The following is a 230,686-nucleotide window of genomic DNA, read 5'->3' on the forward strand; positions in this document are numbered from 1 at the left end:
CCGCACCATCGATAACCTGGTTATCGTTAATACGGAAAGAGAGCAGAACCGCTTTCTTCAGCCACTGGTGAGTGACCCACTGGCCGTCAATTTTTTCAGCGACACGCAGCGCGCCGGAATCCAGTAAGGCGATAACCTGGTTTACCGCTTCGCGGGTTACGGTGTCGACATTGTTTGGGGTAATGTCGGCGCGACGCTCGAAAGCGGACTCAATAACGTTCTGTAATTGCTGCATTGTTACTCTTTCCATCTGTGTAAAAAAAATGATTACCCTTTATCGTTTGGATTGAGGGCTGCTGTCAACCGTTGTTGTACCTCTAATTGCAGCGCATTATTAAGCGCACGCCGGTCGGCGGTGGCGATTATAAATAAATCTTCTACTCGTTCACCAATTGTCGTAATTCTGGCCCCGTGAAGGGAAATTCCGAGGTCGGCAAAGACTTTCCCGACGCGCGCTAATAGACCTGGCTGATCGAGCGCAATCAGTTCGAGGAATGATTTTCGGTCCGTATGGGTCGGCAGGAAATTCACCTCGGTATCGACGGAGAAGTGACGCAATTTTGCCGGTTGACGACGCGGTTGCGGCACCTGCCAGCTGCGTTGGCTAATCGCCTGTTCCAGCCCAAGGCGGATAGCCTCATGGCGATCGGATGAGAGCGGGCTACCGTCGGGTTCCAGCACGATAAAGGTATCCATCGCCATGCCATCGCGGGTGGTGAATATCTGCGCGTCGTGCACGCTGAGGTTACGCCTATCCAGCTCTGCACACACCGCTGCGAAGAGATAAGGGCGATCCGGGCTCCAGATGAAAATCTCGGTGCCGCCACGGGTGGCCTGCGGGCTTAACAGGATCATCGGTTCCGCGAGATCGTGCTGCAACAGATGTCGGGCATGCCAGGCGAGCTGATTTGGCGTGTGGCGTACAAAGTAGTTGGCGCGGCAGCGGTTCCAGATTTGATGCAGCTTCTCTTCGTCGATGTTATCCATGCGCAGCAGCGCCAGCGCCTGCATCTGGTGATGACGCACGCGTTCGCGCATGTCCGGCGTATTATCCATTCCCCGGCGCAGCTGTTTTTCGGTGGCGAAATAGAGTTCGCGCAACAGGCTCTGCTTCCAGCTGTTCCACAGGGTTTCATTGGTGGCGCAAATATCGGCAACCGTCAGACACACCAGATAACGCAGACGGTTTTCCGTTTGCACAATTTCAGCGAACTGTTTAATCACTTCCGGGTCCTGAATATCACGCCGCTGGGCGGTGACGGACATTAACAGGTGATGACGTACCAGCCAGGCAACCAGCTGCGTTTCGCGGGAGTTGAGACCGTGCAGTTCAGCGAACTTCAGCACGTCTTCCGCGCCAAGAATCGAGTGATCGCCCCCGCGTCCTTTGGCGATATCGTGGAACAGCGCGGCCATCAGAATCAGTTCGGGATGGGTAAGGCGCGGCCAGAGATCGACGCACAAAGGGTGGCGCGGGCGCGTCTCTTCTTCGGCAAAGCTTTCCAGTTTGAGCAACACGCGGATGGTGTGTTCATCCACCGTGTAGGCGTGGAACAGGTCAAACTGCATCTGACCGACGATGTGCGACCACTGCGGCATATAAGCCCACAGCACGCTGTGGCGATGCATTGGCAGCAGGCCGCGTTTCACCGCGCCGGGGTGGCGCAGCATACTGAGGAAAATCGAGCGAGCTTCCGGGATATAGCACAACGGCTGCGCCAGATGACGACGCGCATGGCGCAGGTGGCGCAGGGTCGTGGAGTAAATTCCGGTAATGCTGCTGTTGCGCACCATAATAGAGAACATGCGCAGAATCGCCTGCGGCTCGCGCATAAACAGCGTGTCGTCGCGCAGGTCGATAAGCGTGCCACGTAGCTGGAAATCATCGTCAATCGGACGCGGTTTTTCATCTTCCGTCAGGGCAAGAATCGCTTCATCAAACAGCTGCAGCAGCATGTGATTAAGCTCGCCGACGCGGCGCGTCACGCGGTAGAAATCTTTCATCATGTGCTCGACCGGCTGATTGCCTTCACCGCCGTAGTTCAGGCGCTGGGCGACGCTAAGCTGACGGTCGAACAGCAGGCGATTGTCGTAGCGGTTGATTTCCAGATGCAGGGCAAAGCGGATGCGCCACAGCAGATGCAGACACTCATTGAGCTCGTTGCGCTCGGCTTCAGTCAAAAAGCCGAAACCGACCATTTCATCCAGCGACGTGGCACCAAAGTGGCGGCGGGCGACCCACTGTAGGGTGTGGATATCGCGCAGGCCGCCGGGGCTGCTTTTAATATCCGGCTCAAGATTATAGCTGGTGCCGTGATAGCGCTGGTGGCGTGCGTTTTGTTCTTCCACTTTCGCCGGGAAGAATTTTTCTGAGGGCCAGAAACCTTCGCTGAAAATGTGTTTTTGCAGTTCCAGGAACAGGGCGACATCGCCAATCAGCAGGCGGGATTCAATCAGGTTGGTGGCGACAGTCAGGTCTGAAAGACCTTCCAGCAGGCACTCTTCCAGCGTTCGCACGCTATGGCCTACTTCCAGCTTGAGATCCCAGAGAAGCGTTAACAGTTCGCCGATTTTCTGCGCCTGCTCGTCGGGCAGTTTCTTACGGCTTAAAATCAGCAGGTCGATGTCCGAGAGCGGGTGCAGCTCACCACGTCCGTAGCCGCCAACGGCAACCAGTGCCGCGTCTTCTACTTCGCCAAAACCGTACTGAATCCACAGGCGTTGCAGGAGCTGGTCGATGAATTCGGTGCGCGCTTCGATGAGCTGTTCGGCGGAAATCCCGCTATCAAAGGCTTCGCCCAGCCAGCGCTGGAAATCATCAAGATGGGATTTGATTGTGGCAATGTTCAGCGCATCCGCAGGCCAGGCACCGGGATTTTGCGGCTGATTGGGAAGGGTGGGGAGTGCGGTATTCGCGAGCTGTTCAGGAAGAGTTTTCATTTATGTTTGCGCCACCCATGTAAAAAGCCGGATGACGGCGCAAGCGCCTTATCCGGCCTACTGGATAGTGCAATTTGTAGGCCTGATAAGATGCGTGAGCATCGCCATCAGGCAAATCAATTATTCGTCGTGCGAGATGACAGCCGGGATGGTGTCATCCTTACGCAGCGTCAGAATTTCGCAGCCGTTTGCCGTTACCACAATAGTATGCTCGTACTGAGCAGACAAGCTGCGGTCTTTGGTTTTTACCGTCCAGCCATCTTTCATCGTGCGGATGCGGTAATCACCGGCGTTCAGCATCGGTTCGATGGTGAAGGTCATGCCTTCTTTAAGCACCACGCCGCCGTCATCTGCATCATAGTGCAGCACCTGCGGTTCTTCGTGGAAGCCGCGACCGATACCGTGACCGCAGTATTCGCGTACCACAGAGAAACCTTCCGCTTCCGCGTATTTCTGGATTGCCGCGCCGATGGTGCGCAGGCGAATACCCGGTTTTACCATTTTGATGCCGAGATAGAGGCTTTCCTGGGTGACGCGGCACAGGCGCTCGCCCAGAATGGTCGGTTTGCCGACGATGAACATTTTTGAGGTGTCACCGTGGAACTCGTCTTTAATCACGGTCACATCGATGTTGACGATATCGCCATCTTTCAAATGTTTAGCATCGTCCGGGATCCCGTGGCAGACCACTTCGTTAATGGAGATGCAGACCGATTTCGGGTAACCGTGGTAGCCAAGGCAGGCGGAGATCGCGTGCTGCTGGTTGACGATCCAGTCGTCACAGATGCGATCCAGCTCGCCGGTGCTCACGCCCGGTTTGATGTGCTGCTCGATCATCTCCAGCACTTCGGCTGCCAGACGACCCGCGACGCGCATCTTTTCGATTTCTTCAGGTGTTTTAATAGAAATAGCCATGGAGTTTGTCCATCAGGGTCGAATTTATCGACAATAATTGTGTAAGTGCTATCAATGTTAACAGTCTGAAGCATCCACTACCAGATTGAGAATCAGTTACAGCATAGAGTGCCAACAATTATTGGTGTCGGTGGCGTATTTGTGGTATAAAGCGCGCCGGACTTCCGTTCCATTTGATATACACAGAATGGACTGAAGCGACAATCTCACTTTGTGTAACAACACACACGTATCGACACATATTCCGGGGTGCCCTTTGGGGTCGGTAATATGGGATACGTGGAGGCATAACCCCAACTTAATCTATAGAGGTTTTAAATCATGGCAACTGTTTCCATGCGCGACATGCTCAAGGCTGGTGTTCACTTTGGTCACCAGACCCGTTACTGGAACCCGAAAATGAAGCCTTTCATCTTCGGCGCGCGTAACAAAGTTCACATCATCAACCTTGAGAAAACTGTACCGATGTTCAACGAAGCTCTGGCTGAACTGAACAAGATCTCTGCTCGTAAAGGTAAAATCCTTTTCGTTGGTACTAAACGCGCTGCAAGCGAAGCGGTGAAAGAAGCTGCTAACAGCTGCGACCAGTTCTTCGTGAACCATCGCTGGTTGGGCGGCATGCTGACTAACTGGAAAACCGTTCGTCAGTCCATCAAACGTCTGAAAGACCTGGAAACTCAGTCTCAGGACGGTACTTTCGACAAGCTGACCAAGAAAGAAGCGCTGATGCGTACTCGTGAGCTTGAGAAACTGGAAAACAGCCTGGGCGGTATCAAAGACATGGGCGGCCTGCCGGACGCACTGTTCGTAATCGATGCTGACCACGAGCACATCGCTATCAAAGAAGCGAACAACCTGGGTATCCCAGTGTTCTCTATCGTTGATACCAACTCCGATCCAGACGGCGTTGATTTCGTTATCCCGGGTAACGACGATGCAATCCGTGCTGTAACCCTGTACCTGAGCGCTGTAGCGGCTACCGTTCGTGAAGGCCGTTCTTCTGACCTGGCTTCCCAGGCTGAAGAAAGCTTCGTAGAAGCTGAATAATAAGGAACGCTCGTTAGAGCCCCCTTATAGACCAGGTAGTATCAAGTTTGGTTAAGGGGCCCTTTATGGCCCCTTTTTCACTTTTTTAAATCCGTTCGGTTATCAGGCCGGGCGGATCACTCTTCCGAGGATTTTAGAATGGCTGAAATTACCGCATCCCTGGTAAAAGAGCTGCGTGAACGTACCGGCGCAGGCATGATGGATTGCAAAAAAGCACTGACTGAAGCTAATGGCGACATCGAGCTGGCAATCGAAAACATGCGTAAATCTGGCGCGATCAAAGCGGCTAAAAAAGCAGGCAACGTTGCTGCTGACGGCGTGATCAAAACCAAAATCGAAGGCAACTTCGGCGTGATTCTGGAAGTTAACTGCCAGACTGACTTCGTTGCTAAAGACGGTGGTTTCCAGGCGTTCGCAGACAAAGTTCTGGACGCAGCTGTTGCTGGCAAAGTGACTGACGTTGAAGTCCTGAAAGCACAGTTCGAAGAAGAGCGTGTTGCACTGGTTGCTAAAATCGGTGAAAACATCAACATCCGTCGCGTTGCAATCCTGGAAGGCGACGTTCTGGGTAGCTACCAGCACGGTGCGCGCATCGGTGTTCTGGTTGCGGCTAAAGGCGCTGATGAAGAGCTGGTTAAACACCTGGCAATGCACGTTGCTGCAAGCAAACCAGAATTCGTTAAACCAGAAGACGTGTCCGCTGAAGTGGTAGAGAAAGAATACCAGGTACAGCTGGATATCGCGATGCAGTCTGGTAAGCCGAAAGAAATCGCAGAGAAAATGGTTGAAGGCCGCATGAAGAAATTCACCGGCGAAGTTTCTCTGACTGGTCAGCCTTTCGTTATGGACCCGAGCAAAAACGTTGGCCAGCTGCTGAAAGAGCACAACGCTGACGTGACTGGCTTCATCCGCTTTGAAGTGGGCGAAGGCATCGAGAAAGTTGAAGCTGACTTCGCAGCAGAAGTTGCTGCAATGTCTAAACAGTCTTAATTGTACTGTTCGGAGCCGCCTCAGGGCGGCTCCTTTTTGTACCCGTCATGTGAAAATCAGCCAGCTCTTATAGGGGCAAATCGGCAGAAAGCGCATGATGTCACCTGATTTAAATCATCCCATTCGTGACACTCGCAGGAAAGAAAATGGCTACCAACGCAAAACCCGTCTACAAACGCATTCTGCTTAAACTGAGCGGCGAAGCATTGCAGGGGACTGAAGGTTTCGGTATTGACGCAAGCATCCTTGACCGTATGGCGCAAGAGATTAAAGAACTTGTTGAACTGGGCATTCAGGTTGGCGTAGTGATTGGCGGCGGTAACCTGTTCCGCGGTGCAGGTCTGGCGAAAGCGGGTATGAACCGCGTTGTGGGCGACCACATGGGCATGCTGGCCACGGTAATGAACGGCCTGGCAATGCGTGACGCACTGCATCGCGCCTATGTGAACGCTCGCCTGATGTCTGCTATTCCGCTGAACGGCGTGTGCGACAACTACAGCTGGGCAGAGGCGATTAGCCTGCTGCGCAACAATCGCGTGGTGATCCTCTCCGCAGGTACCGGTAACCCGTTCTTCACAACCGACTCCGCAGCCTGCCTGCGCGGTATTGAAATCGAAGCCGACGTGGTGCTGAAAGCGACCAAAGTTGACGGCGTATTTACCGCTGACCCGGCGAAAGATCCTGCGGCGACCATGTACGAACAGCTGACCTACAGCGACGTGCTGGAACAAGAACTGAAAGTCATGGATCTGGCGGCGTTTACGCTGGCTCGTGACCATAAATTGCCGATTCGCGTCTTCAACATGAACAAACCTGGCGCACTGCGTCGCGTGGTCATGGGCGAAAAAGAAGGCACTTTAATCACGGAATAATTTCCGTCGAGGCCAAATACGGGTAAGATTCCGCTTTAATCATGCGGGTCACTTACCCGGTGGCATATTTTAAACAGGACTATACTTAGCGCATCTGTGCTACCGTCTGGTCTGACTGAGACAAGTTTTCAAGGATTCGTAACGTGATTAGCGATATCAGAAAAGATGCTGAAGTGCGCATGGAAAAATGCGTAGAAGCGTTCAAAACCCAAATCAGCAAAATACGCACGGGTCGTGCTTCTCCCAGCCTGCTGGACGGCATCGTCGTTGAGTATTACGGCACCCCAACTCCGCTGCGTCAGCTGGCAAGTGTAACGGTAGAAGATACCCGCACGCTGAAAATCAACGTGTTCGACCGTTCTATGGGCCCGGCTGTCGAAAAAGCGATTATGGCGTCTGACCTTGGTCTGAACCCAAGTTCTGCGGGTACCGATATCCGCGTTCCGCTGCCGGCTCTGACGGAAGAACGTCGTAAAGACCTGATCAAAGTGGTACGCGGTGAAGCTGAGCAGGGGCGTGTCTCTGTGCGTAACGTCCGTCGCGACGCGAACGACAAAGTGAAAGCGCTGCTGAAAGAAAAAGAGATCAGCGAAGATGACGATCGCCGTTCTCAGGACGACGTGCAGAAACTGACCGACGCAGCTATCAAGAAAATTGATGCGGCGCTGGCAGATAAAGAAGCGGAACTGATGCAGTTCTAATCTGCATTCGTTTGCAGGAAAAACGCCGTACAGGAAGCGTATCGCTTTGCTGGCGGCGTTTTGCATTTATACTCTTCACCCTTCAAGTCGCTAAGCTGGACCTTTCATGAAGCAAATAACCGTTCTTGGCTCAACGGGCTCAATTGGCTGTAGCACGCTGGACGTTGTGCGCCATAACGCTGACCATTTCTCCGTTGCCGCGCTGGTAGCCGGTAAAAACGTCGATCGCATGGTCGAGCAGTGTCTGGAGTTCTCCCCGCGTTTCGCGGTGATGGATGACGCCCATAGCGCCGAAGGCGTGAAAATCGCTCTGCGTGAACACGGTAGCCGCACCGAAGTGATGTGCGGGCAACAGGCGGCGTGTGAAGTGGCCGCGTTGGACGACGTTGATCAGGTGATGGCCGCCATCGTGGGCGCGGCGGGCCTGGTACCGACGCTTGCCGCTATTCATGCCGGCAAAACGGTTTTACTGGCGAACAAAGAGTCATTGGTGACCTGCGGACGCTTGTTCCTTGAAGCGGTGAAAGCCAGCGGCGCGCAACTTTTACCGGTCGATAGCGAACATAACGCCATCTTTCAGAGTTTGCCGCAAACTTTTCAGCAAGACCTGGGGTACGCTGATCTCGGGCAGCATGGCGTTACGTCCATTCTGCTTACTGGGTCTGGTGGCCCGTTCCGTGAGACGCCAATCAGTGAACTGCGCGCAATGACGCCGGATCAGGCTTGTCGTCATCCGAACTGGTCGATGGGACGTAAAATCTCCGTCGATTCGGCCACCATGATGAACAAAGGTCTCGAATACATTGAAGCCCGCTGGCTGTTTAACGCCTCTGCCGCGCAAATGGAAGTGGTGATTCATCCGCAATCGGTGATCCACTCGATGGTTCGCTATAAAGATGGCAGCGTCATTGCGCAACTCGGCGAGCCGGATATGCGTACGCCTATCGCCAATGCGATGGCCTGGCCTGGACGTGCGGAATCAGGCGTTAAACCGCTCGATTTCTGCAAACTGGGCGCACTGACGTTTAGCGAACCGGATTACGATCGTTACCCTTGCCTTAAGCTGGCGATGGACGCGTTCGAGCAGGGGCAGGCGGCGACAACCGCACTGAATGCGGCGAACGAAATTACCGTTGCCGCATTCCTGGATTCGCAGATTCGCTTTACCGATATCGCGGCGGCGAACCTGGCCGTGCTTGACGCGATGTCGCTTGCGGAGCCGCAGTCCGTCGATGAGGTGCTGGTGATTGACGCGCATGCGCGTGATGTGGCGCGAAAACAAGTGACGCGTTTCGCAAGCTGAGGATTATCAGCCTGGGAACTGTCATGGTATTTGTTAGCGTCTGGCTTCAGTGATATAGTCTGCGCCACCGATTGCGCCTCTATTTTCAGGGGCAATCGTGAAAGCCGTGCTTCAACACGGCTTTTTTGCGACAGAAATATCAGTATTCCGGGGTACCGCTCATTCCTTTTCATGGACTAAAAACGCGTTATGTTGTCTGCTAATCAACCAATCAGCGAAAATGTGCCTGCCCACGGGTGTCGCCATGTGGCTATCATCATGGACGGCAATGGTCGCTGGGCGAAGAGACAAGGGAAGATTCGCGCCTTTGGACATAAAGCCGGGGCGAAGTCTGTTCGCCGCGCCGTGTCGTATGCGGCGAATAATGGCATTGAAGCATTAACCCTTTATGCGTTCAGCAGTGAAAACTGGAACCGCCCCGAGCAAGAAGTTAGCGCATTGATGGAGCTTTTCGTGTGGGCGCTTGATAGCGAAGTAAAAAGCCTGCATCGCCACAATGTACGGTTGCGTATCATCGGTGATACCAGCCGGTTCAACGCCCGCCTACAGGAGCGCATCCGTAAAGCGGAAGCGTTAACCGAAAATAATACCGGGCTGACGTTAAATATCGCCGCTAATTATGGTGGGCGTTGGGATATTATTCAGGGAGTTCAGCGACTGGCTGAACAGGTTCAGGAAGGGTTACTCCGTCCCGACAACATCAGTGAAGATCTGCTGAGTCAGCAAATCTGCATGCATGAACTGGCTCCCGTGGATTTAGTAATTAGGACAGGGGGAGAACATCGCATCAGTAATTTTCTTATCTGGCAAATCGCCTATGCTGAACTTTACTTTACCGATGTTCTTTGGCCCGATTTCGATGAACAAGACTTTGAGGGTGCGCTGCATGCTTTTGCAAATCGCGAGCGTCGTTTCGGCGGCACCGAGCCTGGTGGCGAATAGGTCTGATGGGGGTAGCTTTTGCTGAAGTATCGCCTGATTTCTGCATTAATTTTAATACCCGTTGTTATTGCGGCGCTGTTTTTGCTGCCGCCAGTCGGGTTCGCCATTGTTACGCTGGTCGTCTGTATGCTGGCCGCGTGGGAATGGGGACAACTGAGCGGATTTAGCTCGCGTACGCAGCGGGTGTGGCTGGCGGTACTTTGCGGCCTGTTGTTGGCGGTGATGCTCTTCTTGCTTCCTGAGTATCACCATAACCTCCATCAACCGGTTGTTGAGATTTCGCTCTGGGCCTCACTGGCCTGGTGGGTCGTGGCGCTGTTACTGGTGCTGACCTATCCGGGTTCAGCGTCGTCATGGCGTCATTCAAAAACGCTGCGTCTGCTGTTTGGCCTGCTGACTATCGTGCCGTTCTTCTGGGGCATGGTGGCGTTGCGCGCATGGCACTACGACGATAACCACTACAGCGGTGCGCTGTGGCTGCTGTATGTCATGATCCTCGTGTGGGGTGCGGATTCCGGCGCGTATATGTTTGGCAAACTGTTTGGCAAACATAAGCTGGCGCCTAAAGTTTCACCGGGGAAAACCTGGCAAGGATTCATCGGCGGCCTGTTAACGGCTGCGGTTATTTCCTGGGCCTATGGGTTGTGGGCAAATCTGGACGTAGCCCCCTCAACCCTATTAATATGCTCCATTGTCGCTGCGCTGGCTTCTGTGCTCGGCGATCTGACCGAGAGCATGTTTAAACGTGAAGCCGGCATCAAGGACAGTGGACATTTGATTCCCGGTCACGGCGGAATTCTGGACCGTATTGACAGCCTGACGGCGGCGGTTCCTGTATTCGCGTGCTTGCTGTTGTTAGTTTTCAGGACGATTTAACGGATGGGTCTATGCTGAGCATACTCTGGAATCTGGCGGCATTTATTGTTGCCCTGGGTGTATTGATCACCGTCCATGAATTTGGTCACTTCTGGGTTGCTCGCCGCTGTGGCGTTCGCGTAGAGCGTTTTTCAATTGGTTTTGGGAAATCGCTCTGGCGTCGCGTTGATAAACACGGCACCGAATTTGTTATCGCCCTTATCCCCCTGGGCGGCTACGTCAAAATGCTGGATGAGCGCGTCGAGCCGGTTGCACCGGAGATGCGCCACTTCGCATTCAACAACAAAACGGTCGGCCAGCGCGCCGCCGTTATTGCTGCCGGCCCTGTCGCCAACTTCCTTTTTGCCATCTTCGCTTACTGGCTGGTGTTTATCATCGGCGTCCCTGGCGTTCGTCCGGTTGTCGGTGAAATAACCCCCAATTCGATTGCGGCAGAAGCACAAATTGCACCAGGTACGGAACTAAAAGCCGTAGATGGTATCGAAACGCCTGATTGGGATGCAGTGCGTTTGGCGATGGTCGCTAAAATTGGCGACGAGCGCGCCACCCTCACTGTTGCCCCTTTCGGGAGTGAACAGCGTCAGGATAAAATCCTGAATTTGCAGCACTGGGCGTTCGAACCGGATAAAGAAGATCCTATCGCTTCACTCGGTATTCGCCCGCGCGGTGCGCAGATTGAACCTGTCCTCGCCGAGATTCAGGCCGACTCTGCTGCCAGCAAAGCCGGTTTGCAAGCTGGCGACAGGATCGTTAAAGTCGATGGTCAGCCGCTGGAAAACTGGATGATGTTTGTCACGCTGGTGCGTGATAACCCCGGTAAAGGACTGCGGTTAGATATCGAAAGGCAGGGGAGTCCCTTGTCTTTGACGCTGATACCGGATACAAAACACGGTAACGGAAAGGCGGAAGGGTTTGCGGGTGTGGTACCAAAAGTTATCCCGCTGCCTGACGAATACAAAACAGTGCGCCAGTATGGGCCGTTCAGCGCCATCGCCCAGGCCACGGATAAAACGTGGCAGTTGATGAAGCTGACGGTTAGCATGCTGGGAAAATTGATCACCGGTGACGTCAAACTGAACAACCTCAGTGGGCCGATTTCGATCGCTCAGGGGGCTGGGATGTCAGCGGAGTACGGGTTGATTTACTATCTGATGTTTCTTGCGCTCATCAGTGTAAATCTGGGCATCATCAACCTGTTCCCGCTCCCCGTGTTAGATGGGGGCCATCTGCTGTTTTTGGCGATTGAAAAGCTGAAGGGCGGTCCGGTATCCGAGCGAGTTCAAGACTTTAGTTATCGCATTGGCTCAATACTGCTGGTGTTGTTAATGGGGCTTGCACTTTTCAATGATTTCTCTCGGTTATGAGAGTTAGTTAGGAAGAACGCATAATAACGATGGCGATGAAAAAGTTGCTTATAGCGTCGCTGCTGTTTAGCAGCGCGACCGTATACGGTGCTGACGGGTTCGTAGTGAAGGACATTCATTTCGAAGGCTTGCAGCGAGTCGCTGTTGGTGCGGCCCTCCTCAGTATGCCAGTACGTCCTGGTGATACCATAACTGATGACGATATCAGTAATACCATTCGCGCACTGTTTGCCACTGGCAACTTTGAGGACGTTCGCGTCCTGAGAGACGGCGATACGTTACTGGTACAGGTCAAAGAGCGTCCAACGATTGCCAGCATCACCTTCTCCGGCAACAAGTCGGTGAAAGATGACATGCTCAAGCAGAACCTTGAAGCATCTGGCGTTCGCGTGGGTGAATCTCTTGACCGCACCACGCTTTCGGATATCGAAAAAGGGCTCGAAGACTTCTACTACAGCGTGGGTAAATACAGCGCGAGCGTAAAAGCCGTTGTCACCCCGCTGCCGCGTAACCGTGTCGACCTGAAACTGGTCTTCCAGGAAGGCGTCTCCGCGCAAATCCAGCAGATCAACATCGTGGGTAACCACGCGTTCAGCACGGAAGATCTCATCTCGAATTTCCAGCTGCGTGATGAAGTGCCGTGGTGGAACGTGGTGGGCGATCGCAAATACCAGAAACAGAAACTGGCGGGCGACCTTGAAACCCTCCGCAGCTACTATCTGGATCGCGGTTACGCACGTTTCAACATCGACTCCACGCAGGTGAGCCTGACGCCTGATAAAAAAGGCATCTACATCACCGTTAACGTGACGGAAGGCGATCAGTACAAACTCGATAGCGTACAGGTGAGCGGCAATCTGGCCGGGCACTCCGCTGAAATCGAAGCGCTGACCAAAATCGAGCCGGGCGAGCTGTATAACGGCACCAAAGTGACCAAAATGGAAGATGACATTAAAAAGCTTCTGGGTCGCTATGGTTACGCCTATCCGCGCGTTCAGTCTCAGCCTGAAATCAACGATGCGGATAAAACCGTTAAGCTGCATGTGAACGTTGATGCGGGTAACCGTTTCTACGTGCGCAAAATCCGCTTTGAAGGTAACGACACTTCCAAAGATGCCGTCCTGCGTCGCGAAATGCGCCAGATGGAAGGGGCATGGCTGGGCAGCGATTTAGTTGACCAGGGTAAAGAGCGTCTGAACCGTCTGGGTTACTTCGAAACCGTCGATACCGACACCCAACGCGTATCGGGCAGCCCGGACCAGGTGGATGTGGTTTACAAGGTGAAAGAGCGTAACACCGGTAGCTTCAACTTCGGTATCGGTTACGGTACGGAAAGCGGCGTCAGCTTCCAGGTTGGCGTACAGCAGGATAACTGGTTAGGTACGGGCTACTCCGTTGGTATCAACGGCACCAAGAACGACTACCAGACCTATTCTGAGTTTTCTGTGACCAACCCGTACTTTACGGTCGATGGCGTGAGCCTCGGCGGTCGTATCTTCTACAATGACTTTAAAGCGGATGATGCGGACCTCTCCTCCTATACCAACAAAAGTTATGGTTTAGATGGAACGCTGGGCTTCCCGATCAACGAATACAACACGCTGCGTGCGGGTCTGGGCTATGTCCATAACGACCTGTCTAACATGCAGCCGCAGGTAGCGATGAACCGTTATCTGGATTCAATTGGTCAGAATGCCAGCACGACGTCTGATGATAATAACTTCTCGGCGGATGACTTCACCTTCAACTATGGTTGGACGTATAACAAACTGGACCGCGGCTACTTCCCGACGGACGGTTCGCGCGTTAACCTGAACGGTAAGGTCACAATTCCGGGCTCTGATAACGAGTTCTATAAAGTCACGCTGGATACCGCGTCCTACTTCCCGATTGATGACGACCACAAGTGGGTTGTTCTGGGTCGTACACGTTGGGGTTACGGTGATGGCCTGGGCGGCAAAGAACTGCCGTTCTATGAAAACTTCTATGCCGGTGGTTCCAGCACCGTGCGTGGCTTCCAGTCGAACAACATCGGTCCTAAAGCGGCTTACTATGGCCCGGGTACCGATAACTGTGAAACCACCAAAGACGGCAAACCTGGCATCTGTGATTCAGATGATGCAGTCGGCGGTAACGCCATGGCTGTTGCCAGCATGGAACTGATTGTACCTACGCCGTTCGTGAGTGATAAATACGCGAACTCTATTCGTACTTCTGTCTTCTGGGATGCGGGTACCGTGTGGGATACTAACTGGAAAGACACTGCAGAGACACGTGCTGCGGGGATCCCTGACTACAGCGATCCAAGCAACATCCGTATGTCTGCGGGTATCGCATTACAATGGATGTCCCCATTGGGGCCGTTGGTCTTCTCCTACGCCCAGCCGTTCAAGAAATACGATGGAGACAAAGCCGAGCAATTCCAGTTTAACATTGGTAAAACCTGGTAATTGCTGACTTGCAAAGGAAATGCAGTGCAGTGTAGTGACGCTGTATAGGCATAGCGTTAAGTGGCCTTCGGGCCACACAAAAAACGGTACCTTCGGGTACGCATGGGATGGTAAGGAGTTTTATTGTGAAAAAGTGGTTAGTAGCTGCAGGTTTAGGTTTAGCAATGGCTGCGTCTGCTCAGGCAGCAGATAAAATCGCAATTGTTAACATGGGCAACCTGTTCCAACAAGTTGCACAGAAAACCGGTGTTTCCAGCACGCTGGAAAATGAGTTCAAAGGCCGTGCCGGCGAACTTCAGCGTATGGAAGGCGACCTGCAGTCTAAAATGCAGCGTCTGCAATCCATGAAAGCAGGTGCAGACCGCACCAAGCTGGAAAAAGACATCACTTCTCAGCGCCAGACTTTCGCACAGAAAGCTCAGGCATTTGAGCAGGATCGCCAGCGTCGTACCAACGAAGAGCGCGGCAAACTGGTTACTCGTATCCAGACTGCTGTGAAATCTGTTGCAAGCAGCCAGAGCATCGACCTGGTTGTTGACGCTAACGCCGTTGCATTCAACAGCAGCGATGTTAAAGACATCACCGCTGATGTACTGAAACAGGTTAAATAAGTAATGCCTTCAATTCGACTGGCTGATCTCGCGCAGCAGTTGGATGCGGAATTACACGGTGATGGCGATATCGTCATCACCGCTGTCGCGTCCATGCAATCCGCGACCACAGGCCATATTACGTTCATGGTGAATCCTAAATACCGTGAGCACCTGGCCGCTTGCCAGGCTTCTGCAGTCGTCATGACCGCAGACGATCTTCCTTTTGCCAAAAGCACGGCGCTGGTAGTGAAGAATCCTTACCTGACTTACGCCCGTATGGCCCAAATTTTAGATACCACGCCGCAACCGGCGCAGGATATCGCCCCCAGCGCAGTCATCGACCCTACGGCGACGCTCGGCAAAAACGTCTCTATCGGCGCGAATGCGGTGATTGAATCTGACGTTGTGCTTGGCGATAACGTGGTAATTGGCGCAGGCTCTTTCGTCGGTAAAAAGACGAAAATCGGTGCCGGCTCGCGTCTGTGGGCAAACGTCAGTATTTACCACGACATCGAGATCGGTGAGAATTGCCTGATCCAGTCCAACACCGTGATCGGCGCGGATGGTTTTGGTTATGCCAACGATCGCGGTAACTGGGTGAAGATCCCACAATTAGGTCGCGTGATTATTGGCGATCGCGTGGAGATCGGCGCCTGTACCACCATTGACCGTGGCGCACTTGACGATACGGTGATCGGCAACGGTGTTATCATTGATAACCAGTGCCAGATTGCGCACAACGTGGTGATTGGCGACAATACCGCCGTCGCCGGCGGCGTCATTATGGCCGGTAGCCTGAAAATTGGCCGTTACTGCATGATTGGCGGCGCCAGCGTCATTAACGGACACATGGAAATTTGCGACAAAGTGACAGTAACCGGCATGGGCATGGTGATGCGCCCGATTACTGAGCCTGGCGTCTATTCTTCTGGTATTCCGCTTCAGCCGAATAAGGCGTGGCGTAAGACAGCAGCACTGGTGATGAATATTGATGATATGAGCAAGCGCCTGAAAGCTGTAGAGCGCAAGATCAATCAACAAGACTAAACAGTCACCCACATTGGATTGTCGCCGAATTTATTGGGCTAAGCCCTGTGATGACGGAGCGACATTTATCGGCCTGTCGGCTTTCTGAAAATCCGGCAGGCCGTGTTATTATTGCCATTCAGTATATTTTGACAGGAAGAGTATTTTGACTACCGACACTCATACTCTGCACATTGAAGAGATTTTAGAACTTCTGCCGCACCGTTACCCGTTCTTACTGGTTGATCGCGTGCTGGATTTTGAAGAAGGTCGTTTTCTGCGCGCAGTGAAAAACATTTCCGTAAATGAGCCGTTTTTCCAGGGGCACTTCCCTGGTAAGCCGATTTTACCTGGCGTGCTGATTCTGGAAGCGATGGCGCAGGCGACCGGTATTCTGGCGTTCAAAAGCGTGGGTAAACTGGAACCAGGCGAACTTTACTATTTCGCAGGTATCGACGAAGCGCGCTTCAAGCGCCCGGTTGTGCCTGGCGATCAGATGATTATGGAAGTCACCTTCGAGAAAACCCGTCGCGGCCTGACTCGCTTTAAAGGCGTTGCGCTGGTTGACGGCAAGGTTGTTTGCGAAGCGACTATGATGTGTGCGCGTAGCCGGGAGGCCTGATCCGTGATTGATAAAACCGCCTTTATCCATCCTACCGCCATTGTTGAAGACGGTGCCGTTATCGGTGCTAACGTTCACATTGGCCCGTTTTGTATTGTGGGGTCCAACGTCGAAATCGGCGAAGGTACCGTACTGAAGTCTCACGTTGTAGTTAACGGCATCACCAAAATTGGCCGTGATAACGAGATTTATCAGTTCGCCTCCATCGGTGAAGTGAACCAGGATCTGAAATATGCTGGCGAACCAACCCGTGTGGAGATTGGCGATCGCAACCGCATTCGCGAAAGCGTCACCATTCATCGTGGCACAGTACAGGGCGGTGGATTGACGAAGGTGGGTAGCGATAACCTGCTGATGATCAACGCGCACGTCGCGCATGATTGCCAGCTCGGCGATCGCTGTATCCTTGCCAACAACGCCACGTTGGCAGGACACGTTACGCTCGACGACTACGTAATTATCGGCGGTATGACTGCGGTCCATCAGTTCTGCATCATTGGTGCACACGTGATGGTTGGCGGTTGTTCCGGCGTTGCGCAGGACGTTCCACCGTTCGTGATCGCGCAGGGCAACCATGCCACGCCGTTTGGGGTGAACATCGAAGGTCTGAAACGTCGCGGCTTTAGCCGTGAGGCGATTACTGCTATCCGTAATGCGTATAAGGCGTTGTACCGTAACGGTAAAACGCTGGATGAAGCGAAAGCTGAAATCGCTGAACTGGCTGAGCAGTACCCGGAAGTTAAAGCGTTTACGGAATTCTTCGCGCGTTCAACTCGCGGTCTGATTCGTTAATGACTGAGCAGCGTCCATTAACGATTGCCCTGGTCGCCGGAGAAACTTCCGGCGATATTCTTGGCGCTGGCCTGATCCGTGCTCTTAAAGCGCGGATTCCCAATGCGCGGTTTGTCGGCGTTGCCGGCCCGCGTATGCAGGCTGAAGGCTGTGAAGCCTGGTATGAAATGGAAGAGCTGGCGGTGATGGGGATTGTCGAAGTCCTCGGGCGCCTGCGTCGTCTGTTACACATTCGTGCCGATCTCACAAAGCGTTTTACTGAGCTGCAACCCGATGTTTTCGTCGGCATTGATGCCCCGGATTTCAACATCACGCTTGAGGGCAACCTGAAGAAGCAGGGCATTAAAACCATTCACTATGTCAGCCCGTCCGTCTGGGCCTGGCGACAGAAACGCGTTTTCAAAATAGGCAGAGCCACCGATCTGGTGCTCGCATTTCTGCCTTTCGAAAAAGCGTTTTACGACAAATTTAACGTTCCCTGCCGCTTTATCGGACACACCATGGCCGACGCCATGCCGCTGGACCCCGATAAAAATGCGGCGCGGGATGTGCTGGGTATTCCGCACGATGCGCACTGTCTGGCTTTGCTGCCGGGAAGCCGTGGCGCGGAAGTGGAAATGCTCAGCGCTGATTTTCTGAAAACGGCGCAAATCCTGCGTCATCACTATCCGGATCTGGAAGTGGTGGTCCCGCTGGTAAATGCCAAACGCCGTGAACAGTTCGAACGCATTAAGGCCGAGGTTGCGCCGGATCTCCACGTTCACCTGCTGGATGGCATGGGACGTGAAGCGATGGTTGCCAGCGATGCGGCACTGCTGGCCTCTGGCACAGCGGCGCTGGAATGCATGCTGGCAAAATGCCCGATGGTGGTGGGCTATCGCATGAAACCGTTCACCTTCTGGCTGGCGGAACGACTGGTTAAAACTGATTATGTGTCGCTGCCTAACCTGCTCGCCGGGCGCGAGCTGGTGAAAGAGCTGTTGCAGGATGAATGCCAGCCGCAGGCGCTGGCTGATGCGTTACTGCCGCTGCTGGCGAATGGCAAAACCAGCCACGCTATGCACGACACTTTCCGCGAACTGCATTTGCAAATCCGCTGTAATGCCGATGAGCAGGCAGCTGACGCGGTTCTGGAGTTAGCACGATGATTGAATTTGTGTATCCGCACACCCATTTAGTGGCCGGTGTGGATGAAGTTGGCCGTGGCCCGCTGGTCGGCGCCGTGGTGACTGCGGCGGTGATCCTCGATCCCGCCCGCCCGATTATTGGGTTGAATGATTCTAAAAAGCTGAGCGAAAAACGCCGTCTGGCGCTGTTTGATGAAATCAAAGAGAAAGCGCTCTGCTGGAGCCTGGGCCGCGCAGAACCCCATGAAATCGATGAACTGAACATTTTGCATGCCACGATGCTGGCGATGCAGCGTGCTGTTGCTGGGTTAAGCATCGCACCGGAATACGTGCTGATCGATGGCAACCGTTGCCCTGCGTTGCCGGTGCCTTCAATGGCGGTGGTGAAGGGCGACAGCCGGGTGGCGGAAATCAGCGCCGCATCTATCATTGCGAAAGTGACGCGCGACGCCGAAATGGCTGCCCTTGATGGTATATTTCCGCAGTACGGCTTTGCCCAGCACAAAGGTTACCCAACCGCTTTTCATCTGGAAAAGCTGGCAGAATACGGTGCCACCGAGCACCACCGACGCAGTTTTGGCCCGGTTAAACGGGCACTGGGTCTGGTATCCTGACTCTATCTACGCCCTCAGTAAGCAACGCGGGATCTAACAATGGCTGAACCACGTTTCGTACACCTTCGGGTGCACAGTGACTACTCCATGATCGATGGCCTGGCGAAAACGGCACCGCTGGTGAAAAAGGCGGCGGCGTTAGGCCAGCCTGCACTGGCGATCACCGATTTCACCAACCTGTGTGGTCTGGTGAAGTTCTATGGTGCGGGCCATGGCGCGGGGATCAAACCGATCGTCGGGGCAGATTTCCACGTGCAGTGCGATCTGCTTGGCGATGAAATGACGCAGCTCACCGTGCTGGCGGCCAATAATACGGGCTACCAGAATCTGACGCTGCTGATTTCGCGCGCCTATCAGCGTGGCTACGGCGCCGCTGGCCCGTGGATCGATCGCGACTGGCTGGTCGAACTGAAAGAGGGATTGATACTGCTCTCCGGTGGTCGCATGGGCGATGTCGGGCGCTGTCTGCTGCGTGGCAATATGCCGCTGGTTGAGGAGTGCGTCTCGTTCTATGAAGAACATTTCCCGGATTGCTATTTTCTCGAACTGATTCGTACCGGTCGCCCGGACGAAGAGCCTTATCTGCATGCCGCCGTTGAGCTGGCGGAAGCGCGTGGTCTGCCGGTCGTGGCAACCAATGACGTCCGTTTCCTCGAAACCGGTGACTTTGACGCGCACGAAATTCGCGTCGCCATCCACGATGGCTTTACGCTTGATGACCCGAAACGCCCGCGTAACTATTCACCGCAGCAGTATATGCGCAGCGAAGAGGAGATGTGCGAGCTGTTTGCCGACATTCCGGAAGCGCTGGAAAATACCGTAGAGATCGCCAAGCGCTGTAACGTCACGGTGCGTCTGGGTGAATACTTCCTGCCGCAATTCCCGACCGGGGATATGAGCACCGAAGACTTCCTGGTTGCCAAATCCCATGAAGGCCTGGAAGAGCGTCTGGCGTTTCTGTTCCCGGACGAGGAAGAGCGTAAAAAACGCCGTCCGCCGTATGATGAACGTCTGGAAACAGAACTTAAAGTTATCAACCAGATGGGCTTCCCTGGTTACTTCTTGATCGTCATGGAGTTTATCCAGTGGTCAAAAGATAACGGCGTACCGGTCGGCCCGGGGCGTGGCTCCGGTGCGGGTTCTCTGGTGGCGTATGCGCTGAAAATTACCGACCTCGATCCGCTGGAATTTGACCTGCTGTTCGAACGTTTCCTTAACCCGGAACGTGTCTCAATGCCTGACTTCGACGTTGACTTCTGTATGGAGAAACGCGACCGGGTTATCGATCACGTGGCGGAAATGTACGGTCGCGATGCGGTATCGCAGATCATCACCTTCGGTACGATGGCGGCAAAAGCGGTTATCCGCGACGTAGGGCGCGTGCTCGGTCATCCGTACGGCTTCGTCGATCGCATCTCTAAACTGGTGCCGCCCGATCCGGGTATGACGCTGGCGAAAGCGTTTGAAGCGGAACCGCAGCTGCCAGAAATCTACGAAGCGGACGAAGAAGTTAAAGCGCTGATCGACATGGCGCGTAAGCTGGAAGGGGTCACCCGTAACGCCGGTAAGCACGCCGGTGGTGTGGTGATCTCGCCGACTAAAATCACCGATTTTGCGCCACTTTACTGTGATGAAGCGGGTCAGCACCCGGTTACCCAGTTCGATAAAAGCGACGTTGAATACGCCGGGCTGGTGAAGTTCGACTTCCTTGGCCTGCGTACGCTGACTATCATCAACTGGGCGCTGGAGATGATCAACGCCCGCCGCGAGAAGCACGGCGAACCGCCGCTGGATATCGCCGCCATTCCGCTGGATGACAAGAAAAGCTTCGACATGCTGCAACGCTCGGAAACCACGGCGGTATTCCAGCTTGAATCGCGCGGCATGAAAGACCTGATTAAACGTCTGCAACCTGACTGCTTCGAAGATATGATTGCCCTGGTGGCCCTGTTCCGTCCGGGCCCGTTGCAATCAGGGATGGTAGATAACTTTATCGACCGTAAGCATGGTCGCGAAGAAATTTCCTATCCGGACGTTCAGTGGCAGCACGAATGCCTGAAACCGGTACTGGAGCCGACCTACGGCATTATCCTGTACCAGGAACAGGTGATGCAGATTGCCCAGGAACTCTCTGGCTATACCCTTGGCGGCGCGGATATGCTGCGTCGTGCAATGGGTAAGAAGAAGCCCGAAGAGATGGCCAAGCAGCGCGGCGCGTTTGAAGAAGGCGCGAAAAAACGCGGTGTTGACGGCGAACTGGCGATGAAAATCTTTGACCTGGTGGAGAAATTCGCCGGTTACGGGTTTAACAAATCTCACTCCGCCGCTTATGCGTTGGTCTCCTACCAGACGCTGTGGCTGAAAGCGCACTACCCGGCAGAGTTTATGGCGGCGGTAATGACCGCGGATATGGACAACACCGAGAAGGTGGTCGGTCTGGTGGATGAGTGTTGGCGCATGGGGCTGAAAATCCTGCCGCCTGACATTAACTCCGGTTTATATCATTTCCACGTTAATGATGACGGGGAAATCGTGTATGGTATCGGCGCGATTAAGGGCGTCGGTGAGGGGCCGATTGAGGCTATCATCGAAGCGCGTAACAATGGCGGCTATTTCCGCGAACTGTTCGACCTGTGCGCGCGCACTGATACCAAAAAACTGAACCGTCGCGTGCTGGAAAAACTGATCATGTCCGGGGCGTTCGACCGGCTTGGCCCGCACCGCGCGGCGTTGATGAACTCGCTTGGCGATGCGCTGAAAGCGGCGGATCAACACGCGAAGGCAGAAGCCATCGGGCAGGCCGATATGTTTGGCGTGCTGGCGGAAGAGCCGGAGCAAATTGAACAATCCTACGCCAACTGCCAGCCGTGGCCGGAACAGGTGGTGCTGGATGGTGAACGGGAAACGTTGGGTCTGTACCTGACGGGCCACCCGATTAACCAGTATTTAAAAGAAATTGAGCGCTATGTCGGAGGCTACAGGCTAAAAGACATGCATCCGACAGAACGTGGTAAAGTGACCACGGCTGCGGGGCTCGTCATTGCGGCGCGGGTAATGGTCACCAAGCGCGGCAATCGTATCGGCATCTGCACGCTGGATGACCGTTCCGGGCGTCTCGAAGTCATGTTGTTTACCGAGGCACTGGATAAATACCAGCATTTGCTGGAAAAAGACCGCATACTTATCGTCAGCGGACAGGTCAGCTTTGATGACTTCAGCGGCGGGCTTAAAATGATGGCCCGCGAAGTTATGGATATTGACGAAGCCCGGGAAAAATACGCTCGCGGGCTTGCTATCTCGCTGACGGACAGGCAAATTGATGACCAGCTTTTAAACCGACTCCGTCAGTCTCTGGAACCCCACCGCTCTGGGACAATTCCAGTACATCTCTACTATCAGAGGGCGGATGCACGTGCGCGGTTGCGTTTCGGTGCAACGTGGCGTGTCTCTCCGAGCGATCGTTTACTTAACGATCTGCGTGGCCTTATTGGTTCGGAGCAGGTGGAACTGGAGTTTGACTAATACAGGAATACTATGAGTCTGAATTTCCTTGATTTTGAACAGCCGATCGCAGAGCTGGAAGCGAAAATCGATTCTCTGACTGCGGTTAGCCGTCAGGATGAGAAACTGGATATTAACATCGACGAAGAAGTGCATCGTCTGCGCGAAAAAAGCGTAGAGCTGACGCGCAAAATCTTTGCCGATCTCGGCGCATGGCAGGTAGCCCAACTGGCGCGCCATCCGCAGCGCCCGTACACCCTGGATTATGTCCGCCTGGCGTTTGATGAATTTGACGAACTGGCCGGCGACCGCGCTTATGCTGACGATAAAGCTATCGTGGGCGGGATCGCGCGTCTGGATGGACGTCCGGTGATGATCATTGGTCATCAGAAAGGCCGTGAAACCAAAGAAAAAATCCGTCGCAACTTCGGTATGCCAGCACCAGAAGGCTACCGTAAAGCCCTGCGTCTGATGGAGATGGCCGAGCGCTTCAACATGCCGATCATCACCTTCATCGACACCCCGGGTGCATACCCTGGCGTGGGCGCGGAAGAACGCGGTCAGTCTGAAGCGATTGCGCGTAACCTGCGTGAAATGTCACGTCTGAGCGTGCCGGTTATCTGTACCGTTATCGGTGAAGGTGGCTCCGGCGGCGCGCTGGCGATCGGCGTGGGTGATAAAGTGAATATGCTGCAGTACAGCACCTATTCGGTGATTTCACCGGAAGGCTGTGCGTCTATTCTGTGGAAAAGCGCGGATAAAGCCCCGCTGGCCGCAGAAGCGATGGGCATCATTGCCCCGCGTCTGAAAGAGCTGAAGCTGATTGACTCTATCATTCCAGAACCGCTGGGCGGCGCGCACCGCAACCCGGAAGTGATGGCGGCATCGCTGAAAGCGCAACTGCTGGAAGATCTGGCCGATCTCGACGTGCTGAGCAAAGACGACCTTAAAAATCGTCGTTATCAGCGCCTGATGAGCTACGGCTACGCGTAAGCGGTTAATCAGATATTTGCTAAAAAAGGGTCACATTGCGTGACCCTTTTTTTTATCTGTGATTTAGCTGGGCTATGATTAGCTAACATTTCCAGGAGGAGCGCATGAATATAATCGCCATTATGGGGCCGCACGGCGTCTACTACAAAGACGAGCCTATCAAGGAGCTGGAAAGCGCGTTACTCGCGCAGGGCTTCAAAATTATCTGGCCGCAAAACAGCGCTGACCTGCTGAAATTCATCGAACATAACCCGCGTATCTGCGGCGTTATCTTCGACTGGGACGAATACAACGTTGACCTGTGTAGCGAGATCAATCAACTAAACGAATATCTTCCGCTTTACGCCTTCATTAACACCCATTCGACGATGGACGTCAGCGTCCACGATCTGCGGATGGCGCTGTGGTTCTTTGAATATGCGCTGGGGCAGTCTGGCGATATCGCCACCCGCATCCGCCAGTACACCGATGAGTACCTGGATAACATTACGCCGCCGTTCACCAAAGCGCTGTTTACCTATGTGAATGAGGGTAAATACACCTTCTGTACGCCCGGTCATATGGCGGGAACGGCGTATCAAAAAAGCCCGATTGGTTGCCTGTTCTATGATTTCTTTGGCGCCAATACGCTGAAGGCGGATGTCTCGATTTCCGTAACCGAGCTGGGTTCGCTGCTCGATCACACCGGCCCGCATCTGGAAGCGGAAGAGTATATTGCCCGCACCTTTGGCGCTGAACAAAGTTATATGGTGACCAACGGGACCTCGACGTCGAACAAAATTGTCGGCATGTACGCCGCACCGGCCGGCAGCACGTTGTTGATTGACCGTAACTGCCATAAATCGCTCGCCCATTTGCTGATGATGAGCGATGTGGTGCCATTGTGGCTGAAGCCAACCCGGAACGCGCTCGGTATTCTCGGGGGCATCCCGCGTCATGAATTTACCCGCGACAGCCTGCAACAGAAAGTTGATGCGACTAAAAATGCACAGTGGCCGGTGCATGCGGTGATCACGAATTCCACCTACGATGGCCTGCTGTATAACACCAACTGGATCAAGCAAACGCTGGATGTGCCGTCGATTCACTTCGACTCGGCGTGGGTGCCGTATACCCACTTCCACCCAATTTATCAGGGCAAAAGCGGCATGAGCGGCGAGCGCGTGCCGGGGAAAGTGTTCTTCGAAACGCAATCGACGCATAAAATGCTGGCCGCGCTGTCGCAGGCTTCGCTTATTCACATCAAAGGCGACTACGATGAAGATACCTTCAACGAAGCCTTTATGATGCACACCTCGACATCGCCGAGTTACCCGATTGTCGCCTCAATCGAAACGGCAGCGGCGATGCTGCGCGGCAATCCTGGGAAGCGTCTGATTACCCGTTCGGTGGAGCGTGCGTTGCATTTCCGCAAAGAGGTTCAGCGACTGCGTGAAGAGTCGGATAGCTGGTTCTTTGACATCTGGCAGCCGGAAGAGATCGACGAAGCAGAATGCTGGCCGGTCTCGCCGGGGGAAGACTGGCATGGATTTGCCGATGCCGACAGCGATCATATGTTCCTCGATCCGGTCAAAGTGACCATCCTGACGCCAGGTATGGACGAGCAGGGCAACATGAGCGACGAGGGTATTCCTGCGGCGCTGGTGGCGAAATACCTCGATGAGCACGGCGTGGTGGTGGAGAAAACCGGGCCGTATAATCTACTGTTCCTGTTTAGCATCGGTATCGATAAAACCCGGGCAATGGGCCTGTTGCGCGGGTTAACGGAGTTCAAGCGTGCCTATGATCTTAATCTGCGGGTGAAAAACATGCTGCCGGATCTCTACGCGGAAGATCCGGATTTCTACCGCAATATGCGTATTCAGGATCTGGCGCAGGGGATCCACAAACTGATCCGCCAGCACGATCTGCCGCGTTTAATGCTGCGTGCGTTTGACGTGCTGCCGGAAATGAAGATGACGCCGCATCAGGCATGGCAGCGTCAGATTAAAGGCGACGTTGAAACGGTGGCGCTGGAAGAGGTGGTGGGTCGCGTTTCCGCTAATATGATCCTGCCGTATCCGCCGGGCGTGCCGCTGTTGATGCCGGGCGAGATGATCACCGAAGAGAGCCGCTCGGTGCTCGATTTTCTGCTGATGCTGTGCTCGGTCGGGCGTCACTATCCGGGCTTCGAGACGGATATTCACGGTGCGAAGCGTGATGAGAACGGCGTTTACCGGGTTCGAGTCTTAAAAAGCGGCGAAGGGGTTGCGCGTTAAGCCCCGGCACAGGTAACGTGCTGAAAACGATAAAGGAGAATAAGAATGCTGGGTTTAAAACAGGTTCACCATATTGCCATTATTGCGACCGACTACGCGAAGAGTAAGGCGTTCTACTGTGACATTCTGGGGTTTACCCTGCAGAGCGAGTTTTATCGCGAAGAGCGCGATTCCTGGAAGGGCGATCTGGCGCTGAACGGGCAGTATGTGATTGAGCTGTTTTCGTTCCCGTTTCCGCCCGCGCGTCCAAGCCGCCCGGAAGCCTGCGGCCTGCGTCATCTGGCCTTTAGCGTTGACGATCTCGATGCGGCGGTCGCGCATTTGCAGGCGCATGGCGTAACCTGTGAAGCGATTCGCGTTGATCCGTTTACGGACAAACGCTTTACCTTTTTTAATGACCCTGACGGCCTGCCGCTGGAACTGTACCAACAGTAGGGCTTGCAACCCTGAGTCCGGCCCGGTAACGTGCCGGGCTTAGCCTTCTAATGACAACATCATGACGACGCCTGCTTTCACTTCATCCCTTGAGCCTCACCGCCAGTTTCTGGTGGCCTTCAGCGGTGGCCTGGACTCCACGGTATTGCTGCATCAGCTGCTCTGCTGGCGGCGGGAAAATCCATCCGTTACGCTGCGGGCAATACATATTCACCACGGCTTGAGTCAGCACGCGGATGCCTGGGTTGCGCATTGCCAGCAGCAATGCTTAGCGTGGAATGTCCCGTTACAGGTTGTGCGCGTGACGCTGGCGCAGGATGGTCTGGGAATTGAAGCGCAGGCCCGGCAGGCGCGTTATCAGGCATTCAGTGAAGCGTTACAGGATGGCGAGGCGCTGGTTACGGCGCAGCATCTGGACGATCAGTGTGAAACCTTCCTGCTGGCGCTCAAACGCGGAAGCGGCCCGGCGGGGCTTTCCGCCATGCCCGCCTGCATGCCGTTTGCGAGAGGGTATCTGCTTCGCCCCTTACTGAATGCATCGCGTGCTTCACTGCTGGCGTGGGCGCAAGCGCACCAGCTCTCATGGATTGAAGATGAGAGCAATCAGGATGATGCCTACGATCGAAACTTCCTCCGTTTACGTGTCGTACCGCTGCTCAGCGAGCGCTGGCCCCATTTTGCACAAGCCACGGCCCGTAGCGCGGCGCTCTGTGCTGAACAGGAGCAACTGCTGGATGAACTGCTGGCCGGGGAACTGATCCGCCTGGTGACGCCGGAAGGCGCGCTGAATCTGTCGCCGATGCTAACTATGAGCGCCCCGCGCCGCGCCGCGCTGTTACGCCGTTGGCTGGCATTACATCATGCGGCTATGCCGTCGCGCGATATGCTGACGCGCATCTGGCAGGAAGTTGTCGAGGCACGCGAGGATGCGGCCCCATGCCTGCGCCATGGCGATCACGAGATTCGTCGCTATCAGCAACAACTTTGGTGGGTGAAAACGCGCGTATCGCCGGGGGATAAAACGTTTCTCTGGCCTGATATTGCGCAGTGCCTGAGTTTACCCGTTGGAGACGTGCGTTTGGTTTCGGGGGGCGATATCCGTCCACCGCACGAAAATGAAATCGTCACCATTCGTTTTAAAGCCCCAGGCACGCTTCACATCGTGGGGCGCAACGGTGGTCGTAAGCTGAAAAAAATCTGGCAGGAACTGGGTGTCCCACCGTGGCTGCGCGACACCACGCCGCTGCTGTTTTATAACGATGTGTTGGTGGCAGCGGCGGGGCGGTTTGTGACGCAGGAAGGGGCGATAACGCCAGGAACCGGTTTACAGCTGGAATGGAAAAAAACGGGCAGCTAAGCTGCCCGTTGTTCACTCAGGATTCGCTCACCACGACGGTGCCGATTTGCGGATGGCTGAAGCTGGTAATGCGGTCGAGGCGCACTTCGCGGCTCTCTCCGCCGGCTTCAAGGACCAGATACTCTACGTTTTTGCGTGAGAGCAGGTCGCTGGCTTTCGCTTGCAGCACTTCGCCGTCTTTAAGTTCCAGCGTCAGCACGAGGTGATGCTGGCAGGCGAGCTCGAGATTGTCATAGTCATCACAATTGATAGGTTGATAGGTCTCATTCATTGACATAATCGCTCACCAGTAAGTTTGCCGCCGCATAGGCCGCTTTTTCCCTGATCGACTCTGAAAGGGCGCTATCCGCCGCAACTTCGTTCAATACTTTCAGTACACAACCCAGCGCATCCGGGATGTACCCTAAATCTCCGCTGGCAATTTCCGCATAGCGTTGACGAATCAACTCACAATAATTGTCCACATGCCCTCCTGTCAGCGTTCTGACTCAACCGTGGATGCAAGTTAAGCCTACGAAGATAAACTCTGTTTAGCAAGGTGACTATATCATACTCATTTAAGCATTATCAGCAGGATGAATGTCGGCTCCTGTAAATCCCGACAGCCTTTTACCGTTGATTTCGTTACAATGAGCGCCATTTTTACAGGAGCTAATGTATGGCACTGAAAGCGACAATTTACAAGGCGGTGGTCAATGTGGCTGACATCGACCGCAACCAGTTTCTCGATGCGTCCCTGACGCTGGCGCAGCATCCGTCCGAAACGCAGGAACGCATGATGCTACGCCTGCTGGCGTGGATTAAATATGCCGATGAGCGTCTCCAGTTCACCCGTGGCCTGAGCGCCGATGATGAGCCGGAAATCTGGCTGCGTAACGACCATCTGGGCATCGATCTGTGGATTGAACTCGGCCTGCCGGACGAGCGCCGCATCAAGAAAGCGTGCAGCCTGGCGAAGGAGGTAGCGCTGTTCACCTATAACAGCCGCGCGGCTGAAATCTGGTGGCAACAAAACCAGAGCAAACTGGCGTCATTCGATAAACTGAGCGTCTGGTATCTGGATGACGAGCAGCTGGCGAAGCTCAGCGCCTTTGCTTCTCGCACCATGACGCTTCAGGCGACGCTGCAGGAAGGCGCGATTTGGTTATCGGATGCTCAGAATAATCTGGAAATTCATTTTACGACGTGGCAGCAACCGGCATGATTGTTCTCTCACGGGCGGTCAGTATCCCGGATGAAGAGATAACCATTACCGCCATCCGGGCGCAGGGGGCGGGGGGCCAGCACGTCAATAAGGCCTCGACGGCTATCCATTTGCGTTTCGATATCCGCGCTTCCAGCCTGCCGGACTATTATAAAGAGAAGCTGCTGGCAGCCAGTCACCACTTAATTTCTGCCGACGGTGTGTTTATCATTAAAGCGCAGGAGTATCGCAGTCAGGAGATGAACCGCGAAGCGGCGATTGCGCGGCTGGTGGCTGTCATTAAGGAATTAACGACAGAACAGAAAAGTCGTCGTGCAACCCGGCCAACGCGCGCGTCCAAAGAACGCAGGCTGAATGCCAAAGCGCAAAAATCGAATGTAAAAACATTGCGTGGCAAGGTGAACTACTAACGACTGCGGACGTAATAAGAAATCAAAGAGGGAATTGATGGTGAAAAAAGCAATATTGACGATAGCTGCCGCCGGTATGCTGTTTGCACTGTTTGGGTGTAACAATCGTGCGGAAGTGGAAACGCTGGCCCCGGCCCAAATGGCTGAGTTGAAACCGATGCAGCAAAGCTGGCGCGGTATTTTACCTTGCGCCGATTGCGAAGGGATTGAAACCTCGCTGTTCCTCGCCAAAGATGGCACCTGGGTAATGAATGAACGCTATCAGGGCGTGGCAAAAGAGCCGTCATCGTTCGCCAGCTATGGCACCTGGGCGCGTACCGCCGGGAAGCTGGTGTTAACCGACAGTAAAGGCGAGAAGTCCTGGTATCGGGTGAAAGGTGATAACCTGGAGATGCTCGACCAGGAAGGAAACCCGATTGAGTCCACGCTTAACTACACGCTGGCGCCGGTGAAGGCGAGCCTGCCGACAACGCCAATGGCGATGCGCGGGATGTATTTCTACATGGCGGATGCGGCAATCTTTACCGATTGCGCCACGGGCAAGAAGATGGCGGTGGCCAGCAATGCGCAGTTAGAACGTGATTATGCGGTGGCGCGTGGCACGGAAACTAAGCCTGTACTGCTGGTGGTGGAAGGGCATTTCACCCTGGAAGCTAACCCGGATACGGGCGAGATGGTGAAAACGTTACAACCGGACAGCAACACGAAGTTTATTCCGGGGAAAGGTTGTAACTGATCCGGCCTGTAGGTCGGGTAAGCGCAGCGCCACCCGACAAAAAAGCCTCGCAATCGCGAGGCTTTTTCATAACTTAACCCGAATTAGCCTTTGATGGCTTTCACCAGGTAATCGACGATATCGCCGGTTTTAATCAGCTGTTTCTCGCCGTTGCGACGGTATTTGTATTCGATATCGTCGTTGTCGAGGTTACGGTCGCCCAGCACGATGGTGTGCGGAATACCAATCAGCTCCATATCCGCGAACATTACGCCCGGACGCTCTTTACGGTCGTCCATCAGCACTTCGATACCCTGCGCACGCAGCTCAGCGTACAGCTTCTCAGCCAGCTCCTGCACGCGGTAGGATTTGTGCATATTCATCGGCAGAATCGCTACCTGGAACGGTGCGATAGCTTCTGGCCACAGGATCCCACGGTCATCAAAGTTCTGCTCGATCGCCGCCGCCACCACGCGAGTTACCCCGATACCGTAGCAGCCCATGGTCAGGATCTGGTTACGGCCATCTTCGCCCTGTACGGAGGCTTTCATCGCTTCGGAGTACTTGGTACCCAACTGGAAGATGTGACCGACTTCGATACCACGTTTAATCAGCAGCGTACCTTTACCATCCGGGCTCGGGTCGCCGGCAACCACGTTACGGATGTCCGCAACTTCAGGCGTCGCGACATCACGATCCCAGTTGATACCGAAGTAGTGTTTACCGTCGATATTCGCGCCAGCACCGAAGTCGCTCATTACCGCAACGGTACGGTCGATAACCATCGGAATCGGCATGTTTACCGGGCCGAGAGAGCCTGGGCCTGCGTTAACGACAGCACGGATTTCTTCTTCGGTCGCGAAGGTCAGCGGGCTGGCAACCTGCGCCAGTTTCTCTGCTTTGACTTCGTTCAGTTCGTGGTCACCGCGTACCAGCAGAGCAACCAGTGGAGATTTGCTGCCTTCCGCCGCTTTTACCAGCAGCGTTTTGACGGTTTTTTCGATCGGCAGATTAAACTGCTCAACCAGCTCGGCGATAGTTTTTGCGTTCGGCGTATCAACCAGCGTCATTTCCTGAGTGGCGGCAGCGCGCGGTTCTTTCGGCGCAACGGCTTCAGCAAATTCGATGTTAGCGGCGTAATCGGATGAGTCAGAGAAGATCACGTCATCTTCGCCACTCTGCGCCAGCACCTGGAATTCGTGGGATGCGCTACCGCCGATAGAACCGGTATCAGCCTGCACAGCACGGAAATCCAGACCCATACGGCTGAAGATTTTGCTGTAAGCGGCGTACATGGCGTCGTAGGTTTCCTGCAGGGATTCCTGAGAAGTGTGGAAAGAGTAGGCATCTTTCATCAGGAATTCACGGGAACGCATCACACCGAAACGCGGGCGAACTTCATCACGGAATTTCGTCTGGATCTGATAGAAGTTCAGCGGCAGTTGTTTGTAAGAGCTGAGCTCATTACGAATCAGGTCGGTGATCACTTCTTCGTGAGTTGGGCCGAGTACGAACGGACGATCGCCACGGTCTGCAATACGCAGCAGTTCCGGGCCATATTGTTCCCAGCGACCACTCTCTTGCCACAGTTCAGATGGCTGAACCACCGGCATTAACACCTCGATAGCACCGGCGTTGTTCATCTCTTCACGCACGATGTTTTCGACTTTTTTCAGGACGCGCACGCCGGTCGGCAGCCAGGTGTATAACCCGGAGGCCAGCTTGCGGATCATCCCGGCGCGCAGCATCAGCTGGTGGCTGATAACCTCGGCGTCGGCAGGTGTCTCCTTCAGAGTGGAGAGCAGGTATTGGCTAGTACGCATGTTGTTACGGTTCCAGTTGGACGATCGAACAGGCTCAAATCAAGCCTGATGCAAAAAAAAGTGATTTAGTTTACCAGCGAGAAGGGGATGTCAAAAGAGAGTGTAGCGAATTTACCTGGCTTCCAGCGCAAAGACTTCAAAGCCTGCGGGCGTTACGCGCCAGCGCACGTTGAAATCAAGGAGCCACACGGCGTAGGTTTTCCCTTCTTCTTCATTCTTACGGTAGGCCGGACGCGGGTCCTGCGCCAGTACTTCATGGATAAACTGCTGTAGTCGCGGGTAGCGTTTTTCCAGGGATAAAATTTGTTGCTGCACTTCACGGGTAAACGCGATATCGACAGCGGCCTGCGGCGCGTCCTGCGCATAGCTGGCGTTGGCGTGCGGCAGGGCTTCGGCAAACGGCAGATAGGGTTTGATATCCACCACCGGCGTGCCGTCCACTAAATCCAGGCTACCCAGTTCGAGGATCACCTGGTCTTTGTGGGTGCGGATCCCCCGCAGCTCAACCAGCGACATGCCGATGGGATTCGGGCGAAAGGTCGAACGCGTAGCGAAGACGCCCATGCGGGCATTGCCGCCCAGACGAGGGGGGCGAACCGTGGGGCGCCAGCCGCCTTCCATCGTCTGATGGAAAACAAACAGCACCCATAAATGGCTGAACCCTTCCAGGCCACGAACGGCGTCGGCCTGGTTATAAGGCGCAATCAAGTGAAGTTCGCCGCCGCCGCTTTTCACCAGACCTGGCTGGCGCGGTACAGCGAACTTCTCTCTATACGGCGAGCGGATAATGCCTATCTGCTCGAACTGGAAGGTGCTCATTTCGCCGAAACGTTAAGCGCCGAACCGATACATACGGCCTGACGATAGCAGCCTGGCGTACCGCTGGTGACTTCGCAGCTGTGCAGCAGAACCGCATTCGCTTTCATTTTAGAGGCGTTGATCTGCATACGCTTGCGGGCGGTCGGGATGTTTGGCGGAGAGTCCTGATTGGTTGCCTGGCAGGAATCGCCGGAGACTTCACCTAAATCGCGGAAAGGTTTGCCGACCAAATCTTCCGCCTTGGTGTAGATTCTCACCGGGGTGGCGCGGACAGGTTTTGGTTTTACGGTTTCCGTTTTAGGCGTAGACGCGGTGCTTTGAACAGGTTCAACGGGAGATCTGTTTAGCATCGAACAGCCGCCTAACATCAGTGCTATTAAACAGATCGGTAAAGCACGCATAGTATTTCCTCGAATTATGATAGACCAGCGCTTATTGAATCAGGTGCTTGCAGAAATGACAAGACGGGCATGCGCCCGTCCTGAAAGATAGTGCTTAGCGGGGGTAACTTACCAGCCTTTTACCGCGCCACCGTTGAAGACTTTGTTTGCGGCTTCGTACACTTCGTCAGACTGGTAAGCCTCAACGAATTTCTTCACGTTTTCCGCGTCTTTGTTATCTTCGCGAGTCACGATCAGGTTAACGTACGGGGAGTCTTTGTCTTCAACAAAGATGCCGTCTTTTGCCGGGGTCAGGCCAATCTGGCTGGCGTAAGTGGTGTTGATTACCGCCAGCGCGATTTGCGCGTCATCCAGAGAACGTGGCAGCTGCGGCGCTTCCAGTTCAACAATCTTCAGGTTTTTCGGGTTCTCGGTGATATCCAGAACGGTTGGCAGCAGGCCAATACCGTCTTTCAGTTTAATCAGACCCACTTTCTGCAGCAGCAGCAGGGAACGGCCAAGGTTGGTCGGATCGTTAGGTACGGCAACCTGAGAACCTGGCTGCAGTTCGTCCAGCGATTTAACTTTTTTCGAGTAGCCCGCGATAGGGTAAACGAAGGTCGCGCCAACGGAGACCAGTTTATAGCCGCGGTCTTTGATCTGCTGATCGAGATACGGTTTGTGCTGGAAGGCGTTTGCATCGATGTCGCCTTTGCTCAGCGCTTCGTTAGGCAGCACGTAGTCATTGAAGGTCACCAGTTCTACGTCCAGGCCGTATTTTTCTTTCGCCACTTTCTGGGCAACTTCAGCAACCTGCTGTTCTGCGCCGACAATCACGCCGACTTTGATGTGGTTGGGATCTTTCTCGTCCTGACCGCAACCCGCCAGTGCCAGAGTACCGATCAGAGCGCCGACCGCCGCAAAAGTTTTAAACTTAAACGCCATGTTATTTCCTTAATTCTTCGAGTTGTGTTGTCTATACTCTTCATCCTTCAAGTTGCTTCTGTGTTGGCTGCGGATTACTCGGCTCATCCATGAGCCTCGCCCTTACGGGCCACCGCTTTGCGGTGTTCAAATCTGTTCCTGACAGATTTGTCGCTCACCCCAGTCACGTACTTATGTACGCTCCTGGGGATTCACTCTCTTGCCGCCTTGAAGCAACTCGAATGATTTTGAGTATATTACGTTATTTATGAGTCACAGTCCGAACGATGCGATCGCCAGATAGCTGAATTAAATAAACCAGAACGACCAGTAATACCAGTACTGTATTCATTACCGTCGCGTTATAGCCGATATAACCGTACTGGTAGCCAATCTGACCCAGACCACCTGCGCCGACGGCACCGCCCATCGCGGAATAACCAACCAGCGTAATCAGCGTGATGGTTGCGGCATTCACCAGGCCAGGCAGCGCTTCCGGCAGCAGAACCTTACGGACGATCTGCATCGGCGTGGCGCCCATTGCGCGGGAGGCTTCAATCAACCCGGTCGGGATTTCCAGCAGGGCGTTTTCAACCATACGGGCGATAAACGGCGCAGCGCCAACGGTCAGCGGAACGATAGCCGCCTGCAAACCGATTGACGTGCCGACGATCACGCGGGTAAACGGAATCATCCACACCAGCAAGATAATAAAAGGAATAGAACGGAAGATGTTTACCAGCGCCGACAAAATGCGGTAGAGCTTTGCGTTCTCAATAATTTGCCCCGGACGCGTGACATACAGCAGCACGCCCGCCGGTAAGCCGATTACAAAACCGAAAAAGCCGGACACAAAGGTCATCGCCAGCGTTTCCCAGACGCCGCGCGCCAGTAACCACATCATTGGCTCAGACATAACCCAGTACCTCTACTTTTACATGGTGTTGTTGCAGCCAGGCAATGGCGGCTTGTGTATCGTTTTGTTCGCCGTGCATTTCAGTCAGCATAATGCCGAACTTCACGCCGCCGGCGTAATCCATCTGCGCGCTAATAATGTTGTTGTTGACGTTGAAGCGACGGGCGGTCTCTGAGAGCAGCGGCGCATCAACGGATTGGCCGGTGAACTCCAGGCGCAGCATCGGCACGCTGTCGGCGAACGGTTCGGCTTTCAGGCGCGCCTGATAGTCGTCCGGAATGTCCAGATGCAGCGTGGACTGAATAAACTGTTGCGCCAACGGGGTTTTCGGATGGGAGAAGACTTCGCTCACCGTATCCTGTTCAATCAGCTCACCGTTACTGATGACGGCCACGCAATCGCAGATGCGCTTCACCACGTCCATTTCATGGGTGATGAGCAGGATAGTCAGCCCCAGACGGCGGTTAATGTCTTTCAGCAGTTCGAGAATCGAGCGGGTGGTCGCCGGGTCCAGCGCGCTGGTGGCTTCATCGCACAGCAGCACTTTCGGGTTGCTTGCCAGTGCGCGGGCAATCGCCACGCGCTGTTTCTGGCCGCCGGAGAGATTTGCCGGGTAGCTGTCATGTTTATCGCCAAGACCGACCAGATCAAGCAGCTCGGTGACGCGACGTTTCACTTCCTCTTTAGAGGTGTTGTCCAGCTCCAGCGGTAATGCCACGTTACCAAAAACGGTACGGGAGGAGAGCAGGTTAAAGTGCTGGAAAATCATGCCAATTTGACGGCGTGCTTTGGTCAGCTCACCTTCAGAAAGCGCGGTCAGCTCCTGGCCGCCTACTTCAACGCTTCCCTGGGTTGGGCGCTCAAGCAGGTTCACGCAGCGAATCAGCGTACTTTTACCCGCGCCGGATGCGCCAATGACGCCGTAAATCTGCCCGGCAGGAACATGCAGGCTAACGTTGTTCAACGCCTGTATGGTGCGGTTCCCCTGCTGGAACACTTTGGTGATATTCGAAAGTTTAATCATTAGACTATTTATTATCGCTTATGGGTTTGCCGTGGCATTTTCTTCTGCCAGAAACGGTCGATAGCCGTCAACTGAACGGATGTTAAGGCATCCAGACGTCTAAATCAATCCGGCTTTGTACGATCAGCACTTTATTGCCCGTCGAAACATGAGATACTAGCGTCACACGCCTTATTCAGGAGCAACACGGTGGCAAAGTCTGTACCCGCTATTTTTCTCGATCGTGATGGCACGATTAATGTCGATCATGGTTACGTCCATGAAATAGATGATTTCGAATTTATCGATGGCGTTATTGATGCCATGCGTAAATTAAAAGAAATGGGTTATGCGCTGGTGCTGGTGACTAACCAGTCCGGGATTGCGCGCGGCAAATTTACCGAAGCGCAGTTTGAAACCCTGACTGAGTGGATGGACTGGTCGCTGGCCGATCGCGGTGTTGACCTGGATGGCATCTATTATTGCCCGCATCACCCGCAGGGAACGGTAGAAGAGTATCGCCAGGTGTGTGATTGCCGTAAACCGCATCCGGGCATGTTCAAATCCGCCCAGGAGTATCTGCACATCGATATGGCTTCTTCTTATATGGTGGGCGATAAACTGGAAGACATGCAGGCCGCTGCGGCAGCTAATGTCGGCACGAAGGTTCTGGTTCGCACCGGCAAGCCGGTAACAGAGGAAGCGGAACAGACGGCAGATATCGTGATTAACAGCCTTGCAGACCTGCCTGCGCTGGTTAAATCGCATAGCTAAGCCCTGCTTAAATGGCGGATTGTGGATAACTCTGTGGGCAAGTGGGTATAAAGTGGGGTGTTGCTGTGGAATGCAGCAGTCAGTCATTTTTCTGTCATTTTTCTATTGCGGCCTACAGAGAACTCCCTATAATGCGCCTCCATCGACACGGCGGATGTGAATCACTTCACACAAACAGCCGGTTCGGTTGAAGAGAAAAATCCTTGAAAATGGGGTTGACTCTGAAAGAGGAAAACGTATTATACGGGACCTCGCAACGGTGAGCGTAAAGCCGCGTTGCAACTGCTCTTTAACAATTTATCAGACAATCTGTGTGGGCACTCAATGATACGGATTCTTAACGTCGCAAGACGATAAATGAATACCAAGTCTCTGAGTGAACACGTAATTCATTACGAAGTTTAATTCACGAGCATCAAACTTAAATTGAAGAGTTTGATCATGGCTCAGATTGAACGCTGGCGGCAGGCCTAACACATGCAAGTCGAACGGTAACAGGAATCAGCTTGCTGATTCGCTGACGAGTGGCGGACGGGTGAGTAATGTCTGGGAAACTGCCTGATGGAGGGGGATAACTACTGGAAACGGTAGCTAATACCGCATAACGTCGCAAGACCAAAGAGGGGGACCTTCGGGCCTCTTGCCATCGGATGTGCCCAGATGGGATTAGCTAGTAGGTGGGGTAACGGCTCACCTAGGCGACGATCCCTAGCTGGTCTGAGAGGATGACCAGCCACACTGGAACTGAGACACGGTCCAGACTCCTACGGGAGGCAGCAGTGGGGAATATTGCACAATGGGCGCAAGCCTGATGCAGCCATGCCGCGTGTATGAAGAAGGCCTTCGGGTTGTAAAGTACTTTCAGCGAGGAGGAAGGTGTTGAGGTTAATAACCTCAGCAATTGACGTTACTCGCAGAAGAAGCACCGGCTAACTCCGTGCCAGCAGCCGCGGTAATACGGAGGGTGCAAGCGTTAATCGGAATTACTGGGCGTAAAGCGCACGCAGGCGGTTTGTTAAGTCAGATGTGAAATCCCCGGGCTCAACCTGGGAACTGCATTTGAAACTGGCAAGCTTGAGTCTCGTAGAGGGGGGTAGAATTCCAGGTGTAGCGGTGAAATGCGTAGAGATCTGGAGGAATACCGGTGGCGAAGGCGGCCCCCTGGACGAAGACTGACGCTCAGGTGCGAAAGCGTGGGGAGCAAACAGGATTAGATACCCTGGTAGTCCACGCTGTAAACGATGTCGACTTGGAGGTTGTGCCCTTGAGGCGTGGCTTCCGGAGCTAACGCGTTAAGTCGACCGCCTGGGGAGTACGGCCGCAAGGTTAAAACTCAAATGAATTGACGGGGGCCCGCACAAGCGGTGGAGCATGTGGTTTAATTCGATGCAACGCGAAGAACCTTACCTACTCTTGACATCCACGGAACTTTTCAGAGATGAATTGGTGCCTTCGGGAACCGTGAGACAGGTGCTGCATGGCTGTCGTCAGCTCGTGTTGTGAAATGTTGGGTTAAGTCCCGCAACGAGCGCAACCCTTATCCTTTGTTGCCAGCGGTTCGGCCGGGAACTCAAAGGAGACTGCCAGTGATAAACTGGAGGAAGGTGGGGATGACGTCAAGTCATCATGGCCCTTACGAGTAGGGCTACACACGTGCTACAATGGCATATACAAAGAGAAGCGACCTCGCGAGAGCAAGCGGACCTCATAAAGTATGTCGTAGTCCGGATTGGAGTCTGCAACTCGACTCCATGAAGTCGGAATCGCTAGTAATCGTAGATCAGAATGCTACGGTGAATACGTTCCCGGGCCTTGTACACACCGCCCGTCACACCATGGGAGTGGGTTGCAAAAGAAGTAGGTAGCTTAACCTTCGGGAGGGCGCTTACCACTTTGTGATTCATGACTGGGGTGAAGTCGTAACAAGGTAACCGTAGGGGAACCTGCGGTTGGATCACCTCCTTACCTTAAAGAACCGTTCCTTGAAGTGTCCACACAGATTGTCTGATGAAAATTAGCAGTAAAAAATCTCTGCAGGCTTGTAGCTCAGGTGGTTAGAGCGCACCCCTGATAAGGGTGAGGTCGGTGGTTCAAGTCCACTCAGGCCTACCAAATCCGTTCTGATACTGCGTTGCGGAATGACTCGCATACTTCAGTATGCTTCGCCCTCCCACGCCTTGTCTCAAAACGAATTACGGTTCAGAGATTGACCTACGATGGGGCTATAGCTCAGCTGGGAGAGCGCCTGCTTTGCACGCAGGAGGTCTGCGGTTCGATCCCGCATAGCTCCACCATCTTTACTGCAAAAACCAAGAAAACTTCAGAGTACACTGAATAAGTGTGCTGCGAAGTTTTGCTCTTTAAAAATCTGGATCAAGCTGAAAATTGAAACGACACACTTTTAAGTGTGTTCGAGTCTCTCAAATTTTCGCAACACGGTGGTGTTTTACGAAACATCTTCGGGTTGTGAGGTTAAGCGACTAAGCGTACACGGTGGATGCCCTGGCAGTCAGAGGCGATGAAGGACGTGCTAATCTGCGATAAGCGTCGGTAAGGTGATATGAACCGTTATAACCGGCGATTTCCGAATGGGGAAACCCAGTGTGATTCGTCACACTATCATTACGTGAATACATAGCGTAATGAAGCGAACCGGGGGAACTGAAACATCTAAGTACCCCGAGGAAAAGAAATCAACCGAGATTCCCCCAGTAGCGGCGAGCGAACGGGGAGCAGCCCAGAGTCTGAATCAGCATGTGTGTTAGTGGAAGCGTCTGGAAAGTCGCACGATACAGGGTGAAAGTCCCGTACACCAAAATGCATATGTTGTGAACTCGAAGAGTAGGGCGGGACACGTGGTATCCTGTCTGAATATGGGGGGACCATCCTCCAAGGCTAAATACTCCTGACTGACCGATAGTGAACCAGTACCGTGAGGGAAAGGCGAAAAGAACCCCGGCGAGGGGAGTGAAAAAGAACCTGAAACCGTGTACGTACAAGCAGTGGGAGCCTCTTTATGGGGTGACTGCGTACCTTTTGTATAATGGGTCAGCGACTTATATTCTGTAGCAAGGTTAACCGAATAGGGGAGCCGAAGGGAAACCGAGTCTTAACTGGGCGTTAAGTTGCAGGGTATAGACCCGAAACCCGGTGATCTAGCCATGGGCAGGTTGAAGGTTGGGTAACACTAACTGGAGGACCGAACCGACTAATGTTGAAAAATTAGCGGATGACTTGTGGCTGGGGGTGAAAGGCCAATCAAACCGGGAGATAGCTGGTTCTCCCCGAAAGCTATTTAGGTAGCGCCTCGTGAACTCATCTTCGGGGGTAGAGCACTGTTTCGGCTAGGGGGTCATCCCGACTTACCAACCCGATGCAAACTACGAATACCGAAGAATGTTATCACGGGAGACACACGGCGGGTGCTAACGTCCGTCGTGAAGAGGGAAACAACCCAGACCGCCAGCTAAGGTCCCAAAGTCACAGTTAAGTGGGAAACGATGTGGGAAGGCTCAGACAGCCAGGATGTTGGCTTAGAAGCAGCCATCATTTAAAGAAAGCGTAATAGCTCACTGGTCGAGTCGGCCTGCGCGGAAGATGTAACGGGGCTAAACTGTGCACCGAAGCTGCGGCAGCGACACTATGTGTTGTTGGGTAGGGGAGCGTTCTGTAAGCCGTTGAAGGTGTGTCGTGAGGCATGCTGGAGGTATCAGAAGTGCGAATGCTGACATAAGTAACGATAAAGCGGGTGAAAAGCCCGCTCGCCGGAAGACCAAGGGTTCCTGTCCAACGTTAATCGGGGCAGGGTGAGTCGACCCCTAAGGCGAGGCCGAAAGGCGTAGTCGATGGGAAACAGGTTAATATTCCTGTACTTGGTGTTACTGCGAAGGGGGGACGGAGAAGGCTATGTTGGCCGGGCGACGGTTGTCCCGGTTTAAGCGTGTAGGTGGGAAGTTTAGGTAAATCCGGACTTCTGTTAACACTGAGACGTGATGACGAGGCACTACGGTGCTGAAGTAACAAATGCCCTGCTTCCAGGAAAAGCCTCTAAGCATCAGGTAACATTGAATCGTACCCCAAACCGACACAGGTGGTCAGGTAGAGAATACCAAGGCGCTTGAGAGAACTCGGGTGAAGGAACTAGGCAAAATGGTGCCGTAACTTCGGGAGAAGGCACGCTGATATGTAGGTGAAGCGGTTTACCCGTGGAGCTGAAATCAGTCGAAGATACCAGCTGGCTGCAACTGTTTATTAAAAACACAGCACTGTGCAAACACGAAAGTGGACGTATACGGTGTGACGCCTGCCCGGTGCCGGAAGGTTAATTGATGGGGTTAGCGGCAACGCGAAGCTCTTGATCGAAGCCCCGGTAAACGGCGGCCGTAACTATAACGGTCCTAAGGTAGCGAAATTCCTTGTCGGGTAAGTTCCGACCTGCACGAATGGCGTAATGATGGCCAGGCTGTCTCCACCCGAGACTCAGTGAAATTGAACTCGCTGTGAAGATGCAGTGTACCCGCGGCAAGACGGAAAGACCCCGTGAACCTTTACTATAGCTTGACACTGAACATTGAGCCTTGATGTGTAGGATAGGTGGGAGGCTTTGAAGTGTGGACGCCAGTCTGCATGGAGCCAACCTTGAAATACCACCCTTTAATGTTTGATGTTCTAACGTAGACCCGTGATCCGGGTTGCGGACAGTGTCTGGTGGGTAGTTTGACTGGGGCGGTCTCCTCCCAAAGAGTAACGGAGGAGCACGAAGGTTAGCTAATCCTGGTCGGACATCAGGAGGTTAGTGCAATGGCATAAGCTAGCTTGACTGCGAGCGTGACGGCGCGAGCAGGTGCGAAAGCAGGTCATAGTGATCCGGTGGTTCTGAATGGAAGGGCCATCGCTCAACGGATAAAAGGTACTCCGGGGATAACAGGCTGATACCGCCCAAGAGTTCATATCGACGGCGGTGTTTGGCACCTCGATGTCGGCTCATCACATCCTGGGGCTGAAGTAGGTCCCAAGGGTATGGCTGTTCGCCATTTAAAGTGGTACGCGAGCTGGGTTTAGAACGTCGTGAGACAGTTCGGTCCCTATCTGCCGTGGGCGCTGGAGAATTGAGGGGGGCTGCTCCTAGTACGAGAGGACCGGAGTGGACGCATCACTGGTGTTCGGGTTGTCATGCCAATGGCATTGCCCGGTAGCTACATGCGGAAGAGATAAGTGCTGAAAGCATCTAAGCACGAAACTTGCCCCGAGATGAGTTCTCCCTGACTCTTTAAGAGTCCTGAAGGAACGTTGAAGACTACGACGTTGATAGGCTGGGTGTGTAAGTGCAGCGATGCATTGAGCTAACCAGTACTAATGAACCGTGAGGCTTAACCTTACAACGCCGAAGATGTTTTGGCGAAGAGACATCGATAAGTAAGCTTGATAACAGATTAAATTAACCGGCGTAAGCGGGTTAATACAACAGAATTTGCCTGGCGGCACTAGCGCGGTGGTCCCACCTGACCCCATGCCGAACTCAGAAGTGAAACGCCGTAGCGCCGATGGTAGTGTGGGGTCTCCCCATGCGAGAGTAGGGAACTGCCAGGCATCAAATTGCAGTAAACCGGGATGAAAATCCGGGTAGTGACAAAGAAATTCGGTGGAGCGGTAGTTCAGTCGGTTAGAATACCTGCCTGTCACGCAGGGGGTCGCGGGTTCGAGTCCCGTCCGTTCCGCCACTTATTAAGAAGCCCTGAGTTAACGCTCAGGGCTTTTTTTCGTCCACTGATTGATTATTGCGTTATCAGCAAAAATCCTCTGCATTTTTCACTCTTTTTCTCCCCCATCCGTATCGCCATAATCCTCTTTACTATCAAAACAAAGGATTTAAGAGGAACACTATGTCTATCCCTGCATTTGGTCTTGGTACTTTCCGTCTGAAAGATGACGTGGTCATTGCTTCGGTAAAAACCGCGCTGGAACTGGGTTATCGCGCGGTTGATACCGCACAAATCTACGATAACGAAGCCGCCGTGGGTCAGGCGATTGCTGAAAGCAGCGTACCCCGTGAAGAGATCTTTATCACCACCAAGATCTGGACCGAAAATCTGAGCAAAGAGAAGCTGATCCCAAGCCTCAAAGAGAGCCTTAAAAAGCTGCGTACCGATTATGTCGATTTAACGCTGGTCCACTGGCCATCGCCAAACAACGCCGTCTCTGTCGAAGAGTTCATGCATGCGCTGCTGGAAGCCAAAAAACAGGGCCTGACGCGTGAAATCGGTATCTCTAATTTCACCATCCCGTTGATGGAGCAGGCGATAAGCGCGGTTGGTGCTGAGAATATCGCGACCAATCAGGTCGAGCTTTCCCCGTATCTGCAAAACCGGAAAGTGGTGGACTGGGCGAGTGAGCACGGCATTCACATCACCTCTTACATGACGCTGGCTTACGGCAAGGCGCTGAAAGATGAAACCATTGTGCGTATTGCCGCAAAACATAATGCTACGCCAGCACAGGTGATTCTGGCATGGGCGATGGGGGAAGGTTACTCGGTGATTCCTTCTTCTACCAAACGTGAAAACCTGGCAAGTAACCTGCTGGCGTTGAAACTGCAACTGGATGGCGAAGACAAAAAAGCGATCGCTGCCCTGGATTGCAACGATCGCCTGGTCAGCCCGGAAGGCCTGGCGCCGAACTGGGATTAACTCTCCTGCGTGCGGGTAGCAAAGCTGCCCGCATGTTCACTCAGGAAATCAATGAATGCCCGGATACGCGGGCTCACCGCTTTATCACTGTAATACACTGCGCTAAACGGCATCTCGACCGGTACCCGCTGTTCGGCGAGCAGTTCCACGAATTCTCCCCGCTCCAGTTCCTTCGTAATCATGTAATCCGACAGACACGCAATCCCATTTCCGTTCAGGCAGAGTTGTTTAATGGTTTCTCCACTATTGGACGACAGCCCACTGGTAATTTCATGCAACTGGCCATCACAACAGGAGACCGGCCAGGTATTCAACGTAGCCGGTTCGGTAAAGCCTAAACAGAGATGATCCTTAAGATCGGCGACGGTATCAGGTTTACCATGACGCGCGATGTATTCCGGCGAGGCGACTATCTTGCGATAACTGGTAAATAGCGGCCTGGCACGCAGGCTGGAATCGCTTAACGCCCCGGCTCGAATCGCCACATCGACCTTTCTCTCAATCAGATTGATAAACGTCTCCGAGGAGACCAGCGAAAGCGTGATTTCCGGATAGCGTTCGCGAAAGGGCTTAATCAGCGGCGTCAGGAAATTGAGCGTCACGGGCGTCGCGGCATCCACACGTAGCACTCCACGCGGTACGCGGCGCGTCTCCATGACTTCATCTTCAGCAGCGGCCATCTCCTGAAGAATCACCTGCACACGGCGGAAATAGCGCTCGCCTTCTTCCGTCAGGCTGAGCTGGCGCGTCGTGCGGTTGAGCAGGCCGACCCCCAGCTTAGACTCCAGCTTTTTTACGGCCCGGCTGACCGCCGAGTTGGCCTGGCCGAGCTGCTCCGCCGCACGGCTGAAGCTGCCGCTTTCGACGACGGCAACGAAAATGGCAATTTCTTCTGAGGTTGCTTTCATTATTGCACCTGATGCAAAATTCAATTGATATTTTGATGGTTTTTGTTATTAAAACATCCCGGCATACTTCGTGTCATCTTAATACTGAATGATGTGGAGTAAATTATGCCTCTGGCGTTACTTGCGTTGACTATCAGTGCCTTTGCGATAGGCACAACGGAATTTGTGATTGTTGGACTGGTGCCAACCATTGCTGACCAGCTATCTATCTCTCTGCCGTCCGCCGGCCTGCTGGTTTCTATCTATGCATTAGGTGTCGCCATTGGCGCACCGGTTCTGACTGCACTCACCGGTAAACTGCCGCGCAAACAGCTATTGCTGGGGCTGATGGTGCTGTTTACGTTGGGTAACCTGCTGGCCTGGCAGGCTCCGGGCTATGCCACGTTAGTGTTGGCTCGCCTGATGACGGGCCTGGCGCATGGCGTATTCTTCTCAATTGGCTCCACAATCGCCACCAGCCTGGTGCCGAAAGAGAAAGCTGCTTCCGCGATTGCTATTATGTTTGGCGGGCTGACCGTCGCGCTGGTGACCGGTGTACCGTTAGGCACGTTTATCGGTCAGCACTTCGGCTGGCGTGAAACGTTCCTCGCGGTCTCCATGCTGGGCGTGATTGCCTTAATCGCCAGTGCGATTCTGGTGCCGAATAACATTCCCAGCCGTGCGCCAGCCAGCCTTCGCGAACAGGTTAAGGTGCTGACACATCCGCGTTTACTGATGATTTATGCGGTGACCGCGCTCGGCTACGGTGGCGTATTTACGGCGTTCACTTTCCTTGCGCCGATGATGCAAAACCTGGCCGGTTTTACACCGAGTGCAGTGAGCTGGATCTTACTGGGGTACGGGGTTTCGGTGGCCATTGGCAATATCTGGGGCGGCAAGCTGGCAGATAAACATGGTGCGGTGCCGGCGCTGAAATTCATCTTTGCTGCGCTGATGGTTTTGCTGTTGGTGTTCCAGTTCACCGCCTCTATGCAGTATGCCGCGCTGGCGACGGTGCTGGTGATGGGGATATTTGCTTTCGGTAACGTTCCGGGTCTGCAGGTCTATGTGGTACAGAAAGCGGAGGAGTACACGCCTTCAGCGGTTGACGTGGCTTCCGGGCTTAACATCGCCGCCTTTAACATTGGCATCGCATTGGGTTCTATTATCGGCGGCCAAACGGTAGAGCATTATGGCCTGGCGCAAACCCCGTGGATTGGCGCTGTGATTGTTCTGGTTGCTCTGTTGCTGATTGGCCTGAGCGGTCGCCTGGATAAGACGCCTCGCGTAGTATTAGGCTAATACAAAACGAGTAAGCACTTGCTTACAGAAGTTCACACAGCTTTATCGCGATTGGCGTTGAAACTGTAAGCAAAAATCCCTATAACTGAAGAACCACCCTGGAAACAGGTTGGTTCTTTGTTTATTGAGGTCAAAAAAAAGAAAGTGCGAAAAAATACCTATGCTATGCGTTACATCGCCGGTCAACCTGCGGAGCGAATTTTGCCTCCGCCTGGGATGTATGCAGGTATGGGGCAGGCACTGCCCGCGGGTACACCGTTAAGTACTGAAGAAAATATTCGCGTTCTGGTGTGGAACATCTTTAAGCAGCAGCGAGCCGAATGGTTGTCGGTGCTGAAAAATTTTGGCAAAGATGCCCACCTGATGCTGCTTCAGGAAGCGCAAACCACGCCCGAGCTGGTAAAGTTTGCGACCACCAACTATTTAGCCGCGGATCAGGTCCCTGCATTCGTCCTGCCACAGCATCCCTCTGGTGTGATGACGCTCTCCTCTGCGCAACCGGTCTATTGCTGCCCGCTGCGCGAGCGCGAACCTATTCTGCGCCTGGCAAAATCTGCGTTAGTGACCGTTTACCCACTTCCTGACTCGCGTCTGCTGATGGTGGTGAACATCCACGCGGTGAATTTCAGCCTTGGCGTCGATGTTTACAGTAAACAACTGCTGCCAATTGGCGATCAGATTGCGCACCACAGTGGCCCGGTGATTATGGCCGGTGATTTTAATGCCTGGAGCCGCCCGCGCATGAATGCGCTCTATCGCTTTGCCCGCGAAATGTCGCTGCGCGAAGTGCGTTTTTCCGATGACCAGCGCCGTCGCGCGTTTGGTCGCCCACTCGATTTTGTCTTTTATCGCGGTTTGAATGTGCACGATGCATCGGTTCTGGTGACGCGTGCTTCCGATCATAACCCGCTACTCGTCGAATTCAGTCCCGGCATACCTGTCAAATAGAGGTGCGTCAGGTCTGCCATGGGCAGACCTGATCCTTCAGTGCTGCCCTTTATTTCAAACACAACCAAGGACAGCACAATGACAACACATTCCCACCATGACAACGTTGAAAAACAGTTTGGCTCTCAGGCGCAAGCCTATTTAACCAGCGCGGTACATGCCTCAGGCCGTGATTTACAGCGGCTGAAAGCCCGTCTGGCGGATTTCCCTGAGGCTCACCTGCTGGATTTAGGCTGCGGTGCAGGACACGCCAGTTTTGTCGCGGCGGGTGAAGTGGCGCAGGTCACGGCTTATGATTTATCCAGCCAGATGCTGGCGGTGGTCGCTCAGGCGGCAACGGAGAAGGGGCTGGATAATGTCTCTACCCGTCAGGGTTATGCCGAATCATTGCCTTTTGAAGCGGCTAGTTTTGATGTGGTGATTAGTCGCTATTCGGCGCACCACTGGCACGATGTGGGTCAGGCCCTGCGGGAAGTGAAGCGAGTACTGAAGCCGGGCGGTACGCTGATTATTATGGATGTGATGTCACCAGGTCATCCGGTACGCGATATCTGGCTGCAAACGGTTGAAGCGCTGCGCGATACTTCCCACGTTCGCAACTACTCCAGCGGTGAGTGGCTGGCGCTGGCGGCAGAAGCCGGGCTGGCGGTGGATAATCTGATTACCGACAGGTTGCCGTTGAATTTCGCTTCATGGGTTGAGCGTATGCGCACGCCTGCGGCGCTGTGCGAGGCGATACGGCTCTATCAGGAGAGTGCGTCTGCGGAGGTGAAAACGTGGTTCGCGTTACAGGAGGATGGCTCCTTTACCAGCGATACCATCATGTTTGAAGCGCATAAAGCACGCTAGAAACAAAAAAGGCACCGGAAAACGGTGCCTTTTTTCTTATTTGCCGATCAGGAATCCGGACGGTCGTTATTTTTCACAAACAACGTCAGCTGATCGCCGGGTTTCAGGTTGTCAGTATCATCGTTCCAGCGCATCACATCTTTGATGTTCACACCGTGACGTTTAGCAATACTGGACAGCGAGTCGCCTTTACGCACGCGATAGGTAATGCTATCGCTGTTTTTAGCAAGCTGCGCTGCGCTGTTACCTGCGCCAACCGTTAAGCTCTGACCAATCTTCAGATTATTGCCGCGCAGGTTATTCCACTGCTTCAGGTTGCTCGCAGACACGCCGAGACGTGATGCGATACCTGACAGGGTGTCACCTGAGCGCACTTTATAGCTGCGGCTCTGCAATGGCGTATTGTCAGCAACCAGCGTTGGCTGGACTGCGGCAATATCACCTGAAGCCAGCGATTCACGCAGCTGGTCAGCATGCTTCTGCGGCACCATCACGTACTTCGGGCCACTTGCGCCCAGCGTGGAGCCTTTTACGCCCGCGTTAAACGTCTTCAGCTTGTTGACTGAAATACCCGCCATATCGGCCAGTTGTTTCATTTCAACAGGGCTATCGAGACGTACTCGCGCCAGTGCACGGCTTTCATCTGGTGTTGGCAGTCGCACACCGTAACGCTTACTGTTTTTGAGAATATCGCTCAAAGCCAGCATTTTCGGTACGTAAAGCTTGGTTTCCTGAGGCAGCGGCAGCGACCAGAAATCGGTGGGTTTACCACGCGCTTTGTTCGCTTTCATTGCCTTCATTACACGGCCTTCACCGCTGTTGTACGCCGCCACGGTTAATAACCAGTCGCCGTCAAACATCTTGTTAAGACGCTGCATCATGTCCAGCGCTGCTGTTGTGGAGGCAACAACATCGCGACGTGCGTCGTAACTGCGGGTCTGTTTCAGACCGTAATTGCGCCCTGTGCTCGGAATGATCTGCCAAATGCCTGCGGCATTGGCGCCAGACGTTGCGTGCGGGTCAAAAGCGCTCTCCACTATGGGTAGTAATACCAGCTCCATAGGCATGTTACGTTTCTTAACTTGCCCGGCTATCCAGTACATATACGGCTCTGCCCGTAAAGTTACATCGTGGAGATAGCTCTTATTGCTTAAATACTTCTGTTTCTGTTCGCGAATCCGGGTATTTTCCGGAATTCCCATCTTTAGCTCGTCGCCAATGGAAGCCCACAAGTCCTGATCCTGCGCGTAGAATGTCCCATCGTCCATCCACCGCGCCTGACTTGCAAACTTACCCGCTTCTCCTTGACTAGCCGCAGAAAGGCTCTGTGCGTGCTGTTGGATATTGCCATCGTGCTTTGACGCCTGGCACCCCACGAGCAGGACAGAGGCGAGTAATATCGCTTTTGCCTTCATGTGTGTGTCAATAGTTGCTTAAAAGACGACCGATCATAACGGCGAACTTTTCAAAACGCAACCGTGAAGTATCAGGAGTTGTCTTTCTTTGCCCTTAACCATGCAAAACGCTCAGAAGGTTGTAGCAATTTTGTTTCTTTTGAAATTTCATTAATAAAATCAGTGTCATCCGTTCTTAAAAAAATATTATTACGACGCTCATTTTTCAGAGTAACGGGGAGTGTCTTTTGATTTTTAGCACGTAACTCCTTAACTTCTCGATAGTATTCATTTATGAACAAATCATGCGGTAGGATACTCAGGGCAAACTTCATATTTGATAAAGTGTACTCATGTGCACAACAAATTAACGTATCGTCAGGAAGCGCGCTTATTTTCTTAAGTGATTGATACATTTGGATTGCTGTGCCTTCAAAAAGCCGCCCGCAGCCGCCAGAGAACATAGTATCGCCGCAAAATAGATAAGGCATGTTAAAGAAACAGATATGTCCTAAAGTGTGACCTGGCGTGGCGATAATACAAAATTCCTGTCCGAGAACGGACACATTGTCCCCTTCTGCGACCACTTTAGTGGTTCCCTTATCTTGCGTTTCGGCAGGGCCATAGACCTCAATATGTGGAAAATGCTGACGCAATTCGGCCACGCCGCCAACATGATCGGCATGATGATGGGTCAGGAAAATCGCTTCCGGCTGCCAGTTGTTTTCTTTTATTGCACGCAGAACCGGTGCGGCCTCGCCGGGATCGACAATCAGGCAACGGCCTGCGTCGTCGCTCAGAACCCAGATGTAGTTGTCCTGAAATGCGGGAATACTGTTAAGATTCATAAATTACCTCTTAAAACGAACGGAAGGTTGTGATGAAACCGGCAAGGATACCTCAAACAGTCGCAGCGCCCGGTCATTGGGCTGAAATGCCCTGGGGTGAGTATTATCGCGAGGCGCTGGAGCGTCAACTGAAACCCTGGCTTACGAAACTCTATGGTTTTCATTTGCTTAAAATTGGGAACCTGAGCGCAGAAATTAACACGGAAGCCTGCGCCATCTCGCATCAGGTTAACGTCTCGCTGGCAGGAAACCCGATTCAGGTAAAAGCCGACCCGCTGCAATTACCCTTTGCCGAGAAGTCGGTAGATGCCTGCCTGCTGGCGCATACGCTTCCCTGGTGTTCCGATCCTCACCGCATGTTGCGGGAAGCAGACCGCGTGCTGATTGATGATGGCTGGCTGATTATCACCAGCTTCAACCCCATCAGCCTGGTCGGTTTACGCAAGCTTGTCCCGGTGCTGCGTCATAAAATCCCGTACAACAGCCGCATGTTTACCCTCACGCGTCAGCTGGACTGGCTGGCATTGCTCAATTTTGAAGTACTGCATCAGGGAAGGGTACAGGTTTTGCCCTGGACGAAGCAGGGCGGGAAACTGTTAAGCACGCATCTGCCGGCATTAGGTTGCGTGCAATATATTGTGGCGCGTAAGCGGACGATCCCCTTGACGCTAAACCCGATGAAGCAGAACAAAGCGAAAAGCCGCATCACACAGGCCGTGGGCGCAACGCGGCAATATAAAAAGCCAAACGCTTAAGCGTCTGGCTGGTATCCAGTATCTTCCTGAGTGGGCGAAGACGCCGCCGCGCGCGCCAGTTCATCACAGCGTTCGTTCTCCGGATGCCCGGCGTGACCTTTTACCCACATCCAGCGAATTTCATGCTGGCCAAGCGCCGCATCCAGACGTTTCCACAGATCGACATTCTTAACAGGTTTTTTATCTGCGGTTTTCCAGCCGCGCTTCTTCCAGTTGTGGATCCATTGTGTGATCCCCTGACGTACATACTGACTGTCGGTGCTTAATACCACTTCACAGTGTTCTTTCAGCGCCTCGAGTGCGACAATTGCCGCCATCAGTTCCATGCGGTTGTTGGTTGTCAGATAATAGCCTTCACTGAAGGTTTTCTCCCTCTGACGATAGCGTAAAATGGCGCCATAGCCGCCAGGCCCTGGATTACCGAGGCAAGAACCATCGGTGAAAATTTCTACCTGTTTAAGCATCTCTGGTAGACTTCCTGTATTGAAATCGACACGTAAACGACAAGTCTGACATAAATGACCGATATGAGCACTGCAATTACACGACAGATCGTCCTCGATACGGAAACCACCGGTATGAACCAGATCGGGGCGCACTACGAAGGGCACAAGATCATCGAGATCGGTGCCGTCGAGGTGATCAACCGTCGTCTGACCGGAAATAACTTCCACTTTTATCTCAAGCCCGATCGGCTGGTGGACCCGGAAGCGTTTGGCGTTCACGGTATTGCCGATGAGTTCCTGCTGGATAAACCGACCTTTGGCGAGATTGCCGACGAGTTTATGGATTACATCCGTGGGGCTGAACTGGTCATCCATAACGCATCGTTCGATATCGGCTTTATGGACTACGAGTTTGGCAAGCTGAATCGCGGCATTCCGAAGACCAATACGTTCTGTAAGGTGACCGATAGTCTGGCGCTGGCGAGGAAAATGTTCCCCGGCAAGCGTAACAGCCTCGATGCCTTATGTTCACGTTACGAAATAGACAACAGCAAACGTACTCTGCACGGAGCATTACTCGATGCCCAAATCCTGGCCGATGTTTATCTGCTGATGACCGGCGGCCAGACATCGATGGCTTTTTCGATGGAAGGCGAGGGGCAGCAGCAGGCAGGCGATGTCGGGATTCAGCGCGTTACCCGTGCAGGAAGCAAACTGCGCGTTGTTTTTGCCTCTGACGAAGAGCTGGCGGCGCACGAGTCCCGTCTCGATCTGGTGCAAAAGAAGGGCGGAAGCTGCCTCTGGCGAGCGTAAACCACCTGTTTTTGCTGTGAAAATAGTCATGTGGGCGATTTTTGCAGCAAACGATTCAAAACGTCATAAAAAGCGTTGACGATTCCGAGGCTAACCCGTAATATTCGCCTCGTTCCCAAGGGAACACAGCGGAGCGGTAGTTCAGTCGGTTAGAATACCTGCCTGTCACGCAGGGGGTCGCGGGTTCGAGTCCCGTCCGTTCCGCCACTATTCAAAAGGCCTGAATCAGCAATGATTCAGGCCTTTGTCGTTTTGGAATAACGGGATAATTTCCCCTCACTCCAGCCCAAACCCATCCGCATCCCGCCATGCCGGAAACTTCTCTCTATACTCCCGCAACGCCGTCATCGACAGCTCAGCATCAATGCGCGTCGCCTGGTGTGCGTCGGCGGTGGCGATAATCTCGCCCTGTGGGTTAATCACCCGGCTATCGCCGCGGTAGTGGTGGCCGTTGCCATCGGTGCCGACACGGTTACAGCCTGCGACGTATGCCTGATTCTCAATCGCGCGGGCGACCAGCAGCGCCTGCCAGTGCAGGGAACGTGGTGCGGGCCAGTTGGCGACGTACAGGGCGAGGTCGTAATCGTTGCGATTGCGCGACCACACCGGGAAGCGCAGGTCGTAACACACCAGCGGCAGAATGCGCCAGCCGCGCCATTCAAACACCACGCGTTCGTTGCCCGCTTCATAATGATGATGCTCATCAGCCATGCGGAACAGATGGCGTTTATCGTAAAAATGCACGTTACCTTGCGGTTCGACCAGTAAAAAGCGGTTCACCGGGCCGCGATCGGTTTGTAGTGCCGCGCTACCTGCAATCAGGGCGTTGGTACGTTGTGCCTGCTTTTGCATCCACGAAATCACCTCCTCCTGAGAAGGCGACTGTTTCGCGGCTTCCATCGCAAAACCGGTGGTAAACATCTCCGGCAGGACGATGACATCGCGCCCGCTAATCTCTTCCAGTTGACGATCGAAATGGCGCAGGTTGGCAGGGCCATCCATCCACACCAGCGGTTGCTGCAAAAGCGTAATTTTCAAACCAGGCACGGCGGTCAACTCCTTTATTGCAGGGGGATTTTATAACTTTAACACCTTATCAGGCTGTTGCCGTGCTGCGGAATATTTCGATAAAAAAAGCTGTTATTGGAAATATCTGATTTGCATTTGGCTAGCTTGCCGCTCACTCTTAAGGGGATGAACAACAAGGGCAGGATAAGCCCGGGAGGAATGATGTATAAGGCAATAACCGCTGTCGCTGCGCTGGTCTTTGCAACCAGCGCTATGGCGCAGGAAGACTTGACGATCAGCAGCCTGGCAAAAGGTGAATCGACCAAAGCGGCGTTCAACCAGATGGTGAAAGGGCATAAGCTGCCGGCATGGGTGGTGAAAGGGGGAACGTATACCCCTGCGCAAACCGTTACGCTGGGTGATGAATCTTATCAGGTGATGAGCGCATGTAAGCCGCATGATTGCGGGACCGAACGTGTGGCGGTGCTGTGGTCTGAAAAGTCTAAGCAGATGACCGGCCTGTTCTCGACCGTTGATGAAAAAACGTCGCAGGAAAAATTAACCTGGCTGAACGTGAATGATGCGCTGTCTATTGACGGCAAAACGGTGCTGTTCGCGGCGTTGACCGGCAGCCTGGAAAATCACCCGGACGGGTTTAATTTTAAATAATCGGTTAGTTTGAGCCTGGAAACCATTGCCCGGTGGCGCTGCGCTTATCGGGCCTACGGTTCAACAGATAACAAAACGGAGCCTTTCGGCTCCGTTTTTACATTACGCTGCTTCAATCTTGCGGACTTTCTCCGGCAACTTTACCGGTTTGGTCGCCAGCGCGTCAGCGTCGAAATCATCTACGTTAATACTGCGCAGACGGCTCTCTTCAGCCTTAATCAGAATATTGGCTTCTTCCTGATCGATAAGCCCTTTCGCCAGTGCATTACGCGCCAGTTCATCCAGACGGGTAAACGGCAGGTTTTTGCCAATCTCTTTGCAGATCCGCTGGTGGATAGGGTCCGCGGCCATCACGTCGATCAACGCTTCTTCCAGCAAACCGACCGGGTTATGTTCGCTCGGCGTCAGATACTGACCACGGCCAATACGGGAGCGCGTGGCACATGGCGTTTGCAGGATCTTCGCCACCTGATGGTCCAGCTTATCCGACGGCGCATGATAATGGCGACCGGTCGGGAAGATAACCACGCTCAGCGCACCGGCCACAAAGCGATTCGGGAAGTTCTTCAGCAAATCATCTATCGCCTGCTCTGCCTGATACAGCGCATCCTGCACGCCCCAGTGAACCAGCGGTAAATCGGCTTCGTTACGCCCTTCATCGTCATAGCGTTTCAGTACCGCAGAGGCGAGATAGAGCTGGCTCAGTACATCGCCCAGACGCGCGGAGATACGTTCACGGCGTTTCAGGCTGCCGCCAAGTACCGCCATTGACACGTCAGAGAGCAGCGCGAGGTTGGCGCTCAAACGGTTCAGATTCTGATAGTAGCGGCGCGTCTGGTCATGCGTCGGCGTGGCGCTGGTTAAGCCGCGCGTCAGGCCAAGCCAGAAGCTGCGTACCTTGTTACTGCCCACATGGCCGATATGTTTAAACAGCAGGTTATCAAACGCTTTCACGTCTTTGTTCTGCGCGGCGGCCATTTCGTCCAGCACATACGGATGGCAGCGAATCGCGCCCTGGCCGAAGATCATCATGCTACGGGTCAGGATGTTCGCGCCCTCAACGGTGATAGCAATCGGCGCGCCCTGATAAGCACGGGCGAGGAAGTTGCCTTCGCCGAGCATAATGCCTTTACCGCCGGCGATATCCATTGCATCAATAATTGACTGCTGACCACGGTGGGTACAGTGATATTTCACAATCGCTGACAGCACCGCCGGTTTTTCGCCGAGCATAATGCCGTAGGTAATTAATGATGCTGCCGCATCCATCACGTAGGCGTTGCCGCCAATACGTGCCAGCGGCTCTTCAATCCCTTCCATCTTGCCGATGGAGACTTTGAACTGACGGCGGATATGCGCATACGCCCCGGTCGCCAGTGCGACGGATTTCACGCCGCCCGTCGAGTTCGACGGCAGGGTGATCCCACGGCCAACCGACAGACACTCAACCAGCATACGCCAGCCCTGTCCGGCCATTTTCGGGCCGCCGATGATGTAGTCGATAGGCACGAAGATATCCTGACCACGGGTCGGGCCGTTCTGGAACGGCACGTTCAGCGGGAAGTGGCGACGGCCAATTTCCACGCCTGGCGTGCTGGTCGGAATCAACGCACAGGTAATGCCCAGATTCTCTTCGCCGCCCAGCAGTTTATCCGGGTCGGTGAGTTTGAACGCCAGCCCCAGCACCGTGGCGATAGGCGCCAGCGTAATGTAGCGTTTGTTCCAGGTCAGGCGCATGCCCAGCACCTGCTCGCCCTGCCATTCACCCATGCAAACGACGCCGGTATCCGGAATGGCACCCGCATCGGAACCCGCTTCCGGGCTGGTCAGCGCAAAGCAAGGGATCTCTTGGCCACGTGCCAGGCGAGGCAGATAGTGGTTTTTCTGCTCTTCAGTACCGTAATGCTGTAACAGCTCACCCGGCCCTAATGAGTTCGGTACGCCCACGGTGATCGCCAGAATACCCGACACGCCGGAGAGTTTTTGCAGCACACGCGCCTGAGCATAAGCGGAGAACTCCAGCCCGCCGTACTCTTTCTTAATGATCATCGCAAAGAAGCGATGCTCTTTCAGATACGCCCACAGTTCCGGCGGCAGATCCGCCATTTCATGGGTAATTTCGAAGTCGTTTGCCATACGGCAGGCTTCTTCTACCGGGCCGTCGATAAACGCTTGTTCTTCCGCCGTCAGGCGTGGCTGCGGATAGTTATGCAGCTTTTTCCAGTCCGGGTTACCACGGAACAGGTCGCCTTCCCACCAGGTGGTACCGGCATCAATCGCTTCTTTCTCCGTGCGCGACATCGGTGGCATCACCTTACAGAAGGTGCGGAACACCGGCGCAGAGATCATCGCGCGGCGCATGGAAGGTACGTTGAACGGCACCAGAATAATCGCCAGCGGCACCAGCAGCCAGAGATTCCAAAGCCCTGCTGCGCCAAGTGCAGCGGTCCAGGCCAGTAATATCAGGCTGCTCAGCGTTAAGCTGACGCGGTGATAGAAGAGCACACCGAGTAAAGCAATGGTTGCAACAATACTCAAAATCATCATAGAGAAATGCTCCCTGTCTTGTAGGAGGTCTGACCACTTGTGATAGTATTGTTCTAGTTGATGTCATTTCTTTTAGCAATGTGATTACAAAATAATTACAACTCAGCTCACATTGTTGCCGCTTTCATAGGCACCAAAAATCAAAAGCCATCGGGAAGTGGTGGGCTTTAGCTTCTCGCTGCTGATGCTATCCGGTACACTGTGAAAAAGTTATTTCACCCATACTGAAGGATTATCCTCATGTACCAGGATCTTATTCGTAACGAACTGAACGAAGCGGCAGAAACGCTGGCTAACTTCCTGAAAGATGAAGCCAATATCCACGCGATTCAGCGTGCAGCGGTGCTGCTGGCCGACAGCTTCAAAGCGGGTGGTAAAGTGTTATCTTGCGGTAACGGTGGTTCCCACTGTGATGCGATGCACTTTGCTGAAGAGTTAACGGGCCGCTATCGTGAGAACCGTCCGGGCTATCCGGCGATTGCTATTTCCGATGTCAGCCACCTCTCTTGCGTGAGCAATGATTTCGGCTATGAATATGTCTTCTCTCGTTACGTCGAATCCGTAGGCCGCGCAGGCGACGTTCTGCTGGGGATCTCCACGTCGGGTAACTCCGGCAACGTGATTAAAGCGATTGAAGCGGCGCGCGCGCAGGGGATGAAAGTGATCACCCTGACCGGTAAAGACGGCGGCAAAATGGCGGGCTCTGCGGATATCGAAATTCGCGTGCCGCACTTTGGCTATGCCGATCGCGTTCAGGAAATTCACATCAAAGTGATCCATATCCTGATTATGCTGATCGAAAAAGAGATGGTTAAAGCGTAAGAACGACGGGGCTTCGGCCCCGATTAGCGGTGGGGGTGTAGAATGTGTGAACTGCTCGGGATGAGCGCCAATGTGCCAACCGATATCTGCTTCAGTTTTACCGGGCTTGTTCAGCGCGGTGGCGGCACCGGCCCGCATAAAGATGGCTGGGGAATCACCTTTTACGAAGGCAAAGGGTGTCGCACATTCAAAGATCCCCATCCAAGCTACCAGTCACCGATTGCCAAACTGGTGCAGGAATACCCGATAAAATCTTGCTCGGTGGTGGCGCATATCCGTCAGGCTAATCGTGGCAACGTGGCGCTGGAAAACACCCATCCGTTCACCCGCGAGCTGTGGGGACGCAACTGGACCTACGCCCACAACGGCCAACTTGACGGTTATAAATCGCTGGAAACCGGCAACTTCCGCCCGGTCGGCGAAACCGACAGTGAAAAAGCTTTTTGCTGGCTGCTGCACAAGCTCACCGAGCGTTATCCGCGCACGCCAGGTAATATGCCTGCGGTATTTAAATACATTGCGACGCTCGCCGCACAACTGCGTGAAAAAGGCGTGTTCAACATGCTGTTGTCCGATGGACGCTACGTGATGGCGTTCTGCTCCACCAACCTGTTCTGGATCACCCGTCGGGCGCCGTTTGGCGTAGCGACGCTGTTGGATCAGGACGTGGAAATTGATTTTCAGCAGGAGACGACCGCCAACGACGTGGTCACAGTGATTGCGACACAGCCGCTGACGGGTAATGAAACCTGGCAAAAGATTATGCCAGGTGAATGGCGCTTATTTTGTCTCGGGGAGCGTATAGTTTGATACCAGCTGCGGCTGCACCACTTCGTGGCTCAGCGGCTTGCTGACGACATAGCGCCCGTCAACCACAGAAACGATAGGCGGCTTATGCGTTTGCTGGAAGTAGTCATACCCCGGCTTCAGCTGCTGCCAGAAATCTTTATAGGTTGAGTATTTATGACGTTCCATATTGGCATCGTTCATGCGGAACGGATAAATACTCACCTGCACGCTCTGCTGGCCGAAGACTAACGCCCCGGTCACAAACTGGAAAATCTCATCAATGCCGGTATCGGTCATCGCATAACAGCCCACAGACACGCATGCGCCGTGGATCATCAAATATTTCCCTTCATAACCGTGTGCGCGGTCATAAGCATTAGGGAAACCGATGTTAATGGCTTTGTAGAAGCGGCTGTCAGGCTTGAGCTGGCTGCGCTGTACGGAGTAAAACCCTTCCGGACTTTTGAAGTCACCCTGGCGACGTTTCGGGCCCAGGCCGCCGGAGTAATTACAGATGCGGTAGCTATCAAGGAGCTGATACGTCTCGCCCATCTTGACGTACAGGTCAAGGGCGCGTTCTTCTTTGAAGATCTGAACGTAAACCGGTGAACCCATTAACTGTTGCTTATATTCTTTACTGACCGGCGTCATCGGGCTGTTGCTGCTCAGCAACCCGGCAAATGAAATGCACGGCATTAGAAGCATCGCAATGAAAAATGCGATTTTACGCATACTACGTGTTCCTTGATAAACAAAAACCACATGCCAGGAAGGCAAGAGAGAGACAAAATCAGAGTTATCTGTCTTTAGAGCGCTCACATTAGCATCACAGCATTTTTTCGCAAGAGGGTGATTATTGTGTTTACAATTAAGTTTTCACCCGCCAGTAAAAATCACTCCATAACCCGCCTCAATATCAATAAATTGCACACCGAACCCAGGCCTGATAAGCAACGCGCCAGCAGGCAAAAATGTCGATGCTTTGCGTAATAGCTCGCATTTTAGCGCCGAATTCAGCGGAACTGCTGCGAGCCGCAGAAATATAGTGTTAAGATTCACTAACGTTATCATTCTGGGGAAAATATGCCTTTTCTATATGGCTATCCTGTCTGATTCGTTCCTCAACGTCTGACAGACACCCTCAGGTGGTGGAAGTGTAAGAAAGGATGCGTTTCTCTCCTCATCGCCCATCATGGAATGATTCGGGGTTTATACCGCCACTCCTTTCTTTATGTATCGTTAATCACAACGCTGGCCTTAACGGATACCTGCTAACAGTATGATTAAAATAACAAAGGGTCTCGATATTCCCCTTGCGGGCGTACCCGAACAACAACGCATCGATAATGTCCCGGTGACGCGCGTCGCGGTAAAAGGCGACGATTATGTCGGCCTGCGTCCGTCAATGGCCGTGCAAGAAGGCGATCGCGTACTGAAAGGGCAACTGCTTTTCGACGATAAAAAAATCCCCGGCGTGCGCTTTACTGCGCCAGCCAGCGGCATTGTCAGCGCCATTCATCGCGGTGAGCGCCGTGTACTTCAGTCCGTCGTCATTGATATCGACGGCGATGACGCCGTTGAATTTCCCCATTTTGCCGCCGATGAGCTGGCAACGCTGCCGCGCGAAACCGTTGAAGCACAGCTGATTGAGTCCGGTTTATGGACTGCAATGCGTACCCGTCCTTTCAGCAAATCGCCAGCGCCGGGCACGCAGCCAGCGGCGATTTTTGTCACCGCGATGGACACCAATCCGCTGGCCGCCGATCCGCAGCCGATAATTCTTGCCCAGCGCGAAGCGTTTGACGCGGGCCTGACGCTGCTCACACGCCTCACCGACGGAAAAGTGCATGTCTGTCAGGCGAGCGGTGGCAAGCTCGGTGGCCATCCGTGTGGGCAGGTAACGTTTAATCAGTTCACCGGGCCGCATCCGGCGGGGTTAGTGGGTACACACATTCACTTCCTTGAGCCGGTAAGCCTCGAAAAACAGGTCTGGCACCTGAACTATCAGGACGTGATCGCTATCGGCAAACTGTTCCTCGACGGTGAATTGTGGGTAGAGCGCGTGATTGCGCTCGGCGGGCCGCAGGTGAAACAGCCGCGCCTGCTGCGCACGCGTCTGGGCGCCTCGCTGGAGGAACTCACGCAGGGTGAATTGCTGGAAGGCGAGAACCGCGTGTTGTCCGGTTCCGTACTCAACGGCAGCCAGGCGGTTGGCCCGCAGGCATTCCTGGGGCGTTTTCATTTGCAGGTGAGCGTGCTGAAAGAAGGGCGCGAAAAAGAGCTGCTTGGCTGGGTTGCGCCGGGCCGTGACAAATTTTCCATCACCCGCACCACGCTTGGGCACTTCCTGAAGCACAAACTCTTTAACCTCTCCACCGATACCCACGGCGGCGCGCGCGCGATGGTGCCGATTGGCAGCTATGAGCGTGTCATGCCGCTGGATATTTTGCCGACGATGCTGCTGCGCGACCTGCTGGCGGGCGATTCCGACAGCGCGCAGGCGCTGGGGTGCCTGGAGCTGGATGAAGAAGATCTGGCGCTTTGTACCTACGTCTGCCCAGGGAAATATGAATATGGCCCGGTGCTGCGCAGCGTGTTAACCCAAATTGAGCAGGAAGGATAAGTGATGGGCTTAAAGCATCTGGTCGAAAAACTTGAGCCGCACTTCACCCACGGCGGCAAGCTGGAAAAATATTATCCCCTGTATGAGGCGGCAGCGACGCTGCTGTATACGCCGGGGCAGGTAACGAAAGGTGCGGCGCACGTGCGCGATGCTATCGACCTCAAACGCATGATGATTCTGGTCTGGTTTGCGGTCTTCCCGGCGATGTTCTGGGGAATGTACAGCGTCGGTCTGCAAACCATCCCGGCGCTGCATAAACTGTACGGCGCGGAACAGCTTCAGCAGGTGATTGCCGCAAACTGGCACTACAGCCTTGCGCAGGCGTTGGGCGTGAGTTTCGCACCTGACGCCGGCTGGCTCAGCATGATGACGCTGGGCGCAGTGTTCTTCGTGCCGATTTACGCCACCGTTTTCCTGGTCGGCGGCTTCTGGGAAGTGCTGTTCGCGATTATTCGCAAGCATGAAGTCAACGAAGGCTTCTTCGTCACCTCCATTCTGTTCGCGCTGATTGTCCCGCCCACCATGCCTCTCTGGCAGGCGGCGCTGGGCATCTCTTTCGGCGTGGTGATCGCCAAAGAGATCTTCGGCGGCACCGGGCGCAATTTCCTTAACCCGGCGCTGGCCGGTCGCGCGTTCCTGTTCTTTGCTTATCCGGCGCAAATCTCCGGCGACCTGGTATGGACGGCAGCGGACGGTTTCTCCGGCGCGACGCCGCTTTCCCAGTGGGCGAGCCACGGCGGTGAAACGCTGGTCAACGTCGCGACCGGGCAACCGGTCACGTGGATGGACGCTTTCCTCGGCAACATTCCCGGTTCCATTGGTGAAGTCTCGACGCTGATGATTTTGCTCGGTGGAGCCATCATCATCTACGGGCGTGTGGCCTCCTGGCGCATTGTCGCCGGGGTGATGCTCGGCATGATGGCTAGCGCCACGCTGTTCAACGTTGTGGGTTCCGACACTAACCCGATGTTCGCCATGCCGTGGTACTGGCATCTGGTGCTCGGCGGTTTCGCGTTCGGCATGATGTTTATGGCGACCGACCCCGTCTCGGCGTCGTTTACCGATAAAGGGAAGTGGTGCTACGGCGCGTTGATTGGCGTGATGTGCGTGCTTATTCGCGTGGTAAACCCGGCCTATCCGGAAGGGATGATGCTGGCGATTCTGTTCGCCAACCTCTTTGCGCCGCTGTTTGACTACCTGGTGGTGCAGGCCAACATTAAGCGGAGGAAGTCGCGTGGCTGAAGTTAAAAGTAACGATAGCATCGGCAAAACGCTGCTGGTGGTGCTGGTGCTCTGCCTGGTGTGCTCCATCGTGGTGGCGGGCTCAGCGGTAGGATTGAAATCGCGCCAGCAGGAACAGCGCGCGCTCGATAAACAGCGCAATATTCTCGCCGTCGCCGGGTTGATGCAGCAGGGCATGTCCACCGACGATGTAGCCGATATCTTTAGTGAACGCATCACCCCACGCCTGCTGGATTTGAAAACCGGCAGCCTGCTTGATAGCGACCCGGCGTCCTTCAACCAGGCGCTGGCGCTGAAAGACCCGGAGCAAAGCGTCCAGCTCGACGCCCATGACGATCCGGCGGGCATTAAACGCCGTAGCAACGTGGTTGAAATCTATCTGGTCAAAGACGCACAGCAAAAGGTACAGGAAATCGTGCTGCCGGTTTACGGCAACGGGCTGTGGTCGATGATGTACGCCTTTGTGGCGCTGGATACGGATGGCCGCACGGTGAAAGGCATCACCTATTACGACCAGGGCGAAACCCCGGGGCTGGGCGGTGAAATCGAAAATCCGAACTGGCGCGCGCAGTTTATCGGTAAAAAAGTGGTCGATGACAGCGGCAAACCGGCGCTGAAAGTGGTGAAAGGTGGGGCGCGTCAGGGTGATGAATACGCGGTGGATGGCCTCTCCGGCGCCACGTTAACCGCTAATGGCGTACAGCATAGTTTTGATTTCTGGATGGGCGACCTCGGTTTTGGCCCATTCCTGAAACAGGTTCGTGAAGGAGTGCTGAATAATGGCTGAACAGGGCGATATGAAAGAAGTGAAGCGCGTGCTGGTGGGGCCGTTGATTGCCAACAACCCGATTGCGCTTCAGGTCCTCGGCGTCTGCTCGGCGCTGGCGGTGACCACTAAACTGGAAACCGCATTTGTGATGACTATCGCGGTGACGCTGGTCACGGCGTTTTCGAGCATGTTTATCTCGATGATCCGCCACCATATTCCAAACAGCGTACGCATCATCGTGCAGATGGCGATCATCGCTTCGCTGGTGATCGTCGTCGATCAGCTGCTGCGCGCCTTCGCTTATGAGATCTCAAAACAGCTCTCGGTCTTCGTCGGCCTGATCATCACCAACTGTATCGTGATGGGGCGCGCGGAAGCCTATGCCATGAAAGCGCCACCGCTGGCGAGCTTTATGGACGGCATCGGCAACGGCCTGGGCTACGGCGCGATTCTGATGATTGTCGGCTTTCTGCGTGAGCTTATCGGCAGCGGCAAGCTGTTTGGCATTACGATTCTGCAAACGGTGCAAAACGGCGGCTGGTACCAGCCAAACGGCCTGTTCCTGTTAGCACCGAGCGCCTTTTTCATCATCGGCCTGCTGATCTGGGCGCTTCGCACCTGGAAGCCAGAACAGCAGGAGAAGGAGTAACCGATGGCTCACTATATCAGCCTCTTTGTCCGTGCCGTCTTTATTGAAAACATGGCGCTGGCGTTCTTCCTGGGGATGTGTACGTTCCTCGCGGTATCGAAAAAAGTTTCGACCGCGTTTGGTCTTGGCGTTGCCGTTACGTTGGTACTGGGTATTTCCGTTCCAGCGAACAACCTCGTTTACAACCTGGTGCTGCGCGACGGCGCGTTGATGGATGGCGTGGATCTCAGCTTCCTGAGTTTTATCACTTTTATCGGCGTGATAGCCGCGCTGGTGCAAATTCTGGAGATGATCCTCGATAAATACTTCCCGGCACTGTATACCGCGTTAGGGATCTTCCTGCCGCTTATCACCGTGAACTGCGCCATCTTTGGCGGCGTGTCGTTTATGGTTCAGCGCGACTATAACTTTGGCGAATCTATCGTCTACGGTTTCGGCTCCGGGATTGGCTGGATGCTGGCCATTGTCGCCATGGCTGGTCTTCGCGAAAAAATGAAATACTCAAACGTCCCTGCGGGTTTGCAGGGCTTAGGGATCACCTTTATCACCACCGGTTTGATGGCGCTTGGCTTTATGTCGTTCTCCGGCGTGCAGCTATAAGGGGCGAAGAAAATGGAAATTATACTTGGCGTGGCCATGTTCACCCTCATCGTACTGGCGCTGTCGGTGCTGATCCTGTTTGCCAAATCGAAATTGGTGAACTCGGGCGATGTGGTGATTGAAATCAACAACGAAGCCGACCGACAGATCCGCACGCCGGCGGGCGACAAGCTGCTGAATACGCTCTCCAGCAACGGGATTTTCGTCTCGTCCGCATGCGGCGGCGGCGGCTCCTGCGGCCAGTGCCGCGTGAAAATTAAAGAAGGGGGCGGTGACATCCTGCCGACCGAACTGGCGCATATCACCAAACGCGAAGCCAAAGAGGGCTGCCGTCTGGCGTGTCAGGTCGCGGTGAAGCAGGACATGAAAATTGAACTGCCGGATGAGATCTTTGGTGTCAAAAAATGGGAATGCGAGGTTATCTCTAATGATAACAAAGCGACGTTTATCAAAGAGCTGAAGCTGGCGATCCCGGAAGGTGAGGTCGTACCGTTCCGCGCGGGGGGCTATATTCAGATTGAATGTCCATCGCATAAGGTTGCGTACGCCGATTTTGACGTGCCAGATGAGTACCGTTCCGACTGGGATAAATTCAATCTTTTCCGTTACGTTTCTGAGGTAAAAGAACCGACGGTGCGCGCCTACTCAATGGCGAACTATCCGGAGGAGAAGGGCATCATCATGCTCAACGTGCGTATTGCCACGCCGCCGCCGAGCGTGCCGGATGCGCCGCCGGGGATTATGTCCTCTTACATCTGGTCGCTGAAAGCGGGCGATAAAGTGACGATTTCCGGGCCGTTTGGTGAGTTCTTTGCCAAAGACACGGACGCCGAGATGGTCTTCATCGGCGGCGGAGCCGGGATGGCGCCGATGCGCTCGCATATTTTCGACCAGCTTAAACGCCTGCACAGCAAGCGGAAAATCAGCTTCTGGTACGGGGCGCGTTCGTTGCGTGAAATGTTCTATCAGGACGAATTCGAACAACTGGCGCGTGACAACCCGAACTTCACCTTCCACATCGCGCTATCGGACGCGCTGCCGGAAGACAACTGGACGGGTTACACGGGCTTTATCCATAATGTTCTGTATGAAAACTATCTGCGCGACCATCCGGCCCCGGAAGATTGTGAGTTCTATATGTGTGGGCCGCCGATGATGAACGCGGCTGTCATCAAAATGCTCAAAGACCTGGGCGTGGAAGATGAAAACATCATGCTCGATGATTTTGGAGGCTGATGATGCTCACGGTATTTCTGGCGACGTTTGCGATTTTCGCGCTGGTGATCCTCGGCATGTCGCTGGGGTACATCATTAAGCGCAAAAGTATCCAGGGCAGCTGTGGCGGGATTACCTCGCTGGGGCTGGAGAAAGTCTGCGACTGCCCGGAGCCCTGTGATGCGCGCAAAAAGCGCATGGCGCGCGAAGCGTTGCAACAGCAGAAGAGGATTTTGTAAACCCTCGCAAGCTGCGTGCATTAATGCCCGGTGGCGCTTCGCTTACCGGGCCTACCTATCACTCGAGCAGTAGGCCGGATCAGGCGTAGCCGTCATCCGGCAATGCAGACTGTTTTCTCTCTTCTCACGCCCTCTAATTATACTGTATACTTGTCCAGTAACATCCGGGGGCTATGTATGCGCAAAATTATCCACGTCGATATGGACTGCTTCTTCGCAGCGGTAGAGATGCGCGATAATCCTGCGCTGCGCGACATCCCCATCGCCATTGGCGGCAGCCGTGAACGACGCGGCGTCATCAGCACCGCCAACTACCCGGCGCGGAAATTCGGCGTACGTAGCGCAATGCCCACCGGCATGGCGCTTAAGCTTTGCCCGCACCTCACGCTTTTACCAGGCCGTTTTGACGCCTACAAAGAAGCCTCTGAGCACATCCGTGAAATCTTCTCTCGCTACACCTCGCTGATTGAACCCTTGTCGCTGGATGAAGCCTATCTCGACGTCAGCGACAGCGTGCACTGCCATGGTTCTGCCACGCTTATTGCGCAGGAAATTCGGCAGACTATCTTCAACGAATTACATCTCACGGCTTCCGCAGGCATCGCCCCGGTAAAGTTTCTCGCCAAAATCGCCTTCGATCTCAACAAACCCAACGGCCAGTTTGTTCTCACACCCGCCGACGTTCCCGCGTTCCTGAAAACATTGCCGCTGGAAAAAATCCCCGGCGTCGGCAAAGTTTCGGCTGCGAAGCTCGAAAGTATGGGGCTGAAAACCTGCGAAGACGTGCAGAAAAGCGATCTCGCCATGCTGTTGAAACGCTTTGGTAAATTTGGCCGCATATTATGGGAACGCAGCCAGGGCATTGATGAGCGCGCCATCAATAACGAACGGCTGCGAAAATCGATCGGCGTGGAACGCACACTGGCGGAAGATATTCACGACTGGTCAGCGTGTGAAGCGATTATCGAACGTCTCTACCCGGAGCTGGAGCGACGGCTGGCGAAGGTCAAACCCGACCTGCTGATTGCCCGCCAGGGCGTGAAACTCAAATTTAATGACTTCCAGCTCACGACTCAGGAACACGTCTGGCCGCGTCTGAACAAAGAAGACCTGATCGCCACCGCCTACAAAACCTGGCACGAACGCCGTGCCGGGCGCGGTGTCCGGCTGGTGGGGCTGCACGTTACGCTGCTTGATCCACAACTTGAAAGACAACTGGTGTTAGGACTTTAATCATGAACATTCGCCCCTGGCAGCCGCATGAACTGCCGCAACTGAGCCAGATTTTCCTGCGCGCGGTCCACGAAACCGCCAGTCAGCACTATTCCCCCGCGCAAATTGCCGCCTGGGGTCAGGTGGATGATGTGCAGTGGCGGCAGAAATTAGCCTCTTCCGTGGTGCTGGTCGCGGAGGCTGATGGCAAGGTTGTCGGTTTTATCACCGCCGTTGGTCATTACATCGACCTGCTTTTTGTCTCGCCAGATTACGCGCGGCAGGGGATTGCCGGGGCGCTGTTACGAGCATTGCTGGCGAAAATGTTGCCGGGAAAAGTGACCGTTGCGGCGAGCATTACGGCAAAACCGTTCTTTGAAGGTCAGGGATTTGTGCTGGTGCGCGAGCAAAATGTTGAGGCGCGGGGAGAGTGGTTTATTAATTACCTGATGGCGCGAGAGGTATAAAAAGCCGGGCAGTGATTGCCGCCCGGCTTAACGGATATTACTTCGCCGGAATCGCTTTCAGCAGTTCAGTCAGAAGCCGCCAGTAATGACCCACGCTTTCGATATGAACCTGCTCATCCGGGGAGTGCGGGCCCGTAATGGTTGGCCCGATGGAGACCATGTCCATTTCCGGATACGGTTTTTTGAACAGACCGCATTCCAGACCTGCGTGGATAACCTGAATGTTCGGCGTCTTGTTGAACAGACGCTGATAGGTTTCACGCACCAGATGCATCACCGGAGAGTTTGCGTCCGGCTGCCAGCCAGGGTAGCTACCTTTGGCTTCGGTTTTCGCGCCAGCCAGTTTACCCAGTGAATCCAGCATGCTGACCACATATTCTTTACCGGTGTCGATAAGCGAACGAATCAGGCAGTGGATTTCCACGTTGTCGTCAGTCATAGTCACAACGCCGACGTTCAGAGAGGTTTCAACCACGCCTTTTGCCACGTCAGAGTTGCGGATCACACCGTTCGGCGTAGCGTTCAGCAGGCGAACGAAAGCATCGCGAGACTGCGCGGTCAGCGCGGCTTTATCGTTGCTGACGGACTCCAGCAGCACGGTCAGGTTCTTCTCTTTCTCAGCCAGCTCGTTTTTCAGGATATCCTGATATTGGCCAACCAGCGCTTTCAGAGATTCTACTTTATCCGCCGCCACGGCAACGGTAGAGAAGGCTTCACGCGGAATGGCGTTACGCAGCGTACCACCGTTGAAATCAACCAGACGCAGATCCAGCTCTTCCGCGTGTCCTGCCAGGAAACGTACCAGCAGTTTGTTGGCGTTGCCCAGGCCGACATGAATTTCGCCGCCGGAATGGCCGCCTTTCAGGCCTTTCAGCGTCAGCTTAAAGCTCTGGAAGCCTGCCGGAATGGCTTCGCGATCGAGGTGCAGGTTGGAGGTAAAATCGATACCGCCCGCGCAACCCATGTAGATTTCACCCTCTTCTTCAGAGTCGGTGTTAATCAGGATATCCGCCTGTAACCAGTTGGCTTTCAGGCCGAACGCGCCGTCCATGCCCGCTTCTTCGGTCATGGTCAGCAGCACTTCTAGCGGGCCGTGCTCAACCTTATCGTCAGCCAGTACCGCCAGCGCGGAAGCCATACCGATACCGTTGTCGGCGCCCAGCGTGGTGCCGCGGGCTTTCACCCACTCGCCATCGATATACGGCTGGATTGGATCTTTAGTGAAGTCATGAACGGTATCGTTATTTTTCTGCGGCACCATATCGAGGTGCGCCTGCAGAACGACCGGTTTGCGGTTTTCCATTCCGGCGGTTGCACCTTTACGAATCAGAATGTTACCGACTTCGTCGCGTTCCGTATGGAAACCTTTTTCTTTCGCCCAGCCGATGATGTGTTCAGCCAGTTGCTCTTCGTGATAAGACGGGTGAGGAATAGAACAAATTTTGGCAAAAATATCCCACAGCGGTTGCGGGGAGAGTTGAGACAGTTCCGACACGATGAGTCTCCTTACGGCGTTATGCATCTGGAATAAGAGTAATAAATAGCGAAACAGACACCACAAGCTGCGCTTGCGAGATAGGGTCGAGAATACCACTTTCTGTATCATCTGGTAGAACAAACCACGGAAAAAGAGGGGCAGAGTGCCCTTAAGGCTGGTTTTTAGTGCGTCAGATCTCTATAATCTCGCGCAACCTATTTCCCCCTTGAACACTTTTTAAGCCGTATAACACAGGCTGGGATATTTTCACATGAGCGAAAAATACGTCGTCACCTGGGACATGTTGCAGATTCACGCCCGCAAACTGGCAAGCCGTCTGTTACCTGTTGAACAGTGGAAAGGCATCATTGCCGTTAGCCGTGGGGGTCTGGTACCAGGCGCTCTGCTGGCACGTGAACTGGGCATTCGTCATGTTGATACCGTTTGCATCTCCAGCTACGACCACGACAACCAGCGCGAGCTGACCGTCCTGAAACGCGCTGAAGGCGACGGTGAAGGCTTTATCGTGATCGACGACCTGGTTGATACCGGCGGCACCGCAGTGGCTATCCGCGAAATGTATCCTAAAGCCCACTTCGTCACCATCTTCGCTAAACCGGCTGGTCGTCCGCTGGTTGACGATTATGTGATTGATATCCCGCAGGATACCTGGATTGAACAGCCGTGGGATATGGGTGTGGTCTTCGTACCGCCTATTGCTGGCCGTTAATCCCTGCAATAAATGCGATTCCAGCGCCCGGCAATGCCGGGCGTTGTTTTTTTTACTGCCCGGCGCGGTACAATAGTCCAAAGCTCGTATTCATGGAGATCATGCGATGTCAGAGGCGAATCTTAGCGAAACCCTGTTCAAACCGCGTTTCAAACACCCTGAAACCTCCACGCTGGTGCGTCGATTTAACGCGGGGAGCGATCCTGCGGTGCAGTCTGCGCTTGACGGTAAAACCGTCCCACACTGGTATCGCATGATTAACCGCCTGATGTGGATCTGGCGCGGTATCTCGCCGCAGGAAATTCTTGATGTGCAGGCGCGCATCGTGATGAGCCAGGCCGAGCGCACCGACGAAGGCATGCTCGACACGGTGGTCGGCTATCGCGGTGGCAACTGGATCTACGAATGGTCAACTCAGGCGATGCAGTGGCAGCAAAAAGCGACGCAGGAAGATGACCCGCTGCTCAGCGGCCGCCACTGGCTGCACGCCTCCAATCTCTACAGCATTGCGGCCTATCCTCACCTGAAAGGCGATGAACTTGCCGAACAGGCGCAGGTGCTGGCCAATCGCGCTTATGCCGAAGCGGCTAAACGTCTGCCGGGTGAAATGCGCGAGCTGGACATTCCTGTTCCAGGCGGAGCGCCGGTCAGCGCGTTCCTGCACATGCCAAAAGGCGACGGCCCGTTTCCGACGGTGCTGATGTGCGGCGGGCTCGACGGCCTGCAAATTGATTACTACAGCTTATATGAACACTACTTCGCGCCGCTGGGCATTGCGATGCTGACGCTGGATATGCCATCGATTGGCGGTTCATCGAAGTGGAAGCTCACTCAGGACTCCAGTCAGCTGCATCAGCACTTGCTGCGCGAATTGCCGAACATTCCGTGGGTCGATCACACGCGCGTTGCGGCGTTTGGCTTCCGCTTCGGCGCGAACGTGGCGGTGCGCCTGGCGTATCTCGAATCTCAGCGCCTGCGCGGCGTGGCCTGCCTGGGCCCCATCGTTCACTGCCTGTTGAACGATCCGCTGCGTCAGGGCCGCGTGCCGGAAATGTATCTTGATGTGCTGGCTTCGCGTCTGGGCATGCATGATGCCTCTGATGAAGCGCTGCGTATCGAACTCAATCGTTACTCGCTGAAAACACAGGGTTTGCTGGGCCGCCGTTGCCCCACACCGATGCTGTCTGGCTACTGGAATAACGATCCGTTCAGCCCGGAAGAGGAGTCGCGCCTTATCGTTTCCTCCTCGTCAGAGGGTAAACTTCTGAACGTGCCGTTTAACCCGGTGTACCGCAATTTTGACAAAGCACTGAAAGAAATTGCAGGGTGGATCAATAATAGATTTAGTTAATAGATTGCTAAATTTTATTGATTTGGTAAAACAGTTGCATCACCAAAGGAGATCGCAATGACGTTACCGAGTGGACACCCGAAGAGCAGACTGATTAAAAAACTCACTGCGCTAGGCCCTTACATCCGTGAGGAGCAGTGTGAAGAGAACCGCTTCTTTTTCGATTGCCTTGCTGTATGTGTGAACGTTAAGCCAGCGCCTGAAAGCCGTGAATTCTGGGGATGGTGGATGGAAATGGAAGCGCAGGCGGACCGTTTCACCTACAGCTACCAGTTTGGTCTGTTCAATAAAGATGGCAAATGGCAGGCGACGGCGATTAACGATCCTGAAATTAATGAGCGCGTAGAGCAAACGTTACGCGGGTTTCACGAACGAGCACGCGAGTTACTGGCAACATTAGACCTGAAGCTGGAACCGGCAGAAGGTTTTGACGACGAGCCGATGCGTTTATCTGCTTAAGGCGATGAGAGTATGCCGGATGCGCTACGCTTATCCGGCAACGGTGCCGAACTGCGCCTGATGGCGCTTCGCTTATCAGGCCTACGGATCGGTAGGCCGGATAAGGCGTTTACGCCGCATCCGGCACATACAAAGCGCACGTTGTCAGCAATATGAGCCCACCTGATTAGGCGGGCTTTTTTATCAGAACTGGTAAGTCATCCCCAGCGCGACGATATCATCGTCGTTGATACCGAGTTTATTATCGCTTTTCAGCTGGTTGATGCGGTAATCAACAAACGCGGACATGTTTTTGTTGAAGTAATAGGTCGCACCCACATCAATATAATTTACCAGGTCTTCACTGCCGATGTTCTCAATATCTTTGCCTTTAGATAAGACATAACCCAGCGATGGGCGGAGGCCGTTATCGAACTGATACTGTGCGACGACCTCAAAGTTTTGTGCTTTATTAGCAAACCCACCCGAAATCGGCGTCATGTTGCGGGTTTCAGAATAGAACGTCGCCAGATAAATATTATTGGCGTCATATTTCAGGCCCGTAGCCCACGCTTCCGCTTTATTACCCTGACCACGCGGGGCAAGGGCGATATTTTGCTGGTCCGCCGTACGATCGGAAGACGTGTACGCGCCGCTGATGGCGAAATCGCTGCCGCCAAAGTCATAAGCCAGTGAGGTGCCAAAACCGTCGCCGTTTTGTTTCTTCACGTCGCGGTTTTCGTTTTTCCCTTGATATTGCAGGGTTAAATCAAGGCCATCTACCACGCCGAAGAAATCGGTATTGCGATAGGTCGCCAGGCCGCTGGCGCGTTTGGTCATAAAGTTATCGGTTTGCGCTGAAGAGTCACCGCCGAATTCCGGGAACATATCGGTCCAGGCTTCAACGTCATACAGTGCGCCCAGGTTACGACCATAATCGAAAGAACCGAAATTTTTCAATTTCAGACCGGCAAAGGCCAGACGTGTTTTTTGTGTAGAATCACTTTCGGTTTTATTGCCGGAGAATTCAGATTCCCAACGGCCATAGCCAGTTAAATCTTCATTAATCTGCGTTTCACCTTTAATACCAAAACGTACATAAGTCTGATCACCATCTTTGCTATCATAATCACTGATATAATGCATGGCCTTTACTTTGCCGTATACATCCAGTTTATTGCCATTCTTGTTATACACCTCAGCCGCCTGTACTGCGGAAGTGGTGGTTAACGCGCTAATCATCATTAATGCCAGAGTGCTTTTTTTCATTTCCATTTCCTGATTTTTTAATAAGACAAAATTTATAAAAATGTATCCAGATGAAAAAACAGGAAGGGTTGTAACGTTTCTCAATGAAAGATTTATGACAATGTCAGGAGAATGTCAGAATTATATTAAAAAAGTGCCGTTAATTAGATTTGTCATAAAAGCGTCAAAACGTGCGGTTAAGCTTACTGATCGCGCGCAATAAAATCCCTCGCTTTCCGCGCTGCCTGTTGGCAAGCGGGCTGACTCCTGATAAAACGTGAACCTGGTTTCATTTTTTCACTTTTAACGGCAGAGAATCATGAGTGATAGTCAGACGCTGGTGGTCAAACTGGGCACCAGTGTTTTAACGGGCGGATCGCGCCGCCTGAATCGCGCGCATATCGTTGAACTGGTTCGCCAGTGTGCTCAGCTTCACGCGGCCGGGCATCGAATTGTCATTGTAACGTCAGGAGCAATTGCCGCCGGGCGTGAGCATCTGGGTTACCCTGAACTGCCCGCGACTATCGCTTCGAAACAACTGCTGGCCGCTGTCGGCCAGAGCCGCCTCATTCAGCTGTGGGAACAACTGTTCTCTATTTACGGTATTCACGTCGGGCAGATGCTGCTGACCCGTGCGGATATGGAAGACAGAGAACGTTTCCTCAACGCGCGCGATACCCTGCGCGCGCTGCTCGATAACAATATCGTGCCGGTGATTAACGAGAACGACGCGGTCGCCACCGCTGAAATTAAAGTCGGCGATAACGACAACCTGTCTGCGCTGGCGGCGATTCTGGCCGGTGCCGACAAACTGCTGCTGCTGACCGATCAACAGGGCCTCTTCACCGCCGACCCGCGCAGCAACCCGGATGCCAAACTGATTACCGACGTGCACGGCATTGATGATGCGCTACGCGCCGTCGCGGGCGACAGCGTCTCTGGCCTCGGCACAGGCGGAATGGGCACCAAATTGCAGGCTGCCGATGTCGCCTGCCGCGCCGGTATTGAAACCATTATCGCCGCAGGCAGCCGCCAGGGCGTGATTGGCGACGTGATGGCGGAAGTCTCCGTCGGTACGCGCTTCCACGCGCAGGACACGCCGCTGGAGAACCGTAAACGCTGGATCTTCGGCGCACCGCCCGCAGGTGAAATTACCGTCGATGAAGGCGCAACCTCCGCGATTCTCGAACGCGGAAGTTCATTACTTCCAAAAGGCATTAAAAACGTGACGGGTAATTTCTCCCGTGGTGAAGTGATCCGCATCCGCAGCCTTGAAGGGCGGGATATCGCGCACGGCGTTAGCCGTTATAACAGCGATGCGCTGCGCCTTATTGCCGGACACCACTCACAGCAAATCGATGCTATTCTCGGCTATGAGTACGGCCCGGTTGCCGTCCATCGTGACGATATGATCACCCGCTAAGGAGTTCACCATGCTCGAACAAATGGGCATTGCTGCCAAACAGGCTTCTTATAAGCTGGCGCAGCTATCGAGCCGTGAAAAAAATCAGGCTCTGGAAAAAATTGCTGATTATCTGGAAACATTCAGCGCAGAGATCCTCGACGCTAACCAGCAGGATCTGGCTGACGCGCGCGCCAACGGCCTGAGCGAGGCGATGCTCGACAGGCTGGCGCTCACCCCGGCGCGTCTCTCCGCCATCGCCAGCGATGTGCGCCAGGTTTGCACGCTCGCCGATCCGGTAGGGCAGGTGATTGACGGTGGGCTGCTCGACAGCGGCCTGCGCATTGAACGTCGCCGCGTCCCGCTCGGCGTAATTGGCGTGATTTATGAAGCGCGCCCGAACGTCACCGTTGACGTCGCCAGCCTGTGCCTGAAAACCGGCAACGCGGCGATTCTGCGTGGCGGGAAAGAGACACATCGCACCAACGCCGCCACGGTGAAGGTCATCCAAAAAGCGTTGCAGGAGTGCGGCTTACCAGCGGGCGCCGTTCAGGCGATCGACAACCCGGACCGCGCGCTGGTCAGCGAAATGCTGCGCATGGATAAATACATCGACATGCTGATCCCACGCGGCGGCGCAGGGCTGCATAAACTGTGTCGCGAACAATCGACGATCCCGGTGATCACCGGCGGGATTGGCGTGTGTCATATCTATGTGGATGACACGGCTGAAATTGAACCGGCGCTGAAAATCATCGTCAACGCCAAAACCCAGCGCCCAAGCACCTGTAACACGGTGGAAACACTGCTGGTGAATCAGAATATCGCGGAACGTTTTCTGCCCGCGCTGAGCAAGCAGATGGCGCAGAGCGGCGTGACGCTGCACGCGGCAGACAATGCCATGGCGCTGTTAAAAGCTGGCCCGGCGCAGGTTGTGGCGGTGAAAGCGGAAGAGTACGACAATGAGTTCTTGTCGCTGGATCTTAACGTGAAGGTAGTGGCTGGTCTGGACGACGCTATCGCCCACATCCGCGAGCACGGCACCCAGCACTCCGACGCTATCCTGACGCGCACCCTGAGCCACGCTAACCGCTTCGTCAACGAGGTCGACTCCTCGGCAGTCTACGTGAACGCCTCCACGCGCTTCACCGACGGCGGCCAGTTTGGCCTGGGCGCAGAAGTGGCCGTCAGCACGCAAAAACTGCACGCGCGCGGCCCGATGGGCCTCGAAGCGCTGACCACCTACAAGTGGGTTGGCTTCGGTGACGATACCATTCGTGCCTAATTAACGCCGGGTGATGCAAAAGTAGCCATTTGATTCTCAAGGCCATTGACGCATCGCCCGGTTAGTTTTAACCTTGTCCACCGTGATTCGCACTCGTGAACATGTCCTTTTCAGGGCCGATATAGCTCAGTTGGTAGAGCAGCGCATTCGTAATGCGAAGGTCGTAGGTTCGACTCCTATTATCGGCACCATCATTTCATCCAGTACCATCCCCAATCGTCATTTTTTCCTTGTTTTTCGCGGTGTTGACTGTTTTGTTTGTCCGCCGTTATCCACCTTTTACCGTTGCAATCCAAATTTAAAACGGGTACATAAACGGGTATCTGAGTTTGAGGCGGGTACCTATGAAACTAAACGCACGACAGGTCGAGACGGCAAAGCCTGCCGAAAAAGACTACAAGCTGCCAGACGGTAACGGGCTTATTCTGCTGGTGAAAACCAGTGGGGCAAAATACTGGCGCTATCGCTATACCTTCGCCGGTAAAGAAAAGATGCTGGCGCTCGGTGTGTACCCGGCTGTTTCGCTGGCGGCCGCTCGCGAAAAGCGAGACGAGGCCAGGCGGAACGTTGCAGCAGGTGTTGACCCGGTGAAGGTCAAAAGCCATGTTGCAGCTGCGGCAGCAAAGACGATCACGTTTAAAGAGATTGCCGCAGAATGGCACGAATTCAAGAAGCCGCGCTGGTCGCCTGGCTATGCCTCTGACATTCTCGAAGCGTTCAACAAAGATATTTTCCCAGCTGTGGGTAAGCTGCCAGTTGCTGAAATCGAACCGGTTCAGATGCTGGCGGCACTGCGCAAAATTGAGAATCGCGGCGCAACCGAGAAAGCAGCCAAAACGCGCCGGTGGTGCGGTGAAGTATTCAGCTATGCAGTTGCGACCGGGCGCGCGAAGTATAACCCCGTCAGCGAACTGAACAGTGCCATGACCGGCCATAAGGGGGAGTCCTTTCCCTTCCTGACGGCTGAAGAACTGCCCGATTTTCTGGCGGCGCTTGAAGGTTACAAGGGGAGTCCGTTCCCCCGGTTGGGTTTGCAGATCATGATGCTGGCAGGGCTGCGTACTTACGAACTGCGGCATTCAAAATGGGAATGGGTAGATTTCGATAACCGGCTGTGGGAGATACCTGCCGAATTTATGAAGATGGACCGCCCGCACCTGGTACCGCTTTCCGATCAGCTTGTTGTATTGCTGAAAGAGTTGCACGGTCTGACAGGTCGATACGTGAATATGTTCCCCGGCAGGAATGACCCGTCAAAGGTAATGAGCGAGAACACAATAAACCGGATGATCCACACGCTGGGATATAAGGGGAGGGTAGTAGGGCATGGCTTCCGGCATACGTTCAGCACCATCCTGAACGATAAAGGATTCAACTCTGACTGGATTGAACTCCAGATCGCTCACGTGGACAAGAACAATATACGCGGGGTTTATAACCATGCCCTGTATATGGAAGGGCGTCGGGAGATGATGCAGTGGTATGCGGATTATATTGACCAGCTGCGTTTGATTTAAAGAAACTGTTTTTTCCACTCTTCGACCTCGCCGCGTACCCAGCGGGAGGTTCGGCTCCCGAGCTTCTTAGGCTTCGGAAATTCGTTATTACTGATGCGCTCATAAATGCTGGATTTTTTCAGGCCAACAGAGCGCTCAACTTCTTTGATATTAATCAGGTCAGTGTCAGAGATAACCGGTGTCATGCTATACCTCTCTTTTTCATGGCATCGAGCAGGATGTCCTGCACTGTTCGTTTTGAGTTACGCCGCTCCATCACCATTTCGTCCATAGTGTCGGCGGCGATAATGTAGTGAATGAACACCGGGCGGTTGTGTCCGGCCTGAATCTGCCGGGTTGGCCCGATGCGTTCGATAATTTGCTGGTACTGCTCCAGGTCCCACCAGTGCGAGAAAAACACCAGTATGTTGCCGCCGTCCTGCATATTCAGGCCGTGGCCTGCGCTGGCCGGGTGCGCGAACAGGACCGGTATTTTTCCGGCGTTCCAGTCGCGAAGGGTCTGTGGATCCTGGTCGAGGTGGCGACCGCGTGGAAATGCTTTAAGCAGGCGCTCAAGGTCGTGTTTCCAGTGGTAGGCCACCAGCACCGGCGCGCCGGCTGCTTCGGTGAGAATACTGTCCAGCGCCTGCAGCTTCGCGTCGTGCAGTTCGGACCAGCTCCCGGCGTCGTCGGTGTACACCGCGCCGCTGGCAATTTGCAGACATTTTACCGTCTTTGCCGCGGCGTTCGGCGCTTCGATGCCTTCGCCGTTCAGTTCAAGGAACATTTCTTTTTCCATTTCACGATATTGTTGGCGGGCCTTCGGCGGCATATCCACGCGGATCACGTTGTGGACAGGCTCTTTGATATCGAACCAGTCGGCGGCATCAAGGGAGATAGTGACGTCGGCCAGGGCGAGCTGTATTTCGTCCTGCGAGTGTGCGAACGGCTCCAGCTTCGTCCAGCTCTGCCCCGGAAATTGTATTGAGTTGAACCAGCGGGAGGTAAACGCGCCATAGGTGCGCCCGAGGCGCTGCCCCTGATCCACAAACCACGCCTGCCCCCACAAATCCACCAGGCCGTTCGGCGCTGGCGTACCGGTGAGATTCATCCAGCGCCGAACGTGCTTATGCGCCACTTTGCCCAGCGCCGCAGCGCGCTTACCACCACCGCGCAGCCGGAAGGATTTCAGCCGGGTGCTTTCGTCGGGAATGACGGTGCCGAACGGCCAGCGGCCGCCCAGCTCTTCCACCAGCCAGACCAGATTGTCGTAGTTGATGGTAAACACGCTCGCGTTGCTGTTCGCCAGTGCCGCCGCGCGCGCTTTGGCATTACCGACAATCGGCTGTACCTCGATATTGCGCAGATGCCCCCATTTAACCGCTTCATCCGGCCAGGTGCTGGCCGCCACGCGCAGCGGTGCGAGAACCAGCGCGGGCTGTGTCTCCGCTCCCGCCATAAAGAGATCTTCCAGCGTGGTGAGCGTCGCCACGGTTTTACCCATGCCCATGCCCGCCCAGATGTTGCAGCGCAGGATGTCGATTTCGTGGTTGATGATGAGGTCTTGATACGGGCGGGGGGTAAACATTTTAGAAGGGGAATTAACTGACACGTTTTTCCTCCCAATATAATCTGCCACCGCTTTGACCTGTATACCGCCCGGTCTGCCCCTTAGCTGTAAACTCCAGTGTGCCAGCGGTAAACAGCATCACCATAGCGCCATCGTACAGGCCGCCGATCAGGCGGAATTTACTGCGTCGTTGGACTTTTCGCACAATATCCCCTCCAGATTTTTGCTATCCAGTACCACCACGGTAAAGCCCAGCGCGCGGAGCCGTTCGTGCTCGCGCAACTGGTCGGCGCGTGGTGGTTTGCCGGGTGCCTTGCATTCAACAAAGACGAGGCGGCCACCAGGTAGCAGGACAATTCGATCCGGTACCGAGCGGCGACCGGGTGACACGAACTTAAAGGCGATCCCGCCAGCCTTTTTTACTTCGGTGACGAGGTGCTTTTCGATAAGGCTTTCACGTTCGTAGGCCATTTACTTCACCTGCTTTTCAGCCCTCAGTACCATCCGGCTACCATCATCAAGACCCCAGCTAATTTCGCCGCCTTCTGCCATTACCAGCTGCCAAACTAACTGCGCGGCTTCGTTCGTTACGTCACGCCCAGGGTCATTGCCAACACGCAAGCGACCGCCGTCAACATCGCGCATTTTTGCCAACATGATCTTTTTGGATAGCGGGGAGAACCCCAGTTGTAGTTTCGCTGTATTACGCATCATTCACCTCCCTACGCTTTTCGCGCATGTTCTGCATCAGGCAAAAATCAGACCGGCGTTCGCTCCAGTCCTGATTCAGTTCGTTACGTGATTCGCGGTTGGCTTTCGCCCAGACCTTCGCCGCCCGGCCATACTCGCCTGATTGCTCAAGGCGCAAAGCCTCCCGCGCAGTCCGGTAATAAAGCGGACTGTCCCGATATTTAAATGACATAGGGGTTACCTCAAGTAAAAAGCCCTGCAAATGCAGGGCTTTTTACTTTTTAGGAAAATGATTGATTAAGATGAAGCGTTCGCTATTTGAGCTTCATTAAATGTGAAACCGGCCTGTTTAAGGCGCTGGATTAAGCGAGGTACAGTTTCTCGAACATGATCATTAAAGTTGAGATAAAGAATACCCGCAGCATCAGAAGGCTGTTCAAGGTGTTGCTTCTGCAAGATGACCACGTTACTGCGGCCGAGTGATGATAACAACATCCCCATTTCTAGAACTACGTTTTGACGAGCCCTGGGCAGGGCTGCTTCTTGACCGTCTCTTTTGGAGTATCCCACATCATCGGGAGTGAGAAGAACAATGCCGAAACGAGTCGCTGTCTGCCCTTGACCAATTTCACGCTCAAGTTCTTCAATTATCGTAAGTCCAGTGCCACCTGTATTCTGCAAAATAAAATGATCAGGTAACCCAAGCTTATGAAGAATGAGCTCAAGCTGCTCTTTTGCTGCATGGTCGTGACCGTGAACGATGAAAATCTTTTTGGCTGGCTCTTGAACCAGGGCTGGCTGAACTCGTTGAGCTGGCGCGTTACCCAAGTGTTCATTAATAATGGCTTCAACTTCTGGTTTTGCCGCTTGTGAGCCTTGAATCAAAATCGTTCCGGTGTGGTAAAGCGTTATGATGGCACCATTACTTAAACGATAACAATCATGACCGGCTTTGTTTTCTTCTCCGGTAACATCAAATCCGGATTCGACTAAAAATTGACGAAAAGTTTCGACAGGGTGTGGGTATTTGAGAGCCATTTCATTGAGATCCTGCATCATTATTTTCCTATAAAATAAGCAATATTTGGCAAAGCAGCAATGACAGCGATCAGCTAATCCTTACGGTAGTGGTACGCCTCGAAGCCGCCAGCATTCAGCGGGATATCTGGCGCCCATTCGGGGTTAGTGGAGAGCAGCGCGGAGAGCGCCGTATCGTTAAAATCGTCAGTGTCCGGCGCTTCAGTGATCACCTCGTCGTGTACCGTCAGCACAATGCTGTAACCGGCATCCTCGATCAGCGGCATGTTTCCGGCCAGAACGTCGCGGGCAGCCGCCTGAGTGACGTTTTCCACCAGCTTTCCGCCGTAGGTTTTGAGCCGCTGCCATTTGCGTGAGTAGGAGTTAACGCCCTGATAGGTGATATTCCCCTTCTCGATGGACGGGGACGGGTAGCACAGTGCGCGCCCGGATGGCAGCTGGATGCGCAGCCATGCGCCATCGCGGCGGACTTTCAGATAACCGCAGTACAGTGTTTTTTGCGGTGTGGCGATGGCTGTGCGGACGGTGCGCTCGAGCTCGTACCAGAAATCGCAGGTTGCCGGGTGGGCTCTGCGCCACAGCCGCTTAAGCGAGTCACACGCGATGAATACACGTTCGGACAGGCCAAAGGTCGATTTACGTTTAACCGATTCGTCGTACCAGCTTTTTGCCTCGCGGATGACATCACGGGGGATGTTTGGCAGCGCGGCGTTCGCCAGCTCGTCGAGGTCGAGGCCGTAGACCAGGGCGAAAGTCAGGAATGCCGCAACGCCACCGCCAAAGCCGAGGCCCAGCTCCATCACCTTGCCGATCTGACGCTGGTATTTATCAACATCGTCCGGCGAGATATTGAAGGCGCGGGCGTAGGCCAGTTTATACAGATCCGGCCCGGTCCCCTCGTCGTACTCGCGGAACGCGTCCAGCTTCCACTGCTCGCCGGCAAGCCAGGCCAGTTTTCTCCCCTCGATATTCGACAGGTCGCTAACCACCAGCTTTTTGCCTGCGGGGGCCATGATGCAACCGCGCAGCGCCGAGCTGGTCAATTCCATGATGTTATCGAACAGCAGATCGGCGCATCCGGCTTTCAGCGCTTCGATGCCCTCGTCTATCTGGTCCTGCTCAAGTGAAGGGCGGGGCAGGTTCTGGGGCTGGAACAACCGCCCGGCCCAGCGTCCTGTTCGCGATGCGCCGCAGAACTGCAGCGTGCCGCGCAGACGACCGTCACTGCTCACGCCCTTCATCAGCGATTTGTATTTACTGGTGCTGGTGGTGCTGGCCTGCAGGCGGATAGCCAGCAGCTCTTTCACCGCAGACGGTAAATCAGGATCCGCCATACGGCGCTCCAGCGTGCTGCGCTGCATGTCCGGCAGCTCCACCCCGTACGATTCAACAATGTGCGTAATCAGCGCATCGCGCTGCGTGGCCGCCTGCACTTCGCCATCGGTCATCACCTGCGTGCGTTTCGCCAGGCGTTTTTGCTCGAGGTCTACCGCCTCGATCGCCGCCTGCGCAAGCTGCACATCCATGCAAACGCCGCGGTCGTTGATCTGCTGGTCACGATGCCAGAGCGCCAACTCTGCACCCTTATAATTCCATTTCGGCAGGCGCTTATGTACTTCGCGCATAGCCTCAATATCCAGCCCGGCGTAAGCAACAAAGCGCCGCCATTCTTCCGGGTGGGTTTTGCTGGTGGCCCGGCGCAGTTTGCTGTTCTTCGGACGTGGCTTGCAGAATAGCTGGATAAGCGCTTTACCTTCTTTGTCCTTCGCCTTGTCCTGCGGGACGCCCAGCACCTCGCATAGCGCGCCCAGCGCGCCGGGGAGGCCGTGCGCCAGCGCCTGCACCATTGTGTCACGCCAGCGCGTTACATCAGGGGCAAGTCGCGGTATTGCATGGCGCAGCACCGTGCGGTCAAAGTGCGAATTATGGAAATAAAGCAGGGTATCGGGGTCGGCGATAGCCTTCTGAAGCCTGCCGGGGATAGGTTCGCCAGCAGTCAGATCCCAGACGCTAACCGGCTCGTCGCCGATGGCCCAGGCGAACAGCATCACCTCGACACCTTCCGCATAAGCGTGCGTGCCGTTCGTGATGGGTATTTCGCAGTAGGTTTCCAGGTCGCCCCAGAGAATGGTTTCAGACATAGATATTCCTCGAGGGTGCTTTGCAAAAAGGGACGCTCTTTGCAAAACACCCGGCGCGTGGCCGGGTGGGAGAATGGTTAAATCAGTTGGTCGGCATCTGCGCCTTCGCTGATATCGTCGAAGTCGTCAGCGCTTGCCACTCCGCCGCCGCTGAACGCATCGCCATCTTTGTAGAACTGAACGCCACCGAGGGAAGCACTGATACCTTTACCGTTATTCTCATATGCGAAAATGGTAATGGTGACGTTAACGTAGCAGCCAGAATAAGGGCGACCGTCCTGAGCAGTGAGCGGGGAAAGATCGCGATCAATAACCAATGGCCGCGCTTTGTTGCTGGCGCTGATTACCATGTTGCCCGCATACCCTTCGTAATCGGCTTTCTCATCGCCGCTACGGTAGTTGAAGCGCATAGGGTTACCGCGAATCTGGGAAAGGATGGTATCCGCTTTGGCTCCCCATTTGTCCGTAGCGACTTTCTTGATAGCCTGCTCAATGGCTTTATTGCCCGGGTGGTCAGGTGGCAAAAGGAAGGATGCACGGAATTTGAAATCCCCCTGGCCGTTAACCTGGCTTGCTTCGAACAATTCAGGGAAGGAAAGACGAACATTTTGCAGTTTAACTTTCATGGTTGTTTCCTTAATCAGATGAGGTCTGCGGCGAGCGCATCGTCGGACACGTCGTCGAAATCGTTAATAGGGTTGAGATTGAGCGCTGGGCGCGGGTCGGACTCGGGGGCGACGGTAGGCTTACCGTCAGCGCGGGTGATCAGCGCTTCGACTTTCGTCCAGCGGCGAGGGCTGGCCTTTTTGATGAGCTTCTCGGCTTTGGTCGGGCTAATCAGCTTAAGGTCGAAAACCTCCTCAGTTTTATATCGGAACTGGTCTTTCAGCAGCGCGCGGGCGGCTTCTTCATCGCTCCAGGCGCGATTACCCTGTTTACCAGTAACCAGCTTAAACCCCGGTACCGGATGCCCGGCGTTCAGCTCACTGTTCACCCGGTCGCAGACCGCTTTGCAAAAAGACTCAATCAGGCCAACCTGGCTGTAAATATCCGCCAGCTGTTCGGCAGTCAGCAGCGGCACGCGTTTAACTGCCTCTGCGAGTTGCTCGCCCACTGGCTGGGTCAGGTCGACAAAATCGTCTTTCACATCGTTAAGTCTGGCCTGCGCCTCAGCGGTACACAGACCGCCTTTTGCCTTGCAGAACCGGCATTGTTTTTCGCCCGGAGTGAAGTTTTCCAGCGGCAGGGTTTCGACCCCTTCGCAATCGGCGATGTTGAACATCACGATCACACTGGCTGCCGCTTCCTGCGCTCGCTCGCCGAACGCCTGTAGCTCTTCCACCGTCAGGGCCCACTCTGAAACGTGGTTAAGCCGCGGCTGGTGGATGAACAGGCGCACCGTCTCGAAGTCGTACAGCATGCTGAACTGTTCGAGCGCGCCCAGGGCATACAGCTGCAGCTGCTCGTTCTGCTCGGCATCGACGCGCACACCCTTACCGTATTTCAGGTCGTGGATCTGCAGCTCGTTGCCCGCGATGATTACGCCGTCGGCGGTACCAAAGGACTCTTCGACCCCCACGATATGGGAGAAGTCGACACGCTGCTCGACAAGCAGTTCATTGCCCTGCGACAGCGCCCAGACGGTGTCGACGTAACGGCCAACGGCTTCGACCATTTCTTCATCCACCTGCGGGCCGGAAGTATCATCCGGGTGCTCGGCAAGTGGATAAGAGCCGAGGAACATAGCGACATTGCAACCCGCATAGTGCTCCGGGTGGCTTTGACGGTTGCGCAGCACCTTTTCGCCAAGCGCGTGCGCTGCTGTACCTTCTTCTGCGAATGAAGAGCTCTTATCCGGTTGCGTGGCTTCCAGCGCCAGACTACCGGGGCAGCGCATCCACCGATGCGCTGAAGACGGAGAAAGTCGTGCATGAACGTCCTGCATAGTTAACCCTCCAGTGCTTTTTCAGCCTGAGCGATCACGTCTGCGAGGTTCTCGTCAGCAACTTCGCCGAGTTTTTTGGCACCCTGTTTTTCCAGAATCGCCACCGCTTCGGCACGGTAACCACCTTTCGCCAGCTGGAGGATCAACCCTTCGGCCTTTTTACGCAGCGCCGAAAAATCGGTCTGCGTGTCAGTGTTATCCCCGGCATCATCACTCGTTTCGGTACCGCTTTTTGCCGCGTTTTTACGCGCAAAATCTTCCTGCAGCTGGAGGTATTCAACGCGGGTGATCTCGATATGGCCCTTTTTAAGCAGTTCATTCAGCTTGCGTAAGGTGTGGAGTTCACTGGCGGCGGAGCCATCGACGTTCTTGCAGTAGAACGGTCCAGTGCGTTCTTCATCTTTGCTGTCCGCCTTCTTCGGCTTCACTTCATGACGACCGTCTGCTGGGGCATCAAGAAGGCGCTCGGCAAATTCACGGCGTGCCGCGATGGTTGGTAAATCGTCCCAGAAACGCAGGATGTTACGCGACAGGTCAAGTAACGCTGGCTTGTTAAGATGGCCAGCGCGTTTAACACCCTGCAGGGCGCTGTCCAGTGCGTCGATCTGCACAACGCGTTTATCGCCTTCGGCGTCGCGGTAATCAACAACGCGCTGGACCATTGTTTCGCTGAGCTCCTGCGGGGTCGGGTAGAATGCAGCCAGGGCGATAATGTCGCTGAACTCCAGATCGTCCAGCGTAACCTTGCGGATAACGGTATTTTGCGCTTTGGTTTCCGGTACCGTTTCGCGGTATTCCTGAACCTGCGCGACGGTGTCCGGACGAAGCGCTACGCCAGAGGCCAGGGCAGTGATAAGGCGTTCAAGCAGGGCGTTATGCTGCGTCAGCAGTTGGTTGTTAAGTTCGAGACTGGTTTCTAAGCTCATACTGCGGTCCTCGCTACAAGGAGAATGAAGGTAATAGCCAGGCCGAACGCAGTAGCGAGGGCCAGACCGGTGAAGATGTCGAATTGTTTACGGCGCCAGCGGAGCACATCGCGCCCCGTCAGACGGTGGAGGTGTTCAGGTTTCATCGGTAGTGCTCCAAAAAAGAGCCCCTCTTGCGAGGGGCAAAGACTACACACAGCAATGCAATGGACTTAATGAAGCGCCTGACAGACGCTTGATAAATTCACTGCACGCCCCATCATCGGGGCGTTTCAACTTGCGTGACTTATCAGCTCGTCGCGGTGTGGTCCTCTACGCTTACCGTACGCATACGGACTCGGCGCTTACCTCGATCCCATCGGGTGCCATTTCGTTTTGCCAGGAGCACAGCGGCTTACCTGTCACGCGGTTCTGTTTGTTAAAGAGCGATTACTTCTTGGAGTTAAATCTACAATTTGAGTTGTATTGTGTAAACCACAAATGTGGTATTTATTGACGTGGAAATACCACGTTATTGATATTCAAATGAATTTAGTTTGTAAGATTTTACAAGATAGACATGAGGAGGGCTGCTAAGCCCTCCAGCGGAGGCGGGGTTTTAGCGTTTACGACGGTAAATGCGGTGCTCAATCATGACACCAATGATCTGTAACTTCATGTCAGCACTGCGCAAAACAGGATAGTCTGGATTAAGCGGAACCAGCTCGAAGTCATCAACACCTATTCCCAACGGGCGGTATTTTTTGAATGTGGCCTCATGGCCGCCGTTCTTGGCAACCACGAATTCTCCTGGGGTAGGACACAGATCCGGATCGATAATAACGATATCGCCTTCTTTAAACTCTGGTTGCATGCTGTCTCCATCGATGCGAAGAGCGAAACATGTTTCGGGTACGTCTGCATCAGCCAGAACATATTCAAACTCTCCAGTCAGGTCAGTAACGTCTCTTGCTTCAGTGAGACAACCCGCTTGTACGTAACTCAACACAGGGATTCTTCTGGTGCTGATTTCAGCTAGCGGCATTATGTTCTTACCGTTCAATAGCCAGTCCGGGCTGCATTTCAGAGCCTTAGCCAGATCGAGAAGGTTACGCGGCTTTCGGGTACGTCCGCTTTCTATCGACTCAATTGATTGCTGGCTAACCCCCGCAGAGTTTGCGACTTCTGTTTGTGTCATTCCGAGTTCGATACGGCGGGCTTTGAAGCGTGCTGCGAGAGACATTTTTAATACCTTGTAAGAGTTGAAATTATGACCTCCTATTATTAAATACAATTTTTGTTGTATTTGACAAACATCATTAGTTGTTGCTAAATACCACTAAAATTGTATGAGGTGATAACTATGACTCTGGCTACCCGATTAAAAGAGCGACGTAAAGAGCTCAAAATGACGCAGGTCACACTGGCTGAGCTAACAGGGGTTAGTCAGCAGGCCATCAACAGGATCGAAAGCGGTGTTATCTCCCGCCCTCGCTATCTTCTTGAATTATCCGTTGCGCTTGATTGCGACCCCAACTGGCTGCTGCACGGCTCACAAAACGATAAAAAGGCGTAACCCATGCCAGAGAAAAAGATCTGGGGGGCGACGCCTGACGAATGGTTCCACTTCGACCTGGTGCTGGGGCGTACTGACCAGCTGCTGCCGGTCGTGTGCAACCCGGGCGCGACCATATCCCCGAATAGCAAACTCAAGATGCTTGGCAAAACGCCAAGCCTGTATAACCGCGACCGCATGGCTACCGGGATCAAGGACTGGACAGAGCACGTAGTAACTGAGCGTGACTTTGCCCGCTGGTCGAACGAACCGGATTACGGCGTCTGCGTGCGTACAGGTCATGGCTGGCTGGCGCTGGACTGTGACAGCGAAGACGAAGACATTCAGGCCGATATTCGCAAAACGCTGGTGCAGCTGCTTGGTGAGCTGCCGCCGCGTCGCTGGCGCGCCAACAGTAACAAATGCCTGTACCTGCTGGCCGTTGACGGCGATTTCCGTAAGCGCATCCACCGTCTGGCGGGCGATATGGGGATTATCGAACTGCTGGCGAACGGGCAACAGTTCGTTGCCTGCGGTACACACAGCAGCGGCTCACGTATTGAATGGGACGGTGGGCTGCCGGACGAGCCCCCGGTCATAACTGCTGACCAGCTCGAAACGCTGTGGCAGCGCCTGGCGGATCAGCTCCCAGTGTCGGTCACCACCGAAGCGGGAAGCACGAAGATGCGAGACCGCTCAACATTCACGCCAGGCGCTACCGATGAGACGGCGGATTATCTCGACGCCAACGGCTGGACGCTGCTGGACGGCGCGAACGGCGAGCGCTATATCCGCTGCCCGTTCGAAGACGGCCACAGCACCGGCGGTGACCCGACCAGTACGGTTTACTTCCCGGGCGGTACTGCTGGATTTGAGCAGGGGCATTTCAAGTGCCTTCACGCCAGCTGTGCGCATCGCGACGACGGCGATTTCCTTAACGCCATCGGGATCCGAAACGACGATTTCGAAGATCTGACCAGCACCGATGTTGCAGAACCATTACCGCTGCCGGCGTTCGAGCGCGATAAGTGGGGCCGCATCGAGGCCACCATCAGCAACGCGGCCAAAGCCGTTGTGCGTCCTGACTTTGTTGACATCGATATCCGCTTTGACCAGTTCCGCGACGAAATCATGTTCGCCCCGGCTGGCTCCGGCCAGTGGCAGGCGTTCACCGATGCGGACTATGCGCGCCTGCGCATCACGATGGAAAAGCGCGGCTTTAAACCCGTGGGGCGCGAGCTCATCCGCGACGTCGTACTGCTGGCCGCTGACGAACAGCCCTTCGACTCGGCGACCACCTGGCTGAACGGGCTGGAGTGGGACGGCGTGCCGCGCATCGAAACTTTCTACCATACGCACTTCGGTACCGCCGACACGCCATACACCCGCGCAGTGTCCATGTACATGTGGACCGCGCTGGCGGGCAGGGTGCTGGAGCCCGGTGTTAAAGCCGATATGGTGCCGATCCTCGTCGGCCCGCAGGGCTGCGGTAAATCCTCCGGTGTGGAGGCGCTGAGCCCCGACCCGGCGTTCTTCACTGAGATTTCTTTCGCTGAGAAAGACGATGACCTCGCGCGCAAGATGCGCGGGCGTCTGGTGGCGGAGATTGGTGAGCTGCGCGGACTCAACACCAAAGAGCTCGAATCCATCAAGGCATTCGTGACGCGCACGCATGAGAACTGGATCCCTAAATACCGGGAGTTCGCCACACAGTTCCCGCGTCGTCTGGTGTTCGTCGGTACCACCAACGAGGACGAATTCCTCGCTGACAAAACCGGTAACCGCCGCTGGCTTCCTGTCGAAGTCTCAAGCGTCGATGTGCAGGCCATTAAGCGCGATTTGCTGCTGCTGTGGGCTGAGGCTCGCGAGACGTTTAAGCGCCTCGGCGGCATCCAGTTCCGCGATGCTGAGCGCCTCGGTGCGAGTGTCCATGAGCAGTACACCATTAAGGACGCGTGGCTCGAGACGGTCGAGAAATGGCTCGACACGCCCGACCTGATGACTAACGACATTCCGCGAAACTGCGAATTTTTACTTACTAGCGATGTATTGAAAGAAGCGATTGGTCTTGATTCTCGCAATATCGGAAAACGCGAAGAAATGCGAATAGGTAACGTTTTGCAAAATTGCGGATATTTACGAGATAGACGCTTTGTAAATGGCAAACAGATACGCGTTTGGGTGAAAACTAGTACCACCTAGACCACCTCTACAATTTAGGTGGTCTAGTCACAACGTGCTGTAAATTAAGGCGAAAGCCAACCTAGACCACCTAGACCACCTTTTTACTAAGAACCCCATATATATATATAAGTCGATTTGGGGAAAGGTTAGAAAATAGCGGTCTAGGTGGTCACAGGTGGTCTAGCGATGAACATGTAATTTATTGCAGGTATCGATATGCAAATACGATTTGATTCCACCACGGCGATTAACGAGCGCCAGAAGCTCAATAAAATCGCTCTCTATGCTCGCGCGTGCGCGCGTTTTGCGAGGTGACCTATGCCAGTTGTCGCAACGTTCAAAACAGACTGGTTCCGGGTGATTAACGACATCACGCGCAGCGGCATTCCCCTGCAGGAGATTGCCAGAGAGCTCGATGTGTCGAAGTCTGCTATCATCGGCTGGAAGCAGGGCGCAGCGCCGAACCATCACACAGGCGAAGCGCTGATAGACTTCTGGTGTTACGTCACACAGCGCCCGCGCTCCGAGCTGCCGGCGCAGGTCACATCACGGCGATTCGTTTACTCCTGGCGTTCTAAGCGTCTGGCACCATGAAAACTTGCAAAAACAGGGCGTTCATCGGTTAAAAACGCTATGCAAAAACCGCCCTGTTTTATGCACGATTTATGCAGTCCATTTTCTCTCCTTCCCGCCAGTAAACCGCAACAAATAAACCCTTCACGCTAAATCGTTAACGAGTGCCATTTCGCTGGTGCGCGCAACATAAGTTAAATAGGCCCTGTTTTTAACAAATCTTCCATTTGGTCGGGATCCCGACCGCGACCCCGTTTCACACTTACGGCTCAATCATCACAGGAGCCACCACAATGGGCCGACCAAAGAAACCTATCGAAGTACCGGGGCAGGAACCTGAAACGGGCGCAGAGCAGCCAACAAGCGCAGAGCTGGTTACAGGCGCAGAGAACCGCCTTATCGCGACTGAGATCCAGACGCTTAACGCTGACGGCCAGCGCGCAGAACAGGAAGTTATCCAGCAGCGCGTTGCCAGTCTGCTGGACGATGCCGCACTTGCTGAGCGCAATACTCTGTTGGGTACCATCAACGAGCAGGGCGCGGCCATCATCGCCCGCTTTGAAACGCTGGGTTACACCGATCTGGCTGACCAGCAGCTGACCGACAATCTCGAATTCCTCCAGCTCGTCAAAAAAGCCACCACGGCGGAGCCCGCCGCGCCGCTGGGCTACGTGACGAACGACGAGGGCAAGCGCCAGCCTGTTACGGGTAAGCCCGTTCTGACTGAGCACGGCTGGCACGTTCCGGACTAAGAGGGGAATTGCTATGTGTGGAGGTGGAGCACCTAAGGTCGTACAGACCGACCCGCAGGCCGAAGCGGATGCAGCTGCCGATGCAGCAGCAAAAGCGGCAAACGCAGATGCTGCAGCGCGCAAGAAGCGCAAGAAAGGCTCGTCCCTTCTCGCCAGTGGCGCAGAGGGTGCAGCTGATTCTGGCAGCTCTCTGCTGTCCTCTGGCGCACAGGCAGCGCAACAGAAAAACACTCTGGGGGCGTAACTGATGGATGAACTCGCCGTTAAGCTGATTAAGCGTTCCGACACGCTGAAAGCCAACCGCCAGGAGCATGAAAGCGTCTGGCGCGAGTGCTATGACTACACCTATCCGCTGCGCGGCGCGGGATTCTCTGACGAAGTGCTCGATGCTCAGAGCGCAAAACACAAGGTGGCGAAGCTACTGGACGGCACCGCCACCGACAGCGCCCGCATGCTGGCCTCGGCGCTCATGTCCGGTATGACCCCGGCAAACGCGCAATGGCTGAACCTCGACAGCGAATCGCTGCCGGACGATGCCAAAGCCTGGCTGTCTGAATGCGCAACGCTGGTATGGGAAAATATCCACGCGGCCAACTTCGACGCCGAGGGCTATGAGGCGAACCTCGACGTAGTGTGTGCCGGCTGGTTCGTCCTGTACATCGACGAGGACCGCGAAGAGGGCGGTTACACCTTCCAGCAATGGCCACTGGCGCAGTGCTATGTCACGTCCACCCGCAAAGACGGTATCGTAGACACGATCTACCGCCGCTACCAGCTGACCGCAGAACAGGCCATCAAAGAATTCGGCGCGGACAAGGTCAGCGAGAAGATTCGCGACGCGGCGAAGAAAAAGCCTGACGATAAATTCGATTTCCTGCACTGCATTTTCCCACGCGAAACCTACATGGTTGATGCCCGCCTGGCGAAGAACATACGCTTTGCTTCGTACAACGTCGACGTGAACAACAAGCAGATTGTGCGCGAATCCGGTTATCACGAATTCCCGTGCTGCGTTCCGCGCTGGATGAAAATCCCCGGCGGCTCCTACGGCATCGGCCCGGTGTACGACGCGCTGCCGGACTGCAAAGAGCTGAACGAAACCAAACGCATGGAGAAAGCCGCGCAGGATCTGGCTATCTCCGGCATGTGGATTGCCGAAGACGACGGCGTACTCAACCCGCGTACGGTCAAAGTCGGCCCGCGTCGCATCATCGTGGCGAACAGCGTCGAGAGCATGAAACCGCTACTGACCGGTTCAGATTTCAGCGTGGCATTCACTGCCGAAGAGCGCCTGCAGGCGTCAATCCGCAAAATCATGATGGCCGACCAACTGCAGCCGCAGGACGGTCCAGCCATGACCGCCACCGAAGTGCATGTGCGCGTCGCGCTGATTCGCCAGTTGCTCGGCCCGGTGTATGGCCGCTTCCAGGCTGAATACCTCCAGCTGCTGGTAGTGCGCTGCTTTGGCATCGCTTTCCGCGCTGGCGTTTTCTCCCCGCCGCCTGAAAGCCTGCAGAACGCCAATTTCAACGTGCGTTACATCTCACCGCTGGCACGCGCCCAGAAGCTGGAAGACGTGACGGCAATCGAACGCCTCGGCGTTAACGTGGCGAACCTCGCGGGTATCAGCCAGGACGTTGTTGATCTCATCGATACCGACGAGGCCACGCGCGTTGTGGCCGATGCGCTGGGCGTCCCGGCGAAGGTTATTCGCTCGTCCGATGCTGTGGCGGATCTCCGCGACCAGCGCCAGAAAGCACAGCAGCAGGCCGCACAGCAGCAGCTGATGATGCAGGCGGGCACCGAGGCGGCCGGAGCCGCAGGGCAGACCGCTGGCGCGGCAATAGGGCAACGACTGGCAGGTAACCAATGAGAACCAAAGAGGCTACACCCGCCGATTACAAGCGGATTTTTGAAGAAATGCCAGGCGGCGCGCCTGTGCTGGAAGAACTTACCAGGCGCTTCGGTCGCGAAGCGTACGTGAAAGGCGGTACCGAAGGTGACCGCGAAACATGTTACCGGGCCGGACAGCGTTCCGTGCTCGATTTCATTCTCAGTCAGATCAACAGAGCCGATGGAGTAGAAGACGATGTGGAAGCTTAAACACTTATTCATGAACGCAGAGCAGGGGGCAGAACAGTCTGGCGGTGGAGGTGATAACGATGGCGGTAACAGCAACGGCAATAATCCAGGTACTGGCGAACCTTCTGGTAATTCTTTGCTCAGCACCGGCGCGGGCGAACCGGGCGCGTCTGACTGGCTACCGGAAAAATATCGCGTTATGGGCGAGGACGGAAAACTCAATATTGAGGGCTCTGCCCGCAAACTGGCGGATGCTCACACTTCGCTTGAGAAACGTCTTGGCAGCGTCGGTACGCCGCCAAAAACTGCTGATGAGTATGAGCCTAAGGTAGAAGTCGAGGGTTTCAACTGGGAAAAGTTCAAAGCCGATCCTCGTATGCAGAGCTTTATGAAATCTGCGCACGCCAAAGGCATTACCAATGACCAGATGAGTTTCATCCTGGGTGAATACGCGCAGCGTGCTCCTGAGCTGGTGGGCGGTGCCGCTGCGCTGGATTCTGAAGCGGCCAGCACGCAGCTGCGTGAGGTGTGGAAAACCGACGCGGAGTTTAACAAAAACATCGGCCTGGCTTTCCGCGCGTTCAACTCCCTGGCTGACGACGCCGACAAAGGCCGTATTGACGAGATCGGCAATAACCCGATGGTTATCCGCATGCTGGCTAAAGTCGGTGCTGAAATGCAGGAAGATGCGCCTGCGGGTGGCGATGTAAACCTCGAAGAGCAGCAGACCATTCGCGATCTGATGAAATCCCCGGCGTATATGGACCCGAAACACGCCGACCACGAACGCGTATCTGCGAAGGTCAAAGCGTATTACCAGAAGCGTTACGGCGATCAAACCGTAGCGTGACATGTCACGATAAATAACTTTGAAGGTGAATATCATGGTATCAACCGCATCCCCGGCACCATCCTGCTTGGCTATCGAGCAAGAAATTCAGGCCAAAGGCTTAACCGCGCCGCGCGTCACGCCGCAGCACATAGATAGCGTCATTCTCGAAGAACATTATTTCACGGCTTATGACGGCATACGGGCAGTTAACATGGGCGTTGACGCTGCTTGGACCGCGCATAAATCTACTGACTTGCTCACGTTCTGCGTTCTGGTGTTGAAGAACGGCTTCACCGTCACCGGAGAAAGCGCCTGCGCCAGCCCAGAAAACTTCGATCCTGAAATTGGGCGCAAGATTGCCCGTGAAAACGCAGTCAATAAGATCTGGATGCTGGAAGGTTATCTGCTGAAGCAGCGACTTTTCGATCATCAGCAATGCTGGGGCGTCTGACAAAGCCCTGGAAGTTATATAACTCTCCGCATCTCCCAGCAAAAGCCAGCCTGACCCGCTGGCTTTTTCATTTGGTCGGGATTCCGACCGCACACCTCGCTAACAATCTCCCCACAACCAGCCCGGCGGGGACGCCGGATACCTGATTTTTCCCGCAGTGCGTAAGCGCCACCCGCATTGTGCAGATTTGGGCCGGGAAACCGATACCCCAGCAGGCGATATTTTCTGGAGTGATTGTTATGTCATTTGATGCCAATAAGAACATGATCACCGCTGCGTTTATCACGCAGTTTCATGATTCTTTCGAAATCGCCGCGCAGCAGAAGGATTCCCGCCTGCAGGCAGCGGTAAACGACCGTGGGATGATCACCGGCGAAGCGTTCACCATCAACGATATGGGCACCATCGAAATGACGCAGATCACCACGCGTTTCGGTGACACCGTATGGGACCTGCCAGAAGCCGGCACCCGTAACGCGTTGATGGCGGACTACGCTGTATTCGTGCCAGTTGAAAAACGTGACCTGCGTAAACTGCTGGCCGACCCGCAGGGGCCATATCTGCAGCTTACCCTGGCGGCCTCCAACCGCAAAAAAGACGATGTTGTTTATCGTGCTTTGCTCGACCCTGTGATGCGTAAAACGTCCAGCGGCGGCGCGTATGCACCGGTGGCGCTGCCTGCGTCGCAGAAAATCGTTGCAGGTGGCACTGGCATGACCAAAGCCAAGCTGATCGCCGCGAAAGCGATGTTCCGCCGCAACGAGTGCGACGAACAGAACGGTGAAGAGCTGTATATCACCTACAACGCCGACATGCTGACGCAGATCCTCAGCGATACCACGCTGACTTCTGCCGACTTCATGGCGGTGAAAATGCTGCAGGAAGGTGCTGTGTCCGGTAACTGGCTCGGCTTTAAGTGGCTGGCATATGAAAAACTGGATTCTGCGACCGCAGGCGATCCGGCAGTTACCACCAAAACCGCCGTCGCATGGTGTAAATCCGCTGTGCATTTCGGTACCGGCGCTGAGTACAACGTCGATATCGGCCCACGCCGCGATAAAAACAACACCATTCAGATCTCTGTTGATGCGTCTTATGGTGCTGGCCGTGCCAACGAGAAAAAAGTCGTCGCCATCGATTTTGTTGTTTAAGCCGCTGGCGTTTTTGCCGGGGTATACCCCCGGCCTTTTTTCATCTGAGGTTATGCCATGACTTCGAGTGTCTCTATCTGCTCAAACGCACTTCTGGCGCTGGGTGCTCACCCTATAAATGATTTCGACGAAGACACGGATCATGCTCGTCTTTGCGCCAACCTTTACCCTACTGTTCGCAATAAATTACTCCGCGCTCACCCCTGGAACTGTGCGATAAAACGCGTTGTGCTCTCACCTGTCAGCGGTGCGCCTGTCTTCGGGTACGGCTATCAGTTTTCTTTGCCGGGTGATCTGGTACGCGTCCTCTCCGTGGGCGAGCCACGGGATGATATTGATTACCGGATTGAGGGGAGCCGGCTGCTGGCAAACATCGATGTGATTCGTCTGCGTTATATCTTCCGTAATGAGGACGAGTCCACATGGGACGCCGCGCTGGTGGATGTTGCTGAAATGATGATGCAGTCCAAGCTGGCTTATGCAGTAACCGGGTCTACCAGCCTGCGCGATAGCCTGGCGCAGGAGGCCTCACTCCTGCTGAAACAGGCAAAAGCCGTCGATGGTCAGGAGGAACCGCCGGAAGAGCTGGGCGGCTATCCAACTTATGAGTCGAGGTTCTGACATGCGCGCGAACCTTATAAAAACCAATTTTACCGCTGGCGAAGTTTCCCCACGCCTGATGGGGCGCGTTGATATTGCCCGCTACGCCAACGGCGCGAAGATTATCGAAAACGCGGTAGTGGTCGTGCAGGGTGGTGTTGTCCGCAGACCTGGCACCCGATATGCGGCGGCCACGAAATTCGGCAATAAAAAATCCCGCCTTATTCCCTACGTGTTCAACCGTTCTCAGGCCTACATGCTTGAATTCGGCGATGGCTACATGCGCATTTATCAGAACGGTAAGCAGCTGGTTAATGGCGACAATACGCCGTATGAAATCGCCAGCCCATACACCGCCGATATGTTGGCTGCCGTAAATTATGTGCAGGGTGCTGACACCATGTTTCTGGTTCATCAGTCTGTTAAGCCGCATCGTCTCCAGCGACGCGGCCAAACCGACTGGGTGCTTGAGCCAGCGCCATTTGTCGTTGAGCCATTCGACGAGGTGCGCGATACACCACAGAAGTGGTGTAAGCCGTCCGTAAAAGAATTCGTGGGCTCTGAAATTACGCTCACGCTGAGCGACGCTGATCCAGGCACCAACCCAACACCTCCATTTACGGGGGGCGGCTGGGTTGCTCAGGACGTGGGCTCATACGTTCGCCTTAATGGCGGTCTGGTCCTGATTAAAAGCATCACCAGCCCGCAGGTTGCCGTTGGTACTATCCGCAGCGACTTAACCGCCACGCAGGCGGCATCACCGGGTTCATGGACGCGTGAGGACACGGTCTGGACCAATGAATTTGGGTACCCCGGCGCAGTGACGCTATACCAGCAGCGTCTTGTCCTGGCGGGTTCGCCAAAATATCCGCAAACAATCTGGTGGAGCGAAACGGGCGTTTACCTGTCCTTTGAGATTGGTACCGAGGACGATGACGCGATCAGCTTCACGCTGTCTTCTGACCAGCTCAACCCGATTGTGCATCTGGCGCAGATGAATACCCTGATTGCGCTGACCTACGGCGGGGAGTTTACGATCACCTCCGGCAATGATGCGGCCATTACGCCGACCAATATTTCGGTGAAAAATCCAAGTCCGTACGGTTGCAACGGGATCCGCCCGGTTCGCGTTGGTACCGAAATTATGTTTGTGCAGCGCGCTGGACGTAAACTCTACGCAGTAGCGTACGATCCCGACAGCTTTGTTTCCTATTCCGCCAACGATATGACGGTGCTGGCAGAGCACATCACCTCTGGTGGCGTGCTGGACATGGCATACCAGCAACAGCCAGATGCGTTTATCTGGATGGTCAGGGCGGATGGCGTTGCGGTCACCATGGCTATCGATCGCGCTCAGGATGTAATTGCCTGGTCACGTCAGGTAACCGATGGTGCGTTCGAATCGGTGGCTACCATCCCGTCTGACACCGACGATGTGGTCTACGCGATTGTTCGCCGTGAGATAAACGGTCAGATCGTCCGATATGTAGAGGTGTTCGACAGCAATCTGTATACCGATGCTGCGGTGACTGGCACCAGTAGCGCAGGTTCTGCCACGTGGTCCGGTCTTGCCCATCTCGAGCGCCAGACGGTCGATGTGGTGGCCGACGGCGCTGTAATGCCGCAGTACACAGTTTCCTCTGGTCAAATAACTCTGTCGCGTCCCGCGAAAAGCGTGGAGATTGGCCTGCACTTTGAAAGTACGATTGAGACGCTATCACCTGAGGTTTCCACTACCGAGGGTACCACCCAAAACGCGAAGAAACGTACGAGCGAAGTGACTATGCGTTTTCTCGAAACTACTGGCGCAGAGTGCAACGGCCAGGTCATCCCGTTCCGCAGGTTCGGTCCAAAAATCCTCAACCAGCCCGCACCACTTTTCACCGGCGATCACTACTGGGGGAAACTCGGCTGGGAGCGCGGGGAAGATACCCTGCTTATCCAGCAGCGCCAGCCGCTGCCATTCCATCTTCTTGCAATTATTTTCACTTTCACCAGTAACGGGGGCTGACATGGTACGTAATGCAACGGCCGGGGATATCCCGGCACTGATCGAGCTGGGGGCGCGGATGTATATCGAGTCCCGTTATTCACAGAATTCACCATTCGATGAAGAAAAATGCGCAGAGCTCGCCCGCACTCTTATTTCATCACCTGCAGGCTGTCTGCTGGTGGCCGAAAAAGACGGTGCGGTAATTGGCTGGCTAGCCGGGGGGATTGCTGAGCAGTGGTTCAGCCGCCAGCTCATGGCCTTTGAATACGGGCTATTTATCTCGCCTGAGCATCGCGGCGGTACAGCTGGCCCGCGTCTCGCGAAAGCGTTTATCACATGGGCCGAAGACCACGGAGCCGCGCTCATAAATATGGGTATCACCACGGGCGTACATGAAGAGCGCACCGGTGATTTGTATTCACGCCTTGGCCTGTCCCGCAGTGGCCTGCTTTATTCCAAAGAGGTTTAAGTATGTGTACTGGCGTTGAGGTTGCTCTTGTTGCGTCTTCTGTCCTTGCTGCTGGCGGAGCGGTTTACAGCGGGCAACAGCAGAAGAAAATGTCTAATTACCAGGCTGCTCAGGCTGAAGCCGATGCAGAGGCATCTAAAGCTGCGGCGAAAGTTGAAGCTGAACGTATTCGCAAGGCCGGGCGTGCACAGGCCGCGGCGGCGAATGCATCATTAGCGGCGTCCGGAGTTGATACCGGCGAAGGGACGGCGCTGCGTATTCAGTCCGACATCGTTGGTGATGCAGAACAGGATGCGTATCAAACCATTTTGAATGGTGCCAACCAGAGTGCTCGGCTGAATGCGCAGGCTCAGGCTGATCGCATAAGCGGCAAAAATGCTTCAACGTCTGGCTATATTAACGCTGGTAGTTCTCTGCTATCCGCAGGCGGAACGGCATATAACGGCTGGAAAAAAGCAGGGAGTAAATAACCGTGAGAATACCAACAGGTAATTTTGGCAACGTTACGCCGCAGGTGAATCCTACCCGTGTCAGCGTGGGGAACGCTGGCGCAATCGGCAATGCGATCGCAGGGCTTGGCGCTGCCATTGGACAGACTGCTGAAGATGTGCAGCGCGTGCAGGATAAAGCGGATGTGGCGGCGACACAGGCCATTCTTCTTGACCTGGACTCAAAGTCCAGCGACCGCTGGGAAAACCCGGAGACCGGCGCACTTACGACCCGTCAGGGGTTCAAGTCTTCCGGCGTCGGTCTTGATATGGATAAGCTGGATTCTTCCGACTATGAAGAAGCTCGCAAACGCGTTCCTGCCAGCCAGTTGCAGTATTTTGATGCGCAATGGAAAGCCGGGCAGATTCGACGAACCAGCACTTATAACAGCTTTGAGCGTAGTCAAACCGAACAGGCACAGCGTCAGCAGCTTGACGCAACGGTGAAATCATCAGTCGAGCAGGAAGCCGGTGCATTTGACGATTCGCAGGCAGCGGCGCTAATTCGGGGGGCACGTAAGCACTCCATTGAGCTTTACGGTCAGGCGCAGGGATGGTCTTCCGAACAAATTCTACAGGCGATATCGGAGGCTGATCAGCGAGCAACAGAACAGCGCGCCCAGAACTATGCGGTAACCAATCCGCAGGGCTGGCTTAATGGTGACTTCCCGATTAAAGATAGTGCCGGGCTTGATATGCGCGCAATCGGTATTGTGGAATCTGGGGGGAAGCATTTTAAAGCTGACGGCAGTCTGGTCGAAGGCCCCGTAACAAAATCCGGTGAGCGTGCTCAGGGTAAGTACCAGTTAATGCCGAGCACAGGCAAAGCGCTGGCGGCTAAACGCGGCGTTGAATACAACCCGGCGGATGAAGATCAGAATGCGCTACTCGCGAGCGATTACGCTAACCAACTGTACGGCAAATATGGTTCCGAAACGCTGGCTGGTGCTGCTTATAACTGGGGAATGGGTAATGTTGATAAGTTGATCGCCAAAGTGGGTGACCCGCGTAAGGGGGAAATCACAGAAGCGGCGTTTATCAGCAAACTCCCGGCGGAAACTCGCGGGTGGCTGTCACAGTACCGTAAAAATAAAACGGGGTTAGACCCGGTATCTGTCAACAAAATCGACAATATCGCCGAAAGTCAGATCCGTGAACAGCGTACAGCTTTGCGCCAGCAAATCGATCCTATCCTCAATAATACTATGGCACAGCTGTATAACGGTGAAGTGCCTGACGCGATGCCAGATAAGGCGTCGATTATGTTTGCTTATGGGGAGCAGGGGGAAAAAGCCGTAAAGCAACTGGACATAGCCATTGATAATGCGCGTACTTTCCAGGCCATTCAGTACGTATCCCCCGCAGAGCAGCAGGCAGAACTCGCCAAAGTAAAGCCGGAGGCCAACGATCCAGATTACGCACTGAAACTTGATGCTTACGGTAAGCTGGGTGCGCTTGTACAAAAAAACAATGTGGCAATTCAGGCGCAGCGTGATGCCCGTCGTTTTAACGAGGCTCTGTCAACTGGGGAGAAACTCGACCCGTCAAATAAATCAATGCAGAAAGCCGCCGATGCTACCGATACCGCTCAGAATTTCCGTATTAATGACGCAGGAACACATGACGGAATTGTGCAGCAGGTAGCGCAGACGGGCATTATTCCGTCGCAGGTGACAACGCAGCTTTCGGCAATTTCCCGCGCCCGCAGCCCGGAAGCGGTACGGCAGGGCGCTGAGTTGTTTAATCGCCTGTACGATACAGACCCCGCGTCTGTCGGCGATATGTCGAAGGATATGCAGGGTTTTTACCTGACGGTCAAACAGCTGACCGATTCCGGTATGGCGTCTGATGCGGCTATCGAGCAGGCGCAGAACCTGACCTACAACCAGACCGATGCGCTCAAAGCGCAGCTGGCATCAACACAAAGCACTAAGGAGTATAAAAAAGACCGCAGTAAGGCGATGGATTCCGCCGTAAGCAGCATGTCGCAGTGGTTCCGGTTTGACCCATCTGCTGACGATCAGACGCCTGAGGCGGCACGTTTTCGTAATGACTATCAGGCGCTGTATGACATTAATTTCCGTACTACAGGTGGTAATGCCGACGCGGCAAAGAAAATGACCAATCAGCAGGTCGCCCGCACCTGGAGCATCAGCGAAGTGAACGGTGGTGCAAAATTCATGAAGTACGCACCGGAGGCACTCTATAACTACGGCCCGTCCGGCTGGCAGGCTGCACAGTGGAAAACCGAAAAAGAGCAACTGATGTACGGTGACCGCAAAGAAACGATAACTACCAGTCCGACACAACTCGGTATCACCTCGGGTAATGCGCCGTTTGTTGATACGAAAACGCCTGCAAGCCGTATCGGTGGTGATCTGGAAATTACGCCTGACGTTCTTACTGCTCGCCAGGGGGATTACGCCATTATGGTGCGAATGAAGGATAAGGATGGTATCGAGTCCGTGCAGCCGTTCTATGACAAGTACGGGCGGCCGGTGCGCTGGAAGCCGTCGCTTGAGGACTGGGAACCTTATAAGAAAATGCAGCAGGAGCGGGAGGCGCGTGCACAGGATGAGCTTACGCGAGGACAGGATATACGCGGCTTCAAAGATAAACACCGCGCGCTGGATGAGCAGTACAAACGCCTGCATAACGAGCGCATGGACAGTGTAAAAAATTACTTTTCGTGGAGCACTGAATAATGCCGGTATACGCCACTCCTGAAGAATTGAATAACGGATTCACCCCGGCTGGCAATGTGCTGACCGAACCGACGGGCTTTGATGTCTCCCTTCCAGAAGGTACCAACCCGGCACCCCAGCTGGAAGAGCCGTCGGTGTGGGGTGCTGCATTCCGCCAGAATAACCTGCTGGGCGGAATGTTCCGCCCGGCTAAACAGTTTGAACAGGTAGAAGGGTATAACCCATATGCGGATAAAAACGAGCTGCACGGATACGAACAATGGGGATCTGCGTTTGCGGATTCCCGCTCGCCGGAAGAAACAGCCTGGCTAAAACAGCAGATTGACGATGAAAACGAAGACCGACGCGTACTTTCTGAAGCTGGCGGCGAGGGAGTGTTAGCCAGTATTGCCGCTGGCGTTGTCGACCCGGTAACCGTCGCATCGATGTTTATCCCCGGTGCTCAGGGCGGTGCGGCGGCGCGTATTGCATCACAGGTAGCGATCGGTGCGGCAGGTACAGCGTTAAGCGAAGTTGCGCTCAATAACCAGCAGATCACCCGCACGTGGGGCGAAAGCGCTTCCCACGTCGCAGCTGGTGCGTTGATGAGTGGCGTATTTGCCGCTGCTGGCGCGGCGCTCTCACCCTCTGTTCGCACTGCGGCCACGCGGGAAGTGGCGGAGGCGCTTGATAATATGAGCGTAACATCGCCGGTGGATACCGCAGCAGCCTCGCTTCCTGATGGGGGGAGTATTGGTGCAGCGCGGATCAGCGAAGCGACACTCGAAGATTTAACCCCGGTTGCGGGAGGGCCACTCGGCAAGGCTGCGCGCAAGGCAGGCAGCTACCTGACGCCGATCACCCGACTGATAGAATCCCCTTCAAAAACAGCACGCCGTACAGCGCTGGAGCTGGCAGAGAATAACTTCACGCTCCAGGGGAATGCGCGTGGTATTGAAACGCCCATTGCAGCGGAAACTCGCGTTCGTGGCTGGCGCCGTGAAGAAGCAGCGGTAGTCGTGACCAACAAACAGGCGTATGCAAAATATAAGGCTGATGGCGGTGATCTGAGTTTTGCGTCGTTCCGCGAAGAGGTTGGTAACGCCATGCGCAGCGGTGATGTGCATGCTAACACGGTAGTTCAGGAGACAGCGCAAGCCATGCGTACCGTCGTTAACCGTGTGAAGGTGGCGCAGCAAAAACTTGGGCTATTGCCCCCGGATGAAGAGCTGAAGGCCATCGGGCAGACCAGCTATTTCCCGCGCGTGTATAAGGTCGGGAAAATCGTCAACGAGCGCGATAAATTTCGCGATATGCTGGTCGACTGGTGGTCGCGCGGCGAAAAAACGATGTCCCGCGAAGAGGCTGAAATAACGGCAGACGCCACTATTAATAAAATTGTTGGCGCAAAAATACCGCAGGATTTCGCTAATGTATTTATGGTCAAATCCGCAGGCAGCACCAAAGGCCGTACGCTCAGCGTGCCAGACCGTCTGATGAAAGATTATCTGGAGAGTGACGCGAACTATGTTTTACAGCGCCACATTCGCGAGGCATCCGCGGAGGTTGAACTGACCCGCACTTTTGGCAATAAGACCATGGAAAAGCAGCTCAAGGATATTCAGGACGAATACGACGCGTTGATGCGTTCCCGCCCCAAAGACCAGGCAAAACTGGCAAAAGCCCGCGATAACGATCTGCGCGATATTACCGCGCTGCGTGACCGCCTTGTTGGCACGTACGGCATGCCTGACGACCCGTCGTCGTTTTTTGTTCGCGCCGGTGCGTTCCTGCGTAGTGCTAATTTCGTCACCAAACTGGGGGGGATGACGGTTTCATCAATCCCCGATTTGGCACGTGGTGTGATGGTTAATGGCTTCAAAAATATTACCCGCGGCTACGGGGCGATGATAAGCAAGTCTCCAGCATGGGCCGCCAGCCGGACAGAGCAGAAGAAAATGGGGGTAGCGTTAGAAACCATCCTGCACACTCGTGCACGTACGATGGGGGACCTGGTGGACAGTTCATCGCGTACCACAGCGGTGGAAGCCGGTATGGAGCGCGTTACCGATGTGTTCGGCAAGCTCACGCTGATGGGGCATTTCGACGATATGAACAAATCGGTTAACGGAATGATCACGTCTGACGGTATTCTTTCCGGTACGTTCGCAGGCCGTCGCCTGGCGAAGCTCGGCATTAACGACAATATGGCCGCACGTATCCGCACTGAATTTCAGAAGCACGGCGAGGTGATTGACGGCTGGCATATTGGTAATTTTGACAAATGGGACGATCAGCATGTCGCTGGCGTGTTTCAGTCTGCTGTACTGAAAGACGTTAACAATACTGTTATCACCCCCGGCATTGGCGATACGCCTCTGTGGGCCAGCACCCCCCTCGGCAAAACGGTATTCCAGTTCAAATCGTTTGCTACGGCGTCTTATAACCGTGCAACGCTGGGCGGGTTACAGGAAGGGACTGCGCAGTTTTATTATGGTACTGCATTCCAGATTGGCCTGGGCTCGCTGACGTATGCACTTAAAGAAACCGCTAACGGGCGTGAAGTGGACTGGTCGCCTGAGAAACTGGTGATAGAGGGCGTTGACCGCTCCGGCATTCTTGGCCCGCTGATGGAATACAACAATATGGCGGAAAAAGCATCCGGCGGTATGGTCGGGCTGGGTGCGCTGCTTGGCACAGGCACTCAGTCACGTTATGCCAGTCGTGGTTTTATCGGTTCCGCACTAGGCCCGACGTTCGGCCTGCTGGATACCGTTACTGACGTAACCGCTGGTGTTCTGAATGGCGATGCCGGTGATCGGGTGCTGCATAACGTGCGTACGCTTCTGCCAGGTAACAACCTTTTCTGGATTGCCCCACTGATAAATCAGGTTGACCCTGGCATGCGGTAATCGGTCGGGATTCCGACCTTGAACCCGCGCCATCATAGCCCTGTATTCACTACGGGGCTTTTTTATGCATCAGGATTACAAAACACGCCTTACCGCGCTCAGCGATAAACTTACCGATGTGGTGCTCGAAGAAGCCGATCCGGATAACTGGCCGGGGGCGGGGAAGAAACCGAGCGAACTGACCAAAGACGAACGCGGCGACCGCTACTGGGATAAGAAGAATGCAGCTGCGTCGTTGACGTTGCTGATCAAGGTGCATTCTCTTATAGGTATGCAGACGCGCGGCGGCACTCCTTCTGATAATCCAGGGCAGGATGATGAAGCCTTTGCGCTGGGCCAGCAGGTGTCGAAAGCTGAGCGCGAGGCCGCGGCGATTATTGAGCGCCTGCAGAAAGGGAAAAAATGATTTCGTTCCTCGCCTTCTTTTTAATGTGGGCGGAGCGGATGAACTGGGACGTTCCTGACTGCCACTATCGCGCCTGTCACTGGCTGGAGCATCGCGGAAATCTCGCGGTGCTTCGCTGTTTTCGTGGGTTCGGTAAATCTACTATTTTGGGCGTCTATAATGCCTGGCGATACTACTGCGATCGCCAGTACCGTATTCTGCACCAGTCGGAATCGGACTCCACAGCGCGCAAAACCAGCCGCGATACGCAGAACGTTTTACGCAACCACCCCCTGACTAAAGGCATGTTGCCTGACGGGCTGGGAACGGTTGAGCAGTGGTGGGTTAACGGGTCGCTGGATATGCGTAACGCCAGTATGTTCGCAAAAGGTATCCTGTCGAACGTCACTGGTGCCCGCGCTAACGAGTGCCAGAATGACGACGTGGAAGTCCCCGGCAATATCCAGACGCCGGAAGCTCGCGAGAAACTGCGTTATCGCCTGAGCGAGCAGACCCACATCCTGATCCCCGGCGGGCGCAAACTCTTTATCGGTACTCCTCACACACATGACAGCCTCTACGATGAAATGGAATCAGCGGGCGCTGACTGTCTGACCATTAAACTGTTTGAGAAAGAAAAGCGCATTGAGGCGAAAGACGCCACACAGCTGTGTTACGTTATTCCGTTCCGGCCTGAGTACGTTTTTGCAGGTATCCATAAGGCGGCCCGCCTGCTGGTCGAAGACGTTGACTATAAGCTGACCGCCGACGGCTTGGAGTTTGCTGCGGCGCCAGAGACGGTTATTGATTTCTACGCCGGATGTGCCTGGCCTGAACGCTTCGATCATGACGAGTTAGAGCTGCGTCGAAAAGAATGTCGTACAGTCAACGAGTGGGATAGCCAGTATCAGCTGCACAGTAAACCCGTTGGCGATGTTCGTCTCGATCCTGACCGCATCCGTGAATACAACATTCAGCCACAGATCCGTTATGCGAACCGTACGGCCTCGCTCTGGCTGGGTAACGTGCAAATTGTTGGTGCTGTTGCCTGGTGGGATGTGGCCACAGGAAAAGTTAAGGCTGATGCTTCGGCGTTCTCGCTGATGCTGACGGATGCCAGAGGACACTTGTACTGGCACATCTGCCAGGAGCTTGCAGGAGAGCTGGCAGAATTTGACGATAACGACAAAATCACTGGTGGGCAGGTCGCACAGATTAAAGAACTGGTAATCAAATATCAGATCCCTGTTGTCTGCGTGGAGGTAAATGGCCCTGGCAGCTTCGCGGGCAAACTGTTACGTCAGGCACTTAAAGGCACTGGCTGCGGTGTCAGGGAAGAATTCAGCGTTACTAACAAGCAGAAACGTATCCTCGACGCGTTCGAAGCTCCACTGTCTTCGCGTTTTCTGTGGGCACATTCCGACGTACTGGACGGGCCTATGTATGACCAGATGCGTGATTTCAACCCGGCGCTGACCACCCAGCCTGACGATTTCATTGATTCCGGAGCGGGCGCCGTTAGCGCAACACCTGTGCGTATAGGTAAAGTGGTCGGGATTCCGACCGGGCAGGCGCGCGAATATTGGCAGTTAAGTGACGGAGACCATGAAGTCGAAGTCGATTACTAACAATGCCAGAGGTTTCGCATCATGTCGGTACCTAACCAGACACCATATATCATTTATAACGCGAACGGTCTGACGACTGTTTTCCCTTTCGAATTTTACATTATCAATTCTGGCGATATTCAGGTATCGCTTAACGGTGACGTACTCACAACCGGATATAGTGTCTCTGGTGTGGGTAATGTTGGAGGAGGCGATGTTACGTTTTTAACCCCGCCGGCTAACGGTTCGGTGGTTATGCTTGAGCGCGTAGTCCCTACATACCGTTTAACAGATTATCAGGACAACGGTGATCTGCTGGCTGATACCGTTAATAAAGATTTTGACCGTCTCTGGATGGCTATCCAGCGTTCGTTTATCTATCTCGGTCTGGCACTACGCCGTCCACTTTTTGGTGGCCCATTTAACGCCGAGGGGTATCGGATTTCAAATCTGGCCGATCCGATAAACCAACAGGACGCTGCTACAAAGAACTATGTAGACAATGTTAGCCTTGTTCGGACATTGCGAGTGCCGGAGAACTACGTCAATGCTCTTCCTGCTGCTGACCAGCGAGCTAACAGGCTGCTGGCGTTCAACGAGGCGGGCAATCCTATCACGGTATTACCTCCATCTGGTTCTGCATCAGATGTTTTGATAGAGCTCGCCAAACCAACAGGTGCATGGTTAATTGGCAGGTCAAATTCGCTTCAGCAATTATTAACATTCAATGTTCAAGTTGGTTATGTATATGAAACGGAGGGTTATTACTCATCAGGCGATGGCGGTGGCGCTCGCTATCTGATTAGCTCAACGCAAGGGGAAATTCCTGAGCTGGCTTATCTGTGTACTAATGGCCTGTATGCTATTTTGCAACACAACGGGACTATCTCTATTGAGCAGCTTGGTGGGAAAGGCGTGTCATTAGGTCAAACTGCGACCGAGGACTCATGGCCTGCGTTCTATAAGGCGTACCAGATTAAGCGCGCTCACCTGTTCGACCTGTCAATTGAATTTGTTGCCGGTAAATCCGCATACTATTGCAGTAAGCCCGTGCTGTTAACCACTGGTATGACATTGAGGACACCTAACTCATCATGGGTTTGTAAAATTATCTACGGGGGTGGTACGGTATCAGCTACAGAAGTTCCAGACGTTACACCGCCGATTGTAGATGACCCTGTTATCCAATTCAGCACGATCCGAGCACATGTTCTTGTTATCGGCACTAACGGCAACCCTTGTTATTATGCCACTATTGATGGCTTTCAGTTCAGAAATGACGCCAGCATATCCGCAACTGGCCTGTACGGCGTGTACGGACCGTATATGAGTAAGGTTAATATAAAGAACTGTCGGCATGAAAAGGTTAACTACGGCATCCGATGGATTAATAATTGGGGTGGAAGCATCTCACAGACAATCTATCTCGGCATAGATACATCAGTAGCCCCAGTTGCTGGGTCGGTAGGAGTATGGGGCGAACCAGCCGCAGGGATTAGTTCGTACACAAACGGCGGCACGTCTCTTACGCTTGACGTTGTAGGGTCTTCCGGGTTTCAGACCGGGTTTAAATTAACTAACCAACAATACACTACTTTAAATTCCTGTTACTCCGAAAAAGGAAATAACAGAGCGCTAGAGTTTACGGGGTGCGACGGTATCGTCATAAACGCTTTTGGGCTTGAAAACCTGATAAACACACTGTTCTCGTGTATCCGATTTAACAATAGTAGAGTGACAGTTAACAGCTTAGTCTTCGCGTACAACAACACAGCTTCAGGGGGTAACGTATTTTTCGCTACCGACAGAAGTAAAATTAATATCGTCGGCGTGAGCTTCGGCAGGCTTACGAACATAGGTTCCGCATTATCACTATTCAACGTAGATGGTACTTCTGAAATGTCGGTAGACGGTCCTGTGGATATACCCGCTTCGCTTATTAGCTCGACTGGTTACGGGTTTGCCACTGTAAACGGCAAATTGTACAGCGATAACATTTTCACTGGTACTTTAGGAATTGCAAATGGTAGCGCGACTACTAACGCTGTAACATTCACTGCCAATGAATTTAGCTATAAGTTCAAGGGTGGATCTGTTTGGTTCAACTACTATGCTGCATGGACAGGTGGGAGTGGTTCTGACATGCAAGTCTATGGTTTCCCTAAAAACTTTGCTAAAGAGTGTACTTTCCATGCATCACTTCCAGCGGCGGCAAAGGTTGTTTATGCCAGGTCTGTGCTAGCAACTAATCGGGTACGTATTTCAGGAGCAGCTGACGCCAGCAATACAACCATCCCGACTTCCGGCGCTTTGTTTATTCAGGGAGAATATGTTATATAAAAAATCCCGCCATTAATTTGGCGGGACCTTATTTATCTATTGTAACCAGTGATGGATTTTACGTTGTAATATTTTGCCATCCACTGATTGAACCAAGCATGTTTGTATGGGGTAATATTCGCCGTTCCATTATATGCATTATACGATGAGACAGGCTTTGTTAATATTTTTAATGAAACATCATCATTGCTTGTCTTTGTTGAAAGTACCTTGTTGTTCTCTCTTACCTCAAAATAACTTCTTCTGATGTCCTTGAAAGCGCCTAGATAAACTATAATGGAAATTAAAGAAACGGAAATCAGTGAAATGTTTCTGTAAACACTGGAGTTGCTAATTAAATTATAAACATATGAGATTGTTATTATCAGAAACACGGATGAGCCAAACGCCGCCCTGGTAACAAAATAAGGTGATAACACCATGCTATAAAGTGCTGAAAAGTGCCCAAGCATCAATGTTGTAATGAAAAACCAATTTTTTACGCTTAGTTTATTACAAGTTATGGCGTACGCTACAAATGAGATTAAGCAGATGTAACCAACAAAAAATAATGATACATCAGCATTAAAGACATTTATGAAATGTTTTATTAAAACATCCATTGACATATCTACCCCACCCATTCTTTTTGATCCGGGAGCAGATATTATTAGATATGATCCAATGCATGAAAATATTAAACTAACTATTTTCCATAACTTAACCGCTCTAAACTGAAAATAATCATAGATTATTATGATAGAAGCAATAAGCATTGCAGCTGGACCAGAATTTTCGTTAGTTGCCCCCGCAAGAAAACCGATAGTGATTGCCAGGAGTACAGTTATTGAATTTGTGGGTTTGTCTTTAATGATAAATAATATAAATAATGAATAAAATAATGACATCCACAGGTAGTTACCAGCGCCAGACACCCACAGCACTGTTTTTCCAAAATCTGGTATCAATAGCCACATCATGCCAAATAGAATGTAGACTGTGGTTTTTGAATGCACCTTCGAATGCTCCGATATGATACTTTTGATTATAAACCCAAGAGATACGAAAGCGATTGAGTTGAAAATGTTGAACAGAATTTTATCAAACTGCATAAAAAATTGAACAACTGAGTGAGCCAGGAAGCGACCATTCCAGATATTATAGTGATGAATCTGTGATTTAATGATAGACGCAATTCCATCTATTTTCTCAACTGAGTCATCAGGCATTGGTTGGAATACAAACCTGTAGGCATAATCATCAGATGTATAGCCAGTCATATAATTCAACGCGAATATAAGAATAAAAACAACCCACGCGCAAACAATGTTATGAATATTAGACTTAATAAACATTCTCATTTCTTATTTCCAGTATTGTTTTTTACAATATATCTTGGCCTCTTTTTAACCTCGACATAAATTCTTCCGATGTATTCCCCCAGAACACCAATTCCTATTAATTGAATTCCGCCAAGGAAAAGTATGGATACAAGGAGGGATGGATATCCTCTCACAGCGTTTCCAAAAGCAAGGGTGTCTATAATCATCCATGAACCATACAGGAAGGCTGCCCCGGCAACAAAAAGACCGATGTAGGTCCACATGCGCAGCGGGAAAGTTGAGAAGCTTGTTATACCCTCAAGAGCAAGGTTCCATAGCTTCCAGCCGTTGAATTTGGTACTACCTGCTACGCGTTCTGCGCGCGCATATTCAACAACATCGGTCCTGCCGCCAACCCAGCTCAGCACGCCCTTCATGAAGAGGTTTCGTTCTGGCATGAGTTTAATATTTTCCACCACTTCGCGAGACATGAGCCGGAAATCGCCAACGTTTTCTTCGATCTGCGGGTTGCTGATTTTGTTGTGAAGTTTATAGAACCACTCAGCAGATTTACGCTTCAGCCGACTGTCAGTAGAGCGATCAGAGCGCTTAGCCAGCACCATATCTGCGCCGGACTGCCATTTCTCAATCAGGTTAGGAATAACTTCAATAGGGTCTTGCAGGTCAACGTCAATCGGAATAACCGCATCACCGGTAGCGTGGTCCAGACCAGCGAACAAGGCAGGCTCTTTACCAAAGTTGCGGGTGAATGACAGCGGAACCACAAGCGGATCGGCAATAGCAAGCGCGTTAATGATGGATTCTGTAGCGTCTTTGCTGCCGTCGTTGATGAAGACGATTTCTACTTCATGCTGCCTGAGTCCTTCAAATTCCCGAACCGTTTTATAAAAAATGGGTATCGCGTCTTCTTCGTTGAAGACGGGAACGACCAGAGAAATTTTCATTTCGCTTCCCTAAAGACAATGAACTTAGAATAGAAAAAGCCACATACAAGACTGATAGCAGAGAACGCCACCAGTGTGACGATTGGCGGCAAGCCACACCTGTCAGCAGCCCAACCTACAGCAGCACTCAGCGTTCCCATAAATCCAACGTAAAGCATGTAACGCAGCGTGGAAGTGGATGCTTTAAAAGTGAAGCGTGCGTTAGCGTAGAAACTAAAGCTGACGGCTACCACGAACCCCGCAAAGTTCGCCAATGCCTGACTTGTGGACAACCCATAAATGCAAACACCAAACACAACCCAGTGAATGAGCGTGTTGAGTAGGCCAATCGATGTGTACTTAGCAAAAAGTTTTAACATTAGAAAAATCAGTCAATTCTGAGAAGGCAGAAGTTTAGCACCTCAACAACTCCGGATCGACCACCTGTATACGGTCAGGATTCCGACCGCAAATCAGCCTTACCCTCTCTGAACTAAACTCAATTCCCTCTGGGGGTAAGGTATGAGGATGAACAACCTTTCAGACGCAGCGGCGGGTCTGTCGTACGGCACATCTATTGGCAGCTTTGGTTACTGGCTGCTGCAACTCCTCGATAAAGTGAGCCCGAGCCAGTGGGCTGCTATTGGGGTACTCGGCAGTCTCTTATTGGGTCTGCTCACCTACCTGACAAATCTCTATTTCAAAATCAAAGACGACCGTCGAAAAGAGGCTAGGGACAATGGCTACCAGCAAAACTAAGCTAAGCGCTGCCGTTCTGGGGCTGATCATTGCAGGCGCTTCTGCACCGCAAATCCTCGATCAGTTTCTGACTGAGAAAGAGGGGAACAGTCTGACGGCGTACAAAGACGGCGGCGGGGTCTGGACTATTTGCCGTGGCGCTACGATGGTGGATGGTAAACCGGTGGTTCAGGGCATGAAACTGACTCAGGCGAAATGTGACCAGGTAAACGCCATCGAACGGGATAAGGCGCTTGCGTGGGTTGAACGTAATATTCACGTTCCCCTAAGTGCTCCACAGAAAGCGGGTATTGCTTCGTTCTGCCCGTATAACATCGGCCCCGGTAAATGTTTCCCCTCGACGTTCTATAAGCGTATCAATGCTGGCGACCGTAAAGGTGCATGCGAAGCGATCCGCTGGTGGATTAAAGACGGCGGCCGCGATTGCAGACTAACCAAAGGTCAGAAGAACGGTTGCTATGGTCAGGTTGAGCGCCGGGATCAGGAAAGCGCCCTCACGTGCTGGGGGATAGACCTGTGACTATTAAATCAAAGCTGCTATTGCTGGCCGTTCTGCTGGCGCTCTTTGCTGGTACGTATTATGCCGGTTACCTTAAAGGTTGGTATGCGCACAGCGACAAGGTAAACAGCGAGCATACAGCGAAGGACAAAAAGGTGGAGAAAGCCGTCGCTACCGGCGAGCAAAAAGCAGCAGCGGCCAGCGCAGAAGGAAAAGTGATTTACCGGACCATTTACCGAGACGTGGTGAAATATGTTAACGACCCGAATCATATTAAGTGCAATTTTGACGATCACGCTGTGCAGCTGCGCCAACGAGCCCTCGATGCGGCCAACTCCATCAGCGGATTTGATGCAGGAGCCGTGCAAGGGAGCGAGTAAAGCTGGGACAGACAGCGACGAAGATCTGCAAGCGGACATCGAAACAGCGGAATGCCTGCGCCAGTTACGGCTGGATAAATATCGTTGGCAAGCTTGGTACAGGGCTACTGAATAGCCTGTTTTGTTCCTTAATCGGGAGCGAAATAAAAACGGGTATCAATTCGGGTATCTAGAGCATTTTTAAAAATAAAACACAGCAAAAACAGATTGTTATTTGCTGTGTTTTACTCCTATTATCGGCACCATTTCAAACTCCTCCCAGGTCTACCGAACTCAACTAAAAGCCCGTATACTGCGGTTCCTAGCCCGTATCTTATCTCCTGTTATCAACTGTACTCAACCAGAATCAAGTCACAGTTGGGGGCATAAGTGGGGGCATTCTGTGTTCGGTCCAGGGAGATGCCCCCAATGAAGCTTAATGCCCGACAGGTAGACGCTGCTAAACCCAGAGAGAAAGCCTACAAACTGGCAGATGGTGCTGGTTTGTATCTTGAAGTCGTTCCCTCTGGTTCACGATACTGGCGGATGAAATATCGCTTCAATGGAAAAGAGAAGCGTATGGCTTTTGGTGTCTATCCGACAGTGTCCCTTGCACAAGCGAGGGCATTACGTGATGAAGCCAAGAAGAAGCTGGCCGAGGGCATCGATCCGTCTTTCGCCAAGAAAGAAGAAAAGCTGGTTCGGGATGTGCAACTTAATAATACGTTCCAGTCTGTGGCGCTTGAGTGGCACGGAACGAAAGTGGGCCGGTGGTCAGAAGGCTATGCCTCTGACATTATCGAAGCCTTCAATAAAGATATTTTCCCCTATATCGGTCAGCAGCCAGTCAACGAAATTAAGCCTCTTGTTCTGCTGAATGTATTGCGTCGAATGGAAAGCCGTGGTGCGACAGAGAAGGCCAAGAAGGTTCGCCAGCGCTGCAGCGAAGTCTTTCGCTACGCCATCGTTACTGGCCGTGCGGAATACAATCCGGCTGCGGATCTAACCAGCGCGATGTCAGGGCATGAATCGAAGCATTATCCCTTCCTTACCGTTGAGGAGTTACCAGACTTCTTTAAAGCTCTTTCTGGCTATACAGGCAGCCCGATGGTTGTTCTTGCAGCACGTTTGCTGATCCTTACGGGAGTTCGCACCGGTGAGCTTCGAGGTGCTTTCTGGAGTGAGTTTGATCTTGAGAAGGCGGTGTGGGAAATTCCTGCCGAGCGAATGAAGATGAAACGGCCTCACCTTGTCCCCCTCTCTACCCAAGCGCTGGAGATCGTACAGCAGCTTAAAGTGATGTCTGGGCAATATCCTCTTGTGTTTCCTGGAAGGAATGACCCCCGTAAAACGATGAGCGAAGCGAGTATAAATCAGGTGTTCAAGCGGATTGGATATACGGGGAAGGTAACGGGGCATGGTTTCCGCCACACGATGAGTACGATTTTGCATGAAGAAGGGTTCAATACGGCATGGATTGAAACCCAACTTGCGCATGTCGATAAGAATGCGATCCGTGGGACGTACAACCATGCGTTGTATCTGGAAGGGCGGAGGGAGATGATGCAGTGGTATGCCGACTATATTAATAACATTGGCAAAAATAAACTTATCATAGCCTTATGATACTAGCTCCGAATTTAGCCATTTATTGGTAGATAGCGTGAAAACTCAAGCATAGCTCCTCCGTTTTGGAGGAGCTATGCACTAGAACTGTTTTTGCTAATTTACATTTACGTCTGGCGGTCTAATTAATACCAAAGGTGGAGGTTCCTGATTACTCGAAGTGTTAAGTAATGATGACCTGCATAATGGATCTTAAACCAAAGAAATAATAGATTCCAAAATATAGGAAGGAAAACTATGAGTCGTTACTGTGAGGACATCAATTCAGTAGTTTAGGGTTACATTTCAATGCAACCCTTTTTTTCATGAAAAATACACTGGAAAGAAATAAACCTATTCAATCGTAGTATCGATGTTTAAGTTTTAAACATCAACGCTTTCTTCTTGTAATTCCTTAACAAGCTCATCCCTAGATTTTTTTTCAATTACATCTCTTTCCATTTGTAATTTCTCAAGCATGAAACTATTCGTCAATTCAAACGTATCAAATATTGTGTACCAATTCTTAACGTAACGCTTCATATTTGCATCATCAGATACTAAACCAACATCACCACGGCCAGCATAGTTTGACAAGCGAGTAGGAATCTCTATATCTTGACTAGAAATCTTCCTACCTATAAGAATTAATTCAAAGTGCAAGTTTTGGCTAGAAAACTCAGGATGCCGTTTAATAATCCCAGCATAATCTTCCAGTTGACGTAAATGCTTAACATTAAGGGCTATGCTTGGTCTTTTAATTTCAATAATTATGCATCTAAAAATCTTATTGCCGTTAGAGTCAAAAGTTGGCATCCTTCTGGCTAAGAATAAATCCGTTTGTCTCTTAGCGCCTATAATATCCTCTCCATTTTCCACATCTTGTGCATCTATGTTATTTATGGAGTAAACACTATCCCTCAATGATTTTGCAATCTTAGTAAAAGTATCTTCCTCAGCACCTATAGTTTCGTATCTTTCACCAAATAACCATGTGTTATTTTCAATGATTTTTTGTAAGTCAGGCGTTTCTAGTACTTCTTTATAGTGCTCGTTCATTATTAGCTTTAACTTCTCAACTGCAAAACGCCTTCTTTGCAACTCCTCAATTGAACTTATAATATTTTCTAATTTTGTTTTTTTCAATTGTGATGCAAACCTAGAAAGATCACTATCACTTAAATCCAAAACACTTTCCAGAATATCAAATAAATCTTCATTTTGATTTGACACAAGCATCTTATCAAGAAGTCTGATGATTATTTTTTTCTGCTTTATAGTCAGTGATACCAAAAACTGAGGATCGGCAATATAAATACTTCTTACAACCTGCTTGATGTTATTTCTTTTCCAGTTAGCATATGTTATATCGTATTCATTGTATGTAGGGAAAGCACCATCCTCTTCAAGCTTTTGTATGGCTTTTTCAACCTGCACTCGCAGAAAATCATCATATATAGCTCTGGAGAATTTTAAGATGTTTTTAACTAGCTGCCGCCATGCTTTTGAATCAGGATTACTTTTAGCTGTTGAAAAAATGTCATCGCCATTAGCACTAAAAGTATCAGCCCAAATAGATGAAACAAACACACTCAAATGAAAATCTCTTTTTTTATTGAATGTTGTAGATTCTTTGTGAACTATCTTTCCTGAACTATCAGTCAAGTAAATAAATGATTTTTCCGTCGCTGGCTTTTTATCCCAGCGAATCCCTTTCACAGAGAAATAATTGTTTTCAATCTCGAAGGAGACCTCTTTTATTTCGTGTTCTGGGATGTCAACTTCAACACCATTTACAAAAATCTTCCTTTCATCATCCAATGCTAATTTACAACAGAATTCATTGGACAAAATAGAAATCAGTTCGCGTCTATCTGGAAGGCTTGAATGCAACAATGTTAACTCAACACACGTTCCCTTATCCATTGCATTCAATAAACAGTTTTGCTCATCAGCGTCGATATCTATTTGAGCTTCATATGCCTTAATATCCTCATCATTAATTTTGATATAGGCATTTCTACCTAAGTGTTTAGTATACCAGATAGCCTGATGACAAAGTCTATGAAATGATAAACGCCCTCGACCTTTAGATCCGTGTTGATCAATGCTTGTTTTTTTTAATGAATCGTTAAATCGATTAAAGTTGCTGCCTAAATCAGTAAAGTTTATCCCATCACCATCATCAAGAATGGTCAGTTTTTTTACTGTATCAAAATGGTCATAAACTATGTTTATGTTAATATTCTTAGCGCCAGCATCAAATCCATTCCATACGAGTTCCAATATCGCCTGTACAGGTTCAACTGACTCAAAATGATTCTTGATACCTAAGCTGTTGATTTCAGTTGTGCCCTGAATAATCTGCTTTGCCATTTGCGCTCACATCCTATGATGGAATTGAATTTTACATTTTATAGAGTAGTTTAGTAACATCAAGATAGGTTTTTAAAGAATCTTATCTAGATCAAACCAACCCCCATAAACTCGTTCAGAGTGCCGTAGAAATCTCAGTAAAAAAATCACGCCTAATCCCCTAAAACCCGCACCTTACCTATGGTCAGAACTTTCAGCATCAAGATTAACGCAATGCTAAAGCACCTCACATTTTGTAATGAAAATTTTATCGTTCCGGGAATCGCAGTCGGGTGCGGTGGAGTGCCGTAAGCGTTACGTGACAGCACAAATCCTCTTGTGGTGTTGCACGGTAGAGCAGTGATATTCAGGCCATTTGTCATTAGTAGCAGACAAAGGATGTGAAAACCACATGGGCTGCAATAAACCGTGCTGTGGGTAACTATCCGCGCTGATTAAGCCGCGACCGAAGGCCCGCTTCTTGTTCAAAGCAGCCCTTTAAACCTTAACGATGGCAGTTCAGTGCCATGAATCACCAGATATTTAAAAGCTCATGGATTACTAGGATGGATATGTGGTTGAGATATCGATCTGGTTCTGATCGATTTTTCCGCTGATGTGTAATAGGTGAAGATCATATTCTAGACGCTGGATGTTAAAACCGGGCTGAGCTTCGTTTTGAACAAGAAGCTTCTGACTCAAAAGGTCTTCAACTTTCGATGCTAGAATGAATTATCATTTGGGTGATCCTACGTAAGGATAAAAAAATGTAAAAGGTTAATGTTTTTTTATCCTTTCGGTGTTTCTATATCTCAATGGTGGCAATTTGTATTTTTTAGAGAAGACTCTCGTAAATGTTTGCTGGGAATCGAATCCATATTTATAGGCTATACCCATCACTGGCTCATTAGTCTCGATGAGATCTTTAGCTGCAAGTTTAAGTTTTTTATCTCTTATATATTTTCCAAGGCTGACTTCTTTCACCTGTACAAAAATACGCTGAAGATGCCACTTGGAGTATCCTGCCCGCGCAGCAACATCCTCTATCTTCAGCGGCTTATGTAAGTTTGAATCAATCCATTGAGTTATCTCATCGATGATGTCTTCTGTTCTGAACATAAATCGACGCTCACTATAAGAGGGCTGAGACACATCCTGTTCGAGATGCTAATGATTTACTTATAGATTTCAGCAACCCCGTGCAGTCGATTATTCCCCGTGGTTGACAGAATTTTGAACGACGTTGCTCCTTGCTCATCAGCCTTACGAGAGAGCGCATCCGATAACTCATCAAGTGTATAGGCATTGCTTGCCGAGACGACACCGATCTTTTCTTTCCCATCTGCATGATTAATTTCTTGAGCAGCAGAAACGGAATTCACAGAAATAAATCCCATGACCAATGTAGCAATAAGTAGTGCTTTCATATCTAATACCTCTTTAAACTCTATGTTTGAAACTGAACTCGTATCAGGGGGGAACGCCCACTGTCTATATATTCAAATATACAGACCTAAGCTGTCATGAGACTGACCGCTATATGACAAAATTGTCAGGGTTGTAGATTAGTTAATTTTTTGAATACAAATTCAGCTCGTTAACAATGCACTCCGGTTCTTCCCTGAGAGGCATATTGTCTATGTCTAAAACCCCATCATTTTTTTGTGCATCATCAGTCTGCAGGTCTGCAAACAGTGGGGTAAGATCCTGTGGTGCTTCACCTCGTTCAGCCACCAGCTCGAACGTTTTATTTTTTGCCTCGTCGTTGGTCAGGGCACTGACCAGAACCTCTGCGATTTGCTCACGGGATATCACACCATCTTCCGGTGTCCCTGCGTGGCGACGATCCCCCTGAAGCATAACAATTCTGTGTTCATCATCATTGTTGTAATCAAACCAGCCGGGCCGGACGATGGTATAGGGATGACCGCTGGCCCTGACCAGACGCTCGGCACGTCTTTTCCAGTCATGAACCTCAGTTCGTTGATTCCAGGTGCTGAGCCGCTCAGTCACGCCAATCGTGGTCATCAGGCTGATACGAACAGACGTATCCTTGAAAATTCGTAAAATATTACGTACTCCGCCATAATCGATCGCTCTGGCACCAATACGACCCTGACCATCGGAACCGAGCGTGAAGATGATGGCATCAATATCTTTCGGCAATTCGGTGAGTGTTTCCGGCATTGAAACATCGCCATAAAAAACATCTGTTCCACGAGGAAGCAATTTTACTTTGCGTTTATTTCTGACCAGTGCCACGGGCTGATGGCCCATTTCAATAGCGGTATTCACGACATGAAGACCAATACTTCCTGTCGCGCCTGCAACGAGTATTTTCATAATAAACCTTCTGATAATTCGGACTTATTTTCGATACGGTCAGAATATCAATTATCATTATTGTCAGTAATAGGGCTAAAATGATTGTGTCTATGAATACCCTTCATGAGTATGCGATGAAGGGAATGCCTCCATAAGGAAATCGCCGATGCTCAAAGAAAACTTCAACGAACTGCAAATCTTTCTTGTGGTGGCAAGGGAGCGAAGTTTTACCAAAGCGGCGGGCAAACTGGGCGTTTCTCAGTCTGCACTCAGCCATGCGATGAAGGCGCTGGAGGAAAGGCTGAATATCCGCCTTCTGACCCGTACGACCCGAAGTGTAGCCCCTACAGAGGCCGGTGAGAGAATTATTGCCTGCCTTGAGCCGCGTATTGCCGATCTCGAGCAGGAACTGGAATCGCTGGTTCAGCTGAACGGCACTGCCTCCGGTAATATCCGTTTATCTGCCGGGGAGCATGCCGTGCGAAGTCTGGTATGGCCGAAGCTAAAACCCTTCCTCAGAGAATACCCGGAAATCAATGTTGAACTGGTCGTTGATAACGGCTTTGTCGATATTGTTGAGGGGCGTTTTGATGCCGGGATCCGTCTGGGGGAAAGCGTGGATAAAGACATGATTGCGGTAAGAATTGGGCCGGACATGAGAATGGCCGTCGTAGGAGCGCCGTCTTATTTCGCGACAAATCCTGCACCTGAAACACCGCACCAGCTACAAAATCATCGGTGTATCAATATGCGCCTGCCGACAGCCGGTGGGCTTTACCACTGGGAGTTTGAGAAGGATGGGAAACCGTTACGGGTCAGAGTGGAAGGGCAGGTCACGTTTAATCTGCAGGCAGAAAGGATTGATGCGGCGTTATCAGGTTTTGGCATTGCCTGTATACCTGAAGACAGGGTGCAGGATTATATAAAGTCAGGAGAGCTTATTCAGATTCTGCAGGACTGGTGCCCATCTTTCCCCGGATATTACCTCTACTACCCGAGCCGCAAGCAGCATCCGCCCGCTTTTGCGCTGATGATCGATGCACTTCGCTACCAGGAATAACGGGTCCGTAGACCCGTCCGGGTATTAACGGCCCACGCGAGCCTGATGCTCAGGAGAGTAACGCTTGCCGACGATTTTAATCGTTTCAAGCGCCTGGGTTATCTGCAGTGAGTCATCCTGTGAAAGAATGATGTCGGCAGCCCCCAGATTTTCCTCCAGCCGGTGCATTTTGGTTGTACCTGGGATAGGAACAATCCACGGCTTTTGTGCCAGCAGCCATGCCAGAGCGATTTGTGCAGACGTCACACCTTTCTCTGCCGCCAGTTCACCCAGCAATGAGACCAGCTTTTCATTGGCTTCAATCGCCTGCCCGGCGAAACGCGGCACCGTGCTGCGGTAATCATCTTTGCCAAAAGTGGTTCCTGGCTTAATCGAGCCCGTCAGGAAGCCTTTGCCTAATGGGCTGAAAGGCACGAAACCAATGCCCAGTTCCTCCAGTAGCGGCAGGATCTCCCGCTCAGGCTCACGCCACCACATGGAGTATTCGCTCTGCAGCGCCGTAACAGGTTGTACGGCATGTGCACGACGAATAGTTTGCGCACCCGCTTCGGACAGACCGAAATGTTTAACTTTGCCTTCTGCGATCAGGTCTTTCACCGTTCCCGCAACATCTTCAATCGGGACATCCGGATCGACACGGTGTTGATATAGCAGGTCAATGACATCAGTCTTAAGACGGCGTAATGATCCTTCCACCGCTTTACGGATATGCTCCGGACGGCTGTTTAAAATCTGCTGCTTGTTGTCATCGCCAAAAGTAAATCCAAACTTGGTGGCGATGACCACGCGGTCACGGAATGGTTTTAAGGCTTCGCCAACAACCTCTTCATTAAGGAAGGGGCCATACACTTCAGCGGTATCGAAGAAGGTGACGCCACGTTCAACCGCTGCGCGAATGAGCTCGATAGCCTGTCTGGTATCGGTCGCCGGGCCGTAGCCGTGGCTTAAGCCCATGCAACCGAGCCCAAGCGCGGAAACTTCGAGTCGGGATTTACCCAGATAACGTTTTTGCATTGAATGAAACCTCTCTTATCGCGACTTAAACATCAAGTTTGCGGCCAGTCAGCCACTCTACCATCGCCGGGTCGCGGTGAGAGAAGAAGGCGCTGGTTGCGGTGTCGAGGGCGGCAATCTGCAGCATATCTTCAGCGCTGAGTTCAAAATCGAGAATGTTGATGTTCTCTTCCATGCGTTCTTTGCGCACCGATTTCGCCAGTGAAATGATGCCTCGCTGGAAGATCCAACGCAGCACAACCTGACCCACGCTTTTGCCGTACTTCTGACCAATTGCTGTTAGCACGGGATGCTGGAACAGACCATTTTTACCCTCTGCAAACGGTGCCCAGGCTTCCGGCTGAATGCCACGGCTTTGATTCCATGGAACGGCATGCAGCTGCTGGTTGAAGGGGTTAACTTCAATCTGGTTTACCGCAGGAGCCACTTTGTTGAAGGCGATAAGGTCGGCCAGTCGGTCAGGATGGAAATTGCTAACGCCAATGGCGCGGATTTTGCCAGCCTGTTGCAGTTCTTCCATCGCACGCCATGCCCCATGGACATCGCCGTAAGGCTGGTGAATCAGATACAGGTCAACGTAATCAAGCTGCAGTCGGTTCAGAGAGCGTTCGAACTGGGCTTTCGCGCCTTCATAATTAGTATCCTGCAGCCACAGTTTGGTGGTGACAAACAGTTCATCACGGGCGATGCCGGTCTGTTTCAGCGCGTTCCCGACCTGGGTTTCATTCTGGTAGGACGCGGCGGTATCTATCAGGCGATATCCCGTATCGATGGCATCAATAACGGCTCTTTCGCATTCAGCGGCATCAGACATTTGAAACACACCAAAGCCCAGCAGGGGCATTTCAATCCCGTTGTTCAGTTTTACAGTTTGCATGACGTTATCCTTCAGCTGTTGTGTAGGAAAAGCATAACGCAAAGTGATTTATTCGATTAGATGGGGTAATTAGCTAGGGTTTATTAGGTGTGTTCATTAATGTAGAGGGTCTGACGGTCGGCTTTGTGCCGGGAGCGGGAGTAGCTAACAACAGTTTGTGTGGAGCAACTGGGAGCAGGTCGGAACCACCGTGAGCGAAAAGTGGAAAATCAACATATAGTAAAGCTTGAAAAATTAGTTCAACTATTATTATAGTGCTTTCGATGTTGTTAAATGCGATCTGAAATCACTAAGAAAATTCGCTATAACGGCGTGCAAATATTACTTAACTGAAATATTGAGCTGTATATTTAAATGGAGTTAGCATGTCAGATACACAGAAAAACATTGATTTAATAAAAGATATTAATGAAATAGCCGAGAAAGGCATACAGGCTTTTGAATTGTCATATAGTGAATCTGGGCACTCAAATCTTCACGAGCCACTTTTGAGATGGTGCGATTTTATTTTACGATATATACCCCCAATGAAACGTGATGTTTTTAAATCGGATCGATTCACTAAAAATATTCCAGATGATGCAAAAGCGGGATTGCAGAGAATAGAGGGGTTATTTACTTCAGGTGGCGATGTCAATCCTTACCAGAGTAAAACATTGACATTATTTAATGACACAAGCGGTAAAAAAGCCGCGCAAAGAACGGATAACCTTTGGGCTGATTGGGGTATTCACCATCTTCACCTGTCATTAAACCCAGTGAGTTCTGGTGAAAAATACTCAGACCGCTCAGAATGGGTGTTATTCCTGAAGGTGTATGCTAATGCTGTTTTATTTATTGATATAAAAAGCCATGATAAAGACATCGAGCCCGAACTTTTTTCTCAAAAAGACTTGATTGAAACATTTATACGCAACTGGCCAGATGAGGCAGGGATGTATGAGATGAAAGGTGTTTCAAAGCTGGCAATTAACCAACCAATTACCGATGCAGACATCGCAAAAATGAGAAAGAATGGAATAAATCTCCCCTTTGAGGTAAACGGAAAGGTTTATGCACCATTAGGAATGGGAATGACGACCGCTATAACCTCTACGAGAGTTTCAATTTATCGAAATAAAATATGTAATTGGGCTAAACAAATAGAAGGAATATTCATGGATGAAGATGGCCCATTCCTGAAGGAAGTGAAATCTCAGAATGTACAAAACCCTAAATTCGAATTGTATATGTATGATGGTGATGTGTTCGGCATTACTGAGAAAAATATTGATAAAGGATGGATATTCACTAGAGGAAAATCCGACAACGTTTTTAGCTGTTTATTTGACTCATTTATGCCTGTGTGGGCCAGTCCTGTTGTATTGCAGTACTGGAAACAGAACCCATAACAAAACGGTTTGATGAACCGAGACCCTCATGCCAGCGTTCATATGGCGCGACGCATCATGATAAGTATGTCGCGCCATACGTTCAAATAAACATACAAGCATCAGTACAAACGTGCAGGCATACCGGTGCTTATATGATTAGACACATCATGGGGTTTACCTGCTCCCTGTTAATTCTTACAGAACGCTTTTAGCAATGTCTGCTCATCGCTCATTACTGACTGTCAGGTTAGATTGAAACTACTAACCTAAACTGCCATGTCAGAACTGAGCCACTACCTATAGCACCACTACAAATAAGTTAAGTTACTCAACTTTGCCAATCATCAGCTATCGGTTGCCAATTAACTTCGCGAGGCTCTTCTGTCGTGTTAGACCACACGTCCCAAAAATCAGGATCGTCAGATTGTGGTCTTTGTATTTCAGTAAGCTCTTTCATTCTAACTAAAACTGGAAGTTCAGACGCCCATCCTAGTAAAATAGCATGTCGAGATGGTAGCGATGGCAACTCTCTCAACAACCCTCGCATATTATCGGGAACAAGTCTTTGGACTTGCTCTTGATCTTTATCATTGCTTATCCTGTGCAACAAAAAAGTATTACATTGAGATAACACAGTCGGAGATAGCTCTGAGGGTCGTTGGGAAGAAACCACAAGCCCTAACCCAAATTTTCTTCCTTCACGTGCGATCTTTTCAAACACTTTGCAGCATACGTCAGAGACTGACTGACCCTCACTATCTTCTTTGTAGCGTTTAATAAATGTATGAGCTTCCTCTGCAACCATAACTGTTGGTAGTGGTTTTCCATTTAATCTTCGATAACGTTGTAATGCTTCAAAAGTTACTCTGGAAATTACAGCAGTTACCAAATGTATTATTTCATTTGGGACTAGAGATAAATCGATAACAGTTACAGAACCTTGTCCATCTTTACCGAGAAAAGTATCTAACCAATTAGTTAAACTAATAGGCTGTTCCGAATCATTTGTTACTGTACTTATACGGGTATCACCTAGCATTGTCCGAATACGAGTCAAAAGGAATTCCACAAATTGCTCAGTGCCTGTTTCTTGAGCTAGAATCTCAAGGTATGCGACAAAATCGTCACCTTTAAAACGAATAGGTGCATCTTCACTTTTTGGAAGAAGTTCTTGTTCATCGCCTCCAAGCGCTGCATGTGCATTTTTTAATTCATTAATCAACTGATCAGTGTCGGAAACATCAGGCTTTGCAGGCCACTGGATTCCTGCCCGAGTGGAAAGATACACGTTTATCGTGTTTATTAGGTTATCGAAAGGTTTTTTATCGATTTTGTCGTTTAATGAGGAAAGACTATTATTCCAAGACGTTAAGCTATCAACAAAACCTTTGGCATGTCCACCATTTACATATATCTGACCTTGGCTTGCAAATTGTCTTATGGATATGAGAAGGATGCCGCAAAAGTGCTTCGCTTGAATTGTAACATCATCTTCTGACAAAATATCATTCCTCATCGCTCTCAAAGCTCGACGTAGTAAAGGAAGTTGAACTTTTGAACTCGCTTGAGTGAAAGCAGCCCACTCAGAGCTATTCCATAACCATGACGGTACTTTAAGATCTATTTCACCAGCACCAGTGTTAGCTTCTACACGTAATAACTTGCCCTTGTATTTTGATTCTGGCCCGAATGCTCGACTATATTCTCCATTTGGATCAAGTATTATGAATCGAGCATTTGGAGTTTGTCCTTGTTGCAAAACAGCATCTAAAGACCATTGAATTAACCCCGCCACCGAGCATGATTTACCACTACCAGTATTACCCAAAATAGCTATATGTCGCCCAAAAAGCCTATCAGGATCCACTTTTATTTCCGCATTGTTAGCTAAGGGACTATCCCCTATTTTTACTCTTCTATTGTCACCTGATTCAATTATTGATTTTAATTGCCTGTCAGTAGGCAGGAGCACGGAGTCACCAACAGAAGGAAAAGCATCTGTACCTCTTGTAAACTTGAAACATTCATTTTTTCTATCGACTCTCAATGTACCAACGGGATTGATGCTGAGCTTTTTAATTGGAAAAGGAAGGTCTATCAAGCCAAAATCTTGTAGGCCTCTTCTTTTTGGATATGGAGAGTGTTCTACGGCAATCCACTCAACCTGTCCGACGAGAAATCCATCATCGCTACTGATCAGTACATAACTATTTATTCGGGGAAAATTGCGAGGGGAACCGCCTTGAAGTGATACCGAATCAGGGGAGTCAATCTCTAAAGAAACTCTAATTTCATTAGGTGATACAAATCCAACAGTACCAATTCTTAATTGTTCTAATCTTTCTAGTGGTAAGTAACTCATTGTGATACCTCGGAGCCAGTTGAATTACCTAATTCTTTGGACTGGATAAATCCTCTTTGCTTAAGCAATTCAGCCATTTTTATTGATGCTTTATCAATAGCTGGTTTAGGTAAATAGTTATCAACTAAAGTTTTGAGGTCTCCTAAATGGTCTCCCATTAACAGGGTGATCTGTGCTTTTCTTCCACTCTTACTAATGAAATTTATGATTCTTCCAAGCGGATCTCCGAAGGCCATTATGACTATATGAGTCGAAGGCACTGTAAGCATGTCTTCAATTACCCTGTTGATATGCTCATCACCAAAGCTATAGCCATAGGTGACTAATGTGCTATTTGGACGGCTAGTTGCTGCGGCTAGATCTCGAAATAGCTCAACATAAGGGTACTCGGCAGTTTCTCTGTCTTTTACTGAGTTAGGGTAAATCATCAGTTGTTCAAAGCTGTTGCTTTGATGGCCTTCAGCTTCTAAAAAAGGTTCAACAGAACGTGCTCCAAAAGGTAAACCAAAGCGCCTAATCGCGCTATTTTGTTCATGCCAATCAAGGGAGCCATGAAGCTTAGTAAAACGCGCTACTCCTTCTAAATATCTTGGTTCGCCACGAATTCCTGGAGGATTATAGTGATAATCAACCTCCAATCTTGAAGATCGAAACACTGGAGCGATGCTTCCTACAAAGCGATCTATAAGTCTCAAACCAGCAAGCTCAGCACCTACTTCGATAATGCGGTCATAGTTTGTTGTAAAAATATGCAGCCTATCCCGAGTAGCGGTCCTACTTGCAAAGCTCATCAAGAAGCTAACTAGATAGTTGAAAGTTTCCTCTTTACGCTTTGGTTCAGCAGTTTTAATCAAGTATTCTCCGGCACTCACAGATCTTGAAAACTCACCTAGGCAGCGAGAAAGCTCTCCTTTAAGTATCTCTAAATCCGCTTTTAGATTTCTATAAGCTACATGAGGGGCTGGAGGATTTTCAGGTTGAGGGGTGTTCAACACAGTCAGAATTTCAAGCCCTTTAATAAGTTCATTAATAGCTCTAATTTGATCTTCTATATTTCCGTTATCGCGACCTGCAGCTTTGGCAGCCTGAGTAGCAAATGCATCTATTTCACTTTTGCATACTGCTAGATCGCTGATCCAACCCATTCCAGCTGGAGGTGAATCTGTAGCCGATATTTGAATAGACGTGCTTAAACCCGCACCTATCAATAAATTTAAATGTTCGGATTGGAAGAGAGCTGTTAGCCAAGGCTCGATATTTTGGCGCAATTTCTCTATTGATATTTCTGCTCCCTGTTCTCCCCATGCACTGTTCGTCGATAGGATAAAAGGATGAGAATCAGCCTGCTCGCTAGAGTTTGGTAATAGCTCAATAATTTCGGGTACACTGCCAACCTTAATTTGCTGAGTATTCATAAATACACTTCTTTTATTTGTATGAAAAACATAGGATTGTAGACGAAAACGAGAGCCACTAGTGTGAATATCAATAAACTATTGGCTTTGAACCTTACGCCTCACAAGCCTCCAAGATCCTCAGAGCATCATCGATACAACCCTAAGGTACTCAATGTGTTTTCTAACTTAGCATGGCTAAATAGCAACCGAATAGCACATAAGTTCTTGGGATTCTACATAGGCGGAAGAGGAAAGCGGTTCGAGCCCTGAACAGAACTGTTTTTACTGGTTTGGCAGCCTCGAGGACTGGTGTCAGCACCAGCGCTAGCCCTAGTTTCTCTCCTATTCTAAAGAGATGACCTGCTCTTCGTTGATTAGTACACCCTGATATTAGGAATTGCTCCATTACCTATGTGAGAACTTCCGTTCCTCGCTCAAGGCAGACCTTAGAATTGAAAGCAGAGAGACTACCTGACACAATTTTGCACAGTGAAGAGTCGGTCGTTGTTATCGTTCAGATTTTCAATGTCTCAATGACCATCCGCAGGGCGGGGGATACGTTGCGATGAGGGTAATAGAGAAACAATCCCTCCATTCGCAGGCTGTAACGCTGCAACACCCTGATAAGCTTACCGTGTTCTAAATCATCCGCGACCAGTTCAACAGGAACATAGGCCAATCCTAGGCCCAACCGGGCGGCTTCTGCCTCCATATAGCTGTCAGATAAGGCCCATTGTCCTTCAGGACGATGGGTAATTTTTTTATCATCCTGATTGAGTTCCCACTGGTATACGCTGCCGTCGGCAAACTGATAGGCGATACAGGGATGTGCCTTTAAATCAGTCGGGGTTTGCGGAAAACCATAGCGACGAAAATGTTCCGGAGTCCCCACAATCGCCATCTCCATATCGGGCGTGATGCGCACCGCGACCATGCCCTGGCCGACTTCAGGCCCCAGACGGACACCAGCATCGAATCGCTCTTCGATGATATCGACGAACCGGCTCTCATTCATCAGTTCCAGTCTGATATCAGGATAGCGCTGTTTAAATACCGCCAGCTTTGGCAGCAGGCATTTATCAATCGCGTGCTGGCTGGCATTGATACGTACCGTACCGGAGGGCGTCTCTCGATAGTGCGCCAGCGTGGCAAGCCCAAGATCTAACGTATCAAATCCAGATGCCGTCTTCTGGTAGAGCTGCTCGCCTGCTTGCGTCAGCGATAGTTTACGCGTGGTGCGCACCAGCAGCTGGACGCCCAGCCTTTCTTCAAGCTCGCGAACAGAACGGCTGACTCCTGACTGAGCAAGCCCCAGCCGCTGAGCCGCTGCGGTAAAGCTGCCTTCCCGCACCACCTGCATAAACAGGTACAGCTCGTTGTAGTTCTCCCTTTTCGCCATTGAAAAATCCCCCCGGAATGACAGCAAATTCAGTATTAATTTATAACAATATGGTATCAATCTTAGCAGTAATCGCCCCCTAATCAGCACTAATTCTGCTCACTATAATGACCCCATCAAAGCAAAGCACCGCAGCGTTGTCCGTCGGAAACCTGTATCTCTCTGTTGTTTTTTATGGGGATTTTTATGAAAGCCTTCACCCGAACGCTAAAAACCGCGATGCCGGCCATGCTGTTATTCGCATCATTAAGTGGAGTCACGACAATCAGTTATGCTGATTCAACCAATCCTAATGCCCCTGTGTCCATGACAGATAAATGGGATAAAACGTTCGCCGAGAGCCAGAAAGTCGAACATCGTAAAGTCTCGTTCCCGAACCGATATGGCATCACCTTAGTGGGCGATCTTTACCTGCCTAAAGACCGTGGCGATCGCAAGCTGGCGGCGATTGCGGTCAGTGGGCCATTTGGCGCGGTGAAAGAGCAATCCAGCGGCCTGTATGCGCAGACGCTGGCGGAACAAGGGTTTGTTACCCTGGCGTTCGATCCTTCTTACACCGGGGAAAGCGGCGGCTATCCGCGAAACGTCGCCTCACCGGATATCAACACTGAAGATTTCAGCGCGGCGGTGGATTTCTTAGGGCTGCAAAAAGAGGTGGATCGCAACCGTATCGGGCTGCTCGGTATTTGTGGCTGGGGCGGCATGGCGCTGAACGATGCCGCGATGGATACCCGCGTTAAAGCGGTGGCTACCAGCGTGATGTACGACATGAGCCGGGCGATGGGCCATGGTGTGGGGGATGGCAAAGACCGTTATTCCACCGCCGACCGTCGTGCTGTTCTGCAATATCTGAATGAACAGCGCTGGAAGGATGCGCAGAGCGGCACGTTCGCACACGGTGCTCATGATATTAGCGTCGACAGCAACGGCAAGGTCAGCGCGGGCGAGCGCGTTCTGCCAGAAACGCTGCCGGCAAATCCACATCCGGTACTGAAAGAGTTCTTTGACTACTATCGCATGCCGCGCGGCTTCCACGAACGTTCCGTTAACTCGACCGGGGCGTGGACGGCAACGATGCCGCTATCATTTATGAATATGCCGCTGCTGAGCTACGCCAGTGAAATCACCATCCCGACGCTGATTGTGACTGGTGAAAAAGCGCATTCACGCTATTTTGCTGAAGATGCTTACAAGGCGGTCGGTAGTAAAGACAAAGAGCTGGTGGTGGTGCCTGGGGCAAATCACGTGGATCTGTACGATAACGTGGCCGGAAAAATACCTTTCGCGAAATTCGAACAATTTTTCCAGACCAAACTGAAATAAACCCTCTCCTGAATTGATGCAAAGCCACCGGCCTCTGGCTGGTGGCTTTTATCCTGGCCTTCGTGAAATTTCACTATGTCGACGCTAAACCAAACACCATCACCTCATCATCAGCGCGCATACTGGGGCGGTATTTTTGCCATGACCCTGTGCGTGTTTGTGCTGATTGCTTCTGAATTTATGCCCGTCAGCCTGCTCACGCCGATTGCCCGCGATTTAGGCGTGACGGAGGGGTTGGCTGGGCAGGGGATTGCTATCTCCGGCGCACTGGCGGTTCTGACCAGCCTGACGCTTTCAACGCTAGCAGGAAAGATGAATCGTAAATTCCTGCTGCTGGGAATGACGGTTCTGATGGCCGTATCGGGGCTTATTATTGCGCTGGCTTCCAGTTATCTGATGTATATGATCGGTCGCGCGATGATCGGTATGGCGATTGGCGGATTCTGGTCGATGTCTGCGGCAACGGCGATTCGTCTGGTGCCGCAGCAACAGGTCACGCGTGCGCTGGCGATTTTTAATGCCGGTAATGCGCTGGCGACGGTCGTGGCCGCGCCGCTGGGAAGCTATCTGGGTGCCACGGTCGGATGGCGAGGCGCTTACTTGTGCCTGGTGCCCATCGCGGTGGTCGCCTTTATCTGGCAGTGCATCAGCCTGCCCAGTATGGATGCGAATAAAAGCCGCACGTCACCTGGCGATGTATTCCGCATACTTAGCCGCCGCGTGGTTGCGGTTGGCATGCTGGCCTGCGGCCTGTTTTTCATGGGCCAGTTTACGCTATTTACCTATGTGCGCCCGTTCCTGGAGACCGTGACGCGGGTTGATTCCTCAGGCTTGTCGTTGATTTTGCTGATTATCGGCGTAGCCGGTTTTATCGGCACGCTGGTTGTTTCGACATTCCTCAACAGAAAATTCTACCCTACGCTGATGGCCATACCTGGGTTGATGGCCGTCATTGCCATCGGCCTGATGCTGACCGGGCATCTGGTCTGGACGGTTTCGTTGCTGTTAGGGCTCTGGGGCATGCTGGCCACCGCTGCGCCAACCGGATGGTGGACATGGATTGCGCGTACGTTGCCTGATAACGCAGAAGCCGGAGGCGGGCTCATGGTCGCGGTGATTCAGCTCTCCATCGCCCTTGGATCAACGGCAGGAGGCATCGTGTTTGACCACCTCGGTTGGCAGAGCACGTTTGCCATGAGTAGCGTACTGCTCCTTTGCGCGGGCGTACTGACCTTTTTTACAGCACGCCAGAAGGCCGGTGCGCGTTAATCCGGCGAGGGCCCGCGCTCCAGAAAAGTGGAAAGCGCAATATAGCTGCGTACGGAACGTACGCCCTCAAGGCTCTGAATCTCCATCAGGAAATTTTCCAGCGATTCGGTATCGGCGGCGCGTACTTTGATAAAGACGCAGCCGTCGCCGGCAACGGTATGCAATTCTTCCACCTCCTTGCGGCTGGTGAACTGCAAAAGGGCGCGCGTCGCCTGATAGCTACTGGTGTCGATAACCAGAAACGTTAACAGCGTCCGTCCCAGCTTGCAGCCATCCAGGACCGCCACGGTTCCCTTGATCACCCCATCGCGCTTCAGTCGTTTTACGCGATCGTGAACCGCCGGGGCTGATAAGTTCACAATCTCACTCAATTCCGTGTAGCTGCGTCCTGCATCCTCTGCCAGGGCACTTAATATTTTTCGGTCAATGGCATCCAATTCCGCCGGTTTATGTCTTGTCTGCCGAATACCATCTTTTTCTTTATCAAATGCGCTCATAGGGCTTCTCAATCTGAATGAAAATATGAATATACTTAATTCTACCTAATATTATTAAGCCATAAAACGAATAATGGAGTTGCAATGCCTATCGCACTTTTCGCCCTCGCCGTGGGCGCATTTGGTATCGGCCTGACGGAATTTGTCATCGCCGGGATCCTGCCACAAATCGCAGCAGAATTTAGCGTCAGTATCCCGAAGGCGGGAATGATGGCGACGTCATACGCGCTGGGCGTATTTATTGGTGCACCGCTGTTAACGATTATTGGCGCGAGGATCCCCCGCAAGGCCATGCTGATTACGCTGGCGGGTATTTTTACGGTCGGTAATATCATTACGGCCATCGCGCCGACGATGGCGATAGCAATTGTCGGTCGTATTATTACCTCTTTTAATCACGGTGCCTTTTTTGGTATCGGCTCGATTATTGCCGCATCGCTGGTGGCGCCCGGACGCCAGGCAAGCGCCATTGCCTTTATGTTTTCGGGGCTGACGTTAGCCAATCTGCTTGGCGTTCCGGCGGGTACGTGGCTTGCGCAAACCTTTAGCTGGCGGCTGGTATTCTGGATCATTGCTGGTATCGGGGTGCTGACGATGGCAAGCATAGCCGTGCTGGTTCCGCATATTGCGAAAGGCAAAGCGATTGCTTTACGCAACGAACTGAGAGCCTTTGTTGACCCGCAGGTGCTGCTGGTCATGGGGATCACGATTTTCGGTCCGGCCGCCTTTTTCACCTCGATTACCTATATTGCGCCAATGATGGTGCAGGAGGCCGGTTTCTCCTCAGGCGGCGTGGCAGGGTTAATGGTGCTGTTTGGTCTGGGACTTGCTGTCGGTAACTGGATTGGTGGACGCTTCGCTGACCGCTCTCTGTTTGGCACGCTGTTCGTTACCCTCGCGGCTCAGGGGTTGGTGCTGCTGGTCTTCTGGGCGGGTGTTGAAAGCCAGTGGGTTGCCGGCATCTCAGTCTTCCTGATGGCGGCCTTCGGCTTCGCGACGGTCTCACCGATTCAGAAACTGGTTATGGAGCGCGCCAGCCATGCAGGAGCCCCGACAATGGCGGCCTCGGTCAATATCGGCATGTTTAATCTGGGAAATGCGCTGGGGGCATGGGCCGGTGGGGTAACCATTGCTGCGGGTTTTGGACTGGCTTCTCCGAACTGGGCGGGCGCAATTCTGTCCTTCATTGCGTTGGGCCTCGCTGTTCTTGCATGGCAAAGTGCGCGTAAAGGTTATATTTTGCCGGTACTTGAATAAGTTACACAAGGCGATGAGCGCCCACTATGTGTTGGGCGCTCTTTTAAATGATTTAGGTGATTTTCTAAAACGGCTACTGCAGATTTTTCTCTTTCAAAAACTGACTCACCAGGTCAGCAATCTGCACATTATTGAGATCAGAGAACGGGAAGTGGGTATTCCCTTTGATTCCCACTTCAGGCAGATGCGTCACAGTGACATCCCCACCATGCTTGTTTACCACGTCACGCCATTCACGAGCCATCGCCAGACGTACACGCCAGCTGTCCTGCGCGGGCATGGCTACCGGTTTATCCGGTATATTATCGCCGTAAATTATCAAAATCGGGATTTTGGTCAGAGCCATAAACTGCTCAATAGGAACAGGCTCACCCTTCAGCGTGTCAAATGCGCTTGGCATAGGGGCCGGTAGCTCTTTCTCCGGGAAGACAAAGCCACTGCCTGGCTCGAAGGCGACAATGGCTTTGACCTTGTTGTTTTTCATCGCCGTGTACCAGCCTGGTCCACCACCCTGAGAGTGGGTGAAGAGGATTGCCGGGCCGGATTTGTCCACGACGGCGGACATTGCATCCGAGATAACATTGATATCAAACGGTCCGGTATTCGGGGTCATCTGACGAAAATACTGATTCAACGCTTCTTTGTCGTGAGAGAACTGAACGCCTTTAAAATACTCTGGCCACACGCCAACGCGGAACTGGTTGAACCACATTTGTTCATCCGGTTTAGGCGTAACCGTACCTTCTACCGTCGTGCGCCCGGCGCTGCCCCGGCGTGGTTGATCGACAAGATAGATTGAGAATCCACGACGCAGAAATATGTTCTGGAAACCTTCGCGACCATCCGGGGTGCTTTCCCAGGTACGGGAGAACTGACCTGCGCCGTGCAGCATGACAATGGGGTACTTATGCGGATTTTCCGGGATTTGGTAGAAAACAGACGCATGATCGCCATGATAGGTTTGGCCAGCAGAATCCATCGGCTTTTTCGCGTCAAATGTTCCTGGTGCGGTGATAATGGTGCCACCAGCAGAAAAGCTTCCCTGTTCCTGAATGACCAGCGGCTCGGCGTATACCGACTGAGCCACCAGGCCACCCGCCATTACGCAGATTGCCAACGTTTTTAAGATTGTCTTCAAGATTACATCCTCTGTTATGTTTGCCGTTCGATCATATCTGAGTTGTCAGCGTTAATTATTTAGCACCCCTGATTGGCCTTATTTGGCAGGCTCATGTATGCAGATGATTAACTGCGAATCGTCTCTAACCAACTGGTGACCGTTTCAGTGGTTCTTCGCTCCTGGTCGCATTCAATGACCAGCGGTTTTTCCCGACGCGCAGTTGGGGCGAGACTGGCAAGGATGTCGTCGCTGTCTCCTTTACCGTAGCCACCGTGAGTAATAAAGGGGATGAGTAATTTGCCCGCAAGGTTGTGGCTGCTGAGAAAGGTTTGCACTACAGGCGGCACGCTGGTCCCCCAGATCGGAAAGCCTAAATACACGGTCTCGTAGCGTGAGATATCTGCAACGCTATTTTTTAATGCCGGTTTTACGCCTCGCTCACGCTCTTTTTTCGCCTGTTCAACGGTCTGAAAATAGTCTTCCGGATAAGGCGTAGCCGGTTCGATTTCAAACAGATCGGTATTCAGGCTGCGGTGAATGACGCCCGCAATCACCCGTGTATTTCCGCTGCGGGAAAAGTACGCCACCAGAACACGGCTTTTACCCTGCACGTTTGCGGTTCCGGTCGCAACTGAGGGAAAAGAAACGTTCGCCAGCGTCAGCCCGGCAAGTGCGGTGATTAACATTCTGCGGTTGGGATCATGCTCCATAATCCACTCCTAATTGTTTGCGAGCGCTTGCTGCAGTGCCTTTTCAACTCGCGTTGCTGCATCACTTTCGCCATGTTCACGCAGAACCTGTGCCAGCTGCCGCAGCTGTGCTGCCGTCAGGCCGACCCGCATGCTCGCTCGAGTATGCGATAACAGCTGGGCTTCAACGCCTGGTGTGGCCGCTAATGCGCCAACCGTTGCCAGCTCGCGGCTTTGCCAGTTGAGGTTATCGCGGGCGAAAATGTCGCCGAAAAGATGCGATTGCAGGAACTGGTTAATCACCGGGGCAAAATCAAACAGCGGGCCCTGGACGGGAGCGCCTGAGATTTTTGTCTGATTTGCGGTACCGACACGGCGAAGCTCATCCCCGACAGGGATTGGGGCAACGGGTTCTTTACCCTCAATATCTTTGATACCACGTTGTTTACGTGCTTCGACGACCTTCATCAGTTCATTAAGCGCATTCAGGCTACGGGGGAAGCCCGTATAGGCATAAAGCTGGACGAGTATCTCTTTGGCTTCGTTTATCGTGAGTCCTGCGTCAAGACCCTGATTCAGGGCTGCATTCAGCTTATCCATCTGACTGCTGGCCATCGATGCCGCAATCAACGGGATAGCCTGTTGGCTGGCTGACAGCGTATCTGAAACCGTTTGTTCGTGGTTCATTTCTGAGGCTCCTTTATTGACGGGCGCAGCATGTGCCGCGAGACCAAAACCAAAGGTAAGCACTACCGCTGCCGCTAATGCTTTAATGGGCGTGGTATTGTTCATCTGTCACTTTCTCCATCCAGTTAACGCTTTTGCCATCCACAATCCCGGTTATCGCCAGGTGCGTCATCGCGCTGCCGGGTGCCGCCCCGTGCCAGTGTTTGACGCCCGCCGGGCAAGAGACAACGTCGCCAGCGCGAATAACCTGCACCGGCTGTCCTTCTTGCTGGGTGAGCCCAACCCCCGAGGTCACAATCAGCCGCTGACCTGCCGGATGCGTATGCCAGGCGGAACGAGCGCCGGGTTCAAACGTGACATAAGCCCCGGAAACAGGGATGTCGCTATCTTGCTTGAAGAGAGGATCAACTCGGACGCGACCGGTAAAGTTCTCGACGGGCCCATACACCGCATTCTGACTTCCTGCGGGGGCGATATGGACCGTGGGATTTTGCTCCGCTGCCCAGGATGAAAATGTGAAGAGGGGCAATATCATCCCGAGGTAACGTAAATGTCTGATCATGCAAAGCGTCCTTATCTACGATGATGGGGAGGGTCTGCAATGATTCTAATCAGTGGGACATGTCGTCAGACTGACGGCAGCCTGACAATTCTGTCAGTTAACATCTATTGGGGGGACATCGCTTTGCATTTTCTAAATATAAAAAACCAAAGCAAAAAGCGCGTCATTAGGGCAAATAAAACAATAATGGCCAGGTAGCGGAAATAAAAAACAAGGGCAGATTCATCGTAATCGAAAAAGGAGAAGTCGACCTTCATCAGCAAATAATCGATATAGTTCTGGCTCAGTAATCCGTACAAACCCAGTAGTGCGATGAGCGAAAAAACACCTGGCATAATGATATTTGCAAGGTGTGAGTTGCCGGATATGCTCAGGATCCGGCAGAAAAACGTTGCCAACATTTTCCAGTGCAACCCGATATGCAGCGCCAGAATGAGCATTCCCCAATGGACCGACGTCATGTGTACTTTTCTGACCCAGTTCGCCGGGTTGTGGAACGGCATAGCCAGAAGAATATGTCGGGACAGCATCATGCCAGAGACAATAGCGGTCAGGATCACAACGAAAGTCACTCCGTTAATGATCCTGTTCACTATCTGCATTGTTAACGGAATATTTGGCGATAGTGACCATAATCGATGACGATTAAGGTATAAATGCAATAAGATGAGTAGCGTAAAAATAATCCCCGCCCATTCATGTACGGTTTCACCGTGAAGATGAAACCCCATCAATATCAGCAGAAGTAACGTCATCAGGGTATCCTGCATGACCTGAAAAATATAAATTTTCTTCATATCGATGGATTAACGCTGTGGCTGGACTTGCTTTACCCATTGCTCAACCTGCTCGGGTACGTCAGGGCCGGAAACATCAGTGCGCGAGATCGAGAGTGCACGAGTGACTAACCTAGCCTGCGGCTGCATGCGGGCTATCTGTCGAAGGGAGTCGGCTAACCGGCTACCGCCATGGGTAGTAAAGGGAATGACCGTTTTACCGGCAAAGTCATTTTGCTCGAAGAGGCTATATATCACCATTGGCATGGTATACCACCAGATGGGATAGCCAACGTAAATGGTGTCGTAATCGCTGAGATCGGGGAGCGGTGTTTTTAGTGATGGCCTGGCATTAGTTTGTTGTTCCTTTTCGGCAACGCGTAACAGTGCATCATGCTGGCGAGGATAAGGGGTAGCGGTTTCAATGCGAAACAGGTCACCGTCAGTCTGCTTCTGAATCAGCTGCGCAACAAACTGCGTACTGCCGGTTTCCGGCGTATTTTTTTGCAATACGCTGGCCCCGGAAAAACCGTCCACGGCATCGGGCTTCATTTCCTCGGGCTGGGAAAAATAGATAATCAGCGTGCGAGACGGTGTGGATGAATTCTCTGCGGCGAACGCGGGTTGCCCTAAAAACCCCATAACTATCATCGCCAGAAACCCGCTAAATACCTTTCTTATTCTCACTGTTTCCTTCCTTTAATCAGCAGTGGTGAGTCTTAGCAGTGATTCTGGCGCAGATAGCCTGACATCAGACTGACGGCTCTCTGACAATTTTGTCAGCAGGCATAGAGGGAAGAGGCTCTGACATGGGTTCCTTTGTGCGGATAGGGTCAGGCTGTTTAGCAAACGTCAGCCCAAAGGTATTGATACCGTTCTCGCTCCGGGCAAAGACATCTCCCCTGTGCATAATGGCGACGGCACGTACGATCGACAGGCCCAGCCCATGGTGGGTATCACTTTTCGTCCGGGAGGTGTCAACGCGATAGAACCGCTCGAAAAGCCGGTGTAGGTGTTCTGGTGCTATTGGAACGCCCGGATTTGACACTTCAACACAGGCGTGATGACCTTTTTCGCTTAACCGCACCGTAACCGTGCTATTAGATGGCGAATGCCTTGCGCTGTTTTCCAGTAAATTAGCCAGTGAACGGTGGAACAGCCGCCGATCGATGTGGGCGGTGACGTCGCCTTCCACATCCAGAGAAAGCTGTTTTTCAGCAAAAGAAGGTTCCACATACTCCGCTGTTTTCAGGGTTTCTTCTCGCAAGGACACCTGGGTCAACTGGGACGCATGTTCACCCGCGTGGGCATGGGACAGGAACAGCATATCGTTAACGATAGACGTCATGCGTTCAAGTTCTTCCAGATTGGAACCCAATAATTCTTCCAGTTCATCATGCGAACGTCGGCGTGAGAGACTCAGTTGCGTCTGGCCGATAAGGTTTGTCAGCGGGGTACGGAGTTCATGAGCAACATCGGCGTTAAAGCTGTCGAGCTGACGCCAGGCGATTTCCTGACGTTCTAACACGCCATTAAATGATGACGCTAGTTGCTGCAGTTCTTCGGGCAACGCGCGGGTGTTCAGGCGCTGGCCATGGTCTCCCGGTGCAAGATGCTCTGCCTCTTTACTGAGTGCCCCAACCGGACGAAGACCGATCCTTGATACGATGTATCCCAGCAAGGCGACAATCACGACGCCCAGTGCGGCTATGATGATCAGCGTCCTGGTGAAGGCATTCAGTGTGCCCATGTACGGCGTGGAGTCGATGGCAACAATATAACGCAGCTCAGGCCGATCACCGTTGGCGGGGATGGTTTTCACTAACAGGAACAGCGAGCATGTGCCTTCTGATGCTCCGGGCACTTTATTAAAGCCCTCTTGTAAAGAAGACCACTGAACACCTACCGGTGGTGTTCCCCCCATGCTGAAGCGTGGGTTATCGCTCACTATCCAGTAGCGAACGCGTTCACCTTCAGAATTGGTTAACACGGTGAATTTATTGGCCAGCGTCGACCAGCCGTCAGCCGAGGTTCGTGCGGTGATCCACGGACTCATTAATGATTCCCGGAATAGCAGCTCGTTGTGCATCTGCTTTTGCAAAGAGTCATGCAAGGAACTTCTCAGCAGGATGCCAATAACGGACACAATCAGCAGCGCGGATAAGGCAAACATCAGCGCCAGGTGAACGGAGATGGAACGCTTAAGCATACATATCCCCTTCATTATTCTGAGCGGACTTCGAGGACATACCCCATGCCACGAACGGTATGTAATAGTTTGATATCGAACGGGGCATCCACTTTGGCTCGAAGTCGTTTAATGGCCACTTCGACCACGTTGGCATCGCTGTCGAAATTCATGTCCCATATCTGCTCAGCTATCATCATTTTTGAAAGAATCTCTCCCTGATGCCGGGCCAGAAGGCTCAGCAGGGAAAACTCTTTCGCAGTCAGTTCCAGTCGCGTTCCGGCGCGAAATACCCGGCGAGCCAGCAGGTCGAGATGCAGATCGTGAATTTGAAGTTGGGTGATGTCCGCACCATCCGTAGAACGACGACGCACCAGCGCCTGAATACGCGCCACCAGCTCAATAAGCGAAAAGGGCTTGGGCAGATAATCATCTGCGCCAAGACGAAGCCCTTTCACGCGCTCGTCTACCGAACCCCGTGCAGAGAGCATCAACACCGGCGTCTGTTTGGTTGCCCGCACACCCTCGAGCACCCGGTAGCCATCCATCCCCGGCAGCATCACATCCAGTATTATCGCGTCGTAGTCGAACTCCAGCGCGTAATGAAGACCTTCAGCTCCGTCTGCAGAGACATCTACCGTAAATCCGGACTCACTCAACGCACGGTTGAGATAGGTTGACGTTTTTTCTTCATCTTCGACTAACAACAGGCGCATAACGGGACTTCCTCTTAACTTTTCATCGGTGCTTCAACATCGGAATAAACCTGCACGGCATCCGGCAGACGTTGACCCTGGATAGTGATGGTGTCCAGTGAGCGGGTGAGTTCGGTCATCTCAGCGGAAGTAAGCGACACGCCGGTAGCCGCTGTGTTTTGCAGCATATGGTCTTTATTGGTGGTGCCAGGGATGGGAACAATCCAGGGTTTACGCGCAAGGAGCCATGCCAGAGCAATCTGTCCCGGTGCCGCATTTTTTCGTATTGCCCAGGATTTCAGTAGTTCAACCAGCTGTAAGTTGTGTGGCAAGTTTTCAGGCGAGAAACGCGTTTCTGTCGCGCGGAAATCACCGGCAGCGAACCGGGTATTCTCATCAATCCAGCCCGTTAAAAACTGCACGCCGAGTGGACTCCATGGCACGAACCCAATGCCCAGCTCTTCACACACCGGAAGCACCTGTTTTTCAGGGCCGCGCCAGAGCATGGAGTATTCACTTTGCACGGCGGTAACGGGTAATGCGGCATGGGCGCGTCTCAATGTGTTGATGCCCATTTCAGACAGACCCCAGTGCAGGACTTTTCCTTGATCCATTAAATCCTTAACCACTCCGGCGACATCTTCGATCGGGATCTGCGGATCAACCCGGTGTTGATACAGTAAATCGATACGGTCGGTACGCAGGCGTTTGAGCATATTGTCGACGACCTGTCGGATATGCTCAGGTCTGCTGTTAAGGCCCGGCAGACGCTTACCCGTCTGTTGGTCAATGTTCCAGCCAAACTTGGTGGCAATAACGATTTTGTCCCTGAACGGGGCGACGCCTTCCCCGAGAATTTTTTCGACTTCAAACGGGCCGTAGGCTTCAGCAGCGTCAAAGAACGTTACCCCTTCATCAAATGCCTGGTGGATAACATTGATCATCTCGGGACGCCAGGGAACGGACGTGTCGTATTTGCGACTCATGTTCTGCACGCCCAGACCGATGGCTGAGACCTCCAGCTTCCCGAGTTTACGTTTGCCGGGAGTAGCAGGGCGATGGTCGGATTGTCTGGATGAATCGACCTGAGAGGATTGGCTCGCTGCAGATACATGGGGAATCAGCGAGGCGGCGGCAATACCCGCTCCGGCGACTAATAGCTTGCGTCGTGCTGGCATCGCTGGGTCATTCTGACTTTTCATTGATTGCTCCTTTTCTCCGAAAATTGAATATGAATCGCATTTAAGCGAGACCATTCTGCCTCCTGATTGCCAACATAAAGCTGACGATCACCTGACAGCGTTGTCAGAAATGCTTCCCCATCCCAGTCTGTTTCCTGACAAAAATGTTATTTTCCTGTCACGATGCTGACAGCCCTCTCCGCCTACTCTGAGCCTGCAAATTTGATTCCGCGAGCCTGAATAATCAGGCCGACACTCATCGGGAGAGACCATGAAATTCACGCTTATTAGTGCAATGCTACTCACGGCAATGGCCGGGATGACCTCAGTCAATGCGGCTGATTACAAACAAAACCCTTTCACCCTGGCCTATGACGGTGCCATCACCGAGAACGTCAAAGGCAGGGTCAACATTCATCCAGTAAAATACGATCTGCATGGCATTCAGATTGCCGCGAATGTCTATACCCCTGCTAACTACGATCCCGCCAAAAAATACCCTGCGGTGGTGGTTGCACATCCCAATGGCGGCGTAAAAGAACAGGTCGCCGGGTTGTATGCCCAGCGTCTCGCCGAACAGGGCTACATCACTATCACCGCCGATGCGGCTTATCAGGGGGCCAGCGGCGGAATGCCACGCAGCGTGGATAAACCTGCTAATCGCATCGAAGATATCCACGGGATGGCTGACTACATCAGCCAGTATCCTGGTGTTGATACCGCCCGCCTCGGGCTGCTTGGCATTTGCGGTGGTGGCGGTTATTCACTGGTTGCTGCCGAAACAGACAAACGGTTCAAATCGATTGCAACCATCAGCATGTTTAATTCAGGACTTGTGCGCCGCAACGGTTTTCAGAATTCACAGCTGGATAGTATCCAGCAGCGTCTTCAGCAGGCTTCTGACGCTCGTGCTCAGGAAGCAGCCGGAGGCGAAGTGCTTTACTCCGGCGATGCCAACCTGACTGATGAACAGATTGCTAAGTTACCTTTTGCCTTATATCGCCAGGGCTACGAGTACTACTGGAAAACCCACGCACACCCGAACTCCACGTTTAAATACACCACCAGCAGTCTTCTGGATTTGATGAGCTTTGACGTAACGGACCATATCAATCTCATCAATAAACCACTGCTGATGATTGCCGGTACAAAAGCCGATACGCTCTATATGACTGAAGATGCGTTCGCTAAAGCGACCGGTACGAAGGACAAAGAACTCTTCCTAATCGATGGTGCTACCCACATTGAGACGTATTGGGTACCTAAATACGTTGACCAGGCGATGCAAAAGTTAGACGTCTTCTTCGATAAGAATATTTAGTTAGCCTCCGATGACACCCCAGCCGTGTAGGCTGGGGTGTGCCTATCAGTTGTAGCCAGTTTCCGCTGTGTTTCACATTGCATATTCACGCGATATATTCAGATTAACGAAGTTGCGGTTAAAGATAATTACGCAGCTTGAATAGGCGCTATGAGCTAAATTCATAAACGTGACGGATATGTGGTAGTCATTTTTTTAGTTGAACGGTCAGTGCCAACAAGGCGCTGGCCGCTGTAAACAATGCAATTATCCAGCCCATCGTCCATGGCGTGCCATCACTGAACAGAGCAAGAAGAAGTGAAGAGATGATGCCGCTGCCGTATTGTAACGCGCCCATTAGCGCCGACGCAGAGCCAGCCACATTAGGCACTGCGTCCAGAGCACAAGCCGTGGATGTCGCCGCGATGATGCCATTCATAGAGAAGAACACGAACACAGCTCCGACAATCACGGTAATTCCACCTACACCCAAGCCGGTGGTGACCACCAGCACTATTGCGGCAATTGTGGCGATGAATACAGCATTTCTGAGCAACGCTTCCAGTGGGTAGCGGTGAACCAGACGTCTGTTAACCATGCTCACCGCCATTAGTCCAACAATGTTTACTGCAAACAGCCAACCGTAGTGCTGCGGATCAACGCCGAAGTAAGTGATGTACACAAACGGGGAGCCGGTGATAAAGGCGTAGGCTGCAACGTAGTAGAACGTCAGGCATAACGTAAAACGCATGTATTTGGCGTTAGTTAGCAAGGCATAGTAGTTTTGGAAAGCTTTAGTTACGGAGGTTTGTGAGCGTTTTTCGGCAGGTAATGTTTCTGGTAACCAGAACAAAGACATCAGCATTAATGTTCCGATAATCGCCAGCAGCCAGAATATGGCATGCCACGAGGTGACTTTAATCATTTGCCCGCCGATCAAGGGCCCGGCAATTGGTGCGATGGCCATGATGATCATCAGTGTCGAAAGCATTTGTGCTGCGCGAGTGCGGCTAAACAGGTCACGGATCATTGCTCGTGCCAACATCGGCCCAGTACAGGCACCTAACGCCTGAAAAACTCGCCAGAAGACAATTTGTACAATATCTGTTGATAACGCGCAGCCCACCGAGCCGATGATAAATAGACCTAAACCGATAAACAGCGGTAGACGGCGTCCATAACGATCGCTAATTGGTCCCCAAATCAGTTGTGCAATGCAAAAGCCGATAAGGAACCCTGTGATCGTCAGCTCTGCATCACCCTGCAAATCCTTTGCCATGACGGGCATAGCTGGAAGATAGATGTCGGTTGATAAAGAGGTAACAGCCATCAGGGCGCTGAGAATGAGTAGAAACGATAGACCGGTTTTTTTTGCCGAAGCTGATTTCGTTTGTGCCTTTAAGTTTAGCATTGTGTTCCGTCTGGGCATAAATGGATAGGAGCATGTTAGCGGGTTTGCTCTTCCAGATAATGGCAATCTGAAGGATAGACACTATGAGATTTATTCATTAATAGAGATTTTTTTGCAGCCTATGTCGGTTCTTATTAATGAATTTGCTAGTGAGGCATTGGCACTCTATTTAACTGATAGTGTTGGAGGTATTCGATGTTTGCTTTTTAAGCATTAGTAGTCTGGCATTAAGCTATAAATACGTTGCTTGAGTAATGTATAAACATGATGAAAGTCTTCCTGGTCATTGCGATCCAGTTGTATGTATGAAGGGCTCGACAATGTTACACATTGTATTTTGGTTGCCAGTTCCCCCGCTTGGCTTAGGCAACAAATAATGGGGGCTATTGCGGCAGAGATCTCACCATCTTTGTAGGTTTGCCAGATGCTGTTTTGATTCAATAGCAACAGGCCATGGAGTGCTGGCTGAGTATGGAGCCGTATAAAACGTAGCTGTGTTGGTGGTGTGATTTTTCCTGCCTCGATTCTGTCGTTTATCAATGTGTCTAATAAGGGACTGAATTCGGCCTGAAACCGTGATTGCAGCATTTCTGAATCCCTGGTCTGAATATTCAGCGCGAAGGTCAGTGCAACCAGTCTGGGATACTGGTCGATAGCTGACTGAAGGGTTCGTTGTGCAGTGGTGAAATCCATTATGTTGTCCTAAAAAGAGTAATAATGGCGGGCAGAGGCCGACACGGAGGAAGTCCCGTTGATGCGTATCCGCCACAGGTCACAAGATATTGAAGTGATAACAACTCCGTAGAGGAAGAGTTCGGGGATAACTGGTGCTTCATGTTTACAGGATACTGCTGACTTTCTGAATGGGACTACCAGGCACTACTTTCCAGTGCACGGGCTTCGGAGCTTGTAACGTGTACCCGATCCCGTGCCATATCACTGATAAACCAGACTAACCGATTTAACTCTTCAGGGTAATCCATATGGCCGGGATCCAGCCGGTAAATATCATCAACTCTCTCGTAGAAAGTGACAGGTCCAGCAGATTCATCCCCTCCCTGCACGTTATCCCAGACCTGGTGCAGCAAGGGATCTAGAATGTCTTCCCCACTCCTGCCACCAAACGTATCCTGATTGACGAAGAGTAGGACGTGATAACAGGGATAGCTCTCATCTCTCGTCCACAGATAGTAAAGCCTGCTCTCAGGAGTGTTGTTCTCCTGGCTGTAGGTCGTTATTGCAGACCGTAACGCCTCGATAAAACGCTCAGCAAGCCAGCGACGCCGCATTTGAAGAGATTCAGGTGAGAGCCAGAGCTTTACCCTGATGGCCAGCGTTCGTGGATGGCCCCTTTGTGCCTGCGCGATGACCGTGGCAATTTTGTCCTGATAAGGCGGGTAAAAGGGTTCAAAATGCGTGTTAAAGCAAAGTGGGTAATGCATTGGGAAAGTTCTTGTTCTGTTGGATTATTGCGGGTACTGGCTACATGCATTCCACTGTGCAAACCCAGTCGCCGCACTTCGGGCATTGTTTATTTCCGTAATAGCGGTAGTCACACAGTACGCAGCGCCAGTTGTGCCCAATCGTGGGAAAGGGAATGACTTTTTGTTTGCGTGGCGTAAGCGAACGCCCGTGAGTTCTGCGGGAGCCTCCGGGACTGTTAGTACGGTAAGGACACGTCAATGCTACTGTTGCTGACAGAGGGTCGGACAAAATATGCTGGTAGTATCGTGCGCCATCAGTACCAGTCACCAACGCCAGACTGACGCCACAAAACTCACAGACCAGAGGGCTGCAGCCTGCGTAATTCCCATCAACCAGTTCGCCATCAGGCAGTGTGACGGCGTAAGGGATTTTCATGAAGAGCATTTGCACGTTGTGTATCCGTTAAGATTAGGGGAAAGAAGATGTACAGGGACACCGTCGGGATAAGAGAGGTGCAGTACAGTGAACCAGTAAAGATGTCTGTTCGCCTCAGAAGATAAGGATTATCGGTAATAAAATACGGAACCCAGTGTTATTCGTAACATCAACACCATCGGGGAAATTCCAGCGACTCTGAAAACCATTTTGATGGTAGGATTTGCGTGGAATATCAAAGAAGGCCCGTAGCTATGTCCCTTACACACGAAGAATTTCAGTCTTTTTTAAAGACACAGCAATCAGTTTCATCACTGCTCAGGACCTCTGAGGCCCTAAAACCGCTACAGCAACCACTCAGGAACCTGGAAATGGCGTCTGGATCAGCATTTTCAGCACAAATCCAGAAACTCTCAGCCAACGAAACCGTTAAGACTATTAACCGTCTGAGCCGTCAGGCCAGCAGCATCCTGTCGACAACGTTGAATGGGTCACTGATTGTTGAGCAGATGAAAATCGCCAACAGATTCCGTTCATTTGCCCTGGAAAATACCTTCGCCAGGCAAACGGCCCTGATGAGCAGTACTAAGGTCATTGCTTCATTGAGCGCGGTTAATACCCAGGTAGAACTGGTTCGCTCGCTTCAACACCATACTTTTGCTGAGTTGTTGAACTCCCGCTCTTCTGCTGTCGAACAGATTTTGCAACGACGGTATAGCGGCCTGAATACCCATGAGAGTATTGGGGAACTACTCGCAAGGCGTTACGGACTGAGCATTGATGAGGATGGCGATACTTCAGCCGACAACTCTACGTTGCCTGAATTGCCTCAGGAACTGCTACAACTGCCAATAGACCAGGCGCTTGCGAAAACCAACGTTCAGATATGGCTAAGCAAGCTTTCCGGTTATGCCAAAAAGGCCATTAATGCGATGCTGATCCAGTGGCTTCTCATAACGATTATTGGCGGGGTTGGCAATGACGCAGTAAAAGATGTCGTTAAATGTTACTTACCTGAAGCTATTGTAGGTGAATGCAGTTCAAGGCAGACGCGTAAAGAAATCCAGAACATTCTCAGCACAGAAAACCGTTGGGAGAATCTGAAAAACTTCAGGCTGGTAACCAGAGACAACGTATTTTTACGCGCAGGGCCATCCGAGCGCGCGGAGATACTGGAAATGCTTCCGATGAATACGCTTCTGCTCATTATGGATAAATCAAATCGCCAGTGGCTGGCTGTTGAAATTGAATATAACGGCGAAATTATCCAGGGCTGGGTATCCCGCCGTTATACCTTACCCTTACATCGACATTAGTTACACCCGCGAAGGAGCAGGTTATTGCGGTTTACGCGGGCGTCCTGATGCCGGGCGGGGAGGAACGTCATTACAGCCATAAGCACATAGTCCTTCTTTCTGTTCTTCCTTTGCCAGATAGCTAAGCACGCGGCGGATATTTAAAATACTGTCAGCATCATCGTAACGAACAGGAGTATTAATATTACCCTGATAATGCTCCCGGTATTCACAACGGTAAGTTCCTCCTTCCTGATGTGTTATTTCACGCCAGAGTTTCAATACCCATTCAGAAAAGGGATATGTGGTCTGCGTCTGCTGACGGTTCAGCCAGAATACGGCATGAGCATGATATCCGTGTCTCTCTGTCCATTCGATAACCCAGAAATATCCTGTTGACGCGTCTTTACCTTCAGTTGCTTTTATTAGTGTTCTTAGGTCGTATTCAAGCTTATGATGATCCAGTTGCATGAAACCCTCAGTATTCCTCTGATAAAAGAAATCCATTCGTAATGCCAGCAAGCAGGAATAGCGTTCGACCATTTCATTAATGTGCTGGTTGAGTAACGAAGAAAGGAACCAGTCCTCTGTAAAGGAGGTTGTGTAGGTATTACTCATAAATATTCTCCAGGTGTTTTGCTGCAATGCAGAGATGAGTTTGTGGAAACAAGGAAGTAGAAATACAGATCAAGATATGTGATGATTAATGAATGAAGAGCAGAGCGAAGTATTTATCTTTATGCAATGAGAGTTATCTAGCCTTTCTTAAAGACCAGAGATTAATCAGTGTAGATACATAGTGCTCAAAACAGGAGTGAGTTTAATTATATTAAAAAACCTTAATTACTAGCGAAGACTAAAATGATACCCGATACTTCAGCATCATTGTTCGTATCAATTCCCCTTCCGTCGTGTTGATGCTTTTATCCTGCTCTGCAGCCACTCCTCAATATCACTTCTGAACCACCGTGAACTTCGACCCAGTTTAACTGGTGCTGGAAATTCCCCTTCAGAAATGAGTTTATAAAACCACTTATCTGTCATGCCTGTGAAGTTCGTAATAAATGCCATATCCACCAGTTGGTCCTCAAGGAGAGAAGAAGATTCAGACTTGTGGGAAAAAAATGGTTGAGGTTTAGTTGTCATTGCGGGCTCCCATGAAATGATGAAGTTGGGAGACGAGTTCGGTTAGTAAACTGAAGGAAACCGAAATCGCTCTCATACAATGTCACCGCTGGTAAAAAAATACCTACTTACATCTTCATCTTTCAATAGAAACAGAGTTTCACCCATAATGACCAGCATTGTTACCCAAAAATACTCCGAGTTCCGCTGAACGAGAAAATTACAATAGCCTTTCTCATCAACATGCTTAAAGCCCTTTAGTGACAGGCTATAACGCATGTGTTTTTTGCGAAAAACACGTTAGTGTAATGTTAAAATTTTGATCTATTATTTTTTATGATTGATGAAATATCATCATTAATTTCTTCATAGTTAATAACATCATCACTAAAGCAACTGTTATATAGTTTTGCTATACGACGTTTGTCCTCTAAATTTATATTAAATTCAACACTGAACATTTTTTTAAACTCATGGAAAAAATCGTCAAATGAAACTTTGAATATCCCTTTTTCAGGATTAATCCATGATGACAGCTTATTAATAAACGTAAATCCACTTCCCGAGACTAGATAATAAAGAGAAAGTAATGCAAAGATCTCGAGATATATTTCTGGTAGCATCCATAACTTTTTTAAATTTAAAAATAAAAATCTTTCTTCTACAGGGTATACTCTCCTGAATTGCTGCTGCGCAAGATTATACAGTGGGAGTAAATTTTCTATTCTAGTATATCCAAATGGTTTAAAGTTATGTAGGGATGAACTGTCTGGAGTAATGGTTCGTTTGATTAATAACATGAAATCTTTTATTTCCCTTGCGGTGTTTTCTTTTTTAATTTTATTGTAAACACCTCCTGTTTTACGTACAATTATCATTCTATTATCTTTTGTGTTGCTATCAATTATATTCTGTAATAGAGGTTTTTTTATCTTTTTCTTCAATAGTGATTTTTTCAGAGAAACCATTCTTCTTATACGAGATGGAACCAGAACTATGTCCCTGCTATTAACACTAACATTTGTATCTTGATTGAAAATCCATGTCACCTCAAGTTTTAATGTAATTAGATATTTAAACCGTATAACGTTATAAGAAATGTATTTTTTATATGAGTTTTCTTTTTTAAGATACTCTCTGCTATAAAGTAATTTACATGTATATAATCTACAAATGTCCTGAACATATTTCATAAAATCCGGCCCTGTGCAAAGAATATACCTCCTGTTAATCAGTTCCTGCGTATTCAGCCATTCTCTTGACTTTAGGATATGGGTCAAAGCGCTTTTATTTATTTTTTTGTATTTCAACCAATCTCTTCTGATTTTCTTTCTTAAAATAGCATCTTTAACATTTCCACCAGTCATAAGTAGATCCAGTTCTGCCATTTTCTTTTTTGATATCAACTTTCCGGCTATTCTCTCTACATTATTTTTAAATAGCTTCTCTTTATTGCTTTTCCATTTCTGGTAATGTAATTCGCAAAGACGTAACTTATTTGCTTCACCACTTTCCAAAATTTGACTCGTACAATTTTTTATCCGGCAATAGCCTTTCTTTCCAGACATTATATATCCCTTATTTAAAAAAATCTCACGGCTATATTACCTCCATGATTATCCAGGCTGTCAACGCCCGGATACTTTTATCATACGGAGAGACTATGTCGACACCACATCCCGCACTTCAAAAACTGCACACACATCTTAATTTCCTGCCTGAAAATATCCTGCAGCAGCTGCTTGAGCACCTCCATCAGACCATTCATTACCGACCCGTTATTGGCATTATGGGCAAGAGCGGTACCGGTAAAAGCAGTCTCTGCAATGCCCTGTTCCGGTCGTCAGTTTGCGCCACGCATCCCCTGACAGGTTGTACCCGCGAGGCTGAGCGACTGACCCTTGAGCTCGGCGATCGACAAATGACCATTGTGGATCTACCCGGGATCGGAGAGACACCGGAATATGACCACGAATACAGCACGTTATATCAGAGGTTGCTGCCCGAGCTGGATTTGATCATCTGGGTGCTGAGGGCAGATGAACGGGCGTATGCTGCTGATATCGCCATGCATCGCTTTTTGCTGGCAGAAGGAGCAGCTCCCTCCCGTTTCCTCTTTGTACTGAGTCAGGCCGATCGCGTTTCCCCGGCAAATGAATGGAACTCTAAAGATATTATTCCCTCCCTTCAGCAGCAGGCTTCGCTGGCGGCTATCAGCGCCAGGGTTGCCGGATTGTTTCCTTCCTCATTCCCGGTTCTGCCTGTCGCTGCACCGTCAGGGTGGAATCTACCGACATTTGTTTCGCTGATGATCCATGCGCTGCCGCCACATGCCACCAGCGCCGTATTCAGTCATTTTCGTAAGGAGAATTGCTCGGAGCAGGATCAGCAGCAGGCCCGGGAGAACTTTGGTAAATCGGCTGGAGACAGTTTCGACCAGATTATCAGTACATTTTCCCTGCCTTCCTGGATGCTCGTTCTCCTTCACAGGGTCAGACAAAAAATCATCGATCTTCTTGTTACTCTGTGGGATAAATTTTTCTGATTTTATTCCCTCAACGACAGGTTGTGTCGCCATCACTTATCACAACGCCCCTTCGTGCAAATTTATCATTGAAAATCATCCAGTTAATTCAGGTGACTTTTTTAGTGTTTTTTGCATCCCCTGGTTTCTCAGCGACACAACCTGACCACCTCATATTGCATAATAACCTCATGAAATAACTGGTATTTACTGTCCAGGAGATCCCGTTTATGCCTGACAACAGCTCACGACACGATCGGCTGGCTGTTCGCTTATCACTGATCATCAGTCGCCTGATGGCAGGGGAGTCTCTGTCACTGAAAGCGTTATCTGACGAGTTTGGTGTTACCGAACGTACCCTTCAGCGTGATTTCCACCAGCGGCTTATTCATCTTGATTTAGAAAATGAGGAGGGCCGCTACAGGCTCAGGGCCGGTGTCGGCCAGGCATTCACGCCGGAAATGCTTTCCTTTATACGCAACACGGGAATTGCCCAGATACTTCCGGTTCAGAACTCCCGGCTGATGTCCTTCCTAACCGGGGATCAGGACTCTTTTCCCTGCCTTATCTGGCTTTCACCTTTAAATACTACTACCGCGCTGCCGGACTGCTTTTCACGGCTGATCCAGGCTATCAGGCAACAGCTTTGCATTTCCCTGTTATCGGACGGACGACGGCATTCGTCTCTGGATCCCTATCGTCTCATCTATTACGGATGCGACTGGTACCTGGTGGCTTCACAAAAAGGGGAGCTCCGGGTGTTCCTTCTGGCAAAGATCAGCACGGTCACCCTGACATCAGCGCGGTTTGAGCGGAGAGAAGATATCAGCAGCCTGACAGCTGAAGAGAACTTCATTTCTGCACTGCCGCATTTTCCTTTCATCAATAACCTCATAAACACCTTTCGCCAGTGACAGCCTGCCGTTCAAAGCGGCAGTCACACCGACAGGTATGGAGATAACATGTTAACTACCCGCAAATTACGAATACCTGTTCTCCGGTATTCCCTGATTATTGCTACTACACTGACCACGCTCACCGGATGTGACTACTTTTCGGATAACTGGGAAATTGAAGACGGTAAATGCCAGGCGCTCAGCAGCGAGGGAAATGAAATTGCGATCGTTTCTGAAGGCAGTGTGGGATTTCTTAAAATGGATAAAGGATGTCCGGATAATCTCGATATTCTGGGCTCCCGCTTTACTGATATTGAGATTAACGGGGAACCTTACAAGGCCACTCTGCTGTGTAGCGATGCCACAGCCAATCGCAGGGTTACCATGCTCGGTACCAGTGAAAATTCAGCATCAGGGCTCTCAGCCAGAGCGATGAAAGAATTTACCGGGTTTATGGGGGCAAAAGTCACTATTGAAGGTGAGTCCTCCCGTTTTTATAAAGGTAATTTTACCAAAGTTTGCCAGAAATATCTTTCCCGCCAGACGACCAGTACACATTCCCCGACCTCTGACAGTTCATCCCTGACGCTAGGGGATTTGCTGAATGGCGGAAGAAAAGATGAGCCCAAACCGGCCTCTGAACCCGATCCACAGGCGCAGATGATGGCTCAGGCGGGCTATGAAAAAATTGACGGGGAATGGAGGAAAAAATCTCGTCAGGTCACCATAGAGGTAACTGAACAGGATCGACAGGCTGCTGCAGCCCTGGAGAAAAATGGCGGGAGGTCAGTAACCGATCTGAGCAATATGCCGGGCTCGCATAACGACAATGTCAGCGGGGAATTAAGTCAGCAGAAACAGGACAACGGTCTCGCTCAGCCCTCAAGGGAAAATATTACCCGTGAAACGGATAACGCCATTCATACCCCCGGGACGGCAGTAGCGGATTGTACGCTGACCAACGGTAAACAGCTGTCAGTTCTGGCGCAAACCGTTGCACCGTACGCCTACAACCTGATGAAGAAAGACGGTACTCAGGAACTTGAACTGCACGAAGGCCTGTTCGGAGTGAAAGCCTTCCATTACTACCGTGAACTTAATCGGGGGAAAGGTGAGCTGAAATACCTGCGTTTTAACAAAGGGGCCTTCGATTACGTGGTGGTACAGCGTACCGATGGTGAAACAGCTGAATTCGACGGAGTGGTCGTGTTCAAAAATGGAGACAAACTGGCCACGCTGGCCTGCAAAGCGCCCTTCGATAACATGTTTGCCGTGGAGGAACTGCCTGAAAACAGCCATCAGGACAGCGAAGATATGGCGGACTTCATCCTTGACAACACCCGGATGGAATAGCGCTTTACAGATTTAAAACCCTGTCAATTTTCGATTTAGCTATTTTGGCCGCCTGTGTACAGGTGGCGGGTTTCTCTTTAACTGAACATTTATTGCACCGGATAATAAGGAAATATCAAATGAGCTCACAATCAATTACCGCTTTAAAAGAAAAACTGAATACTCCGACCTGGCATCTGGTATTACTGGCGGCTGCCACGTATGGCATATACCCCCTTATGTGGCTGTATAAAAACCAGGACACCATGATGAATGAAGTCGGGCAACGCTTCTCATCCGGGACATTCATTGTCTGGATGGCAGTATGCTCTGGCGTTTCCGTCATGATTAATTTGCTCTTTCCGGTTCAGGTTGATCAATATGGATACGCCTATGATAGTTCCGCACAAACGATGGCCGGACTGGCCTTTCTCATCTCACTGACCTGGATTGTGCTGACGATTGTCTGGGCGTTTAAGGCCAGAGCTGCGCTACAGCAGTATGCGCTGACACAGTTTCGTTTTGAGCTAAAAATGAATCCTGCATGGACCATTCTGTTCCATGTTTTCTATATCAACTACTGCATTAATGCGATGCCGGAAGCCCTGGCAAAGCATCAGATCATTCATGGGAAGCCAGAAGCCACACCAGCCGTATCTGATTCTGAAAAATAGTATTACCTGCAGCCATATTCACGCTGAAGAGCAGTGCGTTCCAGAGACGTACTGCTCTTTTCCATTTATACCGTTCCGACTGTTTTTTTAATCCCGTTAAATACCATACCAGCCCCCGTTCCTGACGGAGCAGGGGGTTATTCATTTATGTTTTCAAATAAGGAAAATCCCATGCGATTAGCCAGCCGTTTTGGCCGGGTGAACCTGATTCGTCGCGACCGTCCGTTAACCCACGAAGAACTAATGCTGCACACCCCCAGTGTGTTCGGTGAAGAGAAGCATTCTTCCCGCAGCGAACGATATGCCTATATCCCCACCATAACCCTGCTGGAGAGTCTCCAGCGTGAAGGTTTTCAGCCCTTCTTTGCCTGCCAGACTCGCGTCCGTGACCAGAGCCGCCGGGAACACACAAAACATATGCTGCGCCTGCGCCGTGCCGGGCAAATCACCGGTCAGCAGGTCCCGGAAATTATTCTTCTCAACTCGCATGACGGCTCCAGCAGCTACCAGATGCTGCCGGGCCTGTTCCGCAGCGTCTGCTGTAACGGCCTGGTCTGCGGGACGTCCTTCGGTGAGGTTCGCGTACCGCATAAAGGCGATGTGGTGGAAAAGGTCATTGAGGGGGCTTATGAGGTGCTCGGCGTATTTGACCGGGTGGAGGAGAAGCGTGATGCCATGCAGTCTCTGTTGCTACCCCCTCCGGCACAGCAGGCGCTGGCGAAAGCTGCCCTGATGTACCGTTTTGGAGAAGAGCATCAACCCGTCACGGAAACGCAAATTCTGGCACCACGCCGCTGGCAGGATGAGCAGAACGACCTGTGGACGGTCTTCAATCGTCTGCAGGAAAACCTGCAGAAAGGAGGGTTGTCCGGTCGTTCCGCACAGGGGAAACGCAGCCGTACGAGAGCAGTAAACGGTATCGACGGTGACATTAAACTGAACCGCGCATTATGGGTAATGGCAGAAGAGCTGCAGCAGGCACTGAGCTGATGCGGACGGTATCCGGTCTTCTGCCTAACCGACATGGCCTGCCGGTACCCATCTATCTGCCCCGAAGTTTGTCTCTCAACTGAAAGATCCCGTTTAACGGGATTTCAATAATTATCTGTCATAAGGAACATCCCATGAGTAACACCATCAGCCTGCACACGCCCGCCAATACTGACAACGCAGATCTCATCACCGCTACTTTGTTGCCCGATGCACAGCGGCTTCATTTCTGGCCGCAGCACTTTGGAGGTATCCCGCAGTGGATACTGCTGGAGCCGCGCATCTTCGCATGCATGGACCGGCTCTGTGAGGATTACCACGGCGGCATCTGGAATTTTTACACACTCAACAACGGCGGCGTGTTTATGGCACCGGAGCCGGATGGAGACACCGGTGATAAATGGACACTGTTTAATGCCATGAATGGCAACAGTGCTGAAATGAGCGCTGAGGCGGCGGGCATCGCGGCCTGTCTGCTGGAATACAGCCACCATGCCTGCCGCACGGAGTGTGATGCCATGACATCGCACTTTTACCGACTGAGGGACTTCGCCCTGAATCATTCCGATTGCAGCGCCATTATGCACATTATCGACTGAGGAGATGACCATGAAACAACAGCTATCTTTATTTGCCACGGCGCTGTCGGCATCTGCGCAGCATACCATCCGGGAAGCTCTGACCCTGCTGGAGGGACAACTGCGTGAACCCGGAGAGTCATTTACCTCCAGCCATGCCCTTCGCGACTGGCTGCGACTGCAGCTCTCACCGGAACAGCGGGAAGTCTTTACCGCCCTGTTTCTGGATAACCAGAACCGCCTCATTGCCCATGAGGTGCTCTTCCGGGGCACCATCAACAGTACGCAGGTTCATCCCCGGGAAATTGTAAAAGCTGCCCTGCAGCATAATGCCGCTGCGGTGGTGGTGGCGCATAACCATCCCTCGGGGTATTCAGAACCCAGTCAGGATGACCGGAACATTACCGGGCGTATTCATGAAGCCCTGGCGCTGGTTGATATCCGCCTGCTGGACCACATGGTTATCGGAGGGATGGAGATTGTGTCCTTTGCTGAACGTGGCTGGTTGTAGGGGAGAGATAAATGAAGACTATTAGCAAGCGTCAGGCCATGGCGATATACCGCCAGCATCCTCAGTCCCGTTTGTTTCGATTTTGTACCGGCAAATATAAATGGTCTGGCAGTATCTGCCATTATGCTGGTCGGGAAGTTCAGAACATACGCGGTGTTCTGGCCGTCTTTGCTGAGCGCCGTCAGGATCGCAATGGTCCCTATGTCATTCTTCGAAGTGTCACTCTCAATTAATCCTTTCCTTTAATCAGGAACAATAATGAATAATCACTCAGAGTCCGTTAACAAACCGGAGAATCTTACCTGCCAGCAGTGGGGGCTAAAGCGCACGATCAAACCCTGTTTTGGCGCTCGTCTGGTACAGGAAGGCAACCGGGTGCATTTTCTCGCAGACCGAGCCGGATTCAACGGTGCTTTCAGCGACGATGACGCGCTACATCTGGATCAGGCCTTTCCGTTGATACTTAAGCAACTGGAGCTGATGCTCACCAGCGGAGAACTCTCTCCCGGGCATCAGCACTGCGTCACGCTCTATCACAATGGACTCACGTGCGAAGCCGATACTCTTGGTAGTTGCGGCTACGTATACATTGCCATTTATCCCTCTCAATATTAATTAATCTCGCGAGAACAAAATGAAATATCAACCTGCAACAACCCTGCGGGCTGCGAAGCCATGCTTGTCGCCCGTGGCTGTCTGGCAAATGCTACTCACGCGTCTGCTGGAACAACATTATGGCCTGACACTGAACGACACGCCGTTCAGTGATGAAACTGTTATTAAGGAACATATTGATGCTGGTATTACCCTGGCCGATGCAGTCAACTTCCTGGTAGATAAGTATGAACTGGTTCGTATCGATCGCAGAGGATTTAGCTCACAGGGACCAGCATCATATTTGACCGTGACAGATATCCTTCATGCCAGGAGAGCATGCGGATTAATGAACAGTTATTCGTATCGGGAAGTAAGTAATATTGTTCTTAGCCGATCGCGGCAGTGAGGAAGACTTCAAGGGCCGAGAAAATTAGCACGGTCAGTGAAGAAATTGGTGATATTAGCGACTCAATGAAACCTCATTGAGTCGCATGAAAAACAAGCCGGGGGCACAAAAGGGGGCATTTATAAAGATGAAACAAGAGAATGTGTATATTTATCAATGGTTATATGGGTTGTGTTATGTTCCTATTATCGCACCATTTCAAACTCTTCCCAGGTCTACCTATATCAACCCAAAGCCCATCTTTGTTGTGTTTTGTCATCTGTAATCGTGACGTATAACGCGCTTGCGTCAGGGAATTCCAGGACTCTTAACTGCCTATAACCCATACCCGATAAAATATTATGTGCTGATACATATGTTTTTTCGGATGTGTTGATTGATCTTATTCTTTTAAGGCGTATCCTGACTTCGATAGAACAGGAGGCCTAATGTCACTAACTTCCCTACATCTCTTCAAAAACCTCTCCGATGAAACCCGCCTGGGAATCGTGCTGCTGCTCAGGGAGATGGGAGAGCTGTGCGTGTGCGATCTCTGCACGGCACTGGAACAGTCACAGCCCAAGATCTCCCGCCATCTGGCGATGCTTCGGGAATGTGGACTGTTGCTGGATCGCAAACAGGGCAAGTGGGTTCACTACCGCTTATCCCCGCATATTCCTTCCTGGGCTGCTCAGGTAATTGAGCAAGCCTGGTTAAGCCAACAGGACGACGTACAGGCCATCGCCCGTAAGCTGGCATCAGCCAACTGCTCTGGCAGCGGTAAGGCTGTTTGTATCTAAAAAATTTGCATGAACATATATGATTTTACGAATGTGAGGTGTCAAAGATGAAAACGTTAACCGTGTTTGATCCGGCGATGTGCTGCAGTACCGGCGTTTGTGGTTCAGATGTTGATCAGGTTCTGGTCGATTTTTCTGCTGATGTGCAATGGCTGAAAGGGCGTGGCGTTCAGATAGAACGTTACAACCTGGCACAACAACCGATGAGCTTCGTTGAGAACGCAAAAGCGAAAGCATTCCTGGAAGCATCAGAAGCCGAAGGGCTTCCGCTGCTGTTGCTGGATGGTGAAACGGTGATGGCCGGGCGCTACCCAAAACGCGCTGAACTGGCTCGCTGGTTTGGTATACCGCTGGAAAAGGTGGGCGTGGCTCCGGCAAGCTGCTGTGGTGGAAAAACTTCCTGTTGTTGAGTATGTCAGGAGGACATATGAATTTTTTACAGAATATCCCGCCTTACCTGTTTTTCACTGGTAAGGGCGGAGTAGGTAAAACCTCAATTTCCTGCGCAACAGCTATACGCCTGGCAGAACAGGGCAAGCGCGTCCTGCTTGTCAGTACCGATCCAGCTTCTAACGTCGGTCAGGTATTCGATCAGACTATCGGCAATGCTATCCAGCCCGTGACTGCTGTACCTGGACTTTCGGCTCTGGAGATCGACCCACAGGACGCTGCCCAGCAATACCGCGCCAGAATCGTGGACCCCATTAAAGGTCTTTTGCCAGACGACGTCGTTAATAGTATCAGCGAGCAGCTTTCAGGCGCTTGTACGACAGAGATTGCAGCGTTCGATGAGTTTACTGGCTTACTGACCGACGCTTCTCTACTGACCCGCTTTGATCACATCATTTTTGATACTGCCCCAACCGGCCACACCATTCGCCTTCTCCAGCTTCCCGGTGCCTGGAGCAGCTTTATTGAAAGTAACCCGGAGGGTGCTTCCTGTCTTGGGCCGATGGCCGGGCTGGAAAAGCAGCGTGAGCAGTATGCTCATGCGGTAGAGGCGTTATCCGATCCTGAAAGTACCCGCCTGGTTCTGGTTGCACGACTGCAAAAATCTACGCTGCAGGAAGTCGCCCGCACCCATGAAGAACTCGCCGCAATTGGCCTGAAAAACCAGTACCTGGTTATTAATGGTGTGCTGCCTAAAGCCGAAGCTGAACATGACGCCCTGGCCGCTGCAATATGGCAACGGGAGCAAGAGGCGCTGGCAAATCTTCCTGCCGGGTTATCTGAGTTGCCGACAGACAGCTTATACCTCCAGCCGCTTAACATGGTTGGTGTCTCCGCGCTGAAAGGCCTGCTAAACGAATATGCCGAATCAGTATCACTTCCAGTTCAGGACATGCAGAACAAGCCAGAGAATATGTCGCTGTCTGCCATGGTTGATGATATCGCCCGCAGTGAACACGGTTTGATTATGCTGATGGGCAAAGGTGGCGTAGGTAAAACCACGATGGCTGCTGCTATCGCCGTCCGACTTGCGGATATGGGTTTTGATGTACACCTCACTACCTCAGATCCTGCCGCGCACCTGAGTACAACCCTGGACGGTAGCCTCAATAACCTGCAGGTCAGCAGAATAAATCCGCACGATGAAACCGAACGCTATCGCCAGCATGTGCTTGAGACGAAAGGCAGGGATCTGGATGAGGCTGGAAAACGGCTGCTCGAAGAGGATTTACGTTCTCCTTGCACAGAGGAGATTGCGGTGTTCCAGGCGTTCTCACGCGTAATTCGTGAAGCAGGCAAACGGTTTGTGGTCATGGATACGGCACCGACCGGGCATACGCTATTACTGCTTGATGCGACCGGGGCTTATCACCGTGAGATTGCCAGGAAGATGGGGGATAAAGGTCATTTTACCACGCCGATGATGCAGCTTCAGGACCCGGAACGCACCAAAGTCCTGCTGGTCACGCTGCCTGAAACCACACCGGTACTGGAAGCGGCAAACCTGCAGTCCGATCTTGAGCGTGCGGGGATTCATCCCTGGGGCTGGATTATCAATAACAGCCTTTCGATTGCACAGACCCATTCACCACTGCTTTGCCAGCGTGCCCGACAAGAACTTCCTCAAATCGAGGCGGTGAAGAACCAGCATGCAAGCCGCATAGCGTTAGTACCGGTAATGGCTTCTGAACCCACTGGCATCGAAAAACTCAGAGAGCTGGCAGTTTAATTTTTTGTATATGCAGGGCGGCAGAGCCGTCCTGTCTGGAGGATTTATGTTACTGGCAGGCGCTATTTTTGTCCTGACCATCGTTTTGGTTATCTGGCAGCCGAAGGGATTAGGGATCGGCTGGAGTGCGACGCTTGGCGCAGTGCTGGCGTTGATCTCTGGCGTAGTCCATTTTGGTGATATCCCTGTTGTGTGGAATATCGTCTGGAATGCGACGGCGACCTTTATTGCCGTGATTATTATCAGTCTGTTGCTCGATGAATCCGGCTTTTTCGAATGGGCGGCGCTGCACGTTTCACGTTGGGGCAATGGTCGTGGGCGTTTGCTGTTTACCTGGATCGTTCTGCTCGGTGCAGCGGTGGCGGCACTGTTTGCCAACGATGGTGCGGCATTGATTCTGACGCCAATTGTCATCGCCATGCTGCTTGCATTAGGTTTCAGTAAAGGTACTACGCTGGCATTTGTCATGGCAGCCGGGTTTATTGCCGATACGGCCAGTCTGCCGCTAATTGTGTCGAACCTGGTTAACATCGTTTCTGCAGATTTCTTTGGGCTGGGTTTCACTGAGTATGCGTCGGTAATGGTACCGGTGGATATCGCCGCTATTATCGCCACGCTGGTGATGCTGCATCTGTTCTTCCGCAAAGATATTCCGCCGACTTACGACCTGGCTCTCCTGAAAGAACCGGCGAAAGCGATTAAAGATCTGGCAACCTTCAGAACCGGCTGGATCGTGTTGATCCTTCTTCTGATTGGCTTTTTCGTCCTTGAGCCGTTGGGTATCCCGGTCAGCGCGATTGCGGCTGTAGGGGCTGTCATTCTGTTTGCCGTGGCGAAACGAGGCCATGCCATTAACACTGGCAAAGTGCTGCGCGGCGCGCCCTGGCAGATCGTCATATTCTCTCTGGGGATGTATCTGGTGGTCTATGGCCTGCGCAACGCCGGTCTAACAGAATACCTCTCCGGTGTGCTGAACGTGCTGGCAGATAAAGGACTTTGGACCGCGACCTTTGGTACGGGGTTCCTGACGGCTTTCCTCTCTTCCATCATGAACAACATGCCGACCGTACTGGTTGGCGCGCTCTCTATTGATGGCAGCACCGCAACAGGCGTTATCAAAGAGGCGATGATTTATGCCAACGTGATTGGCTGCGATCTGGGGCCGAAAATTACACCGATTGGTAGCCTGGCAACGCTGCTCTGGCTGCATGTCCTTTCACAGAAGAATATGACCATCACCTGGGGATACTATTTCCGCACCGGGATCGTCATGACCCTGCCTGTGCTGTTTGTAACGCTGGCCGCGCTGGCGCTACGTCTCTCTTTCACTTTGTAATGAGATACTGATATGAGCAACATCACCATTTATCACAACCCAGCCTGCGGCACGTCGCGTAATACACTGGAGATGATCCGCAATAGTGGTACTGAACCGACCGTTATTCTTTACCTTGAGACTCCACCTTCGCGCGATGAACTGATCAAACTCATTGCCGATATGGGGATCACGGTACGGGCTTTGCTGCGTAAGAACGTCGAGCCGTATGAGGAACTGGGTCTTGCAGAAGATAAATTTACTGACGACCAGCTCATCGACTTTATGCTGCAACATCCGATTCTGATTAACCGTCCGATTGTGGTGACGCCACTGGGCACTAAACTGTGCCGTCCTTCGGAGGTGGTTCTGGATATCCTTCCTGATGCCCAGAAAGCGGCTTTCACCAAAGAAGACGGTGAAAAAGTCGTTGATGATGCAGGTAAAAGACTGAAATAAAGATGAAGGGGGGCATTTGCCCCCTTGATTGTTACTTCGCCATCTCTTCCAGCAGGTCAATACCAACCGGCTCTTCGCTCTGTAGCGCTGTTAATGCAATACGCTTTGCATACTGCTCTGCCACATCAGAGATGAGTGGCAACTCGCGGTTCGCCCTGGTCTTCAGGAAAGGCGAAGACGGTTCAGCTGCCGCCAGGCTGTTATTAACGACCCATGCCCACGGCTCGATGCCAGCGCGACGCAGATCCTGCTGCAGGTTTGCTGCTTCCAGTACAGGTGTCGTTTCGGCAAGCGTCACGATAATCACCTTTGTCTTCTCCGGGTCCTGTAATTGCATCATTGGCGTCATCACGTGGTCATGTGTTTGCCCCATCTGGCGCACCATTTCCCGGTGATAGGCTCCCGTCGCATCCAGTAGCAGAAGCGTATGGCCCGTTGGCGCGGTGTCCATAATGACAAAATGGTCGTCGGCCTCTTTGATTACCCGTGAGAATGCCTGGAAGACGGCGATCTCTTCAGTGCAGGGTGAGCGGAGATCTTCCTCCAGCACCGCCAGCCCTTCAGCGTCTAATCCTTTGCCCTGATTTTCCAGGACAAAGCGGCGATAACGCTCTGTCTCTACCTTCGGGTCAATACGGCTAACCTGAAGGTTTGGCAGTGAGCCATCCAGCGTGTAAGACAGATGTGCCGCCGGGTCGGATGTGGTCAGGTGGACTTTATGGCCACGTTTCGCCAGCGATACCGCGACCGATGCCGCAACGGTTGTTTTACCCACTCCGCCTTTACCCATCGTCATGACCAGCCCTTTTCCTGTCCGGCTGAGCTCATCCACCAATGAGGATAGTCTCGGCAAATCCAGAGTATTCAGCCTAGTAGCAGGGAGAGCCGGTGAGGCTTTGCTCTGGGTAAATAATTCCCGCAATGCTTCCAGACCGACCAGGTTAAATGGCTTCAGAGACAGCTGTGAGCGGGGAAGATTAGCCAGATTATCAGGCATTGCCTGTAATGCTTTTTCTTCCCGAGCCAGAATACTTTGCGCTAGTGGATCATTTTCACCCGCAAACGGCGGCAGCACACCATTGATGGCAAGGTGCTGATGCTGCAAACCGATAGCAGACAGCTCATCGTGCGTATGAGAAACCTCTTTCAGCGTTGAAGCCTGGGCGCGGGCAACCAGCACTAAGCGTGTGAGGGCGGCATCAGACAGCGCTTTAACCGCATCGGAGTACTGGTGCTGCTGTTTCTCCAGCCCTACCAGAGGTCCAAGGTTAGTGGCGGCATCGGGGTTCGCTTCGAGATAACCGCTCCAGGCTCCCGGCAATTCAAGCATGCGGATGGTGTGACCGGTTGGCGCGGTATCAAATACAATATGGTCATATTTTTCCCGCAGCTCATGGTTGGTCAGCAGACCGGTAAACTCATCAAACGCAGCGATTTCCGTGGTGCATGAGCCGGAAAGCTGCTCTTCAATGCTGCTGACCACATCGGCTGGCATCAGCCCGCGAACCGGATCGAGCACACGGTCACGATAGGCTTGCGCTGCAGCCATCGGATCAACTTCCATTGCGGTAAGATTTTCTACGGTACTGATATCTGTAATTCGATGGCCGATAGTCTGGCTAAATACCTGGCCGACATTGGACGCCGGGTCGGTACTCACCAGAAGCGTTCTCTTTCCCTGATCGGCCAGCCATACCGCAGTAGCACAGGCCAGGGATGTTTTACCCACGCCACCTTTGCCAGTGAAGAAGATGAACGGGGGAATGTCTTTTAAAAATGGCATATTCATCAGTGATTGCTCCTCTGGAATTAAGGCATACGTGGAATGTTGCAGCAGCGTGGTTGTGTGCTGTCTTCACTCCAGTCCTGAGTAAGCGGAATACCTGACCAACGGGCGATATCTTCACGCGTCGGGAGTTTGCCTGCCATCACGACTTTGCCGTCGAGCAAGGTGACGGGGAGGGATTCCACTCCTGATGTGTTCAGAAACTCTTTAATGACTGGCGTATTCAGGAACTGCTGCGGGTTCTTCGCAAGGCTGTAGCGCTGAATATCAACGCCATTCTTTTTCGCCCATTCGGCGCTGGCGTTCCATTTGACGGCTTCGTCGCTGACTACAACGCTACTGGTTGCGCAGCAGCCTGCTGTTTCAAAGATCTCAATTTTTGACATGGACTGTTTACCTCAGTGTTTAGTCATTTGGCTTTACACTGAGGTAAACGAAGAGGGTGGGAAAAAGATGCGCGATTAATTCATTTTTTTGTGGCAGCAGACGGAAGAAGTGTCATCCGTCTCAATTTGGCAAAGTTCTGTCATCGCTTCTTTCAGATGCTTTCTGGCCCGTAGCAAGCGGGATTTAAACGCTGTAAGCGTGATTCCCAGTTCATCGGCCAGAGACTGCTGAGGACGCCGGTTAAGGTCGGACTCTTCAATCAGCCAGCGCTCATCTTCAGGTAATGCCTGCAATGTTTCAGGCAGGCAAATATCCAGCGTTGAGATTGCATCAGGGGATGCATCTGTGAATGGAGCATCTTCTTCCAGTTCAACAAACTCCCTGGTGCTGCGGTACTCATCAATCAGCAGATTCCTCGCCGCCCGATACAGCCAGGCTCGTGGATTTTCCATCTCGCAAAAACTGTCTGAATGCGCGCGGGCACGCAGGAATAGATCTTGCAGAAGATCGGCTGCTTTTTCGCTATCACCTGTCTTCGATGTCAGAAAGCGAGAGAGTTCGGCTTCATGTTGCCGCCAGAACACGCTCATGCAGTTGTTGAATGCCGTTACATCACGCATACCAGACCTCAAATTTTGCTCTGATTTACCCGCCGGGAAAGTTCTTCTGCCGACTCTTTTCGTTCGCTGTAGCGATCAACGAGATAAGCGGAGTTGCCTCGGGTCAGCAGCGTAAATTTCACCAGTTCTTCCATTACATCAACGATGCGGTCGTAATAAGACGACGGCTTCATTCGCCCATCTTCATCAAACTCCTGCCAGGCTTTTGCCACAGAGGATTGATTCGGAATAGTGATCATCCGCATCCAGCGGCCAAGAATGCGCATCTGGTTTACGGCATTGAAAGACTGAGAGCCACCGCAGACCTGCATGACGGCCAGCGTCTTACCCTGAGAAGGGCGAACAGCGCCTTCCGAAAGGGGTATCCAGTCAATCTGGGCCTTCATGATGCCGGTCATCGCACCATGGCGTTCCGGGGAACACCACACCATCCCTTCGGACCAACGAACCAGCTCGCGCAGTTCCATAACTTTAGGATGCGAGTCAGGCGCATCATCAGGAAGAGGCAGGCCAGAGGGATTGAAGATACGCACCTCTGCGCCCATGGCGGTCAGTAACCTTGCGGCCTCCTCAGTTGCCAGTCGGCTGTAGGAACGCTCGCGTACAGAGCCGTACAGCATCAGGATACGAGGAGGATGGGGAACGGCAGGTACACCAAGTTTTGCCTCTGTGATTGAGGTGTCGAACAGGCTTGCATCAACATTCTTAAGTTCAATGGACATCTCATTCTCCGACATCGGTATCAGTATCACTTGGTTCACAAGCTTCCGAGCAGCACTCTTCTGTTAGAAAGGAAATCAACGCACCAAGATTTTCATAGCAAGCGTGGCAGTAAAGTGTTCTCCCGTGCCGTTCCTGACGAACCAGAGATACAGATATCAGCGATGAAAGGTGATGACTCAGTGTGGAAGCTGGGATCTCTAGTTGCTTCTGTAGTTCGCCCACTGCCATGCCTTTAGGTCCTGCTTTGAACAGTCTTTTGTAGATACCGAGCCTTGTCATATGTCCAAGTTCTTTCAGTACCGTCGCCGCAAAGTTCAGTTCCATAATCGTTCTCACAATTGATAATTCTATATTTCCAGAATAATGGAACTATTTATCGATTTCAATATCGAGTGTGTCTGGTTGGATATTGAAATTAGGAGAGGTTACTTAACTGCTGCGATCGATCGCTTATGTAGGACCAATGCGATGAACAGGCTAAGTTCTATACCTCCTCTTCATCCACTGCTGATACAGAATGGGAAAACTAACTGAGCTAAAGGTTCGATGTGAGCGAGGAGAGGAAGTTTGTGCTAACTGTGAGTTTGCACTGCAAAGCCATCCATATGGACTCTGACATATCGATTAGATCAGTGGCGATCCACATTTGTTCGTATCGGGAAGTAAGCAGTATGTTCTTAGCCGATCACGGTTGTGAGGGGATGGAGGTCTGAGACTGTTTCCACGATACGTGAGAAATTTGATGAGATTAACGACTTGATGAAAGACTCATCGAGTCGCATGAAAAACAAGGTAGGGGCATAAAAGTGAGCATTCATAAGGAAGAAACAAGAAAATATTTATATTTATCAATGGTTATATTGGTTGTGTTATGTTCCTATTATCTAACCGATTAAGCTGACGTAACAATAATCGACAACACTTTTATTTGGTCGGGATATTGAAAAACGCTTGGAACTAAAACGATTTTTTTTACGTGGCCATCAGCGGCGAGCGCCAGAAACTGTGTGGCTAGTACTGCAGTAATGGCCGAAAATGAGGAAAGCGGTTATTGCAACCGTCGCTGTGTGAATCTCAGAGTTCGCCGTATTGATGTTTTATGCGCTATAAGAGTGATAAAATAAACGCAACTATCTAATCTTCCAGAGAATAGGGAATTAGTCGCGTGGATAAGAAAATATCATCTATTCCTGACTATCCGGCGTTAGAAAAACTGGCGTCTTCATTGTGGCAGCAGGACAATACCTATCACGGCGCAGCGGTAATGGTTGGTGCGGGTTTTAGCCGAAGCGCGGCGACGACGGGGGATGCGCGTAAGAAGCTGCCATTGTGGAATGACTTTTCGCAGGTGCTTGCTGCAGAGCTAGAATCCAAGAGTAGTGATCCACTTCATCTGGCCGAGGAGTATTGTGCTTATTTCGGTAAGCTGCCTCTTCATGACTTAATTAAGAGAATGGTGAATGATGTTGCCTGGTGCCCGGGCGAACTGCATCAGAGCCTGCTTAAGTTACCCTGGTCTGAAGTACTCACAACAAACTGGGATACGCTTCTTGAGCGTGCCTCTACAGAACTTCACAGCCGTGTTTACAGCATCGTAAACAAACAAAGCGATCTTTCAGGCTGTCGATCTCCGCGAATAGTGAAACTTCATGGAACAGTTGATGTTACGGATGAACTGACTTTTACCCAGGAAGATTATCGAAGATATCCGCAGTCCTCAGCAGCATTCGTGAATTTTACTCGTCAGGTCTTTATCGAAAATGAACTCTGTCTGCTGGGTTTCTCCGGCGAAGATCCTAATTTTTTACAATGGGCTGGGTGGGTAAGAGATAATCTTACTACGCACTCCCGACGCATTTATCTTGTCGGTTCTTTGAGTCTCAATGGACCAAAGCGGAAATACCTTGAATCCATCAATGTCACACCGATAGACCTGCATGAACTGGTTGCAGAATTCGATGATCAAGACGCGAAACATCTTGAAGCGACCAAAATTTTTCTCCGGTATCTTGAAGAGAGTAAACCTGTTCCGGTTTGGGAGTGGGGGCCTACACAACTAAGCCCTAAGACTTTCAATAAAGAAGAAAATCCCAACTCCCATGACCCCACATATGGTGCAAAACTGCTGGAATCTCAGCTAACTATACTGAAGCAAGATAGAGAATCTTATCCGGGGTGGCTTGTATGCCCTGTATATTTGCGCGGGGAGGTGAGGTCGCAAATCTGTTATCCCGTACCTGAACCACGGCATTTACTTCTAATGTCTGCGGAAAATCGTGAAGCACTTTTATACGAAATGGTCTGGCGCTTTGATAAATCATTCGAGAGCTTGCCATCCTGGATGACTGAAGAGCTACTCAAGTTGTGCGATCCTTCAAAACCCTGTTCACTTAGCAAAAAAAAGCAGCTGGAAATGGCGCTTTTTCTGCTCAAAAGCACCCGGCGTATGGCTCCTGACGAAGGCGAAAACGTCATCCAGATCACCAGTTCGATCCTGGAGAAAGGAACAAAGTTCTGGCCAGAAAGCCACAATCAGCTGATCTACCATCAGGCGCTTGTGGCACGTGACGCTTTTGATTATTCAGCTCTGGAAGAGCTGGCCGAACAAATAGAAGGCAGCAGCACAGTCTGGAAGATGAGAAAAGCCGCACTGTATGCTGAACTGGGCAAGTTTAAACAAGGTGAAACATTCATTGCGGAAGCGTGTCGGGAGCTACTGGTCCAATATCGACACAACCGAAACTCATTGTATATTCAGTCCCGACTAGCATGGGCACAGTGGCTGCACCGCGGGGCTGCACCATGGTCCGTTAAAAATGATTTAGATAAAGTGACCATAGACTATCAGCTTTCAGGATGTAGCCCCTGGGATCAAATTGAAAATATCCGTAATCGCATCAATAAAGAGCGGGAAGAACAGCTGAGACAGAAAGCCATCGAACCCTCTTTCGAAGCTGGGTATTACAAAGATAACTCCAATCGGGTGACATTCAGTAATGAATTACATCCGTTACAACTGTTTGAAGGGCTCTCTACAACGGTTGGCATCCCGCTTCGCTGGTTGCATATGAGTTTTCTGACTGAACCAGCAGTCAAACTTACTGACCTGGAAGACTTAGCTCATCTCGACTATCTTACGCTCGCGATTCGCGCGGCAAGCAGCGATGACTGCGGAGTCATGAATAGTGTTTTTTCCAGGCTTAAAATTGCATGCCTGCCACAGACTGAGGTGGAAACTTTATTCAGTAGGTGTCCGCCAGCTATTGAGTACTGGTCTGTAAAACTAATGAGCGATTCGGGTAGCGATCGGTTGACCGTTCTGACTTGGCTACGTGTGTTTATTGAGGTACTGGCGCGTGTTTCGGTACGTGCAACTCCCGACCAGGCAATACAACATTTTCGCTTGGCCTGCTCACTGTGTGATAAAACCGATTTTCGCCATCCACGGCTTCGCGATGCGTTGCGCCATCTGGCTGAGTTTTCTCTGGAAAGTATCCCGGAGGATCAACACTTCAATGTTCTTCCCGATGCATTAAATGTTCCGCTAGCGTCTGAATTTGATGATAGTAACCCGCTCGAATGGATAAATCCTATTATCCAATGCCCTGGCATGAGAGTGAAAAATCCGACAATTGATCGTCGGATAGATGCCATTATTGACCAGATTACGCCGAACTCTGCAAAAAGTGCACCTGCACTTGAACGTTTGCTCCCTTTAATGTCAAGGGGCTTCCTGACGCCAGATGAGCGGCTAAAAATTCAGAATAGGGTCTGGAATGAAGAACTGGATCTTACGGCATTGCCGGTAACAGGATTATACCCTTCTGTTCTGCTTGAAATACCGTCCCCAGATCCGAACATCGGAAACAGGCTCATTAGAAAATATCTCTTTGATGTGCAGGGTGATGGACTGTTCGACCAAGTCCGTCTTGCATGTATGGTTAATGCCGCTCTGAATGACAGTGCTAAGGTTTTTCCTGAGCCCGATCGGGCAAGTGAATTGTTCGAGCGAATGGTTATGTGGCAACGCCAAAAACAAGAGTATGATATTCTGGGTTTTTTGCAGCAACGCGATGATCAGTGTGTCCGTTTGATTGGCAAGGCTCTCGCCAGGTCAGTAGTGCCTGCAATACCTCAATCGGATTTAACAGAAGCCAATTTTCAGAAGCTATATCATTTTGGTAAAGAATACGATCTGCCAGTCGTACTTATTGCCCTCCCTCGTTTTGTCTATGAAGGTTCTGTTCCTTCATCTACTCTGGAAAAAATTCTTCGTCGAGAATTACAATCGAGAGATTCAAATACTGTCGCACATGCTGCCTATGCATTACTGGCATGGCGAGAACAGGCAACTCCATCCACACTCGAAAATCTGATTACGCGTTTTATCATGATTGTTGAATCAGGTCGGATTGCCGGGCTTCAGGCGTTGATTTGGACGGCCTCAGAGATGTACTGCAAAGATTTTCTGGACAAAGAGAGTACAGCATCGTTAATTGATGCCTTACCCGTTATTTTTGATAACGCGGCGTACGAAAATATTGCCCCTTCTAGTCGAGAATCTGTCAGTATTTCATATGTTCGCGCGGCATGTATAAAGCTTGTGAAGTGGTTTACTGAATTTGGCCACCTGAACAGAGGTGATATGCTCATCTCAGAACAATACAGGTGTCCCAATGAAAAAAAGAAATTTCAGCGCAGAGTTTAAACGCGAATCCGCTCAACTGGTCCTTGATCAGAACTACACCGTTGCAGCTGCGGCCAGTGCTATGAATGTGGGTCTTTCGACAATGACGCGATGGGTAAAGCAGTTGCGGGATGAACGACAGGGCAAAATACCTAAAGCCTCCCCTATAACCCCGGAACAGATTGAAATACGTCAGCTGAAGAAAAAGCTACAACGCATTGAAATGGAAAACGACATATTAAAAAAGGCTACCGCGCTCTTGATGTCAGACTCCCTGAACAGTTCTCGTTAATCGGGAAACTCAGAGCGCAGTATCCTGTGGTCACACTCTGCCACGTGTTCGGGGTTCATCGCAGCAGCTACAAATACTGGGAAAAAAGCCCCGAAAAGCCAGACGGCAGGCGAGCGGTGTTACGCAGTCAGGTTCTGGAGCTGCATAACATCAGCCATGGCTCTGCTGGCGCAAGAAGTATAGCGATTATGGCAACCCTGAGAGGCTTCAGAATGGGACGCTGGCTTGCCGGCAGGCTCATGAAAGAACTGGGGCTGGTGAGTTGTCAGCAACCTACCCACCGGTATAAACGCGGTGGTCATGAACACATCGTTATCCCGAATCGTCTTGAGCGACAGTTCGCAGTGACAGAGCCTAATCAGGTGTGGTGCGGCGATGTGACGTATATCTGGACAGGCAAGCGTTGGGCTTACCTCGCTGTTGTTCTCGATCTGTTCGCAAGGAAACCGGTGGGCTGGGCAATGTCATTCTCACCAGACAGCAGGCTGACCATCAAAGCGCTGGAAATGGCGTGGGAAATTCGCGGTAAACCAGTCGGAGTGATGTTCCACAGTGACCAGGGTAGCCACTATACAAGTAGGCAGTTCCGGCAGTTACTGTGGCGTTGCCGGATCAGGCAGAGTATGAGCCGACGTGGAAACTGTTGGGACAACAGCCCGATGGAACGCTTCTTCAGAAGTCTGAAAAACGAGTGGGTGCCAGTGACAGGTTATATAAACTTTAGCGAAGCTGCTCATGCGATCACAGACTATATCGTCGGTTATTACAGCTCGCTAAGGCCGCATGACTATAACGGTGGGTTACCCCCAAACGAATCGGAAAACCGATACTGGAAAAACTCTAAAGCTGTGGCCAGTTTTAGTTGACCACTTCATTCTGACATTTTAGCTCGTAGCGACCAACAGCATGTAGAGCTACAACGTATCGTAGATGAATCGATGAATGATGCTTTGCCTGAGGTTAGGCATGCTCGTGCAGCGACGATACAGGCTTAAACTGACCGGCCGTGGCTGGATGTCAATCCTGCCACGGCGTATAACGAGTTAGGTAAAGTAAAAAGCATTCAAATCTATGAACATCGTAATTCTCTGATGATTGACACTGAAATTATGATGCAGTCGAATCTCTTGATGCTTTTCGCACCGGCATCCCATTCGCCACAAAATACGTTGCCAGGCTCTTTGGCAGCGCTTCTTGCCCACGAATCATATCCGCCATTTTCTCACCAATCATAATGGTCGTGGCGTTTAAATTGCCGGTGATAATCTGCGGCATAATCGACGCATCCACTACGCGCAGGCCTTCCAGCCCGTGCACGCGGCCTTCGCCATCCACTACGGACATCTCGTCGTAACCCATTTTACAGGTACCGCACGGGTGGAAGGCGGTTTCGGCGTGATTACGCACAAATTCATCGAGCTGCTCATCCGTCTGACATTCCGCGCCGGGGCTGATTTCGCGGCCACGGTATTGATCCAGCGCGGGTTGATGCATGATCTCGCGGGTGATGCGAATTGCATCGCGGAATTCCTGCCAGTCCTGCTCGTGCGACATGTAATTAAACAGAATTGCCGGATGTTGGTGCGGGTCGCGGGATTTAATCCGTACATGCCCACGGCTTGGCGAGCGCATCGAGCCGACGTGGCACTGGAAACCGTGCTCTTTCACCGCGTTCGAGCCGTTGTAGTTAATGGCCACCGGCAGGAAGTGGTACTGAATGTTCGGCCATTCAAATTCCTCGCGGCTACGAATAAATCCGCCTGCTTCAAAGTGGTTGCTGGCACCCACACCAGTGCCGCCAAACAGCCACTCCGCACCGATTTTCGGCTGATTCCACCACTGCAGGGCAGGGTAGAGGGAAACCGGTTCTTTGCACTCATATTGCAGATACATCTCCAGGTGATCCTGAAGATTTTCGCCGACGCCGGGTAAATCATGCACCAATGGAATATCAAACTCCGCCAGCAGTTCGGCGTTGCCGACGCCAGAGCGTTGCAGGATCTGCGGTGAGGCAATCGCGCCTGCACATAACAGCACTTCTTTGTTGGCCGTTGCGCGGGTTGGGATGGTGCTGTCGCCTTCCAGCCACTCGACGCCCACCGCGCGTTTGCCGTCAAAAATGATGTGATCGGTCATGGCGTGAGTACGAATGGTCAGGTTCGGGCGCGATTTGGCCTGATCGAGATAGCCGCGCGCGGTGCTGGCACGACGCCCCTGCGGCGTGACGGTGCGATCCATCGGGCCGAAACCTTCCTGCTGATAACCGTTGAGATCGTCCGTGCGCGGGTAGCCCGCCTGTACGCCCGCTTCAATCATCGCTTCAAACAGCGGATTGACGCCGGGTTTGGAGGTGGTGACGCTCACCGGGCCGTCGCCGCCGTGGTAGTCGTTCTCGCCCACATCGCGGGTCTCGGCCTTGCGGTAGTAGGGCAGGCAGTCGAGGTAGCTCCAGTTTTCCAGACCGGGTTCTTTGGCCCAGTTATCAAGATCCAGCGCGTTGCCACGGATGTAACACATACCGTTGATCAGCGACGATCCACCCAGACCTTTGCCGCGTCCGCACTCCATGCGGCGGTGGTTCATAAACGGTTCCGGCTCGGTCTCATAGGCCCAGTTGTAGCGTTTTCCCTGTAGGGGGAATGCCAGCGCGGCAGGCATCTGGGTGCGGAAGTCAAAGCGGTAGTCCGGGCCGCCCGCTTCAAGCAGCAGCACGGAGGTATTCGGATCTTCAGTCAGACGGGTAGCGAGAACGTTGCCGGCAGAGCCGGCACCGATAATGATGTAGTCAAATTGCAAATAAACCTCCTGGTTAGAATATGGACTGGAATTTAGCCATCTCAACCTGGATGGACTTCACCTGGGTGTAACTTTGTAGCGTCATCACGCCGTTCTCGCGGCCAATGCCGGAGTGTTTGTAGCCGCCAACGGGCATCTCTGCCGGGGATTCACCCCAGGTGTTGATCCAGCAAATGCCCGCTTCCAGCTGATGAATGACGCAATGTGCGCGGTTCAGGTCAGCCGTCACAATGCCCGCCGCCAGGCCGTAGTCGGTATCATTGGCGCGGCGAATGACTTCCTCCTCAGATTCATAAGTGAGGAGCGACATCACTGGCCCGAAGATCTCTTCGCGCACGATGGTCATTTCGTCGCTGCAATCGGTGAACACGGTCGGTGCAACCCATGCGCCGTTATCGAAGCCATCACCTTTCAGTACATCGCCACCGCACAGTACGTGTGCGCCTTCCTCTTTGCCTTTGGCGATATAGCGCAGTACGTTATCGCGGTGCGGGAAGCTGACCAGCGGGCCGAAGTTAGTTTGCGAATCGAAAACGTCGCCCGCACGGATGCGCTCAACGCGCGCCAGAATCTTTTGTTCAAATGCGGCTTTGCATTTCGCCGGAATAAACACGCGGGTGCCGTTGGTACACACCTGGCCGGAGCTAAAGAAGTTCGCCATCATGGCGATATCGGCGGCGAGATCGAGATCCGCATCGTCGAAAACGATCAGCGGCGATTTACCGCCCAGCTCCATGGTCACTTCTTTCAGGGAGGAAGCCGCCGAGTTAGCCATCACTTTTTTGCCGCTGGCGACGCCGCCGGTAAACGACACTTTGGCAATGCCAGGATGCTCGGTCAGATACTGCCCGGTTTCCGCGCCGATGCCAGGCAGCACGTTAAATACGCCGTCCGGCAGGCCCGCTTCGCTGTAAATTTCAGCCAGCTTTAACGCGGTAAGCGGGGTGACTTCGCTCGGTTTGAAAATCATCGCGTTGCCCGCCGCCAGCGCGGGGGCGGATTTCCATAAAGCAATCTGAATCGGGTAGTTCCATGCGCCAATCCCCGCCACCACGCCCAGCGGTTCGCGGCGGGTATAGACAAAGGATGTTTCACGCAACGGGATCTGGCTGCCTTCCAGCGACGGGATCAGCCCGGCGTAGTACTCGAGTACGTCCGCACCGGTAACGATATCGACGGTTGAGGTTTCCGAATACGCCTTCCCGGTGTCGAGGGTTTCCAGTTTTGCGAGTTCGTCATTGCGCTCGCGCAGAATATCAACGGCCCGACGCAGAATGCGCGAGCGTTCCATGGCGGTCATCGTTGCCCAGATTTTTTGCCCCTGCTGGGCGCTCTTCACGGCGCGATCGACATCTTCGCGCCCGGCGGCCTGCACGGTCGCCAGCACGTTACCGTTGGCCGGGTTAATGGTCTCGAAGGTGCGACCGCTGGTGGCGGATGTATAACCACCATGTATATAAAGCTGCTGTTCTGCCATTCGGGACATCACGTCTCCTCGGTTAATCGGTGGGTAAATGCTGAGTGATAAAGTGGCGGGTCAGTGAGTTAGCGCGAGTTTTATCCAGCGGTTTGCCGCTCAGAGCTGCGCGCAGCCATAATCCATCAATCAGCGCAGCCAGGCCGTAGCCCGCTTCCTGCGCCTGTTCGCGCGGTAATTCACGGCGAAACTCGCTCACCAGATTCGATAGCAAGCGGCGGCTGCTGACCTGCTGTAAGCGATAGAGCATCGGCTGATGCATACTGCTGGCCCAGAAGGCCAGCCAGGCTTTCATCGCCGCATTGCTCACCTGTGTTTCATCGAAATTCCCGCCGACGATCGCCTGTAGCCGCTGCTCGGCGCTGCCATCAGGAAGCGCGTGCAAGCGGTTTAAAACCGCGTCGCGCAGCTGGCTGGTGATATCACGCATGGTCGCTTCCAGCAGACCATTTTTGTCTTTGAAATAATGGCTGATGATCCCGGTGGAAACGCCCGCCCGGCGGGCGATCTGCGCGATCGTCGCATCGTGCATGCCTACTTCATTTATTGCTTCCAGCGTGGCGTCGATCAGTTGTCTGCGCCGGATCGGCTGCATCCCCAGTTTGGGCATTTTTGCCACTCCATTCATCAGCGTTGGTTATACATTAAAGCGGTTTTTGATTGGACGTTCAATATAAAATGTGTCTTAATTGTTGCGGATTTTGCTTTTAATAGTTACAAAAACAGTGGGGATACTGGATGACAGACCTTTCACACAGCAGAGAAAAGGACAAAATCAATCCGGTGGTGTTTTACACTTCCGCCGGACTGATTTTGTTGTTTTCCCTGACAACGATCCTGTTTCGCGACTTCTCGGCCTTGTGGATTGGCCGCACGCTGGACTGGGTCTCTAAAACCTTTGGTTGGTACTATCTGTTAGCGGCAACGCTCTATATTGTCTTTGTGGTCTGCATTGCCTGTTCGCGCTTTGGTTCGGTGAAACTCGGGCCCGAGCAGTCTAAGCCTGAGTTCAGTCTGCTGAGCTGGGCGGCGATGCTGTTCGCCGCCGGGATCGGTATCGACCTGATGTTCTTCTCCGTTGCCGAGCCGGTAACGCAATATATGCAGCCGCCGGAAGGGGCAGGGCAGACGATGGAAGCCGCGCGTCAGGCAATGGTCTGGACGCTGTTCCACTACGGCTTAACCGGCTGGTCGATGTACGCGCTGATGGGCATGGCGCTCGGATACTTCAGCTATCGTTATAATTTACCGCTCACGATCCGCTCGGCGCTGTATCCGATTTTCGGTAAACGAATTAACGGGCCGATTGGTCACTCGGTGGATATCGCGGCGGTAATCGGCACCATCTTCGGTATTGCGACCACGCTCGGTATTGGCGTGGTGCAGCTCAATTATGGGCTCAGCGTACTTTTCGATATTCCGGATTCGATGGCGGCGAAAGCGGCGCTGATCGCACTGTCGGTGATTATCGCGACTATCTCGGTGACATCTGGTGTCGATAAAGGCATACGCGTGCTGTCGGAACTCAACGTTGCGCTGGCGCTGGGGCTGATCCTGTTTGTGCTGTTTATGGGCGACACCTCGTTCCTGCTCAATGCGCTGGTGTTGAATGTTGGGGACTATGTGAATCGCTTCATGGGCATGACGCTCAACAGTTTCGCCTTCGACCGTCCGGTTGAGTGGATGAATAACTGGACGCTCTTCTTCTGGGCGTGGTGGGTGGCATGGTCGCCGTTTGTCGGCCTGTTCCTGGCGCGTATCTCACGCGGACGCACCATTCGCCAGTTCGTGCTGGGCACGCTGATCATTCCGTTCACCTTCACGCTGCTGTGGCTCTCCGTGTTCGGTAACAGCGCGCTGTATGAAATCATTCATGGCGGGGCCGCTTTCGCGCAGGAAGCGATGGTGCACCCGGAACGCGGCTTCTACAGCCTGCTGGCGCAGTATCCGGCGTTCACCTTTAGCGCCTCCGTTGCCACCATTACTGGCCTGCTGTTTTATGTGACCTCGGCGGATTCCGGTGCGCTGGTACTGGGGAATTTCACCTCGCAGCTGAAGGACATCAACAGCGATGCGCCAGGCTGGCTGCGTGTTTTCTGGTCGGTCGCCATTGGTCTGCTGACGCTCGGCATGCTGATGACCAACGGGATTTCAGCGCTGCAAAACACCACGGTTATCATGGGGCTGCCGTTTAGCTTTGTGATCTTCTTCGTGATGGCAGGGCTATATAAATCACTGAAAGTTGAGGATTATCGTCGAGAAAGTGCGAATCGCGATACCGCACCGCGACCGCTGAGCGTTCAGGATCGCCTGAGCTGGAAAAAACGTCTCTCGCGCCTGATGAACTACCCTGGCACGCGTTACACCAAACAGATGATGGAAACAGTCTGTTATCCGGCGATGGAAGAAGTGGCGCAGGAACTGCGGCTACGTGGCGCGTACGTCGAGCTGAAAAGCCTGCCGCCGGAAGAGGGCGAACATCTGGGGCATCTGGATTTGCTGGTGCATATGGGCGAAGAGCAAAACTTTGTCTATCAGATTTGGCCACGGCAATATTCGGTGCCGGGCTTTACCTACCGCGCGCGCAGCGGGAAATCGACCTACTACCGGCTGGAAACTTTCCTGCTGGAAGGCAGTCAGGGTAATGACCTGATGGACTACAGCAAAGAACAGGTGATCACTGATATTCTCGATCAGTACGAGCGGCACCTGAACTTTATCCATTTACACCGGGAAGCGCCGGGACACAGCGTGATGTTCCCGGATGTGTGAATAAAAAAGCAGGATCGGATGATCCTGCTTTTTTGTCGGCTGGCGCTGCGCTTACCCGACCTACGGATTATCTGCGGTCCGTAGGCCAGATAAGCGCCGCGCCATCAGGCAATTACAGTGTCCCGGTTCCGCCATCAGAACACCATACCTGCCCGGAAGCATACGAACACTCGTCGGATGCAAACAGCACATACAGAGGCGCAATTTCCACCGGTTGCCCCGGACGCCCCAATGGGGTGTCAGCACCGAACTGCTCGACTTTTTCCTGCGGCTGCCCGCCGCTGGTTTGCAACACCGACCAGTACGGCCCTGGCGCTACCGCATTTACCCGTATACCCCGAGGCCCCAGTTGCTTCGCCAGCGATTTGGTCAGCGCCACCAGGCACGCTTTAGTTTGCGCATAATCAACCAGAATGGGGCTGGGTTTGAACGCCTGGACGGATGTGGTATTGATGATAGACGCGCCCGCCTTCAGGTGACGAAGTGCGGCTTTGGTCAGCCAGAAAGCAGCGTAAACGTTGGTTTTGAAGGTGGCGTCAAACGCTTCGGTAGTGAGATCTTCCAGTGATTCACAATACTGCTGGCGCCCGGCGTTGTTCACCAGAATATCCAGTTTACCCAGTTGTTCCACTGTCTGTTCGATCAGCGAATGACAGAAATGTTCATCTCGCAAATCACCCGGGATCGCCACCGCGTTAACCCCTTCCGCTTTCATTACCTCAATGACGCTTTTGGCATCAGACTCTTCTTCAGGCAGATAATTAATGACGACATTCGCGCCTTCTCGGGCGTAAGCAATGGCTACCGCGCGACCAATCCCGGAATCACCACCGGTGATTAAGGCACATTTACCTTTCAGACGTCCGCTACCGCGATAGCTCTTTTCGCCATGATCGGGTTCTGGGATCATTTTCGAATCAAGGCCTGGCGGTTGCTGGGTCTGCGTCTGGAAAGGGGGGCGCGGATATTGCGGGTTAAGTGTGTCGCGATCGGCCATAAATATCTCCTTCAAAATAGGTTATTAATGGTGAATTTGAATGGTTTCCTTCAGTGCAGTGATATAAATATCAATAACTATTAAGCCTATACGAAATCGTTTCAGCAGATTTATATTTGAGATTTTTCTTTGTCTGGCTGATGATATTTCCGCCCCTCATTGAGGGCGGAAAAAAGATTAATGTGTACTAACCGGTGCGGCGTCGATTTTAATTCTTAACAGCGAATAGGGTTTCTGGCGCATATCTTTCCCCTGATGGAATCCGGGTTGACGATGCAATTGGTTTACCGTGAAGTAAAGATAGCCATCGTGCCCAACAGAGAGCGTATCCGGCCAGAGAATTTGCGGGCCATGGGCGATGGTTTGCCAGGTACCGTTTTTATCCATTTTACGGATGGCATTGCGTTCATAATCGCCAGCATACACCGCCCCATTGGCATCACTTTCGAGACCATCCGATGCGCCTTTTTCACCCAGATCCTGCACTGCCGCGGATAATTGCGCCTCGGTAATGGTCGGATCGCGCAGTAATGCTGTTGAAATGGCATACAGATGACGCCCTGACAGCGGGCAGTAATAAAGTGTTTTGCCGTCCGGGGAAAGGGCAATACCATCAGACGCCACGCTGAATGGCGCGGTGGTACCATCCGGATGACGTTGAAGCAGCGTTTCGCCCTCGACGACCGGCACAAAACCTTTCTCCGGGGAGGTTGAACGATCGCCCGTTAAGCGACGTACCGCCTTACCGGAATCCAGATCCACGACAATAATTCCGCCGATACCGGATAACGAAGAGTCGGTGATATAGGCGACGCCTGCTTTACCGACGCGATAATCAAATCGCACATCATTGATATAAGTCGCGGGCAGAATGACATCCGAATGCATGACGATCGTTTTAACGATTTTGTTGCTCTGTAAATCAATCGCGACAAGTTTCGCGCCACCCTCAACCGGTTTTGAAAATCCGGGCGCAGCCGTATCCAGCACCCACAGTTTTCCCTGACCATCGGCGACGACGCTCTGCACACTTAAAAAGTGTTCGCCGGGGCGTGCGTTATCCGCTTTGTTCACCGCGGCATCCGGGTAAGGAACCGGGGTACCCTTTTTAATTTCAGCAACGGTGAAGGGAACGTCGTCTCCCCAGCGCGGGAAGTTCACAAAAATACGCCCTGTTTCGGTAACCGTGACGCCTGTTGGCATCGCGCCGGTAAAGGTCGCGACCACTTCGGGATGACCGATGGCGCGATCGGCGGGCAATTGCGCCAGAGAGACCGATGCCGGAACAGATGTGGCAAATGTACTGAAGGATGTAGCAGCAGAGGCGAAGGTGATAGCCAGTGCGATAAGGGTTTTACCTGTTTTAACGTTACTCATTTTTTCCTGCCTGAATAGAATCAATTGTGACATAACGAGCAGAAGAGTAGGGGGGGAAGGCGGGGAGAAAAAGCCGTTGAAATGAACAGGACTTACATGCAAAAAGCGAAAATACCCGGAATAATCGCCCGGGAAATGAATTCTGCCAGGCGATTTATACCAGACGATGTCAATAAAAGAACGATATATTGTGACATAAAATCTTTAAAACTAGACAGTTGTCGAGTTTTTATCTTAAAGTTTTGTGTTCTGCACCGGACAAAATTAGTATCCGGTTGCTAAATAGTTAAATAATATTTTGCCTTATGTAAATGACTGACCCGTCTGATAAAGGGCCAGCGTGCATGACGGCGCTTGCAAGCAAGACAACACACCTCTTTTGGGAGAATCTATGCGTTCCTCTGTGAATAACACTGAAAGCCGAACTTTCTTCGGTCATCCTTATCCGCTCGGCTCACTCTTCTTTACGGAGATGTGGGAGCGTTTCTCGTTTTACGGTATTCGTCCACTGCTGATTCTGTTTATGGCGGCAACCGTATATGACGGCGGGATGGGGCTGGCGCGTGAAAATGCCTCGGCGATAGTGGGGATTTTTGCTGGTACGATGTACCTGGCGGCATTGCCAGGAGGCTGGCTGGCGGATAACTGGCTTGGTCAGCAAAAAGCCGTCTGGTACGGCTCGATTCTGATCGCGCTGGGTCACCTCTCCATCGCGCTGTCGGCGTTTATGGGGAACAACCTGTTCTTCATTGGCCTGATGTTTATCGTACTGGGTTCCGGCCTGTTCAAAACCTGTATCTCGGTGATGGTCGGCACGCTGTATAAAAAGGGCGATGCGCGTCGTGACGGCGGTTTCTCGCTGTTCTACATGGGCATCAACATGGGCTCATTTATCGCGCCGTTGATTTCCGGCTGGCTGATTAAGTCACACGGCTGGCACTGGGGCTTTGGTATCGGGGGCATCGGGATGCTGGTGGCGCTGATTATCTTTCGCGTCTTTGCGGTTCCGTCGATGAAACGTTATGACAGTGAAGTGGGTCTCGACTCCACCTGGAACAACCCGGTGGCGAAGAAAAATGGCGTAGGCGCGTGGCTGCTGGCGCTGGCTGTTGGGGTAGCAATTATCATCACCCTGATTGCGCAGGGCGTCATTGTGATTAACCCGGTTGCGGTCGCCAGCGTGCTGGTGTACGTCATTGCCGCGTCGGTTGCGCTCTACTTTATCTATCTGTTCGTCTTTGCGGGCCTGAACCGTAAAGAGCGCGCGCGTCTGCTGGTGTGCTTTATCCTGCTGGTTTCCGCCGCGTTCTTTTGGTCTGCTTTTGAGCAGAAACCGACCTCGTTCAACCTGTTTGCCAACGACTACACCAACCGCATGATCGGCGATTTTGAAATCCCGGCGGTATGGTTCCAGTCAATCAATGCCCTGTTCATCATCCTGCTGGCCCCGGTATTTAGCTGGGCGTGGCCGATGCTGGCGCGCAAAAACATCCGTCCAGGCAGTATCACCAAGTTTGTGATTGGTATTCTGTGTGCGGCTGCGGGCTTTGGCCTGATGATGCTGGCGGCGCAGAATGTACTGAGCAACGGCGGGGCGGGCGTATCGCCGTTCTGGCTGGTGGGCAGTATTCTGATGCTGACGCTGGGTGAACTGTGTCTGAGCCCGATTGGCCTGGCGACCATGACTTTGCTGGCCCCGGAAAGAATGCGCGGCCAGATGATGGGGCTGTGGTTCTGCGCCAGTGCGCTGGGTAACCTCGCGGCGGGCCTGATTGGCGGTCACGTGAAGGCCGATCAGCTCGATATGCTGCCCGATCTCTTTGCACGCTGCTCCATCGCACTGCTGATTTGTGCGGCGGTTCTGATGGTGTTGATCGTCCCAGTACGTCGCATGCTGGCGAATGCCCAGACACCAAATGAGCAGAAACCGGCAACCAACGCGTAAGTGTGCCTCTTTGAAAATCGGCGTGTAAGCGCCGATTTTTTTTATCATCTCAAATGACAGAACAGTTGTATCTGTTTACGTTGTTGTTTTTTCGCAGGGAAGCACATTCTCGCAGTAAAGCAGATGATTGTCCTTTGACCAGTAAAATCGCATATTTTCATTTAAATCAACGATCCACTTAAACACCCCGGCGTTCGCTAACTCTAAACAATACTGTTCATACGATGTTCTTCCCGCGAAGTGTCTTTTCGCCGCTACGCGCGTTAAAAATTTACTGGCATTTGCGCTTATTTTGATAATCCCCCGGCTACCTTCAACGGACACGTAATTATCTGATGTCGTTATCACCTTGACGTTTCCTGTCGCAACAAAATAGATGTAGTAGGAAACGTTATTGCGCTGGAGCTCTGTTAAAAAAGTAAGGAAATCTGACTTGCATCTGACCTGCTCGAAATACGATTTGAGCATTACCCTAAATTCCATCTTGCCCCTGCTATAAGTTCGTAGTCTTAAGTGTTGTTTAAGTGTTATGGGTTGTAAAATAATTGATTGGTCAACTAATTAGGATTCTTATAGTTAACAATGCGCATCTTAAGTGCAATTTAAGAATGGGAATAGCATTTCATTTGTTACTGAATATTGCTAACAACTCAGGTGGGGCATGCTCTGGCGGTAAGCGGGTGGTGGCAAGATTGCGCAATGGTTCATTCTGTCTGCGCAAACAAATATTTTTACTCGGAAGCTAATGTTTCGGTAATTCGAAAGTCGCAGAAAGGCTACTCATTCTCATGACTAATCAATGGCTGGTCGTTAATTCGCCGTATTTAGCAATTTGTGCTGTGAGTGAATGTTGTGAAAATAGCATTTTTAGGTGTGTAAATCCTAAATGTGCATTTAAATTTCTGAGTGCAAATTGTAGCGATTAATGTGCTGAAAGCGGCGCTGACTTTTTATAAAAGGTAAGGATAAGAATTTTTCTTCTAAATGGTTTCTTAATGTTATTAATTCAATGTTTGCTTCGTTGTGGCTATGTTGACAGCTTTTTTTGACGATGTGAAACTGGGACGACATTTTTATTAACAGGTTAAGTAAGTCGCCGCCTTCTGAGGGGGCGGTTTCGTATTGAACTGAAATAAAAATATCACCTGTCTGGAATGATTCTTAATACTCGTTCTTTCTTATTATCTTATTTTGATGTGGCGAATTTATAAGATAAATAAGTAAAAGGAATGAATGCATTGCACTGAAATATAACGCTTTTAAGCGTTTGCGGCTTCTGCTCGCCTGTCAAAAGGTCAGCCGGCTGCTGGTATTGCCTGTGAGAGCACCAAAACAAGGAGTAATAATAATGAATAAGATCTACCGCGTTGTCTGGAATTGCACCTTACGTGTTTATCAGGTTTGCTCGGAGCATACTCGTCGACTGGGTAAAACCGCGTCTGTTCGGCAAGCAGTAACGGTTTCACCCGGATACGCTGCGCTGAGCGTTAAATCTTTTCGTCCTCTGTCACTGCTGGTCATGCTGGCGCTATCCGGCACCGTGCAGGCTGAAGTTCTCACTATCGATAATGGCGATAGTCGTACCTATAGCAATGCGCTGACGGTTGAAGGCGTCGTTGTTGGGAATCAAACTAACGGAACACTGATAATCACTGACGGCGGCAGTATAACCAGTTCGTCGAGATCATCGGTTATCGGCGCGTATGCAACTGGCGTCGGTACTGCCACCGTCCAGGGCTCGGGGATCTGGAATCTGGTCCAGGCCAGGCTCTCAATTGGTGATAGCGGTACCGGTACATTGAAGGTACTGAATGGCGGAACAGTCATCACAGGTGATACCGACCTGGGTTATCGCACTGGTGGGAACGGAACGTTGCTCGTTGATGGATCGGGCTCCAGCCTCAGCACTGCCGGTATGTCTGTTGGCCGGTCTGGCAATGGCGCCATGACGATCCGTAATGAAGGGCGTGTTACCACGGCTGAAGATACCGTTATTGCCTCTGGTACTGGCGTAGTGGGGGTGGTTGAGGTGTCGAATAATGGTCGTTGGGATCTTATTAACAAGACGGGGCAGTTGCCGAATTTGAATATCGGTTATCACGGTACCGGCACCTTAGACATTAATTCGAACGGCAGCGTGACAACCGGCGTCATGACGCTCGGAAGCTTTGAGGATGGCAAGGGGAGCGCCACCGTATCGGGGAGCGGTTCCGTACTCACAACCACCTCCTTGCGCGTCAGTGATTATGGCGAAGGTGAACTGACCATTGCCGATTCCGGCGTTGTCTACAGCAATGGCAACAGCACTATCGCCCGCAGCGTAACGGGAACGGGCACCGTGACGGTATCTACTGGCGGCGAGTGGGAAGTGCTTAATGGCCAGCAGTTATTGGTGGGGCAAGCGGGCTCCGGGACGCTCAACATTAACAGCGCAGGGAAGGTCATTGCAGGAGATACCTCGATTGGCTTGAATGCCGATGCGCAGGGCCGCGTCACCGTTGACGGCGAAGAATCGAAAATGACCACCGCCGAACTTGTTGTTGCCGATTCAGGAACAGGCAACCTGTCGATCTCCAACCTTGCTGTTGTACAGAGCACCGGCGCAAGCGCGATCGGGCTTAATGGCAATTCTGACGGCGTAGTCGGTGTCACAGAGAACGGTCAGTGGAATCTGACAAATGCTAGCGGCAGCGCGCAAACGCTGGCCGTCGGCACTGGCGGCAACGGTACGCTGAACATTGCCAGCGGCGGTAAAGTGGATGCCGGAGACGTCTCGCTGGCGCGCTGGGAAATGGCCACGGGGGAAGTGAATGTCAAAGGCGAAGGATCCCAACTCAATACCGCTGAAATCATCATCGCCGAGAGAGGCGCTGGAACCCTCAATATCAGCGATGCCGCTGAAGTGAACACGTCCTCGACGGCGACCATTGGCGATGTGGGGGACAGTGTCGGCGTAGTGAACGTGGGCACCAAAGGCCAATGGAATGTTGTCTCGGCGGGTAACAGCCCGCAAACCCTGATGATAGGTGACTGGGGGAACGGCACGCTCAATATTGCGAGCGAAGGCACGGTTACCGCAGGCGGTACCACGGTGGGGGTCAATAACACCGGGGTCGGCCTGTTGAATGTGAACGGCGCGGGAGCGGTGATGAACTCTGCTGCTTTACGTGTGGGCCATGCGGGGCAGGGAACCCTGAATATCACCGATGCAGGTGTCGTTAACACCGCTTCCACCGGGCAGGTTGCAACCTATTTTAACGGCACCGGCGTGGTCAACGTGAATACCAACGGACAGTGGAATGTTGCGAGTAACTTACAGATAGGCGTAACGGGCAACGGCGCGCTGAATATTGCCTCGGGTGGCCAGGTTAACGGTGAAGATGCGATTAGCGTCGGGACTAACGATCGTGCTTTGGGCCGCGTGAACGTGGATGGAGAAGGTTCACTGCTGCGAGGCACCACCATCGATATCGGCGCACACGGCGATGGCGCAGTGACGCTCAGCAATGAAGGCACGCTGGCGTTGACGAATGGAAGCGTCTTGCTGGGTTTTGCTGAGGGAAGCACCGGCTCGCTCAACATTGGCGCGGCGCACGATGATATCGCGGCGGTAGCCGGGCATCTTATTGGCGCCGACAGCGTGGCATTCGGTGCGGGCAACGGTTCGCTGGTCTTTAATCATACCGATGATTCTGCAACGGGCTATGCCTTTAATCCGCTGATCTCAGGCGAGAACGGCGCGGTCATTCAGGACGCGGGTCACACCGTCCTTACCGCCGAAAATACCTACGGTGGGCGCACGGAGGTGAACGGCGGCACGCTTACCGTGGCCTCGCACTCCAGCACCGGCAACACCGGGCTGGGCAGCAGCGCGGTGAATATTGCCGATGCGGGTACGCTCTCGGTGACGGGAGCCAGTGAGGCTTCTGGCAATTATGCCCTGAGCAACGCGCTGACCGGTAACGGCTTGCTGCAGGTTAATCTCGCCAGCGCGGATAACGCCTTCAGCTTTACCGACGCTACCGGAACAGCCTTTACCGGTACGGCGGAGCTCAAAAACAGCATCTTCGATCTTTCCGGCGACAATACTCTGACGCTGGCCCAGGCAACGCTGAAGCTGGATGCAGGCAACACCACCACCGTTGGCGACGGCGTGCAGCAGATTGGCAGTTTGAATATAAACGGCGGTACGCTGGCGTTTGATGTTTCGATGCCTGCCGATACGCAGGCCGATGGCGTGGTTCAGACGCCGACGCTGGTCGCCAACAGCGGCAATGTGCAGGTCACGGTGGCCAGTCCGTGGAACGATCCGGGTGCGATGAACCCGGACACCACGCTGAACTTGCTGGAGCAGGATGACACGGACGTGAGTATGCAACTGGTGCAGGCGCAGGACGTGATCGGCTCGGGCGGCGCGCTGACCCTGACCGACCAGAACGGTAATCCGGTGGCAGAAAATGAACGCGTCGCCATTGCGCAGAACGGCACGGTAGTGGCGGACGGGGATTACGGTTTCCGCCTGACTACCGCGCCGGGCGATGGCCTGTATGTCAACTACGGCCTGAAGGCGCTGGATATCCACGCCGGGCAGACGCTGGTGCTGGCAGAGCACGCCGGGGCACAGGGTGCGGCGGCAGATATGTCGGCCGCTATCTCAGGTGAGGGAAATCTTGGCATCAATACCGCCGGGCTGGTGTCGCTGTCGAACGCGAGTAACCGCTACAGCGGCGAAACGCAGGTGCAGGCGGGCACGCTGCGCACCGATGCGGACGGCGCGCTGGGCAACACATCGGCGCTGGTTATCAGTGACGGTGCTATTGCCGACCTGAACGGCACCACGCAGACGGCGGGCAGGCTGAGCGGAGAGGCGGGCTCCACGCTGGCGCTCAACGGCGGCAGCCTGACGCTGCAGAACGGCGGCACTAGCCAGGGCAGCCTGACGGGGGCGGGCAATCTCGGCGTGGCGGGCGGCGTACTGACGATTGACGGGGCGAACGCGGGTCTGAGTGCCACCACCACCATCGAAAGTGCAGCGGAAGTGGTGCTGAACGATGCGCAGGGCGCGGGCAGCGGCAACGTGATTGATGACGGCACCCTGACGCTGAACGGCGTCACCGGGGAGCTGCTCAACAGCCTGAGCGGTGCGGGCATTGTTGACGTGGCGCAGGCATCGGCTGTGGCGGTGTCCGGTGAAAACCAGAGTTTCAGCGGGCAGTTCCGTATCGATGCGGACAGCGCCATGACGGTCACGGACGCGGCCAACCTCGGTACGGCGAGCGTGACGGACAACGGCCTGCTGACGGTGGCTACCGACAGCGACTGGACGCTGAGCCATACGGTCTCCGGCAGCGGCAACCTGAACAAACAGGGCAGCGGCACGCTGACGTTAACGGCGGATTCGGCGGGGTACACCGGCACCACGGACATCACCGGCGGCGAGCTGGCGCTCGGCGCGGATGCAGATGGCACAGTGGCGATGGCGAGCCAGCAGGTGAATATCCACGACGGGGCGATGCTCTCGGGCTTTGGCAGCACGGCAGGGGATATGGATATCCGTCAGGGCGGTACGCTGGCGGTGGCGAATACCACCGTGGGCGGCAATCTGCATAACGGCGGCACGGTGCTGATGAACCAGCCGGGCGCACAGCCGGGCAACCAGCTGGTGGTGAACGGCAACTACACGGGCAATAACGGCCTGATGGCCTTCAATACCGAGCTGGGCGATGACCAGTCGGCCACCGATAAACTGACGGTGAAGGGCGATACCGCAGGTAATACCCGCGTGCAGGTGAACAACGTCGGCGGCCTTGGGGCGCAGACGACCAACGGTATTGAACTGGTGAATGTGGGCGGTAACTCGGCGGGTAACTTCGCCCTGACAACCGGCACAGTGGAAGCGGGCGCGTGGGTGTATACGCTGGCGAAAGGGCAGGGCGATAACGCCGCAAACTGGTATCTGACCAGTAAGTGGAGCGGCATCACGCCGGCACAGCCGCCGATTGTCGACCCGACCGGGCCATCGGTACTGCGCCCGGAAGCGGGGAGCTACATCAGCAACCTGGCGACGGCCAACAGCTTCTTCACGCACCGTCTGCACGACCGTCTGGGCGAGCCGCAGTACACGGAAGGGCTGCAGGACGAGGACAGCTTCGCGGGCAGCCTGTGGATGCGTCACGTCGGCGGGCATGAGCGTTCGCAGGCGGGCGATGGCCAGCTGAAAACGCAGAGCAACCGCTACGTGTTACAGGTGGGCGGCGAAGTGGCGCAGTGGAGCACCAGCGGGCAGGACCGCTTCCACCTGGGCGTGATGGGCGGCTACGCCAACGCGCACAGTAACACCCGCAGCGACCGGGCGGGCTATGACTCTGACGGACGCGTCAGCGGCTACAGCGCTGGGGTGTACGGCACGTGGTACCAGAACGAAGCCGACCGCAGCGGGGCGTACGTGGACAGCTGGCTGCTGTACAGCTGGTTCGACAACAGCGTGGAAGCGGATGACCGCGAGCGCGACGACTACCGGTCGAAGGGGCTGACGGCCTCGCTGGAAGCGGGCTATACGCTGAAGGCGGGCGAGTTCAGCGGCAGCGCGGGCACGCTGAACAGCTGGTTCGTACAGCCGCAGGCGCAGGTGACCTGGATGGGCGTGAAGGATGATGCGCACACCCGTCATGACGGCACGCGCATCCGCAGCGAAGGCGACGGCAACGTGCAGACGCGTCTGGGCGTGAAGACCTTCCTCAACAGCCATCACAAGCAGGATGAAGGGAAAGGTCGCGAGTTCCAGCCGTACGTGGAAGCGAACTGGATTTACAACAGTGAAACCTACGGCGTGCGGATGGACGGGGTACGCGTCAGCCGCGACGGCTCGCGCAACCTGGGCGAAGTGCGCACGGGTGTGGAAGGGAATCTGAGTCAAAACCTGAGCGTGTGGGGCAACGTGGGCGTGCAGATGGGCGACAAGGGGTACAGCGACACCCAGGGGATGCTGGGGGTGAAATACGGCTGGTAAGGCCGGAAGTACAGAAGGGAGCCATTCGGCTCCCTTCTTATTTTTGCCTGATGGCGCTTCGCTTATCAGGCCTACGTGTTTTTCGCGATGTATTGAATTTACGTGAATTTGTAGGCCGGGCAAGCGCAGCGCCTCCCGGCAATGTCACCGGGCTAAAAACACCTGCGGCGCATCGCATTCGGGATGCGTCCGTACCTGGACCTCGGCGCCGTACCAGCGCGCCAGCGTCTCCGCCTGTAACACCTCATCAGGCGAGCCCTGCGAAACAATCATTCCGTCATACAGCAGCACAATTCTGTCTGCCCACAGCGCGGCAAGGTTTAAATCATGCAGCACCACGCACACGTGCAGCTCCCCTTGCCGGGTCAGCCGTTTTAACAACCGCAGCAGATGCTGTTGATGGAACAGATCCAGCGCCGAGGTGGGCTCATCCAAAAACAGCCAGCCGCGCGGCGAATCCTCACACCACAGCTGCGCGAGCGCTCGTGCCAGCTGTACGCGCTGCTGCTCACCGCCGGAGAGCGAGGCATAACGCCGGCCCGCCAGCGGCAGACATTCGGTTAGCTGCATTACCTGCTGAATCACGGCGTTTTCCGGCTGCGGTGTCCACGGCATGCGCCCCATGCCAATCACCGCTTCAACCGGCCAATCGAAGCCCATCTGCGTTTGCTGAAGCATCACCGCGCGCTGGCGGGATAGCGTGTTGGCCTCCCAGCTTTCCAGCGTTTTTCCCGCCAGCCAGCGCTCGCCGCCAGCGGGCGCAAGATAACCGGTCAGTAAGCGCAGCAGCGTCGATTTCCCCGCGCCGTTGGGGCCGATGAGCGTCAACAGTTCACCGCGTTCAAGGCTGAGTGACACATCACGGATGATCAACCGGTTTGCCACGCGGTAGTGGAGATTTTTTACGCTCAGTGAATCAGCCATGTTGCCCTCCACGACGGAAAATCAGCCAAAGAAACCACGGTGCGCCAAGAATGCTGGTCAGCAGGCCGACCGGCATCTCCGCAGGTGCCACCAGCGTGCGGGCAAACGTATCGGCGATCAGCAGCAGTAACGCGCCCGCGAGAACCGAACCGGGGATAACAGCACGGTGATCGGCACCCAGCCACATGCGGATTAAGTGCGGCACCACCAGGCCGATAAAGCCAATCACACCGCTCACCGCCACGGCGGCGGCAACCAGCAGGGCGCTGCATACCAGCAACAGTCGTTGAACCGACTGCACGTCCACGCCGAGATAGTGTGCCTCTTCCTCACCGAGCTGGAGCAGATTCAGCGCAGCGGCGAGACGCCAGATAACAAACACGGTGGGCACCATCAGGGAGGCAACGGTCAGCAGCGTTGACCACTGTGCCTGCCCCAGGCTGCCCATGCCCCATAGCGAGAGCTGGCGCAGCTGCGCATCGTTGCTCACCCACGACAGCACGCCCACTGCCGCACCGCACAGGGCGTTAATGGCGATGCCGACTAACAACAAGCGTGACAGCGAACTGTCGCGCTGGCGACTCAGCAGGAAGATAACCACCGTTGCCGCCAGCGCGCCGAAAAAGGCCGCTAACATGGGGGCGTAAAGCATGATCAGCGGCGGCAGCGTCAGCGGTAATACCACCCACAACGCCACCGCCAGCGCCGCGCCGCTACTGATACCGAGCAGCCCCGGATCGGCCAGCGGATTGCGGAACAGCCCCTGCATCACGCAGCCCGCCAGCGCCAGCGAGCCGCCGACAACCAGCGCCAGCAGTACGCGCGGCAGGCGAATGGTGAACCAGATTTGCCGCAGCGCGTCATCGCTGTTATTCCACAGCAGGCTGAGAGGCAGGCGCAACGCGCCAAAACCGCTTGCCGCCAGCGTCCCCACCGCCAGCAGCAGCGCCAGCGTAATGAGGGAGAGGGTGATCCGCCGTGACATCAGGGCAGCGACTCCGCTTTGGCACGCAACTGCTGAATCGCCTGCGGCGTACGTACGCTAAACCCGAGCAGCGCCATATCGTCTATAGCCAGAACCTGTTTGTGCTTCCCGGCGGGCGTTTGCGCCAGCCCCGGCAGCTTCCACAGATTCGCTTCGCCGCCAATCGCCGCTAAACCGTCGGCGGGGATCACCACCAGATCGGCCTGGCTTGCGATCACGCCTTCCTGCGACAGCGGCTGATAGCGGGCAAAACCCTGCATCGCATTCTTTAACCCGGCAGCGCGAATGGCCGCATCTGCCGCCGTTTGCTGCCCGGCGGCCATCGCGTTCATGCCGCCGTGGTTGAGAATAAACAGCACTTTTTTATCGAGCGGCGTGGTGGGCAGCGCGGCAATGGCCTGGCGCATGCTGTTGCGCAGCGTTTCGCCTTCCACTTCACGGTGCGTGGCTTTGGCGATGACCTGCACTTTTTCATCAATCACGCTGAGGTCGTTACGGCTCGGCACGCTGATCACCGGCACCTTATTCTGCTCCAGCTGTTTGAGCACCAGCGACGGTTGCGCCTGCTGGCTGGCGAGCACCTGCGTTGGGCGCATCGCCAGAATGCCTTCGGCATTGAGCTGACGAAGATAACCCACATCCGGCAGTTTGGCCGCTTCCGGCGGCCATTGGCTGGTGCTGTCACGCGCGACAAGCGAAGACTGCGCCCCGAGTGCGTAAACAATCTCGGTCACGTCGCCGCCCAGGGCGACGATCTTCTCCTGCGGAGCTGCCAGCGCCGCGACGGGCAGGGCGACCAGCAGGGCGAGCCATTTTTTCATGCTGCCAGCCCTTCCGCCGTGAGTGCATCAATCTGTTTGCGCCACTGGGTCTGTTCCGGCTGGCCTTCGGTACGTTGACCGTAAAGCTGGGCAATCTGCGTGCCGTCGTGGGCGAAAATTTCCAGGCTGGTGACGTGGCCGTCAGCGGTCGGTTTGCGGGTGACCCAGCTTTCGGCAATATGATCTTCCAGCAGATGCAGCGTGAACGCCGGGTTGAAAATGTTCAGCCAGCCTTTCATCGGCACCACTTTTTCCACCACGCCGGTGAAGATTTGCACGCAGCCACGATTGCCGACAAACACCATAATTTCATTGGCGTCCTGACGAGCGCTATGGAGAATCTGTGCCAGCGCGCTGTTAGGCACTTTGCAGGCAAGATCGTCGCCGACCAGCGAAAATGCCTGCTGACGCGTCAGGTTGTGGCGCTTCAGCAGGGTGAAGAACTGATGCACATCGGTCATCGCACGCCATTCGCTATCAACGGTTGCGGCGTCGGCGTGGCTTTCGCTGGCGGCTTCTTCCGCAGGTTTCAGCACCAGGGTTGTATTGTCGCTAATGATAAAGCGCGCCAGCACATCGGCCCATGCGGTCATGTCGGTGCGCTCGGTGGCGTAGACTTTCAGTAGCGCATCGCCCTGATGGTCAAAGAACTGAATGCTCTGGCGTTCGCCGCGCGCGGTCATCTCTTTGATGTGGAAAACGCTGGCCCACTGGTGCAGGAACAGGCGCAGGTCAAGCGCGCGCGGATTGAGGATCAGCCCCGCATGGCCGCTCAGGTGCTGGTTAGTGAATTCGCCAACCTGCTCGTGCACCGCATATTCGTTACGGCAGATGCACTTGGTTTCGCCAACGGTTTCCAGCGCGGCAAGGATGTCGCGCACGTCGCTGGCAAGACGCACCGCGTCATGGCCCACGCGGGCAAAGGTTAACTCTGCCTCGCTGATATTCATTAATGCTGCGATGTCACGCGCGTACTTACCTGGGTTTTGTTCTTTTAGCTCAAGCCAGCGTGTGTAGTGATTCATTGTCTCTTCCTTCCAGATGAAGCCCCGGCGAAGCGGGGCGATGTCGTTACCACTGATAACTTACGAAAATTTTCCCGTTGCGCCCGTCCTGCGGAATCCCCTGCGGCGACCAGTACTCTTTATCGAAGGCGTTACCCAGCACCAGGGTGGTGGTGACGCCTTTCAGCTGTTGCTGGCCCTCATAACTGACGTAGAAGTCGTTAACCGCATAGCCCGGCTGCTTGCTGTAGCTGCTGCTGACGTGGGTGGAGCGATCGGCAAACGTCCCAATCCAGCCGACCGAGAAGCCGCTGTGCGCCACCGGAATATTCAGCTTGCTGGTGACCGTGTCCGGGTTGATGCTGGAGATGTACTCCCCGGTGTCGGTGTCTTTCCCGCGCGTGCGGTTGTAGGCCACGTCGAGGCTGAACAGGTCCGCGCTATATTTGGTCATCACGTCCCAGCCCCAGATTTTGGCGTTCGGCACGTTATAGGACATCGTCGTTGCTGCCGCGAAATCGACCGCCGTGGAGATGTAATCCTTCGCTTTGGTATCAAAGTAGCTGGCTTTGAATTCGAGGGAATCGTTGGCCAGCATCAGGTCGTCGAAGCGCAAACCAAAACCGTACTCCTGCGTTTCGTTTGTTTCCGGACGCAGGTTCGGGTTCGGTACCCAGTAGTTAGTGTAGAAGCTACCGATGGAGAAGTGCTTCGAGTCGTTGTACATCTCGCCCATTGTTGGCGCGCGGAAGGCCTGCGCGTAAGAGCCGAACAGCATCAGCCAGTCGGTTGGGCTGACGGTCATCCCGGCGCGGGAAGACCATTTATCGGCATCCACGTCGTCGTAACCGTCGCTGCTGCCGCGATAGTTGTCATAACGCGTGCCGCCAAGCAGGGTAACAGGCAGATCGCGAAGGGTGATTTCGTCCTGGATCCAGCCGGAGCTGAAATCGATTTTCGCTTCCGGGAAACCGGTGGTAACGCCGCCGGGTTCCTGCTCCTGACGATAATATTCACCGCCCCAGGTCAGCAGGTGAGAGGCGAAGGAGTCGCTGAACAGACGGCTGCGGTTTTCGACTTTGCCGCCTTTAGTGGTTTGCTTGCGGAATTCGCCGGTGTTATCGATGTTTTGCGCGTTAATGCGTGCTTCCGACCAGTAGATTCTGGCGTCAGCGTTCAGCCAGTCATTGCCCTGCGGCGCGAGTTTATAGGTGAGCTGTGCATCGCGCTGAATGGTGGAGCGATCGACCATCGGGTTGCTGCTGGTGGAGGCTTCGATAGTCTGCGGGTTTTTCGGCTCCTGCGCTTTGTTGTTGTAGTAGCGGAATGAGCCACCCAACGTCTGAGCATCGTCAATTTTCCAGCTTCCTTTCGCCAGCATGTTATTGATCGACTCATCGTTTGGCGCCGTTGATCCATCGCCCTGGCGCAGATCGCCACGATCGCGGCTCGACCACGAGACGATGCCGTCAAGCGTATCCGTGCGACCAAAGGCGCTTGCGCCCATACCGATGCTGTGATCGCCCGTCGCCCCGGTGCCAAAGACGCGGAAGCCGCTGTTCTGGCCATCGCGCAGCAGATCTTTAGCGTCTACCGTGTCGTATGAAATGACCCCGCCCAGCGCGCCGCTGCCGTACAGCAGCGCCGACGGGCCGCGTACCACTTCGATACGCTTGATCAGCGCCGGATCAAGAAAGGTGCTGTTGAGGTGCCCGGTATCGGTGCCCTGGCGCACGCCATCCACCAGAATCAGTACGCCGCGACGATCGTAGCCGCGCATGTTGACGTCCTGACCGTTGGTGCGGCCTGTGCCGTCAAGCGTAATGCCCGGCACGGTGCGCAGCAGGTCAGCCGCGGAACTGGCGGTTTGATTTTCAGGTTCGGTGGTATCGATGACGCTGACCATCATGGGCGCTTCAAATACGCTGCGGGCGTTACCGGTGGCGGTTACGGTCATGGTATCGGCGGCGAGGGCAGTACCGGGCAGAATGCCGGCGATGGTCAGGGCCAGCAGCGTCGGGCGCAGCGGGGCGGATTGCGGGCGTAGCATAACAACTCTCCATAAGGAAAATGAAAAATTGCTGGCTGCCTGGGAGTCACCTGGGTGGCTGGCGAAATAGGATGATTTATTTAGTCAGGATCAATTTGCCGGATTGCGTCTGGCGAAGCTGATAATGTTGGCCATTGTGCTCAATCAGCACCGAACCCTCGTCGCCGAGCAACAATTTGCTGCTAATCAAGCGCTTCTCGTGCGAAGGGTACGGCGAGGCGCTGTGCTTTGTCCGGTCTTCTGCTGTGTTATTCATACCAGGCGCGTTCCGTTATGAAAATGATAACTAAGTCGATAACGAGAAGCATTATCAATATGTGTTGATTTGTATCAAGCTTTTTTTTACGGAAAAGAGAGATTGGGGGGAATTTGGGGGGGATGCGTGCTTGCTTCCCCCTCGCCCCTCACCTACATCGCATCAAACATATAACTCACCGACAACCCTACGCCATAATTGCGTCCCGGAGCCGGTTCGTAATAACGCCCGTTGCTTTCGTTGACGATAACCGAACCCACATACTCTTTATCAAACAGGTTATCGACGCGGGTATACACATCCACCACCCAGTTATCCGCCACGAACTTATAGCCGCTGTTCAGCGCCGTGACCGTGTACGCCGGAGCCTGTTCGGTATTCGCGTCGTTGGCCTGAATGTCGCTCATGTAGCGCATTTCCGCGCCTGCATACCAGCCTTCTTCCGGCACCCAGCCCAATGAGGCGTAAGCGCTGTTGCGGGCAATACCTGGAATACGGTTGCCGCTTTGGATCGTGCTGCTGGCGTCTTCGCGATAGGTTGCATCCAGCCACGTCCAGGCGAGTTTGGCGCGCCATGCGGTAGCGAACTGCTGATCCCACGCCAGCTCTACGCCGCGACGGCGTGTTTTCCCGGCATTTTGATAGGAGGTACGCCCGTTGTCGCTGGCGGCTACCACAATCTCATCCTTCGTATCGGTGTTAAAGACGGAAAGGCTGGCAAGCCCGGTGCCAACCTGCCACTTGCTGCCTGCTTCAACGGTGGTATTCGTCGCTGGCTGTAAGCCAAAGTTCAGGCCGGATTGCCCATCAGGGCGATACGACAGTTCATTAATCGTCGGCGTTTCGAAGCCACGCCCGGCGGAGAGATAAACGTTCCACGTCGGCGTCATGGCATATTTCAGCGCGGCCGCCGGAAGCCATTTGTGATAGCTTGCTTCGCCGCTGTCGTCGCCATTTTTACCCACCACATAATGGTCATTGGAATCAAACCACACCGAGCTGTAACGTACTCCCGCATCGAGACTCAGGGCAGAGGTAAGCTGCCAGTTGGTCTGAATGTACGGGTCGAGGTTCCACATCAGGTTACGTTCGTTGCGACGCATGTCGCCCTTCGTCCCCAGATCGTAATGACCGTCCTGATAGACAAAGTTTTCATACCCTTTGCGCTGCTCGGTCATTGTCTCGTAGTCGAGGCCCGTGGTGATAGAGTAGGGCAGGAAGCCGCTCTCTTCGTGGTGCGTCCAGCGGGTATCAATGCCCTGGTAGCGACGCGTTAAATCAATCACGCCGCCCGGATGCGTGTCGCTGCGCTGCTGCACAAAGTAAGGAATAGACTGGTACTGCACGGTTTCACGGATACCGGCCCAGGTCATCACGCTCAGGTCGTCGTGCTCGCCCAATCCTTGTTGATAGCGCAGCCCGGCCTGTGTCTGCTTGACGGTTTTGCGCATGCGATACTCTTCGCCGCGCGGCGCTTGCGCCGGGTTATCTTTCCACTCTTTGCGGGTTAAACCACCCGGATCGTCCGCGGTGATATCCACGCTGTTGAGCTGCAATGTCAGGCTGCCGGTGTCGTTGACCTTCACGCCCAGTTTGGCATTGAGCAGGTTTTTGTGCGCGGCGCTGTTGTCGCGAAAACCGTGTGTAGAGAAGCGACTGCTGGAGACGGTGTAGTTCACATCGCCTTTCTGCGTGCCATCGCCCACCGCACCCGTGGCTTTTAACCCGGTACGCCAGGTACCGAAGCTGCCGTAATAGTTGCTGCTTTCAATCGTCGTCGGCTGGCGGCCCGTTTCTGTTTCCACGTTCACCACGCCGCCGGAAGCGTTGCCATAAAGCGCGGAGAATGGCCCGCGCAGCACGTCGATACGGTCAATCGAGCCAACATCAATATTGGAGAGCTGCCCCTGACCATCCGGCATGGTCGCAGGAATGCCGTCCACGTACAGCCGAAGGCCTCGAATACCAAAGGTCGAGCGCGCGCCGAAACCGCGAATCGACATCTGTAAATCCTGGGCGAAGTTCTGTCGGTTTTGAATTTGCAGGCCCGGCACATCGGCCAGCCCTTCTGAAAGGTTAATTCGCGGCGCGGCGTGACGGATATCGTCACCGTAATTGACGGAGACGGCAGCAGGCGTATCTAACGCGGAGAGGCCGGAATGGGGCGCTGCGCTGACGATCATGGTTTGCTCACCATCATCTGTTGCGGCGTCCTGCGCATAAACGTATGAAACCGGAGACAGCACAAAGGTGGCCGCCAGCCCGGAGAGGGGCAGAGTTAATTTCATCGGTGTGTTTTTTATAGGAAAGGGAAAAAAATCAGGCGGGCCAATAGACCCGCCTGCAAGTGCATTATTTACCGGTATATTCGAAGACGATAATCGAACCCGGGTTGCTCAGGTTGTGCGTCGGATGGTTAGACTCATCCATCACGTTGCCGAAGTTATCGGTGGCAACGAAGATTTTACGCGTATCCGGGCTGACCACCACCATGCGGTAGCGGTTGGCGGTGTGGAAGTATTTCGCCACGTCACCCTGCACGTTTTTCTTATCGGCGTTCAGCAGAACACGATAGAGCGCGCCATTTTTCATCGAACTGACGATGATGGAGTTACGCCAGCTTTTGATGACGCCATCGGCCGGGTAGTACGCTACGCTTGACGGTGCAATAGTCGGCCAACAAATGTACGCAGAATCCGCGCTGCAGCTGGCGTCGTTATAGGTGTAGCCCTCTTTGACGGTGAAGAAGGTTTTGATTGGCGCTTTAAAGTCAGCAGCTTTCCATTCAGTCTCTTTCTGCACCGGTACGCCTGCCGGGATGTGGTTCGGGTCCCATGTCAGCGACGGGCAGTTTTCAGCTTTCGAGTAGTTTGCATAAACGTAAGCCTGATCGTCCTGGAAGCCTGCTACGTGCGGCCAACCGTAGTTTCCGCCCGCTTCCAGAATATTCAGCTCATCGTCAGAAGAGGGGCCTTGTTCAGAGGCGTAAAGGGTATCGCCGACAAAGACCAGCCCCTGCGGGTTACGGTGACCATAAGTGAACAGGTGGCTTTTAATGCCGTGAATGGTTGGGTTATCTTCCGGAATGGAGCCGTCGATATTCAGACGCAGCACTTTACCGGCATAAGCGGCGTAATTTTTATTTTTCAGCTCATCCTCAGTTGGAATTCGCTGTGCATCAATAGGTTTGCAGAAATTCGCGCCCTGGTTATGCCCTTGCTCACCGATGGTGTAATAGAGTTTACCATCTGGCCCAAAGCGCAGACGCCCACCATTGTGGTCATTCCCCGCCGGGAAACCGGCCAGGATTTTTTTTTCGTTACCCAGTTTTTGGGTTTTTTCGTCATATTCCAGACGAACAATTTTGGCATGTTCTTCATTACCGTTCATATAGGTATAAGCGGTATAAACATAATTATCGCCACCCGCTTTCATAAAGTTTGGCGATAATGCCAGACCCAGCACACCTTCGTGTTGCGGGCCGGTATGGACGCCGCTCAGCGTGATAGCGACTTTTTTCTCGCCGGTTTTCGGGTCGATGCGATCGATAGAAGCGGCTTTACGTTCGGTCACCCACAAATAACCATCCGGGCCCCACACCATATCCCACGGCGCATCCAGGCCGCTGATCAGAACGTGTGCGGAAAACGGCTCATTGGCCTGAACTTCCGGATGTTTTGCCGATGATGCATGACTCGTGGTTGCGGCATAGCTGACGCCACACAGGGCAAGCGATAACGCCACTGCCTGGCTGATTCGTTTGGTTTTATTATTAAACATTGCTGGCTCCATACCATAGAAATAGCCTCAGACTTATCCGAGGCTATCGGGATGGAATAACTATTGTCTGTGCGTCACATTTTGTCAAACTGTGACAAGTTGTGTGAAAGGTTATGATTAATGTAACTGTAAGCGCAAAAAAGAATATAGAGTCAATTTCTCCTCTCAATGGATTAGGAATTTTACGAGTCAACGCCGAATATTTTCACAGGATGTCTGGATTGATTGAGGATAACTATTGTTAAGAGGCGAAAAAAAATATTGTCGATATGATATTTAAATTTTTTGACTGAGTTATAAAAATTTTTTATCCATCATTTTAAAAGCTGGGAGGGAATTATCTGAAGAAAAGTTGTCGCTATTTAATATGTATGATAGCTGATGCATTATATTAATGTTAATTGTTTTTTGATTATTTGTAAAATCAAGCGATAAAGCAAAACGCTTTACCGCATGAGATTGTTTAACGTCAAAAAACGCATGAAATTAGTGATGGGTCTGGCGGGGGAGAGAATTGGCGTTGGATTGGCCAGCGGTCAGGGCTTCGATACTCTGCTCTTGCCACAGCAATCCCTGTAGCGCAAACCACGGCATGTTATCAAGCCAGGTCAGATGCTCCTGTGTTTCAATCCCTTCAACGATCACCTGATAATGGTTGGCGCTGAAGTAGTGCAGCAGCGAGGCCATCAACTGCTGCCCGTTTTTCTTTTCACGCAGATTCCACAGCAGATTTTTATCCATTTTAATAAAACGGAAAGACTGCATCGCCAGTGCGCCAAACCCGGCATAGCCCGCGCCAAAGTCATCCAGCCAGAACGAATATTTATCGCCCAGCGCCTCGATGGCCGGATTGCGTTTGACCAGGGTACTGGAAAACTCGCTCACCTCGAAATGCAGGCAGCCGATGGTTTTTACGCAATCGGCAATAAAGTCATCGTTCAGCGTATGCAGTGTGGCCTCGTCGACATTAATCGTGACCATCACGTCATTTTGCTGAAACCACCACTGATAGCTTTTCACCAGCGCAATTTGCTCCTGCAAAATGCGCGCGCGAAGCTCATCGGACGCGTCGCTAAAAAACTGTTCTACGGTGATGGCCGCGCTTCCCGGTTCCTGCGTAAACCGGGTTAAGCACTCAACGGCAATCATTTTGCCTGCACGGTCGAACATGGGCTGAAAAACATAGCGCAGTCCGGTTGGCTCGGCGGAGGTCAGCGACATTTTCGTAGAGTGTCCTCGTGTTATTTAAAGGTCACGTCAATATTAGCTGACGCGTTGAATTTGCCCACTTTCGGCGTTGCGCTGAGCCATTTCAGGCTGGCGAGGAAATTACTTTCGACAACGCTGCCGTTCACATAGCCCAGTTCTGTTGGCGTGTTCATGCTAAGCCAGGTGTTCGGCGAGTCGGCGCGGGAAAGCAAAATCCCGAAACCGCTGTTCTGTTCCGGCAGAATCAACTGATTATCCTGCGTCGGGTAGGTGGTGCTGAAGTTCGCCATCAGCGTCTGTTTTTCGCAATCCTGCCCCTGGCCGGTCAGGTCGGCGCGAATGCTGAACGGCACCTGCTTTTCAATCTTGCCGACGACCGCATTACGCGCCGGAATAGCGCCAAAGTTTACCGTTTCGCCATTGTTGGCAGAGACGGTAATTTTTGGGCTACAGGAGATGAACCTGATATTGCCAAGCCCGGAAACATAGGCACGGAAGTTACTGTTCGGTTGGTTGTTTAAGCCGCCTTCACCATCGACCTGAAAAGCGGCATATTTGCTCTGATCGTTGATCACGCCGTTGGACGGCGGTGGGTTCCCCGTCGCTTTGATATAGATGGCGTAAGTCGCGGTGATCGTCTGGGAAATTGCGGGTGCTTTACACCGGCCATTTGACCCTCGGTTACAGACAGTACCCGGCCCGATGTCGGTACTTTTGACCTTAGTAGGGTTGATGTCCGTACCAAGGAAGGTCACGCCGACCTCCAGCGAGTTGTGGATAGCCGACATTTGACGGTCCGGATCCCACCACAGATAGGCGTCTTCCCCCTGCGGGTGGTTGTTGGTATCGGTACATTTAAAGGTCGAGGTAAACGTTGACGATCGCCATAACACGGTGCCCGCCGTCAGATTCGCGGTAGAGACGTTGATCTGGTGATCCAACGGAATTATCTGCTCTACGCTGCCGTCGCTAGCGCGTTTACAGGTCAGCGCATAGCTGCTGGTGGAGAACAGCGCGCCGGACAAAATCAGCAGAAGCAGCCCGGTGCGCGGCGTTGGGGTAAAAATCCGCATGGTAAATATCCTTTAGTTCCGGTTACAGGTGAGAGAGACAACCTGGTAACCACCGGGTTGATCGCGGTCGACAGGAGGCAGTTCAGGTATCGGCATGGTGCAGGACGCGCTGTCGTCGTCGCCCCATTTCACCCGCAGACGTTCACCGCTTTCGATACCGGCAACATAGGCTTCGCCGCGCGTGCCGACGACGCCAACGTTCACGCCCTGCTGGTTAAAGATATTGGCGCCAATCATTGGCGCAGAGCCGTCCGCCAGTTTGGCGTGGATCAGCAGGCTGTGGCCAAGATGCGTTTCAAACTCGACGCGGCCAATGGCACGCTGTGTCGGCACGATATCTTTTGCCGCCAGTGGAATTTCCATGCCATTACCAATATCTGAAGTACGCAGTGCGACGCGGTTGTGGCGATACGGCATTGCAGAGGTCAACACCGCATAGCCAAACCGGTCGATTGCCACCCCTGGCTGGTTTTCCAGGCGCACACCTTGCGCGCCCGGCGCTTTCACCAGCACAAAGGTATTTTGCAGTGGCTGCGACAGCGTTACGCCGCCGGAGTGCGCCACTACGCCACCAGAGACGTTGAGGGACGTCTGTTGATAGTTGTTGTTGTAGTTGTAGCCCAGCGCCACGTTACCCATGCTGCCCATGTAACCCAGGTTCGCTACGCTGGTGTCACCGCCATACTGGGAATGGCCGCTCTGGACGAAGTAGTTCATGCGGTGGTCATCCAGCAGCGTGCCGCTCAGGCCCGCGCTGTAGCCATCGCCGCTCTGCTTGCTGTGCGAGGCGTTAAAGGACGCGACGGTCTGGTTATCCGGGCTAAAGATGTTGAACGGAATTGATACGCTGACGTTCACGCTGTTATCGCTGTAGCCATAGTTACTGCGGCTGCTTTGATAGAACAGGCTGTAGTTCACTGAATGGAAGCTGGTGTTGATCCCGGTCTGGATGGTGCGATCATACGACGAGGTGTTCCAGTAGTTCTGGCGGGTGAAAGTGGCATACAACGATGCCCCGGCCACGTGCTGGTTGACGGTCACCTCGACACGCTGGCGTTTGTTGTTATAACGCATCGATTCGTAATAGCGACGGCGCTGGCTCTGCGTCGCCCATGACGGCGCGCCGCTGTTATCGCCTTCCTGATCGTAATATTCCGTCTGGTAGAAACCGTTTTTCCAGTTGGAGCGTTCGGTCACCGCATCCGAGAAATCATAGAAGCCGGACGTGGAGTAACGATAACCGGCAATTTGTAATTCGGTGCCCAGCGCGTTCAGCGATTTCGAATAGAGGAAACGTACGCTGGCGCCGCGTTTGCTGTCGCCAGAGGCCAGATCGGTGTCAGACCACGACGCATCGACGGACGCCGCGCCGTACTCGCCCATATTCTTACCGATGCCCAGCACGCCGGAGCGGTAGTTTTCCGCCACGATCATCCCGCCGTACGGGGTGATGTCCCATCCCGCGCCGTGAGAAATCGTACCCTGAATAAAGTTCGGTTCGTAATCAGTCGTACCGTCGTGATATTTCCCGGCGGTTACCTGATATTCCCAAATCCCTTCGCGCAGCATATTCGGCACGGAAGAGTAGGGAAGCGTGAAGTTATGGCGCGTGCCATCGGCCTCAATGACCGTGACGGCCAGGTCACCGCTCAGGGTACTGGGGTGAATGTCTGTCAGCGCGAATGGACCTGGCGGCACGACGGTGCTGTAAACCGTATAGCCGTTCTGGCGCACTTCTACGCGGGCGTTACTGTTGGCGACACCGCGCACTACCGGCGCGTAGCCCTGGCGGCTGTCCGGCAGCATTTCCGGCACGCTGGAAAGCTGCGCGCCACGGAACTGGAAGCTATCGAAAACGTTGTTATTGGTGTTGCTCTGACCAATCAGCACGCGGCTACGCCACGGCACAATGTCTGTTTCCGCCCAACTGGACACGGAATTCCACTGCGCGTTTTGTCCGCTCTCTTTTGAGACGGTTGAGTTGTTGCGAAAACGCCATGCGCCGATGTTGATGCCGTTATTCAGCGTCAGGAAGGAGTAATCGCTATCGCGCTTTGCACCGTTGCTGGTGTAGCGGGAATGGCTGCCGCTGTAGGCGTAGTTGGAGTAGGCGGCGTTGATCCCATCGTCATACACCAGGGGAGAAATCATCCCCTGCGGGCGCGGTTCAAGCTCGGTTTGCGGCACGGAAATATCCAGCTCCTGAAGTGCCGCATTCCAGCTAACGCTGCTGCCGGGGATCCCTTTGACCAGATCGTAACACGCGCTGCTTCCTGCCGTTTCTGGCACCAGAACGCCATATTGACGGAAGCTCTCTGCATCTAAACAAAAATAGCCAGGGGAATTGGGGCCATCTTTTTTAAATTCAACGTCGCGGTGATCGACGCGAATTTTGTTCAGATAAATATCAAAGGGATAGTGACCCGGCAGGATATCATCGCTGTTGGATAAACTCTGCACAAGCGAGGCATTGTCGGCCCCGTGGATAAAAGAGGTATTGAACTGTTCTTCCGCGTTAACAAACGGCGTCGCCAACAATGGCATTGTTGATACGTAAACGGCGCAACGAATCCGCTGCGCCAGACGTCCTGGTGTTGTCCTTATCTTATGGCTGGCCATTGTGCTGGTCCCTTATTGTAGGCGGATGTCTTTAATTTCCGTGTGTCCGCCAAAATCATTAATAAAGGTAAAAGAGAGCTGATCGGCGATAGATGCGCCCGCCGGTAAGTTGATGCGCATAGAGTCCATCGGATTGACCATATCGGCATTCACTTTCCAGGTTTTGCTGGCGCCATTTTTCAGCGTCAGCGTGCCAAAAGTGATGTGGAGCGGGCCGTTATTGGTGACCACCAGCTGATTACCTTGTTTACGCCAGCTCAGCGCTTCCACTTCTTTTTGCAGGGTGGTTTTCAGCGTGGTTGGGCGATAAAAAAGTTTCACGCGAGTGCGAATGGCAATTTGCAGCACGTTCTCTTGTTTTGACGCAGGGGGAATTTCCTGAACGTTAATCCAGTACACGGTTTCACGGTCAGTCGGCAGACCTGCGCCGGAGTAAATGAAACGCAAAATTGCGTCTTTATTGCCCGCAAGTTTTAAAATGGGCGGGATTGCCTGCATCGGTAAATTCTTAGGCGTGGCGGATGAATCTCCGGTATCCAGCCAGGTCTGAACCATCCATGTTTCATCCGTATCGTTATGAATGGACAGCGCGGCGGATTTTTCATTGCCGTTATAAATCACACGCGTTTGATCGACCTGGATACCCGCAGATGCATCTAATGACGCCAGCAGTAATAAGGCTGCTACTATTTTTTTCATTTACCCGTTCCAGTTATATTTAATTAGCCATCCGTGGCTAACATCCGTTATCCGTAATTATTTGTATTCGATGGTGAAGGTTGCGCTGGCGTTTGCAGAACCGGCCGTCACTTTATCCAGGAAGGATTTGTAACGTGCTTTCAGGTTGAAGGTTGCAGTGCCGCTGGCATCACCAGTGGTGGCAACGTTAACCCATGGGGAGCTGGCATCAGCATCCTGGTTAATCGGGATGACTTTCTCGTCGTTAGTCAGAATTTCGATACCAACGCCGCCTGCCTGGTCAACGGACAGCAGGTTTGGGTTACCCGCAACTGACGGGCCGTCGAAACGCAGGGAGTAATCACCCGCTTCGCATTTTTCCAGGTTGATGGTGAAGGCTTTAGAAGCGGTGACGTCGCCTTTGGTGGCAAATGCACTGGTAGGATATTTACCAATGAAGACGTTTTTATTCTGGTCGCCAGAGGTCACTGTACAGGTGGATTCGATAATTTCACCGGTAAAATTGACTTTACCATTTACTGCATAAGCATTCATTGCGGATGCGGAAATAATGAGAGCCGCAATCGGCAGCAATTTCTTATTCATTTTAACTCCATGTATTTTTTTGAAAAACGACATAAGTAGTCAGCACTGAAAGTGAATGCAGTGCAGCCAGGCATGCAACCAGCCAGTGCAGGCAAGTTGAGTGCGATGAAATTTACAGCAACACTTTGATTACAAGGATTGTTTTAATATTTTAATGGATTGTTATTGATAGGCAGAAACAGTTGATTAGAACTCGTATTTATGTCTTATCGGAAAAGCCCTGGATTATTCGTAAGTTAGGCTAAGTCATATCCTAAATGAGAATTGATTATATACCGGTGTTAATCAATTAAACCGAATGCATTGATAGATAAAAGCAATAAGAACAGGTTAGCAATTCTGATAAGATCATCCGCCATATAAATGAAAAACGCAGATCTCTTTTTTAGCAAAAAGAGGCATATAGCGTTAACTCCGGCATATGTGTTTTTAAACAATAAATTTACGACTTAACAGCTAATTCACATATTGAGTACAGATAAACGTATTCTGTATTGATCTCGCCAGGCACTATTGCAAAAACTCAGCATATTTATGGAACTCAGCCATTTGAGGTTTGAGTGATATCTGCTTATTCAGCAGTTAGCTTATTGGCATACTTGCATTAACCCTGTCAGGGCGGTTAAGCGCAGTTTCCTCTGGTCAGAGAATTATGGACGAATCATACGTGAAGCAGGGTTTGTTTGAGAGCGTGGCGATTATTCGCGAGGCCCTCAAAAAAGGATGTCTGGTTGATATTCATAGCAAAAATACCGACGTGTTTTGCAAAATACAAAAACTGGATGCGTCCGGTTTTTACGTTCCGTGGGAGGGTGATGCGCCGGAAACGGAAGAAAATCTTGAGGTCGAAATTTTTGCCGATACCGGCAAATTCGAATTTCATGCCGCAGCTTCCGCGATTCACGCCCCGGGGGGCGAAAACTGGCTCTATATTCACTATCCCGATGCCATTAATGTTACGCAACGCCGTAAGCATCCCCGTTTAACGTTTAGCGATCGTCGTGTTTACACCGCGCAGGGAAAATTTAACGATGGTCTCTATTACCAGTTTCGAATTAAAGATCTGTCGCCGGGGGGCTGCGCGCTGATTGCGGAAGATGGTGAACGCGCCCAGGCGCTAATCAGAACCACGCTGCGCAATATCGAGCTGGATTTTGGCAGCCACGGTACCCTTGTGGCGGATCTCTTTGTGTTGAGCAGCGAAAAAATGGCGGCCTCTGAGGATGATGCGGCCCCCGCCTGGCATCTCTCCTGTCAGTTCAAACGCATCAGTGAACCCATGCGGCGCAATCTCGACAGTATTGTGATCAAACTGCTGCTGGAAGAGAAGCGCTTGCATCGGTTGTAGCTGCACGCCTTCTCAGGCGGGCGGCTGTATACCTAAAAGGTATCATTCCTTCCTTTATAAGGTATTGGTTTTCAATATAAAAATAACTTATAGATTCTCCCTCTGCTAAATAAAGAACTACAGATGGGGAAGGGGAAATGCATAAAGCAGGCGATGAACTGATCAAGAGCGTGATTGATATCCGCTTCTCAGCGTTGCAGTGGCGGGTTATCGCTATCTGTTTTCTGGTGGCGCTGTTTGACGGTTTCGATACGCAGGCGGTGGCTTTTACCGGGCCTGCGATGATTGATGCCTTTGGCGTGGATGTCAAAAATCTGGCGCCGGTGCTGACGGCGGGTATTGTGGGCATGACGGTGGGCGCGATGCTGCTGGGTATGCTGGGCGACAGAGTCGGCCGACGCATCACGCTGATGGTCTGCGTGCTGATTTTCTCCGTCGCCACGCTGCTGACCGCGTGGAGCACCCATCTTGATACCATTTTCATTTTGCGCGTCATTGCCGGGTTTGGCATGGGCGGCGCAACGCCAGTGTTACTGTCGCTGGCGGCGGAATATTCTCCGCATCGCCATCGCGGGCTGGTCACGACCGGCGTGCTGCTGGCGCTTCCCGCAGGCGCCATGTCCGGCGGACTGCTGGCGGCAGACATGTTGCCGCGTTGGGGATGGCAGAGTATTTATCTGATCGGCGGCGTCGCGCCACTGTTGTTGCTGGTGGTGATTTTCTTCCTGCTTCCCGATTCGCTGGAATCCCTTTACGCGCGTCGCAGCGCGCGCTCGCTGAAAAAAGCCAACGCCATTCTCAGCCGCATCGCCGGGCGTGAAGTGGTACTGCCTGATGCCTCAACTCAGGATGCCGCCGTTCCCGCGCGACCTGTTTCTCGTCTTAGCCATCTGTTCAGCGGGTCTCTGCGCCTGACCACCATGGGCATCTGGAGCGTCTACTTCTTCAACTGGGTGGCGTGGTTTATGCTGCTATCGTGGTTGCCAACGCTGCTCAAGCAGGCCGGCCTTGCGCCCGCCGATGCGCCCTACGCCTCGGTGACGGTCAATGCCGCGTTTATTGCCTTTGCGCTGCCTTTGTCGTGGTTCCTGCCGCGTATCAACACGCTTAAAATCCTCTATCTGATGTTTGCCGTCGGTATCGCGGTTGCGCTGGCATTGAGCGTGGCGATTCCTCAACAGCTTTGGCTGGCCTCATTCCTGCTTATCGCCTTCGCCGGGTTTGGCGTCGGCGGACAGCAGCTGGCGTTAAATTATCTGGTGGTCGCCACCTATCCCGCCGCCGTCCGCGCCACTGCGATGGGATGGGCGATTGGCATGGGGCGCATGGGCGCGATTGTGGGCTCAGCCATCGGCGGGCTTGTGCTGAGCGGCGCAGGCACGGGCGGTTTCTTCCTGGTGCTGATTGTGCCGCTGGCGATCTCCTTTGCCAGCCTGTTGCTGCTGCGTCGCCGTTATGTGCAGGCGACGAGCCCGCAGGATGAAGTTGCGGTTCACTGACAGCTTGCGGGGCGCAGCAGATTTTTGCAGCGTTCAACCAGCGGATTGGCCTCATGTCTGCGATAGCTCAGGATGATGGGTGAGGTGACATGAGGCTCCTTCACGGCGACATAACGCACGCCTTCACGGTTAATTTGCCGTGCCGATTCCGGTACCAGCGCAACGCCCATGCCAGCGGCAACCAAAGCAATAGCGGTTTGCATATCATTCGCCTGCTGGCTCGGGTTGACACGCAGATGATGTAGCTCAAAAAGGCGCAGCGTGTGATCCGCGTAGCCTGGACGCGGTTGTGCAGGATAGAGAATAAACGGCTGCTGGCTCAACTCGGCCAGACTGACCGGGTTACTGTTCAGGATATGGTTGCCCGGCAGTGCGGCAACCAGCGGTTCTTCACGGATCGTTAACTGTTCAATTTCGCTATCATGCAAATAAATTCGACCAAAGCCGACGTCAATCCGACCTTTCTTCAGCGCCTCAATTTGCCGCAGCGTAACCATCTCCTGCATCTCAACGGCAATCGCATTTTCATCGTGAAGCCGCCGGATAAGCGAGGGTAATTCCCCGTACAGCATGGAAGGCGCAAACCCGATAATTAAGCGTGCGCGAGACGCATGGGCAATCTGCCGGGTTTGCTGTGCTATCTCTTCCAGTCGGTTAAAGAGCGGCTCGATTTGCTGATAAAGATAAACACCGGCTTCGGTCAGCGCCAGTGGGCGGGTACGGGTGATGAGTGTGACGTTTAGCTGTGATTCCAGCTGCTGGATCTGCCGGCTCAACGGCGGCTGCGCGATGTGAAGGTTTTCCGCCGCCCGCGAAAAACTCAGCGTGCGACACACTTCCTGGTAGTAGCGCAAATGGCGCAGTTCCATGCATTCTCCTGCGGTAAAAAAATGGGATAGTGTTTACGGTTTCTTAATGATGACATTCAACTCTAGTCCATTTTTCTATGAGGAAGAGAGGGAGTGGGATAGTGTCGCCAGAATGATGCTTTTTCCACGATAAATGTCTGCGTCGAGCATGATATATCGATCGTTTTTTCTGATGTTTTCTTGGGGGAAGACCCTGAGTATTTTCTGGTGATTAAGTAGTAGTGCTAATCAAATGAACGTAGAATAAAAAATAAGTAACGGTTATTTATTAGATTTACTTAATGCTTTTTGCTACGAACATGTTTAATTAAATTTAATGATATTTTCTTTTCTCTATTTTACATTGCGTATCAGGATAGTTTCTTTTTTTGTATAACCAATTGAATTTAATGATGTTTTATAAAAAATATCATGTATTTATTATGAGTTTTGTTTTGTTTTTTAAATATGAGACGCCATTAACAAAATTCCTACATTGATAGTGTGGATATGAAGTGAATGTTGTGTTAGATTTTTCCTAAGTAAAATTCTTACAAGAAATTATTTTTGATTTTAGTACTGAACTATTTCTCTGAGCGAATGACGTGTAGAGAGACTAAAACTCTCAGAACAGCATTCTTTATCAATTCTACGAATCAGGTGTGGCAAAAAGTAATACGGCCTCCGAAATAATAATTAGACCTTAACTATGGAAAGCAACATGAGTGAGAAGGATGACACCTCTGAAAAAAAACGTATTTCCTCTGCTAATTGTTGCCACAGTAGTGATGCAAATCCCCCCGGCGATTGCCGCCCCTGCTCCGGCCTGGGCGTCTCGCCCGGATATTGCGCAGGCAGCGGTGGTGGATTTAAAAGAGAGCGTTCTGTTTGCGCTTAATCGCGATCCCTCCGTCAATGAGCAGGCCGCCCAGCTTGGTATAGGAGAGGGCATGGTGGATGAAGCGCGTAGCGCATGGTTCCCTCAGGTCGCGCTGTCTGGCAGTACCGGTCATAGCCGGACGACAGATTCCAGCGGTTCGATGAACAACTCTGCCCAGTGGGGAATGAGCATTACTCAGCTGGTATACGATTTCGGTCGTACCAATAGCTCGATTGATAAACAGTCATCACAACGGGATAGCTACCGTTTCCAGTTAATGAGCACCTTTACGAGCGTCGCGGAAGAAACGGCGCTTTCCTACATCGATATTCTGCGTTATCAGGCGCTGATTCGCGTGTCAGAAGAGGGCTGGAAAGCGCTTGATAACGTCCGTCAGCTGTCTGAGTACCGCGCAAATGCGGGGCTTAACTCTCGTTCCGAAGTGCTGCAAACCGAAACCCGTATGGCCGGGATGCAGGCGACGCTGGAGCAATATCGCGCCGGTCTCGAGAGCGCGACGGCTCGCTTCGGCGTGCTGACCGGGATCACCGCCAAAACCTATCGCCCTTTGCCTGAGGCATTAGCCCTCGAGCAAAAACCGCTCTCCGAAATTGAATACTCCTATATTCCGGCGGTGATGGCTGCCGAAGCCAACGAGCAGGCATCACGTTACAACGTCGAGGGTGCGAAATCCGATCACTGGCCGTCGGTCAGTGTACGCGGGGGACGCACGCGCTATGAATCCAGCAACCGTAACTACTGGGATGATCAAATCCAGGTGGTGGTTGATGCGCCGATTTATCAGGGGGGCGCGGTCTCAGCCCGCATCGCTCAGGCGCAGGAAGCGCGCAAAATGGCCTCCTCGCGCGTTGAGCAAGCCAAATTCGACGTGCTGCAAAAAGCCTCCGTTGCTGCCGCCGACTGGCGAGGCGCACAGGGGCGCGAAGCCGCGGGAGCATTGCAGCATCGCAATGCGATTCGCACGCGTGACGTTTACAAGGACGAGTACAAATTGGGCAAACGCAGCCTCAACGATTTGCTCAGCGTCGAGCAGGATGTCTATCAGGCAGCCTACTCACAAACCCTTGCCGATTTCGATGGCTGGAGCGCGGCGGTGAATTATGCCGCCGCAACAGACAATTTATTGCCGTTAGTAGGAATTCAAAAACACGTAACCTCGACACTACCGGAACTGAAATAGCCCGCAAAAAATAAATGCGCGCCAGATTGCGAAAAATGGGATTGATTTCTCAGGGGATCCCATATTCGCCATCTCAGGAAAAACGCAGTTCCGCAGATTACTTACAAGGAGCCTCCTGTGTCTAAAACTATCAATATCATCGCCCGTAAAACCGCCAGTAAAACTGTTCTCAACAGTGAGGGGAACCTCTCTATTTTACTGACCGAACCGAGCGTAGTGCAGATTCAGGGGGCGCCGGCAAATGTCGAGCGATATGTTCGGCAGGGAAAAGACCTGCTCATCTACATGAAAGATGGCTCGGTCATCCGTTGCAGCAACTATTTTTCGGCCTTTGGCGAAGAGGACGGTAAACAGTCTGAACTGGTGTTTATGGATGACAACCAGCAACTGACCCATATCACTTTTGCCGAAACGGGCGAAAGCCTGGGAATGGGCCAGGTTGCGCTGACGCCGCAGGCGACGCCAATTGCCAGTATTGAACCTTTTATCGAACAGAGCGCGCTGGATAACCTGCCTTGGGGCTGGATTGCAGGCGGTCTGCTGCTGGGCGGAGGCGTAGGCGCACTGCTGGCAAATGACAGCGGTGGCGGGCACAAGACAACGGTTATTGATAACACCACTCCTGTTGAGACGGCAAAGCCGTCCTTTGTCGTTTCTGACGATCAGGGCGATAAGCAGGGCGTGTTGAGCAGCAATGCGCTGACCGATGACACTACCCCAACGTTCTCCGGCACCGGGCAGCCGGGCAGCACGATTCAAATCAAAGATGCCAGCGGCAACACCGTCGCCAGCGCGATGGTCAGCAGCGATGGCACCTGGAAAGTGACATTACCGACTCAGGATGCCGGCAAGCATACCTGGAGCGTGGTACAGATCGACGGTAGCAAAACCACCGATGGCGGCAAAATCACGCTGGAAGTGGTGACGGCGAAGGCCAGTATTACCGCAGATACCGTGAGCGGCGATAACGTCGTCAACGCAACAGAAGCGGCCAGCGCCGTTATCGTCAGCGGGCAGTCGAAAGAACTGGCTGCCGGAACTTCACTTACCATCACCCTGAACGGCAAAACCTATACAACTGAAGTGGGCGCAAACGGCAGCTGGCAGGTCTCGGTGCCTGCCGCCGATATTGGCAAGCTGGCGCAGGGTACGCATCAGGTGAAGGTGACGGGTACGGACAGCACCGGCAATGTGATTACCGGTGAACAAACCCTGATGGTGGATACCCAGGCGCCAAATGCGACAATCAATAAGCTGACTGATGACAACGTTCTCAACAGCGGTGAACTGGCGACGGCGCAAAGCCTGAGTGGCACAACCGACGCCGAAGAAGGGCAGACGGTCACCGTAAACATCGGCGGCAAGAGCTGGACGACAACAGTGCAGGCTGGCGGGAAATGGCAGATTTCCATCGATGCCGATGCGCTTGCAACGCTGCCGCAGGGGGCGAACGCCATTACCGTCACGGTCAGCGACAAAGCTGGTAATGAAACCACCACCACGGGCAGCGTCACTATCAGCAGCGTAGGACCCGCGCTGACAGTTGACTCTTTGACCGCCGATAACGTCCTGAATGCGCAGGAACAATCGGAAGTGCAGATCCTGAGCGGCACCACGGACGCCGCGCCGGGCAGCAAAGTGGAAGTGACCATCAATGGCACCACGATAATCGGCGCGATCTCCAGCGACGGTAAGTGGAGCGCGCCGTTAACCCCTGCGCTGATTAGCCAGCTTGAGCAGGGCCAGCACACGGTCCAGATTACGATCACCGATGCGGCGGGTAACGTCAGCAGCGGTGAGCATACCTTTACAATGGCGGCTGAAGCGCCGGTGATCCAGATTGATGATATCAATGGTGCGCAGACGCTGAACGCCGATAGCGTCAGCCAGCCATTGACCATTTCCGGTACCACTAACCTTGCGGTGGGCACCGAATTAACCGTTACCCTGAACGGCCAGTCTTATCAGTCTACCGTTGAAAGCGCACAGGGCGGGGGCAACTGCTGGTCGGTTATCGTCCCGGTGGAAGACCTGGTGTCGCTGGACAACACCACCTACTCCGTGACCGTCGGCGGGACCAACGCGATTGGTAACGCGGTCGAAAACAGCGGCAAACTGGTGGTGGATACCCTGTCGCCGGTCGTGACGCTGAACACCGTTGCCGGCGATAACCTGCTGGGTGTGGACGATGTGGCGCAAAGCCAGTACATCACCGGCTCTGTCAGCTATGCGAAACCGGGCGATACCGTCGCGGTCTCGCTGAACGGCATTTTGCTGGGCAACGCGACCGTTAAGAGCGATCTGAGCTGGGAAATGGAAGTGACCTCCGCGCAGTTGCAGGCGCTGGGCGACACCGAAGTGAATATCACCGCCACCGTCACCAACTTCAGCGGCAACAGCGCCACAACCCACGGGGCGTTTGTGATCAGCGCTAACCTGCCGGGTCTCGGCGTGGATATCGTCTCCGGCGATGACATCATTAACGCCATCGAACTGAATCAATCACTGACCATCAGCGGAACCAGTAGCCATATTCAGGCAGGCACGACCGTACACCTGGAGATCAATGGTCAACAGTTTACCGCGCAGATTGGCCCTGGCGGGCGCTGGCAGACGGGCATCAGCAGCGAACAACTGAAAACATTGGTTGAAGGGCAGGACAGCCTGACCATCACCGTCTCCGCAGATGACGGCTACAACCAGGCAACCGGTAGCCACGGTGTGACCGTCGATCTCAACCCGGTCGCCGTCTCCATCAACCCGGCGACGGGCGATGACATGATCAATGCCGCCGAAAAAGGCACTGGGATCACCCTGGAAGGCCTGACGCAGAACGTGGAAGCGGGCCAGACCGTGGTGATCCGTATTGGCGGTGCAACCCTGACCGCCACCGTAGAGGGCGACGGTAGCTGGCATTGCGACGTGCCGGCAAACGTACTGTCGAATCTCGCGGACGGTGCGGCGGATATTCAGGTCAGCGTCACCAATACCAGTGGCAACACCGCCACCAGCGGTCGTCAGGTCACTGTCGATACACAACCTCCGGCTGTCAGCATTGACTCCCTGACCGATGACAACATTCTTAACGCGGCAGAAGCGACGCACACCGCCGGACAAATCCTGAGCGGCATCACCTCGGCAGAGCCGGGGCAGACCGTTACCGTTCGCCTCAATGGTAAATCGTACTCCGCAGATGTGGCAGATAATGGCACCTGGACCCTGACCGTTCCGACGGCAGATTTAACCGCGCTGGGTCAGGGCGCGCAAAGCGTCACTGTGACCGTACAGGACCGCGCGGGCAACAGTAGCACCACATCCCAGGAGATTCTGGTCGATACGCTCGCACCGACGGTGATTATCGACACATTCACCGCCGATAACGTGATAAACCAGGGCGAGCATCAACTGGCGCAGGTGATTTCTGGATCCAGCACCGGGGGCATCGCGGGTGATAGCGTCACGGTGACCTTGTGGTACGGTACGGATGCAAATGTGCAGAAAGAAACCTTCACCACCGTACTGGATGCCGCAGGCCGCTGGAGTATCGGCGTCGCGGCTGACAAGATCCAGGCCCTTGCCGCAGGTGAGGCGAAAATTACCGCCAGCATTACCGACAAAGCCGGTAACACCGGTGAGAGTGAAAATGTCTTTACCGTGAGCCTCGCCGCGCCGGAAATTGCCATTAATAGCGGTGTGGCAAGCGACGATGTGATCAACGCCATCGAAAAAGGCCAGAACCTGGAGATGAGCGGTAGCAGCAACCAGCCGGGCCGCCAGATAACGCTGACCCTCAACGGGCGTGAATACCACACGACCGCCAACGCGCAGGGTGACTGGTCGGTCACGATCTCCCCGGCAGACCTCGCGGCGCTGGGCGAAGCGCAATACACCCTCAGCGCAAGCGTGACCGATAGCGCCGGCAACAGCGCCTCAACCAGCCATAACGTGGTAGTGGATACCGCCGCGCCGCAGGTGGTGATCACCGGGCTTGACGGCAACGACAGCGTCATCAGCCTCGATGAAGTGAACGCCGGACAAATCCTGAAGGGCTACGTGGTCAACGCGGAAGCGGGCAGCATTGTCACGGTGACGGTGGGCGGCATTAGCAAAGACGCCATCGTGAACGGCGCAGGCGAATGGAACATCGAATTAACCAAAGATGAACTCACCGCGCTGGGCGATGGTGAACTGCACTTTACGGCGGAAGTCACTAACGTCCACGGCAACCGTGGCACAGGCGAATTCCAGGCCGAAATTGACGCCACTCTTCCGGGGATCCGCATCGACACCGTGGCAGGTGACGACGTGGTTAACCTGATTGAACAGGGCGCGCCGGTAGTGATCAGCGGTACGGTAAGCGGTGCGAATACCGGGGCGGACGTTCTGGTCTCCGTGAATGGCAAGGAGTACAGCACCACGCTGCACGCGAACGGTACCTGGTCGGTGACCGTTCCGGCGACCGATGTTGCACGCTGGCCGAACGACGCGCTGAAGATTGACGCCAGTGTCGATGACCATGCCGGAAATACCGGCTCCTGGCAGCATACGATCGATGTGGATCTGGATGCCGTGGCTATCTCAATTGAAAACGTCACCGCAGATAACGTGATTAACGCCACCGAACAGGGGCAGCCGCTGGTACTGAAGGGGACGACCTCCGGTGTGGAAGCGGGCCAGACGGTGACCATTCTGTTTGCGGGTCATCAGTACACCACCACCGTCGATGAAAACGGCGGCTGGCACTACACCCTGTCGCCATCTGATATGGCTTCGCTGCGCGAAGGTGACGCGACGGTGCAGGTAAGCGTCAGTAACCAGAATGGCAATCAGGCGCACAGCGCACAGGATTACGGGGTTGATCTCAGTACACCGACGATTGTGGTCGATGCGGTCACCGGTGATAACGTGATTAACGCGGCGGAAGCCACTGCCGGGTTTACCCTACAGGGCCAGAGCAATGCGGAACCGGGCCAGAAAGGCCTGGTGAGCTGGAATGGCAAATCGTATGAAATAGAGATTCAGGCGGACGGAAGCTGGAGCGTCACGGTCGATGCGGCGGACGCGGCCCTGATGCCGCAGGGCGCGCAGCAGGTTATCGTCACCCTGGCGGATAAAGCCGGGAACAGTACGACGACCACGCAAACGCTGCTGGTGGATACGCAAGCGCCTGTTGTCACCATTGATAACGTCGGTGGCACCGACAACACACTGAACAGCACCGAACATCGCCAGTCGCAAATTATCAGCGGCAGCGTCACGGGCGCATCGGCGGGCGATATTGTCACCGTTGTCGTAGGAAGCTGGAGTATCACCACCGTGTTGGACGCCGCCGGGCGTTGGAGCGTCGGGATGCCGGCGGATATCGTCAACGCGCTGAGTGAAGACAAGCACACCATCTCCGTGACCGTCAAAGACACCGCCGGAAACACCGGCAAGGGCAGCCATGATTTTGACGTTGCCCTGACCGCGCCGGACATTGCTATCAATGCGGTGGACAACAACGGCGTCATTAACGCACAGATGCGCGGCGAAGGCATCACGCTCACCGGCACAAGCAACCAGTATGGCGTTGACATCACCCTGACGCTGAACGGCAAAAATTATACCGCCACGACGGACGCGACGACCGGTGAGTGGAGTGTGGATCTGTCACCTGCCGATCTGGCACTGCTGGGCGAAGCGGGTTATACGCTGGTCGCCAGCGTGACCGATGCGGCGGGCAACACGGCCAGCACCAACCAGACTATCCTGGTGGATACGGCGTCGCCGGTGCTTATTATCGACGGCCTGCAAAACAATGATGATGTGATCAACATTGATGAACTCGCCGCAGGGCAGAAGCTGACAGGCTCTACCCTGAACGTTGAAGCCGGAAAAAAGGTGACCATCACCATCGGCGGCCAGGATTATGACGCGCAGGTTGGGGCTAACGGTACCTGGGAACTGGAGCTCCCGCAGGCGATGCTGGAGGCGCTAGGCGATGGACGCCTGACGGCGACAGCTTCCGTCACCAACGAACATGGCAACAGTACGCAAAGCCAGTATCAGTTCACGATTGATATCGACAAACCGGGCATTCGTATCGATACCGTGTCGGGCGATGACGTTATCAATATCCTCGAACACCAGCAGGATTTACTGATCAGCGGTACGTCGCAGGGCGCGGAAGCGGGCGCGGATGTGATTGTGACGGTCAATGGCGTTCAGCACACCACCACACTGCATGCCGACGGTAGCTGGTCTGTTACCGTTGACGCACAGGAAGTGGCTGGTTGGATCGGTAGCGAAGTCGTGATTGGCGCAAGCGTTGCCGATGTTAACGGCAACCAGAGCATTGAAATTGGTCATACGGTTGAACTGGATCTCAGTGCTGCGGCGATCACTATCGATCCGATCACCTCGGATGACGTTCTCAATTTGACCGAGCGCGGCGAGCCGTTGTCACTGGGCGGTGCGGTGGCGGGCATTGAAGACGGCCAGCATGTGACGGTCACCTTCGCGGGCCATCGCTACGAAGTTGAAGTGGTTGGCGGTCGCTGGGCGCTTGAGGTTGCCGCAGTGGATATGGGCAGCCTGAAAGAGGGCGATGCCAGCATCAGCGTCAGCACCAGCAATATCAACGGCAACAGCGCATCAGCGGAACGCCAGTTTGCGGTCGACTCCACGCCGCCGACCATCAGCATCAACACGGTCGAAGCGGATAACCAGGTCAACGCGCTGGAAGCAGGGGCCGGTTTTGACATTAGCGGTACAACCAACGCCGAAGCGGGCCAGCAGATTGTTGTTAAATGGCTGAATGAAACCTATAGCGCCGACGTCAATGCCGATGGCACCTGGCGCGTACACATCGATGCCGTTCAGGACGTCACGACGCTGGCGCAGGGGCTGCAAACCGTTGAGGTTAGCGTAGAAGATAAAGCGGGCAACAGCACCAGCCAGACGCACAGCGTGAATATTGACACGCTGGTGCCGGAACTGACGCTGACGCCGGTGACCGGCGACAACAAACTCAACGCCACTGAACTGAAACAGGCACAGATCCTTTCGGGCACCTGTCTGAACGCGGAGCCGGGCGCGGTCGTCACCGTGACCTTCAATAACAAAAGCTACACCACGGTGCTGGACAACAACGGCAACTGGCAGTTGGGCGTTCCGCCAGCAGGCGATTTGATCGCCGGTGATTACCCGCTGGTGGTCACAGTTACCGACAGCGCGGGCAACATCGACACGCTGACCAGCATTGTGGAAGTGGTGCTGGATTTGCCATTAATCGCCATTAATCAGGTCGCGGTTGACGACGTGGTGAACGATGCGGAGAAAGCCGCCGGTATCACCATTACGGGCAGCAGCGATCAGCCGGGGCGCGATATTCTCGTTACCCTGAACGGGCGTGATTACACCGTTCTTGCCGATGCCAGTGGCAATTGGCAGGTCACCGTTTCCCCGGCGGATTTAGCCGCGCTGGGCGAAGCGAACTATACGATCACCGCCAGCGTCACCGACGAAGCGGGCAACCATCAGAGCACCAGCCGTCCGATCACCGTGGATACCGCTTCACCGCAGGTCACCATTACGCCGCTGGCGGGTGACGATGTGATTAACGTCGAGGAAAGTAAGCAGGATCAATCTATTAGCGGTACGGCGAAAAATGCCGAAGTGGGCAGTAAAGTCGTGGTGACGTTGGGCGGGCAAACTTTCGAAACGACGGTTGAAACCGGTGGCGTCTGGACGGTCAAAATCCCGAAAGACACCTTCAGCGCCTTTGGCGACGGCCCGTTAACGGCGACCGCGACGGTTACTAACGGTCGTGGCAACAGCGGCAGCGCAGACTATGAATTGAGCGTGGATACCGGTGTACCGGGGCTGCGTATCGATACGGTGGCGGGTGATGACGTTATTAACATCCTGGAAGCCCAGGGCGATGTCACCATCAGCGGCACCAGCACGGGCGTGGCGAAAGGGCATGATGTCACGATAACCATTACCGAAATGCGTGACGGCGTGGCGGAAACCACTACCTATACCACGCAGGTCAATGCCGATGGTCGTTGGTCAGTGATCGTGCCGGAGTCAGATGTCAGCCGCTGGCAAAACGGTGAACTGAGCATTGTCGCCAGCGCAGAAAACGTGTCAGGTAACGCAGGCAGCAGTTTCGGCCATCTGGCGCAGGTTGATTTGAACGCGGTGGCGGTGAGTATCGATCCTGTCACAACGGATAACGTGATTAACGCTGAAGAAAGCGCAAACGGGATTACGTTGACCGGCAGCACTTCCGGTATCGAAGTCGGACAGAGCGTGATGGTCACTTTTGCCGGGCATCAGTATCAGGCCCGGGTGGAAGATGACGGAAGCTGGCACGTCGATATTTCGACGGAGGATTTAGCGTCGCTGCGCGACGGTTCCGCCAGCGTGCAGGTAAGCGTCAGCAGTATCAACGGCAATCAGGCCGATGCGGGGCGTCAGTATGAAGTGGACGTTACCCCGCCTGCATTAAGCGTTTCCAGCGTGGCGGGAGATAACGTTATTAACCTGGCCGAAGCCGAAGGTGGCTTTGTGGTTAACGGCTTCAGCGGCGCAGAGCAGGGGCAAACGGTACAGGTTGAATGGAACGGCGAATGGTTTAGCGGCACGGTGGCTGAAAATGGCGCATGGAGCATTACGCTGCCAGCGGCGCAAAGCGCGTTGCCACAAGGGCCGTTAGAGCTGACGCTTAAAGTCAGCGATCTGGCAGGCAATGAAACCACGATCACGACCGACGTCAATGTGGATACGCTGCCGCCGGTGATTACCGTAGAAAATATTACCAGTGACAATATCCTGAACGCCTCCGAACACGGTCAGGCGCAAATCATTAGCGGTACGTGCAGCGACGCGGAAGCCGGGGCGATTATTACCGTCTCTATCGGCGGGAAAAACTACACCACCGCACTGAACAGCGAAGGAAAGTGGAGCATTGGCTTACCGGCCTCTGCGGTTTCCGCACTGAGCGAAGGAAGCAACCCGCTAGTGGTGACGGTTTCGGACAAGGCGGGTAACGAAGGCCGTCTGGAAAGCGCCGTCACGGTGAACACCGCACTGCCGGACATTACTATTAATACGGTGACCAGCGATGACATCATCAACCTGAATGAAAAAGGTCAGGATCTGGCGATCACCGGGACCAGCAACCAGCCGAACCAGACCATTACCGTTACGCTGAACGGCGTGCTGTACACGACGGTTGCGAACGCCGATGGCGACTGGTCTGTCACCGTGCCGCCGTCAGCGTTGTCGGGCCTGGGTGAAGCCAGTTACACCGTGACCGCCAGCGTGACCGATACGCTGGGCAACCACAACATCGCCAGCCACGGTGTGCAGGTGGATACCACACTGCCGCTGCTGACCATCGACACCATCGCCGGTGATAACGTCATTAACGATGACGAAATCAAAACCGAGCAGACCATCAGCGGTCGCGTGGTGAACGCGGAAGCCGGGCAAAAAGTCTATGTTGATATCGGACTCAGTGATCCGCTCGAAGCCCTGGTGCTGGCGGATGGCACCTGGTCGGTGAACGTTAGCGCGGATGTGTTACAGGGCATCGGCTATGGCGACCTGACGGTGAACGCCTGGGTTGAGAACCAGAACGGTAACCGGGGCGACGCCAGCCGTGAGATCCTGATCGATGCCTCCTACCCGTCGATTCGTGTCGATACGGTAGCGGGCGATGACGTCATCAACGCCATCGAACTGGGCAATTCCCTGGTGCTTTCCGGCACATCAACCGGGCTGGATAATCTCAAAGGACTGACGATCACCATCAAAGGTGTGAGCTACGATGCCGCGCTGGATACCAATGGTAACTGGCAGCTTCTCTTCTCGCCGCAGACGATGCAAACCTGGCCGGAAGGCTCTTTGGTGATTGCCGTTAGCGGCACCAACGCCTCGGGCAACGTGCAAAACATTGCGCACACGGTTGAGGTTGATACGCAAGCCGTCGCGGTGTCGGTGAATACCCTGTTTGGCGACGATAGCCTGAACGCGGCGGAACAAGGCGCTGAACAAACGCTGACCGGCGAGACGCGCGGCGTTGAAAACGGTCGCCAAGTCATCATCACCCTGAACGGTAAACAGTACACGACGACCGTGAATAACGGGGCCTGGAGCCTGACGCTGAGTGACACTGACCTGGGCGCGCTGCGCGACGGCCAGACCACGGTGCAGGTTTCTGTCTCTAACGCACACGGCAATACCGCCAGTGCGGAGCGCCAGTTCGTGGTGGATAGCGAATCCCCGATGCTGACCGTCAACACGGTCGCGGGCGACAACATTATCAACGGCGCGGAAGCCAGTGCGGGTGTCATCCTCAGCGGCACAACAAATGCGGAAATTGGCCAGACGGTCACCGTATTCGTTGGCAACCAGACGCTGGGAACGGCGCTGGTACTTGCGGGCGGAGTCTGGAGCCTGGTCGTTGACGCCAGCACGCTGAATGCGCTGGGGCAGGGCTCACACGATCTGACCGTCGCGGTGACGGATAAAGCCGGGAACAGCACTTCGCTGGAACACGGTGTTCTCATCGACACCGTCGCACCAGGCATCACTATCGATAGCCTCACCGCCGATAACGTCCTGAACGCGACCGAAGCAGGTCAGGCGCAGGTGATCAGCGGCAGCAGCACGGGCGCTGTCGCCGGAGACAAAGTGGTTGTGACGCTGGGCGATCACACCTATTCGACCATCGTTGATGGCAGCGGACGCTGGAGCGTTGGGGTGAAAGCCAGCGATCTGGCGGCGCTCGATGACGGCGAACAGACTATTCAGGTGGCGATCACGGATGCGGCAGGTAACGTCGGGACGGAGTCCTTCCCGTTTGCCATCGACACGGCAGCACCGGTTCTAACCATCGCAGAGATCGCCGGAAACGATCTCCTGAGCAGCGAGGAGCGCGGTACAGATCTCACCGTGTCCGGTACGTCAGATATTCTGACCGCAGGCGTACAGGTGACCGTTCGTCTGAACGGCAAAACTTACTACGGCGTAACGGAAGCTAACGGTAACTGGTCGGCGATAGTGCCGAAAGAGGATCTTCCGGCGCTGGTGGACAACCATCAGTACGACGTCAGCGTGAGCGCGACGGATGCCGCCGGGAATACCGGAAGCGCCAGCCGTCCGCTGGATATTCAGGTCAGCCTGCCACGCATCACCATTGATGTGATTGCAGATGATGATGTGGTGAATAACACGGAAGCGCAGGAAGGTATCACCCTGACCGGCTCTACCGATGTTGCCGTGACCAACGTGACGGTGGCGATCGGCGGAAAAACCTATACCGCTGTACTGGGGGCAGACAACAAGAGCTGGTCTCTGGATCTGGATCCCGAAACGATCGCTGGTCTGGGAGACGGTTCGCTGTCGGTTAGCGTGACGGCGACGGATGCCAATAACAACCAGGGCGCGGCTGAACGTGAAATGACCATCGACGCCAGCCTGCCGGGTATCCGTTTCGATACGATAGCGGGCGACGATATCATTAACCTCGCCGAACTGAACCAGTCTCTGTGGGTAAGCGGAACCAGTGAGCATATCGCGAAAGGAACACCGTTCACCCTGACGTTGACCACTATCGATGGCGTGATTTTCTCGTCTGATAACGTGCTTATTGGCAACGATGGGCGCTGGATGATTGAGATACCGGCAGATAAAGTCGTCCAGTTGCGCGACGGCTCTGCAACACTGACCGCCAGCGGTGAAAACCTCTCCGGTAACGCGATTTCTGTCAGTCATGATGTGGACGTAGTGACCGCCGGACCTGCTATCGCGATTGACGCATTGAGCAGCGATAACATCGTTAACGTCAGCGAAGCGGGAACCAGCATGGTGCTTACCGGCACCAGTGCAGATACTGCCGCAGGTAACCCGGTGGTGGTGTATGTCGGTGGACAGCGACTGGATACCACCATTAAAGGGGATGGCACCTGGGAAGTGACGGTCACTAACGCGATGTTTGCCGCCATTAAAGACGGCAGCGTGGCTGTCGAAGCCAGCGTGACGAACTCGCAGGGAAATAGCGCCAGCGCCAGCGGGACTTTCGTTCTCGACACTACGCCGCCGACGCTTTCGGTGAACCCGTTGACCGCCGATAACGTGATCAACGCCAGCGAAGCGAAAGCGGAGCAGGTCCTCAGTGGTTACACCAACGCGGGTGAAGGGCGAATCGTCACCGTGAATATCGGTAGCACCAGTGTAGAGGCCGAGGTCAGAGCCGATGGCACCTGGGAAGTGAACATCCCGTCAAGTGCCCTCAGCAGCAATGGTACCTTGCAGTTTGATGTGAGCGTCAGCGATGTGGCCGGCAACCCAACGCAGATTCAGCACACCGTTGATGTAGACACCGTTATCCCACAGGTAACAGTGAACCCATTGACCGGCGATAACATCATCAACGCCACCGAAAAGGGCCAGGCACTGGTGATTGACGGCGGCAGCACAGACAGCGCCCCGGGCGACACGGTTATCGTGACCGTGAACAACGTGGAATATCACACCGTCGTCGACAGCAACGGAGAATGGCGCGTTGGCATTCCGGCCAGCGAAATGGCCAAACTTAGCGAAGGCGACAATAACTTCACGGTCGTGATTGCCGACCGGGCAGGGAACGAACAGACAGTCAACCATGACTTCACCGTCAACACCGGCAAGCCGCAACTGGACATCGATACGTTGGCCGAAGATGGCGTACTCAACGCAACCGAAAAAGGCCAGCCGCTGACCATTAGCGGAACCAGCGATCTGCCCGCCGACACCGAGGTGCTGGTGACGCTGGCGGGGCTGAGCTACACCGCGAAGACCGATGCCAGCGGTAAGTGGAGCGTGACGGTGAGTGAGGCTGACCTGGCAACGCTTGGCGAAGCAAACTACACCGTAAGCGCCAGCGCTGTGGCAGGCGATGGTAACAACGTGACCACTACGGAACCGTTGCTGGTCGATACCAAAGCGCCGGTGGTGACGGTTTCTATCATCGCCGCCGACGACACCATCAACAGCACTGAAGCACAGGGCTCGGTCCTGATCGGCGGCAGCGTCACGGGCGCCGTATCGGGCGATCGCGTCGTTGTTACCCTCAGTGGCATGGACGCGAAAACCACAACGGTGGATGCCGCAGGTAACTGGAGCATCTCCCTGACGCCAGCAGAGCTGGCAACGCTGGGCGACGGGCCGTTGACGGCAGACGTGGCTATCACCAATGGTCACGGCAACGTGGGCTCCGGCAGCCGTGATTTCACTCTCGACACGGGTGTACCAGGGATCCGTATTGATGCTCTGACCGGCGATAACGTGCTGAACATCGCGGAACTGGCGCTGGATGTGTGGGTCACCGGGATGACTTACGGCGTTGAGCCGGGCGCGACGGTGACCGTCACTATCGGCAACGAGTCCTGGAACGCGTCCGTTAATCCGGATGGCAGTTGGGCATTCAGCGTTCTACCGAGTGTGGCTGGCGGCTGGACTGGTGAAATTACCGTCGCGGCGTCCGTTGAGAACAGCGTAGGTAATATCGCCGCTATCAGCCAGGATGTGCAGATTGACAACGCTCCGGTATCGGTCGCGATGGGAATTATCACCCACGATAACGTACTTAACGCCGCAGAAAAAGCGGGCGACGTGGTGCTGAATGGCACAACCAGTGGCATCGAAGACGGGCAAATTGTCACCCTCACTCTGGGGAATAAACAGTACACCGCCACGGTGAATAACAATACGTGGAGCACGACCGTTCCTGCCGGTTCTCTCGCTGCGCTGCGCGACGGCGAAGTGACCGTGCAGTTGAGCGTGACGTCGGCCAACGGTAACCACGTCACCAACAGCCACACCTTCGACGTTGACACGCACGCACCGGTGCTGGCCATCGACCCGGTGACGGCTGACAACATTCTGAACAGTACCGAACTTAGCCTGCCGCTGACCTTAACCGGCACCAGCGATGCTATTGGGCAGACGCTCTCTCTGACTCTGAACGGCAAAACGCACGACGCCGTCGTGGGGAGTGATGGTCGCTGGTCATTGAATGTGAGTGCAGCGGATCTGGTCGGCCTGAACGACGGGCTAAACGACATCAAACTGGTCATTACGGATGCGGCGAACAATCGCACCGAAACGACTCATTCCGTGCTGGTCGATACGGTTGCGCCGACGCCAACCATTAATACGGTGGCGGGTGATGACAAGATCAACATCACTGAACTGGGCCAGGCGCTGGTCATCAGCGGCGGCTCCACGAACGGCACGACGGGCGATAAAGTGAGTGTGGTGCTGAACGGTAAAACGTACACCACGCAACTGGATGTGAACGGTAAGTGGAGCGTTGGCGTTCCGGCGGCGGATATGGCCGTGCTGGAAAGTATCGGTTATGACATTAAGGTGACCGTGACCGATAGCGCGGGCAATAGTCAGTCGCTCCAACACACCATTGACGTTGATACCGGTGTTCCAACGTTACGCTTTGATACGCTGTCCACCGACGGCGTGCTTAACGCCATTGAACAGATGCAGCCTCTGGCGGTATCGGGAACCAGTTCGCTGGCTGAAGGAACCGTGGTCACCGTCACGCTAAACGGCGTGAATTATCAGACGACAACGGTCGCAGGCGGCGGGTGGTCCGTTTCCGTTCCGGCAGATGCGCTGGCAAAACTGGGGGAAGCGGATTATACGCTGACCGCCAGCGCCGCAGGCAGCACCGGAAACAGCGTGACGGATACGACGTCGCTGCTGGTGGATACCCGCGCACCAACGATTACCATTCTGCCGGTGTCCGACGATGACATTATCGGCATGACTGAAACGAGCGGTGTCGTGACGATCAGCGGTACAGTGAGTGGCGCCGCTGAAAATGATGTGGTGACGGTGATTATCGCCGGGCAATCACATATCACAAACGTGAAGAGTGATGGCACCTGGACGGTCGCATTGAATGAAGGCGAACTCTCTGCACTGGGCAGCGGACCGCTGACCATCAGTGCCAGCGTCACCAACGGGCATGGCAATATCGGTTCCGGTCAGCACGGTATCACGCTCGACAGCACTGAACCGGGTATTCGTATTGACAGCGTGACCGCGGATAACACTCTGAACCTTGCTGAAAGGGCAAGCGATCTGCTCATCAGCGGCACGACCACGGATATTCCGGTCGGCAGTACTGTCTCTGTCCTCGTGAATGGTGAAGCGGTAGGCACAGCATCGACGCTGGCTGATGGTTCATGGCTGCTGAAACTCACGCCAGACCAGATGGAAAACTGGAGTGGGGCGTCGATCACCGTTACGGCGAGCGTAGAGAAAGGCAGCGGCAATCGCGCTGAAATTAACGAGTCCGTGGCGCTGGATCTGCGTGAAACCTCCGTTTCTATCAATCCGGTGACGGCAGATAACGTGGTGAACAGTGCGGAAAAATCAGGCGAAATCGTCCTGACGGGCGACACCACTAACATCGACAACGGGCGTACCGTGACGGTGACCGTGAACGGCAAGCAATTCACCGGCACGGTGCAGGACAACGCCTGGAGCGTCACGCTGGATGCGGGGGCGCTGAACGGGCTTCGCGACGGTGATGCCGTCGTGCAGGTGAGTGTTTCTAACGCCAGCGGCAACAGTACCAGCAACAGCCTGAACTTTGTTATTGATACCACCGCGCCAACAATCTTCATCGATGCGGTCACCGCAGATAACGTGCTGAACGGTGCGGAAGCGAGCGGTGAAGTGGCGGTATCGGGCACCACCACGGCGGAAGTGGGCCAGACGGTCACGGTGAACATTGGTGGTGTTGAACAAACCGCTCTGGTGACGGCTGGCGGCATCTGGACAGCGCTCTTTGCGGCCGATGCACTCAGTAATCTGCCGCAGGGTTTAACCACGATTAACGTCAGCGTGAGCGATAAGGCGGGTAACCCTGCGTCCGGCAACCACACCTTCCTGGTGGATACCCAGGCACCGACAGTCGCGGTAAACGATCTGACCGCTGATAACATCATCAACGCGGCGGAAAAAGGCCAGGCGCTGGTGATCAGCGGTACGACCGTTGATGCGAAAGTGGGCGATACGGTGGTGGTTGAGTTTAATGGCAAACCGTACACCACGCAGGTGGATGCCAGCGGCACATGGCGCATTGGTGTCACCGCAGAGGATATGGCGACCCTTCCGAACGGCAGCGGCGAATTGAAGGTCACCATCACCGACAGCGCCGGGAACAGCACGTCTATCACGAAAGACTATCAGGTCGATCTGGGTGTGCCGACGCTGACCTTTGAGGATATTGCCGACGACAATGTGCTTAACGCCATCGAGCGTGGAACCGATCTGGTTATCAGCGGTAAGAGCAGTGGTCTGGCAGACGGCGCAATGGTGACCGTCACGCTGGGTGGGCGCGAATATACCGCGCAAACCGATAACAGCGGCAACTGGTCGCTGTCGGTTGCGCCGTCCGATCTGGCCTTGCTGGGTGACGCGGGCTATACGGTTAGCGCCAGCGCCAGCAGTGCCAACGGTAACCCGGTTTCCGGCAGCACACAGTTGCAGGTCGATACTCGCCTGCCGGTGGTGCATATCGATCTGGTCGCGGGCGATGATGTGATTAACGTTAGCGAAGCGGGCCAAAATCTGACGGTTTCCGGTTCGGTAAGCGGCGCTGCGGTGGGCGATAGCGTGCAGGTGATTATTGCAGGCAAAACGCACAACACCACCGTTGAGGCGAATGGCCTCTGGTCGGTCACCGTTGATAGCACCGACGTTGCCGGCTTTGGTGACGGTCCGCTGACTATCGACGCCAGCGTCCAGAATGCGCACGGTAATACCGGTTCGGATAGCCGTGATATCGCGGTCAATACCGGTACGCCGGGGATCCGTTTTGATACGGTTGCCGGTGATGATGTCATTAACAGCATTGAGCAGGGCCATGCTCTGGCGGTGTCGGGAACCAGTAGCGGGCTGGCAGAAAATGCCATCGTTACCCTGTCCGACGGTCAGGGTGGAAGCTGGACCGGAAGCGTCAACGCTGACGGTAGCTGGACCGTCTCTGTGCCACAAAATGTGGTCGCAGGCTGGAGTGCGGGCACGGTGCAACTGAGCGCCACAGCGAAGAATACCGCCGGGACGTCAACCGCAATGGATCACCAGGTCACGGTAGATACCGCGCCGGTGGCGATCACCATTAATGCCTTCACCGCTGATAACGTGCTGAACGCGATTGAGCGCGGTGAAGCGCTGATGGTGAGCGGCTCAACCAGCAACGTGGAAAGCGGGCAGACCGTCACCGTGATGCTGGCGGGCAAAGCCTGGACCGCACAGGTGCAGGATGACGGAAGCTGGCAGTTTACCGTTCCGACAGGTTCACTGAACGCACTGCGCGATGGCACGGCAAACGCCTCCGCCAGCGTCACCAATCAGCATGGCAATAGTGCCAGCACCGAGTGGGCGTTCAGCGTCGATGCTTCCGCACCCACGCTGACTATCGCGGCGGTGACGGCGGATAACGTCCTGAATAAAGCCGAAGTCGAAGGCGCGGTCACCCTCAGCGGCACCACCAGCGCTGAAGCAGGGCAGAGTGTCACCGTTCTTATCAACGGCCAGTCCTATGGTGGCCCGGCAACGGTGGACAGCGATGGAAACTGGAGCCTGACGCTCGCCAGCGACGCGCTCGCAGGGCTGCCGCAGGGCAGTGCCAGCGTGACCGTTAGCGTGACGGATAAAGCCGGTAACAGCAGCACCGCGACGCATCAACTGACCGTTGATACCGTTGCGCCGACGGTGACTATCGACATGATTTCCGGTGATGACATCATCAACGCCGCAGAGCAGAACCAGGCGCTGGTCGTGACCGGAAGTAGCGTCGGCGGTACCACGGGCGATAGCGTGAGCGTGGAAGTGGGCGGTAAGCAGTACACCACCCAACTGGATGCGCAGGGGCGCTGGAGCGTGGGCATTCCGGCTGCCGATATGCAGGTGCTGGGTGCGGGTCAGCAGAGCGTAAACGTTTCGGTAACCGATAGCGCGGGTAACACCGGCACCGGGTCTCGCCCGGTCGTGGTGGACAATGGTCAGCCGTGGCTCAGCTTTGAAGCGATTGCCGTTGATAACGTACTGAACGCCGTTGAACAGGGTATTAACCTGACCCTTAACGGCTCAAGCGAAGGTCTGACGGCGGGAACGTGGGTCACGATCACACTGAACAGCAAAGAGTACCGTACGCAACTTGATACCAGCGGTAACTGGTCGCTGGAGGTGACGCCTGCGGATCTGGCGCAGATTGGCGATGGCACGTACACCGTAACGGCAAACGCCAGCAGCGACGCGGGTAACCCGGCGTCCGGCTCCGCGCAACTGGTTGTGGATACCCGCGCGCCAACCGTTACCATCAACGCCATCACCGACGATAACATTCTTAACAAGGATGAATCTGCGCTTGAAGTGGTGGTGAGCGGCAAGGTCTCCGGCGCGGCAGAAAACGACATTGTGTACGTTCTGCTCGCAGGGAAAACCTATGAAGCGACCGTTGACGCCAGCCTGAACTGGCAAGCGACAATCCCGGCGAACGAACTCTCCGCGATTGGCGATGGCGCACTGACGATCACCGCCAGTGTTACCAACGGCCACGGCAACCTCGGCACAGCCCAGCATGACTTTATGGTGGACTACAACGAACCGGGTATCCGTTTCGATATCGTGGCGGGCGACGATGTCATTAACCTCAGCGAACATAACCAGTCGCTGGTGGTGAAAGGCAGCAGTGAGGATCTGCCGGTTGGCGCGAAAGTCACGCTGGTTATCGGCGCGAAAAGCTACAGCGGCGTGGTCGCCGCAGACGGTAGCTGGTCGGTCGGCATTGATGCTGCCGACGTGAAGCAGTGGAACGAAGGCAAACTGGAGATGACCGTTAGCGCCAGCAGCGCAGCGGGAAATAAGGTTGAGATTAGCCATGAAGTCACCGTTGATCTCGCGCCTGTCTCTGTCTCGGTGAATGACGTGACAGACGATAACGTGCTTAATGCGCTGGAGATGAAGCAGGATCTGACCCTGAGCGGCACCACCACCGGCGTTGAAGCGGGGCAGGAAGTGACTGTCACCTTTGGCGGCAATGTGTACACCACGACCGTCGGTGCGGATGGCTCCTGGAGTCAGGTTATCCCAACGGCGGCACTGGCGGCCCTGCGTGACGGTTCGGCGCAGTTCACGGTTGAGGTCACCAACAAAGTCGGTAACCCGGCGAGTACCAGCCATGAATATCAGGTGGATACCACGCCGCCGCACATCACGCTGAACCCGATCACGGCGGATAACGTGATTAACATTGCGGAAGCTGAAGCGGGTGTGGCAGTCACGGGCACAACTAACGCTCCGGTAGGGACAACGGTGACCCTGACGCTGAACGGTGTGGATTACCTCGGTAGCGTACTGGCTGACGGCACCTGGCAGGTTGACCTGTCGCCAGACGCGCTGGCAACGCTGGCCTCCGGGCAATATACCTGCACGGTCACGATTGCTGATGCCGCAGGTAACCCGGCAAGCGTCAGCCAGACAGTCTCGGTTGATACCCTGGCGCCAGGCGTCAGTTTCGATACCACGGCGGGCGATGACATCATTAACCTGGTGGAGCATGGTCAGGCACTGGTGGTCAGCGGTACCACAACGGGCACCGTGGCGGGCAACACCGTCACCGTCACCGTGGGCGATTACACCGTCAGTACGGTCGTGGATGCTAACGGCAAATGGAGCATTGGTGTTCCGGCAGAGAGGGTTTCTGCGCTCAACAACGGCACGGTCGATATCAGTGCGACTGTCACCGACAGCGCGGGCAATGCCACCACGCAGGGCAAAGTGGTCACGGTCAATACCTCGAACATCCTGTTGACGCTGGATACGCCTGCGGTCGATGGCGTGCTGAACGCCAGCGAGCAGGGCAAAGCGCTGACGCTGACCGGGTCGAGCAGTGGTCTGCCGGAAGGCAGCGAAGTGACGATCACCCTGAACGGCCAGAACTACACGGCGACGGTGACGGGCGATCGCTGGACGACGACGATCCCGAAAGCCGATTTAGCCTTGTTGTCAGATGGCCAGCGTTACACCATTTCGGTGAGTGCTCAGGACAGTGCGGGCAACATCGGGCAGGTGGGGCAATCACTGCTGGTGGATTCCACACCGCCAGAAATCATTATTTCGCCAGTTTCCGGTGACGGAATGCTCAACGCAACCGAGCATGGGCTGGCGCTGGTGATCAGCGGCACAACCACGGCAGAAGTCGGGCGTACCCTGACGCTGACCGTTAACGGTAAGAGCTATACCGCGACGGTTAACGCCGACGGTAGCTGGCAGACAACCGTGCCGAAAGCCGATGTCGCCCTGATGGGTAACGGCACGATTCAGGTGGATGCGATGGTCAGCGATGCCTCCGGCAACCTCGGCAGCAGCAGCGAAACCTTTGTCGTGGATACCGTCGCGCCAGTGGTAACGATTAACGTCGTCGCCGGGGATGACCTGGTGAACTCGCCAGAGCAACTGGTGGCGCAGACTGTGAGCGGCAAAGCGGAAGGCGCTGCCGGGCAGACCATCACCGTAGAACTCGCCGGGCGTATCTATACGGCGAAAGTCGCGGCGGATGAAACCTGGGAAGTCACCGTACCGGCGCTCGATTTCGTCGGCCTGGTGGATGGCAAATACACCATTACCGCGACCGTGAAAGATGCGGCGGGCAACACCGGTAGCGGCACGCACGAGGTGACGCTGAGCGGTGAAAAACCGACTATCGCCATCAACACGGTTTCGCAGGATGACGTGATCAACGCCGCTGAACGCGGTCAGAGTCTGACCATTTCCGGTACCACCACGGCACCGCAAGGGCAGAAAGTGTTGGTGACGTTGAATAACGTCACCTATGAAACCACCGTGCAGGTGGGCGGGATCTGGTCGGTGCTGGTGGGGGCGGTTGCGCTGATGGCACTGACCGACGGCAACGCTTATGAGATCAAAGCCAGCGTCACTAACACCATTGGCAACAGCGGTGAAAGCGTTCACGGCATCAGCGTTGATCTCACGCCGCCGCAGATGGATATCTCAATTGATAGCCTGAGCAGTGACAGCGGGTTAGTCGGCAACGACTTTATTACCAACGTTGGCAATGTGGTGCTGAACGGTAAACTTGGCGCGGCACTGGGCCTGGGTGATAAAGCGCAAATCAGCCTTGATGGTGGCGTAAGCTGGATTGACCTGGTCGTCAACGGCACCCAGTGGAGCTACGCCGATGGCCGCACGCTTGCCGATGGTACGCACAACTATCAGGTGCGGGTCGTTGATCAGGCGGGCAACGTCGGCGCAACCGACAGCCAGAACGTGGTACTTGACCGCGTGGCACCGGATGCCAGCCAGAGCATCATTATCGACCGCATCTCCAGCGATACGGGGATTGCTGACAATGACTTTATTACGCACAGCCAGACCTACTCGCTGGAAGGGCGATTGGGCGCGGGGCTGCAGACCGGCGAGCATCTGCAAATTCGCATTAACGGCGGTGCGTGGATGGAGCTGGAAGTGAACGGCACCGACTGGATCTACGCCAACGGCACACCGCTGGCTGACGGAACCTATGCTTATCAGTTACGCGTCATTGACGATGCGGGCAACGTCGGTCAGACCGCCAGCAAAACCGTCACGGTAGACACGGTACGCCCGGATATGGCTAACCTGGTCACCATTACGCATATCTCGGAAGACAGTGGCCTGAGCGACAGCGACTTTATCACTAACGATAAAACGCTGACGATCCACGGTTCGCTGGTGAGTACGCTCCAGCCGGGTGAATACGTACAGATCAGCATGGATGGCGGCGTGACCTGGGTGAATACCATCGCTATCGGGACTTCCTGGTACTACAACGACACGCAGGTTCTGGACGATGGCAACCACGACTACTGGGTGCGCGTGGTCGATGCGGCGGGCAACGTCGGGGCGACCGATAGCGCAACGGTCACCATCGATACGGTGAAACCGGACGATGCGAAAACCATTACCGTGGACAGCATCTCGGATGACACCGGCTATAGCGAAACCGACTTCCTGACCAATGACACCTCCATCACCCTGTACGGCTCGCTGGGGGCGGAACTGAGCGCGGATGAACGTGCGCAGATAAGCCTCGACGGCGGCAAGACCTGGATTGATGTGGTGGTCAACGGCACTAACTGGCGCTATATCGACACCCGCGAGCTGGATGACGGTGAAAACCTCTACCAGCTGCGCGTTGTCGATAACGCCGGGAACGTCGGGCAGACGACGCAGCAGATTGTCACGGTAGATACCAACGCACCGGGCGGCGTCACCAAAGTGGTGGGTTACACCGACAATACCGGGTCGGATACCGGGAACTTCGGTGCGAATACGGTCACGGATGAACGCTTACCGGTACTGCGCGGTACGCTGCTTGAAACGCTGAAAACGGGCGAATTTGTCCGCGTTTACGACAGCAATGGCGACTATCTGGGCCGCGCCAGCGTGACCGGTACAGAGTGGACGTATGCACTGACGGAACCGCTGCGCGACGGGCAGACCTACGGTTATCAGGCGGCGGTTGTCGATGCCGCAGGTAACGAGGGCACGCTCTCTGACGTGATGAACTTTACGGTTGAGCTGCCGGTAACGATCAACACCCAGGACACGCTGGATACGACGCCAATCAT

186 protein-coding genes, 5 tRNA genes and 3 rRNA genes (2 of these 194 cut by a window edge) are annotated in these 230,686 nt (G+C 53.1%); 110 read left to right on the forward strand and 84 right to left on the reverse strand.

Annotation, left to right across the window (positions count from 1 at the left end; genetic code table 11):
• The 3 genes from dapD to map all read right to left on the reverse strand — a co-directional run.
• Positions 1 to 235: the 5' end (the start) of a 2,3,4,5-tetrahydropyridine-2,6-dicarboxylate N-succinyltransferase gene (gene dapD / locus AC1MKH_RS04190; protein WP_231825335.1), read on the reverse strand. The gene continues 590 nt to the left of window position 1, outside the view; the window shows 235 of its 825 coding nt (coding positions 1–235); the start codon lies at positions 233 to 235; its stop codon lies off the left edge, out of view.
• 32 nt (positions 236 to 267) lie between these two features.
• The gene (glnD, locus tag AC1MKH_RS04195) at positions 268 to 2,940 is read right to left on the reverse strand and encodes a bifunctional uridylyltransferase/uridylyl-removing protein GlnD (protein ID WP_276221623.1); all 2,673 of its coding nucleotides are present in this window, start codon (positions 2,938 to 2,940) and stop codon (positions 268 to 270) included.
• Positions 2,941 to 3,060: 120 nt separating this feature from the next.
• The gene (gene map, locus AC1MKH_RS04200) at positions 3,061 to 3,855 is read right to left on the reverse strand and encodes a type I methionyl aminopeptidase (RefSeq protein ID WP_276221620.1); all 795 of its coding nucleotides are present in this window, start codon (positions 3,853 to 3,855) and stop codon (positions 3,061 to 3,063) included.
• 321 nt (positions 3,856 to 4,176) lie between these two features.
• Here map and rpsB point away from each other — a divergent pair, with 321 nt between their 5' ends.
• The 20 genes from rpsB (at position 4,177) to tilS (ending at position 27,718) form a co-directional block, all read left to right on the forward strand.
• On the forward strand, positions 4,177 to 4,902 hold the full coding sequence (gene rpsB / locus AC1MKH_RS04205) for a 30S ribosomal protein S2 (RefSeq protein WP_015965847.1): 726 nt from the start codon (positions 4,177 to 4,179) through the stop codon (positions 4,900 to 4,902).
• 138 nt (positions 4,903 to 5,040) lie between these two features.
• Positions 5,041 to 5,892 carry a translation elongation factor Ts gene (gene tsf / locus AC1MKH_RS04210; RefSeq protein ID WP_015965846.1) on the forward strand — a complete coding sequence of 284 codons (852 nt, stop codon included), beginning with the start codon at positions 5,041 to 5,043 and terminating at the stop codon, positions 5,890 to 5,892.
• 146 nt (positions 5,893 to 6,038) lie between these two features.
• A complete protein-coding gene (gene pyrH, locus AC1MKH_RS04215; protein ID WP_276221617.1) occupies positions 6,039 to 6,764 on the forward strand; it encodes a UMP kinase in 726 nt (241 codons plus the stop codon).
• A gap of 143 nt (positions 6,765 to 6,907) precedes the next feature.
• Entirely contained in the window at positions 6,908 to 7,465 is a 558-nt protein-coding gene (frr, locus tag AC1MKH_RS04220; protein WP_276221616.1) for a ribosome recycling factor, read from the forward strand.
• A gap of 106 nt (positions 7,466 to 7,571) precedes the next feature.
• Complete coding sequence (gene ispC, locus AC1MKH_RS04225; RefSeq protein WP_276221613.1) at positions 7,572 to 8,768, forward strand: 1-deoxy-D-xylulose-5-phosphate reductoisomerase; 1,197 nt, start codon at positions 7,572 to 7,574, stop codon at positions 8,766 to 8,768.
• Between the two features lie 189 nt (positions 8,769 to 8,957).
• Positions 8,958 to 9,710 carry a (2E,6E)-farnesyl-diphosphate-specific ditrans,polycis-undecaprenyl-diphosphate synthase gene (gene ispU, locus AC1MKH_RS04230; RefSeq protein ID WP_015965842.1) on the forward strand — a complete coding sequence of 251 codons (753 nt, stop codon included), beginning with the start codon at positions 8,958 to 8,960 and terminating at the stop codon, positions 9,708 to 9,710.
• 18 nt (positions 9,711 to 9,728) lie between these two features.
• The gene (cdsA, locus tag AC1MKH_RS04235; RefSeq protein WP_041686315.1) at positions 9,729 to 10,586 is read left to right on the forward strand and encodes a phosphatidate cytidylyltransferase; all 858 of its coding nucleotides are present in this window, start codon (positions 9,729 to 9,731) and stop codon (positions 10,584 to 10,586) included.
• A gap of 11 nt (positions 10,587 to 10,597) precedes the next feature.
• Positions 10,598 to 11,950, forward strand: coding sequence for a sigma E protease regulator RseP (gene rseP / locus AC1MKH_RS04240; RefSeq protein WP_015965840.1), 1,353 nt, complete (start codon positions 10,598 to 10,600; stop codon positions 11,948 to 11,950).
• A gap of 29 nt (positions 11,951 to 11,979) precedes the next feature.
• Complete coding sequence (gene bamA, locus AC1MKH_RS04245; RefSeq protein WP_276221606.1) at positions 11,980 to 14,400, forward strand: outer membrane protein assembly factor BamA; 2,421 nt, start codon at positions 11,980 to 11,982, stop codon at positions 14,398 to 14,400.
• Between the two features lie 125 nt (positions 14,401 to 14,525).
• Positions 14,526 to 15,011: a molecular chaperone Skp gene (gene skp / locus AC1MKH_RS04250; RefSeq protein WP_276221604.1), complete on the forward strand. Its 486-nt coding sequence runs from the start codon at positions 14,526 to 14,528 to the stop codon at positions 15,009 to 15,011.
• A 3-nt stretch (positions 15,012 to 15,014) separates the two neighbouring features.
• Positions 15,015 to 16,040, forward strand: coding sequence for a UDP-3-O-(3-hydroxymyristoyl)glucosamine N-acyltransferase (gene lpxD / locus AC1MKH_RS04255; protein WP_276221602.1), 1,026 nt, complete (start codon positions 15,015 to 15,017; stop codon positions 16,038 to 16,040).
• A gap of 145 nt (positions 16,041 to 16,185) precedes the next feature.
• Positions 16,186 to 16,641 carry a 3-hydroxyacyl-ACP dehydratase FabZ gene (fabZ, locus tag AC1MKH_RS04260; RefSeq protein ID WP_015965836.1) on the forward strand — a complete coding sequence of 152 codons (456 nt, stop codon included), beginning with the start codon at positions 16,186 to 16,188 and terminating at the stop codon, positions 16,639 to 16,641.
• Positions 16,642 to 16,644: 3 nt separating this feature from the next.
• Positions 16,645 to 17,433: an acyl-ACP--UDP-N-acetylglucosamine O-acyltransferase gene (lpxA, locus tag AC1MKH_RS04265; protein WP_276221599.1), complete on the forward strand. Its 789-nt coding sequence runs from the start codon at positions 16,645 to 16,647 to the stop codon at positions 17,431 to 17,433.
• Positions 17,433 to 18,581, forward strand: coding sequence for a lipid-A-disaccharide synthase (lpxB, locus tag AC1MKH_RS04270; protein WP_276221597.1), 1,149 nt, complete (start codon positions 17,433 to 17,435; stop codon positions 18,579 to 18,581). Before lpxA ends, lpxB begins: the two co-directional genes overlap by 1 nt.
• Positions 18,578 to 19,174 carry a ribonuclease HII gene (rnhB, locus tag AC1MKH_RS04275; protein WP_276221595.1) on the forward strand — a complete coding sequence of 199 codons (597 nt, stop codon included), beginning with the start codon at positions 18,578 to 18,580 and terminating at the stop codon, positions 19,172 to 19,174. Before lpxB ends, rnhB begins: the two co-directional genes overlap by 4 nt.
• 39 nt (positions 19,175 to 19,213) lie before the next feature.
• Positions 19,214 to 22,696, forward strand: coding sequence for a DNA polymerase III subunit alpha (gene dnaE, locus AC1MKH_RS04280; RefSeq protein WP_276221593.1), 3,483 nt, complete (start codon positions 19,214 to 19,216; stop codon positions 22,694 to 22,696).
• A 12-nt stretch (positions 22,697 to 22,708) separates the two neighbouring features.
• Complete coding sequence (gene accA / locus AC1MKH_RS04285; RefSeq protein WP_276221591.1) at positions 22,709 to 23,668, forward strand: acetyl-CoA carboxylase carboxyl transferase subunit alpha; 960 nt, start codon at positions 22,709 to 22,711, stop codon at positions 23,666 to 23,668.
• A 104-nt stretch (positions 23,669 to 23,772) separates the two neighbouring features.
• The gene (gene ldcC, locus AC1MKH_RS04290; RefSeq protein WP_276221589.1) at positions 23,773 to 25,926 is read left to right on the forward strand and encodes a lysine decarboxylase LdcC; all 2,154 of its coding nucleotides are present in this window, start codon (positions 23,773 to 23,775) and stop codon (positions 25,924 to 25,926) included.
• A gap of 45 nt (positions 25,927 to 25,971) precedes the next feature.
• The gene (locus AC1MKH_RS04295) at positions 25,972 to 26,361 is read left to right on the forward strand and encodes a VOC family protein (protein WP_276221587.1); all 390 of its coding nucleotides are present in this window, start codon (positions 25,972 to 25,974) and stop codon (positions 26,359 to 26,361) included.
• A 61-nt stretch (positions 26,362 to 26,422) separates the two neighbouring features.
• The gene (tilS, locus tag AC1MKH_RS04300; protein ID WP_276221585.1) at positions 26,423 to 27,718 is read left to right on the forward strand and encodes a tRNA lysidine(34) synthetase TilS; all 1,296 of its coding nucleotides are present in this window, start codon (positions 26,423 to 26,425) and stop codon (positions 27,716 to 27,718) included.
• A 16-nt stretch (positions 27,719 to 27,734) separates the two neighbouring features.
• Here the strand turns inward: tilS and rof are convergent, their stop codons facing one another.
• Positions 27,735 to 27,995 (reverse strand): Rho-binding antiterminator, encoded by a 261-nt coding sequence (gene rof, locus AC1MKH_RS04305; RefSeq protein WP_015965827.1) that lies wholly within the window; start codon positions 27,993 to 27,995, stop codon positions 27,735 to 27,737.
• The gene (locus AC1MKH_RS04310; protein ID WP_015965826.1) at positions 27,982 to 28,182 is read right to left on the reverse strand and encodes a YaeP family protein; all 201 of its coding nucleotides are present in this window, start codon (positions 28,180 to 28,182) and stop codon (positions 27,982 to 27,984) included. The genes rof and AC1MKH_RS04310 overlap by 14 nt, the downstream gene beginning before the upstream one ends.
• Before the next feature lie 194 nt (positions 28,183 to 28,376).
• On the opposite strand from AC1MKH_RS04310, the gene AC1MKH_RS04315 reads away from it, so the two are divergent.
• From AC1MKH_RS04315 to nlpE, 3 genes are read left to right on the forward strand one after another with little or no spacing between them, the layout of a single operon-like run.
• A complete protein-coding gene (locus AC1MKH_RS04315; RefSeq protein WP_276221582.1) occupies positions 28,377 to 28,922 on the forward strand; it encodes a YaeQ family protein in 546 nt (181 codons plus the stop codon).
• Entirely contained in the window at positions 28,919 to 29,332 is a 414-nt protein-coding gene (gene arfB, locus AC1MKH_RS04320) for an alternative ribosome rescue aminoacyl-tRNA hydrolase ArfB (protein ID WP_231825321.1), read from the forward strand. Before AC1MKH_RS04315 ends, arfB begins: the two co-directional genes overlap by 4 nt.
• 37 nt (positions 29,333 to 29,369) lie before the next feature.
• Positions 29,370 to 30,068: an envelope stress response activation lipoprotein NlpE gene (gene nlpE / locus AC1MKH_RS04325; protein WP_442961899.1), complete on the forward strand. Its 699-nt coding sequence runs from the start codon at positions 29,370 to 29,372 to the stop codon at positions 30,066 to 30,068.
• Between the two features lie 83 nt (positions 30,069 to 30,151).
• Here nlpE and proS read toward each other — a convergent pair whose 3' ends face one another.
• The 6 genes from proS to metN form a co-directional block, all read right to left on the reverse strand.
• Positions 30,152 to 31,870, reverse strand: a complete 1,719-nt coding sequence (gene proS / locus AC1MKH_RS04330; protein ID WP_276221578.1) for a proline--tRNA ligase — start codon at positions 31,868 to 31,870, stop codon at positions 30,152 to 30,154.
• Positions 31,871 to 31,981: 111 nt separating this feature from the next.
• Positions 31,982 to 32,689, reverse strand: coding sequence for a tRNA (N6-threonylcarbamoyladenosine(37)-N6)-methyltransferase TrmO (gene tsaA, locus AC1MKH_RS04335; RefSeq protein WP_276221576.1), 708 nt, complete (start codon positions 32,687 to 32,689; stop codon positions 31,982 to 31,984).
• Positions 32,686 to 33,090 carry an Rcs stress response system protein RcsF gene (gene rcsF, locus AC1MKH_RS04340; protein WP_015965820.1) on the reverse strand — a complete coding sequence of 135 codons (405 nt, stop codon included), beginning with the start codon at positions 33,088 to 33,090 and terminating at the stop codon, positions 32,686 to 32,688. The genes tsaA and rcsF overlap by 4 nt, the downstream gene beginning before the upstream one ends.
• Positions 33,091 to 33,198: 108 nt before the next feature.
• Complete coding sequence (metQ, locus tag AC1MKH_RS04345) at positions 33,199 to 34,014, reverse strand: methionine ABC transporter substrate-binding lipoprotein MetQ (RefSeq protein ID WP_149463200.1); 816 nt, start codon at positions 34,012 to 34,014, stop codon at positions 33,199 to 33,201.
• A 241-nt stretch (positions 34,015 to 34,255) separates the two neighbouring features.
• Positions 34,256 to 34,909 carry a methionine ABC transporter permease MetI gene (locus AC1MKH_RS04350; protein ID WP_015965818.1) on the reverse strand — a complete coding sequence of 218 codons (654 nt, stop codon included), beginning with the start codon at positions 34,907 to 34,909 and terminating at the stop codon, positions 34,256 to 34,258.
• The gene (gene metN, locus AC1MKH_RS04355) at positions 34,902 to 35,933 is read right to left on the reverse strand and encodes a methionine ABC transporter ATP-binding protein MetN (protein ID WP_231825319.1); all 1,032 of its coding nucleotides are present in this window, start codon (positions 35,931 to 35,933) and stop codon (positions 34,902 to 34,904) included. Before metN ends, AC1MKH_RS04350 begins: the two co-directional genes overlap by 8 nt.
• A 189-nt stretch (positions 35,934 to 36,122) precedes the next feature.
• Between metN and gmhB the strand changes: the two genes are divergently transcribed.
• The 8 genes from gmhB (at position 36,123) to dkgB (ending at position 43,372) form a co-directional block, all read left to right on the forward strand.
• Entirely contained in the window at positions 36,123 to 36,686 is a 564-nt protein-coding gene (gene gmhB / locus AC1MKH_RS04360) for a D-glycero-beta-D-manno-heptose 1,7-bisphosphate 7-phosphatase (protein ID WP_276221570.1), read from the forward strand.
• 423 nt (positions 36,687 to 37,109) lie between these two features.
• Positions 37,110 to 38,651: ribosomal RNA gene (locus AC1MKH_RS04365) — 16S ribosomal RNA — on the forward strand.
• A gap of 70 nt (positions 38,652 to 38,721) precedes the next feature.
• Positions 38,722 to 38,798: transfer RNA gene (locus tag AC1MKH_RS04370), tRNA-Ile, on the forward strand.
• Positions 38,799 to 38,904: 106 nt separating this feature from the next.
• A tRNA-Ala gene (locus tag AC1MKH_RS04375) sits at positions 38,905 to 38,980 on the forward strand.
• Between the two features lie 176 nt (positions 38,981 to 39,156).
• Positions 39,157 to 42,063: ribosomal RNA gene (locus AC1MKH_RS04380) — 23S ribosomal RNA — on the forward strand.
• 96 nt (positions 42,064 to 42,159) lie between these two features.
• A 5S ribosomal RNA gene (rrf, locus tag AC1MKH_RS04385) occupies positions 42,160 to 42,275 on the forward strand.
• The 16S, 23S and 5S rRNA genes sit together here with 3 tRNA genes alongside, the layout of an rRNA operon.
• Positions 42,276 to 42,329: 54 nt before the next feature.
• Positions 42,330 to 42,406 (forward strand) — tRNA-Asp (locus AC1MKH_RS04390).
• A gap of 162 nt (positions 42,407 to 42,568) precedes the next feature.
• Positions 42,569 to 43,372: a 2,5-didehydrogluconate reductase DkgB gene (gene dkgB, locus AC1MKH_RS04395; RefSeq protein ID WP_276223043.1), complete on the forward strand. Its 804-nt coding sequence runs from the start codon at positions 42,569 to 42,571 to the stop codon at positions 43,370 to 43,372.
• On the opposite strand, the gene yafC is transcribed toward dkgB, so the two are convergent.
• The gene (gene yafC / locus AC1MKH_RS04400; RefSeq protein WP_276223041.1) at positions 43,369 to 44,280 is read right to left on the reverse strand and encodes a DNA-binding transcriptional regulator YafC; all 912 of its coding nucleotides are present in this window, start codon (positions 44,278 to 44,280) and stop codon (positions 43,369 to 43,371) included. The genes dkgB and yafC overlap by 4 nt on opposite strands.
• A 105-nt stretch (positions 44,281 to 44,385) precedes the next feature.
• On the opposite strand from yafC, the gene AC1MKH_RS04405 reads away from it, so the two are divergent.
• From AC1MKH_RS04405 to AC1MKH_RS04415, 3 genes are all read left to right on the forward strand, one after another.
• A complete protein-coding gene (locus tag AC1MKH_RS04405) occupies positions 44,386 to 45,561 on the forward strand; it encodes an MFS transporter (protein WP_276223040.1) in 1,176 nt (391 codons plus the stop codon).
• A 144-nt stretch (positions 45,562 to 45,705) separates the two neighbouring features.
• The gene (locus AC1MKH_RS04410) at positions 45,706 to 46,509 is read left to right on the forward strand and encodes an endonuclease/exonuclease/phosphatase family protein (protein WP_041686313.1); all 804 of its coding nucleotides are present in this window, start codon (positions 45,706 to 45,708) and stop codon (positions 46,507 to 46,509) included.
• Between the two features lie 78 nt (positions 46,510 to 46,587).
• Positions 46,588 to 47,358: a class I SAM-dependent methyltransferase gene (locus tag AC1MKH_RS04415; protein ID WP_276223037.1), complete on the forward strand. Its 771-nt coding sequence runs from the start codon at positions 46,588 to 46,590 to the stop codon at positions 47,356 to 47,358.
• 47 nt (positions 47,359 to 47,405) lie between these two features.
• On the opposite strand, the gene mltD is transcribed toward AC1MKH_RS04415, so the two are convergent.
• Both mltD and gloB read right to left on the reverse strand, forming a co-directional pair.
• A complete protein-coding gene (mltD, locus tag AC1MKH_RS04420) occupies positions 47,406 to 48,773 on the reverse strand; it encodes a murein transglycosylase D (RefSeq protein WP_276223035.1) in 1,368 nt (455 codons plus the stop codon).
• Between the two features lie 71 nt (positions 48,774 to 48,844).
• A complete protein-coding gene (gene gloB, locus AC1MKH_RS04425) occupies positions 48,845 to 49,600 on the reverse strand; it encodes a hydroxyacylglutathione hydrolase (protein ID WP_327621910.1) in 756 nt (251 codons plus the stop codon).
• 32 nt (positions 49,601 to 49,632) lie between these two features.
• Here gloB and AC1MKH_RS04430 point away from each other — a divergent pair, with 32 nt between their 5' ends.
• The gene (locus AC1MKH_RS04430; RefSeq protein ID WP_276223031.1) at positions 49,633 to 50,355 is read left to right on the forward strand and encodes a class I SAM-dependent methyltransferase; all 723 of its coding nucleotides are present in this window, start codon (positions 49,633 to 49,635) and stop codon (positions 50,353 to 50,355) included.
• Here the strand turns inward: AC1MKH_RS04430 and rnhA are convergent.
• Entirely contained in the window at positions 50,352 to 50,819 is a 468-nt protein-coding gene (rnhA, locus tag AC1MKH_RS04435) for a ribonuclease HI (protein ID WP_276223029.1), read from the reverse strand. The two genes, AC1MKH_RS04430 and rnhA, sit on opposite strands and share 4 nt — an antisense overlap.
• 63 nt (positions 50,820 to 50,882) lie before the next feature.
• On the opposite strand from rnhA, the gene dnaQ reads away from it, so the two are divergent.
• Both dnaQ and AC1MKH_RS04445 read left to right on the forward strand, forming a co-directional pair.
• Positions 50,883 to 51,614 (forward strand): DNA polymerase III subunit epsilon, encoded by a 732-nt coding sequence (dnaQ, locus tag AC1MKH_RS04440; RefSeq protein WP_276223027.1) that lies wholly within the window; start codon positions 50,883 to 50,885, stop codon positions 51,612 to 51,614.
• Positions 51,615 to 51,744: 130 nt separating this feature from the next.
• Positions 51,745 to 51,821: transfer RNA gene (locus tag AC1MKH_RS04445), tRNA-Asp, on the forward strand.
• 69 nt (positions 51,822 to 51,890) lie between these two features.
• Here the strand turns inward: AC1MKH_RS04445 and AC1MKH_RS04450 are convergent.
• The gene (locus AC1MKH_RS04450; protein ID WP_276223025.1) at positions 51,891 to 52,661 is read right to left on the reverse strand and encodes an amidohydrolase; all 771 of its coding nucleotides are present in this window, start codon (positions 52,659 to 52,661) and stop codon (positions 51,891 to 51,893) included.
• A 183-nt stretch (positions 52,662 to 52,844) separates the two neighbouring features.
• Between AC1MKH_RS04450 and ivy the strand changes: the two genes are divergently transcribed.
• Positions 52,845 to 53,291 (forward strand): Ivy family C-type lysozyme inhibitor, encoded by a 447-nt coding sequence (ivy, locus tag AC1MKH_RS04455; protein WP_223145812.1) that lies wholly within the window; start codon positions 52,845 to 52,847, stop codon positions 53,289 to 53,291.
• A 102-nt stretch (positions 53,292 to 53,393) separates the two neighbouring features.
• On the opposite strand, the gene fadE is transcribed toward ivy, so the two are convergent.
• A complete protein-coding gene (gene fadE / locus AC1MKH_RS04460; RefSeq protein ID WP_276223023.1) occupies positions 53,394 to 55,838 on the reverse strand; it encodes an acyl-CoA dehydrogenase FadE in 2,445 nt (814 codons plus the stop codon).
• Between the two features lie 240 nt (positions 55,839 to 56,078).
• Between fadE and lpcA the strand changes: the two genes are divergently transcribed.
• A complete protein-coding gene (gene lpcA, locus AC1MKH_RS04465; protein ID WP_015965778.1) occupies positions 56,079 to 56,660 on the forward strand; it encodes a D-sedoheptulose 7-phosphate isomerase in 582 nt (193 codons plus the stop codon).
• Between the two features lie 42 nt (positions 56,661 to 56,702).
• Positions 56,703 to 57,470, forward strand: coding sequence for a class II glutamine amidotransferase (locus AC1MKH_RS04470; RefSeq protein ID WP_276223020.1), 768 nt, complete (start codon positions 56,703 to 56,705; stop codon positions 57,468 to 57,470).
• Here the strand turns inward: AC1MKH_RS04470 and dpaA are convergent.
• Positions 57,441 to 58,181: a peptidoglycan meso-diaminopimelic acid protein amidase gene (gene dpaA / locus AC1MKH_RS04475; protein WP_276223018.1), complete on the reverse strand. Its 741-nt coding sequence runs from the start codon at positions 58,179 to 58,181 to the stop codon at positions 57,441 to 57,443. The genes AC1MKH_RS04470 and dpaA overlap by 30 nt on opposite strands.
• Positions 58,182 to 58,728: 547 nt before the next feature.
• Here dpaA and AC1MKH_RS04480 point away from each other — a divergent pair.
• From AC1MKH_RS04480 to AC1MKH_RS04520, 9 genes are all read left to right on the forward strand, one after another.
• Positions 58,729 to 60,072: a Na(+)-translocating NADH-quinone reductase subunit A gene (locus AC1MKH_RS04480; protein WP_276223016.1), complete on the forward strand. Its 1,344-nt coding sequence runs from the start codon at positions 58,729 to 58,731 to the stop codon at positions 60,070 to 60,072.
• 3 nt (positions 60,073 to 60,075) lie between these two features.
• Complete coding sequence (locus AC1MKH_RS04485; RefSeq protein WP_276223014.1) at positions 60,076 to 61,314, forward strand: NADH:ubiquinone reductase (Na(+)-transporting) subunit B; 1,239 nt, start codon at positions 60,076 to 60,078, stop codon at positions 61,312 to 61,314.
• Entirely contained in the window at positions 61,307 to 62,101 is a 795-nt protein-coding gene (locus tag AC1MKH_RS04490) for a Na(+)-translocating NADH-quinone reductase subunit C (protein WP_276223011.1), read from the forward strand. Before AC1MKH_RS04485 ends, AC1MKH_RS04490 begins: the two co-directional genes overlap by 8 nt.
• The gene (locus AC1MKH_RS04495; RefSeq protein WP_015965772.1) at positions 62,094 to 62,732 is read left to right on the forward strand and encodes an NADH:ubiquinone reductase (Na(+)-transporting) subunit D; all 639 of its coding nucleotides are present in this window, start codon (positions 62,094 to 62,096) and stop codon (positions 62,730 to 62,732) included. Before AC1MKH_RS04490 ends, AC1MKH_RS04495 begins: the two co-directional genes overlap by 8 nt.
• A 3-nt stretch (positions 62,733 to 62,735) precedes the next feature.
• Positions 62,736 to 63,332, forward strand: coding sequence for an NADH:ubiquinone reductase (Na(+)-transporting) subunit E (gene nqrE / locus AC1MKH_RS04500; protein ID WP_015965771.1), 597 nt, complete (start codon positions 62,736 to 62,738; stop codon positions 63,330 to 63,332).
• A 12-nt stretch (positions 63,333 to 63,344) separates the two neighbouring features.
• On the forward strand, positions 63,345 to 64,568 hold the full coding sequence (nqrF, locus tag AC1MKH_RS04505) for an NADH:ubiquinone reductase (Na(+)-transporting) subunit F (protein WP_276223007.1): 1,224 nt from the start codon (positions 63,345 to 63,347) through the stop codon (positions 64,566 to 64,568).
• Between the two features lie 2 nt (positions 64,569 to 64,570).
• Positions 64,571 to 64,786, forward strand: coding sequence for a (Na+)-NQR maturation NqrM (nqrM, locus tag AC1MKH_RS04510; RefSeq protein WP_188016906.1), 216 nt, complete (start codon positions 64,571 to 64,573; stop codon positions 64,784 to 64,786).
• 177 nt (positions 64,787 to 64,963) lie between these two features.
• The gene (gene dinB / locus AC1MKH_RS04515) at positions 64,964 to 66,019 is read left to right on the forward strand and encodes a DNA polymerase IV (protein WP_327621911.1); all 1,056 of its coding nucleotides are present in this window, start codon (positions 64,964 to 64,966) and stop codon (positions 66,017 to 66,019) included.
• Positions 66,020 to 66,021: 2 nt separating this feature from the next.
• Positions 66,022 to 66,465 carry a GNAT family N-acetyltransferase gene (locus AC1MKH_RS04520; protein WP_276223003.1) on the forward strand — a complete coding sequence of 148 codons (444 nt, stop codon included), beginning with the start codon at positions 66,022 to 66,024 and terminating at the stop codon, positions 66,463 to 66,465.
• 37 nt (positions 66,466 to 66,502) lie between these two features.
• Here AC1MKH_RS04520 and pepD read toward each other — a convergent pair whose 3' ends face one another.
• On the reverse strand, positions 66,503 to 67,960 hold the full coding sequence (gene pepD, locus AC1MKH_RS04525) for a cytosol nonspecific dipeptidase (RefSeq protein ID WP_276223001.1): 1,458 nt from the start codon (positions 67,958 to 67,960) through the stop codon (positions 66,503 to 66,505).
• A 253-nt stretch (positions 67,961 to 68,213) separates the two neighbouring features.
• Here pepD and gpt point away from each other — a divergent pair, with 253 nt between their 5' ends.
• The 3 genes from gpt to crl all read left to right on the forward strand — a co-directional run bounded on the left by gpt (position 68,214) and on the right by crl (position 70,482).
• Positions 68,214 to 68,672: a xanthine phosphoribosyltransferase gene (gpt, locus tag AC1MKH_RS04530; protein WP_015965764.1), complete on the forward strand. Its 459-nt coding sequence runs from the start codon at positions 68,214 to 68,216 to the stop codon at positions 68,670 to 68,672.
• A 106-nt stretch (positions 68,673 to 68,778) separates the two neighbouring features.
• Entirely contained in the window at positions 68,779 to 70,023 is a 1,245-nt protein-coding gene (frsA, locus tag AC1MKH_RS04535; protein ID WP_276222998.1) for an esterase FrsA, read from the forward strand.
• Positions 70,024 to 70,080: 57 nt separating this feature from the next.
• Positions 70,081 to 70,482: a sigma factor-binding protein Crl gene (gene crl / locus AC1MKH_RS04540; RefSeq protein WP_276222996.1), complete on the forward strand. Its 402-nt coding sequence runs from the start codon at positions 70,081 to 70,083 to the stop codon at positions 70,480 to 70,482.
• A 183-nt stretch (positions 70,483 to 70,665) separates the two neighbouring features.
• Here crl and phoE read toward each other — a convergent pair whose 3' ends face one another.
• Positions 70,666 to 71,730, reverse strand: coding sequence for a phosphoporin PhoE (phoE, locus tag AC1MKH_RS04545; RefSeq protein WP_276222994.1), 1,065 nt, complete (start codon positions 71,728 to 71,730; stop codon positions 70,666 to 70,668).
• Positions 71,731 to 72,028: 298 nt separating this feature from the next.
• Between phoE and proB the strand changes: the two genes are divergently transcribed.
• The 4 genes from proB to AC1MKH_RS04565 all read left to right on the forward strand — a co-directional run bounded on the left by proB (position 72,029) and on the right by AC1MKH_RS04565 (position 75,913).
• Positions 72,029 to 73,132 (forward strand): glutamate 5-kinase, encoded by a 1,104-nt coding sequence (proB, locus tag AC1MKH_RS04550; protein WP_107193098.1) that lies wholly within the window; start codon positions 72,029 to 72,031, stop codon positions 73,130 to 73,132.
• Between the two features lie 10 nt (positions 73,133 to 73,142).
• Positions 73,143 to 74,396 (forward strand): glutamate-5-semialdehyde dehydrogenase, encoded by a 1,254-nt coding sequence (proA, locus tag AC1MKH_RS04555; protein WP_327621912.1) that lies wholly within the window; start codon positions 73,143 to 73,145, stop codon positions 74,394 to 74,396.
• A gap of 115 nt (positions 74,397 to 74,511) precedes the next feature.
• A tRNA-Thr gene (locus tag AC1MKH_RS04560) sits at positions 74,512 to 74,587 on the forward strand.
• A 153-nt stretch (positions 74,588 to 74,740) separates the two neighbouring features.
• Positions 74,741 to 75,913, forward strand: coding sequence for a tyrosine-type recombinase/integrase (locus AC1MKH_RS04565; protein ID WP_327621913.1), 1,173 nt, complete (start codon positions 74,741 to 74,743; stop codon positions 75,911 to 75,913).
• On the opposite strand, the gene AC1MKH_RS04570 is transcribed toward AC1MKH_RS04565, so the two are convergent.
• The 11 genes from AC1MKH_RS04570 to AC1MKH_RS04620 form a co-directional block, all read right to left on the reverse strand.
• A complete protein-coding gene (locus AC1MKH_RS04570; protein ID WP_000189281.1) occupies positions 75,910 to 76,098 on the reverse strand; it encodes a helix-turn-helix transcriptional regulator in 189 nt (62 codons plus the stop codon). The genes AC1MKH_RS04565 and AC1MKH_RS04570 overlap by 4 nt on opposite strands.
• A complete protein-coding gene (locus AC1MKH_RS04575; RefSeq protein ID WP_058645995.1) occupies positions 76,095 to 77,480 on the reverse strand; it encodes an SNF2-related protein in 1,386 nt (461 codons plus the stop codon). Before AC1MKH_RS04575 ends, AC1MKH_RS04570 begins: the two co-directional genes overlap by 4 nt.
• 150 nt (positions 77,481 to 77,630) lie before the next feature.
• Positions 77,631 to 77,933 (reverse strand): PDDEXK family nuclease, encoded by a 303-nt coding sequence (locus AC1MKH_RS04580; protein WP_023305494.1) that lies wholly within the window; start codon positions 77,931 to 77,933, stop codon positions 77,631 to 77,633.
• Positions 77,934 to 78,173 carry a DUF7446 family protein gene (locus tag AC1MKH_RS04585; RefSeq protein WP_023305495.1) on the reverse strand — a complete coding sequence of 80 codons (240 nt, stop codon included), beginning with the start codon at positions 78,171 to 78,173 and terminating at the stop codon, positions 77,934 to 77,936.
• Positions 78,166 to 78,384 carry an ANR family transcriptional regulator gene (locus AC1MKH_RS04590; protein WP_023305496.1) on the reverse strand — a complete coding sequence of 73 codons (219 nt, stop codon included), beginning with the start codon at positions 78,382 to 78,384 and terminating at the stop codon, positions 78,166 to 78,168. The genes AC1MKH_RS04585 and AC1MKH_RS04590 overlap by 8 nt, the downstream gene beginning before the upstream one ends.
• A gap of 65 nt (positions 78,385 to 78,449) precedes the next feature.
• Positions 78,450 to 79,211 carry a TIR domain-containing protein gene (locus tag AC1MKH_RS04595; RefSeq protein WP_023305497.1) on the reverse strand — a complete coding sequence of 254 codons (762 nt, stop codon included), beginning with the start codon at positions 79,209 to 79,211 and terminating at the stop codon, positions 78,450 to 78,452.
• A 53-nt stretch (positions 79,212 to 79,264) separates the two neighbouring features.
• The gene (locus AC1MKH_RS04600; RefSeq protein ID WP_327621914.1) at positions 79,265 to 81,331 is read right to left on the reverse strand and encodes a DNA polymerase; all 2,067 of its coding nucleotides are present in this window, start codon (positions 81,329 to 81,331) and stop codon (positions 79,265 to 79,267) included.
• 77 nt (positions 81,332 to 81,408) lie between these two features.
• Positions 81,409 to 81,957: a DUF2815 family protein gene (locus tag AC1MKH_RS04605; RefSeq protein ID WP_047359770.1), complete on the reverse strand. Its 549-nt coding sequence runs from the start codon at positions 81,955 to 81,957 to the stop codon at positions 81,409 to 81,411.
• 14 nt (positions 81,958 to 81,971) lie between these two features.
• Positions 81,972 to 83,276, reverse strand: coding sequence for a DUF2800 domain-containing protein (locus AC1MKH_RS04610; RefSeq protein WP_327621915.1), 1,305 nt, complete (start codon positions 83,274 to 83,276; stop codon positions 81,972 to 81,974).
• A 2-nt stretch (positions 83,277 to 83,278) separates the two neighbouring features.
• Positions 83,279 to 84,202 carry a hypothetical protein gene (locus AC1MKH_RS04615; protein WP_327621916.1) on the reverse strand — a complete coding sequence of 308 codons (924 nt, stop codon included), beginning with the start codon at positions 84,200 to 84,202 and terminating at the stop codon, positions 83,279 to 83,281.
• Positions 84,203 to 84,800: 598 nt separating this feature from the next.
• Positions 84,801 to 85,424, reverse strand: a complete 624-nt coding sequence (locus tag AC1MKH_RS04620; protein WP_327621917.1) for a LexA family protein — start codon at positions 85,422 to 85,424, stop codon at positions 84,801 to 84,803.
• 120 nt (positions 85,425 to 85,544) lie between these two features.
• Here AC1MKH_RS04620 and AC1MKH_RS04625 point away from each other — a divergent pair, with 120 nt between their 5' ends.
• The 19 genes from AC1MKH_RS04625 (at position 85,545) to AC1MKH_RS04715 (ending at position 107,239) form a co-directional block, all read left to right on the forward strand.
• Positions 85,545 to 85,757 carry a helix-turn-helix domain-containing protein gene (locus AC1MKH_RS04625; RefSeq protein WP_052895612.1) on the forward strand — a complete coding sequence of 71 codons (213 nt, stop codon included), beginning with the start codon at positions 85,545 to 85,547 and terminating at the stop codon, positions 85,755 to 85,757.
• A 3-nt stretch (positions 85,758 to 85,760) separates the two neighbouring features.
• Positions 85,761 to 87,938, forward strand: a complete 2,178-nt coding sequence (locus AC1MKH_RS04630; RefSeq protein WP_327621918.1) for a VapE domain-containing protein — start codon at positions 85,761 to 85,763, stop codon at positions 87,936 to 87,938.
• A 300-nt stretch (positions 87,939 to 88,238) separates the two neighbouring features.
• On the forward strand, positions 88,239 to 88,514 hold the full coding sequence (locus tag AC1MKH_RS04635) for a hypothetical protein (protein WP_327621919.1): 276 nt from the start codon (positions 88,239 to 88,241) through the stop codon (positions 88,512 to 88,514).
• A gap of 272 nt (positions 88,515 to 88,786) precedes the next feature.
• A complete protein-coding gene (locus AC1MKH_RS04640) occupies positions 88,787 to 89,245 on the forward strand; it encodes a hypothetical protein (protein WP_327621920.1) in 459 nt (152 codons plus the stop codon).
• A 13-nt stretch (positions 89,246 to 89,258) separates the two neighbouring features.
• Positions 89,259 to 89,489, forward strand: coding sequence for a hypothetical protein (locus tag AC1MKH_RS04645; protein ID WP_015571350.1), 231 nt, complete (start codon positions 89,259 to 89,261; stop codon positions 89,487 to 89,489).
• A gap of 3 nt (positions 89,490 to 89,492) precedes the next feature.
• The gene (locus tag AC1MKH_RS04650) at positions 89,493 to 91,118 is read left to right on the forward strand and encodes a portal protein (RefSeq protein ID WP_327621921.1); all 1,626 of its coding nucleotides are present in this window, start codon (positions 89,493 to 89,495) and stop codon (positions 91,116 to 91,118) included.
• On the forward strand, positions 91,115 to 91,348 hold the full coding sequence (locus AC1MKH_RS04655; RefSeq protein WP_054830269.1) for a Bbp19 family protein: 234 nt from the start codon (positions 91,115 to 91,117) through the stop codon (positions 91,346 to 91,348). Before AC1MKH_RS04650 ends, AC1MKH_RS04655 begins: the two co-directional genes overlap by 4 nt.
• A complete protein-coding gene (locus AC1MKH_RS04660; RefSeq protein WP_232930736.1) occupies positions 91,335 to 92,177 on the forward strand; it encodes a hypothetical protein in 843 nt (280 codons plus the stop codon). Before AC1MKH_RS04655 ends, AC1MKH_RS04660 begins: the two co-directional genes overlap by 14 nt.
• A 34-nt stretch (positions 92,178 to 92,211) precedes the next feature.
• Positions 92,212 to 92,610, forward strand: a complete 399-nt coding sequence (locus AC1MKH_RS04665; RefSeq protein WP_327621922.1) for a Gp49 family protein — start codon at positions 92,212 to 92,214, stop codon at positions 92,608 to 92,610.
• Between the two features lie 239 nt (positions 92,611 to 92,849).
• Complete coding sequence (locus AC1MKH_RS04670; protein ID WP_172707835.1) at positions 92,850 to 93,761, forward strand: phage capsid protein; 912 nt, start codon at positions 92,850 to 92,852, stop codon at positions 93,759 to 93,761.
• A 57-nt stretch (positions 93,762 to 93,818) separates the two neighbouring features.
• Complete coding sequence (locus tag AC1MKH_RS04675; RefSeq protein WP_172707836.1) at positions 93,819 to 94,382, forward strand: phage connector family protein; 564 nt, start codon at positions 93,819 to 93,821, stop codon at positions 94,380 to 94,382.
• A 1-nt stretch (position 94,383) separates the two neighbouring features.
• Positions 94,384 to 96,372, forward strand: coding sequence for a phage tail protein (locus AC1MKH_RS04680; protein ID WP_327621923.1), 1,989 nt, complete (start codon positions 94,384 to 94,386; stop codon positions 96,370 to 96,372).
• Position 96,373: 1 nt separating this feature from the next.
• On the forward strand, positions 96,374 to 96,823 hold the full coding sequence (locus tag AC1MKH_RS04685; RefSeq protein WP_327621924.1) for a GNAT family N-acetyltransferase: 450 nt from the start codon (positions 96,374 to 96,376) through the stop codon (positions 96,821 to 96,823).
• A 2-nt stretch (positions 96,824 to 96,825) separates the two neighbouring features.
• Positions 96,826 to 97,293 carry a hypothetical protein gene (locus AC1MKH_RS04690; protein WP_327621925.1) on the forward strand — a complete coding sequence of 156 codons (468 nt, stop codon included), beginning with the start codon at positions 96,826 to 96,828 and terminating at the stop codon, positions 97,291 to 97,293.
• Positions 97,294 to 97,295: 2 nt separating this feature from the next.
• Complete coding sequence (locus tag AC1MKH_RS04695) at positions 97,296 to 100,016, forward strand: transglycosylase SLT domain-containing protein (RefSeq protein ID WP_327621926.1); 2,721 nt, start codon at positions 97,296 to 97,298, stop codon at positions 100,014 to 100,016.
• Positions 100,016 to 102,907 (forward strand): hypothetical protein, encoded by a 2,892-nt coding sequence (locus AC1MKH_RS04700; protein WP_327621927.1) that lies wholly within the window; start codon positions 100,016 to 100,018, stop codon positions 102,905 to 102,907. The genes AC1MKH_RS04695 and AC1MKH_RS04700 overlap by 1 nt, the downstream gene beginning before the upstream one ends.
• A 64-nt stretch (positions 102,908 to 102,971) precedes the next feature.
• Positions 102,972 to 103,313: a hypothetical protein gene (locus AC1MKH_RS04705; protein WP_023295985.1), complete on the forward strand. Its 342-nt coding sequence runs from the start codon at positions 102,972 to 102,974 to the stop codon at positions 103,311 to 103,313.
• Positions 103,310 to 104,920, forward strand: a complete 1,611-nt coding sequence (gene terL / locus AC1MKH_RS04710) for a phage terminase large subunit (RefSeq protein WP_327621928.1) — start codon at positions 103,310 to 103,312, stop codon at positions 104,918 to 104,920. The genes AC1MKH_RS04705 and terL overlap by 4 nt, the downstream gene beginning before the upstream one ends.
• A 21-nt stretch (positions 104,921 to 104,941) precedes the next feature.
• Entirely contained in the window at positions 104,942 to 107,239 is a 2,298-nt protein-coding gene (locus tag AC1MKH_RS04715) for a phage tail fiber domain-containing protein (protein WP_327621929.1), read from the forward strand.
• Positions 107,240 to 107,271: 32 nt separating this feature from the next.
• On the opposite strand, the gene AC1MKH_RS04720 is transcribed toward AC1MKH_RS04715, so the two are convergent.
• The 3 genes from AC1MKH_RS04720 to AC1MKH_RS04730 form a co-directional block, all read right to left on the reverse strand.
• Positions 107,272 to 108,498 carry a DUF3329 domain-containing protein gene (locus tag AC1MKH_RS04720; RefSeq protein ID WP_488451760.1) on the reverse strand — a complete coding sequence of 409 codons (1,227 nt, stop codon included), beginning with the start codon at positions 108,496 to 108,498 and terminating at the stop codon, positions 107,272 to 107,274.
• A gap of 77 nt (positions 108,499 to 108,575) precedes the next feature.
• A complete protein-coding gene (locus AC1MKH_RS04725) occupies positions 108,576 to 109,505 on the reverse strand; it encodes a glycosyltransferase family 2 protein (protein WP_327621931.1) in 930 nt (309 codons plus the stop codon).
• Complete coding sequence (locus AC1MKH_RS04730) at positions 109,502 to 109,864, reverse strand: GtrA family protein (RefSeq protein WP_327621932.1); 363 nt, start codon at positions 109,862 to 109,864, stop codon at positions 109,502 to 109,504. Before AC1MKH_RS04730 ends, AC1MKH_RS04725 begins: the two co-directional genes overlap by 4 nt.
• Positions 109,865 to 110,012: 148 nt before the next feature.
• Here AC1MKH_RS04730 and AC1MKH_RS04735 point away from each other — a divergent pair, with 148 nt between their 5' ends.
• The 4 genes from AC1MKH_RS04735 (at position 110,013) to AC1MKH_RS04750 (ending at position 112,727) form a co-directional block, all read left to right on the forward strand.
• A complete protein-coding gene (locus AC1MKH_RS04735; RefSeq protein ID WP_059312318.1) occupies positions 110,013 to 110,243 on the forward strand; it encodes a phage holin in 231 nt (76 codons plus the stop codon).
• Positions 110,224 to 110,763 carry a lysozyme gene (locus AC1MKH_RS04740; RefSeq protein WP_327621933.1) on the forward strand — a complete coding sequence of 180 codons (540 nt, stop codon included), beginning with the start codon at positions 110,224 to 110,226 and terminating at the stop codon, positions 110,761 to 110,763. The genes AC1MKH_RS04735 and AC1MKH_RS04740 overlap by 20 nt, the downstream gene beginning before the upstream one ends.
• Positions 110,760 to 111,122: a hypothetical protein gene (locus tag AC1MKH_RS04745; protein WP_327621934.1), complete on the forward strand. Its 363-nt coding sequence runs from the start codon at positions 110,760 to 110,762 to the stop codon at positions 111,120 to 111,122. Before AC1MKH_RS04740 ends, AC1MKH_RS04745 begins: the two co-directional genes overlap by 4 nt.
• A 408-nt stretch (positions 111,123 to 111,530) precedes the next feature.
• A complete protein-coding gene (locus AC1MKH_RS04750; protein ID WP_276222989.1) occupies positions 111,531 to 112,727 on the forward strand; it encodes a tyrosine-type recombinase/integrase in 1,197 nt (398 codons plus the stop codon).
• Between the two features lie 363 nt (positions 112,728 to 113,090).
• Here AC1MKH_RS04750 and AC1MKH_RS04755 read toward each other — a convergent pair whose 3' ends face one another.
• From AC1MKH_RS04755 to AC1MKH_RS04770, 4 genes are all read right to left on the reverse strand, one after another.
• The gene (locus AC1MKH_RS04755) at positions 113,091 to 115,082 is read right to left on the reverse strand and encodes an ATP-binding protein (RefSeq protein WP_327621935.1); all 1,992 of its coding nucleotides are present in this window, start codon (positions 115,080 to 115,082) and stop codon (positions 113,091 to 113,093) included.
• A 756-nt stretch (positions 115,083 to 115,838) separates the two neighbouring features.
• A complete protein-coding gene (locus tag AC1MKH_RS04760) occupies positions 115,839 to 116,180 on the reverse strand; it encodes a helix-turn-helix domain-containing protein (RefSeq protein WP_276223048.1) in 342 nt (113 codons plus the stop codon).
• 56 nt (positions 116,181 to 116,236) lie between these two features.
• Positions 116,237 to 116,488, reverse strand: a complete 252-nt coding sequence (locus tag AC1MKH_RS04765) for a YdgH/BhsA/McbA family protein (protein WP_063850127.1) — start codon at positions 116,486 to 116,488, stop codon at positions 116,237 to 116,239.
• Positions 116,489 to 116,630: 142 nt separating this feature from the next.
• On the reverse strand, positions 116,631 to 117,404 hold the full coding sequence (locus AC1MKH_RS04770) for an SDR family oxidoreductase (RefSeq protein ID WP_276222982.1): 774 nt from the start codon (positions 117,402 to 117,404) through the stop codon (positions 116,631 to 116,633).
• A 148-nt stretch (positions 117,405 to 117,552) separates the two neighbouring features.
• Between AC1MKH_RS04770 and AC1MKH_RS04775 the strand changes: the two genes are divergently transcribed.
• Entirely contained in the window at positions 117,553 to 118,446 is an 894-nt protein-coding gene (locus AC1MKH_RS04775; RefSeq protein ID WP_231825282.1) for a LysR family transcriptional regulator, read from the forward strand.
• Positions 118,447 to 118,470: 24 nt separating this feature from the next.
• Here the strand turns inward: AC1MKH_RS04775 and AC1MKH_RS04780 are convergent, their stop codons facing one another.
• Positions 118,471 to 119,460, reverse strand: a complete 990-nt coding sequence (locus AC1MKH_RS04780; protein WP_276222980.1) for an aldo/keto reductase — start codon at positions 119,458 to 119,460, stop codon at positions 118,471 to 118,473.
• Positions 119,461 to 119,485: 25 nt separating this feature from the next.
• On the reverse strand, positions 119,486 to 120,337 hold the full coding sequence (locus tag AC1MKH_RS04785) for an aldo/keto reductase (protein WP_166465503.1): 852 nt from the start codon (positions 120,335 to 120,337) through the stop codon (positions 119,486 to 119,488).
• Positions 120,338 to 120,702: 365 nt separating this feature from the next.
• Between AC1MKH_RS04785 and AC1MKH_RS04790 the strand changes: the two genes are divergently transcribed.
• Positions 120,703 to 121,728: a hypothetical protein gene (locus AC1MKH_RS04790; RefSeq protein WP_276222978.1), complete on the forward strand. Its 1,026-nt coding sequence runs from the start codon at positions 120,703 to 120,705 to the stop codon at positions 121,726 to 121,728.
• Positions 121,729 to 122,038: 310 nt separating this feature from the next.
• Here the strand turns inward: AC1MKH_RS04790 and AC1MKH_RS04795 are convergent, their stop codons facing one another.
• The 3 genes from AC1MKH_RS04795 to AC1MKH_RS04805 form a co-directional block, all read right to left on the reverse strand.
• Positions 122,039 to 124,072 carry an ATP-binding protein gene (locus AC1MKH_RS04795; protein ID WP_166465505.1) on the reverse strand — a complete coding sequence of 678 codons (2,034 nt, stop codon included), beginning with the start codon at positions 124,070 to 124,072 and terminating at the stop codon, positions 122,039 to 122,041.
• The gene (locus AC1MKH_RS04800; protein WP_276222976.1) at positions 124,069 to 125,487 is read right to left on the reverse strand and encodes an SIR2 family protein; all 1,419 of its coding nucleotides are present in this window, start codon (positions 125,485 to 125,487) and stop codon (positions 124,069 to 124,071) included. The genes AC1MKH_RS04795 and AC1MKH_RS04800 overlap by 4 nt, the downstream gene beginning before the upstream one ends.
• Positions 125,488 to 125,983: 496 nt before the next feature.
• Positions 125,984 to 126,868: a LysR family transcriptional regulator gene (locus tag AC1MKH_RS04805; RefSeq protein WP_276222974.1), complete on the reverse strand. Its 885-nt coding sequence runs from the start codon at positions 126,866 to 126,868 to the stop codon at positions 125,984 to 125,986.
• Between the two features lie 264 nt (positions 126,869 to 127,132).
• Between AC1MKH_RS04805 and AC1MKH_RS04810 the strand changes: the two genes are divergently transcribed.
• Positions 127,133 to 128,191: an alpha/beta hydrolase gene (locus tag AC1MKH_RS04810; RefSeq protein WP_162872098.1), complete on the forward strand. Its 1,059-nt coding sequence runs from the start codon at positions 127,133 to 127,135 to the stop codon at positions 128,189 to 128,191.
• A 141-nt stretch (positions 128,192 to 128,332) separates the two neighbouring features.
• Positions 128,333 to 129,460 carry an MFS transporter gene (locus tag AC1MKH_RS04815; protein WP_063444327.1) on the forward strand — a complete coding sequence of 376 codons (1,128 nt, stop codon included), beginning with the start codon at positions 128,333 to 128,335 and terminating at the stop codon, positions 129,458 to 129,460.
• Here the strand turns inward: AC1MKH_RS04815 and AC1MKH_RS04820 are convergent.
• Positions 129,457 to 129,957, reverse strand: a complete 501-nt coding sequence (locus AC1MKH_RS04820; protein WP_087050470.1) for an Lrp/AsnC family transcriptional regulator — start codon at positions 129,955 to 129,957, stop codon at positions 129,457 to 129,459. The two genes, AC1MKH_RS04815 and AC1MKH_RS04820, sit on opposite strands and share 4 nt — an antisense overlap.
• Positions 129,958 to 130,041: 84 nt before the next feature.
• Here AC1MKH_RS04820 and AC1MKH_RS04825 point away from each other — a divergent pair, with 84 nt between their 5' ends.
• Complete coding sequence (locus AC1MKH_RS04825) at positions 130,042 to 131,214, forward strand: MFS transporter (RefSeq protein WP_063444326.1); 1,173 nt, start codon at positions 130,042 to 130,044, stop codon at positions 131,212 to 131,214.
• A gap of 73 nt (positions 131,215 to 131,287) precedes the next feature.
• Here AC1MKH_RS04825 and AC1MKH_RS04830 read toward each other — a convergent pair whose 3' ends face one another.
• From AC1MKH_RS04830 to AC1MKH_RS04870, 9 genes are all read right to left on the reverse strand, one after another.
• Positions 131,288 to 132,352, reverse strand: a complete 1,065-nt coding sequence (locus AC1MKH_RS04830) for an alpha/beta hydrolase (protein WP_276222969.1) — start codon at positions 132,350 to 132,352, stop codon at positions 131,288 to 131,290.
• Positions 132,353 to 132,459: 107 nt separating this feature from the next.
• Positions 132,460 to 133,044, reverse strand: coding sequence for a flavodoxin (locus AC1MKH_RS04835; RefSeq protein WP_276222967.1), 585 nt, complete (start codon positions 133,042 to 133,044; stop codon positions 132,460 to 132,462).
• Positions 133,045 to 133,053: 9 nt separating this feature from the next.
• Positions 133,054 to 133,815, reverse strand: coding sequence for a carboxymuconolactone decarboxylase family protein (locus tag AC1MKH_RS04840; protein WP_276222965.1), 762 nt, complete (start codon positions 133,813 to 133,815; stop codon positions 133,054 to 133,056).
• Positions 133,793 to 134,272, reverse strand: a complete 480-nt coding sequence (locus AC1MKH_RS04845) for a (R)-mandelonitrile lyase (RefSeq protein WP_276222963.1) — start codon at positions 134,270 to 134,272, stop codon at positions 133,793 to 133,795. Before AC1MKH_RS04845 ends, AC1MKH_RS04840 begins: the two co-directional genes overlap by 23 nt.
• A gap of 104 nt (positions 134,273 to 134,376) precedes the next feature.
• The gene (locus AC1MKH_RS04850) at positions 134,377 to 135,027 is read right to left on the reverse strand and encodes a DUF4405 domain-containing protein (protein ID WP_276222961.1); all 651 of its coding nucleotides are present in this window, start codon (positions 135,025 to 135,027) and stop codon (positions 134,377 to 134,379) included.
• A gap of 51 nt (positions 135,028 to 135,078) precedes the next feature.
• Positions 135,079 to 135,690, reverse strand: coding sequence for a flavodoxin (locus AC1MKH_RS04855; protein WP_488452162.1), 612 nt, complete (start codon positions 135,688 to 135,690; stop codon positions 135,079 to 135,081).
• A 109-nt stretch (positions 135,691 to 135,799) separates the two neighbouring features.
• Positions 135,800 to 137,257 (reverse strand): heavy metal sensor histidine kinase, encoded by a 1,458-nt coding sequence (locus AC1MKH_RS04860; RefSeq protein WP_276222957.1) that lies wholly within the window; start codon positions 137,255 to 137,257, stop codon positions 135,800 to 135,802.
• Positions 137,258 to 137,271: 14 nt separating this feature from the next.
• Positions 137,272 to 137,952, reverse strand: coding sequence for a heavy metal response regulator transcription factor (locus tag AC1MKH_RS04865; protein WP_029602163.1), 681 nt, complete (start codon positions 137,950 to 137,952; stop codon positions 137,272 to 137,274).
• Between the two features lie 14 nt (positions 137,953 to 137,966).
• On the reverse strand, positions 137,967 to 139,133 hold the full coding sequence (locus AC1MKH_RS04870) for an aldo/keto reductase (protein WP_276222954.1): 1,167 nt from the start codon (positions 139,131 to 139,133) through the stop codon (positions 137,967 to 137,969).
• A 274-nt stretch (positions 139,134 to 139,407) separates the two neighbouring features.
• On the opposite strand from AC1MKH_RS04870, the gene AC1MKH_RS04875 reads away from it, so the two are divergent.
• The gene (locus AC1MKH_RS04875) at positions 139,408 to 140,433 is read left to right on the forward strand and encodes an alpha/beta hydrolase (RefSeq protein ID WP_276223045.1); all 1,026 of its coding nucleotides are present in this window, start codon (positions 139,408 to 139,410) and stop codon (positions 140,431 to 140,433) included.
• A gap of 187 nt (positions 140,434 to 140,620) precedes the next feature.
• Here AC1MKH_RS04875 and AC1MKH_RS04880 read toward each other — a convergent pair whose 3' ends face one another.
• From AC1MKH_RS04880 to AC1MKH_RS04890, 3 genes are all read right to left on the reverse strand, one after another.
• Complete coding sequence (locus tag AC1MKH_RS04880; protein ID WP_276222952.1) at positions 140,621 to 141,823, reverse strand: multidrug effflux MFS transporter; 1,203 nt, start codon at positions 141,821 to 141,823, stop codon at positions 140,621 to 140,623.
• A gap of 213 nt (positions 141,824 to 142,036) precedes the next feature.
• Positions 142,037 to 142,516 carry a hypothetical protein gene (locus AC1MKH_RS04885; RefSeq protein ID WP_327621936.1) on the reverse strand — a complete coding sequence of 160 codons (480 nt, stop codon included), beginning with the start codon at positions 142,514 to 142,516 and terminating at the stop codon, positions 142,037 to 142,039.
• Between the two features lie 176 nt (positions 142,517 to 142,692).
• Positions 142,693 to 143,265, reverse strand: coding sequence for a YagK/YfjJ domain-containing protein (locus AC1MKH_RS04890; protein ID WP_276222948.1), 573 nt, complete (start codon positions 143,263 to 143,265; stop codon positions 142,693 to 142,695).
• Between the two features lie 789 nt (positions 143,266 to 144,054).
• Between AC1MKH_RS04890 and AC1MKH_RS04895 the strand changes: the two genes are divergently transcribed.
• Complete coding sequence (locus tag AC1MKH_RS04895) at positions 144,055 to 144,999, forward strand: SH3 domain-containing protein (protein ID WP_276222946.1); 945 nt, start codon at positions 144,055 to 144,057, stop codon at positions 144,997 to 144,999.
• A gap of 21 nt (positions 145,000 to 145,020) precedes the next feature.
• On the opposite strand, the gene AC1MKH_RS04900 is transcribed toward AC1MKH_RS04895, so the two are convergent.
• The 3 genes from AC1MKH_RS04900 to AC1MKH_RS04910 form a co-directional block, all read right to left on the reverse strand.
• A complete protein-coding gene (locus AC1MKH_RS04900; RefSeq protein WP_276222943.1) occupies positions 145,021 to 145,596 on the reverse strand; it encodes a YagK/YfjJ domain-containing protein in 576 nt (191 codons plus the stop codon).
• A gap of 276 nt (positions 145,597 to 145,872) precedes the next feature.
• Positions 145,873 to 146,124, reverse strand: coding sequence for a helix-turn-helix transcriptional regulator (locus tag AC1MKH_RS04905; RefSeq protein ID WP_276222941.1), 252 nt, complete (start codon positions 146,122 to 146,124; stop codon positions 145,873 to 145,875).
• A 290-nt stretch (positions 146,125 to 146,414) separates the two neighbouring features.
• Entirely contained in the window at positions 146,415 to 147,671 is a 1,257-nt protein-coding gene (locus AC1MKH_RS04910) for a hypothetical protein (RefSeq protein ID WP_276222938.1), read from the reverse strand.
• A 95-nt stretch (positions 147,672 to 147,766) separates the two neighbouring features.
• Here AC1MKH_RS04910 and AC1MKH_RS04915 point away from each other — a divergent pair, with 95 nt between their 5' ends.
• The 15 genes from AC1MKH_RS04915 to arsC all read left to right on the forward strand — a co-directional run bounded on the left by AC1MKH_RS04915 (position 147,767) and on the right by arsC (position 159,343).
• Positions 147,767 to 148,648 (forward strand): GTPase family protein, encoded by an 882-nt coding sequence (locus AC1MKH_RS04915; RefSeq protein ID WP_276222936.1) that lies wholly within the window; start codon positions 147,767 to 147,769, stop codon positions 148,646 to 148,648.
• A 209-nt stretch (positions 148,649 to 148,857) separates the two neighbouring features.
• Positions 148,858 to 149,541, forward strand: a complete 684-nt coding sequence (locus tag AC1MKH_RS04920; protein ID WP_276222934.1) for a helix-turn-helix transcriptional regulator — start codon at positions 148,858 to 148,860, stop codon at positions 149,539 to 149,541.
• A 48-nt stretch (positions 149,542 to 149,589) separates the two neighbouring features.
• The gene (locus tag AC1MKH_RS04925) at positions 149,590 to 150,876 is read left to right on the forward strand and encodes a hypothetical protein (RefSeq protein ID WP_276222932.1); all 1,287 of its coding nucleotides are present in this window, start codon (positions 149,590 to 149,592) and stop codon (positions 150,874 to 150,876) included.
• A 119-nt stretch (positions 150,877 to 150,995) separates the two neighbouring features.
• A complete protein-coding gene (locus tag AC1MKH_RS04930) occupies positions 150,996 to 151,529 on the forward strand; it encodes a DUF4234 domain-containing protein (protein ID WP_276222930.1) in 534 nt (177 codons plus the stop codon).
• A 171-nt stretch (positions 151,530 to 151,700) separates the two neighbouring features.
• Positions 151,701 to 152,519, forward strand: a complete 819-nt coding sequence (locus tag AC1MKH_RS04935; protein WP_276222928.1) for a DUF932 domain-containing protein — start codon at positions 151,701 to 151,703, stop codon at positions 152,517 to 152,519.
• A gap of 134 nt (positions 152,520 to 152,653) precedes the next feature.
• Positions 152,654 to 153,118 carry an antirestriction protein gene (locus AC1MKH_RS04940; RefSeq protein WP_276222926.1) on the forward strand — a complete coding sequence of 155 codons (465 nt, stop codon included), beginning with the start codon at positions 152,654 to 152,656 and terminating at the stop codon, positions 153,116 to 153,118.
• Positions 153,119 to 153,128: 10 nt separating this feature from the next.
• Positions 153,129 to 153,608, forward strand: a complete 480-nt coding sequence (radC, locus tag AC1MKH_RS04945) for a RadC family protein (protein WP_276222924.1) — start codon at positions 153,129 to 153,131, stop codon at positions 153,606 to 153,608.
• 11 nt (positions 153,609 to 153,619) lie between these two features.
• Entirely contained in the window at positions 153,620 to 153,841 is a 222-nt protein-coding gene (locus tag AC1MKH_RS04950; RefSeq protein ID WP_276222922.1) for a DUF987 domain-containing protein, read from the forward strand.
• Positions 153,842 to 153,866: 25 nt separating this feature from the next.
• Positions 153,867 to 154,223: a type IV toxin-antitoxin system YeeU family antitoxin gene (locus AC1MKH_RS04955; RefSeq protein ID WP_276222921.1), complete on the forward strand. Its 357-nt coding sequence runs from the start codon at positions 153,867 to 153,869 to the stop codon at positions 154,221 to 154,223.
• Positions 154,224 to 154,242: 19 nt separating this feature from the next.
• Positions 154,243 to 154,611: a TA system toxin CbtA family protein gene (locus AC1MKH_RS04960; protein ID WP_231825256.1), complete on the forward strand. Its 369-nt coding sequence runs from the start codon at positions 154,243 to 154,245 to the stop codon at positions 154,609 to 154,611.
• Positions 154,612 to 155,039: 428 nt separating this feature from the next.
• The gene (arsR, locus tag AC1MKH_RS04965) at positions 155,040 to 155,390 is read left to right on the forward strand and encodes an As(III)-sensing metalloregulatory transcriptional repressor ArsR (protein ID WP_276222918.1); all 351 of its coding nucleotides are present in this window, start codon (positions 155,040 to 155,042) and stop codon (positions 155,388 to 155,390) included.
• Between the two features lie 47 nt (positions 155,391 to 155,437).
• Complete coding sequence (gene arsD, locus AC1MKH_RS04970) at positions 155,438 to 155,800, forward strand: arsenite efflux transporter metallochaperone ArsD (RefSeq protein WP_276222915.1); 363 nt, start codon at positions 155,438 to 155,440, stop codon at positions 155,798 to 155,800.
• Between the two features lie 17 nt (positions 155,801 to 155,817).
• A complete protein-coding gene (gene arsA, locus AC1MKH_RS04975) occupies positions 155,818 to 157,569 on the forward strand; it encodes an arsenite efflux transporter ATPase subunit ArsA (protein WP_276222913.1) in 1,752 nt (583 codons plus the stop codon).
• A gap of 46 nt (positions 157,570 to 157,615) precedes the next feature.
• Complete coding sequence (gene arsB, locus AC1MKH_RS04980; protein ID WP_276222911.1) at positions 157,616 to 158,905, forward strand: arsenite efflux transporter membrane subunit ArsB; 1,290 nt, start codon at positions 157,616 to 157,618, stop codon at positions 158,903 to 158,905.
• A gap of 12 nt (positions 158,906 to 158,917) precedes the next feature.
• A complete protein-coding gene (arsC, locus tag AC1MKH_RS04985; RefSeq protein WP_276222909.1) occupies positions 158,918 to 159,343 on the forward strand; it encodes a glutaredoxin-dependent arsenate reductase in 426 nt (141 codons plus the stop codon).
• Positions 159,344 to 159,374: 31 nt separating this feature from the next.
• On the opposite strand, the gene arsA (AC1MKH_RS04990) is transcribed toward arsC, so the two are convergent.
• The 5 genes from arsA (AC1MKH_RS04990) to AC1MKH_RS05010 all read right to left on the reverse strand — a co-directional run bounded on the left by arsA (AC1MKH_RS04990) (position 159,375) and on the right by AC1MKH_RS05010 (position 163,183).
• Positions 159,375 to 161,132, reverse strand: a complete 1,758-nt coding sequence (gene arsA, locus AC1MKH_RS04990) for an arsenical pump-driving ATPase (RefSeq protein ID WP_276222907.1) — start codon at positions 161,130 to 161,132, stop codon at positions 159,375 to 159,377.
• Positions 161,133 to 161,152: 20 nt separating this feature from the next.
• Positions 161,153 to 161,515, reverse strand: a complete 363-nt coding sequence (locus tag AC1MKH_RS04995; protein WP_327621937.1) for an arsenic metallochaperone ArsD family protein — start codon at positions 161,513 to 161,515, stop codon at positions 161,153 to 161,155.
• 75 nt (positions 161,516 to 161,590) lie between these two features.
• Positions 161,591 to 162,136, reverse strand: a complete 546-nt coding sequence (locus AC1MKH_RS05000) for a sigma-70 family RNA polymerase sigma factor (RefSeq protein WP_276222902.1) — start codon at positions 162,134 to 162,136, stop codon at positions 161,591 to 161,593.
• A gap of 8 nt (positions 162,137 to 162,144) precedes the next feature.
• Positions 162,145 to 162,858, reverse strand: a complete 714-nt coding sequence (gene arsH / locus AC1MKH_RS05005) for an arsenical resistance protein ArsH (protein ID WP_276222900.1) — start codon at positions 162,856 to 162,858, stop codon at positions 162,145 to 162,147.
• 1 nt (position 162,859) lies between these two features.
• Positions 162,860 to 163,183: an ArsR/SmtB family transcription factor gene (locus tag AC1MKH_RS05010; protein ID WP_276222898.1), complete on the reverse strand. Its 324-nt coding sequence runs from the start codon at positions 163,181 to 163,183 to the stop codon at positions 162,860 to 162,862.
• Between the two features lie 841 nt (positions 163,184 to 164,024).
• Between AC1MKH_RS05010 and AC1MKH_RS05015 the strand changes: the two genes are divergently transcribed.
• The gene (locus tag AC1MKH_RS05015) at positions 164,025 to 167,567 is read left to right on the forward strand and encodes an SIR2 family protein (RefSeq protein WP_276222896.1); all 3,543 of its coding nucleotides are present in this window, start codon (positions 164,025 to 164,027) and stop codon (positions 167,565 to 167,567) included.
• Positions 167,536 to 168,704 (forward strand): IS3 family transposase gene (locus AC1MKH_RS05020; RefSeq protein WP_488451776.1). Its coding sequence is split into 2 segments (ribosomal slippage): positions 167,536 to 167,785 and positions 167,785 to 168,704, totalling 1,170 coding nucleotides; the frame shifts between segments, so codons are not numbered across the junction. Before AC1MKH_RS05015 ends, AC1MKH_RS05020 begins: the two co-directional genes overlap by 32 nt.
• A 241-nt stretch (positions 168,705 to 168,945) precedes the next feature.
• On the opposite strand, the gene betA is transcribed toward AC1MKH_RS05020, so the two are convergent.
• Genes betA through betI form a run of 3 tightly spaced genes read right to left on the reverse strand, consistent with a single transcriptional unit; the run spans position 168,946 to position 172,721 of the window.
• On the reverse strand, positions 168,946 to 170,634 hold the full coding sequence (gene betA, locus AC1MKH_RS05025; protein ID WP_276224767.1) for a choline dehydrogenase: 1,689 nt from the start codon (positions 170,632 to 170,634) through the stop codon (positions 168,946 to 168,948).
• Between the two features lie 13 nt (positions 170,635 to 170,647).
• Entirely contained in the window at positions 170,648 to 172,120 is a 1,473-nt protein-coding gene (gene betB, locus AC1MKH_RS05030) for a betaine-aldehyde dehydrogenase (RefSeq protein WP_276224766.1), read from the reverse strand.
• Between the two features lie 13 nt (positions 172,121 to 172,133).
• Positions 172,134 to 172,721, reverse strand: coding sequence for a transcriptional regulator BetI (betI, locus tag AC1MKH_RS05035; protein WP_276224765.1), 588 nt, complete (start codon positions 172,719 to 172,721; stop codon positions 172,134 to 172,136).
• 128 nt (positions 172,722 to 172,849) lie between these two features.
• On the opposite strand from betI, the gene betT reads away from it, so the two are divergent.
• Positions 172,850 to 174,883, forward strand: coding sequence for a choline BCCT transporter BetT (betT, locus tag AC1MKH_RS05040; RefSeq protein WP_276224764.1), 2,034 nt, complete (start codon positions 172,850 to 172,852; stop codon positions 174,881 to 174,883).
• Between the two features lie 112 nt (positions 174,884 to 174,995).
• Here the strand turns inward: betT and AC1MKH_RS05045 are convergent, their stop codons facing one another.
• Both AC1MKH_RS05045 and AC1MKH_RS05050 read right to left on the reverse strand, forming a co-directional pair.
• Positions 174,996 to 175,880, reverse strand: coding sequence for an SDR family oxidoreductase (locus tag AC1MKH_RS05045; RefSeq protein ID WP_276224763.1), 885 nt, complete (start codon positions 175,878 to 175,880; stop codon positions 174,996 to 174,998).
• A gap of 177 nt (positions 175,881 to 176,057) precedes the next feature.
• Positions 176,058 to 177,257 (reverse strand): L-dopachrome tautomerase-related protein, encoded by a 1,200-nt coding sequence (locus tag AC1MKH_RS05050; protein ID WP_276224762.1) that lies wholly within the window; start codon positions 177,255 to 177,257, stop codon positions 176,058 to 176,060.
• A 391-nt stretch (positions 177,258 to 177,648) separates the two neighbouring features.
• Here AC1MKH_RS05050 and AC1MKH_RS05055 point away from each other — a divergent pair, with 391 nt between their 5' ends.
• On the forward strand, positions 177,649 to 179,202 hold the full coding sequence (locus AC1MKH_RS05055; RefSeq protein WP_327622018.1) for a peptide MFS transporter: 1,554 nt from the start codon (positions 177,649 to 177,651) through the stop codon (positions 179,200 to 179,202).
• A gap of 75 nt (positions 179,203 to 179,277) precedes the next feature.
• Here AC1MKH_RS05055 and AC1MKH_RS05060 read toward each other — a convergent pair whose 3' ends face one another.
• Entirely contained in the window at positions 179,278 to 179,685 is a 408-nt protein-coding gene (locus tag AC1MKH_RS05060) for a DUF1398 family protein (RefSeq protein ID WP_276224776.1), read from the reverse strand.
• An 865-nt stretch (positions 179,686 to 180,550) separates the two neighbouring features.
• Between AC1MKH_RS05060 and AC1MKH_RS05065 the strand changes: the two genes are divergently transcribed.
• The gene (locus AC1MKH_RS05065; RefSeq protein ID WP_488451780.1) at positions 180,551 to 186,211 is read left to right on the forward strand and encodes an autotransporter outer membrane beta-barrel domain-containing protein; all 5,661 of its coding nucleotides are present in this window, start codon (positions 180,551 to 180,553) and stop codon (positions 186,209 to 186,211) included.
• Positions 186,212 to 186,355: 144 nt separating this feature from the next.
• On the opposite strand, the gene AC1MKH_RS05070 is transcribed toward AC1MKH_RS05065, so the two are convergent.
• The 13 genes from AC1MKH_RS05070 to AC1MKH_RS05130 form a co-directional block, all read right to left on the reverse strand.
• The gene (locus AC1MKH_RS05070) at positions 186,356 to 187,135 is read right to left on the reverse strand and encodes a heme ABC transporter ATP-binding protein (RefSeq protein WP_276222712.1); all 780 of its coding nucleotides are present in this window, start codon (positions 187,133 to 187,135) and stop codon (positions 186,356 to 186,358) included.
• Positions 187,128 to 188,120 carry a FecCD family ABC transporter permease gene (locus AC1MKH_RS05075; RefSeq protein ID WP_276222710.1) on the reverse strand — a complete coding sequence of 331 codons (993 nt, stop codon included), beginning with the start codon at positions 188,118 to 188,120 and terminating at the stop codon, positions 187,128 to 187,130. Before AC1MKH_RS05075 ends, AC1MKH_RS05070 begins: the two co-directional genes overlap by 8 nt.
• Positions 188,120 to 188,941: a heme/hemin ABC transporter substrate-binding protein gene (locus tag AC1MKH_RS05080; protein WP_276222708.1), complete on the reverse strand. Its 822-nt coding sequence runs from the start codon at positions 188,939 to 188,941 to the stop codon at positions 188,120 to 188,122. Before AC1MKH_RS05080 ends, AC1MKH_RS05075 begins: the two co-directional genes overlap by 1 nt.
• Entirely contained in the window at positions 188,938 to 189,966 is a 1,029-nt protein-coding gene (gene chuS, locus AC1MKH_RS05085; protein ID WP_276222706.1) for a hematinate-forming heme oxygenase ChuS, read from the reverse strand. The genes AC1MKH_RS05080 and chuS overlap by 4 nt, the downstream gene beginning before the upstream one ends.
• 46 nt (positions 189,967 to 190,012) lie before the next feature.
• On the reverse strand, positions 190,013 to 191,995 hold the full coding sequence (locus tag AC1MKH_RS05090) for a TonB-dependent hemoglobin/transferrin/lactoferrin family receptor (RefSeq protein ID WP_276222704.1): 1,983 nt from the start codon (positions 191,993 to 191,995) through the stop codon (positions 190,013 to 190,015).
• A 76-nt stretch (positions 191,996 to 192,071) separates the two neighbouring features.
• Entirely contained in the window at positions 192,072 to 192,251 is a 180-nt protein-coding gene (hemP, locus tag AC1MKH_RS05095) for a hemin uptake protein HemP (protein WP_276222702.1), read from the reverse strand.
• Between the two features lie 152 nt (positions 192,252 to 192,403).
• The gene (pqqU, locus tag AC1MKH_RS05100) at positions 192,404 to 194,539 is read right to left on the reverse strand and encodes a TonB-dependent receptor PqqU (RefSeq protein WP_276222700.1); all 2,136 of its coding nucleotides are present in this window, start codon (positions 194,537 to 194,539) and stop codon (positions 192,404 to 192,406) included.
• Between the two features lie 64 nt (positions 194,540 to 194,603).
• Positions 194,604 to 196,031, reverse strand: a complete 1,428-nt coding sequence (locus AC1MKH_RS05105; protein ID WP_276222698.1) for a glucose/sorbosone family PQQ-dependent dehydrogenase — start codon at positions 196,029 to 196,031, stop codon at positions 194,604 to 194,606.
• A 486-nt stretch (positions 196,032 to 196,517) separates the two neighbouring features.
• The gene (locus AC1MKH_RS05110; protein WP_276222697.1) at positions 196,518 to 197,252 is read right to left on the reverse strand and encodes an EAL domain-containing protein; all 735 of its coding nucleotides are present in this window, start codon (positions 197,250 to 197,252) and stop codon (positions 196,518 to 196,520) included.
• 20 nt (positions 197,253 to 197,272) lie between these two features.
• Positions 197,273 to 198,313, reverse strand: a complete 1,041-nt coding sequence (locus AC1MKH_RS05115) for a fimbrial protein (protein WP_276222695.1) — start codon at positions 198,311 to 198,313, stop codon at positions 197,273 to 197,275.
• A gap of 12 nt (positions 198,314 to 198,325) precedes the next feature.
• On the reverse strand, positions 198,326 to 200,932 hold the full coding sequence (locus tag AC1MKH_RS05120) for a fimbria/pilus outer membrane usher protein (protein WP_442961945.1): 2,607 nt from the start codon (positions 200,930 to 200,932) through the stop codon (positions 198,326 to 198,328).
• Between the two features lie 12 nt (positions 200,933 to 200,944).
• Positions 200,945 to 201,631, reverse strand: coding sequence for a fimbrial biogenesis chaperone (locus AC1MKH_RS05125; RefSeq protein ID WP_149463567.1), 687 nt, complete (start codon positions 201,629 to 201,631; stop codon positions 200,945 to 200,947).
• Between the two features lie 57 nt (positions 201,632 to 201,688).
• Positions 201,689 to 202,216 carry a fimbrial protein gene (locus AC1MKH_RS05130; RefSeq protein WP_276222693.1) on the reverse strand — a complete coding sequence of 176 codons (528 nt, stop codon included), beginning with the start codon at positions 202,214 to 202,216 and terminating at the stop codon, positions 201,689 to 201,691.
• Positions 202,217 to 202,868: 652 nt separating this feature from the next.
• On the opposite strand from AC1MKH_RS05130, the gene AC1MKH_RS05135 reads away from it, so the two are divergent.
• Positions 202,869 to 203,564 (forward strand): flagellar brake protein, encoded by a 696-nt coding sequence (locus AC1MKH_RS05135; protein WP_276222691.1) that lies wholly within the window; start codon positions 202,869 to 202,871, stop codon positions 203,562 to 203,564.
• Positions 203,565 to 203,701: 137 nt separating this feature from the next.
• On the forward strand, positions 203,702 to 205,063 hold the full coding sequence (locus tag AC1MKH_RS05140) for an MFS transporter (protein WP_276222689.1): 1,362 nt from the start codon (positions 203,702 to 203,704) through the stop codon (positions 205,061 to 205,063).
• On the opposite strand, the gene AC1MKH_RS05145 is transcribed toward AC1MKH_RS05140, so the two are convergent.
• Positions 205,057 to 205,932, reverse strand: a complete 876-nt coding sequence (locus AC1MKH_RS05145) for a LysR family transcriptional regulator (RefSeq protein ID WP_276222687.1) — start codon at positions 205,930 to 205,932, stop codon at positions 205,057 to 205,059. The two genes, AC1MKH_RS05140 and AC1MKH_RS05145, sit on opposite strands and share 7 nt — an antisense overlap.
• 767 nt (positions 205,933 to 206,699) lie before the next feature.
• Here AC1MKH_RS05145 and AC1MKH_RS05150 point away from each other — a divergent pair.
• Together AC1MKH_RS05150 and AC1MKH_RS05155 are read left to right on the forward strand one after the other, a co-directional pair.
• Positions 206,700 to 207,992: a TolC family outer membrane protein gene (locus tag AC1MKH_RS05150; protein WP_442961947.1), complete on the forward strand. Its 1,293-nt coding sequence runs from the start codon at positions 206,700 to 206,702 to the stop codon at positions 207,990 to 207,992.
• A 117-nt stretch (positions 207,993 to 208,109) separates the two neighbouring features.
• Positions 208,110 to 230,686, forward strand: partial view of an Ig-like domain-containing protein gene (locus AC1MKH_RS05155; RefSeq protein WP_327621991.1) — the 5' portion only. The gene runs 2,695 nt beyond the window's last position; the window shows 22,577 of its 25,272 coding nt (coding positions 1–22,577); the start codon lies at positions 208,110 to 208,112; its stop codon lies off the right edge, out of view.

It is taken from the genome of Pseudocitrobacter sp. CD920760 (genome assembly GCF_057782505.1).

What these genes read in the sequence shown, in the direction of transcription:
- AC1MKH_RS04800 (WP_276222976.1), bottom strand. Translation starts at nt 125,487, where the DNA reads ATGAATACTCAGCAAATTAAGGTTGGCAGTGTACCCGAAATTATTGAG.
- ispU (WP_015965842.1), top strand. Translation starts at nt 8,958, where the DNA reads ATGTTGTCTGCTAATCAACCAATCAGCGAAAATGTGCCTGCCCACGGG.
- AC1MKH_RS04730 (WP_327621932.1), bottom strand. Translation starts at nt 109,864, where the DNA reads ATGTTAAAACTTTTTGCTAAGTACACATCGATTGGCCTACTCAACACG.
- AC1MKH_RS04625 (WP_052895612.1), top strand. Translation starts at nt 85,545, where the DNA reads ATGACTCTGGCTACCCGATTAAAAGAGCGACGTAAAGAGCTCAAAATG.
- AC1MKH_RS04670 (WP_172707835.1), top strand. Translation starts at nt 92,850, where the DNA reads ATGTCATTTGATGCCAATAAGAACATGATCACCGCTGCGTTTATCACG.
- AC1MKH_RS04890 (WP_276222948.1), bottom strand. Translation starts at nt 143,265, where the DNA reads ATGCATTACCCACTTTGCTTTAACACGCATTTTGAACCCTTTTACCCG.
- gpt (WP_015965764.1), top strand. Translation starts at nt 68,214, where the DNA reads ATGAGCGAAAAATACGTCGTCACCTGGGACATGTTGCAGATTCACGCC.
- AC1MKH_RS04850 (WP_276222961.1), bottom strand. Translation starts at nt 135,027, where the DNA reads ATGACGTTACTTCTGCTGATATTGATGGGGTTTCATCTTCACGGTGAA.
- AC1MKH_RS04645 (WP_015571350.1), top strand. Translation starts at nt 89,259, where the DNA reads ATGTGTGGAGGTGGAGCACCTAAGGTCGTACAGACCGACCCGCAGGCC.
- AC1MKH_RS04720 (WP_488451760.1), bottom strand. Translation starts at nt 108,498, where the DNA reads ATGACTGGCTATACATCTGATGATTATGCCTACAGGTTTGTATTCCAA.
- AC1MKH_RS04495 (WP_015965772.1), top strand. Translation starts at nt 62,094, where the DNA reads ATGGCTGAACAGGGCGATATGAAAGAAGTGAAGCGCGTGCTGGTGGGG.
- AC1MKH_RS04995 (WP_327621937.1), bottom strand. Translation starts at nt 161,515, where the DNA reads ATGTCAAAAATTGAGATCTTTGAAACAGCAGGCTGCTGCGCAACCAGT.
- AC1MKH_RS04415 (WP_276223037.1), top strand. Translation starts at nt 46,588, where the DNA reads ATGACAACACATTCCCACCATGACAACGTTGAAAAACAGTTTGGCTCT.
- AC1MKH_RS05080 (WP_276222708.1), bottom strand. Translation starts at nt 188,941, where the DNA reads ATGAAAAAATGGCTCGCCCTGCTGGTCGCCCTGCCCGTCGCGGCGCTG.
- AC1MKH_RS05000 (WP_276222902.1), bottom strand. Translation starts at nt 162,136, where the DNA reads ATGCGTGATGTAACGGCATTCAACAACTGCATGAGCGTGTTCTGGCGG.
- AC1MKH_RS05105 (WP_276222698.1), bottom strand. Translation starts at nt 196,031, where the DNA reads ATGTTTAATAATAAAACCAAACGAATCAGCCAGGCAGTGGCGTTATCG.
- chuS (WP_276222706.1), bottom strand. Translation starts at nt 189,966, where the DNA reads ATGAATCACTACACACGCTGGCTTGAGCTAAAAGAACAAAACCCAGGT.
- accA (WP_276221591.1), top strand. Translation starts at nt 22,709, where the DNA reads ATGAGTCTGAATTTCCTTGATTTTGAACAGCCGATCGCAGAGCTGGAA.
- arsH (WP_276222900.1), bottom strand. Translation starts at nt 162,858, where the DNA reads ATGTCCATTGAACTTAAGAATGTTGATGCAAGCCTGTTCGACACCTCA.
- AC1MKH_RS05115 (WP_276222695.1), bottom strand. Translation starts at nt 198,313, where the DNA reads ATGCGGATTTTTACCCCAACGCCGCGCACCGGGCTGCTTCTGCTGATT.
- ldcC (WP_276221589.1), top strand. Translation starts at nt 23,773, where the DNA reads ATGAATATAATCGCCATTATGGGGCCGCACGGCGTCTACTACAAAGAC.
- terL (WP_327621928.1), top strand. Translation starts at nt 103,310, where the DNA reads ATGATTTCGTTCCTCGCCTTCTTTTTAATGTGGGCGGAGCGGATGAAC.
- AC1MKH_RS04915 (WP_276222936.1), top strand. Translation starts at nt 147,767, where the DNA reads ATGTCGACACCACATCCCGCACTTCAAAAACTGCACACACATCTTAAT.
- AC1MKH_RS04950 (WP_276222922.1), top strand. Translation starts at nt 153,620, where the DNA reads ATGAAGACTATTAGCAAGCGTCAGGCCATGGCGATATACCGCCAGCAT.
- AC1MKH_RS04940 (WP_276222926.1), top strand. Translation starts at nt 152,654, where the DNA reads ATGAGTAACACCATCAGCCTGCACACGCCCGCCAATACTGACAACGCA.
- AC1MKH_RS04585 (WP_023305495.1), bottom strand. Translation starts at nt 78,173, where the DNA reads ATGCGTAATACAGCGAAACTACAACTGGGGTTCTCCCCGCTATCCAAA.
- AC1MKH_RS04640 (WP_327621920.1), top strand. Translation starts at nt 88,787, where the DNA reads ATGGGCCGACCAAAGAAACCTATCGAAGTACCGGGGCAGGAACCTGAA.
- lpcA (WP_015965778.1), top strand. Translation starts at nt 56,079, where the DNA reads ATGTACCAGGATCTTATTCGTAACGAACTGAACGAAGCGGCAGAAACG.
- AC1MKH_RS05045 (WP_276224763.1), bottom strand. Translation starts at nt 175,880, where the DNA reads ATGGCCGATCGCGACACACTTAACCCGCAATATCCGCGCCCCCCTTTC.
- metQ (WP_149463200.1), bottom strand. Translation starts at nt 34,014, where the DNA reads ATGGCGTTTAAGTTTAAAACTTTTGCGGCGGTCGGCGCTCTGATCGGT.
- AC1MKH_RS04840 (WP_276222965.1), bottom strand. Translation starts at nt 133,815, where the DNA reads ATGAACAATACCACGCCCATTAAAGCATTAGCGGCAGCGGTAGTGCTT.
- AC1MKH_RS04750 (WP_276222989.1), top strand. Translation starts at nt 111,531, where the DNA reads ATGAAGCTTAATGCCCGACAGGTAGACGCTGCTAAACCCAGAGAGAAA.
- AC1MKH_RS05070 (WP_276222712.1), bottom strand. Translation starts at nt 187,135, where the DNA reads ATGGCTGATTCACTGAGCGTAAAAAATCTCCACTACCGCGTGGCAAAC.
- AC1MKH_RS05140 (WP_276222689.1), top strand. Translation starts at nt 203,702, where the DNA reads ATGCATAAAGCAGGCGATGAACTGATCAAGAGCGTGATTGATATCCGC.
- glnD (WP_276221623.1), bottom strand. Translation starts at nt 2,940, where the DNA reads ATGAAAACTCTTCCTGAACAGCTCGCGAATACCGCACTCCCCACCCTT.
- rnhB (WP_276221595.1), top strand. Translation starts at nt 18,578, where the DNA reads ATGATTGAATTTGTGTATCCGCACACCCATTTAGTGGCCGGTGTGGAT.
- mltD (WP_276223035.1), bottom strand. Translation starts at nt 48,773, where the DNA reads ATGAAGGCAAAAGCGATATTACTCGCCTCTGTCCTGCTCGTGGGGTGC.
- AC1MKH_RS04520 (WP_276223003.1), top strand. Translation starts at nt 66,022, where the DNA reads ATGAACATTCGCCCCTGGCAGCCGCATGAACTGCCGCAACTGAGCCAG.
- AC1MKH_RS04570 (WP_000189281.1), bottom strand. Translation starts at nt 76,098, where the DNA reads ATGACACCGGTTATCTCTGACACTGACCTGATTAATATCAAAGAAGTT.
- dnaQ (WP_276223027.1), top strand. Translation starts at nt 50,883, where the DNA reads ATGAGCACTGCAATTACACGACAGATCGTCCTCGATACGGAAACCACC.
- AC1MKH_RS05120 (WP_442961945.1), bottom strand. Translation starts at nt 200,932, where the DNA reads ATGGCCAGCCATAAGATAAGGACAACACCAGGACGTCTGGCGCAGCGG.
- AC1MKH_RS04845 (WP_276222963.1), bottom strand. Translation starts at nt 134,272, where the DNA reads ATGATCAGACATTTACGTTACCTCGGGATGATATTGCCCCTCTTCACA.
- rcsF (WP_015965820.1), bottom strand. Translation starts at nt 33,090, where the DNA reads ATGCGTGCTTTACCGATCTGTTTAATAGCACTGATGTTAGGCGGCTGT.
- AC1MKH_RS04925 (WP_276222932.1), top strand. Translation starts at nt 149,590, where the DNA reads ATGTTAACTACCCGCAAATTACGAATACCTGTTCTCCGGTATTCCCTG.
- AC1MKH_RS04760 (WP_276223048.1), bottom strand. Translation starts at nt 116,180, where the DNA reads ATGTTCAGAACAGAAGACATCATCGATGAGATAACTCAATGGATTGAT.
- AC1MKH_RS04930 (WP_276222930.1), top strand. Translation starts at nt 150,996, where the DNA reads ATGAGCTCACAATCAATTACCGCTTTAAAAGAAAAACTGAATACTCCG.
- AC1MKH_RS04740 (WP_327621933.1), top strand. Translation starts at nt 110,224, where the DNA reads ATGGCTACCAGCAAAACTAAGCTAAGCGCTGCCGTTCTGGGGCTGATC.
- bamA (WP_276221606.1), top strand. Translation starts at nt 11,980, where the DNA reads ATGGCGATGAAAAAGTTGCTTATAGCGTCGCTGCTGTTTAGCAGCGCG.
- AC1MKH_RS04905 (WP_276222941.1), bottom strand. Translation starts at nt 146,124, where the DNA reads ATGACAACTAAACCTCAACCATTTTTTTCCCACAAGTCTGAATCTTCT.
- AC1MKH_RS04470 (WP_276223020.1), top strand. Translation starts at nt 56,703, where the DNA reads ATGTGTGAACTGCTCGGGATGAGCGCCAATGTGCCAACCGATATCTGC.
- dkgB (WP_276223043.1), top strand. Translation starts at nt 42,569, where the DNA reads ATGTCTATCCCTGCATTTGGTCTTGGTACTTTCCGTCTGAAAGATGAC.
- arsR (WP_276222918.1), top strand. Translation starts at nt 155,040, where the DNA reads ATGTCACTAACTTCCCTACATCTCTTCAAAAACCTCTCCGATGAAACC.
- AC1MKH_RS05010 (WP_276222898.1), bottom strand. Translation starts at nt 163,183, where the DNA reads ATGGAACTGAACTTTGCGGCGACGGTACTGAAAGAACTTGGACATATG.
- tsf (WP_015965846.1), top strand. Translation starts at nt 5,041, where the DNA reads ATGGCTGAAATTACCGCATCCCTGGTAAAAGAGCTGCGTGAACGTACC.
- AC1MKH_RS04595 (WP_023305497.1), bottom strand. Translation starts at nt 79,211, where the DNA reads ATGATGCAGGATCTCAATGAAATGGCTCTCAAATACCCACACCCTGTC.
- dpaA (WP_276223018.1), bottom strand. Translation starts at nt 58,181, where the DNA reads ATGCGTAAAATCGCATTTTTCATTGCGATGCTTCTAATGCCGTGCATT.
- radC (WP_276222924.1), top strand. Translation starts at nt 153,129, where the DNA reads ATGAAACAACAGCTATCTTTATTTGCCACGGCGCTGTCGGCATCTGCG.
- betT (WP_276224764.1), top strand. Translation starts at nt 172,850, where the DNA reads ATGACAGACCTTTCACACAGCAGAGAAAAGGACAAAATCAATCCGGTG.
- AC1MKH_RS04655 (WP_054830269.1), top strand. Translation starts at nt 91,115, where the DNA reads ATGAGAACCAAAGAGGCTACACCCGCCGATTACAAGCGGATTTTTGAA.
- AC1MKH_RS04895 (WP_276222946.1), top strand. Translation starts at nt 144,055, where the DNA reads ATGGCGTCTGGATCAGCATTTTCAGCACAAATCCAGAAACTCTCAGCC.
- AC1MKH_RS04295 (WP_276221587.1), top strand. Translation starts at nt 25,972, where the DNA reads ATGCTGGGTTTAAAACAGGTTCACCATATTGCCATTATTGCGACCGAC.
- AC1MKH_RS04430 (WP_276223031.1), top strand. Translation starts at nt 49,633, where the DNA reads ATGAAACCGGCAAGGATACCTCAAACAGTCGCAGCGCCCGGTCATTGG.
- AC1MKH_RS05055 (WP_327622018.1), top strand. Translation starts at nt 177,649, where the DNA reads ATGCGTTCCTCTGTGAATAACACTGAAAGCCGAACTTTCTTCGGTCAT.
- gloB (WP_327621910.1), bottom strand. Translation starts at nt 49,600, where the DNA reads ATGAATCTTAACAGTATTCCCGCATTTCAGGACAACTACATCTGGGTT.
- yafC (WP_276223041.1), bottom strand. Translation starts at nt 44,280, where the DNA reads ATGAAAGCAACCTCAGAAGAAATTGCCATTTTCGTTGCCGTCGTCGAA.
- dnaE (WP_276221593.1), top strand. Translation starts at nt 19,214, where the DNA reads ATGGCTGAACCACGTTTCGTACACCTTCGGGTGCACAGTGACTACTCC.
- fadE (WP_276223023.1), bottom strand. Translation starts at nt 55,838, where the DNA reads ATGATGATTTTGAGTATTGTTGCAACCATTGCTTTACTCGGTGTGCTC.
- AC1MKH_RS04665 (WP_327621922.1), top strand. Translation starts at nt 92,212, where the DNA reads ATGGTATCAACCGCATCCCCGGCACCATCCTGCTTGGCTATCGAGCAA.
- AC1MKH_RS04860 (WP_276222957.1), bottom strand. Translation starts at nt 137,257, where the DNA reads ATGCTTAAGCGTTCCATCTCCGTTCACCTGGCGCTGATGTTTGCCTTA.
- arsB (WP_276222911.1), top strand. Translation starts at nt 157,616, where the DNA reads ATGTTACTGGCAGGCGCTATTTTTGTCCTGACCATCGTTTTGGTTATC.
- AC1MKH_RS04785 (WP_166465503.1), bottom strand. Translation starts at nt 120,337, where the DNA reads ATGCAAACTGTAAAACTGAACAACGGGATTGAAATGCCCCTGCTGGGC.
- AC1MKH_RS04605 (WP_047359770.1), bottom strand. Translation starts at nt 81,957, where the DNA reads ATGAAAGTTAAACTGCAAAATGTTCGTCTTTCCTTCCCTGAATTGTTC.
- arsA (WP_276222913.1), top strand. Translation starts at nt 155,818, where the DNA reads ATGAATTTTTTACAGAATATCCCGCCTTACCTGTTTTTCACTGGTAAG.
- AC1MKH_RS04795 (WP_166465505.1), bottom strand. Translation starts at nt 124,072, where the DNA reads ATGAGTTACTTACCACTAGAAAGATTAGAACAATTAAGAATTGGTACT.
- AC1MKH_RS04805 (WP_276222974.1), bottom strand. Translation starts at nt 126,868, where the DNA reads ATGGCGAAAAGGGAGAACTACAACGAGCTGTACCTGTTTATGCAGGTG.
- AC1MKH_RS04870 (WP_276222954.1), bottom strand. Translation starts at nt 139,133, where the DNA reads ATGAAAAGTCAGAATGACCCAGCGATGCCAGCACGACGCAAGCTATTA.
- AC1MKH_RS04565 (WP_327621913.1), top strand. Translation starts at nt 74,741, where the DNA reads ATGAAACTAAACGCACGACAGGTCGAGACGGCAAAGCCTGCCGAAAAA.
- rof (WP_015965827.1), bottom strand. Translation starts at nt 27,995, where the DNA reads ATGTCAATGAATGAGACCTATCAACCTATCAATTGTGATGACTATGAC.
- AC1MKH_RS04685 (WP_327621924.1), top strand. Translation starts at nt 96,374, where the DNA reads ATGGTACGTAATGCAACGGCCGGGGATATCCCGGCACTGATCGAGCTG.
- crl (WP_276222996.1), top strand. Translation starts at nt 70,081, where the DNA reads ATGACGTTACCGAGTGGACACCCGAAGAGCAGACTGATTAAAAAACTC.
- frsA (WP_276222998.1), top strand. Translation starts at nt 68,779, where the DNA reads ATGTCAGAGGCGAATCTTAGCGAAACCCTGTTCAAACCGCGTTTCAAA.
- AC1MKH_RS05135 (WP_276222691.1), top strand. Translation starts at nt 202,869, where the DNA reads ATGGACGAATCATACGTGAAGCAGGGTTTGTTTGAGAGCGTGGCGATT.
- AC1MKH_RS04705 (WP_023295985.1), top strand. Translation starts at nt 102,972, where the DNA reads ATGCATCAGGATTACAAAACACGCCTTACCGCGCTCAGCGATAAACTT.
- lpxB (WP_276221597.1), top strand. Translation starts at nt 17,433, where the DNA reads ATGACTGAGCAGCGTCCATTAACGATTGCCCTGGTCGCCGGAGAAACT.
- AC1MKH_RS04955 (WP_276222921.1), top strand. Translation starts at nt 153,867, where the DNA reads ATGAATAATCACTCAGAGTCCGTTAACAAACCGGAGAATCTTACCTGC.
- tsaA (WP_276221576.1), bottom strand. Translation starts at nt 32,689, where the DNA reads ATGAGCACCTTCCAGTTCGAGCAGATAGGCATTATCCGCTCGCCGTAT.
- rpsB (WP_015965847.1), top strand. Translation starts at nt 4,177, where the DNA reads ATGGCAACTGTTTCCATGCGCGACATGCTCAAGGCTGGTGTTCACTTT.
- AC1MKH_RS04780 (WP_276222980.1), bottom strand. Translation starts at nt 119,460, where the DNA reads ATGCAAAAACGTTATCTGGGTAAATCCCGACTCGAAGTTTCCGCGCTT.
- AC1MKH_RS04575 (WP_058645995.1), bottom strand. Translation starts at nt 77,480, where the DNA reads ATGTTTACCCCCCGCCCGTATCAAGACCTCATCATCAACCACGAAATC.
- arsD (WP_276222915.1), top strand. Translation starts at nt 155,438, where the DNA reads ATGAAAACGTTAACCGTGTTTGATCCGGCGATGTGCTGCAGTACCGGC.
- rnhA (WP_276223029.1), bottom strand. Translation starts at nt 50,819, where the DNA reads ATGCTTAAACAGGTAGAAATTTTCACCGATGGTTCTTGCCTCGGTAAT.
- AC1MKH_RS05050 (WP_276224762.1), bottom strand. Translation starts at nt 177,257, where the DNA reads ATGAGTAACGTTAAAACAGGTAAAACCCTTATCGCACTGGCTATCACC.
- proS (WP_276221578.1), bottom strand. Translation starts at nt 31,870, where the DNA reads ATGCGTACTAGCCAATACCTGCTCTCCACTCTGAAGGAGACACCTGCC.
- dinB (WP_327621911.1), top strand. Translation starts at nt 64,964, where the DNA reads ATGCGCAAAATTATCCACGTCGATATGGACTGCTTCTTCGCAGCGGTA.
- AC1MKH_RS04690 (WP_327621925.1), top strand. Translation starts at nt 96,826, where the DNA reads ATGTGTACTGGCGTTGAGGTTGCTCTTGTTGCGTCTTCTGTCCTTGCT.
- AC1MKH_RS04875 (WP_276223045.1), top strand. Translation starts at nt 139,408, where the DNA reads ATGCTACTCACGGCAATGGCCGGGATGACCTCAGTCAATGCGGCTGAT.
- pyrH (WP_276221617.1), top strand. Translation starts at nt 6,039, where the DNA reads ATGGCTACCAACGCAAAACCCGTCTACAAACGCATTCTGCTTAAACTG.
- AC1MKH_RS05090 (WP_276222704.1), bottom strand. Translation starts at nt 191,995, where the DNA reads ATGCTACGCCCGCAATCCGCCCCGCTGCGCCCGACGCTGCTGGCCCTG.
- ivy (WP_223145812.1), top strand. Translation starts at nt 52,845, where the DNA reads ATGTATAAGGCAATAACCGCTGTCGCTGCGCTGGTCTTTGCAACCAGC.
- tilS (WP_276221585.1), top strand. Translation starts at nt 26,423, where the DNA reads ATGACGACGCCTGCTTTCACTTCATCCCTTGAGCCTCACCGCCAGTTT.
- AC1MKH_RS05065 (WP_488451780.1), top strand. Translation starts at nt 180,551, where the DNA reads ATGAATAAGATCTACCGCGTTGTCTGGAATTGCACCTTACGTGTTTAT.
- AC1MKH_RS05125 (WP_149463567.1), bottom strand. Translation starts at nt 201,631, where the DNA reads ATGAAAAAAATAGTAGCAGCCTTATTACTGCTGGCGTCATTAGATGCA.
- AC1MKH_RS04835 (WP_276222967.1), bottom strand. Translation starts at nt 133,044, where the DNA reads ATGGAGCATGATCCCAACCGCAGAATGTTAATCACCGCACTTGCCGGG.
- metN (WP_231825319.1), bottom strand. Translation starts at nt 35,933, where the DNA reads ATGATTAAACTTTCGAATATCACCAAAGTGTTCCAGCAGGGGAACCGC.
- AC1MKH_RS04960 (WP_231825256.1), top strand. Translation starts at nt 154,243, where the DNA reads ATGAAATATCAACCTGCAACAACCCTGCGGGCTGCGAAGCCATGCTTG.
- AC1MKH_RS04770 (WP_276222982.1), bottom strand. Translation starts at nt 117,404, where the DNA reads ATGAAAATACTCGTTGCAGGCGCGACAGGAAGTATTGGTCTTCATGTC.
- AC1MKH_RS05110 (WP_276222697.1), bottom strand. Translation starts at nt 197,252, where the DNA reads ATGTCGCTGACCTCCGCCGAGCCAACCGGACTGCGCTATGTTTTTCAG.
- AC1MKH_RS04775 (WP_231825282.1), top strand. Translation starts at nt 117,553, where the DNA reads ATGCTCAAAGAAAACTTCAACGAACTGCAAATCTTTCTTGTGGTGGCA.
- AC1MKH_RS04680 (WP_327621923.1), top strand. Translation starts at nt 94,384, where the DNA reads ATGCGCGCGAACCTTATAAAAACCAATTTTACCGCTGGCGAAGTTTCC.
- AC1MKH_RS04480 (WP_276223016.1), top strand. Translation starts at nt 58,729, where the DNA reads ATGATTAAAATAACAAAGGGTCTCGATATTCCCCTTGCGGGCGTACCC.
- AC1MKH_RS05145 (WP_276222687.1), bottom strand. Translation starts at nt 205,932, where the DNA reads ATGGAACTGCGCCATTTGCGCTACTACCAGGAAGTGTGTCGCACGCTG.
- AC1MKH_RS04350 (WP_015965818.1), bottom strand. Translation starts at nt 34,909, where the DNA reads ATGTCTGAGCCAATGATGTGGTTACTGGCGCGCGGCGTCTGGGAAACG.
- AC1MKH_RS04765 (WP_063850127.1), bottom strand. Translation starts at nt 116,488, where the DNA reads ATGAAAGCACTACTTATTGCTACATTGGTCATGGGATTTATTTCTGTG.
- AC1MKH_RS04790 (WP_276222978.1), top strand. Translation starts at nt 120,703, where the DNA reads ATGTCAGATACACAGAAAAACATTGATTTAATAAAAGATATTAATGAA.
- AC1MKH_RS04700 (WP_327621927.1), top strand. Translation starts at nt 100,016, where the DNA reads ATGCCGGTATACGCCACTCCTGAAGAATTGAATAACGGATTCACCCCG.
- phoE (WP_276222994.1), bottom strand. Translation starts at nt 71,730, where the DNA reads ATGAAAAAAAGCACTCTGGCATTAATGATGATTAGCGCGTTAACCACC.
- AC1MKH_RS04855 (WP_488452162.1), bottom strand. Translation starts at nt 135,690, where the DNA reads ATGGGGTTTTTAGGGCAACCCGCGTTCGCCGCAGAGAATTCATCCACA.
- pqqU (WP_276222700.1), bottom strand. Translation starts at nt 194,539, where the DNA reads ATGAAATTAACTCTGCCCCTCTCCGGGCTGGCGGCCACCTTTGTGCTG.
- AC1MKH_RS04885 (WP_327621936.1), bottom strand. Translation starts at nt 142,516, where the DNA reads ATGGATTTCACCACTGCACAACGAACCCTTCAGTCAGCTATCGACCAG.
- hemP (WP_276222702.1), bottom strand. Translation starts at nt 192,251, where the DNA reads ATGAATAACACAGCAGAAGACCGGACAAAGCACAGCGCCTCGCCGTAC.
- AC1MKH_RS04910 (WP_276222938.1), bottom strand. Translation starts at nt 147,671, where the DNA reads ATGTCTGGAAAGAAAGGCTATTGCCGGATAAAAAATTGTACGAGTCAA.
- AC1MKH_RS05130 (WP_276222693.1), bottom strand. Translation starts at nt 202,216, where the DNA reads ATGAATAAGAAATTGCTGCCGATTGCGGCTCTCATTATTTCCGCATCC.
- AC1MKH_RS04675 (WP_172707836.1), top strand. Translation starts at nt 93,819, where the DNA reads ATGACTTCGAGTGTCTCTATCTGCTCAAACGCACTTCTGGCGCTGGGT.
- AC1MKH_RS05060 (WP_276224776.1), bottom strand. Translation starts at nt 179,685, where the DNA reads ATGGAATTTAGGGTAATGCTCAAATCGTATTTCGAGCAGGTCAGATGC.
- AC1MKH_RS04755 (WP_327621935.1), bottom strand. Translation starts at nt 115,082, where the DNA reads ATGGCAAAGCAGATTATTCAGGGCACAACTGAAATCAACAGCTTAGGT.
- AC1MKH_RS04825 (WP_063444326.1), top strand. Translation starts at nt 130,042, where the DNA reads ATGCCTATCGCACTTTTCGCCCTCGCCGTGGGCGCATTTGGTATCGGC.
- AC1MKH_RS04580 (WP_023305494.1), bottom strand. Translation starts at nt 77,933, where the DNA reads ATGGCCTACGAACGTGAAAGCCTTATCGAAAAGCACCTCGTCACCGAA.
- arsC (WP_276222909.1), top strand. Translation starts at nt 158,918, where the DNA reads ATGAGCAACATCACCATTTATCACAACCCAGCCTGCGGCACGTCGCGT.
- AC1MKH_RS04590 (WP_023305496.1), bottom strand. Translation starts at nt 78,384, where the DNA reads ATGTCATTTAAATATCGGGACAGTCCGCTTTATTACCGGACTGCGCGG.
- AC1MKH_RS04485 (WP_276223014.1), top strand. Translation starts at nt 60,076, where the DNA reads ATGGGCTTAAAGCATCTGGTCGAAAAACTTGAGCCGCACTTCACCCAC.
- AC1MKH_RS04735 (WP_059312318.1), top strand. Translation starts at nt 110,013, where the DNA reads ATGAACAACCTTTCAGACGCAGCGGCGGGTCTGTCGTACGGCACATCT.
- AC1MKH_RS04620 (WP_327621917.1), bottom strand. Translation starts at nt 85,424, where the DNA reads ATGTCTCTCGCAGCACGCTTCAAAGCCCGCCGTATCGAACTCGGAATG.
- AC1MKH_RS04880 (WP_276222952.1), bottom strand. Translation starts at nt 141,823, where the DNA reads ATGCTAAACTTAAAGGCACAAACGAAATCAGCTTCGGCAAAAAAAACC.
- AC1MKH_RS04935 (WP_276222928.1), top strand. Translation starts at nt 151,701, where the DNA reads ATGCGATTAGCCAGCCGTTTTGGCCGGGTGAACCTGATTCGTCGCGAC.
- lpxD (WP_276221602.1), top strand. Translation starts at nt 15,015, where the DNA reads ATGCCTTCAATTCGACTGGCTGATCTCGCGCAGCAGTTGGATGCGGAA.
- AC1MKH_RS04820 (WP_087050470.1), bottom strand. Translation starts at nt 129,957, where the DNA reads ATGAGCGCATTTGATAAAGAAAAAGATGGTATTCGGCAGACAAGACAT.
- AC1MKH_RS04610 (WP_327621915.1), bottom strand. Translation starts at nt 83,276, where the DNA reads ATGCAGGACGTTCATGCACGACTTTCTCCGTCTTCAGCGCATCGGTGG.
- map (WP_276221620.1), bottom strand. Translation starts at nt 3,855, where the DNA reads ATGGCTATTTCTATTAAAACACCTGAAGAAATCGAAAAGATGCGCGTC.
- AC1MKH_RS04615 (WP_327621916.1), bottom strand. Translation starts at nt 84,202, where the DNA reads ATGAGCTTAGAAACCAGTCTCGAACTTAACAACCAACTGCTGACGCAG.
- AC1MKH_RS04315 (WP_276221582.1), top strand. Translation starts at nt 28,377, where the DNA reads ATGGCACTGAAAGCGACAATTTACAAGGCGGTGGTCAATGTGGCTGAC.
- AC1MKH_RS04715 (WP_327621929.1), top strand. Translation starts at nt 104,942, where the DNA reads ATGTCGGTACCTAACCAGACACCATATATCATTTATAACGCGAACGGT.
- AC1MKH_RS04865 (WP_029602163.1), bottom strand. Translation starts at nt 137,952, where the DNA reads ATGCGCCTGTTGTTAGTCGAAGATGAAGAAAAAACGTCAACCTATCTC.
- AC1MKH_RS05150 (WP_442961947.1), top strand. Translation starts at nt 206,700, where the DNA reads ATGCAAATCCCCCCGGCGATTGCCGCCCCTGCTCCGGCCTGGGCGTCT.
- nlpE (WP_442961899.1), top strand. Translation starts at nt 29,370, where the DNA reads ATGGTGAAAAAAGCAATATTGACGATAGCTGCCGCCGGTATGCTGTTT.
- AC1MKH_RS05075 (WP_276222710.1), bottom strand. Translation starts at nt 188,120, where the DNA reads ATGTCACGGCGGATCACCCTCTCCCTCATTACGCTGGCGCTGCTGCTG.
- betI (WP_276224765.1), bottom strand. Translation starts at nt 172,721, where the DNA reads ATGCCCAAACTGGGGATGCAGCCGATCCGGCGCAGACAACTGATCGAC.
- proA (WP_327621912.1), top strand. Translation starts at nt 73,143, where the DNA reads ATGCTCGAACAAATGGGCATTGCTGCCAAACAGGCTTCTTATAAGCTG.
- AC1MKH_RS04900 (WP_276222943.1), bottom strand. Translation starts at nt 145,596, where the DNA reads ATGAGTAATACCTACACAACCTCCTTTACAGAGGACTGGTTCCTTTCT.
- AC1MKH_RS04815 (WP_063444327.1), top strand. Translation starts at nt 128,333, where the DNA reads ATGACCCTGTGCGTGTTTGTGCTGATTGCTTCTGAATTTATGCCCGTC.
- AC1MKH_RS04600 (WP_327621914.1), bottom strand. Translation starts at nt 81,331, where the DNA reads ATGTCTGAAACCATTCTCTGGGGCGACCTGGAAACCTACTGCGAAATA.
- AC1MKH_RS04405 (WP_276223040.1), top strand. Translation starts at nt 44,386, where the DNA reads ATGCCTCTGGCGTTACTTGCGTTGACTATCAGTGCCTTTGCGATAGGC.
- arsA (WP_276222907.1), bottom strand. Translation starts at nt 161,132, where the DNA reads ATGAATATGCCATTTTTAAAAGACATTCCCCCGTTCATCTTCTTCACT.
- AC1MKH_RS04660 (WP_232930736.1), top strand. Translation starts at nt 91,335, where the DNA reads ATGTGGAAGCTTAAACACTTATTCATGAACGCAGAGCAGGGGGCAGAA.
- proB (WP_107193098.1), top strand. Translation starts at nt 72,029, where the DNA reads ATGAGTGATAGTCAGACGCTGGTGGTCAAACTGGGCACCAGTGTTTTA.
- rseP (WP_015965840.1), top strand. Translation starts at nt 10,598, where the DNA reads ATGCTGAGCATACTCTGGAATCTGGCGGCATTTATTGTTGCCCTGGGT.
- ispC (WP_276221613.1), top strand. Translation starts at nt 7,572, where the DNA reads ATGAAGCAAATAACCGTTCTTGGCTCAACGGGCTCAATTGGCTGTAGC.
- AC1MKH_RS04725 (WP_327621931.1), bottom strand. Translation starts at nt 109,505, where the DNA reads ATGAAAATTTCTCTGGTCGTTCCCGTCTTCAACGAAGAAGACGCGATA.
- AC1MKH_RS04650 (WP_327621921.1), top strand. Translation starts at nt 89,493, where the DNA reads ATGGATGAACTCGCCGTTAAGCTGATTAAGCGTTCCGACACGCTGAAA.
- betB (WP_276224766.1), bottom strand. Translation starts at nt 172,120, where the DNA reads ATGTCCCGAATGGCAGAACAGCAGCTTTATATACATGGTGGTTATACA.
- AC1MKH_RS04635 (WP_327621919.1), top strand. Translation starts at nt 88,239, where the DNA reads ATGCCAGTTGTCGCAACGTTCAAAACAGACTGGTTCCGGGTGATTAAC.
- arfB (WP_231825321.1), top strand. Translation starts at nt 28,919, where the DNA reads ATGATTGTTCTCTCACGGGCGGTCAGTATCCCGGATGAAGAGATAACC.
- nqrE (WP_015965771.1), top strand. Translation starts at nt 62,736, where the DNA reads ATGGCTCACTATATCAGCCTCTTTGTCCGTGCCGTCTTTATTGAAAAC.
- AC1MKH_RS04630 (WP_327621918.1), top strand. Translation starts at nt 85,761, where the DNA reads ATGCCAGAGAAAAAGATCTGGGGGGCGACGCCTGACGAATGGTTCCAC.
- nqrM (WP_188016906.1), top strand. Translation starts at nt 64,571, where the DNA reads ATGCTCACGGTATTTCTGGCGACGTTTGCGATTTTCGCGCTGGTGATC.
- AC1MKH_RS04920 (WP_276222934.1), top strand. Translation starts at nt 148,858, where the DNA reads ATGCCTGACAACAGCTCACGACACGATCGGCTGGCTGTTCGCTTATCA.
- nqrF (WP_276223007.1), top strand. Translation starts at nt 63,345, where the DNA reads ATGGAAATTATACTTGGCGTGGCCATGTTCACCCTCATCGTACTGGCG.